The sequence below is a fragment of the Burkholderia sp. LS-044 genome, from assembly GCF_004803625.1.
GTDB classification, from domain to species: Bacteria; Pseudomonadota; Gammaproteobacteria; order Burkholderiales; family Burkholderiaceae; genus Burkholderia; species Burkholderia cepacia.
In genome coordinates, this window is the sequence record NZ_SSWO01000003.1 from 338382 (window position 1) to 567020 (window position 228639).

Genomic DNA, 228639 nt, shown 5'->3' on the forward strand with positions numbered 1-228639 from the left:
GGGTTTCCGCCCGGGCAAGGTGCCGCTGAAGATGGTCGCGCAACAGTACGCGGGTCAGGTCGAAGCGGAAGTGCTGAGCGACAAGATCGGCCAGGAATTCTTCACGATCAGCCGCGCGGAAAACCTGCGCGTCGCCGGCCAGCCGAGCTTCGAGCCGAAGCAGGAGCAGGCTGAAGATGCATACGCGTTCGACGCGACGTTCGAGGTCTACCCGGAAGTCAAGATCGGCGATCTGGCGACGGCTGAAGTCGAGCGCTCGACGACGTCGATCGGCGACGCCGAAATCGACCGCACGCTGGACATCCTGCGCAAGCAGCGCGTGCACTTCCACGCACGCGGCGAAGCCGGCGAGCACGGCGACGGCGGCGCGGACACCGCAGCGAAGAACGGCGACCGCGTGACGGTCGACTTCGTCGGCAAGATCGACGACGTCGCGTTCCAGGGCGGCACGGCCGAAGATTTCCCGTTCGTGCTCGGCGAAGGCCGCATGCTGCCGGAATTCGAAACCGCGGCGCTGGGCCTGAAGGTCGGTGAAGCGCGCACGTTCGACCTGAAGTTCCCGGACGACTACCACGGCAAGGACGTGGCAGGCAAAACGGCCCAGTTCACGGTCACGATGAAGAAGATCGAGTGGCCGCACCTGCCGGAAATCGACGGTGAATTCGCGAAGTCGCTCGGCATCGAAGACGGCGATCTCGCGAAGATGCGCGCCGAGATCAAGGAAAACCTCGAGCGCGAAGCGAAGCGCCGCACGCAATCGATCGTCAAGAACCAGGTGATGGACGCGCTGCTGAAGATCTCCGAACTCGACGTGCCGAAGGCGCTGATCGAGCAGGACCAGCAACGCCTCGTCGAAATGGCTCGCCAGGATCTGGCGCAGCGCGGCGTGCCGAACGCGAAGGACGCACCGATCCCGGCCGAGATGTTCACCGAGCAGGCAGAGCGCCGCGTGAAGCTGGGCCTCGTGCTGGCCGAGCTGGTGAAGTCGAACGGCCTCGAAGCGAAGCCGGAACAGATCCGCGCGGAAGTCGACGAGTTCGCGAAGAGCTACGAAGACCCGAAGGAAGTGGTCCGCTGGTATTATTCGAACCAGCAGCGCCTCGCCGAGATGGAAGCGTTCGTCGTTGAAAGCAACGTCGTCGATTTCGTGCTGGGCAAGGCGAAGGTGACGGACAAGGAAGTGAGCTTCGAAGCACTCGCGAGCGCATCGGCGCAAGCGTAAGTGTTGCTCTAGCGGCGTGCCGGCTGTCGGAGCGACGGCCCGCACGCCGTTTTTACGTCAAGCGCACGGTTGCCATTAATATGGCGATTGAGCGGGCGGCTTCCTTCCGTTCAATTTTCCATTCGAACAAGGTTCATTGAATGATCACTCGCGCTGAATTGCTGGACATGCTTGCTTCGAACGCGCCGCAAGGTTTCGAGGCGCAAGCGCTGGGGCTGGTGCCGATCGTCGTCGAAACGAGCGGCCGCGGCGAGCGTTCGTACGATATCTATTCGCGTCTCCTGAAGGAGCGCCTGGTGTTCATGGTCGGCGAAGTGAACGACCAGACCGCCAACCTCGTGGTCGCGCAGTTGCTGTTCCTCGAGAGCGAGAATCCCGACAAGGACATCAGCCTGTACATCAACAGCCCGGGCGGGTCGGTGTCGGCCGGCATGGCGATCTACGACACGATGCAGTTCATCAAGCCGGACGTGTCGACGCTGTGCATGGGCCTCGCGGCCAGCATGGGCGCGTTCCTGCTCGCGTCGGGCGCGAAGGGCAAGCGTTTCGCGCTGCCGAACTCGCGCGTGATGATTCACCAGCCGCTCGGCGGCGCACGCGGCCAGGCATCGGACATCGAGATCCAGGCGCGCGAAATCCTCTACCTGAAGGAGCGGCTGAACCAGTTGCTCGCGCAGCACACGGGCCAGGACGTCGAACGCATCGCGCGCGACACCGACCGTGATAACTTCATGTCGAGCGAGGATGCGAAGGCGTACGGGCTGATCGACCAGGTGCTGCTGAAGCGCCCGTGAGCTTAAGTGGGGTGCCGCCCCGATTCGTGCGGCGCCCTGCGACTTCCCGAACGCCCAGAGCATCTGCGGCAAGCGCATCCGGTCGGCTCCGGTCGCGCCCTAGGCGCGGTGCCCGGAGCATTCGGCGTATCATGTCATTTACCTGTCCGGAGGCTCTACATTCATGGCGGACAAAAAAGGTTCGAACAGCGAGAAGCTGTTGTATTGCTCGTTTTGCGGAAAAAGCCAGCATGAGGTGAAAAAACTCATCGCGGGCCCGTCGGTGTTCATCTGCGATGAATGTATCGACCTCTGCAACGAAATCATTCGCGACGAGGCGGCTGCCGCCGGCGTCGAGGCCAGCCTGTCCCGGTCGGATCTGCCGAGCCCGCAGGAAATTCGCGACATCCTCGATCAGTACGTGATCGGCCAGGAGCGCGCGAAGAAGATCCTCGCGGTGGCCGTGTACAACCACTACAAGCGCCTGAAGCATCTCGACAAGAAGGATGACGTCGAGCTGTCGAAGAGCAACATCCTGCTGATCGGCCCGACGGGCTCCGGCAAGACGCTGCTCGCGCAGACGCTCGCGCGGTTGCTCAACGTGCCGTTCGTGATCGCCGATGCGACGACGCTGACCGAAGCCGGCTACGTCGGCGAGGACGTCGAGAACATCATCCAGAAGCTGTTGCAGAACTGCAACTACGAGGTCGACAAGGCCCAGCGCGGGATCGTCTACATCGACGAAATCGACAAGATCAGCCGCAAGTCGGACAACCCGTCGATCACGCGCGACGTGTCGGGCGAGGGCGTCCAGCAGGCACTGCTGAAGCTCGTCGAGGGCACGATGGCGTCGGTGCCGCCGCAGGGCGGCCGCAAGCACCCGAACCAGGATTTCATCCAGGTCGACACGACCAACATCCTGTTCATCTGCGGCGGTGCGTTCGACGGTCTCGAAAAGGTGATCACCGATCGTACCGAGAAAACCGGTATCGGCTTCGGTGCGACGGTCAAGAGCAAGCAGGAGCGTGACGCGGGCGAAGTGCTGCGTGAAACGGAGCCGGAAGACCTGATCAAATTCGGTCTGATCCCCGAATTGATCGGCCGCCTGCCGGTGGTCGCGACGCTCGGCAAGCTCGATGAAGCGGCGCTGATGAAGATCCTGGTCGAGCCGAAGAATGCGCTCGTCAAGCAGTATCACAAGCTGTTCGCGATGGAGCGTGTCGAGCTGGAGATCCGGCCGGGCGCGCTGCAGGCGGTCGCCCGCAAGGCGATCCGCCGCAAGACCGGCGCGCGCGGTTTGCGTTCGATCATCGAACAGGCGTTGCTCGACGTGATGTACGAGCTGCCGACGATGAAAGGGGTCAGCAAGGTCATCATCGACGAAAACGTCATCGATGGCGACGGCAAGCCTTTGCTGATCTACGAGGACACGCCGAAGGTGGCGGGTTCGAACTGACCGGCTTGCCGACGATGTTCTGCGAAAAAGGCCGTTCATGAGTCCGTGGGCGGCTTTTTTTCGTTTATCTTGTGGGTAACTCTGACTCGACTCGCGGTGGTTACTTTCTTACCGAATATTTCCCGCACTTGAAGGCTTGCAATTCGTTGTGGCGGCCTCAATTACCGAACAATTGATTCCACTCATGGGGAAATGAAATGTCAGGCACCCAACTTCTTCCGCCGGAACGCATCACGCTCCCGCTGCTGCCGCTGCGGGATGTCGTCGTTTTCCCGCACATGGTCATTCCGCTCTTCGTGGGCCGGCCGAAATCGATCAAGGCCCTCGAAGCAGCGATGGAAGGCGGCAAGCACATCATGCTTGTCGCCCAGAAAACCGCGGCCAAGGACGAACCGACCGAAAAGGACATGTACGAGGTCGGTTGTATCGCCAACATCCTGCAGATGCTGAAGCTGCCGGACGGCACCGTGAAGGTGCTCGTCGAGGGCCTGCAGCGTGCGAAGGCGTTGTCGATCGAAGAGCAGGAAACGCAATTCTCCTGCGAAGTGATGCCGCTCGAGCCCGATCACGCCGACAGCGCTGAAACGGAAGCGCTGCGCCGCGCGATCGTGTCGCAGTTCGACCAGTACGTGAAGCTGAACAAGAAGATCCCGCCGGAGATCCTCACGTCGCTGTCGGGCATCGACGAAGCCGGCCGCCTCGCCGACATGATCGCCGAGCGCCTGCCGCTGAAGCTCGACCAGAAGCAGCACATCCTCGAGATGTTCCCGGTCATCGAGCGCCTCGAGCACCTGCTCGCGCAACTCGAAGCCGAGATCGACATCCTGCAGGTCGAAAAGCGCATCCGCGGGCGCGTGAAGCGCCAGATGGAAAAGAGCCAGCGCGAGTACTACCTGAACGAACAGGTCAAGGCGATCCAGAAGGAACTGGGCGAAGGCGAAGAGGGTGCGGATCTCGAGGAACTCGAGAAGCGCATCAACGCCGCGCGCATGCCGAAGGAAGCGAAGAAGAAGGCCGACGCGGAGCTGAAGAAGCTGAAGCTGATGTCGCCGATGTCGGCGGAAGCCACCGTCGTGCGCAACTACATCGACACGCTGATCGGCCTGCCGTGGCGCAAGAAGAGCAAGGTCAACAACGACCTGTCGAACGCCGAGCAGGTGCTCGACGAAGATCACTTCGGCCTCGAGAAGGTGAAGGAACGCATCCTCGAGTATCTCGCGGTGCAACAGCGCGTGGACAAGGTCAAGGCGCCGATCCTGTGCCTCGTCGGGCCCCCGGGCGTCGGCAAGACGTCGCTCGGCCAGTCGATCGCCCGTGCGACGAACCGCAAGTTCGTCCGGATGGCGCTCGGCGGCGTGCGTGACGAAGCCGAGATCCGCGGCCACCGTCGTACGTATATCGGTTCGATGCCGGGCAAGATCCTGCAGAGCCTCACGAAGGTCGGCGTGCGCAATCCGCTCTTCCTGCTCGACGAAGTCGACAAGATGGGCATGGATTTCCGCGGCGATCCGTCGTCGGCGCTGCTCGAGGTGCTCGATCCGGAACAGAACCACACGTTCGCCGACCACTACATCGAAGTCGACTTCGACCTGTCGGACGTGATGTTCGTCGCGACGTCGAACTCGCTGAACATCCCGCCGCCGCTGCTCGACCGGATGGAAGTGATCCGTCTGTCGGGCTACACGGAAGACGAGAAGGTCAGCATTGCCCAGCGTTACCTGCTGCCGAAGCAGAAGAAGAACAACGGGCTGAAGGAAGGCGAGATCGAGGTCACCGAGCAGGCGATCCGCGACATCATCCGCTACTACACGCGCGAAGCCGGTGTGCGTTCGCTCGAGCGGGAAGTGTCGAAGATCTGCCGCAAGGTCGTGAAGATGCTGCTGCTGAAGAAGGCATCGGGCGCGATCAAGGTCGACGGCGAGAACCTCGATACCTTCCTCGGCGTGCGCAAGTACGACTTCGGCCTCGCGGCGAAGGAAAACCAGGTCGGTCAGGTGACGGGCCTCGCGTGGACGGAAGTCGGTGGCGATCTGCTGACGATCGAAGCCGCGGTGATGCCGGGCAAGGGCAACGTGATCCGTACGGGTTCGCTCGGCGACGTGATGAAGGAGTCGGTCGAGGCGGCACGTTCGGTCGTGCGCTCGCGTTCGCGGCGTCTGGGCATCAAGGACGAAGCGTTCGAGAAGCAGGACATCCACATCCACGTGCCGGAAGGCGCGACGCCGAAGGACGGTCCGTCCGCCGGCGGTGCGATGACGACCGCGCTGGTGTCGGTGCTGACGGGTATCCCGGTGCGTGCCGATGTTGCGATGACGGGCGAAATCACGCTGCGTGGTGAAGTTCTGCCGATCGGTGGCCTGAAGGAGAAGCTGCTCGCAGCGCATCGCGGTGGCATCAAGCTCGTGCTGATCCCGGAAGAGAACGTCAAGGATCTCGCCGAGATTCCGGACAACGTGAAGAACGCGATCGAGATCGTGCCGGTCCGCTGGATCGACAAGGTGCTTGAACTCGCGCTCGAGCGTTCGCCGACCCCGCTGCCGCCGGAAGAAGAGGCGAAGGCGGCGGCACCGGTCGCCGATGCGGCGAAGGATGCCGGCTCGACGGAATTCGTCAAGCACTGAGCATCGGAGCGCCGTTCGTTCTGACGGTTGTTCACGAAACCCGCGGCCTGGCCGCGGGTTTTTTTATGCGCCCCGGAATCGTATGCGCGAGCGTGGAAAATATTCGCGTCGGGGCTTTGCAAAATGATCGGGGATGAATTAAACTTGCGGGCTCGCTGGTTGTTGATGCCGAAACGCAGATCGCAGCCAGAACGAATCGGAAACGGGTGCTTAGCTCAGCTGGTAGAGCGGCGCCCTTACAAGGCGTAGGTCGGGGGTTCGAACCCCTCAGCACCCACCAGTTTCCTGATTCAGCCAGACCAAGGAGCGGTAGTTCAGTCGGTTAGAATACCGGCCTGTCACGCCGGGGGTCGCGGGTTCGAGTCCCGTCCGCTCCGCCAAACAAACAACAATGCCCGCCTCGTGCGGGCATTGTTGTTTGTGCGTTCGGTTTGCGCCAGATCGCGGGCGCAAACCGAACGCAAAAACGGCGGGGGAAATCGTCTGCGCGGCTTCCGGGGCGCGCCGCCGTCAGAATGAAAAACCCGCGACCGCTCGAACGTGGTCGCGGGTTTTTCATGCTTTCTCGCCGCAGAGGCGCCGGTTTTTCCGGCTCGCGCGGGGCGGTATTACTGAACGCGCATTACCGGCGGCAACTTGTAGGTTCCGTTCAGGAGCGGGGCGTCCGGCAAGTAGGTGCGCAGCGTCAGATTGAACGCGCCGGCAGGAGCCGGCAGCCAGTTGCTGGCGGGTACGCTCGCGGGTCGCACATGGCTGATGGTGAGCACGAGCGAGCCGTCGCTCGTGAACTGAAAGTTCGACGCCGGATAGGACAGCGCATAGATTCGATCGGGATTCGGATAAAAGAAAGCCTGCGCCTGGTTCGTGCCGGCGTACAGCGTCAATGACCAGAAGGCGCGCGCCGGAGGAAGCTGTCCCGCCGGGAACGTCATCTGATAGACGCCGTTGCCGTCGTAATTCGCCCCCGACGTGTTCGCCGCTCCCGTACTGGTGTAGTAGATCGCTTCGCTGCCGGGCAGCGCACCGAGGCCGTTCAGCGCAACGCGCGCCCGTAGCGTGTACTGGGTTCCATAGTTGCCGACGTTGGCCGGGCCGCCTGTCCAGCCATTCGAGCCGGTACTCGTCTGGGCGGCGGCTTGCTGCGTTCCGCCGCCCGTCAGACTCGCCAGCGCCTCTGCCGCGCCTGCGTCGATCGATGCGATGTCGGCGGACGACGCGTTGAAGGTCTGCGCCGGGCCTATACCTGTCACGTCGAGAGCGTTCGGCGCCTCGGCCGTATCCTGCGGCGTCGGCGGACTCTTTTTCAAGAGCCGGTTCACGTACTGAAAATAAGATGGCCAGTTGGCATAACCGGGCGGCTTTTGCGTGTCCACGCTGTCCCACGCAGCGACACCGGTTCCAGCGGGGCGCGACACGACCAGTTGATTCTGAACGGCCCACGCGGCGGGGTAATCGTTCGCATCGCTCACGTAAGTCCGCGCCAACGCCCACACCGCGTTGGTCGACGAGCGGAGCACGGTGACGCCTGCCGGGGCAGTTCCCTGCCAGTTCGGCCCCACGACCCAAAAGACCTTCGCGACACCGTTGTCGGCGCTCGTGCCGCGAATAGCGAAGTTGTTCGTATAGGCGTCCATCAGCGCGAGGGAGAAGTAGCGGGTGCCGCTGGCGGGTGTGTCGATCTGAACAGGACCGGCGTCCAGTTGAAGCATGGCGACGGAATACAGCGTGTCGTGATTGGGCTTCGTCACCGAGGTGGACGAAGCATCGGACAGCTGCCGACTGTGCACAAACGTATTCGGCGCAAGGCCCTGAGCGATGTAGCTCTGTCGGGTTGCGTAGAACTGGTACAGCGGAATCGTGAATAGCGTGGCACTGTTTGCGGCATTTTTCGTCGCGACGGGCGAAACGCCCGAGCTATCGACACTTTCCCCATTGCAGCCCGCGAGAAGGCCGACAGAGGCAGCGAATGCGACGAGGCGCGCGTGGTGAAGAAAACTCATCGAGTGGTGCGGTAGGGTTGAATGGTCGAATGGGCCGCACCCGTTCATCGTTTCGTCGACGAGCGTGGCACGGATTGCACGGCGCGAAAAGCGTATCCGGCTTGCGATGCGGCACGAACGATCTATTTTCGATATGCAAAGTCCGACGACTCGTTAGGGCGGTGTCGACCGATCGGCATCGTGCGGTTGATTCTTGTCGCCTTTCCGGTCGTCACGTTTCTCTCGGCCCATGCCGGGACGTACATCTCGGGCTTGTGCCGTGTGCTCCCGTGTCGGGCGCCTTCCGTTGGCTCGATTCGCGGCCCTGGCGGTGCCGTGCGGTCGTCGGCGCGAATGACGCCAGCCCCGCATCAGGCAAGCCGCTCCGCGAACGAGTGATCGTGTGCTGCCGCGAGCCCGGGCGGCCGCGGTGGGGGCGATCATTGGGCGAGCTGCTTTCCGAACTTCGCGAGGAGAGGCGGGTGACGGTGCGTGGTCGGTTCTGAAAGACGGGTATTTTTGCTTGTACTCCCGGTGGCGATCGCCGCGGGCGCCGCCGCTTTTCTCCCGTTCCACCCCGTATGTTGTAATATCGGGCGTTTTGTCCAATTTTCCCGTCACGCATGCTCGATTTCTTCCGTAATCACCAGCGCCTGATGATGGCGCTCCTGCTCCTGATCGTGTTGCCGGGGCTGGGTTTCGTCGGGATCCAAGGCTTCCGCGGCTTCTTCGACGATAGCGCGAACGTCGCGGCAGTCAACGGGCACAAGATCACGCGGGTCGAATTCGACGGCGCGTTACGCCAGCAGATCGACCAGGCGCGCCAGGCACTCGGCGGGCAGTTCGACATCAAGATGTTCGATACGCCCGAGCACCGCAAGCAGGTGCTCGACGGCCTGATCCAGCAACGCGTGCTGGCCGACGAGACCCAACGTCTGCACCTGACCGCATCGGACAACGCCGTGCGCGACGCATTGATGAGCGATCCGATGATCGCGTCGCTGAAGAAGCCCGACGGGTCGATCGACGTCGAGCGCTATGCGCAGCTGCTGTCGTTCCAGGGGATGACGCCCGAGCAGTATCAGGAGCGCGTGCGCTACAGCCTCGCGCTGCAGCAGATTCCGGCCAGCATCGTGTCGAGCGCGTTCACGCCGAAGAGCCTCGCGCAACGTCTGTCCGAACTCGCCGCGCAGCAGCGCGAAGTGCAGGCGCTCGTGCTGAAGACGAGCGACTTCGCCGCAAAGGTCCAGCCGACCGACGCGCAGCTCGCCGCGTACTACGACGCGCACAAGCAGAGCTTCGCGACGCCGGAGACCGCGACGATCCAGTACCTCGTCTATTCGCCGGCGGCAGCGGCCGCGAGCGCGCAGCCGACCGACGCGGACATCAAGAAGTTCTACGATGACAACCCGACGCACTTCCGCACCGAAGCGCAGGTGCGCGTGAGCCACATCTTCATCGCCGCACCGGGCAGCGCAAGCGCGGCCGACAAGACTGCAGCGAAGACGAAGGCCGAGCAACTGCTTGCCGACGTGAAGGCGCACCCGGACCAGTTCGCGCAGATCGCGCAGAAGGACTCGCAGGATGCGCCGTCGGCCGCGAAGGGCGGCGACCTCGGCTTCATCACGCGCGGCTCGACGGCGGGCGGCAAGGCGTTCGACGATGCCGCGTTCGCGCTCAAGCAAGGCGATGTGAGCGGTGTCGTGCAGTCGGATCTGGGCTTCCACATCCTGAAGGCAACGGAAGTGAAGCCGGCGGCCGTCAAGCCGTTCGCGGAAGTGAAGGACCAGATCGTAGCCGACCTGAAGCAGCAGTACGCATCGAAGGCGTTCACGGACAACGCGGAAGGCTTCACGTCCACCGTCTACGAAAAGGCGAAGACGCTCCAGCCGGCCGCGGACAAGTACAAGCTGACGATCCAGACGGCTACCGTCACGCCGACGCCGAATCCGCAGTTGCCGCCGACGAGCCCGCTGAACAATCCGAAGTTCCTGGCCGCCGTGTTCGCAAACGACTCGGTGAAGAACCAGAACAACACGCAGGCGATCGACGTCGGCAACAACACGCTGATCTCGGCGCGTGTGACCGACTACAAGCCGGCTGCCGTGCCCGCGCTCGACGCGATCAAGGACGTCGTGCGCCAGAAGGTGGTCGCCGAGCAGGCTGCCGAACTCGCGAAGAAGGACGGCGCGGCGAAGCTGGCCGAACTGCAGAAGTCGAAGTCGACCGACGGGTTCGCGGCCGCGCAGAAGGTATCGCGTACGCAGTCGCAGGGCCTGACGCCGGCTGCGCTGAGCGCCGTCTACAAGGTCGATGCGAAGACGCTGCCGGCCTACGTCGGTGTCGATCTCGGCGCGGACGGCTATGCGATCTATCGCGTGAACGCGGTGATCCCGGGTTCGGCGGTCGATCCGCAGCAACTGGCGGCCGCGCAGCAGCAGATGGCGCAGGTCGACGCGCAGAGCGAAGGCGAAGCGTATCTCGCCGCGCTGCGCGATCGCTCGAAGGTGAAGCTGTACGGCTCGACGGCCAGCCAGTCGCCGGACGGCGACAACTGAGCGTCGTTTCGCACGCAACAAAAAGCCCCGCTTCACGCGGGGCTTTTTGTTTTCCGGCGAGGCGGCGTCAGCCGCGCGGCTTGCCGAGCAGCGGTTTCAGTGCCGGCCAGACGTTGTCGAGCAGAATGCCCTGAGCCTGCTGCGCTGGATGCATCTGGTCGGCCTGGAACATCTCGGGCTTGTTCTCGATGCCGGCCAGCAGGAACGGCACGAGCGGCACGCCGAGATCCTTCGACAGCCGCGTATAGACGGCGTGGAACTTCTGCGTGTAGTCCGGGCCGTAGTTGGGCGGCACGTACATGCCGACCAGCACGACCCTGGCCCGCGCTTGCCGCGCACCGGCGATGATGTCGCGCAGGTTCTGTTCGGTCGTCGCGAGCGGCACGCCGCGCAGCGCATCGTTCGAGCCGAGCTCGACGACGACGATCGACGGCTTGAGCCGCTGCAGCACCGCAGGCAGCCGCGCGCGGCCGCCGCTGGTGGTGTCGCCGCTGACGCTGGCGTTCGCGACGCTATAATCGATTCGCTCGGTCGTGAGCCGTTGCCGCAGCAACGCCACCCAGCCGGTGTCGCGCGGCAGCCCGTACTCGGCCGACAGGCTGTCGCCGAGCACGACGATCACGGGCTGGCCCGATGTCGCGGCCGGTGTCGTCGCGGCGCGTGCGGGCACGGCGGCGGCCAGCAGCGTACCCAGCAGCGCGGCGATCGCCGCGCGTCTTTTCCAGCGAAATGTCGTGTCCATGTTCAAGATTACCGATCCGATCATCGAAGTCCATGACGTGTGCAAGCGGGTCGCCGACGCAACCGGCGAGCTGACGATCCTCGACGGCATCACGCTCGCCGTGCGGCCGGGCAGCAGTCTCGCGATCGTCGGCGCGTCGGGGTCGGGTAAATCGACGCTGCTCGGCCTGCTTGCGGGGTTGGACAGCGCGACGAGCGGCACGGTTCGCCTGCTCGGTCGCGCGCTCGACCAGCTCGACGAGGACGCGCGCGCTGCGCTGCGCAACGGCGCAGTCGGGTTCGTATTCCAGTCGTTCCAGTTGATGCCGCACCTGACGGCGCTCGAGAACGTGATGCTGCCGCTTGAACTGCAGGGCGGCATCAGTGCGCGCGATGCCGCTGATCGCGCCCGGGCGCTGCTCGTGCAGGTCGGTCTCGGCGAACGCACCGCGCATTATCCGAAGCTGTTGTCCGGCGGCGAGCAGCAGCGCGTCGCGCTTGCGCGCGCATTCGTCACGCGCCCGGCGATCCTCTTCGCCGACGAGCCGACCGGCAGCCTCGATGCGGCCACGGGCCATGCGGTCATCGACCTGATGTTCGAACTGAACCGCACGAACGGTGCAACGCTCGTGCTCGTCACGCACGATGCCGAACTGGCACGCCGCTGCGCGACGACGGTGACGCTCGACGCCGGGCGCATCGTCGAGCCGCGCGCGGCGCAGCGCAACGGCTGAATGCTTTTGCCGGCCGCGCGGCGTGCGCCGAGCGGCCGGCATGGGCATGACGCCGCTGCGTCAGTGCCTCAAACGCCTCAGCGCTTCAACGCCGCGCGGGCGCGCTCGATCAGCGCGGTGGTCGACGAGTCGTGCTTCGCCGGATCGACCGACTCGGCCGACAGGTCGGCTTCCACCACCTTGCCGAGAATCTTGCCGAGCTCGACGCCCCACTGGTCGAACGGATTGATGTCCCACACCGTTGCCTGCACGAGCACCTTGTGTTCGTACAGCGCGATCAGCGCGCCGAGCGTGCGCGGCGTCAGCGCATCGACGAGCAGCGTCGTCGTCGGGCGGTTGCCCGGGAACGTCAGGTGCGGCGCGAGCGCCTCCTTGCCCGGCCCCGCGACCTTGCGTGCTTCCTCCAGCGTGCGGCCGAGCATCAGTGCCTCGCTCTGCGCGAAGCAGTTCGCGAGCAGCTTCGGGTGGTGGCTCGCGAGCGGATGCTCGGGCGTCAGCACCGCGATGAAGTCGATCGGGACGATCGTCGGCCCTTGGTGCAGCATCTGGAAGAACGCATGCTGGCCGTTGGTGCCCGGCTCGCCCCACGTGACGGCCGACGTCGGGTAGTCGACGAAGGTGCCGTCCAGGCGTGCGGATTTACCGTTGCTTTCCATTTCGAGCTGCTGCAGGTACGACGGCAGGTAGTGCAGCGCTTCCGAATACGGCGCGACGAGATAGCTCTGCGAACCGAAGAAATTCCGGTACCAGATGCCGATCAGGCCGAGCAGCACGGGCAGGTTGCGCTCGAGCGGCGCCTCGCGGAAATGACGGTCCATGTCGTTCGCGCCAGCCAGCAGCTCGTCGAACTGCTCGGGGCCGATCGCGATCATGATCGACAGCCCGACCGCCGACCACAGCGAATAGCGGCCGCCGACCCAGTCCCACATTTCGAACACGTTGTCCGCGGCGATGCCGAACTTCACGACTTCGGCCGGGTTCGCCGACACGCCGACGAAGTGCTTTGCAAGCGCGTCCTCGGGGCAGCCGCGCGCGACGAACCAGTCGCGCAGCGAGCGTGCGTTCGTCATCGTCTCGAGCGTCGTGAAGGTCTTCGACACGATGATCGCGAGCGTTTCCTCGGGATCGACCTGTTCGAGTACGCGTGCGAGATCGGCGCCGTCGACGTTCGACACGAAGTGCGTGGCAATTTCGGGCGTCGCGACGTGGTGCAGCGCGTGCACGACCATCTTCGGCCCGAGATCGGAGCCGCCGATGCCGATGTTGATCACGTGGCGGATGCGTTTGCCGGTGTAGCCCGTCCAGGTGCCGCTGCGCACGGCGCGAGCGAACGTCGCCATCTTCGCGCGCTCGGCGCTCACCTGCGCGTGGAACGGCGCTTGCGGATCGGTCGCGCGCAGCGCGGTGTGCAGGGCGGCACGGCCTTCGGTCGGGTTCACGATTTCGCCCGCGAACATCGCGTCGCGGCGCGCCTCGACACCCGCGTCGCGCGCGAGCTGGACGAGCAGGCGCAGCGTTTCGTCGTTGATGCGGTTCTTCGAGAAATCGGCCGCGAGACCGCCGCCCGGAATCGTGAAGCGTTCGGCGCGGGTCGGCGCGCGGTCGTGTTCCGGCGCGAACCAGTCGCGCAGCCGGGCGTGACGGATCTGTTCGAAGTGGGATTGAAGGGCAGTCCAGGCGGGGAGCGAATTCAGCGTCATGGCGGTTCGAGTGAAGCGTGAATCGGGAGGAATGCCGCGCCGGCTCATCGGGATCGGAAGGCCGGCGGACGAGAGGGCCCGCCGTGCGGCGGGGCAGTCAGTATAGCGGCGTTATGTGCCGGCGCGCGGCGACGCATAAAAAAGGCGATTGACCAGCGTGCGGACCATCGGCGCGAGTTCGCCTGCCGTGAGTCCGGCCGGGCCGGTTCCGTTCGCGGTCAGCGTGTCGGCCGCGAGGCCGTGCAGGTAGACGCCTGCCAGCGCCGCTTCGTACGGCGCGACGCGTTGCGCGAGCAGCGCGCCGATCAGGCCGCCGAGCACGTCGCCGGTGCCGCCCGTGGCGAGCGCTGCGTTGCCGGTCGGGTTGATCGTCATGCGGCCGTCGGGCGCCGCAATCACCGTGCCCGAGCCTTTCAGCACGACGATGGCCGCATAACGTGACGCGAGCGCCTGCGCGGCCGCGAGGCGGTCACGCTGAATCGCCGCCGTGTCGCAGCCGAGCAGCCGCGCGGCCTCGAGCGGATGCGGCGTCAGCACGCACGGATAACCGCGCGCGCCGCGCGTGGCGACGGCGGCCGCGAGATCCGCATGCGTCGCGACGAGGTTCAGCGCGTCGGCATCGAGCAGCGTCGCGACGTCGCGGGCAAGCACGTCGCGCACGAGCGTCGCCGCGGCCTCGCGCGTGCCCAGCCCGCAGCCTGCGGCGATGGCGGTCATCGCGCCGAGGTCGAGGGTGTCGGCCGCGTGCAGCATCAGTTCGGGGAACGGCGGATCGTACGGCGGTGCGCCGGTGCCGAGGAAGCCGACATGCACCTTGCCGGCACCGGCGAACAGCGCGGCGCGCGCGGCCAGGATCGGTGCGCCGCACATGCCGGTGTCGCCGCCGAGTACCGCGAGGCTGCCGTACGTGCCCTTGTGGGACGCGAATGCGCGCGCGGGCAGGGCGGCGGCGAACCGCGCGGGCGCGTTCAGCACGATGGCCGGCGCGGCGGGTGGCGCGACGTCGAGCGATTCGACGTCGATCGCGCCGGCGAGATCCCGGCCTTCGCCGGTGTAGAGGCCCGGCTTCGCGCCGATGAACGTGAGCGTGTGGGTGGCGGCGACGGCGACGCCCGCGCCGACGATCTGGCCCGTATCGCTGTCGAGGCCGCTCGGCACGTCCAGCGCAAGCACGCGGCCGCCGCTGCGCGCATGCGCGGCGATGCGCGCGGCCTGCTCGGCGAACGCACCGTCGAGCGCGCGGCCGAGACCGATGCCGAACAGTCCGTCGACCACCCACGCATAGCCGTCCAGCGAAGCAGGCGGCGTGGACGACAGCGGCACGCCGGCGGCGCGCGCGAGGCCGAGCGCCCATTGCGCGTCGTCGGGCTTCACCGGCACCGGCATCCACGCCTGGGTCGCGACGCCGAGCTGCTGGAGGTGCGCGGCGGCAACGAGCGCGTCGCCGCCGTTGTTGCCCGGGCCGACCGCGAACCACACGGGGCGGTCGTCGCCGGCCGCGCGTTCGGACAGCCAGCGCGCGGCGGCGGCGCCGGCGCGACCCATCAGCGTATGCGGCGGCAGCGCCGCGGCTGCGTCGGCTTCGGCCGTGCGCAGGTCGGCGACGCGCAGCAGCGCGATCGGAGCGGAATCGGGAAGCGGAAGGGTAACGGTCATCGCGGGGTCATCGCCGGGTCGCGGCGGCTGGCAAGGCGGCCGCCGGGGACGGGCCCGCGGCGGTCAGGTCGTGAAGCGCCCGGCGCTTAGCGCGGCGAGCGTGTCGGCGCGCCAGTGCTGCACGTCGCCGCCCAGGTAGTCGGTCACCACTTTAGCAGACCCGCATGCGAGCCCCCAGCCGGCCGGGCCGTGCCCGAAATTGACGAATACACGCGGATGCGGGGTCGGACCGACGACCGGCAGGCCGTCCGGCGACAGCAGTTGCGTGCCTTGCCAGGACAGCGCGGCCGAGATCCTCGCGGCACCGGGCACCCAGTCGTGGACGGCCTGGCCGAGCAACGCGAGCGCGGCCTCGGACAGCGGCTCGGCGAGCGGCTTCGCGGTGTCGGGCAGGCTCTGCAGCACGGCGCCGCCGCCGACGCGCAGCCGCTGGTGGGTGCGCGTGATCGAGATGCGCTTGATCGAATCGATGACGTTCAGGTGCGGCGCATGTTCTTCGTAGGCGACCGGCGCGGTCAGCGCATGGACCCGCACCGGGTGCAGCGGCAGGCGCCAGCCGAGGCGGTCGAGCAGCGGGAGGCTGCCGGCGCCGGCGGCGACCACGATCGCATCGGCGGAAATCACGTCGACGTCGCGGGCGTTCGACGCGTGGCGGTCGCCGGGCGGGACGAGCTCGACCGCGGCGCGGCCGTTGTCGACGCGGATCGCGGCGACTTCCGCGCCGAAGCGGAACTGCACGCCGTGCTCGTCGAGCGTCTGCTTGACCAGTTTCGCGAACAGCGGGCAATTCCCGGTGCGTTCGGTCTCGAGCAGCACGCCGCCGGCGAAACCGGGCTCGGCCGGCACCGACGGCTCGAGTGCCGCGCATTCGTCTGCGGAGAGCACGCGGTACGGCTGGTCGAGCGTGCGCAGCAGGTCGAGCGCGGGCTGCATCGCTTCCCAGTCGCGCGGATCGCGCACGACGTGCAGGATGCCGGGCTTCTGCTCGAACTCGAGCTCGAGGCGCGTCTCGATGTCGGCGAGCGCGTCGCGCGACGCGTCGATCAGCGGCCGCAGCCGCGTGTACTGCGCGGCGAACGCGTCGGGCTCGCGCAGCCTGCCGAGCTGCTTGACGAAGCGCCGTACGCCGCCGTTGAAGCCGGGCTTGTAGACGATGCCGCTGTCGCGCGGCTGGCGCTGGCGCATGAAGGTCGGGCCGAACCAGACGTCGAGCGGGCTCGGCAGCAGCGCGCCGCCGTCGCCGTAGGTCGCACCCTGCGCGACGGTCGCGTGGCGTTCGACCACGCATACGCGATGGCCGGCCGCGCGCAACTGGTAGGCGGTGGCGACGCCGCTGATTCCGCCGCCGATGACGATGACATCCATGGATTGCTTCGATGACGGGCGGCGCGCAGGCGCTGCCCGGTGAGAATTCGCTGAGGGCCCGGGCCCGGTGAACCCGGAATGATAGCGCCAAAATCGCGGGAACCGGCGCCGGGGTGGCACGGGCCGTGCCGCCGTGTCGCGGCCGCCGGCTGCCGCGCCCGCGCGGGGCGGCCCGGCGGGCAGGCCGTGCGCGGTAGATATCGCGGCACCGATGCGGTGCATGCGGGTTGCCGATCGGCCGGTCTTGGGCGACCGACTTCCGGGTATAATTACGGCCTTCCTTTCGCCCCACGTCGCCACCTCGCGCGACTCATCGACGTCAGTCCAGCCCATGGCTCACTTCTCGTGTTTTCCCGGCGCTTCGGCCCTCTCCGATTTCCGTCAAACCCGTCTGCTCGACACGCTCAGGCAAATCGACGCCAACATCGTCGCGGTGCGCGGGCAGTTCCTGCACTTCGTCAATGCGGCCGAGCCGCTGTCGGCCGACGACAGCGCGCGCATCGACGCGCTGATGCACTACGGCGCGCCGTTCGAGCCGGCGGCCGAGAAGGGCACGACCGAGACCTTCGTCGTGCTGCCGCGTTTCGGCACGGTTTCGCCGTGGGCGAGCAAGGCGACCGACATCGCCCAGCACTGCGGCCTCACGCACGTGCGCCGCATCGAGCGCGGCGTCGAATTCACGGTCACGCTGAAGTCGGGCCTGCTCGGCGGCAAGAAGGCGCTGTCGGACGACGCGCGCGCGGCCGTCGCGGCCGCGCTGCATGACCGGATGACCGAAAGCGTGGTCGCGGCGCGCGACGACGCGCAGCACCTGTTCGACGAACTGCCGGCCAAGCCGCTCTCGACCGTCGACGTGCTGGGTATCGGCCGCGGCGCGCTCGAGCGCGCGAACGTCGAGCTGGGCCTCGCGCTCGCCGACGACGAGATCGACTACCTGGTCGACGCGTTCCGCAAGCTCGAACGCAACCCGACCGACGTGGAACTGATGATGTTCGCGCAGGCGAACAGCGAACACTGCCGCCACAAGATCTTCAACGCGCAGTGGACGATCGACGGCGAAGCGCAGGACATGTCGCTGTTCGCGATGATCCGCAACACCGAGAAGCTGAGCCCGCAGGGCACGATCGTCGCCTATTCGGACAACTCGTCGATCATGGTCGGCGCCGAAGCCGAACGCTGGTTCCCGCGCAACGCAGGCGCGGCCGGCGAGCCGGGCGAGCGCTACGGCCGCCACACCGAGCTCACGCACACGCTGATGAAGGTCGAGACGCACAACCACCCGACGGCGATCTCGCCGTTCCCGGGTGCGGCGACCGGCGCGGGCGGCGAGATCCGCGACGAAGGCGCGACGGGCCGCGGCGCGCGTCCGAAGGCCGGCCTGACGGGCTTCACCGTGTCGAACCTCGACCTGCCGGACGCCCGCCAGCCGTGGGAAAACGCGCGCGACGCCGCGCAGCCCGTCGGCGAGCGCAACCCGAACGACGCGCACGGCCCGTACGGCCGTCCGGATCGCATCGCGTCGCCGCTGCAGATCATGATCGACGGCCCGCTCGGCGGCGCCGCGTTCAACAACGAATTCGGCCGCCCGAACCTCGGCGGCTACTTCCGCGTGTACGAGCAGAACGTCGGCGGGAAGGTGCATGGTTATCACAAGCCGATCATGATCGCGGGCGGCCTCGGCAACATCGCGGATCAGCATACGCACAAGCACGACGTGCCGGCCGGCTCGCTGCTGATCCAGATCGGCGGCCCTGGCATGCGGATCGGGATGGGCGGCGGCGCCGCGAGCTCGATGGCGACCGGCGCGAACACGGCCGAACTCGACTTCGACTCGGTCCAGCGCGGCAACCCGGAAATCGAACGTCGCGCACAGGAAGTGATCAACGGCTGCTGGCAGCTCGGCGCGGAAAACCCGATCCTGAGCATCCACGATGTCGGTGCGGGCGGCCTGTCGAATGCGTTCCCCGAGATCGTCGACGGCGCGGGCAAGGGCGCGCGCTTCGAGCTGCGCAAGGTCGCGCTCGAGGAATCGGGCCTGTCGCCGCGCGAAATCTGGTCGAACGAAGCGCAGGAGCGCTACGTGCTGGCGATCGCGCCGGCCGACCTGCCGCGTTTCGAGGCGATCTGCGCGCGTGAGCGCTGCCCGTTCGCGGTGGTCGGTGTCGCGACCGACGAACGCCAGCTGAAGCTCGTCGACGACGAAGCGACGGGCGCCGACGAATACCCGGTCGACATGCCGATGGAAGTGCTGCTCGGCAAGCCGCCGCGCATGCATCGCGACGTCACGCGCGTGACGACCGAACGCGCGCCGGTCGACGTGACGGGCATCGCGCTGTCGGAAGTCGCGATCGACGTGCTGAAGCACCCGACGGTCGGCAGCAAGTCGTTCCTGATTACGATCGGCGACCGTTCGGTCGGCGGCACGTCGGTGCGCGACCAGATGGTCGGCCCGTGGCAGGTGCCGGTGGCCGACTGCGCGGTCACCGCGCTCGACTACGCGGGCTTCAAGGGCGAGGCGATGACGATGGCCGAGCGCACGCCGCTCGCGGTGATCGACGCGCCCGCATCGGGCCGCATGGCGGTCGGCGAGGCGATCACGAACATCGCGAGCGCGCCGATCGCGTCGCTCGACAAGCTGAAGCTGTCGGCGAACTGGATGGCCGCGTGCGGCACGGCCGGCGAGGACGCCGCGCTGTTCGACACGGTCAAGGCGATCGGCATGGAGCTGTGCCCGGCACTCGGGATCGGCATCCCGGTCGGCAAGGATTCGCTGTCGATGAAGACGAAGTGGGACGAGCAGGGCGTCGCGAAGGAAGTGGTGTCGCCGGTGTCGCTGATCATCTCCGCGTTCGCGCCGGTCGAGGACGTGCGCCGTCACCTGACGCCGCAGCTGCGCCGCATCGCCGATGCGGGCGACAGCGTGCTGATCGCGATCGATCTCGGCCGCGGCAAGAACCGGATGGGCGGCAGCATCTTCGCGCAGGTCACGCAGCAGGTCGGCGACACGACGCCGGACGTCGACGATGCGGAAGACCTGAAGCGTTTCTTCAACGCGATCCAGTCGCTCAATGCGCAAGACAAGCTGCTCGCGTACCACGACCGCTCGGACGGCGGCCTGTGGGCGACGGTGTGCGAAATGGCGTTCGCGGGCCACGCGGGCGTGTCGCTGAACGTCGACATGCTGACGCTCGACCCGAATCACGAATCCGACTACGGCGACGCGAAGGACTGGGCGAAGCAGACGAGCGGCCGCCGCGAGGATCGCACGCTGCGCGCGCTGTTCTCCGAGGAACTGGGCGCCGTCGTGCAGGTGCGCGCGACCGACCGCGACGCGGTGCTGGGCGCGCTGCGCGAGTTCGGCCTGTCGGCGTGCTCGCACGTGATCGGCTCGGTCAACGATCGCGACGTGATCGAGGTGTACCGCGACGCGAAGAAGATTTTCGACGCACCGCGCGCCGAACTCCATCGTGCGTGGAGCGAAGTGAGCTGGCGCATCGCGCGCCTGCGCGACAACCCCGCGTGCGCGGATGCCGAATACGACGCGCTGCTGGACGTGGCCGACCCGGGCATTTCGCCGGTGCTGAGCTTCGATCCGGCCGACGACATCGCGGCGCCGTTCATCGCGACGGGCGCACGGCCGCGCGTCGCGATCCTGCGCGAGCAGGGCGTGAACTCGCATCTCGAAACGGCCTACGCGTTCGACCGCGCGGGCTTCGATGCGCACGACGTGCACATGAGCGACCTGCTGGCCGGCCGCGCGAATCTCGCCGATTTCGCGGGTGCGGTCGCATGCGGCGGCTTCTCGTACGGCGACGTGCTGGGCGCGGGCGAAGGCTGGGCGAAGACGATCCGCTTCAACGCGAATCTCGCCGACATGTTCTCGGCGTTCTTCGCGCGTCCCGACACGTTCGCGCTCGGCATCTGCAACGGCTGCCAGATGCTGTCGAGCATCTCGTCGATGATCCCGGGTGCGGAAGCCTGGCCGAAGTTCACGCGCAACAAGTCCGAGCAGTTCGAGGCGCGTTTCTCGTTCGTCGAAGTCGAGAAATCGCCGTCGATCTTCTTCGCGGGGATGGAGGGCTCGCGGATTCCGGTCGCGGTCGCGCACGGCGAAGGTTATGCGGACTTCTCGCAACAGGGCGACATCGATCGCGTCGCGGTCGCGATGCGCTTCGTCGACCACCGCGGCGAAGCAACCGAGCGTTATCCGTTCAACCCGAACGGCTCGCCGGCCGGCATCACGTCGGTCACGACGGCCGACGGCCGCTTCTCGGTGCTGATGCCGCACATGGAGCGCGTGCATCGTACGGTCGCGATGAGCTGGCACCCGGAAAGCTGGGGTGAAGCGAGCCCGTGGATGCGCGTGTTCCGCAACGCGCGCCGCTGGATCGGCTGATCGGGATGATGTTCGATCCGAACGCGCCGGTCGAGGTCGTCACGCTGCGCGACGAGCGCGCGAGCGAGGCCGACGCGATCGGCCGTGTGATCGTCGCCGCGTTCGCGGGCGAGCCGGAAGGCGGGCAGTTCGAACGGCGGATCGTCGACACGTTGCGTGCGGACGGTGCGTTGAGCGTCTCGCTCGTCGCGGAACGCGACGGCCGCCTGATCGGGCACGTCGCGTTCTCGCCGGTGTCGATCGGCGGCGAGGCGCCCGGCAGCCAGGGCTGGTACGGGCTCGCGCCGCTCGCGGTGCTGCCCGACTGCCAGCGGCAGAGCATCGGCACGGGGCTGGTGCGCACGGGGCTCGACGCGTTGCGCCGCCTCGGTGCGCGCGGCTGCGTCCTGCTCGGGGAGCCCGCGTACTACACGCGTTTCGGCTTTGCGCCGTCCGGCGACATCGTGTTCCCGGGCGTACCGCCCGAGTATTTCCTTGCGCTGTCGCTCGACGACTCGGCGCCGCGGCCGTCAGGCGACGTTCGCTATCACGACGTGTTCCATCCCGCGTAAGTCTGCGGCGCGAGCCGATCAGGCATATGGCAAAGGCCGCTCTTCGGAGCGGCCTTTTCTTTGGTGGGAACGCCGCACATCGCGATGCGCTGGCGGCCGGCCTGCGGGCACTGCGGGCAACAAAAAAGCCGCTCCGGGGAGCGGCTTTTCGATGCGCGAGCGGCGAGCGCCTGCGTTACTGGATCTTTGCCTGCTGGCGCAGACCTTCCTCGAACGCCTGCAGCTTCTGCTGCACGAGCTGCTGCGCGATCTGTGCCTTCACCTGATCGAGCGGCGGCGGCGCGATGTCGCGGATGTCGTCGACGCGGATGATGTGCCAGCCGAACTGCGTCTTCACCGGCGTGTCGGTCATCTGGCCTTTCTGCAGCTTCTGTGCGGCCGCCGCGAATTCCGGCACGTACGCCTTCGGGTCGGACCAGTCGAGATCGCCGCCGTTCTTGCCCGAGCCCGGATCCTTCGAGAACTGCTTCGCGAGATCCTCGAACTTCGCGCCGGCCTTGATCTTCGCGATCAGGTCCTTCGCCTGCTGCTCGTCGCTGACGAGGATGTGGTGCAGGTGGTATTCGCGGTTGCCGCCGGCGCCCTTGACGAGGTCGTCGTAGCGCGCCTTCACTTCGGCGTCGGTCGGCTGGTTCTTCTTCAGGAAGCTCTCGATCATCGAACGCAGCACGACGGTCTGCTGCGCGACGGCGACCTGCGCCTTCACGTCCGGACGGTTCGGGATGCCTTCACGGATTGCTTCCTGCATCAGGATTTCGCGGTTCACGAGTTCCTGGCGCACGGCCTGCTGCAGCTGCGGGCTGTCGGTCTGGCCTTGCTGCACGAGCTGGGCGACCATCGCGTCCGCACGCGACTTCGGAATCGGCGTGCCGTTGACGACGGCGATGTTCTGGGCAAATGCCGGTGCCGCTGCGAAAGCAGCCGCCGCGACCCACAGGCGGGGGGATTTCAGGATCATCGGGAATTCCTAATGAGACTAGATTGAAGATTCGTTGAATTCTTCGGGCGTGTAAGCCACGATCGCGAGCGCGTGAATGCCGCGCTGCATCGCATCAGCGAGCGCATCATACACCAGCCGGTGCCGCGCGACGCGCGGCTTGCCCGCGAACGCGGCCGACACGATCGTGACCGTGAAGTGGCCGCCGGCGGCCGCGCCGGCGTGGCCCGCGTGCTGCGCGCTGTCGTCGCGCACGGTGAGCGACAGCGGGGCGAGCGCTGCGGTGAGGCGCGCTTCGATCAGCGCGATGCGTTCGTCGGGCGACGCGTGGAGAAAGGCGTCCGTCATGTCACTCGTCCTTCAGGTATTTCGTGAGCCACAGGCTCTGCAGGATGATGAATACGACCATCGCGCCCGTCGTGCCGAACAGCTTGAAGTTCACCCATTGCGACTCGGTGAAGTTGTGCACCACGTACAGGTTCGCGACGCCGAGCACCGCGAAGAACAGCGCCCACGCGACGTTCAGTTTGTCCCACACGGGGTGCGGCAGCGTGAGCTGCTTGCCCATCATCTTCTCGATCAGGTTGTTGCCGAACGCATAGCGCGCGGCGAGCAGCCCGATCGCAAACAGCCAGTACAGCACAGTCGGTTTCCATTGAATGAATTTCTCGTCATGCAGGACGAGGGTGGCACCACCGAAAACGACGATCACGCCCAGGCTGACCCACAGCATCGTGTCGACCTTCCGGTGCCGGAAGGCGACCCACGCGACCTGGGCCAGCGTCGCGACGATCGCGACGGCGGTGGCGGTAAAGATGCCCCAGACCTTGAAGGCGGCAAAAAACAGGATGATCGGAAACAGATCGAACAGGAATTTCATGGCGCTCGCAGCTGCGTGAAAGGCCGCTTGCGCGGCCTTTCACCGTTGTAGGGACCCGCCAGGCACCGCCGGAGCGGATCGGGGCGGCGGCGCGGGGTGCCCCGCCGATCCGCCCGGCGCCGCTCATTCGTTTTCGGGTCGGGACTCGAAGTTTAACGCAGCCGAATTGATGCAGTAGCGCAAACCGGTCTTGTCGCGCGGGCCGTCCTCGAAGACGTGGCCGAGATGCGCGCCGCAGTGGTTGCAGCGGACCTCGACGCGCACCATCCCGTGCGAGTAGTCGACCTTCTCGTCGATCACCTCGCCGTTGAGCGGCTTGAAGTAGCTGGGCCAGCCGCAGCCCGAGTGGAACTTGGAGCCGGATTCGAACAGCGGCGTGCTGCAGACGACGCACTTGTAGATGCCGGCGTCTTCGGTGTCGGTGTATTCGCCGGTGAACGCACGCTCGGTTGCCGCGTGCTGCGTGACTTCGTACTGCATCGGCGTGAGCCGCCGGCGCAGCTCGGCGTCGTCCTTCTGGTACGGGAAGGTCTTGTCGTCGGAATCGTGGGACATGGGGTTCTCCTGATCGGTCGGTCGATACGCGCGGGTTGCGGGCTTCAGGACGAGCAGCTCACTTCGAGCGACCCGGCCCAGTCGGGCGGCAACGCCGCGTACGCTTCATGCTCCGGTTGTTCGTCGAACGGCCGGCGCAGGATCTGCGCGAGCCGCTCGACTTCCGAAAAATCCTTTTCCTTCGCGCGCCGGATCGCGACTTCGGCCAGATGGTTGCGCAACACGTATTTCGGGTTCGCGCGATTCATCGCGGCCGCGCGTGTCGCGTCGTCGCGCGTTTCCTCGGACAGGCGCGCGCGGTAGAGGTTCGCCCACGCATCGAACGCGTCGCGGTCGATGAACAGGTCGCGCACGGGTGCGTCGCGGCTCGCGTCGTGCTTCGAGACCTGTGCGAGCCGGCGGAACGTCAGCGTGAAATCCGCGTGGCTCGCATGCATCGTCTCGAGCAGCTTGTTCGCGAGGTCGGCATCGTTCTCGCGCTCGAGCTCGAGGCCGAGCTTCGCGCGCATCGCGCGCTCGAGCGCGGGGCCGAAACGTTCCGGGAACTTCGCGAGCACGGCCTGCGCGTCGTCCACCGCGCGCTCGGCGCGCGCATCGTCGTCGGCGATGCCGTGCTGCAGCCCGATCAGCGGCAGCAGCGCCTGCGCGAGGCAGTAGCAGTTCCAGTGCGCGATGCGCGGCTGCATCCGGAACGCGTAGCGGCCGTTCGTATCCGAGTGGTTGCAGATGTGGTTCGCATCGAACGCATCGACGAAACCGAACGGGCCGTAGTCGATCGTCACGCCGAGGATCGACATGTTGTCGGTGTTCATCACGCCGTGGCAGAAGCCGACGGCCTGCCACTGCGCGACGAGATCCGCCGTGCGCAGCGTCGCCGCTTCGAGCAGCGCGAGGTACGGATCGTCGGCGTGGCGGCAATCCGGATAGAAGCGGTCGATCACGTGATCGGCGAGCTGGCGCAGCAGGTCGGGGCGATCGTTCGAGAAGAAGTGTTCGAAGTGGCCGAAGCGCACGAAGCTCTCCGACACGCGCGTAACGACGGCCGACGTCTCGATTTCCTCGCGCACCACCGGCTGGTCGGAACCGATCACCGTCAGGGCGCGCGTGGTCGGGATGCCGAGGTGATGCATCGCTTCCGAGCACAGGAATTCGCGGATCGACGAGCGCAGCACCGCGCGGCCGTCGCCCATCCGCGAATACGGCGTGCGGCCGCTGCCTTTCAGCTGCAATTCGTAGCGGCGGCCGTCGGTGCCGGTGCGCTCGCCGATCGTCAGCGCGCGGCCGTCGCCGAGCTGGCCCGCCCACACGCCGAACTGGTGGCCGGAATACACCGATGCGTACGGCATCGCGTGCGCGGGCCAGTCGCGCGTCGGGTTGCCGGCGAACAGCTCGGCGAAGCCGGGCTGCGCGGCGAGCGACGGCGGCAGGTCGAGCAGGTGCGCGACTTCGCCGGAAAAGCCGACGACGTACGGCGCGGCAAGCGGCGCGGCCGGCAGCCGCGTATGAAACGCGTCGCCGAGCGCGACGAACGCGCCGGCGGCGGGCGCGCCGAGCGTGGCGGCGAGGTCGGGGAGGGTGTCAGCCGTATCGGCTGCGCTTCGGGAAAACGACATGTTGAGCGCCTCTGGGTAAGCCGATATTGTAAGGCGGCGCCGCGCCGCCCGCATGGCGGCCCGCGCGCCCTGCGCGACGCCCGTCCGGGGCCGCTGACGGGCGCGCCGCAGAGGCTGGTCACCGATTCGCATCCTCACGGAGAACAAGACGATGGGTAAGCCGTTGCTGGGCCAGATGATGGACATGCCGTTGCTGGTGTCCTCGCTGATTTCTCATGCCGCGCGACATGCCGGCGACACGGAGATCGTATCGAGGCGCGTGGAAGGCGATCTGCATCGCTACACGTACCGCGATTGCGAACGCCGCGCGAAGCAACTGGCGCAGGCGCTCGCGCGGCTCGGCGTCGAAACCGGCGATCGCGTCGGCACGCTGGCGTGGAACGGCTACCGGCATCTGGAAGCGTATTACGGGATCGGCGGCATGGGTGCCGTGTGCCACACGATCAACCCGCGCCTGTTCCCCGAGCAGATCGCGTACATCGTCAATCACGCGGAAGACCGCTACGTCTTCTTCGACCTCAATTTCGCCCCGCTCGTCGATGCGATCGCGCCGCAGTGCCCGCACGTGAAGGGCTGGGTCGCGATGACGGACGCCGCGCATCTGCCGTCCGGCACGACGCCGTTCCTGTGCCACGAAACGCTTGTCGAAGCGGAGGACGGCCGCTACGACTGGCCGCGCCTCGACGAGCAGCAGGCGTCGGGGCTCTGCTACACGTCGGGCACGACCGGCAACCCGAAGGGCGTGCTGTATTCGCACCGCTCGACCGTGCTGCACGCGTACGGCGCCGCGTTGCCGGACGCGATGAACCTGTCCGCGATGGACGCGGTGCTGCCCGTCGTGCCGATGTTCCACGTCAACGCGTGGGGGCTGCCGTACGCGGTGCCGCTCACGGGCGGCAAGCTCGTGCTGCCCGGCAAGGATCTCGACGGGAAATCGCTGTACGAGCTGATGGAAGCCGAGCGCGTGACGTTCTCCGCGGGCGTGCCGACCGTGTGGCTCGGCCTGCTCAACTACATGCGCGAGGCCGGTGTGCGCTTCTCGACGCTGAACCGCACGGTGATTGGCGGCTCCGCGTGCCCGCCCGCGATGCTGCGCACCTTCGAGGACGAATACGGCGTGCGCGTGATCCATGCCTGGGGGATGACCGAACTGTCGCCGCTCGGCACGCTCGCGAAGCTCAACTGGGCGCAGTCGCAGCGGCCGCTCGACGCGCAGCGCAAGCTGCTCGAGAAGCAGGGGCGCGTGATCTGCGGCGTCGACATGCGCATCGTCGGCGAGGACGGCCACGAGCTGCCCTGGGACGGCGTCGCGTTCGGCGAGCTGCAGGTGCGCGGCCCCTGGGTGATCGACCACTACTTTCGCGGCGATACGTCGCCGCTGTCGGACGGCTGGTTTCCGACCGGCGACGTCGCGACGATCGACCCCGACGGCTTCCTGCAGATCACCGACCGCAGCAAGGACGTGATCAAGTCGGGCGGCGAGTGGATCAGCTCGATCGACATCGAGAACGTTGCGATTGCGCACCCGGGCGTGGCGGAGGCCGCCTGCATCGCCTGTGCGCACCCGAAATGGACCGAGCGTCCGCTGCTCGTCGTGGTGCCGCGCGAAGGGGCGAACCTGAACCGTGACGCGCTGCTCGCGTTCTACGAAGGCAAGGTCGCGAAATGGTGGATTCCCGACGACGTCGTGTTCGTCGACTCGCTGCCGCACACCGCGACCGGCAAGCTGCAGAAGCTGAAGCTGCGCGAGACATTCCGCGATTACGTGTTGCCGACGGCGGTCGGCGAGTCGTAACGCGAGCCGTAACGTCTGCGCCCGGGCCGCAAGCGGCTCGCGAAACGGTCGCCCGATCCGTCCCCGGATCGGCAGCAAAATTCAAATTGAACGACCGTGCTTTTTCGTTGTATGCTGCCTGCGTTCAACCGGACATGCGGCTGTTCGACCGCGCACAATGAAGCGCAGCCACCCCGGCGCGCGATGCATGGAGGCAGGCAGATGGCAGTGGATTACTCGACTCGCGACGGCGTGGCCGTCCTTACGCTCAACAATCCGCCCGTCAACGGGCTCGGCCTGTCGACCCGTCAGGGCGTCATGGACGCGCTCGATCGCGCCGCGCAGGACCCGTCGGTCACGGCCATCGTGCTGACCGGCGCAGGACGCGCATTTTCGGGCGGCGCCGACATCACCGAATTCAATACGCCGAAGGCGCTGCAGGAGCCGACGCTGCACACCGTGATCCGCGCGGTGGAGGCGAGCGCGAAGCCCGTCGTCGCGGCGCTGCACAGCGTCGTGATGGGCGGTGGCCTCGAGCTCGCGCTCGGCGCGCATTACCGTGTCGCGGCACCCGGCGCGCAGGTCGCGCTGCCCGAGGTGAAGCTCGGCCTGCTGCCGGGCGCGGGCGGCACGCAGCGCCTGCCGCGTGCGGTGGGGCTCGAAACCGCGCTGAACATGATCGTGTCGGGCGCGCCCGTGCCGTCGGAGCAACTCGCGAAGAGCGGGCTGTTCGACGAGATGGCCGACGGCGACCTGCTCGACGCGGCTGTCGCGTTCGCGCGCAAGGCCGGTGCGCAGAAGGGGCCGCATCCGCGCGTGCGCGATCGCAAGATCGTCCACGCGAACGCCGCGGGCTTCATCCAGTTCGCGCGCAACTCGGCCCGGGCCGCCGCACCGAATTTCCCCGCGCCGCACAAGTGCATCGACGCGATCGAGGCCGGCGTGCTGCACGGCTTCGACAAGGGCAGCATCGCCGAGCGCGAGGGTTTCGTCGCGCTGATGATGACACCGGAAAGCCGTGCGCTGCGGCATGCGTTCTTCGGTGAGCGCGCGGCGAGCAAGATTCCCGACGTGCCGTCCGATACGCCGCTGCGCGAGATTCGCCGTGTCGGCGTGATCGGCGCAGGCACGATGGGCGGCGGCATCGCGATGAATTTCGTGAACGCAGGGCTGCCCGTCACGCTGCTCGAAACGAAACAGGAAGCGCTCGAGCGCGGCGTCGCGACGATCCGCAAGAACTACGACGCGCAGGTGAAGAAGGGCAAGCTCACGCAGGAGAAGCTCGACGCGCGCATGGCGCTGATCACGCCGACGCTGTCCTACGACGACCTGAAGGATGCCGACCTGATCGTCGAGGCCGTGTTCGAGGAACTCGGCGTGAAGGAGCAGGTGTTCAGGAAGCTCGACGAAGTCGCGAAGGCGGGCGCGATCCTCGCGTCGAACACGTCGACGCTCGACGTCGACAAGATCGCGGCATTCACGAAGCGTCCGCAGGACGTCGTCGGCATGCACTTCTTCAGCCCGGCGAACGTGATGAAGCTGCTCGAGGTCGTGCGCGGCGCGCAGACCGCGAAGGACGTGCTCGCCACCGTGATGGCCGTGGCGAAGAAGATCCGCAAGACGGCGGTCGTGTCGGGCGTGTGCGACGGCTTCATCGGCAACCGGATGATCGAGCAGTACATCCGCCAGGCGCTCTTCATGCTCGAGGAAGGCGCGCTGCCCGCGCAGGTCGACCGCGCGATCGAGAAATTCGGTTTCGCGATGGGTCCGTTCCGGATGAGCGACCTCGCCGGCAACGACATCGGCTGGGCGATCCGCAAGCGCCGCTATGTCGAGCAGCCCGGCCTGCAGTACTCGAAGATCGCCGACCGCCTGTGCGAGCAGGGCCGCTTCGGCCAGAAGACGGGCGCCGGCTGGTACGACTACGTGCCGGGCGAGCGCAAGGCAAAGCCGTCGTCGCTCGTCGACGAGATGGTCGTGGCGTATTCGAAGGAGCGCGGCGTCGAGCGGCGCAAGATCGGCGACGACGAGATCGTCGAGCGGCTCGTGTTCGCGCTGGTGAACGAAGGCGCGAAGATCCTCGAGGAGAAGATCGCGTCGAAGGCGTCCGACATCGACATGGTCTACCTGACCGGCTATGGCTTCCCGCTGTGGCGGGGCGGCCCGATGCTGTACGCGGACGTGGTCGGCCTCTACAACGTCGAGCGCGCGATTCGCCGCTACGCGGCCGCGCCGAACGGCGACGCATGGCAGCTCGCGCCGTCGATCGCCGAGCTCGCGAAGGCCGGCCGCGGGTTCAACGGCTGACGCGCCGGATCGCGGCGCGACGAACACCCGGAGAAACGCAATGAGACACACCGACGACGTACTGCTCGTGATCGACGTGCAATACGACTTCATGCCGGGCGGCGCGCTCGCGGTGCCCGACGGCGATGCGGTCGTGCCGGTGATCAACGCGCTGGCGCGGCGCTTCGACCAGGTCGTGCTGACGCAGGACTGGCACCCGCGCGAGCACGTGTCGTTCGCGGCGAACCATCCGGGCCGCGAACCGTTCTCCACGCTCGCGCTGCCGTACGGCGAGCAGGTGCTGTGGCCCGTGCACTGCGTGCAGGACACCGACGGCGCGGCGCTGCATCGCGACCTCGACATCCCGCATGCGCGGCTCGTCATCCGCAAGGGCGGCGACGCGCAGGTCGACAGCTATTCCGCGTTCGTCGAAGCGGATCGCACGACGCGCACGGGGCTCGCGGGCTATCTGCGCGAGCTCGGCGCGAAGCGCGTGTGGTGCTGCGGGCTCGCGACCGACTATTGCGTCGCGTGGTCGGCGCTCGACGCGCGTGCGGCCGGTTTCGACGCCGCGGTGATCAACGATGCGTGCCGCGCGATCGACCTGAACGGGTCGCTCGCCCACGCATGGCAGCAGATGCAGGCAGCGGGCGTCGCGCATGTGACGTCCGCGGGCGCGCGCCCGGCGGCGTAGCGCATTCCCATTCGATGCAGGACATGAAGCAGGACCGAAGGAGACTCGCATGACCGAAGCCGTAATCGTATCGACCGCCCGCACGCCGCTGGCGAAATCCTGGCGCGGTGCTTTCAACATGACGCACGGCGCGACGCTCGGCGGCCACGTGGTCGCGGCCGCGCTCGAACGCGCGAAGCTCGACCCCGCGCGCGTCGAGGACGTGATCATGGGGTGCGCGAACCCCGAAGGCGCGACCGGCGCGAACATCGCTCGGCAGATTGCCTTGCGTGCGGGGCTGCCCGTGAGCGTGCCGGGGATGACGGTGAACCGCTTCTGCTCGTCGGGGCTGCAGACCATCGCGCTGGCCGCGCAGCGGATCATCGCGGGCGAAGGCGAGGTGTACGTCGCGGGCGGCGTCGAATCGATCTCGTGCGTGCAGAACGAGATGAACCACCACATGATCCAGGAAGGCTGGCTCGCGCAGCACAAGCCCGAGATCTACTGGAACATGCTGCAGACGGCCGAGAACGTCGCGAAGCGCTACGGCATCTCGAAGGAGCGGCAGGACGAGTACGGCGTGCAGTCGCAACTGCGTGCCGCGGCCGCGCAGGAAGCCGGACGCTTTCGCGACGAGATCGTGCCGATCACGGTGCTCGCGGGCATCGCCGACAAGGCCACGGGCCGTCTGTTCACGAAGGAAGTGACGGTATCGGCCGACGAAGGGATCCGCCCGGACACGACGCTCGAAGGCGTGTCGAAGATCCGGTCGGCCGTGCCCGGCGGCGTGATCACCGCCGGCAACGCCAGCCAGTTCTCGGACGGCGCGTCGGCCTGCGTCGTCATGAGCGCCGACGCCGCGCAGCGCGAAGGGCTGCAGCCGCTCGGCGCATTCCGCGGTTTCGCGGTGGCGGGCTGCGAGCCGGACGAGATGGGTATCGGCCCCGTGTTCGCGGTGCCCAAGCTGCTGAAGCAGGCGGGGCTGAAGGTCGACGATATCGGCCTGTGGGAACTGAACGAAGCGTTCGCGGTGCAGGTGCTGTACTGCCGCGACACGCTCGGGATTCCTGAGGATCGCCTGAACGTGAACGGCGGCGCGATCGCGGTCGGCCATCCGTACGGCGTATCGGGCGCGCGCCTGACGGGCCACGCGCTGATCGAAGGCAAGCGGCGCGGCGTGAAGTACGTGGTCGTCACGATGTGCATCGGCGGCGGGCAGGGCGCGGCCGGCCTGTTCGAAATCCTCTGATCTTTGGCGGGTGGTGGCGGCCGCGGCTTCGCTTCGGCGAGGCAGGCGGCCGCGATGCGAATCGGCGCGACTGAACCGCCATTCGAAACAATCGGGAAGCAAAAGGCATGCGCCGGGCAATGCCGTTTCCCCTTACTTGTCAAACAATTTGCCCCACCTATACTTGCTCTGACATTTGCCTTTCGGCACGATGGGCCGGATCGTGCGTCGCACGATCCGTGCCGCGAAGGTTCGAACCAACGCAGCAGACCGACCGGGGACCGAATGAGTACGACCTATGCAGCCGGGGAACCGCCGCGCGTCGTCAGCGCGGCCGCGAGGCTCTACGCGAAATGCCTGCTGGTCGGATTCGCGTTGCTGCCCGCCTATCTGATCGCCTATCTGTGGTTCTTCAGCGACCCGCACGCGGTGTTCGAGAACCACGCGTTCCATGAAATCGCGATCGCGGCCGCGACCCTCGAGGGCGGGTTCGTTACCTACGTGACGTGGGTGTGCTACCGGTCGTCCGGCGAACCGCTGCTGCGCTGGCTGACACTCGGCTTTCTCGGCTTCGCGATGATCTACGCGCTGCACGGTGCGTTCACCGGGATGGCGCATCACAATATCTGGCTGTTCCTGCTGTACGGGCCCGCGTCGCGGCTCGTGATGTCGATCCTGCTGCTCACGGGCCTGCTGTCCTATGCCCGTCCGCCCGATCGCTTCGACAAGCGCACGAGCGTGCGCACGTGGCTGCCGTGGATCGTGTTCTTCGTGATCGTCAACGTCGTCGTGGCGTACATCGCGTATTCGCCGGTCGCGGGCGCGCCGGGCACGCGGCTGTCGATGGAAGGCGGCGCGCTCGTGTTCTCGCTGCTGAACGTCGCCGTGCTGCTCGCGCGCCGGATCCGCTCGCCGCTGATGGTGATCTACGGCGTGTCGATCATGGCGTTTGCGCTGTCGTCGCTGGCGTTCATCCTCGGCAAGCCGTGGAATCACATGTGGTGGCTCGCGCACGCGATTTTCGCGGGAGGCTTCTTCCTGCTCAGCTACGGCGTCGTGCAGGCGCTGCAGACGACGCGCTCGTTCTCGGCGATCTACAGCCAGGAAGACCTGATGAGCCGGCTGTCGGAATCGATGGCGCGCACCGAGAGCGCGCTGCAGGAACTGCGGCGCACGAACCAGAAGCTCGAATACATGGCCGCGACCGATCCGATGACGGGCGCGTCGAACCGCCGGCAGTTCATCGCGCAGGTCGAGCGCGAGATGGTGCGGGCCGAGCGCGACGGCACGCCGTTCTGCCTGCTCGCACTCGATCTCGACAATTTCAAGAACATCAACGATGCGTACGGGCACCAGATCGGCGACGAGGTGCTGCGCGGCGTCGTGCGTCAGTGCCTCGACGCGATCCGGCCGGCCGGCGGGCTCGCGCGGGTCGGCGGCGAGGAGTTCATGGCGCTGCTGCCCGAGATGCCGCTCGAAGGCGCGCGGATGACGGCCGAGCGCGTGCGCTCGTCGATCGCGAGCTCGCCGTTCGGGCTCGATTTCAAGCGCGTGCAGGTGACGGTCAGCGTCGGCGTCGCGCAATACGGGGTCGACGGCAGCACGGTCGACGCGTTGCTGCGCGTCGTCGACGAACGGTTGTACCAGGCGAAGCGGGAAGGGCGAAACCGCGTCGTGTCGCGGTGACGCGCGGTGGCGCGGCACACGGGACGTTCGGCAACGCGGCCGTGCCGAAAGCGTGTCGATCGTTTCGGTTTCTGCCCAAGCCCCGGGCGAGGTAACGTACCCGGGGCTTCGGCATGCCCGGTCGGCATCCGACGGGCGATACGCAGCTAGCGCGATGCCAGGGCCGCCGCGTTTTCCGGCTGCGCATCCTGCATCTGCCGCGACGCCTGCCACCAGTACTTGCCCGCGCGCTGTTGCGGATCGCGGATCGCGAGATACGTCGTACTCCAGAGCTGTGCCGCGTTGGCTTCGGTCGCATCGGCGCTGCGCGTGCCGAACGCGTCGGTCTGGTACTTGCCGTTCACGTAGGACCACGTCCACATCTCCGACGTCCGCATGTCGCGCCCGTTCGAGATCACCTGCCAGATCGTCTGGCGCGCCTGCGCGAGCAGCGTGCGGGTCGCGGCCGACAGGTCCTGGCGCGCGAGCTGGCGATCGAGCCCGGCCACCCACATCGCCTGCTGCCACGACCAGATCACCGTGCCGTGATACGCGGAACTCGTGAATTTCGGCCACAGTGCCTGGCTCGCATACGCAGGGTTCGCGATCAGCATGCCGGCATCGGTCACGAGCCCGGTCGGGAACGGCCGCGTGACGTCGGCGACGATCCGCTGGAGCTGGTCGTCCGGTGGTGTGCCGAACAGCAACGCGAAGCCGCCATCGGAGTTCATCACCGGAATCGGGTTGCCCTGCTGATCGAGCGACAGCGCGTAGAAGGCCAGCGGTGCGCCAGGCGCGGCACCGGCCGGCACGCCGGCGGACGGCGCATAGGCCGACACGTCGGCGGTCGCCTGCGCGGCCGGCACGCTGACCTGGAACAGTGGCGGCGCCTGCGTTTCCCATGTGGCCGCCTGGTTCGCCGTGTTGGCGAGCGTCCCGCGCTGCCCGGCATCCAGGTACGGATCGAGCAGGCCGCGCGTGAGGAACGCGTTCGCCGCGCGCAACGCGGCCGGCACGAGCACCGCGTTCACGTCGTACGGGTAGACGCCGCCGCCGAGCCCGTCGGTGCTGTCGCGCCAGTTGCCGACGATCTCGCCGGGCCGCAGGTGGATCAGGTTCGCGACCGACGGCTGCTGCGCGAACGGCTGCGCGGTGTTCGCGACATGCAGCAGGTTGACGACCAGACGGGCGCCGTTGGTCTGCCCGTCGCTGCCGCGCTGCGCGAGATACGCAGCCGCACGCGCCTGGCCGCGCGTATCGTCGATCAGCCACGCGGCCGCGATCGGCGCGAGCAGGTAGTCGCTGTCGATCATCTTGTAGTCGTAGGTCGGCGTCGGATCGTTCGGTTTCCCGTTCTTCTGGTTGTCGACGAGTGCGAACTCGCCGATGCCTTCCTCGTGCGCGACCTTGCCGTCGGCCGACAGCCGGCTCAGCACCGACGACAGGCCGGCCTCGATCGCCGCGGGTTCGAGCACGGGCATCAGCATGCGAACCGAGATCAGCGTGTCGCGGCCGAAGTAGGTGTCGTACTGCCACGAGCCCGCCAGCAGCTTGTCGTGGAAGCTCAGGAATTCGAGCACGTTCTGGCTCACGGGGTCGGGGTTCACCGATGGCGCGAGCAGGTCGGCGCGCGTGATCGGCGACAACGGCGTCTCGCCCGACAGCGCATCGACATGCAGCCGCAGCGTGTGCGAGCCCGCCGGTGCGCTCAGGACGAGCTTGCCGCCCGCAGCCGGCACGATGCTGCCGCCGTCGCGCAACGTGATGCGCAGCGAATAGCCGGGTGCGCCGTCGATCCGGTCGCGTTGCCATTGTGCGGCGCTGCCCTGGACCGTCGGCGCGGCGAGAATCTGTTGCGGAATCGTTGCGCCGCCGTTGAAGTCGCGCAGGAAGCGCACGTTGCTGAGCACGCCCTGGCGGATCGTCAGCGTGCCGGTGTCCACCGACACGTCGGCGCCGATGCCGTACAGCGGGCGGCCGTGCGCGTCGGGTGCCGACAGCGCGGACGGCGGCGTGTCGAGGCTCCAGTTCACCGGCTGCGCGGTGTCGTCGAACCACAGCCCCGTGCCGCTGTTGCCGGCGGGGAAGACCACGAGCAGGCGCGGTTTCGTCGACGAGCGCACCAGCAGGTGCGCGGCGACCTTGTCCTGCCGGTAGAACGCGTTGATCTGGCCGCCGGCGTCCATGCGGAACGACAGCGCGGCGTGGTTCGACGGCGGGCTGTTCGATTCGACGTTGTCGTCGTTGCAGGCCGCGAGCAGGCCGGCGCAGATGAATCCGAGGCACAGCGACTTCACAAGGCGATGCATGTTGATGTCCCTCCTGATGACTGGCGATTTTTTATCGGGATGGTCGAATGAACGGATCTGTTGTCCGTTTGGTACCGTGTCGCGGGCATTCAAAGTGAATGCCGGGTGTTAATCAGGATGTGATGCTGTTGCGGTGAGTGAATCGAGCAGGAAATCGGCAAACAGGCGATAAATGCCGAAAGCCGAAGCGGCAAGGGACGCCGCCCCGACGTGAAGCGAGAAAAGGCAAGGCGGACGGCGTTCGTACAGGTGCGTGCCGGCTTGTGTGCGGCGGGAGAAAATCAATCGTAAGCCGCTGTATGGAATTCTAAATTTTCGGAAGAATCGAAGTCAATCACGTTTTCCTGATTTCAGGCTGTTTTGCGAAAAGGCGATCGTAACTATTACTCATTGAGTCGGTAAATTATGCGATTTAATGAAGGCGGGTATTGGAATCCGGATATTCGGTGAATAAATAATCGGCAATGACGTTTCATTTTGCCGATTGCTGCCGTGCCGGAATTGAATCGTCGAGTTTGCGCGGGCGATTACCGAGGCGCGTAGGCCTGCGCCGAAGCGGCGCGCGCGAAGCCGGGCAAGCCGCGTTCCCGCGATTCAATGGAAGGCTGCGCGATCGTTCCATCGGAGCCTTCAAGTTTGGTAGGCTTGGCGATTGCCGCCGCTTGCGCGGATCGCGCCGTCGGTGAGCGACACGGTGAAAATGCGCGTATCGTCGCCGGAAAGGCCGGACGACAGCCGATTCGATACGCGTTTTTCCCCCGTTGCCGCGACCGCGTGCAAGCGAAGCGGGCAGACGACCGGCCGGGCATCACCCGGCCGGCCACGAAGCGGGTCGAGCCCGCATCGTGAACACCAACGAACAGGAGCAACCGAAGTGATCCGTCATATCGTCATGTGGAAGTTGAAAGAATCGGCCGAAGGCGCGACGCGCGCGCAGAACGCGCTGAAGCTGAAGGAAAAGCTCGAAGGCTGCCGCGACCTCGTGCCGGGCACGCTGCAGATCGACGTCGGCGTGGCAACGCCCGGCCTCGACGCGACCGCCGACATCGTGCTCGTGTCCGATTTCGCGGACAAGGCCGCGCTCGATGCCTACCAGGTGCACCCGGTTCACCAGGAAGTGAAGAAATTCGTCGTCGCGGTGGCCGAGTCGCGCGAATGCGTCGACTACATCGTCGACAGCGCACGATGAGCGACGCGGCAACCCCGACGGACGGCCCGTCGATCGAAAGCCCGTTCGTCGACCTGCTCGGCGTGCAGCTCGTGTCCGCGAAGGACGGGGCGAGCGAGCTCGTGCTGCCGCTCGAAGAGCGGCACATGAACACGTGGAGCATCGCGCACGGCGGCGTGACGATGACGCTCGCGGACATCGCACTCGCGATGGCCGCGCGCAGCCTGACCGACGACGGTGTCGGCGTCGTGACGGTCGAGATGAAGGTGAACTTCATGCAGCCGGGGCGCGGCGAGTTGCGCGCTTACGGGCGCGTGATGCATCGCTCGACGACGATGGCCTACTGCGAAGGCGAAGTGCGCGACAGCGACGGCAATTTCGTCGCGAAGGCGCTCGGCACGTTCAAGTACATGCGGCGGCTCGCGGTGGGCCGCGACATCAAGCGGCAACGCTCGCGCACGGCGCCGGACGCCCAGCCCGGCCCGAGCGACGCGTAAGCGCCGGGACGCACGGCCCTGCCGCTTTGCCGGCAGGGCCGTTTTGTTTTTCACGGCGCAGGTGTGCCGTCGAACGCGTTCACGGCAGGCGGAGAGAGGGCCGGGATTGCGCACCGCGCCTGCACGACGAGGGCGTGGCATCATGTGACGCTTGTCCGTTCACGGCGTCGCACCGGCGCCGTCCTTATCGATGCCGCTGAATCCGAAGATCGCCCAGGTGCTCGACATGATCGAGCGCGCGAAACGTCCGTCCTACCATCACCAGACGCCGCAGCAGGCGCGCGCCGCGTACGAGAAGAGCGCGCCGATCCTCGACGTTGCACCGGCGCCGATGCATTCGGTCGAGGAGTGCGTCGTCCCGACGCGCGATGGCCGCACGATCGGCGCGCGGCTGTACCTGCCGGTCGCGCCGAGCCTCGCGGAGCCGCTGCCTGCGCTCGTGTACTACCACGGCGGCGGTTTCACGGTCGGCAGCGTCGATACGCACGACGCGTTGTGCCGGATGTTCGCGCACGACGCGCAGTGTGCGGTGCTGTCGGTCGGCTACCGGCTCGCGCCGGAGCACCGGTTCCCGACCGCGGTGAACGACGCCGACGACGCGTTGCAATGGCTGCATCGCGAGGCCGCCACGTTCGGCATCGATGCCGAACGGCTGGCCGTCGGCGGCGACAGCGCGGGCGGCACGCTCGCGACCGTCTGCGCGGTGCTCGCACGCGATGCGGGCATTCACCTCGCGCTGCAGATGCTGATCTATCCGGGCGTGACGGGCTACCAGGACACCGGATCGCACGCACGGCTCGCGAACGGCTACTTGCTGACGCAGGACACGATCCAGTGGTTCTTCACGCAATACGTGCGCGATCGGGCGGACCGCGACGACTGGCGTTTCGCACCGCTCGACGGCACGCGCGATGCGCCGTCGTTCGCGGGCGTCGCGCCGGCGTGGATCGCGACGGCCGAATACGATCCGCTGAGCGATGAGGGTGCCGCGTATGCAGAGAAGTTGCGTGCGGCGGGCAATGCGGTCACGCTGGTCTGCTATCCGGGGATGATCCACGAATTCTTCAAGATGGGCGGCTACATCCCCGAGGTGCGGGCCGCGCATGCCGACGCGGTCGCGGCGCTGAAGGCCGCATTCGACGACGTTTGACGGCATTTGACGGCGCGCGCGCCGCGTGGAGGGCTGCGATGACGGACGGCGTGGTGGAAACGGGCGACTGGGCGGTGCTGGGCGGCGACGCCGCGCGGATCCGCGACGCGGTGTTCGTGCGCGAGCAGCAGATTCCGCCGGAATGGGAGCTCGACGACGACGATCCGCTGTCGCTCCACGCGGTGGCGTACCGGGTCGACGCCGCGACCGGCGTACGCCGCGCGGTCGCGACGGGGCGGCTGCTGCCGTCGGGCACGATCGGCCGCGTCGCGGTGCTGGCCGATGCGCGCGGCCAGGGCGTCGGGTCGGCCGTATTGGACGCGCTGCTGGACGCGGCGCGGCGCCGCGGCGAAATCGTCGTGCGGCTCTATGCGCAGGATTCGGCCGTGCCGTTCTACTTGCGGCACGGCTTCACGGCGGTCGGTGAACCGTTCGTCGAAGCCGGCGTGCCGCACGTCGAGATGGCGCGGGCGCCGTAGCACGGCGCCCGCACGCGTGCTCAGCGCGGCGGGGTCGCGTCGAGGTCGAACGTGAACGCGCGCTCGAACGAACCCGGCCGCACGGTACGGTGCGAACCGTCGTCGTCGCAGCGCTCCTTGATCTCGACCGTGAGCCGCACGCCTTCCTTCATCGTGACGCGCAGCGCGGTCGTGCCGCGCGTGCCGTATTCGGGCGTCTCGATGAACGCGGCCGACAGCGCACGCTCGCGCTCGATCGGAATGCCGGTGTGCGGCAGCGCGTCGTCGGCCGCGACATGCGGGTCGCGCATCAACGCGATCAGGTCGTCGAGCGACGGGGTCGGATTGTCGGTGAGCAGCGTGCCGAGTTCCGCGCGTTTGCGCACCACTTTCGGCCAGGGCGTATCGAGCCGCGCATTCGACAGCGCATGCACGCCGGGCGCGATCGCGACGGGGGCGGCGACACCGCTTTCGCCTTCGGGCGCACGATTGCAGAACCACGCGAGTTCGCGCCGCCTCCAGTCGCCGACGAGCAGGTTGAAGCCGTTGTAGACGGCCGCATGCTCGGCCAGCCGCCCGAGATAGTCGAGCGGCGCAACGGACGGGCCGCCGAGGAAATCGGACACGAGCTTGCCGCGGGTCGGCGCGCCGGCGCGGATGTCGAACGGCGCGCGGTAGTTCGTCAGCGCGGCGAACCGGCCGTCGCGCGAGACGCCGAGCCACGTGCCGCCCGCTTCGAGATCGCGGCCGGCCAGTACGCCCGGGACATCTTCCCACCACGAAACCGGCGCGCTCGTCCGGCGAAAGAACTCGTCGCGGTTGGCGGTGAGGGTAAAGACGGGACCGGCGGCGGCATCGGGCTGCCAGTCGAAGGCAATCAGACACATCGGGCGAATCTCTCGCAGGAAACATCGGGCGCCGGCTGCGACTCGCGAGCCGGCGCACGAACGGGTTGTCAGTGCGTCACGCTTCCGTCGGCCATGCGTACGGCAGCGCGTCGAACGCGAGCACCGGGCCGTCGGCCGAACCGAGGTGCACCGTGCCGTTGTCGAGCGCGGCGAGCTTGATCTCGACGAGCGCGTCGACGCCGCCCGCGGGCGCGGCCGCCGCGTTGACGATCATCCCGCACGGCTGGCCGGGATCGTCGCTGTGGAACAGCTCGACGCCGGCATGCACGGTATCGGTCTCGCCGGCGACGTGCGCGAGCGCCGTGCGGCGCTTGATCGTGCCGCGGTACTGGCTGCGTGCGACGATTTCCTGGCCCGGGTAGCATCCCTTGCGAAAGTTAACGGCGCCGATCACGTCGAAGTTGACCATCTGCGGCACGAACTGTTCGACGGCAGGCTGCGTGATGCGCGGTTCGCCCGCGCGGACGTCGAGCCAGTCCCATACGGCCGGCGACACGACCGGCAGCGTACCGCCGAGCGCGGCGACGCGCGCGTCGACTTCCGCGCGCGGGCCGATCCACAGATAGCGCTTGCGGCCAGCTGCATCGGGCACGCGGATCAGCGTGCCGGCCGGGCCGTCGACCTTCACGTGCACGCCGTCCGGCAGCGCGTCGAAGATGCCCGACAGCACGTCGCGCACGTCGCCCGCGAAGCCGACCACCGCGAGCGTGTCGCTCGAGTCCGTCAGTTTCGCCTTCGCGCGCAGCACGAACATCGACAGCCGCTTCTGCACGGCGGGCTGCACGTCCTTCGACACCAGCAGGCGCACGCCGTGGCCGGCGCGCCACGCGAGGAACGACCCGAGGAGGCGCCCCTTCGGCGAGCAATAGCCGGACAGCCGCGCGCTCGCGGCGTCGAGATGCTCGATGTCGTTGGTGAGCTGGCTGTGCAGGAACGTCGCGGCGTCGTCGCCGGCCACGTCGATCACGCCGAACTGCGGCAGCGGCATGCAGGCGCCCGGCGCGTCGAAATCGGCGGCGGACGGGCGGGGAAAAACGGGGAGCGAGGCAGATGCGGCCTGGGCAGCCGGTGAAGCGAACGGTGTGCTCATGGAATGAGGGAACAGTCAACCCTGACTTTGACGAAGGCGAGCAAGTATTATATGGGTCTTACCTGAGTCACGTTTCCATGTCCCTACTGAAGAAATGCGCCGCGACGATCGTGGCGCTGGCCGTCGTTGTGGCCGCTGCCGGCGCGGGCGGCGGGTATTACTGGGCGACCCGGCCACTGCTGCTGGGTTCCGCATCGCTCGACGTCACGATCAAGCCGCGCAGCAGCGTGAAGAGCGTCGCGCTGCAGCTCAGGCGCGGCGGCGTGCCGGTCGAGCCGCTCGGCTTCGTCGCGATGACGCGCGTGCTCGGGCTGTCGAGCCGGCTCAAGTCCGGCAACTACGAATTCAAGACCGGCATCACGCCGTACGAGGTACTCCAGAAGATCGCGCGCGGCGACGTGAACGAATACGTCGCGACGGTCATCGAAGGCTGGACCTTCAAGCGGATGCGCGCGGAACTCGATGCGAACCCCGATCTTGCCCACTCGACGGCCGGCATGAGCGACGCCGAGCTGCTGCGCGCGATCGGCGCGTCGGACAACGCGGTGCAACGCGGCAGCGGCGAGGGGCTGTTCTTCCCCGATACCTACCTGTTCGACAAGGGCACGAGCGACCTGAACATCTATCGGCGCGCATACCATCTGATGCAGACGCGTCTCGACGAGGCCTGGGCCGCACGCGTGCCGGGCCTGCCGTACAAGACGCCTTACGAAGCGCTGACGATCGCGTCGATCGTCGAGAAGGAAACGGGCCATGCGGCCGATCGCGCGTTCGTCGCGGCCGTGTTCGCGAACCGGCTGCGCATCGGCATGCCGCTGCAGACCGATCCGTCGGTGATCTACGGGCTCGGCGACGCGTACGACGGCCGCCTGCGCAAGCGCGACCTGCAGGCCGACACTCCTTACAATACCTACACCCGACGTGGGCTGCCGCCGACGCCGATCGCGTTGCCGGGCGTCGCCGCGCTGCAGGCGGCGATCAATCCGGCCCAGACGAGCGCGCTCTATTTCGTCGCGAAAGGCGATGGCACGAGCGTGTTCTCGGACACGCTCGGCGACCACAACAAGGCCGTGGACAAGTACATACGAGGTCAATAATGGCGAGCGGTAAATTCATCACGTTCGAAGGCATCGACGGGGCGGGGAAGACCACCCACCTGCAATGGTTCTGCGAACGCCTCCAGGGCAAGCTGGCCGCGGCCGGCCGGCAGGTCGTCGTCACCCGCGAGCCGGGCGGCACGCAGCTCGGCGAGAAACTGCGCGAGATCCTGCTGAACCAGCCGATGGATCTCGAGACGGAAGCGCTGCTGATGTTCGCCGCGCGTCGCGAGCATCTCGCGCTTGTGATCGAGCCGGCGCTCGCGCGCGGCGACTGGGTCGTGTCCGATCGCTTCACCGATGCGACGTTCGCGTACCAGGGCGGCGGCCGCGGGCTGCCGCGCGACAAGCTCGAGACGCTCGAGCGCTGGGTGCAGGGCGGCTTCCAGCCCGACCTGACGGTGCTGTTCGACGTCGCGCCGCAGGTCGCGAGCGAGCGGCGCGGCGCCGCGCGCATGCCCGACAAGTTCGAAAGCGAGTCCGACGCGTTCTTCGCGCGCACGCGCGGCGAATACCTGCGGCGTGCGGAAGAGGCGCCGCACCGCTTCGCGATCGTCGACGCGACGCGGACGATTCCCGAGATTCGCCAGCAGCTCGAGCGCGTGCTCGCCGCGCTGTAATTCGCAAGGAACGCACCACATGATCTATCCGTGGCAGACCGACGACTGGAACCGCCTGCAGCAACTGCGTGCGCAATGGCCGCACGCGCTGCTGCTGCATGGCCAGGCCGGGATCGGCAAGCTGCAGTTCGCGCAGCATCTCGCGCAGGGCTTCCTGTGCGAATCGCCGCAGCCGAACGGCGAGCCGTGCGGCGCCTGCGCGGCCTGCACGTGGTTCTCGCAGGGCAACCATCCGGACTACCGGATCGTGCTGCCCGAGGCGCTGGCGGGCGAGGCGCCGGGCGCCGCGGACGACCCGAAAGCGGCCGACGCGGACGAAGGCGGCAAGAAGACCCGTGCGCCGAGCAAGGAAATCAAGATCGAGCAGGTGCGCGCGCTGCTCGATTTCTGCGGGGTCGGTTCGCACCGAGGCGGCGCGCGCGTCGTCGTGCTGTATCCGGCCGAGGCGCTCAACGTCGCCGCGTCGAACGCGCTGCTGAAAACGCTGGAGGAGCCGCCGTCCGGCGTCGTGTTCCTGCTCGTGTCGGCACGTATCGACCGCCTGCTGCCGACGATCATCAGCCGCTGCCGGCAGTGGCCGATGACCGTGCCGGCGCCCGACGCGGCGGCGGCCTGGCTCGCGGCGCAGGGCGTCGAGCATGCGGACGCGCTGCTCGCCGAGGCCGGCGGCGCGCCGCTCGCCGCGCTGGCGCTCGCGAGCGACGAGAACCGCCCGCTGCGCGACTACACGCTCGGGCAGCTCGCGGCCGGTGCGGCATGCGACCCGTTCGCGTGCGGCGAGACGCTGCAGAAACTGCCGGTGCCGCTGGTGCTCGGCTGGCTGCAGCGCTGGCTGTACGACCTGCTCGCGCAGCGGATGGCGGGCGCGCCGCGCTACTTCCCGATGCATGCGGCGGCGCTCGCGCGGTGCGCGGAAGCGGTCGATGCGAACGCGTTCGCGCGTTTCATGAAGGCCGTGACGCGGCAGCGGACGGTCGAGAACCATCCGCTCAACGCGCGGCTCGTATTCGAGGAATTGTTTCTCGGGTACCGGGAAATCTTCGCGTGATCCGGCATTGTTTCCCGTGGGTTGCGAAACGATGACCGGCTCACACCGCGACGCGACCGTGGCCGGCCGGCCCGCGAACGCCGCCCGTTGCCGCATGCCGGCGCGCGCATGAGCGCGCGCCTTACGAATTCAGGAAACACGATGTTCGTCGACTCTCACTGCCATATCAATTTCAAGGGCCTGGCCGACCGCCTGCCGGCCGTGCTCGAGAACATGCGCGAGCACGACGTCACGCACGCACTGTGCGTGTCCGTCGATTTCGAGACGCTGCCGGAGGTCCTTGCGATCGCGGACGCGCACGACAACGTCTATGCGTCGGTCGGCGTGCATCCCGATCACGAGGACGCGCGCGAGCCGACACTCGCGGAGCTCGTCGAGCTGGCCGCGCACCCGAAGGTCGTCGCGATCGGCGAAACGGGCCTCGACTACTACCGCCTCGAAGGCCGCTCGATCGCCGACATGGAGTGGCAGCGCGAACGCTTTCGCACGCACATCCGCGCGGCGACCGCGACGATGAAGCCGCTGATCATCCACACGCGCTCGTCGTCGGAGGACACGCTGCGGATCATGGCCGAGGAGCGCGCGGACGTGCCGGGCGGCGTGATGCACTGCTTCACCGAGCCGTGGCCGGTGGCCGAGCAGGCGCTCGCGCAGAACTTCCATATCTCGCTGTCGGGCATCGTCACGTTCAAGAACGCGACCGACGTGCAGGACGTCGCGCGGCGCGTGCCGCTCGACCGGCTGCTGATCGAGACCGACTCGCCGTACCTCGCGCCGGTGCCGTATCGCGGCAAGCCGAATGAACCTGCGTACGTCAGCCATGTCGGACGCTTTATCGCGTCCGAGCGCGGGATCGCCGTCGAGGCACTGGCCGACGCGACGACGCAGAACTTTTTCCGGCTGTTCAAGATCGCCCGCTAACGACGTGCGCGCAGCCGACAACCCAGGGAAGGAGCCCACAACAATGACGAAGCCGACCAACCATCTGCCGAAACGTGCACTCGTTGCCGCCGCGCTCGTCGCGAGCGGCCTGTTCGCGGCAGCCGGCGCGCATGCCGAATCGCTCGACGCGATCGTCAAGGCCGTCAAGTTCGACGACATCGCCGACATCGGCAAGCAGCTCAAGAGCGGCAAGCTCGACCCGAACACGATCGCGCCGAATGGCGACCCGCTGATCGTGATCGCCGCGCGCGAGAAGTCCGACAAGGTCGCGGCGGCGCTCGCCACGACGCCGAACGTCGACCTCGAGAAGGAAGACAAGGCCGGCGAAACCGCGCTGATGCTCGCCTCGCTGAACGGCGACCTCGGCCTTGCGAAGCTGCTGGTCGACAAGGGCGCGGAAGTCAGCAAGAAGGGCTGGGCGCCGCTGCACTACGCGGCCACCAACGGCCAGGACGCGGTCGTGAAGCTGCTGCTCGACCACGACGCGTATATCGATACCGCATCGCCGAACGGCACGACGCCGCTGATGATGGCCGCGCGCGGCAACCATGCGTCGACGGTGACGCTGCTGCTCGACCAGGGCGCCGATCCGCAGGTGAAGAACCAGCTCGGCATCACCGCGCTCGAATTCGCGAAGCACTACAACGCGCCGGACGCGATCGAGATCCTGAGCAAGCGGACGACGCGCATCGGGGCGTCGACGCCGGCAGACGCGCAAAAGAGTGCAAAATAACGGTTTTCGGTGCGGCAGACGGTGCCCGCCCGGCCGGATGCCGGCCGGAGCAGGGCATTCCGGCGCCGCGCCGGCCAGGGCAGCAGGCGGTCTCGGGCCGCATTGACATAAGGAACACCATGTTGCGCGCAATGTTTTGTGCCGCGGCGTTTGCCGTGCCGTTGTCGGCGGCGGCTTTCACGGGCGCGGATCTCGACCGGCTGTGCGCGAAGACGGACGTCAAGTCGCGGGCGTCGTGCGCGGCCTACATCGAAGGCGCCGCCGACGGCGTCTACAACACCATCGATGCGATCGGCGGCACGACGGGGCCGCGGGTCGGCCAGTATTTCTGCCTGCCGCCCGACATCCGGGCGCAGCAGATGACCGACGCGGTGCGCAAGTACATCGCGGAAAATCCGAAGCTGGCCGACTACAACGCAAGCACCGCGGTGTCGCTCGGTCTCGGCAAGGCGTTTCCCTGCAGGAGCGGCAACTGACCTGACGCCGTGTCCGGGCACGCGCGTGGCCCGGACGTCGCCGACGCATCCCAGGACGAGGCATGCACGCCTCATCACCGAAGGGCGCCGATGATTTCAATCGAGGAACTGCAGCGCATCGCCGATGCGCCGCTGCATTCGTGGCTCGGCACGCTGGCCGTGTCGGTCATCGTCATACTGGTCGTCACGGTCGTGCACCGCCTCGGCGCACGCATCGTCAAGCGCCTCGCGCAGCCGTATCCGCTGATGAGCGCGATCCTGCGCTACATCGACAAGCCGTCGCTCGTCGTGCTGGCGCTGCTGGCGCTCGAGTTCGTATGGGTCCAGGCGGACGACGGCATGTCGTTCGTGCGCGGCATGCGCACCGCGGCCGCGGTCGGCTCGATCGTGTCGCTCACGTGGCTGCTGGTGCGGCTCGCGGCCGGCGTCGGCGACGCGATCATCCAGGCGCATCCGATCGATACGGCCGACAACCTCCAGGCGCGGCGCATCCATACGCAGGCCAAGGTGCTCGTGCGGACCGTGATGGTGCTGATCGTGATCATCGGCACCGGCGCCGCGCTGATGACGTTCCCGAACGTGCGCCAGGTGGGCGCGAGCCTGCTGGCGTCGGCCGGCGTCGCGGGCCTGGTCGCGGGTATCGCCGCGCGGCCGGTGCTCGGCAACCTGATCGCCGGGCTGCAGATCGCGCTCACGCAGCCGATCCGGCTCGACGACGTGGTCGTGATCCAGGGCGAGTGGGGGCGCATCGAGGAAATCACCGGTTCGTTCGTGTCGGTGCGGCTGTGGGACCAGCGGCGCCTCGTCGTGCCGCTGCAATGGATCATCGAGAACCCGTTCACGAACTGGACGCGCAGCAGCTCGGAGATCATCGGCACGGTATACCTGTCGGTCGACTACCGTACGCCGCTCGCACCGCTGCGCGAGGAACTCGCGCGGCTCGTCCATGCGGCGCCCGAGTGGGACGGCCGCGTGCAGGTGCTGCAGGTGACTGACGCGACGGAGCGCACGATGCAGTTGCGCGCGCTCGTCAGCGCGGCCGACTCGTCGTCGTGCTGGGACCTGCGCTGCCGCGTGCGCGAAGGGTTGATCGCCTATCTGCAGGACCGCTATCCGCAATGCCTGCCGCGCAGCCGGATGGAACTGTATCCGCACGATTCGGCGCCGGATGCGCCGAATCCCGAACGGCCGCACGCGCGCGCCCCTGCCGCCAGTACGGCGGCCAACACCGCGGCCGACCCGCAGGCCGTCGAAGGCCGCTGAACGCGGCTCGCCCGCCATCGTCATGACCGTGCTGAAAACGCTTGCCATCGCCAATTACCGCTCGCTGCGCGAGCTGATCGTGCCGCTCGCGGCGCTCAACGTCGTCACGGGGCCGAACGGCAGCGGCAAGTCGAGCGTGTACCGCGCGCTGCGGCTGCTCGCCGACACCGCACAGGGGCGCGTGATCCCGTCCCTCGCGCGCGAAGGCGGGTTGCCGTCGACGCTGTGGGCCGGCCCCGAGCGTTTCTCGCGGGCGATGCTGGATGGCGACGCGCCGGTCACCGGCACGGTGCGCAAGGGGCCCGTGAGCCTGAAGCTCGGTTTCGCCTGCGACGATTTCGGTTATTCGATCGATCTCGGCATGCCGATTCCGAGCCACTCGCAGTTCTCGCTCGATCCGGTCGTCAAGCGCGAGTGCATCTGGGGCGGCGCGGTGCTGCGCCCGTCGACGCTGCTGGTCGACCGGCAGGGCGCGCAGATCCGTGCGCGCACCGCGACCGGCGACTGGCAGACGATTCCGCAGCCGGTGGCGAGCTTCGACAGCATGATGACCGAGTTCGCCGATCCGACCGGTGCGCCGGAAATGATCGCGGTGCGCGAACGGATCCGTTCGTGGCGCTTCTACGACCATTTCCGCACCGATGCGCAGGCACCCGCGCGGCAGTCGCACGTCGGCACCCATACGCCGGTGCTCGCGGACGACGGCGCCGATCTGGCCGCCGCGCTGCAGACGATTCGCGAAATCGGCGACGGCGCGGCACTCGATGCGGCGATCGACGACGCATTTCCGGGCGCGTCGGTCGAGATCGACAATCCGGACGGCCGTGGCCGCTTCGACGTGCTGATGCGCCAGCCGGGGCTGCTGCGGCCGCTCGCGGCGGCCGAGCTGTCGGACGGCACGCTGCGTTACCTGCTGCTCGCGGCGGCGCTGCTGACACCGCGGCCGCCGGCGCTGATGGTGCTGAACGAACCGGAAACCAGCCTGCACCCCGATCTGCTGCCGGCGCTTGGCCGCCTGATCGCGCAGGCGGCGCAGCGTTCGCAGGTGCTGGTCGTGTCGCACGCGGCGCGGCTCATCGCGACGCTCGAGCGCGAGGCCGGCTGCGAATCGCTGGTGCTCGACAAGCAGCTCGGCGCGACGGGGCTCGTCGACGCGGACACGCGCGACCTGCCGGCATGGAGGTGGTCGTCGCGCTGACGGGCGGCGCGGCGTACGTTCGGGTGCGATCGTCGCGTCGGGGGCCATATCGGCACGGCAGGCGGAATGTATCCTGCCTGTAACAACACCCATAAAATGAAAGACGGGCGGTTCCGGGCAACCGGATCGCGAATAATGAGGAGATATCCGGCGGGCGCTGCATCGGGGCGAGCCGCGCGCGAAAGCGCAAGGGCCCGCCGGCCGTGCCGCAACGGACAGGACACAGGAGACGTGGACCATGAGAATTGCCCAGATCGCGCCGCTGACCGAATCGGTGCCGCCGAAGCTGTACGGCGGCACGGAGCGCGTCGTGTCCTACATCACCGAGGCGCTCGTCGAGCTCGGTCATGACGTGACGCTGTTCGCCAGCGGCGATTCGACGACGCGGGCGAAGCTCGAGCCGGTCTGGCCGCGTGCACTGCGGCTCGACTCGTCGATCCGCGACCGGGTCGCGCCGCACATGCTGCTGATGGAGACGGTCGCGCGCCGCGCGAAGGACTTCGACGTGCTCCATTTCCACATGGATTACTACTCGTTCTCGGTCTTCAACCGGCAGGAAACGCCTTACGTGACGACGCTGCACGGCCGGCTCGACCTGCCCGAGCAGCAGCCGGTGTTCGACACGTTCAACACGGCGCCGGTGATCTCGATCTCGAACTCGCAGCGCCAGCCGCTGCCGCAGGCGAAATGGCTGACGACCGTCTACCACGGGCTGCCCGAGACGCTGTACATGCCGCAGCCCGTCGAGCCGCGCTATCTCGCGTTCCTCGGCCGCATCTCGCCGGAGAAGCGCGTCGACACGGCGATCCGCATCGCCCGTCAGTGCGGGTTGCCGATCAGGATCGCCGCGAAGGTCGATGCGGCCGACCAGGAATACTTCGAGCGCGAGATCAAGCCGCTTTTCGCGTTGCCGCACGTCGAATACATCGGCGAGATCGCCGATCACCAGAAGGCCGAATTCCTGTCGGGCGCGCATGCGCTGCTGTTTCCGATCGACTGGCCGGAGCCGTTCGGCCTCGTGATGATCGAGGCGATGTCGTGCGGCACGCCGGTGATCGCGTTCAATCGCGGCGCGGTGCCCGAAGTGGTGGACGAGGGCGTGTCGGGTTTCATCGTCGAGGATGAAATCAGCGCGGTGGCCGCCGTGAACCGGCTGCACCTGCTGCCGCGCGCGCGCGTGCGGCAGCGCTTCGAGGCGCGCTTCACGTCGCGCCGCATGGCGCAGCAGTATGTCGACGTCTACCAGTCGGTGATCCGCGCACAGAAACGCTCGCGCTTCAAGGTCATCGACTCGACGACCTGACGCGCGTCGCGCGCGGATAAAAAAACGGCGATGCCCGCGAGGACATCGCCGTTTGTGCGTGGCCCGCGCGCGGTGCGCACGGGCGGCACGCCAGCGTCAGATCTTCAGCTTCGAGACCTTCGTGCCGTTGATCGACACGTCGCCCATCAGGCCCGCGTTCGTCAGCACGACGACCTGGACCGGTGCGGTGGCCGTGGTCGTGTCGACCGCGCCGTTCGCGCCCATCTTCACGAGCGCGACCGACGCGCCGGCGCCGGCGGCCCAGCCGTCCGAGCCGCGGAATTCGTCGAGCGCTTCCTGCGTCATGAACAGGAACACGATCGCCTTCGACTGCGCACCGGCCTGCAGGCCGACCGACAGCGACGACGTGTTGTAGTAGCCGACCGTGCTGCCGCCGACGCGCAGTGCGCCGTTGCCGGACTGGCCGCCGACGATGAAGCCGGCCTGGATCACGTCCGGGAAGACAAGCACGCCGCGCGACTTCGCGACGAGTTCCCGCGAACCCTTGACCGTGGAGTACATGCGCGACAGCGTGGCGTCGACGCTCGAGTCGATTGCCTGGCGCTTCGACGCGTTGGTCGCGGCGTTGTCCGGCTTGTCCGGGGTGGTGGTGCAACCGGTGAGCGCGAGGCTACCGACGATGAGCGCAGCGGCGGCTTTCAGCACAAGATTCCGTTTTTGCATCGTTCTTCTCCATCGGATGACGTTCGGAGTGAGTCTCGCTCAGGGAGCGGATCACGTCGGCAGTTATATCACAATGGATTACACCCCCTTTTCGTCCGCGCAACAAAAAGCGTCAAATCGCGCGAGGGTGTCGCGGCGTGCCAACGGACGATCCGGCGCCCGCGCGCCGGGGGCGGGGTGGCATGTGGTCGATCGTGCGGTGGGTGGCGCCTGCGGCGCGCATCAGTGCGTGACGGGCGGAACGGGTGGAGCCGGCGGCTTGATCGGCGGGCGGCGCAGCACGCGGCGGATCAGCGCGATCACGACGCCGCACGCGAACAGGAACGCGGCCGGCACGACCCAGTAGCCGACGAACGCATGCCACAGGTAGCCCGCGAGCGTATTGCGGCGCAGCACGTATTCGTCGCGGGCCGCCTGCTGGCGCGGCGCGTTGGCGGCGAGCACGTCGGCCGGGCAGCCGGCCGCGCGCGCCTCGTCAGGATCCCCGTGGCACTTCGCGGCGGCGCCGGCGGCCTGCTGCGCATCGGTGAGCTGCCAGGTGGTCAGCGCGAGCTGCAGGTCCGCCTTGTTGTAGGCCATTTCCTCGCGGATCTCGCGGACGGCGACGATCGCGACGGGCACGGCCCAGAACACGATCACGATCAGCCAGCGGCGGAACCAGCGGTGTTGTCTCCATGCCATCCATGCCTCCGTTTGACGCGCGTGCGCGTCCGTCTCGAGGGCGGCCCGATGGCGCTTCTTGTACTTGGATGGGCCGCGTTGCAGCCATCATAGAAGAAATCGCGGCGAATTGCCGCACCATGTGGCGGCGCCGGCACGGCGGGCCGGGAAAGCGGGGCGGGAGAGGTCGGGGCCGGGCGCGTCGATGCGCGTGCAACGAAAACAAAAATGCCGCGCCCGCCGAAGCGGTGCGCGGCATTCGATACGGGAGCGCCGGAACTCAGGCTGCCGGCTGATTGCTCAGGCAGCTCTTCATGAACGCCTTGCGGTCGTCGCCCTTCTTGCCGGTGGCCTGCGTGTTGCATGCCTTCATCTTTTCCTGCTGCGTCATCGCCTTCGCGGGCTTCGCCGACAGGCAGTCCTTCATGAACGCCTTGCGTTCATCGCCCGTCTTGCCGGCTGCCTGGGTGTTGCAGGCCTTCATCTTGTCCTGCTGGCTGTTCGCCGCGAACGCGGGGGAAGCCAGCATGCCGCCGAGAAGCACTGCGGCTACGAGCGATTGGATTTTCATTTCGACACTCCCATGGGGTGAATTGCGTTTTATCGACGCCGTCACGACGCCCCGCACGATGAGCATGGGGCCGCATCGCGCGGGGCGATCCGATTATGGCCAATCAATGTGAAAACACCAAAACGGCACTTCCTATAACGTTGCAGATACCACGTCCGTTGACGGCGCACCCGGCCGGACGATCGGGGCAAACCATGATGTGCGGCGGCCGACCCCGGCCGCCGTGCCGGAACCTGCCGGATACCGGCCGCAAGCCTTTACAATCGCGGCCATGAATACTCCGAATCCCGCATCCCCTTCGTCCGCGGCGGCCCTGCCGCGCATCGCCGTGCTCGCCACCGGCGGCACGATTGCCGGTGCCGCGCCCGACGCGGCCAGCACGGCCGGCTACCAGGCCGGCGCGCTCGGCGTCAATTTCCTGGTCGACGCGGTGCCGGCGCTCGCGTCCGTCGCGCGCATCGACGCCGAGCAAGTCGCCAGCATCGACAGCAAGGATCTCGCGCTGCCGCTGTGGAACACGCTCGCCGAGCGGATCGACGCGCTGATGGCCGACCCGGCGGTCGACGGTATCGTGATCACCCACGGTACCGACACGCTCGAGGAAACCGCGTATGCGCTGCACCTGGTCGTCAGGGGCGACAAGCCCGTTGTGCTGACGGCCGCGATGCGGCCGGCGACCGCGCTGTCGTCCGATGGCCCGCTGAACCTGCTGAATGCGGTGACGGTGGCCGCGCATCCGTCCGCGCGCGGGCAGGGCGTGCTGGTCGCGTTCAACAACCGGATCCACGGCGCGCGCGACGTGGTGAAGACGAGCACCTATGCGGTCGACGCGTTCCAGTCGCCGGAACTCGGTGCACTCGGCTGGGTGCAGGACGGCCGGGTCGAATTCGCGCGCCGCGTCACGCGTTCGCGCGACGCGCAACTGGCGATCGCGGCAACCTGGCCGCCGGTCGAGGTCGTTGCGAGCTACGCGGGCGTGACGCGCACGGCCGTCGACGCGCTCGTCGCGGCCGGCGTACGCGGTCTCGTCGTCGCCGGCACCGGCAACGGCTCGATCCATGCGACGCTGCAGGCGGCGCTCGCCGATGCGGTCAACGCGGGCGTGGCGGTGGTGCGTGCGTCGCGCGTCGGGTCGGGGCACGTGATGCGCAACGGCGCCGCGAGCGACGATGCGCTCGGTTTCGTGAGCGCGGGTTCGCTGCACCCGTTCAAGGCGCGCGTGCTGCTGATGCTCGCGCTCGCGAACGGCATTCACGATCGCGACGCATTGCAACGCGCGTTCGATACGCTGTGATTCGATGAGGGGATGACCGACACGCGCCGATTGCACGGCGTGCGTCGCCCATGAAAAAGGCAGGCCGAGCGGCCTGCCTTTTTTGCGTCAATGCTGCACGAATGCTCAGGACTGCGGCGGAATCACGAGCTTCTGGCCCGGGTAGATCCGGTCCGGGCTCGACAGCATCGGCTTGTTCGCCTCGAAGATCGCCGGGTACTTGTTCGCGTCGCCATATACCTCCTTGGCGATCGCCGACAGCGTGTCGCCCGGCTTCACGTCGTGGTACTGCACTTCCGGATCGTCCGGTTGCAGATCGTCGTCGTTGACGCCCGCGACGCCCTGCACGTTGCCGGCCGCGACCTTGACCTTCGCTTTCGTGTCGAGGTCGGCGACGCTGCCCGACAGCGTCACGGTGCGCGATGCGCCGTCGAACGCCACGGTCAGGTTCGACGTATCGAGACCCTGCGTGTTGATGTAGTTCTTGATGGCATCGGCCGCGGTCTGGTTTGCGGCATTCGGATCTTCCGCTGCTTGCGCGTCGGCATGACCCAGCAGTTTTTCACCCGCCTCTTTGATAAACGAAAGAAGACCCATCGTTGCACTCCTTGGGTGGTTGAAAAGAAAACGCGCCGTGAAGTGGCGAAAAAAACACCGCGCTGGGCGCGGTCACCGGAAGTGACCGCAAGCGCGGCGGTTTTCTCGAAAGGCGTGGCGAAAGTGTAGGCGTTCATCGCGACGATTGCATGAAAAATCGCACGCTCGAACGTAAAGAAATGTAATACGCGAAATCCGACAGGCGGACACCCGACGACGACGTCTGACCGACCAAGGCTTCCCCGGCGTCGCCGGGTGCCGCTGCGGACCCCACCACGCCGCTCTCAGCCCAGAGCGGCGTTTTTCGCCCCGTCCCGCATGCCGTCGGCAGTGCAGGGCGGGGCACCCCACCGTGATGCGCGCGTGTCCCGCGCATCGATGCGACCGGCCGTGCCGGTCGCGTGTGTCATTCGCGTGTCCGTCATCGCGACGGACCGCGCGTTACTGCATCATCGGAAGCAAGCCGCGCCAGGCGGCATGCGTTCAGCCCGCCGTCTTCTCGATCTCGAAGTTCGACATGATCTCGAGCGCGCGCACGAGTGCCGAGTGATCCCACGCCTTGCCGCCGTGCGCTGCGCACACGCTGAACAGCTGCTGCGCGCTCGCCGTGTGCGGCAGGGCGAGGCCGAGCTTGCGTGCGCCGTCGAGCGCGAGGTTCAGGTCCTTCTGGTGCAGCTCGATGCGGAAGCCCGGATCGAACGTGCGCTTCGTCATCCGCGCGCCGTGCACTTCGAGGATGCGCGACGCGGCGAAGCCGCCCATCAGCGCCTGGCGCACGCGCTCCGGATCCGCGCCCGAACGTGCGGCGAACAACAGCGCTTCGCCGACGGCTTCGATGTTCAGCGCGACGATGATCTGGTTCGCGACCTTGCAGGTCTGGCCCGCGCCGTTGTCGCCGACGAGCGTGATGTTCTTGCCCATCTTCTCGAACAGCGGCTTCGCGCGCTCGAATGCCGCCTCCGGGCCGCCGACCATGATCGTCAGCGTCGCTTCGCGGGCGCCGACTTCGCCGCCGGACACCGGCGCGTCGAGGTAGTCGCAACCGAGCGCGTTGATCTGCTTCGCGAATTCCTGCGTGTCGAGCGGCGAGATCGAGCTCATGTCGATCACGAGCTTGCCGGCCGTCAGGCCCTTCGCGACGCCGTCGTCGGCGAACAGCACGTTACGCACGTCCGGCGTATCCGGCACCATCGAGATGATGATGTCCGCGTTCCGTGCGACTTCGGTCGAATTCGCGACGACCTTCGCGCTCGTGCGCAGGTCGTCGGGAATCGGGAACGCGCCGTTCACGACGAGCTGGTGGTCACCCTTGAGCAGGTTGCGCGCCATGTGCGCGCCCATGATGCCGAGGCCGATGAAACCGATGGTTGCCATGTGAAAGTCTCCTATAGGGGCGTATGCGGAAAGGGCGGATCTCAGGCGGCGCGGCGCGCCGAGCCCGGTGCGCAGCCGGCGACGCTTTGCAGCCAGCCGAGGCCTTCCGTCGTGGTGGTGCGGGGCTTGTATTCGCAGCCGACGTAGCCGGCATAGCCGAGCCGGTCGAGCAGCGCGAACAGGAATGCGTAGTTGATCTCGCCCGTGCCCGGCTCGTTGCGGCCCGGGTTGTCCGCGAGCTGGACGTGGCCGATCGATGCGAGGTTGCGTTCGATCGTCGCGGCCAGTTCGCCTTCCATGCGCTGCATGTGATAGATGTCGTACTGCAGGAACAGGTTGTCCGAGCCGACCGCGCGGATCACGTCGAGCCCTTCCGACGAGCGGTTCAGCGCAAAACCCGGGATGTCGAAGCTGTTGCACGGCTCGACGAGCAGGCGGATGCCTTCGCGCTTCAGCGCGTCGGCGGCAAAGCGCAGGTTGTCGACGATCGTGACGAAAGTCTTGTCGCGTGCCGTGCTCGCCGACGGAATCCCGACGAGGCAGTTCAGCTGCGGCACCTTCAGCGCCTTCGCGTACTCGATCGCGCGGCCGACACCTTCCTGGAACTCGCCGACGCGATCGGGCAGGCACGCGATGCCGCGCTCGCCCTGGTCCCAGTTGCCGGCGGGCAGGTTGTGCAGCACAAGGCGCAGGCGATGCGTCTCGAGCCGTTCGGCGAGTTCCTCTTTCGCGTACGGGTACGGGAACAGGAACTCGACGGCGTCGAAGCCCGCATCGGTGGCCGCCTTGAAGCGGTCGAGGAACGGCACTTCGTTGAACAGCATGGTCAGGTTTGCAGCAAACTTCGGCATGAGCTAAGCCTCTTCGGTCGGTCAGTCAAAAATGTCGTGCGGTTCAGTCGAGCATCGAGATCGCGGTCGGTGCGTGCTCGGCCTTTTCGGCGAGATCCTCGAATTCGTTGATCGCGTCGATTTCGGTACCCATCGAGATGTTCGTCACGCGCTCGAGGATCACTTCGACGACCACCGGCACGCTGAATTCTTCCGCGAGCGTTTGCGCCTGGCGCAGCGCCGGCTCGATCTCCTCCGGCTTGAACACGCGCAGCGCCTTGCAGCCGAGGCCTTCCGCGACGGCCACGTGGTCGACGCCATAGCCGTTCAGCTCCGGCGCATTCACGTTGTCGAACGCGAGCTGCACGCAGTAGTCCATGTCGAACGCACGCTGCGCCTGGCGGATCAGGCCGAGGTACGAGTTGTTCACGACGACGTGCACGTACGGCAGCTTGAATTGCGCGCCGGCTGCGAGTTCCTCGATCATGAACTGGAAGTCGTAGTCGCCGGACAGCGCGACGATCGGGCGGCTCGGGTCGGCGGCACGCACGCCGAGCGCGGCGGGGATCGTCCAGCCGAGCGGGCCCGCCTGGCCGCAGTTGATCCAGTTGCGTGCCTTGAACACGTGCAGGAACTGCGCGGCGGCGATCTGCGACAGGCCGATCGTGCTGACGTAGCAGGTATCGCGTCCGAACACCTTGTTCATCTCTTCGTACACACGCTGCGGCTTGACCGGCACGTTGTCGAAGTGCGTCTTGCGCTGCAGCGTGCGCTTGCGTGCCTGGCAGTCGGCAACCCATGCGCTGCGATCCTTCAGCTTGCCGGCGGCCTTCCATTCCTGCGCGACCGCGACGAACAGTTCCAGCGCGGCCCTGGCGTCCGACACGATGCCGAGATCCGGGCCGAACACGCGGCCGATCTGCGTCGGCTCGATGTCGACGTGCACGAACTTGCGGCCCTTCGTATAGACCTCGACGCTGCCCGTGTGACGGTTCGCCCAGCGGTTGCCGATGCCGAGCACGAAGTCCGATGCGAGCAGCGTCGCGTTGCCGTAGCGGTGCGACGTCTGCAGGCCGACCATGCCGGCCATCAGCGGGTGGTCGTCCGGAATCGCGCCCCACGACATCAGCGTCGGGATCACCGGCACGCCGATCGTTTCGGCGAACTGGACGAGCAGGTCTTCCGCCGCCGCGTTGAGCACGCCGCCGCCCGACACGATCAGCGGCTTGTCCGCGTCGTTGAGCATTGCGAGCGCCTTCTCGATCTGCGCGCGGGTGGCCGCGGGCTTGTAGACCGGCAGCGGTTCATAGGTGTCGATGTCGAACTCGATTTCGGCGAGCTGCACGTCGATCGGCAGGTCGACCAGTACCGGGCCCGGGCGGCCCGAGCGCATCAGGTGGAATGCCTGCTGGAACACGCGCGGCACCAGCGCCGGTTCGCGCACGGTGACGGCCCACTTGGTGACGGGCTTTGCGATCGATTCGATGTCGACGGCCTGGAAGTCTTCCTTGTACAGGCGGGCACGCGGTGCCTGGCCCGTGATCGCGAGGATCGGGATCGAGTCGGCGGATGCGGAGTAGAGACCGGTGATCATGTCGGTGCCGGCCGGGCCCGACGTGCCGATGCACACGCCGATGTTGCCCGGGGCCGCACGCGTGAAGCCTTCGGCCATGTGCGACGCGCCTTCGACGTGGCGGGCCAGCACGTGGCTGATGCCGCCGGACTTGCGCATCGCCGAGTAGAACGGGTTGATCGCCGCACCCGGCACGCCGAACGCGGTCTGGATGCCTTCCTTCTCGAGCACGAGCACAGCTGCGTCGACGGCTCTCATCTTGGCCATGAATGTCTCCTTGAATGGGGTAGATCTTGCGAATGGGTCTGTTGGGGACACTTTAGGGATGCAGGAAAGGTTTGATAAGATCCGCCGAAGTCGCTTTTTTCGAAACTAAAAGTATGGAATGACGGCCGGGCGGGGCGTTCCGCCGGAGCCGGAACAGAGACGGAGACGGGAGATGGATCGCTTCAAGCAGATCGAGACGTTCGTGCGCGTGGCCGATGCCGGCAGCCTCGCGGCGGCGGCGCTCGAGGAGGGCGTGTCGCCGGTCGTGCTCGGGCGGCGCATCGACGCGCTCGAGAAGCGGCTCGGCGTGAAGCTGATGTACCGCTCGACGCGGCGGCTGGTGGTCAGCGAGGAGGGCGCGGCGTTCCTCGAGCGCTGCCGCGGGCTGCTGTCCGAATGGGACCAGGCCGAGAACGAACTGGCCGCCGGGCGGCGCGCGGTCAGCGGGCACCTGATCGTGTCGGCGCCGGCCGCATTCGGGCGCAAGCACGTCGCGCCGCACGCGCCGGGCTTTCTGGCCGACAAGCCCGAGATGCAGCTGTCGTTCAACCTGACCGACCGCGTCGTCGATCTCGTGCGTGAAGGCTACGACCTGTCGATCCGGATCGGCGGTGCCGTCGATCCGAACTTCGTCGCGGTGAAGCTCGCGTCGAACCGGCGCGTCGTGTGCGGCACGCCCGAGTATTTCCGCCGGCACGGCCGGCCGAAGTCGCTCGACGACCTGCTCAGGCACAACTGCCTGGCGTTCAACCTGCAGGGCGGGCAGAACCGCGGCTGGTATTTCCAGCGCCACGGCAAGATTGCGACGATGCGCGTGGCCGGCAACCTCGACTGCAACGACGGCGAGCTGCTGCACCGCTGGGTGGCCGAGGGGCTCGGGCTCGGCTGGCGCTCGACGTGGGAAATCGCCGCGCAGCTCGAGACGGGCGAGCTCGAGACCGTGCTCGACGAATACGCGCTGCCCGATTACGACATCCTCGCGGTCTATCCGCAGCAGCGCTACGTGCCGGCGCGCGTGCGCTATTTCATCGATTACCTGCGCGCCGCGTATGCGCGCCCCGGTTACTGGAGTACCACGCCGTAACGGGAGGCGGGCGGCCCGGCGTTTTTTTACGCTTCATGCGCCCGGCGCGGGAATAAACTCGACGCAGCAACGGTATGGTCATCGAGCGCGCACGTTGCCGGTCTGTCCGGGCGCCGTGCGCGGAACGGGCGCGGCATCGGCCGCCGGGACCAGGGAGGCCATGTGGGGCAAGCCGGACAGGCGGTCGAAGAACGGGTGGCAGACGACGCAGTCGCGCGCGGCGAGCGGTTTCGCGCGCTCGTGCTGCCGCATCTCGACGCCGCGTACAACCTCGCACGCTGGCTGAGCGGTAACGCCGGCGATGCGGACGACGTCGTCCAGGACGCGTGCATGCGTGCGTTGCGCTTCGTCGATTCGTGTCGCGGCGACAACGCGCGGCCGTGGCTGCTGACGATCGTGCGCCACACCTGGTACACGGAGTGGCGGCGCCGCACGCATGCGCACGAGGTCGCGCTGCCCGACTCGCTGGACGACACCGACGTGCCCGACGACTGGCAGCCCGCCACCGACGACCCGCTCGCGCACCTGCTGCGCGGCGAGAACGTGCGGCTCGTGAACGCGGCGCTCGCGAAGCTGCCGCCCGAATACCGCGAGGTGCTGGTGCTGCGCGAGATGGAGGACCTGAGCTACCGCGAGATCGCGGCGATCGCGGACGTGCCGGTCGGCACGGTGATGTCGCGGCTCGCACGCGGCCGGCGCAAGCTCGCCGCGCTGCTGGGCGGCCCGCCGGCACCGGCGGTCGAAGGCAGGCCGGGCCGTACGCCGGCAGGCGGAACCGCATCGGAGGCTATCGATGGACTGTAACGAAGCGCGAGCATTGCTGGACGCGGACGTCGACCGCGAGCTGTCGGCGCCCGACGCGTTGCGGGTCCAGCAGCATGTCGAAGGGTGCGACGTGTGTCGCCAGGAACGCGAACGGATCGTCACGCTGGTGCAGGCCGTGCGTCAGGCCGACTATCACCGTGCGCCGGATGCGTTGCGGGCGAGCATTCTTGCGAGCCTGCCTGCCGCGGCCGACGCGCCTGCCCGAGAGCAGGCGCGGGCGGAGCCGCAATCCGGATCCCGATCGCAGCCGCAGCGGCGGCCGCGCGGGCGTAACGGGTTGTCCTGGTTGCCGGGGCTTGGCGGGGCGGCACGCCCGGCCACGGCCGGCACCGGGCCGCGCTTCGCGGCATTGCCCGGCCTCGGCTGGGGCGTCGCGCTGCTGGTGGCGCTTGCCGCGGCCGGCGGGATGGTGGTGTCCGCGCGTCACGCCGACACCGACCGCACGATCGACGAACTCGTGTCGAGCCACGTGCGTGCCGACCTGTCGGCACGCGACATCGACGTGATCTCGACCGACCGGCACACGGTCAAGCCGTGGTTCAACGGCCGGCTCGACTATGCGCCGCCGGTCGAGGATCTCGCGGCGAACGGCTTCGCGCTGGTCGGCGGCCGGCTCGACTACGTCGGACGCCGCCGTGTCGCGGTGCTGGTCTACCGTTACCGGCAGCACGTGATCGACGTCTATGTGCGGCCGGCCGGGGAAGGGCCGGGGGCGCCGTACTCGACCGTGTCGCAGGGTTATGCGCTCGACCGCTGGGATGCGGCCGGGATGACGTGGTGGGCCGTGACCGACGCCGAGCCGTCGGCACTTGCGGCATTCAGGACCGCGCTCGACGCGCGGCTGGCCGGCACGCGCAGCGAATGACGCCACGACGGCGGGCTGCGGGCCCGCCGCACGCTTGCGTTCCGACCCTCACCGGGGAAAAGGCCGAAGAACGGCCCGCCTGCCCGGTCTCGCCCCTTCAAGTCTTTGAAAACATGGCCGAATCCGCGCGCCAATCGTCGATTGGTCTTGCATGCGCCCCGTATCCGGGTTAGAATCTTCGGCTTCTCACTTGCCACACCGGTTCAGACGCCCGGGTGGCTTTAATCCACAAGGAGTGTGTAATGCGTCATTACGAAATCGTATTCATCGTGCACCCCGATCAGAGCGAGCAAGTGCCCGCGATGATCGAGCGTTACAAGACCACGATCACGTCGCACGGCGGCCAGATCCACCGTGTCGAAGACTGGGGCCGTCGCCAACTGGCCTACATGATCGAGAAACTCGCGAAGGCTCACTACGTCTGCATGAACATCGAGTGCGACCAGACGACGCTCGACGAACTCGAACACGCGTTCAAGTTCAACGACGCCGTGCTGCGCCACCTCATCGTCAAGATGAAGAAGGCCGAAACCGGCCCGTCGCCGATGATGAAGGAAGTTCAGCGCGAAGAAGCCAAGAAGGCGGCTGCAGCTCAGCCGACCGAAGCGCAGGCTTAAGTTCGTCATTCATTAAGCCATCAAGGAGCGCGCCACTCACGTGAACAGGTTGCAATTGACGGCGAGCGTCGTCGAACGCGCACCGGTGCGATATACGCCGGCAGGTGTTCCGATCGCAAGCGCCACATTGCATCACCGCACGGAAGTCGTCGAAGCAGGCATTCCCCGTCAGGTCGAAATGACGATCGAGGCGGTGGCGGCCGGTGAGGCGAGCGGCAGGCTGGAAAGCCGTGAAATGGGCGTCGAAACGCTGTTCACGGGCTTCCTGGCAAAGAAAAGCCGCAACGCGAGAACCTTGGTGTTTCACATCACAGCATTGCAGGACATTGGAAAGGACTGAAATCATGCCCCGCCCGACTGGTAAGAAATTCGACAAGCGTCGTCAGCAACAAAACCCGCTCTTCAAGCGCAAGAAGTTCTGCCGTTTCACGGCCGCAGGCGTCGAGCAGATCGACTACAAGGACACGGAAACGCTGAAGGACTTCATCGGCGAAAACGGCAAGATCACGCCGGCGCGTCTGACGGGTACGAAGGCGCACTATCAGCGTCAGCTCGACACGGCAATCAAGCGTGCGCGTTTCCTCGCGCTGCTGCCGTACACCGATCAGCACAAGGCGTAACTCGGCGACGCCATAAGGAGAATTCGAATGCAAATCATTCTGTTGGAAAAAGTCGCCAATCTGGGCAACCTCGGCGACATCGTCAAGGTCAAGGACGGTTACGCTCGCAACTTCCTGATCCCGAACCGCAAGGCTCGCCGTGCAACGAAGGAAGCGATCGCCGAATTCGAAGTGCGCCGCGCTGAACTCGAAAAGATCGCCGCTGAAAAGCTGGCAGCATCGCAGGCAGTCGGCGAGAAGCTGAACGGCCAGTCGTTCGAAATCACGCAGAAGTCGGGCGTTGACGGCCGTCTGTTCGGCTCGGTCACGAACGGCGACGTCGCGGAACTGCTGAAGAAGGCAGGTTTCGAAGTCGAGAAGCTGCAAGTTCGCATGCCGGAAGGCCCGCTGAAGATGATCGGCGAGCACAACGTCCAGGTCGCGCTGCACACGGACGTCGTCGTCGACGTCACGATCAACGTGATCGGCGACCACGCGTAAGCGTATGCAAGCTTTCCGGGCGGCTTCCGTCGTCCGGACAAGGGCAGGCGCCCGGGCAACCGGGGCCTGCCTTTTTTATTGCCCGATCGCCGGAGCGGTAGCGCTGCCGTGATCTATTCGCGATAATCCCAACCCATGAACGCGCCGCAAGATCCCCAAATCGAATCGCTGAAAGTCCCGCCACATTCGGTCGAAGCCGAACAGTCGGTGCTCGGCGGCCTGTTGCTCGACAACGCGGCATGGGACCGGATTGCCGACTTCCTGTCGCAGGGCGATTTCTATCGCTACGATCACCGGATCATCTACGAGCACATCGGCCGGCTGATCGCGTCGACGCGCCCGGCCGACGTCGTGACCGTGTACGAAGCGCTGACCACGTCCGGCAAGGCCGACGACGTCGGCGGCCTCGCGTACCTGAACGCCCTCGCGCAGAACACGCCGAGCGCTGCGAACATCCGCCGTTATGCGGAAATCGTGCGCGACCGTGCGGTGCTGCGCCGGCTCGTGTCGGTTGCCGACGAAATCTCGGCCGATGCGTTCAACCCGCAGGGCAAGGAAGTCCGCCAGCTGCTCGACGAGGCCGAATCGAAGGTGTTCTCGATCGCCGAAGAGGGCGCGCGCGGCAACCAGGGCTTCCTCGAGATCGGCCCGCTGCTCACGCAGGTCGTCGAGCGCATCGATACGCTGTACCACACCGCGAACCCGAGCGACGTCACGGGCACGCCGACGGGCTTCGTCGACCTCGACCGGATGACTTCCGGGATGCACGGCGGCGAATTGATCATCGTCGCGGGACGACCGTCGATGGGTAAGACCGCCTTTTCGATGAACATCGGCGAATACGTCGCGGTCGAGTACGGCCTGCCGGTCGCGGTGTTCTCGATGGAAATGCCGGGCACCCAGCTCGTGATGCGTATGCTCGGCTCGATCGGCCGGCTCGACCAGCACCGGATGCGTACCGGCCGCCTGACGGACGAGGATTGGCCGAAGCTGACGCACGCGGTGCAGAAGATGAGCGAGGCGCAGCTCTTCATCGACGAGACGGGCGGCCTGAACCCGATGGAATTGCGCTCGCGCGCACGGCGTCTGGCGCGGCAGTGCGGCAAGCTCGGCCTGATCATCGTCGACTACCTGCAGCTGATGTCGGGTTCGTCGCAGGGCGAGAACCGCGCGACCGAAATCTCGGAAATCTCGCGATCGCTGAAGAGTCTCGCGAAGGAGCTCGACGTGCCGGTGATCGCGCTGTCGCAGTTGAACCGCGGCCTCGAACAGCGCCCGAACAAGCGTCCGGTGATGTCCGATTTGCGCGAATCGGGCGCAATCGAGCAGGATGCGGACGTGATCCTGTTCATTTACCGTGACGAAGTTTACAACCCGGACAGCCCCGACAAAGGCACGGCTGAAATCATCATCGGCAAGCAACGTAACGGCCCGATCGGCCCCGTTCGACTCACGTTCCTGGGGCAATACACGAAGTTCGACAATTTTGCGGGAGCGCAGACTTTCTACGGCGAGTAGCGCCGGTTGTAAAGCCCTAAATCGCCAAACGTTGTATCCAATCCCGGCGTGCGCATGTGCGCGCGTCGCGGCGCGACCGAAAACGGTACAATGTCGCCCGTTTTCGTGACAGTAGTTTGACAATCTCTCAGGAATCCCATGTTCGGTCGATTCATGCCCACCGAGGGCAAGTTCTTTGAACTCTTCAACGCGCACGCGAAGCACATCGTTTCCGGTGGCCGCGAGCTCGAACTGCTGATCGACAATCTCGCCGACGCCGAGATTCACAAGCAAAACGTGCAAATTGCCGAGAAGGCCGCTGACAAGCTCACGCACGAGGCGATCGATCTGCTGCACAAGACTTTCATCACGCCGCTCGATCGCGACGAGATCCACAAGCTGATCACGACGATGGACGACATCCTCGACCTGATGGAAGACGTCGCGACCGCCGTGTCGCTGTACGACGTGCAGTCCGTCACGTCCGAGGCGAGCCAGCTCGCGCACATCGTCACGCAGTCCGCCCAGCACGTGCAGCAGGCGGTCGGGTTGCTGTCCGACATGAAGCAGTCCGCGCAGATCCTCAAGCAGTGCGAGGAGATCGACCGCTGGGAATCGGAGGCCGATCGTGTGCTGCGCGCGGCGATGTCGAAGCTGTTCCGCGAGGAAGACGACGTGAAGACGCTCATCAAGCTGAAGGCGATCTACGAGCTGCTCGAAGAGATCACCGACAAGTGCGAGGACGTCGCGAACATCATCGAAGGCATCGTGCTGGAAAACGCCTGAGCGGACCACGATGCATTCGATACAACTCGCCCTCTGGATGGTCGCGACGCTGGTGCTCGTCGCGCTCGTATTCGACTTCATGAACGGCTTTCACGACGCGGCGAACTCGATCGCCACCGTCGTGTCCACCGGGGTGCTGAAGCCCCAGCAAGCCGTGGTGTTCGCGGCGGCGTTCAACGTCATCGCGTATTTCATCTTCCACCTGAAAGTCGCGCAGACCGTCGGTAAAGGCACCATCGATCCCGAGATCGTCGACCACTACGTCATATTCGGCGCGCTGGTCGGTGCGATCGGCTGGAACGTGATCACCTGGTACTACGGGATTCCGTCGAGCTCGTCGCACGCGCTGATCGGCGGCCTCGTCGGCGCGGCGCTCGCCAAGTCGGGCTGGGCTTCGCTGAACATCGACGGGTTGCTGAAGACCATCGCGTTCATCTTCATTTCGCCGCTGCTCGGCTTCATCCTCGGTTCGCTGTTCATGCTCGGCGTGTCGTGGCTGTATTTCCGAACCGCGCCCAGCAAGGTCGACCGGCGCTTCCGCCGGCTGCAGCTGCTGTCGGCCGGGCTGTACAGCCTCGGTCACGGCGGCAACGACGCGCAGAAGACGATCGGCATCATCTGGATGCTGCTGATCGCGTCGGGCTATGCATCGGCGACCGCCGATGCGCCGCCCGCGTGGGTGATCGGCGCGTGCTACCTGTCGATGGGCCTCGGCACGCTGTTCGGCGGCTGGCGCATCGTGCGCACGATGGGCCAGAAGATCACGAAGCTCAAGCCGGTCGGCGGTTTCTGCGCGGAAACCGGTGGCGCGATGACGCTGTTCCTCGCATCGTTCCTGGGCATTCCGGTGTCGACCACGCACACGATCACCGGCGCGATCGTCGGCGTCGGCGCGACGCAGAAGCTGTCGGCCGTGCGCTGGGGTGTGGCCGGCAACATCGTGTGGGCGTGGGTGCTCACGCTGCCGGCGGCCGCGCTGTTCGCGGCCGGTGGATGGTGGCTCGGCCACCAGATCTTCTGATCGACCGCACTGTCGAACGGACATGAAATGCGCCGCAAGCCGAAAGGCTGCGGCGCATTTTCCTTTTGGGGCAGCGGAAATGTGCGGCGAATGGCGGGTTTGTAGTCGCGCGTGATCGCAGGCGAACGCGAAGCGGGCTAGTAACTTCCGTTCGCGAACCGGGCAATCGGATCGTCTGCGGTGGCGGTGCGCGGGCTGACGGGGGTAGATTGCGTCGACGCGCGCAATACCTGCACGGGGGCTGGTTCGGTGCCGCGCGGTGACGTCGCCGCGACGGCGGGTGGCGGCTCAGCATCGAAGGCGGCAGCCTGGGCGGCCGTCAGTGCCGTCGTCGGAATCTGGGTGCCGACCTCGGCCGGACCGGCTGGCGCCGCATTCGCGGTCATGGTGGCGGCGGCTGTGCTCGTGCCGTTGTTCACGGAAGTTGCCTGCTGCTGAGCCGTCTGCATGCGCGGCGGCGGAGGTTCATACGGGTCGGCCGACGCGGCTGCGGGCGCGACCGCGGCGGTCGACACGGCCTGCGCGGCCGGCACGACCGGGGCAGGCGCCCGGGTCGCGGCGGCTTGCGACTGCGTATAGGCCGGCTGCCGCGGCGCGGCGGCAGTCACGACGACAGGGGCGGGCGCAACGACCGGCGCGCTGCGCGGCTCGTCGCGCTTTGCCTCGTAGGTCGGCGCATCGAACGGCGTAGGTGCCCCGCGCGGCGGCGCGACGCGGCGAATGCCGTCGAAACGCTTGGCCCAGTACGGGTTCGTCAGGTAGTCGAGCCGCACGGTGCCGCCCGTCGACGGTGCGTTGACGAAGCGCAGCTTGCCGACGTAGATGCCCACGTGCGAATGCGGCCGTCCGGTCGTGTTGAAGAAGATCAGGTCGCCCGGCGCGATCTGGTCGGGCTCGACCGATATGCCGCGGCCGCTCATGTCGGCGGTCGTGCGCGGCAGGTTCACGTCGGCTGCGCGGCCGATCACGTAGCGCACGAGCCCGCTGCAGTCGAAGCCGCTCGTCGGCGTGTTGCCGCCCCAGCGATACGGGACGCCGACGAGGCTCATCGCCTGGATCGAAATTTCTTCCTGGCCGACGCTGTGATCGACGAACTTCGGGAAATTGGCGGGGGCGGGGAATGCGCGCGGCGTCGTGATCTTCATGCCCGACGCGGGGCGCGATGCCGACTGCGGCGGCACGCTGGAGCAGGCCGCAAGCAGTGAAACGACAGCAACGGGAACCCAGATTCGAAGCATGGCAAGGCGGGCGAGCGCGGGACGCTCGCGAATCGTATGACAACAGACAGACCCGATGGTAGACGTTCCGGCGGGGCTTAAGCAACCGTTCCTGAGAATTTACTTGAAGTTTCGCGCGTAAGTGCGGCTGTTGCGTAACGGTGCATGACCCACGTTTCAGACCCCAAAAATAAAAACGGCGCTCCGGAAACGGAGCGCCGCGATGCGTCGACAGCCGGCCGACGGGCCGGCCTGTCGCATTACAGGATGTCCGACGCGTAGTCGGCGAGTCGCGAGCGTTCGCCGCGCGCGAGCGTCACGTGGCCGCTGTGGCCCCAGCCCTTGAAGCGGTCGACGACGTACGTGAGCCCCGAGCTGCCTTCGGTCAGGTAAGGCGTGTCGATCTGCGCGATGTTGCCGAGGCACACGATCTTCGTGCCCGGGCCCGCACGCGTGACGAGCGTCTTCATCTGCTTCGGCGTCAGGTTCTGCGCCTCGTCGATGATCAGGTACTTGTCGACGAACGTGCGGCCGCGCATGAAGTTCATGCTCTTCACCTTCAGGCGCGAACGGATCAGCTCCTGCGTCGCGGCACGCCCCCATTCGCCGGCGGCGTCGTCGGTCTTCTGCAGCACTTCGAGGTTGTCGTCGAATGCACCCATCCACGGCTGCATCTTCTCTTCCTCGGTGCCGGGCAGGAAACCGATGTCCTCGCCGACGGGCACGGTCGCGCGCGTCACGATGATCTCGTTGTAGCGCTTGTCGTCGAGCACCTGCGCGAGGCCGGCCGCGAGCGCGACGAGCGTCTTGCCGGTACCGGCCTGGCCGAGCAGCGTGACGAAGTCGATCTCCGGGTTCATCAGCAGGTTCAGCGCGAAATTCTGCTCGCGGTTGCGCGCGGTGATGCCCCACACATTGTTCTTGTGGTGGCTGTAGTCGCGCAGTGTCTGCAGCAGCGCCGTCTTGCCGTTCAGTTCGCGGACGATCGCATGGAACGTCGGCTCGCCGTTCTGCGGCTCGAGATAGACGAACTCGTTGACGAGCATCGACGCGACGAGCGGGCCCGTCACGCGGTAGTACGTGGTGCCCGTCTTCGTGTCCTGCCAGCTCTCCATGCCCTTCGCATGCTTGGTCCAGAAATCCTGCGGCAGCTCACGCACGCCGTTGTACAGGAGATCCGAATCCTCGAGCACCTGGTCGTTGAAGTAGTCTTCAGCGGGCAGGCCGAGCGCATGCGCCTTGATCCGCATGTTGATGTCTTTCGACACCAGCACGACCTGACGGTCCGGCCGGTCGCGCTGCAGCGCGCGCACGACGCCGAGGATCTGGTTGTCGGCCTTGCCTTCGGGCAAGCCTTCGACGGGCGCGATGTCGGTGAGCTTCGTCTGGAAGTACAGGCGGCCGACCGCCTCGCGGCTGCCGAGGCGCGACAGCGGAATGCCGGCCGTGATCGGGCCCGCGTCGGCGACCAGCGCGTCGAGCGTGCGGCTGACCTGGCGTGCGTTGCGCGCGACTTCGGACATCCCCTTCTTGTGGTTGTCGAGTTCCTCGAGCGTCATCATCGGCAGATAGACGTCGTGTTCCTCGAAGCGGAAGAGGCTGCTCGGGTCGTGCATCAGCACGTTGGTGTCGAGCACGAACAGTTTCTGCTGTTCGGCTTCGGCGGCCTTGCGGCTGCGCGATTTCGTCGCGGCGCCCGTGTCGCGCGCGGGTGCCGCGGCCGGTTTGCCGGCGGCCGGCTTGTCGTTGCGCGCGACGACCGGCGCCGCGGGTTCGGCGGGTGCCGGCATCGGCTGCAACAGTGCGGCCGTCTGTTTGGTCTTGCGCCCGCGTGCGGGTGCGCTCGCGGTTTCCTGCGCCGAAGACGCGACGGCGCGCAGCGGCGCGGCCGTGTTCGCGGCTTCGATCATCGGTTGGGCCACGCTCGCCGGACCGTAGTCACCGGCTGTGGATGCGTCCCCTTCGGCGGATTTCTTCGCGGCTTTCGCGGGCCGCGCTTTCACCTTGTATTCGTCGGGCGGCAGCAGGCTGCCGAGCTTGCTGGGGGGAGTAGGCAAAGGCATGGTGTCCCTCGGGAGGAATCGTGTCGCATGGCGTGCGCCGCTGATCGCATCCTGCGTGACGTAGACGCATGCAGTTTGCGCGCGGTGGCGCACAGGAAGTTCGTCTAGCCGGTTCGCCTAAGTGTCGATCAGCTCCTTGACGGGGTGAGGGCCGGACCGAGGGCCGGCGCGCAATCCATAAAAAAAGCCGCTGCCCCGTCGACAGGGACATGCGGCTCGGCTGATACGGTCGTGATGCGCGTCAAGTGCCGGAAAGCATCGCATCGAGCACCGGCGCAGCTACGAGAAATATGGGGCGAACTGGCATTCATTGCGGCCCAATATAACGCGCCTCAAAGCGCTTGTACAGCACTTAGCACGTCGTCCACATGGCCCGGTACCTTGATGCCGCGCCATGCCTGGCGAAGCACGCCGTCGGCGTCGATCAGGAACGTCGAGCGCTCGATTCCGCGCACTTCCTTGCCATACATTTTCTTCATCTTGATGACATCGAACAGCGCGCACAGCGCTTCGTCGGCATCGGAAATCAGCGGGAACGGCAGTTCGAGCTTTGCCTTGAAGTTGTCATGCGAGCGCAGGCTGTCGCGCGACACGCCGATGACTTCCGCACCGGCTTTCTTGAACTTCGGATAGAGATCGCGGAACTGCAGCCCTTCGGTCGTGCAGCCCGGCGTGTTGTCCTTCGGATAGAAGTACAGCACGAGTTTCTTGCCCTTCAGGTCGGACAGCGAAATGTCTCCGCCCGTGGCCGGTGCGGTGAAATCGGGAACTTGACGGTCAACTTCGACGGACACGTGTTTCTCCTGTTGTTATGGAAAGGCGCCGCTGCGGCGGCGCGGTTCGGCGGGGCGTCGCGGCAGCGCGCCGCATGGGCGGCGCGGGCGACGCAGGCGCGCGCGAACTCAGTCGGGCTGGACGATCAGTTCGCCGGAGCGGCCGGGAATTTCGCCCCACGTGACAGGGTACGATGGCAGCGAGTCGCGGTCCAGCGTCGCGTGGTAGTCGCCCATCGTCGCAAACGTGTGGCCTTGCGCGCGCCAGCCGGCGAGCAGTTGCTCGAACACGGGCGCGAGCTTCTGGCCTTCCAGTTCCGCATGCAGCGTGAACACCTGGTCGTGCGGATTGGTTTCGGTGAACTTGAGGATGTGCGCGGCGACGTTGTGCGTGTCGACGCCGTCGATGCCGAGCACTTCGTCGAGCGTCGGCAGCGTGGTCGGCATCTGCACGTGCGACAGCGTGCGGCCGTCGACGACGGGCAGGTACGGCGAATGGCCGCGGCCGTCGGATGCGTAGCGCATCCCCCATGCATCGATCTGCTCGAACGCGAAATCGTTCATCTGCCAGCCGGCCGCGCCGTGCGTGACGGGCGGCGCGCCGAAGATCTCGATGAAGCGCGCGTGACTCTTCTGCATTTCACGCGCGGTCCAGTCGCGATCGCGCGCACGGACGTTGTCCTGCCAGTACACGTGATCCCACGTGTGGATCCCGCATTCGAAGCCGGCCTCGTGAATCGCACGCATGTCGGCGATCGCGCGGCGGCCGATGTCGGGGCCCGGCAGCAGCACGCCGTACATCAGCTGCTTCACGCCGTAGTGTTCGACCACCGACGTGCGCGACACCTTCTTCAGGAAGCCGGGGCGGAACACGCGCCGCAGCGCCCAGCCTGTGTGATCCGGCCCGAGGCTGAAGAGGAAAGTCGCGCGCGCACTGAAGCGGTCGAAGATGCGCGCGAGGTTCGGCACGCCTTCGCGCGTGCCGCGCAGCGTGTCGACGTCGATCTTGAGGACGATGCGAGCCAAGCGAACGTCCCGCTCAGCCTTGCTGCTCGACGAGCGCGCGCGCGTCGGCGACGTGGCCGCGATACGCTTCGAAGATGTTGCGCAGCGCGTCGTCGAACGTGGCCTGCGGTGCCCAGCCGAGCTCCTGCATCGTGTTGTCGATCTTCGGCACGCGGTTCTGCACGTCCTGGTAGCCGTTGCCGTAGTACGCGCCGGACGTCGTCTCGACGAGCTTCACCTGCTTGGCCGAATCGGCGTATTCGGGGAATTCCGCCGCCAGTTCGAGCATCTTGTGCGCGAGTTCGCGAACCGAGAAGTTGTTCTTCGGATTCCCGATGTTGTAGATCTTGCCCGACGCGACGCCGTCCTTGTTCTCGATGATCTTCATCAGCGCGCTGATGCCGTCGCCGATGTCGGTGAACGCGCGCTTCTGCGAGCCGCCGTCGACGAGGCTGATGTTTTCGCCGCGCACGATGTGGCCGAGGAACTGCGTGACGACGCGCGAGCTGCCTTCCTTCGGCGTGTAGATCGAGTCGAGGCCCGGGCCGATCCAGTTGAACGGACGGAACAGCGTGAAGTTCAGGCCTTCCATCCCGTAGCCCCAGATCACGCGGTCCATCAGCTGCTTCGAGCACGCGTAGATCCAGCGCGGCTTGTTGATCGGGCCGTAGGTGAGGGCCGATGCATCCGGGTCGAACTGCTCGTCCGAGCACATGCCGTAGACCTCGGAGGTCGACGGGAACACGAGGTGCTTGCCGTACTTGACGGCCGAACGCACGATCGGCAGGTTCGCCTCGAAGTCGAGTTCGAACACGCGCAGCGGCTGCTGGACATAGGTGGCGGGCGTTGCGATCGCGACGAGCGGCAGGATCACGTCGCACTTCTTCACGTGATACTCGACCCACTCCTTGTTGATCGTGATGTCACCTTCGAAGAAATGCATCCGCTCGTGGTTGACGAGGTCGCCAAGCCGATCGGTCTGCATGTCCATGCCGAACACTTCCCAATCGGTGGTTTCAAGAATGCGCTTCGACAGGTGATGGCCGATGAAGCCGTTCACACCCAGGATCAGGACTTTTTTTGCTTTCATGAATGACGGGAAGAATGAATGAACTGCGCGAATTCCGCGGGCGTCACGACGGTTTCGCTGCCGTCGCGCTGCTGCCACAGCTCGAGAATGGATAGAGCGCGGCTGTCGCCGCAGACGCCGAATAGCGCATTATCGCTTACGTGCAGGCCGGGCGGCAAATCTGCCGCGGCGGCCGCTGCCGCGCTGCCGGGCGCCGCGAGGCGCGCGCGCGCGATCACGAAACGCGTGCCGTCGACGTCCGTGAACGCGCCCGGATACGGGGGCGCGACCGCGCGCACCAGGTTGTAGACCTGCGCGGCCGGCTTCGACCAGTCGACGCGGCCGTCTTCGGGCTTGCGCCCGCCGTAGTAGCTGCCGGTCGCGAGATCGTTCGGCAGGTGCGGCGCCTCGCCCGCGAGCAGCGCGGGCAGTACGCGCCAGAGCGTCTGCTCGGCGGCCACCGTGACCTTGTCGAACACCTGCGTGGCCGTGTCGTCCGGCAGGATCGGCACCGCGGTCTGGGCGATGATCGCGCCCGCGTCGGGCTTCGCGGCCATCTCGTGCAGCGTCGCGCCGGTTTCGGTCTCGCCGTTCAGCACGGCCCAGTTGGTCGGTACCCGACCCCGGTATTTCGGCAGCAGCGAACCGTGCATGTTGTACGCGCCGCGCGGCGCGATCGCGAGCAGGTCCACCGGGAGCATGTGACGGTAGTAGAACGAGAAGATGAAATCGGGCTGCGCGTCGGACACCGCGCGGCGCAGCGCCGGATCGGCGGGATCGGCCGGCGTGACGACCGGGATCCCGTGCTCGGCGGCGACCGATGCGACGCTGCCGAACCAGATGTTCTCGTTCGGGTTGTCCTCGTGCGTGACGACGAGTGCGACGTCGACGCCGCGCGCGAGCAGCACCTGCAGGCAGCGCACGCCGACGTTGTGATACGCGAAGACGACTGCGCGCGGTTTCATTGCCCGGCTCCCGTGCGGTTCGCGCCGGCCGGCACTGGCGGCACGCCGTCGTGCTGCTCGAGCACGGCCTGGATCAGGTAGCGCGGCCGCGCGCGCACCTGCTGGTAGATGCGGCCGACGTACTCGCCGAGCAGGCCGAGCGCGAAGATGATCACGCCGAGCAGGAAGAACGTGATCGCGAACAGCGTGAACACGCCTTGCACTTCCGCGCCGACGATGAAGCGTCGCACGAGCAGCAGCACGAACAGCGCGGCGGAGCCGAGCGACAGGATCACGCCGATGAACGACAGCCACTGCAGCGGCACGACCGAGAAGCCCGTCACGAGGTCGAAGTTCAGCCGGATCAGGCTGTACAGCGAGTACTTCGATTCGCCGGCGAAGCGCTCCTCGTGCGCGACCTCGATTTCGGTCGGCTTCTGCGCGAACGTATAGGCAAGGGCGGGGATGAACGTGTTGACTTCGCCGCACACGTTGATCGTATCGATGATGCGGCGGCTGTACGCGCGCAGCATGCAGCCCTGGTCGGTCATCTTGATGCGTGTGATGCGCTCGCGCAGCCGGTTCATCATCTGCGACGCCTTGCGCCGCCACAGGCTGTCCTGGCGCTGCTTGCGGATCGAGCCGACGTAGTCGTAGCCCTCGCGCATCTTCGCGATCAGCTTGCCGATTTCCTCGGGCGGGTTCTGCAGGTCGGCGTCGAGCGTGATGACGATCTCGCCGCGCGATTGCGCGAAGCCGGCGAGGATCGCCATGTGCTGGCCGTAGTTGCCGTTGAGCAGCACGATGCGCGTCGTGTCGGGACGCACGTGGAACTGATCGGCGAGCATCGCGGCCGAGCGGTCGCGGCTGCCGTCGTTGATCAGGATCACTTCGTATGACGTGTCGAGTGCGTCGAGCGCCGGATACAGCCGCGCGAACAGCGCGGCGAGGCCGTCTTCCTCGTTGTACACGGGGATGATGACCGATACTTCGGGACGGCCTGCGTCCAGGTGCCCGGCGCCCGGATGCCCGGCGCGTGCTTCAAGGTGACTCATGTACGCTTAATTTCCGTATTGTTCGCAAATCTGGTTGATGGCGTCGACCACGCGACGCACATCGCCTTCCGTCATCTGCGTGAAGAGCGGCAGCGTGACGGTCGACGCGCCGTACCGTTCGGCGTGGGGGAACATGCCCTCCTTGAAGCCGCGCGCACGGTACAGCGTGAAAAGATGGATCGCCGGGTAGTGGATGCCCGTGCCGATGCCGCGTTCCTTCATCTGCGCCATGAACTCGGCGCGGGTGATCGTCAGCCGCTCGAGCGGCAGCGTGATCAGGAACATGTGCCAGTTGCCGTTCTCGAATTCGGCGACCGGCAGGCCGACGCCGAGCTTCACGGCCGCGCTGCCGTCGAATGCGGCGAAATACGCGCGGGCGAGCGCGCGGCGCTGGGCGGTGAAGCGTTCGAGGTGCGGCAGCTGGCCCAGGCCGACGCGCGCGGCGACGTCGGTCAGGTTGTACTTGCCGCCGAGCACGTCGCAGTCCATCCCGTCGAAGCCCGTGCGCGTGATGCCCTGCAGCCGGTACTTCTGCGCGAGCGTCGCTTCTTCCTCGTTGTTCAGCACGAGCGCGCCGCCTTCGATCGTCGTGAGGTTCTTGTTCGCGTGGAAGCTGAACGACACGATGTCGCCGATCGCGCCGATGCGCTTGCCGTTCCACGTCGAGCCGAATGCCTGCGCGGCGTCCTCGATCACGCGCAGCTTGTGCGCGCGCGCGATCGCGTACAGGCGGTCCATGTCGACCGGCAGGCCGGACAGGAACACCGGGATGATCGCCTTCGTGCGCGGCGTGATCGCCTGCTCGAGCTTGTCGAGGTCAATGTTGCGCGTGACGGGATCGATGTCGGCGAACACGGGCGTCGCGCCCGTCTCGAGGATCACGTTGCTGGTCGAGACCCACGACGCCGGCGTCGTGATCACCTCGTCGCCGGGGCCGACGCCCGCGATGCGCAGGCCGATCTCGAGCGTGCAGGTGCCCGAGTTGAACGCGCGGACGGGACGGCCGCCGCAGTATTCGGACAGCGCCGCTTCGAATTTCTGGCTTTGCGGGCCCGTGGTGATCCAGCCCGAACGCAGCACTTCGACGACGCCCTGGATGGTTTCCTCATCGATCTCGGGGCGGGTGAACGGCAGAAACGGAGCGGTAGTCTGGCTCATGTACGCTTTGGCCTGTAATGGCGTGTAATAAAAGGGTCGGGCGATCCCGGCCGAAACCGGCATTAAACACCGGTTGGCGGAAACGCACCGTGATTTTTTGTAGGCGGACGCTTAACGCGGCGGGGCATGCTCAGCTTCGCGCGAGCACCAGCACGCCGATCAGGATGATGCCGATGCCGACGAGCCGCTGGACCGACAGCACCTCGCCGAACAGGTACCAGGCCGCGAATGCGTTGACGACGTAGCCGAGCGACAGCATCGGGTACGCGATCGACACGTCGACCCGCGACAGCCCGAGGATCCAGACCACGACGCTCAGCACGTAGCAGCCGAGGCCGCCGATGATCGGCAGCTGGGTGGCGATCTTCAGCCCGACCGGGATGATGTTCGCACGGCTGAATTCGAAGTGCCCGACGGCGTTGACGCCGGCCTTCAGCAGCAGTTGCGCAACGGCGTTGAGCATCACGCCGGTGACGATGCAGACGAGCGAAACGGGATTCATGCGATGGGCGTCCTTACGATTGCGGTTTCTCGACGATCACGCGACGGTTGTCGCGCGCAATCACGCGCATCGGCACGCCTTGCTTGACCAGCGTGTCGTACTGGCCGGGCGGCATGATCGCGAGCGCATGGGTTTCCTGCTTCCAGCGCGTGATCCATTCGTCGACGGTCGGAATCCACTTGTTCGGCTCCATCGAGATGCCGAACCCGAGCTCGTCCTGGCGCTGGACCATGATCGTCGTGTGGCCCATATAGAACGGGAACGTGTGATCGAGCATCTCGATCGAGTAGAACGGCGTGTCGGGCGGCAGTTTCGCCAGCTCGGCGCGCACCGTCGGCGCGAGCAGCGCGCCCGAGCTGTAGCGGCCGAACTCGTCGTGCCCGGTGCCGCCGATCGTGCCGAAGGCGAGCCACGCGGCGCCGAACGCGGCAAGCGCGGCCGCGACGCCCGTGCGGCGGTTCAGCCAGGCGGCCGCGAGCGTCAGCGCGGCCGCGACCGCGAGGCCCGCGTACAGCCACATCTGGAACGCGCGGTACAGCGCGTTCGGTGTGCGGGCATCGCCCTGGTACGCGAGGAAGATGATCCCGAACGCCGCGGCGACGAAGAACACGAGGTAGCCGAGCAGGTGGCGGCGGAAGCGGTCGGCGGTCATCAGCGGCAGGTACGCACCGATGATCAGCGCGAGCGCCGGTGCGACCGGCAGCACGTACGAGATCAGCTTCGAATGCGACGCGCTGAAGAACAGGAAGATGAATGCGCTCCAGATCAGCAGCACGAGCATCGGCGAGAAGCCGTTCGGCTGGCGCGGCATCCGCAGCGCATGGCGGATGCTCTGCCACGCAACCGACAGCCACGGCAGGAAGCCGACCAGCAGCACGGGCACGAAGTAGTAGAGCGGGCCCGGACGGTTCTGTTCCGGGGTCAGGTACCGGCGGAACTGCTGGACGATGAAGAAGAAGTTGAAGAACTCGGGGTTGCGCTGCTGGACGAGCACGAACCACGGCGTGACGATCGCGAAGAAGATCACGAGGCCGCTCACGAGGTACAGGCGCTTCCAGAGCGCCCAGTCGCGCGCGATCAACGTATAGAGCACGAGCACGGCGCCGGGCAGGATCAGGCCGACGAGGCCCTTCGACAGCACCGCGAACGCCATCGCGGCCCAGCACGCCCACATCCAGCCGCGCGCCGCGGCCGGGCGCAGCCCGGGCCGCTGCGCGAGCAGCAGCGAGCAGAGCGACAGCGCCATCCAGAACGCAAGGCCCATGTCGAGCGCGTTGAAGTGGCCCATCAGGTTCCAGTACGGCGACGCCGCGAGCACGACGGCGGCGAGGAAGCCCGACAGCGGGTTGAACAGGCGCGCGCCCGTGAAGCCGACCAGCAGCACGCCGGCGAAGCTCGCGAGGGCCGTGTAGAGGCGCGCCTGCCATTCGCCGATGCCGAACCACGCGAACGTGAGCGCGTTCATCCAGGTCTGCAGCGGCGGCTTCTCGAAGTACTTGTAGCCGTTGTAACGCGGCGTGATCCAGTCGCCGGTGACGAACATCTCGCGCGCCATTTCCGCGTAGCGGCCTTCGTCGCTCGGGATCAGGTGGCGCAGCCCGAGCGGCGCGAACCAGACGATCGCGAGCGCGACGACGAGGAGGACGAGCGTGATGCGGTTGAGCGGTAGCCTCGACGGCGTATCGTTCATGGATTTTCAGCCTGTTGGTTGTTGTGACGGGCCGCCGGCGGGTTGCGCCGGGGGCGGGCGGCCTGGCCGGGCCGATCCGGGGATCGACCCGCTGCGCCGGCCCGAGTTTTACCGCATCGGGGATTAACGTTCAATTAAGAGCGCGGCGGCGACTTTGCGGCCTTCGGCCATCAGGATGTTGTAGGTGCGGCAGGCAGCCTGGAAATCCATCGTCTCGACGCCGATCCGCTTGGCCGTGAGCGCCGCGACGAGCCGCGGGTGCGGGAAGCGCAGCCGTGCGCCGCTGCCGAAGATGACGAGTTCGGGCGTCGGGTCGAGCAGCATCGCGAAATGCTCGGGCGCGAGCGCGTCGAACGACGACACCGGCCACATCTGGACCGGCGCGCCGGGCAGCACGATGACGCTCGTTTCATGGCGTTCGAGATTGACGTCGACGTAATCGGGGCCGTAGCCGGTGACGGTGTTGAGCGCGCCGCTCGTGTCCTGGTGCAGTTTCAAATCGGTATTCCGCGGTTCCGTAGGGGAATGTGTCGCAGGGCCACAGGGGCCCGGAGGGCCGGTTTCGCTTGCCCGGGCACGCGGGACGCCTGACGGCGTGGGCCCGGCGCGGCTATGGTGCATTGCGAAAGTCGGCCAAAATCCGCTAAATTATAACTTTTTGGTCGCCCCCGGGCGCCACTTGCGTCGCGCGTCGCCACAAGCTGCGCCCGACCGCCCGCTTTTCCCCAGTCTAGACAGCGCGCACAGACCGGCCGCTTTCCAGTTTTGATCCCGTCCCCCCGGCCGCAAGGCCAACCCAGGAACCGTGTCGTCGTGAAACCGATTCAGAAGTCGAACAAGCTGCTCAACGTCTGCTACGACATCCGTGGCCCGGTGCTCGAGCACGCGAAGCGCCTCGAGGAAGAAGGCCACCGCATCATCAAGCTGAACATCGGCAACCTCGCGCCGTTCGGTTTCGATGCGCCGGACGAGATCATCCAGGACATGATCCGCAACCTGCCGACGTCGTCCGGCTATTCGGATTCGAAGGGCGTGTTCTCGGCGCGCAAGGCCGTGATGCACTACACGCAGGAAAAGGGCGTCGTGGGCGTCGGCCTCGACGACATCTACATCGGCAACGGCGCGTCCGAGCTGATCGTGATGGCGACCCAGGCGCTCCTGAACGACGGCGACGAAGTGCTGCTGCCCGCGCCCGACTACCCGCTGTGGACGGCGGCGGTCAGCCTGTCGGGCGGCACGCCGGTGCATTACATCTGCGACGAGCAGAACGCGTGGATGCCCGATCTCGACGACATCCGCCGCAAGATCACGCCGAACACGAAGGCGATCGTCGTGATCAACCCGAACAACCCGACGGGCGCGCTTTATTCGGACGAATTGCTGCTCGAACTGCTCGAGATCGCGCGCCAGCACGGGCTGATCGTGTTCGCCGACGAGGTGTACGACAAGATCGTCTACGACGGCCTCGAGCATACGGCGCTGGGTTCGCTGTCGGAGGACGTGATCACCGTCACGTTCAACAGCCTGTCGAAGAGCTATCGCTCGTGCGGCTACCGCGCGGGCTGGATGGCCGTGTCGGGCCTCGGTGGCGACAACCGCCGGCGCGCGAAGGATTACCTCGAGGGGCTCGGCATCCTGTCGTCGATGCGCCTGTGCGCGAACGTGCCCGGGCAGTTCGCGATCCAGACGGCGCTCGGCGGCTACCAGAGCATCAACGAGCTGATCATGCCGAGCGGGCGCCTGTACAAGCAGCGCGAACTCGCGTATGACATGCTCACGTCGATCCCGGGCGTGACCTGCGTGAAGCCGCAGGCCGCGCTGTACATGTTCCCGCGCCTCGACCCGAAGCTTTATCCGATCCAGAACGACCAGCAGTTCATTCTCGACCTGTTGCTCGAGGAGCGCGTACTGCTCGTGCAGGGCACGGGCTTCAACTGGACGACGCCGGACCACTTCCGCGTGGTCTTCCTGCCGAACCTCGACGACCTGACCGATTCGATCAACCGGATCGCACGCTTCCTCGACGGCTACCGCAAGCGCCATTCGGCCTGAGCGGCAGGACCACACGGCACTCACTACTTCTTACTCATCGATCACACGCAGCATGGAACCGATCAAAGTTGGCCTGTTGGGCTTCGGCACGGTGGGCAGCGGCACCTTCACGGTGCTGGGCCGCAACCAGGAAGAAATCAAGCGACGCGCGGGGCGCGGCATCGAGGTGACGCGCATTGCGGTGCGCAACCCGGCCAAGGCGCTGGCTGCGCTCGGCGGCGATGCCGGCGCTGCGCAGATCACCGACGATTTCAACGCGGTCGTCGATGATCCGTCGATCGCAATCGTCGCCGAGATGATCGGCGGCACGGGCATCGCGCGCGACCTCGTGCTGCGCGCGATCGCGAACGGCAAGCATGTCGTGACGGCCAACAAGGCGCTGCTCGCGGTGCACGGCACCGAGATCTTCGAGGCCGCACGCGCGAAGGGCGTGATGGTCGCGTTCGAGGCGGCCGTCGCCGGCGGCATCCCGATCATCAAGGCGCTGCGCGAAGGCCTGACCGCGAACCGCATCCAGTACATCGCGGGCATCATCAACGGCACGACCAACTACATCCTGTCGGAAATGCGCGATCGCGGGCTCGACTTCGCGACCGCGCTGAAGGCCGCGCAGGAGCTCGGCTACGCGGAAGCCGATCCGACCTTCGACATCGAAGGCGTCGACGCCGCGCACAAGGCGACCATCATGAGTGCGATCGCGTTCGGCGTGCCGGTGCAGTTCGACCGCGCATACGTCGAGGGCATCAGCAAGCTCGACGCGACCGACATCCGCTACGCGGAAGAACTCGGCTACCGGATCAAGCTGCTCGGCATCGCGCGCCGCGCCGCAAACGGCATCGAGCTGCGCGTGCACCCGACGCTGATCCCGGAAAAGCGCCTGCTCGCGAACGTCGAGGGCGCGATGAACGCGGTCGTCGTGCATGGCGACGCGGTCGGCACGACGCTGTATTACGGCAAGGGCGCGGGCGCGGAGCCTACCGCGTCGGCCGTGGTCGCGGATCTCGTCGACGTCACGCGCCTGCACACGGCGGACCCCGAGCATCGCGTGCCGCATCTCGCGTTCCAGCCGGACAGCCTGTCGAACACGCCGATCCTGCCGATCGAGGAAGTGACGAGCGGCTACTACCTGCGCCTGCGCGTCGCCGACCAGACGGGCGTGCTGGCCGACATCACGCGCATCCTCGCCGCATCGGGCATCTCGATCGACGCGCTGCTGCAGAAGGAATCGGAGCAGATCGATGGCGCGAACGGCGAGACCGACATCATCCTGATCACGCACGAGACGGTCGAGAAGAACGTCAACGCGGCGATCGCGCAGATCGAGAGCCTCTCGACGGTGGTCTCGAAGGTAACGAAGCTGCGCATGGAAGCGCTGAACTGAGGACGGAAGGCGACATGAACTACATCTCCACGCGCGGCGCCGGCATCGGCGAGCGCCACACGTTCTCCGACATCCTGCTCGGCGGCCTCGCGAAGGACGGCGGGCTGTACCTGCCGTCCGAATATCCGAAGGTGTCGGCCGACGAACTCGCGCGCTGGCGCACGCTGTCGTATGCGGATCTCGCGTTCGAGATCCTGTCGAAGTTCTGCGACGACGTGCCGGCCGACGACCTGCGCGCGATCACGCGCCGCACGTACACGGCCGACGTGTACCGCAACACGCGCCATGGCGAGAACGCGTCCGACATCACGCCGCTGAAGACGCTCGGCACCGAGAACGGCGCGGCGCTGTCGCTGCTCGAACTGTCGAACGGCCCGACGCTCGCGTTCAAGGACATGGCGATGCAGCTGCTCGGCAGCCTGTTCGAGTACACGCTCGCGAAGCACGGGCAGACGCTGAACATTCTCGGCGCGACGTCCGGCGACACGGGCAGCGCGGCCGAATACGCGATGCGCGGCAAGGCCGGCGTGCGCGTGTTCATGCTGTCGCCGCACAAGAAGATGAGCGCGTTCCAGACGGCCCAGATGTTCAGCCTGCAGGATCCGAACATCTTCAACCTCGCGGTCGAAGGCGTGTTCGACGACTGCCAGGACATCGTGAAGGCGGTGTCGAACGATCATGCGTTCAAGGCGCGGCAGAAGATCGGCACGGTCAACTCGATCAACTGGGCGCGCGTCGTCGCGCAGGTCGTGTACTACTTCAAGGGCTACTTCGCGGCAACGCAGTCCAACGACGAGCGTGTGTCGTTCACGGTGCCGTCGGGCAACTTCGGCAACGTCTGCGCGGGCCACATCGCGCGGATGATGGGCCTGCCGATCGCGAAGCTCGTGGTCGCGACCAACGAGAACGACGTGCTCGACGAGTTCTTCCGCACGGGCGCGTATCGCGTGCGCAGCGCCGAGAACACCTATCACACGAGCAGCCCGAGCATGGACATCTCGAAGGCATCGAACTTCGAGCGCTTCGTGTTCGACCTGCTCGGCCGCGATCCGGCGCGCGTGATGCAGCTGTTCCGCGACGTCGAGGAGAAAGGCGGCTTCGATCTCGCGGCGAGCGGCGATTTCGCACGGGTCGCCGAGTTCGGTTTCGTGTCGGGCCGCAGCAGCCACACGGACCGCATCGCGACGATCCGCGACGTGTTCTCGCGTTACGACACGATGATCGATACGCACACGGCCGACGGCGTGAAGGTCGCGCGCGAGCATCTCGACGCGGGCGTGCCGATGGTCGTGCTCGAGACCGCCCAGCCGATCAAGTTCGGCGAGACGATTCGCGAGGCACTCGATCGCGAAGCCGAGCGTCCGGCCGCATTCGACGGGCTCGAGGCGCTGCCGCAGCGTTTCGAGGTCGTGAAGGCCGACGCGCAGCAGGTGAAGGACTTCATCGCCGCCCATACGGGCGCATGACGCATGGCCGGGCCGAGAGCCCGGCTGTGCAGGACGGCCGGAATGCCGATTCGTCGAACGGATCGGGGTTCCGGCCGTTTCGTTTGGCGGTGCCGCGCCGCGCGGGCGTTCGGCAACCTGCCGCGCGGCTGCCGTCAAACCGGCATCGCGCGCGAAACAAGTGCCAGACCCGCGCGTTCGCGCGAATCACAGTTTCCGCATGTCCGCCATATCGCGCGCCCGCGCGACGGCGTCGCTACAATGGCGTATTGCATCCAACGATCCCCGATTCCATCGATGTCGAACCCCAATCCCGCGGCGCCGCGCGCGCCGATGCTGTCGACCGCCGAGGCGCTCGCCGCGCTGCTCGATGCCGCGAAGCCGTTGCCCGGCGTCGAAACCGTCGCCACGCTCGATGCGCTCGGCCGCGTGCTGGCGGCCGACGTGAGCTCGCCGCTCGACGTGCCGCCGATGCATACGAGCGCGATGGACGGCTATGCGGTGCGCGTCGCCGACCTGCTGCATGGCGAGCGGCGTTTGCCGGTGTCGCAGCGCATTCCGGCCGGCCATCCGGCCGCGCCGCTCGCAGCCGGCACGGCCGCGCGGATCTTCACCGGCGCGACGGTGCCGCCCGGCGCCGACGCTGTCGTGATGCAGGAGCAGGCGTCGGCCGACGGCGATGCGGTCGAGATCCTGCACACGCCGAAGGCCGGTGAATGGATCACCGCGCAGGGCGCGGATATCCGGCAGGGCTCGGTGATCCTGCCGGCCGGCACGCGGCTCACGCCGCAGGCGCTCGGTCTTGCCGCATCGGTCGGCTGCGCGCAGTTGCCGGTCGCGCGGCGGATTCGCGTCGCGGTGTTCTTCACCGGCGACGAACTGACGATGCCGGGCGAGCCGCTGAAGCCCGGCGCGATCTACAACTCGAACCGCTTCACGCTGCGCGGGCTGCTGGAGCGGCTCGGCTGCCACGTGACCGACTACGGGATCGTGCCCGATTCGCTCGCCGCGACGCGCGACACGCTGCGCGCGGCCGCGCGCGATCACGACGTGATCCTGACGAGCGGCGGCGTGTCGGTCGGCGACGAGGATCACGTGAAGCCGGCCGTCGAGGCCGAAGGGCGGCTCGCGCTGTGGCAGATCGCGATGAAGCCCGGCAAGCCGCTTGCCTACGGCGCGGTGCGCCGTGGCGACGATCGCCCCGATGCGCACTTCATCGGGCTGCCCGGCAACCCGGTATCGAGTTTCGTCACGTTCCTGCTGTTCGTGCGGCCGTTCCTGCTGCGCCTGGCCGGCGTGCGCGACGTCGCGCCGCGCGCGCTGTCGCTGCGCGCCGACTTCTCGCAAGGCAAGGGCGACCGCCGCAACGAATTCCTGCGTGCCCGCGTGAACGCCGCCGGCGGCCTCGACCTGTTCCCGAACCAGAGTTCGGCGGTCCTGACGTCGACGGTGTGGGGCGACGGCCTGATCGACAATCCGCCGCAGCACGCGATCAGCGCCGGCGAGACCGTACGTTTCATTCCGTTTTCCGAACTGCTGTCGTAACGCGACGGCTTCCCGAACCATGAAGATTCAGCTGAAATTTTTTGCAAGCGTACGCGAGGCACTGGGTGTTGCCGACGAGCAGGCCGACGTGCCGGACAGCGTCACGACCGTGGGCGACGTGCGCGCATGGCTGCGCGTGCGCGGCGGGGCATGGGCCGAGACGCTCGCGGAAGGGCGCGCGCTGCGCATGGCGTGCAATCACGAGATGACCGGTCCCGATACGCGGCTCACCGAAGGCTGCGAAGTGGCGTTCTTTCCGCCGGTGACGGGCGGTTGAGGCACCGGCGATGGCAACGGTACGAATCCAGACCGACGACTTCGACCTGAACGCCGAGGTCGCGGCATTGCGAGCGCGCAACCCGAAGATCGGCGCGGTCGCGTGCTTCGTCGGCACGGTGCGCGATCTGAACGAAGGTGATGCGGTTGCCGCGATGGAACTCGAGCACTATCCGGGGATGACCGAGAAGGCGCTCGAGAAGATTGCGGCCGAGGCCGGCCGGCGCTGGCCGGGCATCGACGTCGCGATCGTGCATCGCGTCGGCAGGCTCCTGCCGCTCGACCAGATCGTGATGGTCGCCACGGTTGCGTCGCACCGCGGCGACGCGTTCGCGTCGTGCGAGTTCGTGATGGACTACCTGAAGACCGAAGCGCCGTTCTGGAAGAAGGAAACCACGCCGGACGGCGAGCGCTGGGTCGACGCGCGCAGCACCGACGATGCCGCGCTCGCGCGCTGGGGGATCGAATCGGGCAATACGCGGCGCTGAGCGCGGCGTCGGCATCGTGCGGCAAGGTGCTGCATGCGCGCAAGCGCCGCGCGTGACGGCAACCCGTGATGGCAATCCGTTACGCGTCCGGATCGGTGCTGCGCCCGATGATCTTCGTTGGAAACGGCTCGCCGCGGGCACGCGACGGCAGCGCGTGCGGATCGTCGCCCCCGTCGTCCCCGCCGCGGCGGCGCGGTGCGATCGCGTCGAGCAGCGCCTGCTGCTCGGGCGGAATCCGGTAATCCCAGCCGAAGCGGCTCAACTGCAGGCTCTGTGCGATCCGCAGGGCCGGTTCCATGAAGCGGATCGCCGCGGGCGGTGCGTAGCGCGCCTCGACGGTCTTCAGGAACAGCGACAGCCAGCGGCTGAAATGGGCCGGCTCGATCCCGTCGAGCGGCTGGTGCGCCTGCTGCACGTTGCCGCGATAGCCCTTGGTGCCGAGCACGAGGCTCGACCAGAACGTGACCATCTTCGGCAGGTGGTCGTCCCAGCGGCCGGCCAGCTTTGCGTCGAACACGGGCCCGAGCAGCGGATCGATGCGCACGCGGTCGTAGAACGCGTAGACGAGATCGCGGATGTTCTCTTCGGTCGGCTCGGCGTCGTGAGGGCGGGCCGGTGCGGTATCGGGCGAGGCGGGCAGGACGGTCATGGCAAAAAGGGGGCCGGGAGAGACAGACAACGACGGGGCGGCGGCGCGGGCATCGTGCAGGACGCCGGCCGGATTTTGACGCAAAATAGCGACCAACGACCCCTGAAAAACGTGTAGATGTCACGCATTTTATTGCGCGCGCGCCCTCCCGGCAACCCGGGGCCGCGGAACAGGGCTGTCGACCGGCCCCGTGCGCATCCCGATCGGCCCGGCTCACGTAATTGGGACACGATCGATCTCTTCCGTATTCACCCATGAGACTCACCGACTACACCGACTATTCGCTGCGCGTGATGCTTTACCTTGCCGTGCGTGGCGAGGGACTCGCGACGATCCAGGAGATCTCGGACGCCTACGGCATCTCGAAGAACCATCTGATGAAAGTCGTGCAGCAGCTCGGCGAGCTGGGGTGGGTCGACACCGTTCGCGGCCGCAATGGCGGGCTGAGGCTGTTCCCCGAATCGCTGCAACTGACCGTCGGTGAGGTCGTGCGCGCAACCGAGAGCGACTTCGCGCTGGTCGGCTGCTTTGCGGCCGAAGGTGAATCGCGCGGCTGCGTGATCGAGCCGCAGTGTCGCCTGAAGGGCGTGCTGGCGGCCGCGCGCGATGCGTTCTTCGCCGAACTCGACCGCCACACGCTCGGTGAACTGGTCGAACCCGCTGCGCCGCTCATGGCGCTGCTCGGCATTCGCCCGGTCGTGCGCGTGCATCCCGCCGCGCCGTTGCCGGAAGACGCGCCTGTGCCCGTCGAGCCGCCGTCGACGGCCGGCTGATACGCGAGCGCCGCGCTCCGCGGCCCGGCAGCGGCCCGTCCCAGGGCTGCTTCGAGGATATCCATCGATTTTTGCGCTGAATCAACCCAAATTTCGCTTGAAAGCCGCATAACCATCCTTATCTTGGTGTTAATCGAAAATTGGAGGTCTCGACAAAATGAGAATCGACAAGCTCACCACCAAGTTCCAGGAAGCACTCGCTGACGCGCAAAGCCTTGCGGCTGGCCGCGACAATCAATACATCGAACCCGTTCACGTGCTGGCCGCGCTGGTCGCGCAGCAGGACGGTTCCGCCCGCTCGCTGATGTCGCGCGCGGGTGTTCACATCCAGGCGCTGCAAGGCGCGCTGAACGAAGCGATCTCGCGCCTGCCGCAAGTGACGGGTACGGGCGGCGACATCCAGATCGGCCGCGAACTGGCCGGGCTGCTGAACCAGGCCGACAAGGAAGCGCAGAAGCTCAACGACACGTTTATCGCGAGCGAGATGTTTCTGCTCGCCGTGTCCGACGACAAGGGCGAAGCCGGCAAGCTCGCGCGCCAGCACGGCCTCACGCGCAAGTCGCTCGAAGCCGCGATCGCCGCGGTGCGCGGCGGCTCGCAGGTGCACAGCCAGGATGCGGAAAGCCAGCGCGAGGCGCTGAAGAAGTACACCGTCGACCTGACCGAGCGCGCCCGTGCGGGCAAGCTCGATCCGGTGATCGGCCGCGACGACGAAATCCGCCGTTCGATCCAGATCCTGCAGCGTCGCACCAAGAACAACCCGGTGCTGATCGGCGAGCCGGGCGTCGGCAAGACCGCGATCGTCGAAGGGCTCGCGCAGCGGATCGTCAACGGCGAAGTGCCCGAGACGCTGAAGGGCAAGCGCGTGCTGTCGCTCGACATGGCCGCGCTGCTCGCGGGCGCGAAGTATCGCGGTGAATTCGAGGAGCGCCTGAAGGCGGTGCTCAACGACATCGCGAAGGACGAAGGCCAGACGATCGTCTTCATCGACGAAATCCACACGATGGTCGGCGCGGGCAAGGCCGAAGGCGCGATGGATGCGGGCAACATGCTGAAGCCGGCGCTGTCGCGCGGCGAGCTGCACTGCATCGGCGCGACCACGCTCGACGAATACCGCAAGTACATCGAGAAGGATGCCGCGCTCGAGCGCCGCTTCCAGAAGGTGCTCGTCGACGAGCCGAGCGTCGAGGCGACGATCGCGATCCTGCGCGGGCTGCAGGAGAAGTACGAACTGCACCACGGCGTCGACATCACCGATCCGGCGATCGTCGCCGCGGCCGAACTGTCGCACCGCTACATCACCGATCGTTTCCTGCCCGACAAGGCAATCGACCTGATCGACGAAGCCGCTTCGAAGATCAAGATGGAAATCGATTCGAAGCCCGAAGAGATGGACAAGCTCGACCGCCGGCTGATCCAGCTGAAGATCGAGCGCGAAGCCGTGAAGAAGGAGCAGGACGAAGCGTCGCAGAAGCGCCTGCAACTGATCGAGGAAGAGATCGAGCGCCTCGGCCGCGAATATGCGGACCTCGAGGAGATCTGGACCGCCGAGAAGGCCGCGGTGCAGGGCAGCGCGCAGTTGAAGGAAGAGATCGAGAAGGTGCGTGCGGACATCGCGCGGCTGCAGCGCGACGGCAAGCTGGAGAAGGTCGCCGAACTGCAGTACGGCAAGCTGCCGCAGCTCGAGGCGCAGCTGAAGCAGGTCACGCAGGCCGAAGAGCAGGAGCAGCACAACCCGACGCGGCCGCGCCTGCTGCGCACGCAGGTCGGCGCCGAGGAAATCGCGGAAGTCGTGTCGCGTTCGACCGGGATTCCGGTGTCGCGGATGATGCAGGGCGAACGCGAGAAGCTGCTGCACATCGAGGAAAAGCTGCACGAGCGCGTGGTCGGCCAGCATGAGGCGATCGGCGCGGTGGCCGACGCGATTCGCCGTTCGCGCGCGGGTCTCGCCGATCCGAACCGTCCGTACGGCTCGTTCCTGTTCCTCGGTCCGACGGGTGTCGGCAAGACCGAACTGTGCAAGGCGCTGGCGTCGTTCCTGTTCGATTCGGAAGAGCACCTGATCCGCATCGACATGAGCGAGTTCATGGAGAAGCACAGCGTCGCGCGGCTGATCGGCGCGCCGCCGGGCTATGTCGGTTACGAGGAAGGCGGTTACCTGACGGAAGCCGTGCGCCGCAAGCCGTACAGCGTGATCCTGCTCGACGAGATCGAGAAGGCGCATCCGGACGTGTTCAACGTGCTGCTGCAGGTGCTCGACGACGGCCGCATGACGGACGGGCAGGGGCGCACGGTCGACTTCAAGAACACGGTGATCGTGATGACGTCGAACCTCGGCTCGCAGGTGATCCAGGCGATGACGGGCGCGCCGCAGGAAGAGATCAAGGACGCGGTGTGGCTCGAGGTGAAGCAGCATTTCCGCCCCGAGTTCCTGAACCGGATCGACGACGTCGTCGTGTTCCATGCGCTCGACCGCAGCAACATCGAGTCGATCGCGAAGATCCAGCTCGCCCGCCTGCACGACCGGCTCGCGAAGCTCGACATGGCGCTCGACGTGTCGCCGGCGGCGCTCGAACAGATCGGCAAGGTCGGCTACGATCCGCTGTTCGGTGCGCGGCCGCTGAAGCGCGCGATCCAGCAGGAGATCGAGAACCCGGTCGCGAAGCTCATCCTCGCGGGCCGTTTCGGTCCGAAGGACGTGATTCCGGTCGACGTCAACGACGGCAAGTTCGTGTTCGACCGCGTCGTTCACTGATCGCCTGCCATCGGCTGCCCGCCCGGTTCGCGCCGGGCGCGCAAAAACAAACACCCCGCCTCGGCGGGGTGTTTGCTTATGGGGCGGCCGAAACCGCCGCCGGGGCTGTCAGCCGGCGTGGTGCGGGCTCAGCCCTGCTTGTTGCCGCCGAACATGCCGGCGAGTTGCGTGAGCGCGCCGAGCACGTTCGACGTATCGATCTGGCCGCCTGCCGGCACTTCGCCGTTCGGCGTCGCGCCGTTGACGACGTGCGGCAGCACCTGCGCGAGGATCGACGAAGCCTGCGACGGATCGATGCCGACCTTGCTCGCGAGCGAGCCGACGACGTCGGAGCCGAGCACGTTCTGCAGCGTGTCTGCCGAGATCGGCTGGTTTTCGCCGTTGCCGACCCACGAGCCGATGATGTCGCCGGCGCCGCCCGCCTTGAACTTCTCGATCAGGCCGTTCAGGCCGCCCGGCTGGTTGTTGATGAATTCGAGCGCGGTCGTGATCAGCGCGCTTTGCGAGTTGCCGCCGGCCTGGCCGCCGAGCAGACCGCCAACGATGTCGAGGAGACCCATGGTGCTTCACCTTTACTGAAAAGGGCGTCGTGACGACGACGCCCGTTGAACGAATGCCGCGCGCACGCCGTCGCGCGCGCGGCGCACATCAGGCGCCCGACGCCGCGGCGGCGGAGGCTGCCTTGTCCTTCTTGCTTTTCTTCTTCGAACCCTTCGTCGCCTTGGCCGACGACGCCGCGGCCGGTGCGCTCGCACCCGCGTCGGCGGATGCCGCTGCGGCCGCGGCGGCCTTTTCCTTCTTCGACGCGCGCTTGGCCTTGGCCGGTTTCGCCGCCGTGTCCGGCGCGCTTGCCGCCGGTGCCGGCGCAGTGGCCGTCGTACCGGCCGTCGTACCGGCCGTCGCGGTCGTGGACGTCGACGCGGTGCCTGCCGACGTCGTTGCCGACGGGGTCGCCGGTGTCGTCGCGGCCGGCTTCGACAGCTTCACGCCCTTCGGCGGCGTCGACGAGCCGCCGATCGTCAGGCCGTTTTCCTCGAGATGGCCGACCGACTTCGTGCCGAGGCCCTTTACGCGGTTCGCGAGATCGTCCGCGTCCTTGAACGGGCCGTTCTTGGTGCGTTCGTCGATGATCGCCTTCGACTTCACGGGCCCGAGACCCTTCACGGATTCGAGCGCGGCCTGGTCGGCCGTGTTGACTTCGACGGCCGCGGCAAGGCCTGCGGCGAGTGACAGCGACAGCGCGACGAACAGCATCAGCAGCTTTTTCAGCATGGCAAAGGCTCCCTGGTTCTGATTCTGACGGATGAATGGCTGTTGCAACGGACGGCGGGCGAGACTTGGCCGGGCGTCGCCGTTAAGCATAGGACAAATGCGTGCCCTTTTTAAGACAGGCTGACCGAATCTTGCTGAAGGCTTGCGGCGCTGTAAAGACCGAAACCCGCGCCGGGCAGCGGTTTTGACCATTCTTTACGGTGTCGCGGGGTGTCGTGGGTCGTCGTCGCGCTGGCCGTTCGAAAGCGCTTGACTTAGAGTTGACTCTAACTCCTAACCTTGCTCCTGCCATGTCGAAAACCGTATCCAAACCTTCCGCCACCGGTCCGCTGACGATCGGGCAAGTCGCCGAGCTGACCGGCTTGTCGACGCATACGCTGCGGTACTACGAGCAGGCCGGGCTGCTGCGTGCGATTTCGCGCACGGCGGCCGGGCACCGGCTCTATGCGCCGGCCGACCTTGACTGGCTGGCCTTCGTGATGCGCCTGAAGGCGACCGGCATGCCGATCGCGCAGATGCAGGAATTCGCGGCGCTGCGCGCGCAGGGCGAGCCGACCTTCGGTGAGCGGCGCCGCCTGCTGGTCACGCATCGCGACGCGGTGCGCGCGCATCTCGCGGAGCTGCAGGCGAGCCTCGACGTGATCAGCGACAAGATCGCGTACTACGAGGCACAGGAGCGCGATGCGGCACGACGGGCAAAACCCTCTCACTCCCCATCGGAACAGGACGGACACCATGGAACGACTCGTTGAAGACCGCTACACGCGCGGCTGGAACAAACTGAAGGAAATCGACGGGGAGGCGGGCGAACGCGTGATCGCGGCGCTCGCGCCGATCGCCCCGGACTTCGCACGGCTGCTGGTCGAGTTCGGCTTCGGCGACATCTACAGCCGGCCGCAACTCGACCTGAAGGCGCGCGAGATTGCGACGATCTCGGCGCTGGCCGCGCTCGGCAACGCGCAGCCGCAGCTGAAGGTGCATATCGAGGCCGCGCTGAACGTGGGCTGCACGCGCGACGAGATCGTCGAGGTGTTCATGCAGATGTCCGTGTACGCGGGTTTCCCGGCCGCGCTCAACGCGCTGTTCGCGGCGCGCGAGGTGTTCGCGCGGCTCGACGAAGCGGCCGGAGAGACAAACGACGCGAACGACGCGGTCGGGCAGCTCGCGTGACGGGGCGCGCGCCGGCACCCGCACGTCACGCGCGGTGCGGCGCGACGATCCGGTGCTTCGCGATGCGCCGGTACAACGTCGCGCGCGAGATGCCGAGCGCCTGCGCGGCGGCGTCGGGCCGCCAGCGGTGCGCGGTGAGCGCGGCGACGATGCGGCCGCGCTCGTCGTCAGGCAGGGTGCCGGTCGACGCGCCGCCGAGCTGCGCGGCGATATCGGCCGGCAGATCCTGTCGCGTCACGCGCGCGGCGTCGCACACCGCGCACGCATAGCGCAGCACGTTGCGCAGCTGCCGGACGTTGCCGGGCCACGGGTACGCGGCGAGCTGTTCGGCGAGCGTTGCATCGAGTGTCAGCACGTGGCCGGTTGCCTGCGCCTCCTCGGCGAACACTGTGGCGATCACGTCGCGCACGTCCGCGCGCTCGCGCAGCGGCGGCAGTTCGAACGTCGCGCCGCTCAGCCGGTAGTACAGATCCTCGCGGAACGTGCCGTCGGCCACCATGCGCGCGAGATCGCGGTGCGTCGCGCAGATCACGTCGAGATCGACGCGCACGGGCGTATCGCTGCCGAGCGGCACAACCTCGCCATCGGCGAGCACGCGCAACAGGCGCGTCTGCAGCGCGAGCGGCATGTCGCCGATTTCGTCGAGGAACAGCGTGCCGCCGTCGGCGAGTGCGATCTTGCCGCGCGCGCCGTGCTTGCGTGCACCGGTAAACGCACCGGCCGCATAACCGAACAATTCACTCTCGATCAGTGCTTCCGGCAGTGCGCCGCAGTTGACGGCGACGAACGGCCGCGCGCGCCGCGCGCCGGCGTCGTGGATCGCGCGCGCGAACACTTCCTTGCCCGCACCGGTCTCGCCGAGCACGAGAATCGGCAGCCGCTTGCTCGCGACCCGCAACGCGAGTTCGGCCTGTTGCGCGATATGCGCGTCACTGCTGTGCAGGAACGGCGTCAGCGCGCCGACGTGGCGTTGCGTGGTGCCCGGGCGGCGCGAGGCCGTGCCGGGCTCGCGGCCGGTGCGCCGTAGCGGCGCGCGCAGCCGCGCATAGAGCGGCGCGCCGGTCGCGCGCAGCCGCAGCGCGACGATCGCATCGAGCCGCGCGGCATCGCGCAGCGGCATCTCGGTCGCATCGAAGATCTCGTCGATATGGCGCGGTTCGCGCAGCGCCGGTAGCGCGTCGCGCGCCTGCCGGTTCGCGGCGACGATATTGCCGCATTCGTCGAACGCGATCAGCCACTCGGGTTGCGCTTCGACGTAGTGACGATTCGGATGCCCGAACAGGATCCAGTGCTGCGCGGTGCTGTGCACGAAGTAGCCGTCCTCGATCAGCGCCGCGCTCTGCCGCACGAGCTGATAGACGAGACGCTGGCTGTCGCGGCCGTCGGGCGATTGAACGGCCGACGCGTCGAGCACGCCGATCAGCTCGCCGCCCGGCGAGAAGATCGGCGCCGCGCTGCAGGTGAGCGTCGTGAAGGCCGCGCGAAAGTGATCGGTCTTGTGCACGGTGATCGGCGCGAGATCGGTCAGCACGTTCGCGACACCGCAGGTGCCTTCCTCGCTTTCCGACCAGCACGAGCCGATGTGCAGCCCCGCGTGGCGGAAGTCGTTGCGGCGCTCGCGGTCGATCCGGTAGTCGATCGTCACGCCGTGCGCGTCGGTCAGCATCACGCAGTAGTCGGCGACGCGGATCATGTCGTGCAGCCGCGTCAGGCACTGGCCCGACGCGCGCAGGAAGGCCTCTTCCTTGTCGCGGACTTCGCGCAGCTCCGCCGCGGTCAGCACGCGCGGGCCGATCGACGAAGCGGGGTCGAGACGGTAGCGCTCGAGCGACCGTTGCCACGATGACACGAGGCGCGTGGATTCGGCCGGCGCGGGCAGGCGTCCGGCGAGCGCGCCGAGCACACGGTCGGCGTGCTGGGCCTGGGGGACGGCGTAAGGCATGGTCGGCTCCGGTTCCGTACGGCGGGGAATGCGATGTTCTTGTAGCACATCCCGTTCGACGGATCACATTGCATCGCAGCACGCGGCGGGCGTGAGACGTTCGTCTCACCGGTATCGCGCGCTGTCTCGTGTCGCTGAGACGCGCGCATGTGCGGCATGCGCGGATCGTCCGGCATGACGCCGCACCGCGCGGCGCCGCGATAGCGCGGGGTTTGCGGGCGCAACGGCGCGCTTGCACCGGCGTCGCGGCGGCCGTTTCGTCGCATCGACGGGGTGAGACGAACGGGCGGAATTGCCGCGCGCGCCGTGGCTCCGGCAGCGAACCGGCGGCGTCGACATGCCCGCCGCGCCAGCGTGCACACGGGTTTCACGGACATCGCACGCTCGATGGCACGCCGCTTGCAGAGATCACGGGCAGGTCGGCGCGGTCGCGTCGACGATGAAGATCCGCCGCCCGGCGATGGCAGCGGACGAGACAGGCAGGGCCGCGGCGTACAGCAATGCGCCGGGGCCGGCCAACTGGATGGAGACGAACCCGTGACGACGCCCGTTACCGTCGGTGTGATCGCGAACCCCGCATCGGGGCGCGACATCCGCCGCCTCACGACGCATGCCTCCGTGTTTCCGACGGCGGAGAAGGCGAACATGATCGTGCGCCTGCTGGCCGGCCTCGGCGCGATGGGCGTCGAGCGCGTGCTGACGCTGCGCGACCGCACGGGCATCGCGACGCTGCTGCTGCGCGCGATCGACACGCATCGCGCGGTCGCGCCGCACGAGCGCTGGCCCGAGGTCGAATTCGTCGACCTGCCAATCACCGATACCGTCGCCGACACACAGGCCGGTGCCGCGTACCTGCACCGCATGGAAGTCGCGCTGATCGTCGTGCTCGGCGGCGACGGCACGCATCGCGCCGTGGCCGCGCACTGTGGCGCGACGCCGCTCGTCGCGCTGTCCACCGGCACCAACAACGCGTTTCCCGAGCATCGCGAGGCAACCGTCGCGGGCGTCGCGGCAGGACTCGCCGCGACCGGCGCGGTGCCGGCCGAAGTCGCGTTCACGCGCAACAAGCGGCTCGTCGTGCGCTGCGTGGCGGGCGCGCAGCCGGGGCGCGAGGAGATCGCGCTCGTCGACGTGTGCGCCGCGCGCCAGCACTTCATCGGCGCCCGCGCGATCTCGGGGTCCGACGACATCGATTCGCTCTACCTGACGTTCGCGGAACCGGACGGGATCGGCCTGTCCGCGCTCGGCGGCGCGTGGGCGCCGCTCGAACGCAGCGCGCCGCACGGGCTCGCGATGCGCTTCGCGGCCGAAGGCAAGGCGGCCGGCACGCCGCTCGTCGCACCGATTGCGCCGGGCCGCGTCGATCGCGTCGTGATGCGCAGTTGCGAACGGCTCGAGCCGGGCGCGTGGCAGACGATCCCGTTCGAGCGCGGCACGCTCGCGTTCGACGGTGAACGCGAGATCGAGGTCGCGCGCGGCGATCGCTACGAGATCTCGCTCGACTGGCGCGGGCCGCTGACGGTCGATGTCGGCCGCACGCTGCGTTACGCGTCGTCGCGGCAACTGCTGCGCGATGCCGGCGCGTGGCACGACTGAGCCGCTGCTGTTTCGCATGACATTTCGACTTCCATAACGATCCTCAAGGAGACATTGCCATGACGGCTTCACTCGAAGGACAAGTCGCCATCGTCACGGGCGGCGCGCGCGGCATCGGCCGCGGCATTGCGCTGACGCTTGCCGGCGCGGGCGCCGACGTCCTGCTGGCCGACCTGCTCGACGATGCGCTCGACGCCACCGCGCGCGAGGTACGCGCGCTCGGCCGGCGGGCGGCGGTCGCGAAGGTCGACGTCACGCAGGCCGCGCAGGTCGACGCGATGGTCGCGCAGGCGCTCGCCGAACTCGGCCGGCTCGACATCCTCGTGAATTGCGCGGGCGTGATCAGCATTCATCCGGTCGCCGAACTGACCGAGCGCGACTGGGATGTCGTGATGGACGTGAACGCGAAGGGCACCTTCCTCGGCTGCCGCGCGGCGCTCGCGCACCTGAAGGCGCAGGGCCGCGGCCGGATCATCAACGTCGCGTCGATCGCCGGCAAGGAAGGCTTTCCGAATCTCGCGCATTACAGCGCATCGAAATTCGCGGTCGTCGGCTTCACGAACGCGCTCGCGAAGGAGCTTGCGCGCGACGGCGTGACCGTCAACGCGATCTGCCCCGGCATCGTCCGTACCTATATGTGGGACCGGCTGTCCGACGAATGGAAGGCCGACGGCGAAACGGTCGAGGAATCGTGGCAGCGGCACCAGTTGACGCTGATCCCGCAGGGCCGCGCCCAGACGCCGGAGGACATGGGCCGGCTCGCGCTGTTCTTCGCGACGATGGACAACGTGACGGGCCAGGCCGTGAACGTCGACGGCGGCTTCACGTTCCACTGACGGCCGCAGGCCGTGCAATCCGTCGCCACGGCATCGCCGCGGCGGCATTCGCAGTCAGACCTACCCAGGAGACACACATGACCGTTTCGACACAGCTCAGCAGGGACAAGCTGCTGGACGCCTACCGGCTGATGCGCACGATCCGCGAATTCGAGGAGCGCCTGCACGTCGAATTCGCGACCGGCGAGATCCCCGGCTTCGTTCACCTGTACGCGGGCGAGGAGGCGTCCGCGGTCGGCACGATACTGCACCTCGGCCTCGACGACTACGTCGCGACCACGCACCGTGGCCACGGCCATTGCATCGCGAAGGGCGTCGACGTGCACGGGATGATGGCCGAGATCTACGGCAAGAAAACCGGCGTCTGCCACGGCAAGGGCGGCTCGATGCACATCGCCGACCTGTCGATGGGGATGCTCGGCGCCAACGGGATCGTCGGCGCGGGCGGCCCGCTCGTGTGCGGCGCAGCGCTCGCGGCGAAGCACAAGAAGACAGGCGGCGTCGGCGTGTGCTTCTTCGGCGACGGCGCGTCGAACCAGGGCGTGATCTTCGAATCGATGAACCTCGCGTCGGTGTGGCGGCTGCCCGCGATCTTCGTCGCCGAAAACAACGGTTATGCGGAAGCGACGTCGTCGAGCTGGTCGGTTGCGACCGACAACATCGCCGATCGCGCGAACGGGTTCGGGATGCCAGGCGTGATCGTCGACGGCTTCGACTTCTTCGCGGTGCACGAAGCGCTCGGCGAAGCCGTCGAGCGCGCGCGCAACGGCGGCGGCCCGACGCTCGTCGAGGTGAAGTTCACGCGCTATTTCGGCCACTTCGAAGGCGATGCGCAAACCTATCGCGCACCCGGCGAGGTGCAGAAGCTGCGCGACGAGAAGGACTGCCTGAAGCATTTCGAGACGCGCGTCGTGCGGGCCGAAGCGTTGACGACCGCCGATCTGCGCGCGGTCGATGCCCAGGTGAAGGCGCTGATCGACGACGCGGTCGCGCAGGCCAAGGCCGCGCCGCTGCCCGACGCGGCCGACCTGCTGACCGACGTCTACGTGTCGTACCTGTGAGCGCGGCCTGACACCGCGGCCGACACGGCGAACCGAACATTCCAGGAGACAGACATGGCAAGGAAGATCACTTATTCGCAGGCGATCAACGAGGCGCTCGCGCAGGAAATGGCGCGCGACGACAGCGTGATCGTGATGGGCGAGGACAATGCAGGCGGCGCGGGCGCGCCGGGCGAGGACGACGCGTGGGGCGGCGTGCTCGGCGTGACGAAGGGGCTGTTCCACAAGTTTCCGGGCCGCGTGCTCGACACGCCGCTGTCGGAGGGCGGCTACATCGGCGCGGCGGTCGGTGCGGCCGCATGCGGGATGCGGCCCGTCGCGGAGCTGATGTTCATCGATTTCATGGGCGTGTGCTTCGACCAGATCTTCAACCAGGCCGCCAAGTTCCGCTACATGTTCGGCGGCAAGGCCGTGACGCCGGTCGTGATCCGCGCGATGTACGGCGCCGGGCTGCGCGCGGCCGCGCAGCACTCGCAGATGCTCACGTCGCTGTTCACGCACATCCCGGGGCTGAAGGTCGTGTGCCCGTCGACGCCGTACGACGCGAAGGGGCTGCTGATCCAGGCGATCCGCGACAACGATCCCGTGATCTTCCTCGAACACAAGCTGCTCTATACCCGCGAAGGCGACGTGCCGGAGGAGTCCTATGCGATTCCGTTCGGCGAAGCGAACGTGATGCGCGACGGCGACGACGCGACGATCGTCACGTACGGCCGGATGGTGCATCTCGCGATGGACGCGGCCGCGAAGCTCGCGAAGGACGGCATCCAGGTCGACGTGATCGATCTGCGCACGACGTCGCCGCTCGACGAGGAAACGATCCTCGAAAGCGCGGAGCGCACCGGACGCGTCGTGGTCGTCGACGAAGCGAACCCGCGCTGCTCGATCGCGACCGACATCGCCGCGCTCGTCGCGCAGCGCGCGTTCCATGCGCTGAAGGCACCGATCGAACTCGTGACCGCGCCGCACACGCCCGCGCCGTTCGCGAGCGTGCTGGAAGACCTGTATATCCCGTCCGCCGATGCGATTGCGCAGGCGGTCCTGAAGACGAGGAGCTGACACGATGTCGATTCACATGATCACGATGCCCAAGTGGGGGCTGTCGATGGAGCAGGGGCAGGTCAACGGCTGGTTGAAGACGATCGGCGAACGCGTGACGAAGGGCGACGAAGTGCTCGACGTCGAGACCGACAAGATCTCGTCGGGCGTCGAATGCGCGTTCGACGGCACACTGCGCCGGCAGGTCGCGCAGGAAGGCGAGACGCTGCCGGTCGGCGCGCTGCTCGGCGTCGTCGCGGCGGCCGATGCGAGCGATGCGGACATCGACGCGGCGATCGCCGATTTCCAGCGCGATTTCGTGCCGAGCGCGGCCTCCGACGAAGCGGCCGGCCCGCAACCCGAGAAGGCGCAGATCGGCGGCCGGACGGTGCGCTTCCTGAAGCTCGGCGAAGGCACCGGCACACCCGCCGTGCTGATTCACGGCTTCGGCGGCGACCTGAACAACTGGCTGTTCAATCACGCGGATCTCGCCGCGCACCGGCCCGTGTGGGCACTGGACCTGCCCGGCCATGGCGAATCGGGCAAGGCGGTCGAGACGGGCAGCCTCGACGAACTCGCCGACGCGGTGCTCGCGCTGCTTGACGCGAAGGGCATCGACCAGGCGCACCTGATCGGCCATTCGATGGGCGGCGCGGTTGCGATGGCGGCCGCGGAACGCGCGCCGCAACGCGTCGCGTCGCTGACGCTGATCGCGAGCGCGGGGCTCGGCACCGACATCAACCGCGCTTACATCGACGGTTTCGTCGCCGGCAACAGCCGCAACACGCTGAAGCCGCACCTCGGTGCGCTGTTCGCGGACAACGCGCTGGTCACGCGGCAGCTCGTCGAGGATCTCGTCAAGTACAAGCGGCTCGAAGGCGTGCAGGCCGCGCTCGAGAAGATCGCGAACGCGGCGTTCGACGGCGCCGCCCAGCGGCGCGTGTTCCGCGACCGGCTCGCGACGCTTGCGCCGCGCACGCTCGTGATCTGGGGCGAGCGCGACCAGGTGATCCCGGCGCATCACGCGCAGGCTTTACCCGACGGCGTGCGTGCCGAAGTGATCGCCGGCCGCGGGCACATGGTGCAGATGGAGGCGGCCGCCGACGTGAACCGCCTGATTGTCGCGTTCCTCGGAGACTGACGATGGCCGCCGCGCTCGAACGACCCAGTCTCACGGCGCTCGGCCAGCCGGGCGCGAGAAGCCGCGACAAGCTCGCGCGCATTCCGGTGCGCGTCGAGCCCGCGGCAGGCGCGGCGCTGCCGAAGCCGCCTTGGCTGCGCGCGCGGCCGATGATGAGCGCGGCGGTGGCCGACATGGCTGCCGTGCTGCGCGACCATCGGCTGCATTCCGTCTGCGAGGAGGCGATGTGCCCGAACATCGGCGAGTGCTTCGCGCAGCGCACCGCGACCTTCATGATCATGGGCGGCCTGTGCACGCGGCGCTGCCCGTTCTGCGACGTCGCGCACGGTCGTCCCGAGCCGCTCGATCCCGACGAGCCGGCGCGGCTGGCCGACACGGCCGCGGCGCTCGGCCTGCGCTACGTCGTGATCACGTCGGTCGACCGCGACGACTTGCGCGACGGCGGCGCCGCGCATTTCGCCGCGTGCATCGCGGCGGTACGTGCGAGCGTGCCGGGCATCGGCGTCGAAGTGCTGACGCCGGACTTCCGCGGCCGCGTGGCCCGTGCGCTCGATGCGCTGTCGACGGCCTGGCCCGACGTGTTCAACCACAACATCGAGACGGTGCCGTCGCTGTATCGCGCGGCGCGACCGGGCGCCGACTATCGCGGTTCGCTCGAATTGCTCGCGCAGGCGAAGGCCGCGCGGCCGACGCTCGTGACGAAGTCGGGACTGATGCTTGGGCTCGGCGAGCGCGACGACGAGGTGCGCGACACGCTGCGCGACCTGCGCGCGCACGAAGTCGACGTGCTGACGCTCGGCCAGTATCTGGCGCCGTCGGCGCACCACCTGCCGGTGCGACGCTACGTGAGCCCGGAGGCATTCGCCGCGTGGCGCGACGACGCGCTGGCGCTCGGTTTCAGGGAAGTCGTCGCCGGCCCGCTCGTGCGGTCGTCGTACCATGCGGCCGACGTGCTGGAGGACAGGTAGCGGGCGGCGCGTCAGGCCGACGCCGGGGCGTGCGCGCGACTCACCCGGCGCAGGTACAGCACGAGCCCGGCGCCCGCGAGCATCAGGCTGACCGTGTTCGCGAACCAGAAGCCGCGCGCGCCGGTCAGCCACGCGGGCGCGATGCCGCCCACGTCGAAGCCGAGCACGTAGCCGCCGCTGAGCCCGACGCCCCACAGCGCGACCGCATAGATCACGGTCGGCACGACCGCGACCTTGTAGGCCCGCAGCACGAACGCCGACGTGACCTGCAGCGCATCGAAGACGTGGTAGCACGCGACGATCGCGACGAGCGGCATCGCGGCCGCGGCGACGGCCGGGTTCGGCGTATAGCCGCCGATGATCAGCGGTCGCAGCACGAACACGAGCAGGCCGTATGTCGCGGCAATGCCGCACGCGAAGATCACGCTGTGGCGGCCGAGCAGCCGGGCTTCTTCGGGCCGTCCGGCGCCGAGCGCGCGCGCGACCAGCGTCGATGCCGCCACGCCGATCGACAGCGGCGTCATGTACAGCACCGCGCCGATGTTGCCGGCGATCTGGTGGCCGGCGAGCGTCGTCGTGCCGAATTGCGCGATGAACAGCGCCATGCACGTGTACGACGTGACCTCGATCAGGTACGACAGGCCCATCGGCACGCCGAGTTTCAGGATCGCCTTCTGGCGTTCCCAGACCGGCCAGCAGAAGCGCGAGAAGATCGCGAGCGGCGCGAACACGTCGAGCTTCGCGAGCAGCGTGTAGCCGATCAGTGCGAGCGCCCAGTTGATCAGCGTGCTCGCGAGCCCGCAGCCGGGGCCGCCGAGGGCCGGTACGCCGAACCCGCCGAAGATGAACCACACGTTGAGCGGAAACTTGAGCACCAGCGCGCCGATCTGCAGGATCATCGCGAGGCGCGGCTTGCCGGCCGCGTTGGTCAGCGCGTTGTAGATGCGGAAGACGAGGCTGGCGGGCAGCCCGTACGACAGGATGCGCAGGTAGTCGACGGTGCGTTCGTGCAGCGCGGCGGGTGCGTGCGCGACGCGCAGCAGCGGTTCAGGAAAATGCAGCAGGAGAAAGCCGGGCACCGCGAGCAGCAGCGCGAGCCACAGCGCCTGGCGCACTTCCTCGCCGATTTCGGCATAGCGTCGCGCACCGTACAGTTGCCCGGTGATCGGCTGCAGCGCGGACAGGATGCCCGTCAGGCCGATGTAGATCGACACGTAGATCGACGAGCCGAGCCCGAGCGCGGCCAGATCGACGGCCGAGTAGCGGCCGACCATCGCGGTGTCGATCACGCCGAACGCGATGATCGCGAGCTGGCCGACGAGCACCGGCCATGCGAGACCGACGATTCGGCGGATGTCGCCGAACATCGTCAGTCGGCCGGCTGACGGCGCGGCGGACGCCGCTTGACGGGCGTCTTCGGCCGTTCGATGCGCTCGTACAGGCGGAAGCGCTCGTCGCGGTCGGCGACGCGGCGGCCTTCCCACACGAGACGCCACACGTATTGCGACATGGAGCTCGGCTCGCCGAAGTCCGCGCGGTCCTGGCGCAGGATCACGTCGCAGTCGCCGGAGAAATCGAAGCGCATGTTGCCGAAATACGCGAAGGTCGCGATCTGCGCGTCACCGAGCCGCACGGGCGCGATGCACTCGTAGTCGGACGGCAGGTGCACGGCGATCTGCTGCGCGACGTCGCGATAGGTCCGGCCGTAATTGACGATCGGCAGCCACAGCGTCATCAGCAGCACCCACATCAGCGTGGTGCCGGCACCCGACAGCACGACGCTGCGCCACAGAACCTTCGGCTGCCGCGAGATGCGCCAGCGCACGAGGAAGCACCAGCACACCGTGGCGATCACCGCGCAGACGAACGACAGGATCTTGAAGTGCGGCTCGTAGCCGGGCACGAGGCGCGCGAGGTTGCGGGCGAGCGGATGCGGGAAGCCCGTGAGCGAGGCAAGCCACACGAGCCACACGAAGGTGCCGATGATCGTGAAGCTCAGCACCGCGAACCAGTCGATCGCGTTGATCGCGCCGCGCTTGAGGGTCGGCAGCGCGAACGTCGCGAGCACCGCGAGCGGCGGCATCAGCAGCATGTACATGCGGTTCGACTGCTGGCTCTGCAGGATCACGAGCGCGACGAGCGGCACGGCGACCGACAGCGGAATCGCGACGTGCGCGCGGCGGCGCATGCCGGCCCAGCTCCACCATGCCCAGATCGCGAGCGGCCACGCGGGCCACGTGAACAGCGGCAGGTTCTTTGCCGCATAGCCGAGCACGGCGGTCGGCGGGCCGGAAAAGCGCATCAGGCTGCCGTGAATCCACTGGTTGAAGAACCATGCGGCGTCGTCGGGCGCCGCGACGAACGCGGCAAGCGGCCACAGCGCGAAGATCGCGGCCGCGAGCGGTACGCCGACCAGCGGCAGGCGCAGGTTGCGCATCTCGGGCGTGACGAGCCACAGCACGGCCGTGCCGGCGAGCAGGGCGACGACGAGCACCGGGTTGCCGGACAGGGCGACGAGGCCGATCGCGAGCCCCCACCACAGCGCGCCCTGCATCGGCTTGTCGATGCCGCGGACGATCCCGTAGACGAGCATGGCGATCCACGCGAACTGCGCCAGCTGCGGCGTCGTTTCGTGCCCGCGCTCCGCGAGGCCGAAGCAGGCGACGAGCACCAGCAGCGCGCCGTCGGCGAGCGTGCGGCCGTAGTCGCGCGGCTCGGGTTCGCCGCCGAATGCGTATTTGAACGGCTGGACCTCGGCACGCCGGCCGAGCAGGTAGGCTGCGTACCAGACGAACGCGCACGCGACGCAGAACAGCACGCCGGTATCGACGCGCGACGCGTTGCTCGCATCGACCCACGGGCCGAGGCCGCGGATCGACAGCGCGCCGAGCCAGTAGCCGAGCGGCCCGTCGGTCGTGATGAACTTGCCGACGAGGTTCGGCAGCAGCCAATCGTGCCAGCCGCCCTTGGCCATCGTCCACATCACGCCGAAGCCCGCCGCGTCCTCGTTCTTCCACGGATCGCGGCCGAACAGGCCGAACGCTGCGTAGACGAAGCAGAGGGTAAGCAGCAGCCAGCGCGGCAGCGCACGCGTGGCGGAGGCGGTGAGACGGACGACAGGCTTCATGCAGATGAGCGATTTGTTATGGGCGGGCGGCCGGCGCGGGTGCGCGCGGTCGAGCCGGTTTCGAGCATCCGGCATTGTAGACGCGCCGGCAGTTGCGCGTCAGGCCGATGCCCGGACGCCGGCCGGCGCTTTCCCGGCGAGCAGAGACAAAAAAGGGCAGCCTGGGCTGCCCTTTTGTGCGATACCGGTGCGTTGCAACCACCGGATGCGGTGCAAAGCTTACTTCGCCTTGCCGCTGGCGCGAACGCCGAACTTGTTCTTGAACTTCTCGACACGGCCGGCCGTGTCCATGATCTTTTGCTGACCCGTGTAGAACGAGTGCGATTCCGACGACACTTCGATCTTGGCGAGCGGGTAGGTCTTGCCGTCGAGTTCGATGTTTTCACGCGTCTGGATCGTCGAGCGCGTGATGAACTTGAAGCCGTTCGACATGTCTTGGAAGACGACTTCGCGGTAATCCGGGTGAATGCCAGGTTTCATGATTTTCCTTGGTGAGAGCGGTAGCCAACCCGCCGCTTGCCGTGCCGTGCCGCACAAAGTTGCGCGATCCAGCCGACGTCAAGCCCGGCGCGAGCCACTTGCCTAAGGTCGAAAAACGGCGATTATGCCAGAAAATCAGATGGTTGACGAATTATTTTCACGGTGCGTCGAGTGCGCCGGTGCCGGCCGGATCCTGCCGGTAGTAGCGCGCGAGCAGCCGGTATAGCTCCGGAAATTCGGACTCGAACGCTTTCGGCCGTACGAACAGCGCTTCGCTGCACACCGCGAAGAATTCGGACGGGTGGTCGGCCGCATACGGATCGATCAGCGATTCCCGCTCGAAGCGTGCCCACGCGCGGTCCGGCACTGCGTCGACGCGCGCGCAGAACTGGTCGTACGCGTGCTCGAACACGTCGGCCCAGGCCTGCGCATCGAGGTACGGCGCGTGCCAGCGGCGAAAAAGGGGCGGATAGCCGTCGGCTGCGCCGTTGACCATGTCGATCTTGTGCGCGAACTCGTGGATCACGACGTTGTACGCGTCGCGGCCGTCCGTCATCTGCGCATCCTCCCACGACAGGATCACGGGGCCGCCTTCCCAGGCCTCGCCGCTCGCGTCCTGCTCCACTTCGTGGACGACGCCATCCTCGTCCTGCACCGTCTTGCGGATCACGAATTCGCCCGGATACACGACGACGCCGACCCAGCCGTCGTACAGCGACAGGTCGAGATTCAGCACGGGCAGGCAGGCCTGCGCGGCGATCGCGACGATCATCGCGTCGGTCAGCTCGAGCCCGTGCGCGGTCGAGAACGATTTCTTCGCGACGAACAGGCTCGTCAGTTCGCGCAGCCGGCCGAGCGCGTCGGGCGACAGCGCCGCGAGGAACGGCAGGCGCTCGACGGTGTCGTGCCATAGCGCGTCGGGGATCGGATGGCTGCGCAGCGCGCGGTCGCGGCGGCGGTCGTCGAACCAGCGGGTCAGTTTCGAGAGCATGAAGGCGGCTCGCGGAAATCCAAAGCCTGTCTTTTAACTCAATCGATCTCTTTTTGCCATGCCGCGAAGAGGCCGCCGACGAGCGCCACGCCGGCCAGGAAGTAAAAGCCGTCGAGCGACGCGAGAAACGACGCCTGTTGCGCGACCATGCGCGCGATCGACGCGATCGCGAGCCCGTGCGCGTCGTTCAGCGCGTGGCCGGCGGCCGCATAGCTGCGCGTCAGCGCATCGGCGGTCTGCTGGAACAGCGGATCGAACACGTTCGCACGCTCGACGAGTCGCGTCTGATGCACGGCCACGCGGTGCTGCTCGACGATGATCACCGACGACGTAGCAAACGAGATCGTCAGTTGCCGCACGATGTTCTTCAGCCGGTAGCCGTGCGTGTATTCGTCGATCGCGAAGATCCGGAACGTCAGGTTGGCCACCGGCAGCACGATGAAGAGCAGGAGCAGCCCGCGCAGCAGCAGCGGGACGATCAGCGCGGCTTCGCCGACCTGCGGCGTCATTCGCGTCATCCACAGCGCGGCCGTGATGGCGATCGCGAACCCCGGCACGACGAACCACTTCTTGTGCGTGACGAATTTCGCGTAACGCAGGTAGGCGAACAGCGCGGTGGCCGAAATCAGCGACATCGTGCCGACGAGCCGCCCGGCGTTCTCGACCGGATAGCCGAGCCCGCCTTCGAGAAGCCGCGAGGTCAGGTAACTGAAGCCTGTCGATTCGTAGTAATAGAACATGTAGAGCAGCAGCCCGACCTGGAACGTCCGTTCGCGGAACGCGTGAAGGCGCACGAGCGGCGTCGGATGGTTCCACTGGTGATACGCGAACCACGCGAGCGCGCCGATCCCCGCGATCGTCAGCAGGATCAGCATCGGCGAGCCGCTGTAGAGCTGGTAATGCACCTGCTGCAGCACGATCTGCAGGGCACCTTGTGCGAGTGCGAACACGACATACGGCCAGAAGTGTCCGGAGCCGCGTTCGTCGTCGGGCGTCCGGCCCGAGTCGGGCAGCGTGAGCAGCGCGAGGATCGCGAATGCGATGCCGGCCGGCGCCGTACATGCAAACAGTGCGCGCCATGTCGAATGCGCGACGAGCAGGCCGCCCACGATCGGCGCGAGCGCGCTGCCGAGCAGGATCATGATGAGGAACGCGCGCGTCGCGGGCGGCCGTTCCTGCGGCTTGAAACTGATCTGGATCAGTATCCGGCACGCGCCCATCATCGGGCCGATGAAATATCCCTGGAATCCGCGCGCGAACGCGAGTTCGAGCGACGTGTCGGCGAGCGCGGCCGCGATCGCGCCGAACGAGAACATCAGCATGCAGCCGGCGACGTAGCGGCGATGGCCGAGCCGGTCGACCCACCATTGCTGCTGCAGGATGCCGAGCACGGCCGTGACCGCGTAAGCGCTCGACGACCACACGAGTTCGTCGGGCGAAGCGTTGATGCCGCCCGCGATGTAGCTCGCGAAGAACGAGAAGGCCGCGTTGTCGAAATAGTCGATGCCGGTGACGAGCGCGAGCGCCCACGGGAACAGGTCCGCGCGCAGGTTCGCGCGGCTCCATAGCGGCGGGCGACCGGGCATCGCGTTCATTCGCGAGCCTTGCGCGCGCGCCGCGTGCCGCTTTCGGCCTGCCGCTGCGCGATCAGCGCGTCGGCGTTTTCGCCGGCAAGACGCCGCTCGACGTAGTCGATGTCGTGCTGCAGTTCCTTGCGCAGCGCGACGGCTTCCTTCAGTTCGCGCTGGACGGCCGCGATCCGCCGGTCGAGCGTATCGATCTGCTCGGCGAGGCCGGTACGGATGTCGCGCAGCGACGCTTCCGAGTAGCGGCGCCGGCCGTCGGCCGTTTCTTCGAGCGGGCGCTTCAGCATTTCGGTGATGCCGTGCAGCGAGAAGCCGAGCGCGCGCAGCCGCAGGATGCGCGCGAAGCGCTCGAGGTCGGCTTCGTCGTAGAGGCGGTAGCGGCCCTCGCTGCGCGACGGCGTGACGAGCCCGCGCTCCTCGTAATACTTCAGCGTGCGCGGCGTGACGCCGAGTCGCGACGCGGCATCGCTCACGGTCAGCAACGGGTTGGAGGTGTCGTTCGGCATGGGGCGTGGAGGGAATTCGATCCGGGCGATGGCGCGATTATAGATCAACCTGTACGTTCACGTTCAGGTTGGCACCGAAAAACGGCCGCCGGGCAGGATGCGCGGGCGGCCGTTCGGTGCGGGGCGGGGGCGCTTAGCCGCCGCGGCGCATCAGGTCGAAGAACTCGGAGTTGCTCTTCGTCTGGCGGATCTTGTCGAGCAGGAATTCCATTGCCTCGACTTCGTCCATGTCGTGGATGAACTTGCGCAGCACCCAGATCTTCTGGAGGATCTCGGGCTTGATCAGCATTTCTTCGCGGCGCGTGCCCGACTTGTTCAGGTTGATCGACGGATAGACGCGCTTTTCCGCGAGGCGGCGCTCAAGGTGCACTTCCATGTTGCCGGTGCCCTTGAACTCTTCGTAGATCACGTCGTCCATGCGGCTGCCGGTTTCGATCAGTGCGGTGCCGATGATCGTCAGCGAGCCGCCTTCCTCGATGTTGCGCGCCGCGCCGAAGAAGCGCTTCGGACGCTGCAGTGCGTTCGCGTCGACACCGCCCGTCAGCACCTTGCCCGATGCCGGGATCACGGTGTTGTATGCACGTGCGAGACGCGTGATCGAGTCGAGCAGGATCACGACGTCGTGCTTCATTTCGACGAGGCGCTTGGCCTTCTCGATCACCATTTCGGCGACCTGGACGTGGCGCGTGGCCGGTTCGTCGAACGTCGAGGCGATCACTTCGCCCGCGACCGAGCGCTGCATTTCGGTCACTTCTTCAGGGCGCTCGTCGATCAGCAGCACGAACAGGATCACGTCCGGGTGGTTCTGCTTGATCGCGTGCGCGATGTGCTGGAGCATCACGGTCTTGCCCGACTTCGGCGATGCGACGAGCAGGCCGCGCTGGCCCTTGCCGATCGGCGCGATCATGTCGATGATGCGGCCCGTGACGTTCTCTTCGCCGCGCATTTCGCGTTCGAGCGAGAGCGGCTTGTTCGGGTGCAGCGGCGTGAGGTTCTCGAACATGATCTTGTGTTTCGAGGCCTCGGGCGGCTGCCCGTTGACTTTGTCGACCTTCACCAGCGCGAAGTAGCGTTCGCCGTCCTTCGGCGTGCGGACTTCACCTTCGATGGTGTCGCCGGTGTGCAGGTTGAAGCGGCGGATCTGCGACGGGCTGATGTAGATGTCGTCGGTGCTCGCGAGGTACGACATTTCCGGCGAGCGCAGGAAGCCGAAACCGTCCGGCAGCACTTCGAGCGTACCGTCACCGAAGATCGTCTCTCCCGTCTTGGCGCGCTTTTTAAGAATGGCAAACATCAACTCCTGCTTGCGCAGGCGGTTCGCGTTTTCGATCTCGAGGCCATTGGCCATTTCGATCAGTTCGGACACGTGCAGAGACTTGAGCTCGGATAAATGCATACGGAGAACCCGCCAGGGAGGAGACGACGAAAGAAATAAAGGGAGGAGGGCGAGCGGAAGCGCTCAGAGACTTAAATGCGTCTTGTAGACGTTTTTTAATTCTAGCATAGGCCGATTCGCGCTTGAGCGAGCGAACGGCGGCTTGACGGCGGACGTGTTGCCGGTTGACAACACGTCCGCGGAACTGCCGGTATTACAGGTGGCTGTCCAGGAATGCGGTGAGCTGCGACTTCGACAGCGCGCCGACCTTTTGCGCGGCGGCCGCGCCATTCTTGAACAGGATCAGCGTCGGGATGCCGCGCACGCCGAACTTGGCGGGCGTTGCCTGGTTGTCGTCGACGTTGATCTTCGCGATCTGCAGCTTGTCGCCGTAGTCCTTCGCGACTTCGTCGAGGATCGGGGCGATCATCTTGCACGGGCCGCACCATTCGGCCCAGAAATCGACGAGCACGGGCTTGTCGGACTTGACGACGTCCTGTTCGAACGATGCGTCGCTGATGTGTTTGATCTGTTCGCTCATTGGGTCAATACCTCTTACGGTTCGGGGACTGCCTGCTTGCGCGTTGCGGCGTACCGGCCGCCGTTGGCTGCCGGCCGCTGCGGCAGGTCACTCCGCTCTCCGGACAGGAGGGGTGTAAGCGCTGCATGCCGCGGCTCGCGGGTCGTTCGGGCGTCATATTAGCCTAAATTGCTATCTGCTGCGGGCGGCGATAGTAGCCGCTACGCGAGTAGGGGTACGACGCGCCGTTCGACCGTTGTGCCCTGCAGGTGGAGGCCGGCCCGTAAATTACAAGGGGACGCAGGCAATTCGGTGCGGGCGAGCGTCGTGCGACGCGATGCGCGCCGGTTTGTCCGGTCATATTCGCATTGGTGCGAACAAACGGTCGCATTCATCCGGAAGCGGTGATAGAATATGCCGTGACGGGCCTCCTCGCATGGTGGGGCGGTGAACCTGGTCAGGTCGGGAACGAAGCAGCCACAATCGTTTTCCGCCAGTGCCGAGGGTCGGGCTCGTCACCTTCCTTCTCGCCCCGTTCGCCGGGCGTTTTTTGTTTCTGCACCACACTCCGTTTTACCTGCGCGTTGCCTGTCTTTCGCACCGTTTCGCGTGTCGGCGCGACGCAGCGTTACTGATACAATTTCCCGATGACCTATCAAGTTCTCGCACGCAAGTGGCGTCCGAAGGATTTCGCTTCGCTCGTCGGCCAGGAGCACGTCGTCAGGGCGCTCACGCACGCGCTCGACGGCGGGCGTCTCCATCACGCCTATCTGTTTACCGGAACCCGCGGTGTCGGCAAGACGACGCTGTCGCGGATCTTCGCCAAGGCACTCAACTGTGAAACCGGCGTCACGTCGCAGCCGTGCGGCGTGTGTCGCGCCTGTCGCGAGATCGACGAAGGGCGTTTCGTCGATTACGTCGAGATGGATGCCGCGAGCAACCGCGGTGTCGATGAAATGGCCGCGCTGCTCGAGCGCGCCGTGTACGCGCCCGTCGATGCGCGCTTCAAGGTCTACATGATCGACGAAGTGCACATGCTGACGAATCACGCGTTCAACGCGATGCTGAAGACGCTCGAAGAGCCGCCGCCGCACGTCAAGTTCATCCTTGCGACGACCGATCCGCAGAAAATTCCCGTCACCGTGCTGTCGCGCTGTCTGCAGTTCAACCTGAAGCAGATGCCGGCCGGGCACATCGTGTCGCATCTCGAACGGATTCTCGGCGAAGAGCACATCACGTTCGAGCCGCAGGCGCTGCGCCTGCTCGCGCGTGCCGCGCAGGGCAGCATGCGTGACGCGCTGTCCCTCACCGACCAGGCGATCGCCTATTCGGCAAACGAGGTGACCGAGTCGGCCGTGTCGGGCATGCTCGGCGCGCTCGACCAGACTTACATGGTGCGTCTGCTCGACGCGCTTGCCGCGGGCAGCGGCCCCGAAATCCTTGCGATTGCCGACGAGATGTCGCTGCGCAGCCTGTCGTTCTCGACTGCGCTTCAGGATCTCGCGAGCCTGCTGCACCGGATCGCGTGGGCGCAGTTCGCGCCGGGCTCGGTGCTTGACGAATGGCCCGAAGCGGGCGACCTGCGCCGCTTCGCGGAGACGCTGAGCCCCGAGCAGGTCCAGCTGTTCTATCAGATCGCGACGGTCGGCCGCGCGGAACTTGGCCTGGCGCCGGACGAATACGCCGGTTTCACGATGACGCTGCTGCGGATGCTCGCGTTCGAGCCGGCTGTGGCAACCGGCAGCGCGCCGGGCGGACAGCCGTCCGTGCCGCGTGCGGTGCCGGGGCCGCGCGTGGCGGCGGCATCGGCTGCCGTGGCGAAGCCGGTATCCGCGGCACCTGTCGAGGCAGCGCGGCCGCAGGCTACGACAACGGCCGCGCCAGCGGCGCCGGTTGTGCGTGCAGCGCCGGCACCGGCTGGCGGCGAAGCAGACCAGCCGGCTGAGAAGCCGGCTGCCGTCCCGGCATCCGCGCCGGCCCCGGTTGATGAGCCGGTCGTCGAAACGCCGCAGCCGCGCGTGGCCGCAGTACCGCAAGCGGAGCCGGCCAGCGAGAGGCCGACACCCGCCCGCAATGAACCCGAGCCGCCGGCTGCGGTTGTGCAGCGAAGCGACGCGCCGGCTGCGCCGACCGAACCGGTGCCGCGCGCTGCGCCGCCCGAGCCCGCCGCCCGTCCGGCAGCGCGTTCCGGGGGAGCCGCCGCCGCGCTGGACGTGCTGCGCAATGCGGGGATGCGCGTGTCGTCCGACCGCGGTCGCGCAGGCGCCGCCGCGAAACCGGCCGCCCAGCCGGCCGCCGAGAAGCCCGTCGCGCCGCGTCCCGCCGCCGTACAGGTGCCGACGCCGCGCGCGGCGGCCCGTGCGCCGCAGGCAGCCGATGCACGTCAGGCCCCGCCGCCGTGGGAGGACATCCCGCCGGACGAATACGTGCCGCTCAGTGCCGACGAGATGTTTGGCGGCCCGCCCGACGACGGCTTCGTGCCGGTATTCGACAGCGGCCCCGACGATGTGCGCGTGACGCCGAAGCCGGCGGAAGCCCGCCCGTCCGCTCCGGTCGACACGCGTCCGCTGCCGCCCGCGATCGCGCTCGATCCGGTCGGCTTCGACGGCGAATGGCCGGCGCTGGCCGCGCGGCTGCCGCTCAAGGGCGTCGCGTACCAGCTAGCGTTCAACAGCGAGCTGACGGCCGTCGATGCGACTACGTTGAAACTTTCAGTGCCGGTGCCGCAATATGCGGACGCTGCGCAGGTGGCGAAGCTGACGGCCGCGCTGGCCGATGCGCTCGGCAAACCGGTCGAGGTGGCCGTCGAAGTCGGGCCCGCCCGGCGTACGGCGGCGGCACTCGATGCGGCTGCGCGTGCAGCACGCCAGCGTGAGGCCGAGCAGGAGATTCACGGCGATCCGTTCGTCCAGCAGCTCGTGCGCGACTTCGGTGCGCGCATCGTCGAGGGTTCGGTGCGCCCGCTCGCCGACGCGGCGCCGGACGGCCCGCCGCCGACGCTGCATTGAACTGAGCGCCCCGCGACAGGCACAATCACGCCCACACATTGGCCGGCACGCGCCGCGTGCCGGTTTTCACACGATCAAGAAGGAGTATTCCCATGTTGAAAGGCAACCTCGCCGGACTGATGAAGCAAGCGCAGCAAATGCAGGAAAACATGAAGAAGATGCAGGAGCAGCTTGCGCTGATCGAAGTCGAAGGACAGTCGGGCGCCGGCCTCGTCAAGGTGACGATGACGTGCCGCAACGAAGTGCGTCGCGTGTCGATCGACCCGAGCCTGCTCGCGGACGACAAGGACATGCTCGAGGATCTCGTCGCGGCTGCGTTCAACGACGCCGTGCGCAAGGCCGAAGCGACGTCGCAGGAAAAGATGAGCGGCATGACGTCCGGCCTGCCGCTGCCCCCGGGCTTCAAGCTGCCGTTCTGAACGCGGCGTCCGTGCCACTTTTTGCCGCCGTATGAAACAGCCGTCCGCCCTGTCCGCTCTCGTCGAAGCGTTGCGCGTGCTGCCCGGTGTCGGGCCGAAATCCGCCCAGCGCATGGCGGTCCACCTGATGCAGCACGATCGGGAGGGCGCGGAGCGGCTCGGCCGGTCGCTGCTGTTCGCGACCGAGCACCTGCAGCATTGCGAGAAGTGCAATACGTTCACCGAAGCGCAGATCTGCGAGGTCTGCAGCGACGAAGAGCGTGATCCGACGCTGCTGTGCGTCGTCGAGACGCCCGCCGACCAGATCATGCTCGAGCAGACGATGACTTACCGCGGGCTGTATTTCGTGCTGATGGGCCGGCTGAGCCCGCTCGACGGGATCGGCCCGAAGGAAATCCATTTCGACCGCCTCGTGCGGCGCGCGTCCGACGGGGTCGTCAAGGAGGTCGTGCTCGCGACCAACTTCACGAACGAGGGCGAGGCCACTGCGCACTACCTCGGCCAGACGCTGAAGGCGCGCGGGCTCGCGGTCACGCGTCTCGCGCGTGGCGTGCCGGTGGGCGGCGAGCTCGAATATGTCGACGCGGGCACCATCGCCCGCGCGATGCTCGACCGCCGCACGATGTAAGCCGGGCGCCGCCGGTCGGCGGCGCCGTTCCTCATGCCAGGGAGACACATGAGCACCAGCCAGGGCCCGCTCGCGGGCGTCAAAGTGCTCGAATTCGGAACACTGATCGCGGGGCCGTTCGCGTCGCGGCTGTTCGCCGAATTCGGCGCGGAAGTGATCAAGATCGAGGATCCGAACGGCGGCGACCCGCTGCGCAAGTGGCGCAAGCTCCATCCGGAGCAGGGCGGCACGTCGCTGTGGTGGTCCGTGCAGGCGCGCAACAAGAAATCGGTCACGCTCAACCTGAAGGCCGACGCCGGCAAGGCGATCGCGCGGCAACTCGCGCGCGAGGCCGACATCGTGATCGAGAATTTCCGCCCGGGCCTGCTGGAAAAGCTCGGGCTCGGCTACGACGTGCTGTCGGCCGAGAACCCGGGCCTCGTGATGGTGCGCCTGTCCGGCTACGGGCAGACGGGCCCGTACCGCGACCGGCCCGGTTTCGGCGCGATTGCCGAATCGATGGGCGGGCTGCGCCACATCACCGGATATCCCGACCTGCCGCCGCCGCGCATCGGCATCTCCATCGGCGATTCGATCGCCGCGCTGCATGGCGTGATCGGCGCGCTGATGGCATTGCATCACCGCAAGGTCAACGGCGGCGCGGGGCAGGTGGTCGACGTTGCACTGTATGAAGCCGTCTTCAACATGATGGAAAGCGTGGTGCCCGAATACGGTGTGTACGGGATGGTGCGCGAGCGCACCGGCGCGTCGCTGCCGGGTATCGTGCCGTCGAACACGTATGCATGCCGCGACGGCAGTATCGTGATCGGCGGCAACAGCGACCCGATCTTCAAGCGACTGATGAAGGCGATCGAGCGCGACGACCTCGCCGACGATCCCGCACTCGCGCAAAACGACGGGCGCGTGCCGCGCACGCAGGAGATCGACGACGCGATTGCCGCATGGCTCGCGCCGCGCACGATCGATGAAGCGCTCGTCGTGCTCAACGCGGCCGACGTGCCTGCCGGGCGCATCTACAGCGCCGCCGACATGTTCACCGATCCGCAGTTCGTCGCGCGGCAGATGATCCAGCGCTTCAAGCTGGCCGACGGCACCGACATTCCGTTGCCGAACATCACGCCGAAGCTGTCGGACACGCCGGGCGAAACGCGCTGGCTCGGGCCTGAACTCGGCGAGCATACCGACGAGGTGCTGCGCGGCCTCGGCTACGATGCGCAGGCGATTGCCGCACTGCGCGACGCGGGGGCGATCTGAACGCCCCTGGGCCTGTCGCCTCGCGCCGGGCTCCCCGAAGGGCACATTCCGCAAGCGAGCGCCGTTGATGCTGGAAAACCCGGGGCGGCGAGGCGTTTTCCTGAGCGCGCAGAACGCCGCCGCGCAACGCGGCGGTGCAGCGTGTACGGTCGCCCGCAACCGTCCTTCCGCAGTCGCCGGACTGTCGCTCTCGCGCCATCTTTCCTCGGTTACAATCGCCGGATGCGAATCCTACTCAGCAACGACGACGGCTATCTCGCCCCCGGTCTCGCCGCGCTCAGCGACGCGCTGCGGCCGTTGGCCGAACTCACGGTGATCGCGCCCGAGCAGAACTGCAGCGGCGCGTCGAATTCCCTCACGCTGTCGCGGCCGCTGTCGGTGCAGCGCGCAGCGAGTACGGGTTTCTTCTACGTGAACGGCACGCCGACCGATTCGGTGCACGTCGCGTTGACAGGGATGGCCGACGCCAGGCCGGACCTCGTCGTTTCCGGGATCAACAACGGCCAGAACATGGGCGAAGACACGCTCTATTCGGGGACAGTTGCGGCCGCCACCGAAGGCATCATGTTCGGCGTGCCGGCCATTGCGTTCTCGCTGGTCGACAAGGGCTGGGCCCATCTCGCGGACGCGGCGCGCGTCGCCGCGGAGATCGTCGAGCACTCCCTCGCGCATCCGCTGCCGGGACAGCCGCTGTTGAACGTCAATATCCCGAACCTGCCTTACGACGAACTGAAAGGCTGGAAAGTCACGCGTCTCGGCAAACGTCATCCGTCGCAGCCGGTGATTCGCCAGACCGACCCGCGCGGCGAACCGATCTACTGGATCGGCGCGGCGGGCGAAGCGCTGGACGCCAGCGAAGGCACCGATTTTCACGCGGTGGCAAACGGTTTCGTATCGATCACGCCGCTGCAGCTGGACCTCACGCATACACAGATGCTGCCCGCGACGCGCGAATGGGCGCGCGCCGGAGGGCGGGCTTCATGAGCGGCGAGCGCGCGAAGCGGTTCCCGCTCGCGCTCGAAGATCTCAAGCGAGCGCCACGCAAGTCGGAAGGTCGGGCCGGCGAACGCCATGCGGCGGTCGCGGCGTCGAAGGTCGCCGACAAGCCCGCCGCCGTGCTGAAACCGGTTGCGGTGAAACCCGCCGCCCCGCGCACGGCCATGCCCGGTTCCCCCGCCGCGAAGCCCGCGACCGCACCGAAGCCGACCGCGCTGAAGCCCGCGATGCCGAAGCCGGCCGCGCCGAGCGTCGCGCCGGCCGGCGCGTTCGCGCTCACGTCGGAACGCGTGCGCGAACGGATGGTCGAACGGCTGCGCGCGAACGGCGTGACCGACGCGCGCGTGCTGGAGGCGATGGCCGCGGTGCCGCGCCACCTGTTCGTGGATCCGGGGCTGGCGACGCAGGCCTACGAGGATTCCGCGCTGCCGATCGGCCACCAGCAGACCATTTCAAAGCCGTCGGTTGTCGCGCGCATGATCGAGCTCGCGATGGCCGGCCGCACGCTCGAGCGCGTGCTCGAGATCGGCACGGGCTGCGGCTATCAGGCCGCCGTGCTGAGCCACGTGGCACGCGACGTGTATTCGATTGAACGCATCAAGCCGCTCTACGAGCGCGCGAAGCTGAACCTGCGGCCGCTGCGCGTGCCGAACATCCGTCTGCACTACGGCGACGGGCGTGTCGGCCTGCCGTCGGCGGCCCCGTTCGACGCGATCGTGATCGCGGCGGCGGGGCTCGACGTGCCGCAGGCGCTGCTCGAGCAGCTCGCGATCGGCGGGCGCCTTGTCGCGCCGGTCGGCGCGCAGAGCGGGCAGCACCAGGTGCTCACGCTCGTCGAGCGCGTCGCGCACGCGCAATGGCGGGAGTCACGGCTTGATCGCGTTTTCTTTGTCCCTTTAAAATCCGGAGTAATTTGAAACCGATGAGTATGTTGCGCGCGATGCAAAACAACCGTTCCAGGGAACCGCTCACGCTCGCCCAGCGCGCGATCTGCGTAGCTGCGTTCTCCACGCTACTGGCCGCCTGTGCGACGCGGCTCGACAACGCGCCCGTCGTCGATCGCTCCGGTTCGCTCGGCACGACTGCCGCCGCGCAGCCCGCGGTACCGCTTCCGCCGGCGCCGCCGGGTTACTACCGGGTAAAGCCGGGCGACACGCTGTACCGGATCGCACTCGAAAACGGGCAGAACTATCGCGACATCGCCGCGTGGAACAACCTGGCGAACCCGAATCAGATCGAAGTCGACCAGCTGTTGCGCGTGTCGCCGCAGGCCGGTGCCGCTGTCGCGGGCACCCAGGTCGCCGCGCCGATCGGGGGCGCCGCCGTCGCTACCGCGCCGCTCAGCAGCGGCCCGGCAACGCCGGCCGCCGGTACGTCGTCGGTCGCGCCGCCGCCCGCCGCGGCAGCCGCATCGAGCGACACGGCAACTGCACCGAGCGGCCCCGTGACGTTCGCGTGGCCGGCGCGCGGCCCCGTGCTGAACGGGTTCGACGACGCGAAGAACAAGGGCGTCAATATCGGCGGTACGGCCGGCGAGGCCGTGAAAGCGGCAGCCGATGGCCGCGTCGTCTATTCCGGCAATGGCCTGCGTGGCTACGGCAACCTCATTATCATCAAACACGATGCAACTTACCTCACGGCGTATGCACACAATCGCGCTTTGATGGTAAAAGAGGGGGACGCGGTGACGAAGGGGCAGAAGATCGCCGAGATGGGTAACAGCGACTCCGACCGCGTGATGCTGCATTTCGAGGTTCGCCGGCAGGGTAAGCCTGTCGATCCGCTGAAGTATTTGCCGCCTCAATAACCGAGACGACCATGCCGAAATCGAAGCGCCACGAGCCGCAAGCCGAGTCTGAGAAGATCAGTCGTGCCACGCAAGCATCGGTGGGGCGAGCGGGTGCTTCGACGGACGACGAAGACGACAACGCGGATAACGAACGCGATCTCGAGGCGCGCGACGCCGAGGCGGACGGTGGCGACGACGAGCGCGAAGGCCGGGCCGAGGCGTCGCCCGACGTCGACGATTTCCGCACGCTGCTGCAGGCCGAACTCACGGCCGACACGATCCAGCATTACCTGAACCGCATCAGCGTGAAGCCGCTGCTCACCGTCGAGGAGGAGCAGCGCTATTCGCGTCTGGCCAAGGCCGGTGAATTCGAGGCGCGGCAGGTGATGATCGAGCGCAACCTGCGCCTCGTCGTCAGCATCGCGAAGGGATACCTGAACCGTGGCGTGCCGCTGCTCGACCTGATCGAGGAAGGCAACCTCGGCCTGATGCATGCGATCGAAAAATTCGACCCGACGCGCGGCTTCCGTTTTTCGACCTACGCGACATGGTGGATCCGCCAGAGCATCGAGCGGGCGATCATGAACCAGGCCCGCACGGTGCGCCTGCCCGTGCACGTGATCCGCGAACTGAACCAGGTGCTGCGCGCGAAGCGCCACCTCGAAAAGAATTCGATGTCGACGGGCGAAGCGGCCGAGCGCCGCGAAGCCAGCATCGACGACATCGCCTATCTCACCGGCAAGACCGCCGAGGAAGTCACCGACATCCTCGCGCTCAACGAGCACACGGCGTCGCTCGACGCGCCGCTCGACCTTGATCCCGCGAGCAGCCTGCTCGACCTGTTGCCCGACGACCAGAGCCAGTCGCCCGACGCCGAAGTGCAGCACCGCGAACTCGAGACGCTCACTCGCGCGTGGCTGTCGCGGCTGTCCGACAAGCACCGCCACGTGATCGAGCGCCGCTTCGGCCTGAATCACATCGAACCGGCGACGCTCGAGGAGCTGGCCGACGAGATGGGGCTCACGCGCGAGCGCGTGCGCCAGATCCAGCAGGAAGCGCTGGTGCGCCTCAAGCGGTTTTTCGCCTCCAACGGCGTGCGCAAGGACGCCGTTCTGTAACTGATGACTCCGATTCTTGTTTTTGACATCGAGACGATTCCCGATGTCGACGGCATTCGCCGTCTGGAAGACCTGCCCGCGACGCTCGACGATGCCGCGGTGGCCGAACATGCGTTCGCCGCGCGCCGCGAGAAGACCGGTGGCGATTTCCTGCCGCACCACCTGCAGCGCATCGCGGCGATCTCGTGTGTGTTCCGTGACAACAACGGGTTTCGCGTACGCTCGCTCGGCACGCCGCAGGACAACGAAGCCACGCTGATCCAGTCGTTCTACCGCGTGATCGAGAAATACACGCCGCAGCTCGTGTCGTGGAACGGCGGTGGCTTCGATCTGCCGGTGCTCCATTACCGCGCGCTCGTGCACGGCATTCCCGCGACCCGCTACTGGGATCTCGGCGAGGACGACCGCGAATTCAAGTGGAACAACTACATCTCGCGCTACCACTCGCGGCATACCGACCTGATGGATGTGCTCGCGATGTATCAGGCGCGCGCGAACGCGCCGCTCGACGCGCTCGCGAAGATGTGCGGCTTTCCGGGCAAGCTCGGGATGGACGGCAGCCAGGTGTGGCCGGCGTTCCTGGACGGGCGGATCGAGGAAATCCGCAACTATTGCGAAACCGACGTCGTCAATACCTACCTGCTGTATTGCCGGTTCCAGTTGATGCGCGGCGGCCTGACGCCGAGCGAATATGCGGACGAGATCCTGCTCGTGAAGAACTCGCTTGCGCAGGAGCCGGCGTCGCACTGGGCCGAATACCTCGCGGGCTTCGCCGCGTAGCGCGGGCGGGGTGCGCCGAGGCCGGCGCGATCAATCGAGTTCGAGCAGCACCGGCTGGTGATCCGATGCGCGGACGTCGCCGTCGATTTCGCAGCGCATCACGTGCGGCAGCAGCGTATCGGTCACGAATACGAAGTCGCACGCGAGCGGCCCCTCCGACCATTGCACCGTATCGTAGACACCTGCCGTCGGCGGTGGCGTGCGGCCGGGGTGCCGGGCGACCCATGCGTCGACGAAGCGCGGCGCGTCTGCGATCGGCGCCAGGAATCGACAATAGGCATCGCTGCCGAACGCGCTGTTGAAATCACCGCAGACGATCGCATCGCACGGCTGGCCGGTCGTGCTGAACGGCCCCTCGGCAGTTTCGGCGGGCGCTGGTCGTGCCGCGTGTGTGCAGGCCTCGCGGTGCCGGTTGCGCAGCGCGTCGACCTGAGCGAGCCGCTGGCGCGCCGAATAGTATTCCAGATGCGTGGTGACCACGCGCAGCGGCCCGAAGGGCGCCTGCAGCTCGACGTCGAGCGCGACGCGCGGCATCGACGGCGCACCGGCGTCGGCCGGCCACGGCAGCAACTGGCGGAGCACGCGCCCGACCGGCAGCCGGGTCGCGATCGCATTGCCGAACTGGCGACGCGGTGCGCCGGCTTCGATCGGCGGCAGGTCGGCACCGATCGCTTCGACGATCGTATGGCCGGGCAGCAGCGCCGCGAGTTCGGCGAACTGGTCGGCGCCGGGCCTGCCGGGCAATGCGCCGAAGCCGCGCGTGACCTCCTGCAGGCACAGCACGTCGAAGGCGCCGAGCCCACGGATCGCCGCGACTGTGCGCGAAAGATCGACGACGCCGTCCGCGTCCCGACCCCATTGGATGTTCCAGTCGATCAGTCGCATGGTCGAAACTCCTGCCGGGCGGATTCCAGGCCCGGGGGTACCCGCTCGGCTTCGCAGCGCCCGCCCGGGCGTGTTGCGTGCCTGGGCATTCCGGCGCAATGCCGTGCGGTCTATGCTCAAGTATGGACGCCTGCCTCATGCAAAGCGGGCGATGCGGGCCTTCGTCGTCTACAATCTCGCCTTCTTCAACGTTTGTCAGGAAAAGCTGGTGTCCGAAGCCGTCCCCACTTCTGCGCGCAAATCAAGAAATGCGCCCGTCGCGCCCGGAATCGCCCCGGTTCTCGAGATCGAATCGCTCGACATGGAAGCGCGCGGTGTCGGCCGCACGATCACCGAGGATGGCGAGCCGGGCAAGGTCATCTTCGTCGAGGGCGCGCTGCCGGGTGAGCGCGTGACCTATTCGAGCTTCCGCCGCAAGCCGAGCTACGAGCAGGCGACGGTTGTCGACATTCTGCGCCCGAGCGTGATGCGTACGAAGCCGAAATGCGCGTTCTTCGGCACCTGCGGTGGCTGCTCGATGCAGCATCTCGACATGCGCGCACAGGTGGCGGTCAAGCAGCGCGTGCTCGAAGACAACCTGTGGCACCTGGCGAAGCTGCGCGCGGAAACGATGTTCGCGCCGATCCACGGCCCGTCGTGGGGCTATCGCTACCGCGCACGCCTGACCGTGCGCAACGTTGCGAAGAAGGGCGGCGTGCTGGTCGGGTTCCATGAGAAGAAGAGCAGCTACGTGGCCGACATGACGAGCTGCGAAGTGCTGCCGCCGCACGTGTCGGCGATGCTGGTGCCGCTGCGCCGGCTCGTCGAGGGGCTGTCGATTCGCGATCGGATGCCGCAGATCGAGCTCGCGGTCGGCTCGGAAGTCACGGCGCTCGTGCTGCGTGTGCTGGAACCGATCAACACGGACGACGAAGCGCTGCTGCGCGCGTTCGCGGACGAGCACAAGGTGCAGTTCTGGCTGCAGCCGAAGGGCCCCGATACGGTGACGCCGTTCTATCCGCTCGACGTGTCGCTCGATTACACGTTGCCGGAATTCGGTATCCGCATGCCGTTCAAGCCGACCGACTTCACGCAGGTCAATCATCAGATCAACCGCGTACTGGTGGGCCGCGCGCTGCGCCTGCTCGCGCCGTCCCGCGACGATCGCGTGCTCGACCTGTTCTGCGGGATCGGCAACTTCACGCTGCCGCTCGCGCGGCTGTCGCGCGAGGTGATGGGCATCGAGGGCAGCGACACGCTGACGACGCGCGCACTGGCGAATGCGCGCGAAAACGGTGTCGACGGTCACACGACGTTCGCGTGCCGGAACCTGTTCGAAGTGACGGGCGACGACATCCGCGCGCTCGGCGCATTCGACAAGTTCCTGATCGACCCGCCGCGCGAAGGCGCGCTCGCGGTATCGAAGGCGCTGGCCGAGATCGCGCAGAGCGGTGAAGGCCCGCTGCCGAAGCGCATCGTCTATGTGTCGTGCAACCCGTCGACGCTGGCGCGCGACGCGGGCCTGCTCGTGCACGAGGCCGGCTACCGCCTGAAGGGCGCCGGTGTCGTGAACATGTTCCCGAATACGTCGCACGTCGAATCGATCGCACTGTTCGAGCGCGACTGAGTTCCGGGCGGCGGACGTAAAAAAACCGGCCCGCGGGCCGGTTTTTTCATGATGCGTGGCGAACGTCAGTTGCGGTTGCCGCCGAAGATGCCGAGCAGCGCGAGCAGGTTCGTGAACACGTTGTACAGGTCGAGGTAGATCGCGAGCGTCGCCGAGATGTAGTTCGTCTCGCCGCCGTTCACGACGCGCTGGACGTCGAACAGCATGTAGGCGGAGAAGATCGCGATCGCGAGTACCGACACGGTGAGCATCAGCGCCGGGAGTTGCAGGAAGATGTTCGCGACCGATGCAAGCAGGATGACGATCACGCCCATGAACAGCCACTTGCCGAGCCCCGAGAAATCACGCTTGCTGACGGTGGCGATCGTCGCCATCGCGGCAAAGATGATGCCGGTGCCGCCGAACGCGAGCATGATCAGCGACGGGCCGTTCGAGAAGCCGAGGATGAAGCTCAGCAGGCGCGACAGCATCAGGCCCATGAAGAACGTGAAGCCGAGCAGCACGAACACGCCGGCCGCGCTATTTTTCGTCCGCTCGATCGCGAACATGAAGCCGAACGCGATCGCGAAGAACGCGAGCAGGCTCATCATCGGGCTCGTGGCCGCGAACAGCGAGAAGCCCGTCGCGACGCCGACCCAGGCGCCCAGCACGGTCGGCACCATCGACAGCGCGAGCAGCCAGTACGTGTTCCGCAGCACGCGGTTGCGAACCTCGGCGGTGCTGACGGAACCGCCGCGGCCGAAATTGTACGGATAGTCGTTCATGGTTTCTCCTAACATTGAACGCGTGGGCGTCCGGGGCCGGTTCGGCGCGCGCGGTGTGCGGCGCAGCAAACCGGAGCAGCTATGGCTAAGATACGTTCCGTGCCGGGAGGTTTCAATGGCCGGGCGTCACAAAACATATGGATTCTGAACCTTTCATGCGTGTAAGGGTTCAATCGCAATGATACACGGGATCGTGCTACAATAGCGGATTCATTTGAACCTGTAACTTCTTAATTTCTTGGAGTTTTTATGGCAATCGAGCGCACCCTGTCGATCATCAAGCCGGATGCGGTGGCAAAGAACGTGATCGGCCAGATCTACAGCCGTTTCGAAGGCGCCGGCCTGAAGATCGTCGCATCGCGCATGGCACATCTGTCGCGTGCTGACGCAGAGAAGTTCTACGCGGTTCACGCAGCGCGTCCGTTCTTCAAGGACCTCGTCGATTTCATGATCTCGGGCCCGGTGATGATCCAGGTTCTGGAAGGTGAAGGCGCGATCCTGAAGAACCGCGACCTGATGGGCGCAACGGATCCGAAGAAGGCGGAAAAGGGCACGATCCGCGCCGACTTCGCCGACAGCATCGACGCGAACGCCGTGCACGGCTCGGACGCTGCGGAAACGGCAGCGGTCGAAGTCGCGTTCTTCTTCCCGGAAATGAACGTTTACTCGCGCTAAGCCCTGGCTGGCAGCAAGTAGGCAGGATTCAGCGCACGCGGCAAGGCAGCACATCATGACGAGCGAAACTTCCGTCAATCTTCTCGACTTCGATGCCGAGGGTCTTGTCGCGTACTGCGGCAGCCTTGGCGAGAAGCCGTTCCGCGCCAAGCAGTTGCAGCGCTGGATCCACCAGTACAACGCTGGCGATTTCGACGGCATGACCGATCTTGCGAAGTCCTTGAGAGAGAAACTCAAGGGCCGCGCGTCGATCGTCATGCCCGAGATCGCCAGCGATCACGTTTCCACCGACGGCACGCGCAAGTGGCTGATCGACGTCGGAAACGGCAATGCGGTCGAAACCGTGTTCATCCCGGAAGAGACGCGCGGCACGCTGTGCGTGTCGTCTCAGGCCGGGTGTGCGGTGAACTGCCGCTTCTGTTCGACGGGCAAGCAGGGCTTTTCCCGCAACCTGTCGACAGCCGAAATCATTGGCCAGCTACGGATGGCCGAATTTGCATTGCGAGCGTCGCTGGGTCGCGCACCCGGCCCGAACGGCAAGGCCGAGCGGGTCGTCACCAACGTGGTGATGATGGGCATGGGCGAGCCGCTGTTGAATTACAGCGCGGTCGTGCCGGCCATGCGGCTGATGCTCGACGACAACGCGTACGGCCTGTCGCGCCGCCGCGTCACGCTGTCCACGTCCGGCGTGGTGCCGATGATGGACCGCCTTGGCGCCGAGTTGCCGGTCGCGCTGGCCGTTTCGCTGCACGCGCCCAACGATGCGCTGCGCGACGAGCTGGTGCCGCTCAACAAGAAGTATCCGCTGCGCGAGCTGATGGCGGCTTGCCAGCGCTACCTGAAAGTCGCGCCGCGCGACTTCATTACTTTCGAATACTGCATGCTGGACGGCGTCAACGACACCGAAGCGCATGCACGCGAACTGCTGGCCGTCACGCGCGACGTGCCGTGCAAGTTCAATCTGATCCCGTTCAATCCGTTTCCGGAATCGGGCCTCATCCGCTCGAAACCGGAGCAGATCAAGCGCTTTGCACAGGTCCTCATCGACGCGGGTGTCGTCACGACCGTGCGCAAGACGCGCGGCGACGACATCGATGCCGCGTGCGGCCAGCTGGCCGGCGCAGTGAAGGATCGCACGCGCCTCGCGGAACGAACGAGCGCAGCAGGGAAAATCATCGAGGTTCGGGCGATTTGACAGGGGCGCCTGGCCGGGGATGCCAGCGCCTTTGGAGCGGTACAACACGCGAATAGCGATCGGTCGCGGCGCCACGGCGTCGCGCATGGTATGGACAGTTGCGGGTGCCGGCCGGCGGGAACCGGTGGCGGCCGCCAGTGAAGAAGAATCGACGCGAGGACAAGGATGAGTGAGCCGCAGCCGTCTAACGGCGCAGAGACGAATGGCGCGAAGCCGGCACCGGCAGGGTTGGAATCGCTTGCGGCGGTCGGCAGCCGACTGGCGCAGCTTCGGGAGGCAAGAGGGTGGACCGTCGACGACGTGTCGGCGCGACTCAAGGTCGCACCGCAGAAGCTCCGGGCGCTCGAGGCGGGTGACATCAGTCATTTGCCCGGGGTGACGTTTGCACTCGGCGTCGTACGCAGCTACGCGAAGATGCTCGGCGTCGATCCGGAGCCGTTCGCGCAGGTGTTGCGCCGTGAGCGCGGGGTGCCGGAAGTCGACCTGTCGATGCCCGCGTCGTCGGGGACGGATCTGCCGCGCGGCCGCGTGTCGATTCCGCTGGGCGGATCGTCGCGGCATCATCCGTGGCTGTGGGGCACGGCGATCGTCGTCGTCGCGGTGGTCGCCGTACTGATGTGGCACACTGGCGGCGATTCGTCGAGCCTGCTCGCGCGTTTCAAGAGCGGCGACGCGGAACATGCGTCGGCCGCGAGCGTGCCGGCGGCGGCATCCTCGTCAACCGTTGAAGAAGCGGCCTCGAGCGGGGCGGCTGCAGTGGTCGCGAATGACGTTCCGGCCCCGGCTGCTGCATCTGCTGCGCCGGCACCGGTTATTGCGTCGGCAGCTCCGGCGCCCGCGCCGGTGGCGCCGGCCGTGACGGCCGCCGCATCGCAGCCTGTCGTGGCGACGACGGCGGCAAGCGCTGCCGCGCCGGCTCAGCCGGCGAGCGTCGCGGTCGCGGCCGGCCAGTCGATGGTCGAACTGAAGGTCAAGCAGGACAGCTGGTTCAGCGTGCGCGACAAGAGCGGCAAGGAACTGTTCTCCGGGCTGGTGCGTGGCGGCGAGGCGAAGCAGGTCGCGGGCGACGGCCCGTTCAAGGTCACGATCGGCAACAAGGCGGGCCTCGACACCGTTGCGTTCGACGGAAAACCCGTCGATCCGGCAAAATATTCGGCAGCGCGGGGTAACGTGGCGCGGTTCACGTTGCCCTGACGTCAAGCGCAGTGGCGAAGGCCTGTCGTCGATATCGGCAGGCCGTGAGGGCACGGCGCTTTTTCAATTCATGCGCCGCGTCGCGGCGCATTCCGCGTAAATGGATCTATCGATGCAATCCGAAGCTCAATCCCCACGCAGCAGTCAGATTTGTTCAACCGAGCCGGTGTTCGGCGGGCATCAGCCGCGCCGCGTATCGCATGCGGTGGATGTCCGCTGGGGCGGGCAGCTCGTGACGATCGGCGGCGACGCGCCGGTGCGCGTGCAGTCGATGACGAATACCGACACGGCCGACGCGATCGGCACGGCAATCCAGATCAAGGAACTCGCGAACGCGGGCTCCGAACTGGTGCGCATCACGGTCAACACGCCCGAGGCCGCGGCCGCCGTGCCGGCGATCCGCGAGCAGCTCGACCGCATGGGCGTGACCGTGCCGCTCGTCGGCGATTTCCACTACAACGGCCACTTGCTGCTGCGTGACTACCCGGGCTGCGCCGAGTCGCTGTCGAAGTACCGGATCAACCCGGGCAACGTCGGCCAGGGCGCGAAGCGCGATACGCAGTTCGCGCAGATGATCGAGGCCGCGGCCAAGTACGACAAGCCGGTACGGATCGGCGTGAACTGGGGCAGTCTCGACCAGGATCTGCTCGCGCGCATGATGGACGAGAACGGTGCGCGTTCGCAGCCGTGGGATGCGCAGAGCGTGATGTACGAGGCGCTGATCCAGTCGGCGATCGGCTCGGCCGAGCGCGCGGTCGAACTGGGCCTCGGCCGCGACCGTATCGTGCTGTCGTGCAAGGTCAGCGGCGTGCAGGACCTGATTGCCGTGTACCGCGAACTCGGCCGCCGCTGCGGCTTCGCGCTGCACCTCGGGCTGACCGAGGCCGGCATGGGCTCGAAGGGCATCGTGGCTTCGACGGCTGCACTCGGCGTGCTGCTGCAGGAAGGGATCGGCGACACGATCCGCATCTCGCTGACGCCTGAGCCGGGCGCATCGCGCACGGGCGAGGTGATCGTCGGCCAGGAAATCCTCCAGACGATGGGCCTGCGCTCGTTCGCACCGATGGTGATCGCGTGCCCGGGCTGCGGCCGTACGACGAGCACGCTGTTCCAGGAGCTCGCGATGCAGATCCAGACCTACCTGCGCGAACAGATGCCGGTCTGGCGCAAGGAGTATCCGGGCGTCGAGAAGATGAACGTCGCGGTGATGGGTTGCATCGTCAACGGCCCGGGCGAATCGAAGCACGCAAACATCGGCATCAGCCTGCCGGGTTCGGGCGAGAACCCGGCCGCGCCCGTCTTCATCGACGGCGAGAAGGTCAAGACGCTGCGCGGCGAGCGGATCGCCGAGGAATTCCAGCAGATCGTCAGCGACTACGTCGCACGCAATTACGGCCGTACCGAGGCCCTGAACTAATTCGTCCACACACACGATGACTGAACAAAAACGCAAGATCGAGAAGCTCACCGGCGTCAAGGGCATGAACGACATCCTCCCGCAGGATGCCGGCCTTTGGGAGTTCTTCGAAGCCACCGTGAAATCGCTGCTGCGTGCATACGGCTACCAGAACATCCGCACGCCGATCGTCGAGCACACGCAGCTCTTCACGCGCGGTATCGGCGAGGTCACGGACATCGTCGAGAAGGAGATGTACAGCTTCACCGACGCGCTGAACGGCGAGAACCTGACGATGCGCCCGGAAAATACCGCGGCCGTGGTGCGCGCGTCGATCGAGCACAACATGCTGTACGACGGCCCGAAGCGCCTGTGGTACATCGGCCCGATGTTCCGTCACGAGCGTCCGCAGCGCGGCCGCTATCGCCAGTTCCACCAGGTCGGCGTCGAGGCGCTCGGCTTCGCGGGCCCCGATGCGGATGCCGAGATCATCATGATGTGCCAGCGCCTGTGGGATGACCTCGGCCTGACCGGCATCAAGCTCGAGATCAACTCGCTCGGCCTCGCCGAAGAGCGTGCCGCGCACCGCGTCGAACTGATCAAGTACCTCGAGCAGTTCGCCGACGTGCTCGACGAGGATGCGAAGCGCCGTCTGTATACGAACCCGCTGCGCGTGCTCGACACGAAGAATCCCGCGCTGCAGGAAATTGCGCAGAACGCGCCGAAGCTGATCGACTTCCTCGGCGAAGAATCGCGCGCACACTTCGAAGGGCTGCAGCGCCTGCTGCTCGCGAACAACATCCCGTTCAAGATCAACCCGCGTCTCGTGCGTGGTCTCGACTATTACAACCTGACCGTGTTCGAGTGGGTGACCGACAAGCTCGGCGCGCAGGGCACGGTCGCGGCCGGCGGCCGCTACGATCCGCTGATCGAGCAGCTCGGCGGCAAGCCGACCGCGGCGTGCGGCTGGGCGATGGGCATCGAGCGGATCCTCGAACTGCTGAAGGAAGAAGATCTCGCGCCCGAGCAGGAAGGCGTCGACGTGTACGTCGTGCACCAGGGCGAGACTGCGCGCGAACAGGCGTTCATCGCGGCCGAGCGCCTGCGCGATACGGGCCTCGACGTGATCTTCCACTGCAGCGCGGACGGCGCGCCGGCGAGCTTCAAGTCGCAAATGAAACGGGCCGACGCCAGTGGCGCCGCGTTCGCGGTGATCTTCGGCGAAGAGGAGGTCGCGAACGGTACGGTGGGCGTGAAGGCGCTGCGCGGTGCGGGCGGAGACGGGGAAAAGAACGTTCAGCAGACCGTACCGGTCGAAGGCTTGACCGAATTCCTAATCAATGCGATGGTTGCATCCGCCGAAGACGGCGACGACTGATCGCGCTGGCATCCGCTCGACAAGAAAGGCCTGAACAGGAAGGAATCGCTCGCCGATGAGTTATCACGACGAACAAGAATCGATTGAAAGTCTGAAGGCGTGGTGGGCCCGCTGGGGCAACCTCACCACGTGGATCGTGCTCGCGGCGCTCGTCGTCGCGGCCGGTTTCAATGGCTGGAACTACTGGCAGCGCCGTCAGGCTGCCGAGGCGTCCGGGCTGTACGAACAGGTCCAGAAGGCTGCAGCCGCGAACGACAAGGCGACGATGGCTCGCGCGGCCGCCGACATGGAAGACAAGTTCGGCAGCACGCCGTATGCACAGATGACGGCGCTCTCCGCAGCAAAGACGCTGTACGCGGCCGGTGACACGGCAGGTGCGAAGGCGCAACTGCAATGGGCCGTCGATCACGCCAAGGATGACGAGTACAAGCAGATCGCGAAGCTGCGCCTCGCGTCGCTGCTGCTCGACGAAAAGGCGTACGACGCGGGCCTCGCGCTGCTGTCGGGTACGCCGGTCGATGCATTCAAGGGCCTCGTGGCCGATCGCCGCGGCGATCTGCTTGCCGCGCAAGGCAAGACCGACGACGCGCGCGCCGCATACAAGCTCGCGCTCGACGGCCTGTCGAAGGACGACCAGTCTGCCCGCCAGCTCGTGCAGTTCAAGCTGGACGCGCTCGGCGGCTGAACCCCGGTCCCCTCAACCTCTTAACTCTGCTTCGCTAACCGATGAATTTGCTGAAACGTTACGCTGTGCCCGTTGCCTGCGCGGCGGCTGTCCTCGCATTGGCGGCCTGCTCGTCGTCGAAGGACGCGCGCCGTGTGCCGACGCCGCTCACCGAGTTCAAGCCCGTGATGGACGTGCAACAGGTCTGGAAGGCGAGCGTCGGCAAGGGCGGGCGTTACCTGTTCTCGCCGGTGGCCGTGGGCGACGCCGTCTATGCGGCGGGCGAAAACGGTTCGGTCGAGAAGATCGACGCGAAGACGGGCCAGACGGTCTGGCGTGCGAAGGTTGGCTCCGACCTGTCGGCCGGTGTCGGCAGCGACGGCAACCTGACCGCGGTCGGCGCGCTGAAGGGCGGTGTGTTCGTGCTGGGCCCGGACGGCAAGCAACTGTGGAAGACCAGCGTGCAGGGCGAGATCTTCTCGCCGCCGCTCGTCGGCAACGGCCTGGTGGTCGTCCGCACGATCGACGGCCAGGTGGTCGCGTTCAACGCGCAGACGGGCGAGCAGAAGTGGAACTACCGCAACCGCGCGGTGCCGCTGAACCTGCGTGTGTCGGCCGGCATGACGTTCGCCGGTGACGCGGCGGTGCTGGCGGGTTTCCCCGGCGGCGGGCTGGTCGCGATCAACCTGCAGACGGGCGAGCCGTTCTGGCAGACGCCGGTGTCGTTCCCGAAGGGCGTGACCGAGGTCGAGCGCATCAACGACGTCAGCGGCCCGCCGACGCTCGTGGGCGCGGAAGCCTGCGCGGTGACGTTCCAGGGTCAGCTCGGCTGCTTCGATGCGAACTCGGGGCGCCCGCTGTGGGAAAAGCCGTTCTCGAGCCGCAGCGGCCTCGCGCAGGACGACTCGGTCGTTGCCGGCGGCGACGACTGGTCGGTCGTGACCGCGTACGATGCCGCTTCGGGCAACCAGCTCTGGCGCAACGACAAGCTGAAGAGCCGCGACGTCGGCGTGCCGTACCTGCTCGGGCACGCGGTCGTGATGGGCGATTACAAGGGCTTCGTGCACTTCCTGTCGCGCGAAGACGGCAGCTTCATCGCGCGGATGAAGACCGACGGCAGCGCGATCACGGCGGCGCCGGTCCTCGCGGGCAATACGCTCGTCGTGCAGACGAAGGACGGCGGCCTGTACGGATTCCGTCCGCGCTGACGCGCAGGAAACATGCGCGACCGCGGCGCGACGGGCTTGTCCCGCGCGCCGTGGTCGCGCGACTTGAAGGCGGCCGGTGCTCCCGGCCGCTCGGTATTTGAAAGGCAGTTCGAGACGAAAGACGACGGCGCGCATCGCGCGCCAGGCGCGCGCATCCGGCGCGGCGCGAATTCGTGATATTTTCATTCAGCGCAGCCGCCCGCAGCAGCGGGCCTCCCGCTGCTGCGCTTCACCGTAGAAAACACAGATGAAACCGGTCATTGCCCTCGTTGGGCGCCCCAATGTGGGGAAATCCACGCTGTTCAACCGGCTCACGCGTTCGCGTGATGCGCTGGTCGCCGACTTGCCCGGCCTGACGCGCGATCGCCATTACGGCGAAGGGCGCGTCGGCGAGCGGCCGTACCTGGTCGTCGATACGGGCGGCTTCGAGCCCGTCGCGAAGGACGGCATCCTGCACGAGATGGCGCGCCAGACGCGCCAGGCCGTCGAGGAAGCCGACGTCGTCGTGTTCATCGTCGACGGCCGCAACGGGCTCGCGCCGCAGGACAAGTCGATCGCCGACTACCTGCGCAAGACCGGCCGGCCGATCTTCCTGGTCGTCAACAAGGCCGAGGGGATGAAGTACACGGCGGTCGCGACCGACTTCTACGAGCTCGGGCTCGGCGATCCGCGCGCGATCTCGGCCGCGCACGGCGACGGTGTGACCGACATGATCAACGAGGCGCTGGAGGTCGCGTACGCGGACCGGCCGGCGGAAGAGGACGACAACGATCCGTCGCGCGGCATCAAGATCGCGATCGTCGGCCGCCCGAACGTCGGCAAGTCGACGCTCGTCAACGCGCTGATCGGCGAGGATCGCGTGATCGCGTTCGACATGCCGGGCACGACGCGCGATTCGATCTACGTCGACTTCGAGCGTAACGGCAAGAAATACACGCTGATCGACACGGCCGGCCTGCGACGCCGCGGCAAGGTGTTCGAGGCGATCGAGAAGTTCTCGGTCGTGAAGACCCTGCAATCGATCTCCGACGCGAACGTCGTCATTCTTCTGCTGGATGCACAGCAGGACATTTCCGACCAGGACGCGCACATCGCCGGCTTCGTCGTCGAACAGGGTCGCGCGCTCGTGATCGGCGTCAACAAGTGGGACGGGCTCGACGAGCATGCGCGCGATCGGGCGAAAGCGGATTTGACCCGCAAGCTGAAATTCCTCGACTTCGCGAAATCGCACTTCATTTCTGCCACGAAGAAGACCGGCATCGGCACGCTGATGCGCTCGGTCGACGACGCGTACGCGGCGGCAATGGCGAAGCTGCCGACGCCGAAGCTCACGCGCGCGCTGATCGAGGCAGTCGAGTTCCAGCAGCCGCGCCGTCGCGGCCCGGTGCGTCCGAAGCTGCGCTACGCGCACCAGGGCGGCCAGAATCCGCCGATCATCGTCATCCACGGCAACGCGCTCGACGCCGTGACGGAAACGTACAAGCGTTACCTGGAAAACCGGTTCCGCGAAACTTTCTCACTGACAGGGACTCCATTGCGCATAGAGTTCCGTTCGTCGAACAATCCGTACGCGGACAAGAGCTGAAGCACGCCTGTTACACGCGTTACACAAGGGGTAGGCCGCACGGCCTATGCCCCGGGTGGGCCAGGCAAAATCGGCTATAGTGTAGCGATTGGCGCCGGATCTCTTTTTCTTCGCCGCCAATCCAGATCAACCTGCAAAAAAAGATGGAGTACGCCATGAGCAACAAAGGGCAATTGTTACAAGACCCGTTTTTGAACGCACTGCGCAAAGAGCACGTTCCCGTTTCGATCTACCTCGTCAATGGCATCAAGCTTCAAGGGAACATTGAATCGTTCGACCAGTACGTCGTGTTGCTCCGTAATACGGTGACCCAGATGGTGTACAAGCACGCCATCTCGACGGTCGTGCCGGCGCGCCCGGTGAATTTCCACCCGGACGCGGAAGCCTCGTCCTAACCTATCGCAGCGGCCGGCATCCGGTCGCCGCGAGCGACCGATGCCAGCCGCCTTATCTTGACACCTGAAAATTTGATCAACGCAGCGCTCGTCGGCATCGATTTCGGCAAGACCGATTTCGAAGCCAGTCTCGAAGAACTCAGTCTTCTCGCCTCCAGTGCGGGGGCCCGTCCCGCCGTCACCCTCACGGGTCGTCGCTCCAGTCCCGATGCCAAGATGTTCATCGGCAGCGGCAAAGCCGAAGAACTCCGGCTCGCCTGCGACGCGCACAACGTCGAAATCGTCATCTTCAATCACGCATTGGCGCCGGCCCAGCAACGTAATCTGGAGCAGGCACTTAACAGGCGTGTGGTCGATCGCACCAGCCTTATCCTCGACATCTTCGCGCAGCGTGCCCGTAGCCACGAAGGCAAGCTGCAGGTCGAGCTCGCGCAGCTCCAGTACCTGTCGACGCGACTCATTCGCGCGTGGACCCACCTCGAGCGGCAGAAGGGTGGTATCGGCCTGCGCGGCCCTGGCGAAACCCAGCTCGAAACCGACCGCCGGCTGATCGGCGAACGCATCAAGATGCTGAAGTCGCGGCTGGACCGGCTGCGCCGGCAACACAGTACGCAACGCCGGCAACGCGCGCGCAGCGGCACGATGTCGGTGTCGCTGGTCGGCTATACGAACGCGGGCAAGTCGACGCTGTTCAATGCGCTGACGAAAGCGCAGGCCTATGCGGCCGACCAGCTGTTCGCCACGCTCGACACCACGTCGCGGCGCGTGTATCTCGGCGACGAGGTCGGCCAAATCGTCGTGTCGGATACGGTCGGGTTCATCCGCGAGTTGCCTCACCAGCTGGTCGCCGCATTCCGCGCGACCCTCGAGGAAACGATTCACGCGGATCTGCTGCTGCACGTGGTCGATGCATCGAGCGCGGTCAGGCTCGAGCAGATCGAGCAGGTCAACGGCGTGCTGCACGAGATCGGCGCGGACACGATCCGGCAGGTACTGGTGTTCAACAAGATCGACGCCGTGCCTGAGCTGGCGGCCCGCGGCGACGCGGTCGAGCGGGACGAGTATGGTAATATTTCGCGCGTCTTTTTGAGCGCGCGCACCGGTCAGGGTCTTGACGCGTTGCGTGCCGCCATCGCCGAAATCGCCTCCGCGGAACACCTTTCCGGCGCGACGTTACCCGACGGCGCGCTCGACGGCGCCCCCGCTGAACCGCACGAAGACCACACGATTTCCGAACACGGGCGCTAACCGGTCCCGGCCGGTTCGCCGGCGTCCAATCTGGTGAACAAACTCTGGTGAACGAATACAACGAGCGGAGTACCTGGCGGCGGATGCGCGCCTTGCTGTCGATCAACGATCCCCGCTGGGGACGCGGCGAGGGCAATGGCAAGGACGGATCCCGCCCCCGCGCGAACGAATCGAAACGTCCGCAAGGCGGCGACGGCGATGGTCCGCCCGATCTCGACGAGATGTGGCGCAACTTCAACCGGCGCCTGAACGGCCTTTTCGGCGGCAAGGGCGGCAACGGTTTTCGTCCTGACAACGGGCGGGCCGCGCGAGTCGGCGTAGGCATCGTGATCGGCGTGCTGGTCGCGGTCTACGCGGGCAGCGGGCTGTTCGTCGTGCAGGAAGGCCAGACAGGCGTCGTGCTACAGCTCGGTAAGCTGTCGGGTACGGTCGGTCAGGGCGTGCACTGGCGCGCGCCGTATCCGTTCGCGTCGCACGAGATCGTCGACACGTCGCAGGTCCGCTCGATCGAGATCGGCCGCAACAACGTCGTGCGCCTCGCGAACGTGAAGGAAGCCGCGATGCTGACGCGCGATGCCGATATCGTCGACGTGCGCTTCATCGTCCAGTACCGGATCCGTTCCGCGACCGATTACCTGTTCCGCAGCGTCGATCCGGAGCGCAGCGTGTCGCAGGCCGCGCAGGCCGCGGTGCGTGCGATCGTCGGTACGCGCAGCGCCGCCGACGTGCTGAACCAGGACCGCGACGCGCTGCGCGAGCAGCTTTCCACCACGATCCAGCGCGATCTCGATCGCTACCAGTCGGGACTCGAGGTGACGGCCGTCACGATGCAGAGCGTTGCGGCGCCCGAGCAGACGCAGGCCGCGTACGGCGAAGTCGCCAAGGCGCGCGACGAGCGCGAGGCCGCGAAGCGCGCCGCGCAGGCGTATGCAAACGACCTGCTGCCGAAGGCGCAGGGCGATGCCGCGAAGCTCGTCGACGAAGCAAAGGCGTACGCCGATCGCGTGGTCACGGAAGCCGAAGGCGATGCCGACCGCTTCAAGCAGGTCTATGCGCAGTACTCGAAGGCGCCTGCGGTGATCCGTGAGCGGATGTATCTCGAGACGATGCAGGAAATCTATTCGAACTCGACGAAGGTGTTCGTCGGCAACAAGGGCGGCAACAGCGTCGTGTACCTGCCGCTCGACAAGCTCGTCGAGCAGGGGCGGCAAAACGCCGCGGCGTCCACGGGGGCATCCGCACCCGATGCGGCGTCGGCACCGGCGGCCGTCGCGCCGGCGGTAGCGGCGCCCGCGAGTGCGGCGTCGGCCGCGGCAGCGTCGGGCAACGACGTGCTGCGATCGCGCGAGGCGTTTCGCAGCCGGTCGCGCGAAGACGATCTGAAGTAACGGAGAGCGCAGAACATGAACCGAATCATTGCGCTCGTCGTCGCAATCGTGATCGTTGCCTTCGCGGCATCCTCGACAGTCCTTACCGTCGATCCGCGCCATGCGGCCGTGCTGTCGGGGCGCGACGGCGCCCAGCCTGAACTGGCGGGGCCCGGCATCCATTTCAAATTGCCGCCGCCGCTGCAGACGGCGACGCTGATCGACACGCGGCTGCAATCGCTCGAGTCGTCGGATCCGCTGCAACTGGCGACGGAAGACAAGCACGATCTGCTCGTCGCCTATGCGGTGAAGTACCGGATCGGCGATCCGATGAAGTATTTCACGGCGACGGGGGGCGACCCGGCGGCAGCCAGCGAACGGCTGGCCGGCGCACTGAAGGGCGCACTCGGCGACGCGTTCGGCAAGCGTGCGCTCGACGATGCGCTCGGCGGCCAGCGTGCGATCGCCGATGCGGCCCGCGACGAAGTGAAGGCAAAGGCGTCCGGTTTCGGCGTCGACGTGGTCGACGTCCAGCTGACGCGCGTCGACTTGCCCGCCGCGCAAACCGATGCCGTCTATCAGCGGATGATCGGCGCACTGCGCGATCAGGCCGCGCAGGTGCGTGCGCAAGGCGCGGCCGACGTCGAGCAGATCAAGGCCGACGCCGAACGCGATCAGCAGGCCGTGCTCGCGAACGCGTACAAGTCCGCGCAGACGATCAAGGGCGAGGGCGATGCGAAGGCCGCGACGATTGCCGCCGATGCGTTCGGCCGCGATCCGCAGTTCTATCAGTTCTACGCGAGCCTGCAGGCTTACCGGAACACGTTCAAGCGCAACGACATCATCGTCGTCGATCCCGACAGCGAGTTCTTCCGCTTCATGCGCAGCCCGACGGGCGGTGCCGCACCGGCGGCGGCTGCTCCCCGCAAACACTGACCTTGGGGCGCCGCGTCGAGCGGCGCCGTCGCTCGCATGGACCTGGCTGGCTCGTTGTTGCTCGCAGTAGCGCTGATGCTGATCATCGAGGGGGCGTTCCCCTTCGTGTTTCCCGTCGCCTGGCGCGACACGTTTCGTAGAATAGCTGAGCGGCCGCCGCATCATATCCGGATCGGCGGGCTGATCGTGATGGTGCTCGGGCTCATACTGTTGCTGCTCGCCACCTGATCCGGACGGCGCATCCGCCGTCCGTCCCGCCCGAATTCAGAATTTCCGATTCACATCGCGGCGCGCGTGGTCGCGCGCTGTTTCCCGTCGTAGGACCGTACCGATGTCGACCTGGTTACTTCCCGAGAATATCGCCGACGTGCTGCCGTCGGAAGCGCGCAAGATCGAGGAGCTGCGCCGCAGGCTGCTCGACCGCTTCCGTTCGTATGGCTACGAAATGGTGATGCCGCCGTTGCTCGAGTATCTCGAGTCGCTGCTGACGAGCGGCGGCGCCGACCTGCGCCTGCGCACCTTCAAGCTGGTCGACCAGCTGTCGGGCCGTACGCTCGGCCTGCGCGCGGACATCACGCCGCAGGTCGCGCGGATCGACGCGCACCTGTTGAACCGCCAGGGCGTGACGCGCCTTTGCTATGCGGGCCACGTGATGCATACGCGTCCGCGCGGCCTGCACGCGACGCGCGAGCAGATCCAGATCGGCGCCGAAATTTACGGGCATGCCGGGCTGGAAGCCGACCTCGAGATCCAGCAACTCATGCTCGATGCGCTGCATCTCGCAGGCCTGTCGCGCATTCGTCTCGACCTCGGCCACGCGGGCGTGCTCGCGGCGCTGCTGGCGCGCGACGCGCAGGCCGCGGAGCGTGGCGAGTCGCTGTACGACGCGCTGTCGGGCAAGGACGTGCCGCTGCTGAACGAACTGACCGACGATCTCGGCGCCGATACGCGCGCCGCGCTGCGCGCGCTGCCGCACCTCTATGGCGATGCGAGCGTGCTCGCCGAGGCGCGGACGCGGTTGCCGGTGCTGCCCGAAATCACGCGGGCGCTCGACGATCTGGCGCAACTCGCGGCGCAGGCGAAGGGTGCCGAAGTGGCGATCGATCTGGGCGATCTGCGCGGCTACGCGTATCACAGCGGCGCGATGTTCAGCGCCTACATCGACGGCGTGCCGAACGCGATCGCACGCGGCGGCCGCTACGACCACGTCGGCCAGGCGTATGGTCGTGCGCGTCCGGCCACCGGCTTCTCGCTCGACCTGCGCGAGCTCGCCCGGATTTCGCCGGTCGAGGCTCGCGGTACCGCGATTCTCGCGCCGTGGGCGCAGGACGACGCGCTGAGCGCGGCCGTTTCGGCGCTGCGCGATGCGGGTGAGGTCGTGATCCAGGCGCTGCCCGGCCACGATCACGTGCTCGACGAGTTCGCCTGCGACCGTTCGCTCGTCGAGCGCGACGGCGCATGGGTGGTCGAACCCCGATAAAGAGGCGTTCGCGGGACGTGCTTCGGCGTGCATATCGTTGAAGCGAAACGGAAAAATTCGGAATCGCCCGCGAACATAGGTAGAATACGTTTTTAACCAGCTAACGAATCAACATGTCTGCCAGCGCAGTGAACGTGACTCCCGGGCGCAATGTCGTCGTCGTGGGAACGCAATGGGGTGATGAAGGCAAGGGCAAGATCGTCGACTGGCTGACGGACCACGCTCAGGGCGTCGTGCGTTTCCAGGGCGGTCACAACGCCGGCCACACCCTCATCATCGGCGGCAAGAAAACGATCTTGCGCCTCATTCCGTCGGGCATCATGCGTGAAGGCGTCGCCTGCTACATCGGCAACGGCGTCGTCCTGTCCCCTGAAGCACTGTTCAAGGAAATCGGCGAGCTGGAAGAGGCCGGCGTGAACGTGCGCGACCGCCTGTTCATTTCCGAAGCGACGACGCTGATCCTGCCGTACCACATCGCGATCGACCAGGCGCGCGAAGCGCGCAAGGGCGCGGGCAAGATCGGCACGACGGGTCGCGGCATCGGCCCCGCGTACGAAGACAAGGTCGGCCGCCGCGCGCTGCGCGTGCAGGACCTGTTCGACGCGAAGACCTTCGCCGACCGCCTGCGCGAAAACCTCGATTTCCACAACTTCGTGCTGACCCAGTACCTGGGCGGCGCGGCCGTCGATTTCCAGGCGACGCTCGACACGATGCTCGGTTATGCCGACCGCCTGAAGCCGATGGTGGCCGACGTGTCGCGCCGCCTGTACGACGCGAACAATGCGGGCCAGAACCTGCTGTTCGAAGGCGCACAAGGCACGCTGCTCGACATCGATCACGGCACCTATCCGTTCGTCACGTCGAGCAACTGCGTCGCAGGTGCGGCGTCGGCCGGCGCGGGCGTGGGCCCGCAGAAGCTCAACTACATCCTCGGCATCACGAAGGCGTATTGCACGCGCGTCGGCTCGGGCCCGTTCCCGAGCGAACTGTACGATGCGGACAACCCGCAGCGTCAGGACCAGGTCGGCGTCACGCTCGCGAACGTCGGCAAGGAATTCGGTTCGGTCACCGGCCGTCCGCGCCGCACGGGCTGGCTCGACGCGGCCGCGCTGCGCCGCTCGATCCAGATCAACGGCGTGTCGGGCCTGTGCATGACGAAGCTCGACGTGCTCGACGGCCTCGACGAAGTCAAGCTGTGCGTCGGCTACAAGATCGACGGCAAGGATGCGGACATCCTGCCGCGCGGTGCCGCCGACGTGGCCCGTTGCGAGCCCGTATACGAAACGTTTGCCGGCTGGAAGGAAAGCACGGTCGGCATCAAGACGTGGGAAGCGCTGCCGGCGAACGCCCAGGCTTACCTGACCCGCGTCCAGGAAGTGGCCGGTGTGCCGGTCGACATGGTATCGACGGGCCCGGACCGCGACGAAACGATCCTGCTCCGCCATCCGTTCAAGGTGTAACCCCAGATGACGCAGCAAATCACGATGACGGCGGCAGACTTGATGACCGATCCGCGCAACGACGACAAGAACCTGTGGGTAGGCTGGGACGAATATCACCGTCTCATCGAGCTGCTCGCGCTCCAGGTACATGCATCGGGCTGGAAGTTCGACCAGATCCTGTGCCTCGCGCGCGGCGGCCTGCGCGTCGGCGATCAACTGTCGCGCATCTACGACGTGCCGCTCGCGATCCTCGCGACGAGTTCGTACCGGGAAGCGGCCGGCACGGAGCAGGGCGAGCTCGACATCGCGCAGTACATCACGATGACGCGCGGCAATCTGGCGGGCAACGTGCTGCTGGTCGACGATCTCGTCGATTCGGGCGTCACGCTTGCGCGCGTGCAGGAGCACCTGAAGGAGCGCTACCCGTCCGTGACGGCCGTGCGTTCTGCCGTGCTCTGGTACAAGGGTTGCTCGAAGGTCAAGCCCGACTATCACACGCAGTATCTGCCGACGAATCCGTGGATTCATCAGCCGTTTGAGGAGTGGGATACGGTTCGCCCGCACAACCTCGAGGCGTGGATCAAGCGCGGTCGCGCACAGCGCGACGGTTCGGGCGCGTAAGCGGCCGGCCAATCGAAGGAAAGCCTTGTACGGCGCCGCTTGCGGCGCCGTTTTTCATTGGGGCGCCATGCACGCCGGCGGCGCGCGGGCCGCGGATCCGGTAGGCAGACGGCGCTGCCCCGGCTATGATTGGCAGCCCTGCCACAGCTTGCGCCGGATTGCATGCATGGCGTGGCTCACGTGGTTCCAAGGCAACAGAGCAGGGCGGCGTTTCAAGGGGGCGCGAGTAGAATAGCGCTCGTTTTGTCCGACCCGGACCCGATTATTACGCTTCATATGAACGACACGATCCACGCGACCGACGCAGCACACGCGCCGCATTCGACGCAGCAACACTCGATGCGGGCGCTAGCGATAGCAGCCATCGGCGTCGTGTTCGGCGACATCGGCACCAGCCCGCTGTATTCGCTCAAGGAGGCGTTCAGCCCCGCACACGGTATCCCGCTCACCGAAGGATCGATTCTCGGAGTGATCTCGCTGCTGTTCTGGGCAATCATCCTGGTGGTCGGCATCAAGTACCTGCTGTTCGTGATGCGGGCGGACAACAACGGCGAAGGCGGCGTGCTCGCGCTGATGGCGCTGTCGTTGCGGCCGCTCGACTCGAAGACCCGCGTCGCGGGCGCGCTGATGGCGCTCGGGATTTTCGGCGCGTGCATGTTCTACGGGGACGCGGTGATCACGCCGGCGATCTCGGTGATGTCGGCGGTCGAAGGTCTCGAGATCGCGACGCCGCACCTGTCCCATCTCGTGATGCCGATCACGATCGTGATCCTGATCGCGCTGTTCTGGATCCAGCGCCACGGCACCGCGCTGGTCGGCAAGCTGTTCGGCCCGATCATGGTGCTGTGGTTCGTTGTGATTGCCGCGCTCGGCGTGTACCACATCGTGCGCGTGCCGGGCATCATCGCGGCAATCAACCCGTATTACGCCGCGTCGTTCATGTCGGAGCATGTGCTGCAGGCCTATGTCGTGCTCGGCTCGGTCGTGCTGGTGCTGACCGGTGCGGAAGCGCTTTACGCGGACATGGGCCACTTCGGTGCGAAGCCGATCCGCATCGCCGCGTACGGGCTCGTGATGCCGTCGCTCGTGCTGAACTACTTCGGCCAGGGCGCGCTGCTGATCCAGAACCCGAAGGCGATCGAGAACCCGTTCTTCCTGCTGGCACCCGAATGGGGGCTGCTGCCGCTCGTCGTGCTGTCGACGGTCGCGACCGTGATCGCGTCGCAGGCGGTGATCTCGGGCGCGTATTCGCTGACGTCGCAGGCCATCCAGCTCGGCTACGTGCCGCGCATGAAAGTGCTGCATACGTCCGATCTCGCGATCGGCCAGATCTACGTGCCGGTCGTGAACTGGCTGCTGCTGTTCGTGATCCTCTGCATCGTCATCGGCTTCAAGAGCTCCGACAACCTCGCGGCCGCGTACGGCATCGCGGTGACGGCGACGATGGTGATCACGACCGTGCTCGCCGCGGTCGTGATGGTGAAGGTGTGGAACTGGAACCGGCTGCTGGTCGGCGCGATCATCGCCGTGTTCCTCGCGGTCGACCTCGGCTTTTTCGGCGCGAACCTGCTGAAGGTTGCGCAGGGCGGCTGGCTGCCGCTCGGCATCGGCGCGTTGCTGTTCTTCCTGCTGATGACCTGGTACAAGGGGCGTCACATCGTCAAGGAGCGCACGGCCGCCGACGGTATTCCGCTCGAGCCGTTCCTGCAGGGCCTGCTCGCGCATCCGCCGCATCGTGTGTCGGGTACCGCGATCTACCTGACCGGCAACGACAAGCTCGTGCCCGTCAGCCTGCTGCACAACCTGAAGCACAACAAGGTGCTGCATGAGCGGACCATTTTCCTCACGTTCGTGACGCGCGATTTTCCCTACGTGCGCGACGACAAGCGCCAGACCGCGCGTGATGCGGGCGGCGGGCTGTATATCGTCAAGGCCGAGTACGGCTTCAACGAGACGCCGGACGTGAAGGCCGTGCTCGAGGAATTCGGCCGCACGCACGACATGACGTTCGAGCTGATGGACACGTCGTTCTTCCTCGCGCGCGAAACGGTCGTGCCGACGCATCTGCCCGGGATGTCGATCTGGCGCGAGCGCGTGTTCGCGTGGATGCACCAGAACGCCGCGAAGCCGACCGACTTCTTCTCGATCCCGGCGAACCGCGTGGTCGAGCTCGGGACGAAGATCGAGATCTGACCCGGGGGCGGCGCGCGGATCGTTCAGCCGCGCGCCGCCGAGTCCGCCGACCAGGCAATCAGGCCGCGATCGTCTGCATCGCCGGCCTCGGCCACAGCCGTATAGCGCTGCGTATCCCGCGCGACCCAATCCAGATAACCGCGAATCCAGTATCGGCAGCCGTCGACAAGGCCGCGCACGCGCGTGTCGGCATGCTGGGCGAGTGCATCGGCGCACAGGACGAATGCGCTGATCTCGGCGCGCACACGCTCGGCCGTGTAGTCGACGCTGGCCTGCAGCGTATGGCCGCGGGAAGCGTGGATCATCACCATGTTCCGGAACTGCCCGGGCTGGCCCGCTTCGACGCCGACGCTCTGGATGTCGTTGCTCCAGCAGACGATATGGTTCGCGTGCCGGAACAGTGTCTGGATTTCCGGCCGATGAAACGTATCGGGCGGGACGGCACCGGCATTGGCCGCGTCCGCCAGCGCGAGGCAAGGATTCATCCCGCTCGTGTGACGCCGGATCGTTTCGTATTGCTGCACTGCGATCGGCTCGGCCCTCAGGTGGCCGATAATCTGCAGTCCGGCCGTGGTGGCCCACAGGCGCATGCCTTGTGCGAAGCGCGCGAAATGTTCGGCCGACAGGCGGGCGCGCAGGCGCTGGCACACATCGAGCCATGCTCGCTCGCCATATATGGGCTGGGGGCCGGTACATTCGTAGTCGAGCACATCGATCATCGCGGTCAGATTGCGCAACGTATCGGGGCCGACCGGCTCGACGCGATCGACGAACAGGTCGTCGACGAGAAAGAACCACACGAAATAATCGGCGAGCGCCTGCAGCAGGGAAGGATCGGCGTTCGGGTAACAGCGCGCGGCGAGCCAGCCGTATCGGGTGCGTACGACGCGTTCCCGGTAGGTGTCGCTGATGAACAGGCCGTATGCGTCGGCCCACTCGAGCATGCGCGATTCGATTCGCTCGACGTGCGGTGAACAGGCGCCGGCCCACGGCACGTCGAAAACGGGCATGTGCAATGCGGCCAGTTCGGTTTTCAGATGGTCGTCTGTCATGGTTCCCCGATCCATTTTTCGCGAATCCGTCCCGGTTCGCCGGTCAGGCGAATACCGGATGCAATGCGTCGCGAATCGACTGCAAAAAAGGCGAGACCGAAACACGGGAGGCAGGATATTCACCGTGCATGCGAGCGCCGCGGAGAACGCGGCCGCTGAACGGCAAGATCGCTGCCCAATACAGAAGCATCAAAATACGGCCGTTCGAAAACTTATTTTATGTGTCACTTGTGAAGCGTCAAGAAAACGCATGTCGCAACGCGGATTGTTTAATTTGCCGATTAAACGCAGGGGAATGACGATGGAAACGCGCATATTCGTTTTTCATCCCGGATATCGAAAATGCGGACGACGATTCAATAAAAAAACCCGCCGGGAGGCGGGTTTTTTGTGCGGCGACGCTTTTCGCGTGCTCAGCGCTTCAGCTTCGCGAACGCCGCGGCCATTGCGCCGGCCGGTTCCGGCTCGCGCGAACGCTGCGGGCGGGCGGCGCCGCGCCCCGCGTTGCCGCGATCCTGGCCGCCGCGCGACGGCGTGCCGGGCGCTGCTGCCTCGTCGTCGAGGCGCATCGTCAGCGCAATCCGCTGGCGTTTCACGTCGACGTCGAGCACCTTCACCTTGACGACCTGGCCGGCCTTCACGACTTCGTGCGGGTCCTTGATGAACTTCGTCGACATTGCGGACACGTGGACCAGCCCGTCCTGGTGAACGCCGATATCCACGAACGCGCCGAACGCGGCGACGTTCGTCACGACGCCTTCGAGCGTCATGCCCGGCACGAGATCCGACACCTTCTCGACGCCTTCGCGGAACGTCGCGGTCTTGAACTCCGGACGCGGATCGCGGCCCGGTTTCTCCAGTTCGGACAGGATGTCGCGCACGGTCGGCAGGCCGAAACGCTCGTCAACAAATTCCGTCGGGGACAGGCCCGACAGCGCTTCGCGGTTGCCGAGCACGTCGTCGATGCGCTTGCTGATCTTCGCGAGCATCCGCTCGACGACCGGATACGCTTCCGGGTGCACCGACGAGCGGTCGAGCGGATTCTCGCCGCCGTTGATGCGCAGGAAGCCGGCGGCCTGTTCGAAGGTCTTGTCGCCGAGGCGCGGGACCTTGCGCAGGTGCTCGCGCGACGGGAACGGGCCGTTTGCGTCGCGGTAGTCGACGATGTTGCGCGCGAGCGTCGCGTTCAGGCCCGACACGCGCGCCAGCAGCGCGGCCGACGCGGTGTTCGCGTCGACGCCGACCGCGTTCACGCAATCCTCGACGACCGCGTCGAGCGAGCGGGCGAGTTCGCGCTGGTTCACGTCGTGCTGGTACTGGCCGACGCCGATCGCCTTCGGCTCGATCTTCACGAGTTCGGCGAGCGGATCCTGCAGGCGGCGCGCGATCGACACGGCGCCGCGCAGCGACACGTCCATGTCGGGGAATTCCTTCGCCGCGAGTTCGGACGCCGAGTAGACCGACGCGCCGGCTTCCGACACGACGATTTTCTGCAGGCGCAGCTCCGGGTGTTTCGCGATCAGCTCGCTCGCGAGCTTGTCGGTTTCGCGCGATGCGGTGCCGTTGCCGATGCTGATCAGCTCGGCCTGCGTCTGCGCGGCGAGGCGCGCGAGTTTCGCGATCGAGCCGTCCCAGTCGCGGCGCGGCTCGTGCGGGTAGATCGTATCGGTCGCGAGCACCTTGCCGGTGCGGTCGACGACCGCGACCTTCACGCCCGTGCGCAGGCCGGGGTCGAGACCGATCACGGCCTTCGGGCCGGCCGGCGCGGCCAGCAGCAGGTCGTTCAGGTTGCGCGCGAACACGCGGATTGCTTCGGTTTCGGCCGTTTCGCGCAGCTGCGTGAGGAGTTCGTTCTCGATGTGCGGCTGCACCTTCACGCGCCAGCACCAGCGGCATACGTCGGACAGCCATTTGTCGGCCGGGCGGTTCTGGTTCGCGATGCCGAAATGGCGCGCGATCATCGCCTCGCCGGGATGCGGCACCTGGGCGTCGAGCTCTTCGCCGAGGCCGAGCTTGATCGTCAGCACGCCCGCGTTGCGGCCGCGGAACAGTGCGAGGGCGCGGTGCGACGGCACGGTCCTGATCGTTTCCGCGTAGTCGTAATAGTCGCGGAATTTCTCGCCTTCCTCGTTTTCCTTGCCCTCGACGACGGCCGACGACACGACGCCCTGGCTGTGCAGATAATCGCGCAGTTTGCCGAGCAGCTCGGCCGTTTCGCCGAACTGTTCGGACAGGATGTCGCGCGCGCCGTCGAGCGCGGCCTTCACGTCGGCAACGCCCTTGTCGGCGTCGACGTAGGCGGCCGCCTCGGCCTGTGGGTCGAGCAGCGGGTTCGCGAGCAGGGCCTGCGCGAGCGGCTCGAGGCCGGCCTCGCGGGCGATCTGCGCACGCGTGCGGCGCTTCGGCTTGTACGGCAGATAAAGGTCTTCGAGCACCTGCTTGCTGTCGGCCGCGTCGATCGCGGCGCGCAGCTCGTCGGTCAGCTTGCCCTGTTCGTCGATGCTCGACAGGATCGCCGCGCGGCGGTCCTCGAGCTCGCGCAGATACAGGAGGCGTTCCTCGAGCTGGCGCAACTGCGTGTCGTCCAGGTTGCCGGTCACTTCCTTGCGGTACCGGGCAATGAACGGAACGGTCGAGCCTTCGTCGAGGAGTTGCACGGCCGCCGCGACCTGGCGCGGCTGGACGGACAGTTCGGTGGCGATGCGCTGTACGATCTTGAGTGCTACGGTTTCCGTCATGTCGTGGATGATCTGCCTGCTGAAATCGCGGCGCGGGCCGGCAGGCCCGAAGCGGCGGGCTGCGTGGCGGGCCCGACGGGCCAGATGCCGCGGGTGAGTGAAGCGGGGCATTTTGCCATAAATGGCGGAGCGTCCAGCCGGGGGTGATAGAATTTGACACATGTCCCGCAGCTTTCCTACGACGTTGCCAACTTCCCGAATTTCTCTCGTCGCGCTCGGCGCAGCGCTCGCCGCGGCTTTGTCTGCCGGGCCTTCCAGCGCGTTCGCGCAAGCTTCGGGCGCCACCGCGCCGGCCGCCACCGCGGCCGCACCCGTGACGGCCACGGCCGCACCGGATTTCGACGCCCGTCAAAAAGTGCTCAATCAACGCTCCGCGGAAAACGATTATCGTTATGCGGTGGCCGAGCACGATTGCTACAGCAAGTTCTTCGTCAATCACTGTCTCGGCAAGGCGCGTGACCAGATGCGCGACGAGCGGGCGAGCATCCGCCAGGAGCAGCTCGCGCTCAACGACGAGCAGCGGGCGGTGCGCGCGCAGCAGCGCGACCAGCAGCAGGCGCTGAAGCAGGCGCAGGACGCGGCGGAAGCGCCGCAGCGCGCGGCGAACGACGCGGCAAACGCCGCTGCGTTCCGCGACAAGCAGGAGCAGAATGCGCTGAAGCAGGCGCAGCGCGGCGCGGAAGGGCCGCAGCGCGCGGCGAACAAGCAGGCGTACGACCAGAAGCAGGGCGACTTCCAGCGCAAGCTCGACCAGGCGCACCAGCAGGCCGCGCAGAAGGCGCAGGAGCGGGCGGACAACGCCGTACGCTACGAGCAGAAGCAGAAGGAAGCCGCGCAGCACAAGGCCGACGTCGAGCGGCGTCAGAAGGAAGCGACCGAAAAGGCGCAGCAGAAGCAACAGCAGGGGCAGTAACGTGTTGGATTGATCCGGAATCAGTCTCGTGCGCGCTGGCACGCCAGCCGGCGCGCTGCTTCGATGAGGAGGCAAACATGCAAAACCGTCACACGGAACAGCAGCAGGAATTGCACAACCGTTTGGCTGCATTGCAGGAGCAGCACCAGCAGCTCGCTCGGGAGATCGAGCTGAAGGAAGGGCACTCCGACATCGACGACATCACGCTGCACCGGCTGAAGAAGGAAAAGCTGGCGGCCAAGGACAAAATCATTTTGCTGCAATCGCAGCTGGAACCGGATAAGCGCGCCTGAGCGCGGCCTGGCAAGCGCCGGCGCCGCCCGGGCGCTGGACACAGGAACGCTTGCCTTGAATTCACCGCTTGAAGCCACCCCCGATGCCCGGCGCGACGTGTCGTCCGCCGGGCGCGCTCGTGCGCCCGAAGGCACCTTTGAACTGAGCCGCAAGCGCGTCGACGAACTCGACACGATTTTCGGCGAGGGCGGATTGCTGGCGCGCGCGCTTGACGGCTATCGGCCGCGCACATCGCAGATCGAGATGGCGCGCGCCGTCGCGTCCGCGATGGAAGCGTCCGCTCGCCGGATGCCCGAGCCCGAGATCTTCGAAACCCGCAAGCGGCCGGCGCGTCGCCTCGGCGACGGCGACAAGGCGGCCGAGACGGGCGCGGACGCCGCCGCAGCCGAGCCCGACAGCGATGCCGGGGACAACACGCTGATCGTCGAGGCCGGCACGGGGACGGGCAAGACCTATGCGTACCTCGTGCCCGCGATGCTGTGGGGCGGCAAGGTGATCGTGTCGACAGGCACGAAACACCTGCAGGACCAGCTGTTCCAGCGCGACATCCCGACCGTGCGCAACGCGCTGGCGGTGCCGGTGTCCGTCGCGATGCTCAAGGGGCGCGCAAACTACCTGTGCCACTACTACCTGCAACGCACGGCCGACAACGGCCGGCTGCCGTCGCGGCAGGATACGGCCTACCTGCAGGAAATCGTCCGTTTCGCGAAGATCACGAAGAGCGGCGACAAGGCCGAGCTCGCGAGCGTGCCGGAAACGGCGCCTGTCTGGTCGATGGTCACGTCGACGCGCGACAACTGCCTTGGCCAGGAATGCCCGCACTACAAGGAATGCTTCGTGATGCAGGCGCGGCGCGAGGCGCAGCAGGCCGACGTCGTCGTCGTCAACCACCACCTGTTCTTCGCGGACATCATGCTGCGCGACACGGGGATGGCCGAGCTGCTGCCGAACGCGAACACGGTCATCTTCGACGAAGCGCACCAGTTGCCGGAAACGGCGACGCTGTTCTTCGGCGAGACGCTGTCGACGACGCAGATTCTCGAACTCGCACGCGACACGGTAGCTGAAGGCCTGAGCCATGCACGCGACGCGGTCGAATGGGTGAAGCTCGGCGGCGATCTCGAGCGCGCGGCACGCGACTTGCGCCTGGCGTTCGCGAACGACCAGATCGTCCGGATGTCGCTCGCCCAGCTCGGCGACGATCACCCGATGTTCGGCGCGCTCGACGCGCTCGAGGCCGCGCTCGACGCGCTTGCGTCGGCGCTTGCCAGCCAGGCCGAACGGGCGGAATCGCTCGGCGCGTGCCTGCGGCGCGCACGCGAACTGCAGGACCTGCTGGCCGGCTGGGTCGCGCCCGGCGCGACGGAAGCGGCCGCGAAGGCCGATGCGGCGGCGGCCGGCGACAAGGCGGCATCCGACGGCGATCCGAACGAGAAGGTGCGCTGGGTCGAAGTGTTCGCGCATACGGTCCAGCTGCACGAAACGCCGCTGTCGGTCGCGCCAATCTTTGCCAAGCAGCGCGCGGGTGTGCCGCGTGCATGGGTGTTCACGTCGGCCACGCTGTCGGTGCGCGGCGATTTCACGCACTACGCGGCACAGATGGGCCTCAGCTCGCGTCGCTCGATGACGCTCGCGAGCCCGTTCGACTACCAGTCGCAAGGGCTGCTGTACGTGCCGCGCAACCTGCCGCAACCGTCTTCGCCGGCGTTTACCGATGCCGTCTTCGACGCCGCGCTGCCGGCGATCGAGGCGTCCGGTGGCGGCGTGTTCATGCTGTGCACGACGCTGCGCGCGGTCGACCGGATCGCGTCGAAGCTGCGCGACGTGATCGAATCGCGCGGCTGGAACACGCCGCTGCTCGTGCAGGGCGATGCGAGCCGTACCGAACTGCTCGATCGTTTCCGTGCATACGGCAATGCGATCCTGGTCGGCAGCCAGAGTTTCTGGGAAGGCGTCGACGTACGCGGTGATGCGCTGTCGCTCGTCGTGATCGACAAGCTGCCGTTCGCGCCGCCGGACGATCCGGTGCTCGCCGCGCGCCTCGATGCGCTGACGAAGAAGGGGCTGAGCCCGTTCGCCGTGCACCAGTTGCCGCAGGCCGTGATCACGCTGAAGCAGGGCGCGGGCCGGCTGATTCGCGCGGAGACGGATCGCGGCGTGCTGATGATCTGCGACACGCGGCTCGTCGACAAGCCCTACGGGCGCCGGATCTGGCAGAGCCTGCCGCCGTTCAAGCGGACTCGCGAGATCGCGGTCGTCCAGGACTTCTTCGACGAGCATCGTTCCGCAAAGCGCACGTGACGACGCGCGCGGCGCTCGCCGCGCGCTCGCACTGGCGCTGCCTGAGTGCGGCGCCAATAAAAAACCCGGCTCGATGGCCGGGTTTTTTGTTCGCGCAGCGGGCGCTGCATGGTGCTTTCGTCAGAACTGCCACCACGACTTCTTCGCGCCGGGGCGCGAGTGGCCCGTGACGTACGGGCTGTCGGGGAACGTGCCTGCGAGCACGCGCTTCGTGTCCTCGGCGAGTTGCGGCTGGTTCAGCTTGCCGTACGACAGGATCATGATGTGCAGCGCGTCCTCGATCGCCGGGGCGCCCTTGTAGTCCTTGATCGCGAGCTGCGCACGGTTGATGGCCGCGACGTAGGCGCCACGCCGGTAGTAGTAGTCGGCCGCGTGCACTTCGTGCGACGCGAGCGCGTTGACGATGTAGCGCATCCGCGCGGCGGCGTCGGGCGCGTACTTGCTCTTCGGGAAGCGGTCGACGACGACCTTGAACGCATCGTACGATTCACGCAGTGCCTGCGGATCGCGCTCGCTCATGTCCTGGCCGGAGAACCGGCCGAACAGGCCGAGATCGTCGTTGAAGTGGATCATCCCCTTCAGGTAGTACGCGTAAGGGATATCCGGATGATCGGGGTGGAGCTGGATGAAGCGATCGACGGCCTGGTCGGCGGCGGCCGCTTCGTTGTCCTTCCAGTTGCAGTACGCAACGTTGATCTGCGCCTGTTGTGCGAAGTGGCCGAACGGATCGCGACCTTGCAGCGATTCGAAATATTTCGCGCACTTGCCCCAGTCGCCGCCGGACAGTGCGTCCTGGGCCTCTGAGTATAATTTGTTGTTCGACCAGGTAGCCGTCTCGTCCTGCTTCTGCGGCAAGCCGTGGCAGCCGGCGATGAGGGCCGCGGCCGCTACCGCCGCAGCCCGGGCGGCGACGGTTCTGGCCGTGCGTTTGGTCGAATTCATCATGCTCGCATGTCCTAGCTTCAAGTCTCGGTGACCCAGTCTAAATGACCCGTTCAAGTTCGCAGAATGCCCAGCCGGGCACACCAAATCGCGAAGATTATAGCCCAAGCGATCGGCCCGCCGACGCTGCGTCGGGGGATTCCCTCGATGACGATCTGGCCGGCGACGCCATGCAGGCGCCCGTCGTGCCGTCCGCGGCGGCCGACGACGCGCCGCGCGTCGTCGAAGTGCCGCTGTCGCTCGCGGGTGAGCGCCTCGACAAGGCGCTCGCCCAACTGTTCCCTGAATTCTCGCGCAGCCGCCTGCAGAGCTGGATCGAGGCGCAGCGCGTGCTCGTCGACGGCGCGCCGGCGAAGATCCGCCAGCCGGTGCCGCTCGGCGCCAAGATCGAGCTCGTGCCCGACCTGCTCCCCGAGCAGCTCGCCTTTACGCCGGAACCGGTGCCGCTCGACGTGATCTACGAGGACGACGCGCTCGTCGTCATCAACAAGCCGGCCGGCCTCGTCGTGCATCCGGCCGCCGGCAACTGGAGCGGCACGATCCTCAACGGGCTGCTGCATCGCTATGGCGACGCGGCGGCCGGCCTGCCGCGCGCGGGGATCGTCCACCGGCTCGACAAGGAGACGTCGGGGCTGATGGTGGTGGCGCGTACGCTGGCCGCGCAGACGGACCTCGTGCGCCAGTTGCAGGCCCGCACGGTGAAGCGCCGCTATTTCGCGCTCGTGTGGGGCACGATGCCCGAGGAGGGCACGATCGATGCGCCGATCGGCCGCGATCCGCGCGAACGCACGCGCATGGCCGTCGTCACCGGCGCGTCGGGCAAGCCCGCGCGCACGCATTTCCGCACGGTTGACACATGCCTGTGGCAACGTCAGCCGGTTTCGGCGATCCAGTGCGATCTCGAGACCGGCCGCACGCACCAGATCCGCGTGCACTGCGCGCATGCCGGGCACCCGCTGCTCGGTGACCCCGTGTACGGGCGCGCGCGCGGCAAGCGCTCGGTCGCGCCGTTGCCGGACGGTTTCGCGCGACAGGCGTTGCATGCATGGCGGCTCGGTCTCGTGCACCCGGTCACGGGCAAGGCGATGCAGTGGCGCTGCCCGCTGCCGGACGACATGAACGCCCTCGTCGCGGCGCTCGGCTTCGGGCAGGGCGACGAGGAATTCGACGACGATGACGGTGTCTACGACGATGACGATTTCGGCGGCGAGTATCACGACGATGAGCCGTACCTGGACGACGAGGAGGAGTGAGTGCCGATGACGAACCTGGCGCCGTTGACGTGGCAGGACTGTGTACAGCCCGACTGGCAGGTGTCGCCGCGCGTGCGCGCGCTGATCACGACGCGCGACGGCGGGGTGAGCGAAGGCCCGTATGGGCGCTGGCAGGGCGCGGAAGCTCTGCCGGGCGGGATGAATCTCGGCCTGCACACCGGTGACGATCCGGCTCATGTCGCCGGGAATCGCGCGCGCCTGCTCGCGCTGGCTGGCCAGTCGAGCGCCGCGTGGCTCGAGCAGGTTCACGGCGCGCAGATCGTGCGCGCGGACGAGGTGATCGCGGCGGCACCCGCGGCGCTCGCGCCGGTGCAGGCCGACGCGAGTGTCACCGACCGTGCCGGCGCCGTCTGCGTCGTGATGGTCGCGGATTGCCTGCCCGTGCTGCTGTGCGACACGCAGGGCCGCGCCGTCGGCGCCGCGCATGCGGGCTGGCGCGGCCTGGCGGCCGGCATCGTCGAACAGACGGCGGCGCGGGTCGCGGCACTCGCGGGCGGTGCGACGGACGCGCTTCATGCTTACCTCGGGCCGGCGATCGGCCCGCGGGCGTTCGAGGTCGGCGCCGACGTGCGTGACGCGTTTCTCGACACGGCCCCGCAGTCGGAGCATGATGAAACCCGGCTTGCGTTCGTCGCGATCGATGGCGCGCCCGGCAAGTTCCTGGCCGATCTCTACGCGCTCGCGCGCTTGCGTCTTGCGCGTGCGGGCGTGGCGCACGTGAGCGGCGGGACGGCCTGCACGGTCACCGAACAGGCGCGCTTCTATTCGTACCGGCGCGACCGCGTGACGGGCCGCATGGCGGCGGCGATCTGGCTGGCGGATTGACGGGATGCGCATGGGCGCGGGATTTGTCGCGCTGCAAAATCGGGTTATCTCGATTTTGCGGCGGCCATGCCGCGTTACATGCGCCGCTGAATGAAAAATGCGAAGTCAAGTCAATCAAAATGTTTTATGTTTCGCCGGAACCCTTGTCCCGCCTGTTGCGCGAGGATTATCTCCGTGCGGAATTGTTCAGCGGTTTGATATGGCGCTTCACATGGGGAAAACGATAATGATAAAAATACCGCACTGCGGCAGAATCTGGAGACGCCTCTCCAGAGCATGACGGCCCGGCTCGCAGCCGGCATGCCGCGCGCGAGCAGGATTTCACGACAGACGCTCACGAATCACCGGTAAGGCAGGTAATGACAGCATCGAAAAAATCGTCGACGTCCGCTCAGGCGGGCACTTCCACGGGCAGCATTGGTTTCGATCCGGCCGCCCAGCCGATGCAGCAGATGTTCGAGTCGTGGTTGAACGCGTGGCGCGGTTTTGCGGATCCGGCACGTGCCGCGACTGCGTCGGCCACCGCGAATCCGTTCGCGACATTCCAGTTTCCGACATCGTTTCCGTTCCAGGTGCCGTCGATGCCCGATTTCGGCGCGATGGCGTCACCGTTCGCCGGGCTGAAGCTGCCGGCCGCCGCGATTCCCCCCGAGCGGCTTCAGGCGTTGCAGGCCGACTACGCGCGCGATTGCATGGCGCTGATGCAGCAGGCCGCCGCCGCGAAGCTCGAGTCGCCCGAACTGAAGGACCGCCGCTTCAGCGGCGATGCATGGAAGGCGTCGCCGGCGCATGCGTTCGCGGCGGCCTGGTATCTGCTCAACGCGCGCTACCTGCAGGAACTGGCCGACGCGCTTCAGACCGATCCGAAGACGCGCGAGCGCATTCGTTTCACGGTCCAGCAGTGGACGGCCGCCGCCGCGCCGAGCAACTTCCTCGCACTCAATCCCGACGCACAGAAATCGATTCTCGAGACGCAGGGCGAAAGCCTGCGGCAGGGGATGATGAACCTGCTCGGCGACCTGCAGCGCGGCAAGATTTCGCAGACCGACGAATCGCAGTTCGTGGTCGGCAAGAACCTCGGGTGTACTGAAGGTGCGGTCGTCTACGAGAACGACCTGATCCAGCTGATCCAGTACACGCCGAAGACGGACAAGGTGTTCGAGCGGCCGCTCCTGATCGTCCCGCCGTGCATCAACAAGTTCTACATCCTCGACCTGCAGCCCGAGAATTCGCTCGTCGCGCATGCGCTGTCGAACGGCCATCAGGTGTTCCTCGTGTCGTGGCGCAACGCGGACGCATCGGTCGCGCACAAGACGTGGGACGACTACATGAACGAAGGGCTGCTCGCGGCGATCGACGCCGTGCAGCAGGTGAGCGGCCGCGAGCAGATCAACACGCTCGGGTTCTGCGTCGGCGGCACGATGCTCGCGACCGCGCTCGCGGTGCTCGCCGCGCGCGGCGAACATCCGGTCGCGTCGATGACGCTGCTCACCGCGATGCTCGACTTCAGCGACACCGGCATCCTCGACGTGTTCGTCGACGAGGCGCACGTGCAGATGCGCGAGCAGACCATCGGCGGCAAGAACGGCACGCAGCCGGGGCTGATGCGCGGCGTCGAGTTCGCGAACACGTTCTCGTTCCTGCGGCCGAACGACCTCGTGTGGAACTACGTCGTCGACAACTACCTGAAGGGCCGCACGCCGGCGCCGTTCGACCTGCTGTACTGGAACGGCGATTCGACGAGCCTGCCGGGCCCGATGTACGCGTGGTACCTGCGCAATACCTATCTCGAGAACAAGCTGCGCGAGCCGGGCGCGTTGACCGTGTGCGGCGAATCGGTCGACCTGACGCTGATCGACGTGCCGACCTTCATCTACGGCTCGCGCGAGGATCACATCGTGCCGTGGCAGACGGCCTATGCATCGACGTCGATCCTGTCGGGCCCGTTGAAGTTCGTGCTCGGCGCGTCGGGGCACATCGCGGGCGTGATCAATCCGCCGGCGAAGAAGAAGCGCAGCTACTGGATCAACGACAGCGACCTGCCCGAATCGGCGGACGACTGGTTTGCCGGTGCGACCGAGCACCCGGGAAGCTGGTGGACGACCTGGGTCGAGTGGCTCGACCAGTACGGCGGCCGCAAGGTGGCGCCGCCCGCCCAGCCCGGTTCCGCACAGTTCCCGGTGATCGAGCCGGCGCCGGGCCGGTACGTATTGCAGCGCGATTGACGAAAGACGGACAGCGGCGCACGCTGTCCGATGCACCGCAGTTTTTTTAACAGGGCCGGTAGCGATGCGCCGTGTCGTGCGGGCCTGGAGGAAAGGGAAATGACGGACGTAGTGATCGTATCGGCCGCGCGGACCGCGGTCGGCAAATTCGGCGGTTCGCTTGCGAAGATTGCAGCACCCGAACTGGGTGCGACGGTGATCCGCGCAGTGCTGGAGCGCGCGGGCGTGAAGCCCGAGCAGGTGAGCGAAGTGATCATGGGCCAGGTGCTGACGGCCGGCTCGGGCCAGAACCCGGCGCGGCAGTCGCTGATCAAGGCCGGGCTGCCGACGGCCGTGCCGGGGATGACGATCAACAAGGTGTGCGGCTCGGGCCTGAAGGCCGTGATGCTGGCAGCAAACGCGATCGTCGCGGGCGACGCGGACATCGTGATCGCGGGCGGCCAGGAGAACATGAGCGCGTCGCCGCACGTGCTGCCTGGCTCGCGTGACGGCTTCCGGATGGGCGATGCGAAGCTGGTCGACACGATGATCGTCGACGGCCTGTGGGACGTGTACAACCAGTACCACATGGGCATCACGGCGGAGAACGTCGCGAAGGAATACGGGATCACGCGCGAGGAGCAGGATGCGTTCGCGGCGCTGTCGCAGAACAAGGCGGAAGCCGCGCAGAAGGCGGGCCGCTTCGACGACGAGATCGTGCCGGTGTCGATCCCGCAACGCAAGGGCGAGCCGCTGCAGTTCGCGACGGACGAATTCGTGCGTCACGGCGTGACGGCGGAATCGCTGGCCGGGCTGAAGCCGGCGTTCTCGAAGGACGGCTCGGTGACGGCGGCGAACGCGTCGGGGCTGAACGACGGCGCGGCGGCGGTGCTGGTGATGTCGGCGCAGAAGGCGGCGGCGCTGGGTCTGACGCCGCTGGCGAAGATCAAGGCATACGCGAACGCGGGCGTCGATCCGAGCGTGATGGGGATGGGCCCGGTGCCGGCATCGCGCCGGTGCCTGGAGCGCGCGGGCTGGACGCCGGGCGACCTGGACCTGATGGAGATCAACGAGGCGTTCGCGGCGCAGGCGCTGGCGGTGCACAAGCAGATGGGCTGGGACACGTCGAAGGTGAACGTGAACGGCGGGGCGATCGCGATCGGTCACCCGATCGGTGCGTCGGGCTGCCGGATCCTGGTGACGCTGCTGCACGAGATGGCCAAGCGCGACGCGAAGCGCGGGCTGGCGTCGCTGTGCATCGGCGGCGGGATGGGCGTCGCGCTCGCGGTCGAGCGTCCGTAACCGGTCGTCCGTAACCGGCCGTTCGCCACCGGCGAACCGAATCCGTGCGCCGGCCGATTGCGGCTTCGGCCGGCGTCACGTGAAGTCAGAGGGGGCTCCGGCAGCTCTCGAAACCAAAAAATGGAGTGAGATTTATGTCTCAGCGAATTGCGTACGTAACGGGCGGGATGGGCGGCATCGGCACCAGCATCTGCCAGCGCCTGTCGAAAGACGGCTTCAAGGTGGTCGCAGGATGTGGCCCGAACTCGCCGCGCCGGGTGAAATGGCTCGAGGACCAGAAGGCGCTCGGGTACGATTTCATCGCGTCGGAAGGCAACGTCGGCGACTGGGACTCGACCAAGGAAGCGTTCGACAAGGTCAAGGCTGAAGTCGGCGAGATCGACGTGCTCGTCAACAACGCGGGTATCACGCGCGACGTCGTGTTCCGCAAGATGACGCACGAAGACTGGACCGCCGTGATCGACACCAACCTGACGAGCCTGTTCAACGTGACGAAGCAGGTGATCGACGGGATGGTCGAACGCGGCTGGGGCCGGATCATCAACATTTCGTCGGTGAACGGCCAGAAAGGGCAATTCGGCCAGACCAACTATTCGACTGCGAAGGCCGGTATCCACGGCTTCACGATGTCGCTCGCACAGGAAGTCGCGACGAAGGGCGTGACGGTCAACACCGTGTCGCCGGGCTACATCGGCACCGACATGGTGAAGGCGATCCGCCCGGACGTGCTCGAGAAGATCGTCGCGACGATCCCGGTGCGGCGTCTCGGCGGGCCGGAGGAAATCGGTTCGATCGTCGCGTGGCTCGCGTCGAACGATTCCGGTTTCGCGACCGGCGCCGACTTCTCGCTGAACGGCGGCCTGCACATGGGCTGAGCGTCCGCGCTGCGCGGGCCGGGTGGCCGCGCAGCCGGGCGTATTCCGAAGGCCCCCGCCTCCCGGATTCGGGCGGCGGGGATTCGTCACTTCCGCTACGCTGCACTCAAAGGCGTTACATGACTACTACAAAGAAGACGGCCGAACGGCTCATCAAGAAGTACCCGAACCGTCGGCTCTACGATACAGAGACAAGCACGTACATTACGCTGACCGACGTGAAGCAACTCGTGCTGGAGCAGGAGGACTTCAAGGTCGTCGACGCGAAATCCAACGAAGACCTGACGCGCAGCATCCTGCTGCAGATCATCCTCGAAGAGGAAAGCGGTGGCGTGCCGATGTTCTCGTCGTCGATGCTGTCGCAGATCATCCGTTTCTACGGGCATGCGATGCAGGGCATGATGGGGACGTACCTGGAAAAGAACATCCAGGCGTTCATCGACATCCAGAACAAGCTCGCGGATCAGTCGAAGAACCTGTACGAAGGCAATGCGATGAATCCGGAAGTCTGGTCGCAGTTCATGAACATGCAGGCGCCGATGATGCAAGGGATGATGACCAGCTACATCGAGCAGTCGAAGAACATGTTCGTGCAGATGCAGGAGCAGATGCAGAACCAGGCGAAGTCGATGTTCAGCACGTTCCCGTTCAAGCAGCCGGGCGCGTCGGAGCCGGAGAAGAAGTAGCGATTCGCGGCAGGCCGACCGCGGCGGGCAAACTGTCGGGCGTCGGTGCCGCGAAGCAAAGCGGTGCGGGCCGGCCGATCGTGCATTCGGGCGCGACGATGTGCGGCCGCCGCCAGCAGGATCATTTCGCCGACGGTCGTTCATGACCGTCGGTACCGAATGCGCGCCGGGTTCGGGCGTGCATGACCGTCGTCCAGTCGATCGAGATCCAGTCACCTGTGAAGGAACGCCGGGGCGCGCCGCGCCGGACGGTGTGCGTCCGTGCAGGCGCGCGTACCATGAGCGGCGCTGCAAGGTGAAGCATGGAGGCTGCCTTTGGTGACATGCGATACCGGCGCGCGCGCATGACAGGCTGTGACGGGCGATGCCCCACCGATGCGGTGCGACCAAGAAAAACCGACTGAGAGAGAGCATGCGAGGGATTCGAATGGCATCGGCCGGCAGGCTGGCGGGTCTTGCTTCGATGTTCATGATGAGCGCCGGCATGGCACTACCGGCCTTTGCGATGGATTGCGCGAAAGCGGTGCAGCCGATCGAGAAGCGCATCTGTACGAACTCCGTGCTGCGCGCGGCCGACGCGCGCATGAACTCGGCGTACTCGGGCGCACTGAAGGCCGCGCCGGACGCGACGATTCGCGACATGCTGGTGCGCGGCCAGCGCCGCTGGATCGACGCACGCAACAACCGTCTCGACGCCGATTACGAAGGCCGTCCGCTGGCCGTCGACGAAGTGCGCAAGGCCATCGATCGGCGCACCGCCGTGCTGGCCGATCGATCGGACAAAGGGTTGATCGCGCGTGCGCTGGCCGAGCGCAAGTGGCTCGCGAATTACACGGGCGGCCCGCTCACCGGTTTCGATGCAAACTGCGATTTCATTCCCGACGATGCAAGTGGCGCGCACGTTTCCTATGCGTGTTTCGGTGCTGTCCATGTGCAGCATCGTGCACGGGTCTGCAGCCAGAGCGAGGACTGGGCGACCGGTGCGGTTTATCAGTACCGGTCGGTGAGCGCGGCAGACGGCGGGAAGGTTCGACCCGTGGCATTTTGCGAAACACAGGCCCATGAGAATGCGTGCGACAACGGTGGAGCGCAATCGGCTTGGATACGCGCAGGGGCGTCCGGTGGCGATAACCACGCGTCAGCCCCCGTAGCCGGGCTGCCGCAACTCGATGCGGAAATGTGGCCGATCGGCGATGGCGACGATGTGGTGTGGTTCGACCGATGCTTGAAGGCGGCGGCGTTTCCGGACATGCGATGAAGTGTCGAGCCCGGTGTTTGAGTAAGGCCCGCCTCGGCGGGCTTTTCTGTATCGTCCGCCCGCCTCAAGTGCCGCGGATATCGATCGATTGTTTGTTTGCCGGGCGCGAGAGGACGACGCGATTCGCGATGATGGGCGGCAGGCAACCGCACAGCGGCGAAGAGCGGCGAACGGTATAGTCGGAACCCCGCGACTTCCGAATGTCACTCATGGGAATCAACCATCTGCGCGTCGTCGTGGTCGGCGGAGGCATCGTCGGCGCGTCCATCGCGTGGCATCTTGCGCGATCGGGCGCGCAGGTGACGCTGCTGGAAAAGCAGCCGGCGGCCGCGGGCGGCGCAACTCACTGGTCGTTCGGCTGGGTGGGCACCGGTAGCGCGCTTCCTTCTGAAAACCCGTCCGGATTTTCCCGCACGCTCGGCGCGCTCCCGGAGTTCGCCCGGCTGGCGCGTGAACTGGGCCCGTTGCCGGTGACGACGCGCGGGGCGCTTGTCTGGCTGGACACGGATGCGCAGACCGCCGCATTGATCGACGAGCAGCGCGCGGCGGGCGTGCAAATGGAGGCGCTGGGACGTCGAGACGTGGCCCGGATGGAGCCGCGTCTTGCGCGACTTCCCGAGTTGATCGCATGGGCACCGGACGATTTCGTGGTCGAGCCGATCGACTTGACGCATCGGTTGCTGGCCGGCGCACAAACCGCCGGTGCGCGGATCCGGTGCGGTTGCGCAGTTGAAGCGGTCGAAACGCACAATGGGCGCGCTGTCGGTGTAAATACCGCGCACGGGCACGTGCCGGCGGAGGTCGTCGTCCTGGCGAACGCTGCCTCCGCGGTTGCCATCGCCGCAGGCCTGGGCATGTCATTGCCCGTTCGCGAGGAGCCGGCCGTCTTGATGCGCTTCGCGGCCGAGCCGGGGCTCATCAGCCACTTGCTCTACGGGCAGGACCTCGAAGTGCGCGTCGGCCCGTCGGGTAGCCTGCTGTCGGCTGCGGATCCTCCGGAAGAGGGGGGCGACGGTCTTGCCGCGCTTGCTGCACGTACGGCGTCGGACATTTCGGCATTGTTTGCCGATCCGCCGACCCTCACGCCCCTCTCCGCGAAATCGGCGCTTCGGCCGATGACGAACGACGGTGCGCCGATCAACGGGTTCTTGCCGGATGTTGCAGGCGTCTATGCCGTTGTTGGCCATCCTGGCGTGATTCTGGCTCCTCAGCTTGGCCGATTGGCCGCGAACGCGATCGTGGGTGCGTAATTCGATGCTCGAGCGCCGGGCTGCGATCGATCGGACGACGGGCGATGCCTGCCGCATGCGAGCGAACGCCGTAGCCGCAAACGAAGACGTCCTGCCACCGTATCGGCAGCGCACGTCGATCATGGATATACTCGGCATCCTTTCATTTTCGAAAGGATGTCTGTACGCGCCCTCGGGTCAGCGTGTTTCTCGCCCTCAGTCTCGATGGATTCATCGCGGGTGAAAAACGGCGATCTGTCGTGGCTGGAGGCGTTTTCGTCGGACTCGCCGGATGAAACCGGCTATACGTCGCTGATGAACGACATCGACGTGATCGTGATGGGGCGCAACACGTACGACACGGTGATTGCGTTTGACCCATGGCCCTATGCCGGCAAGCGGATGGTGGTCATGACCCGTCGGGAACTGGCTTCGCGCCACGGCGAAGAACCGTTCGACGGTGCGCTCACGACACTGCTTGGCAGGCTGGCGGAGCAAGGCCATCGTCACGTCTACCTAGACGGCGGCATGACGGCGCGGGAAGGTATCGCGGCCGGGGTCGTCGACAGCATCACGCTCAGCTGGGTGCCGATCGTACTCGGGAAGGGGATTCCGCTGTTCGGCAGTGACCTGCCGCAGACGCTGCTGCAGCTCGACGATACGAAACGGTTGCCGAGCGGGTTGATGCAGGCCCGGTATGTACCTGTCAGGCAGGATTGATGCGGGTGGCGATGCTGAACGCAGCGCCGAGGCAGGCGCTGCGTGGTCGTCGGTTCAGGCTGGTGTAATGCGTGTAACGCGTCTCTCGTGGTCCGTCAGTGCGCCGGGTCGAAATCCGGCTCGCCATCCGACGGAGGAAGGTCGAGCACCAGCTTGACGGCGCTGTAGTTGGCCTTGAGCGAAAACACGCGGCCAATCACGAGAAACGTCTGGCGCGAATTCTCGAGTTCGACGAAGTCGCCCGGTTGCGGTACGTGCGCGCCCTGGTCGTACGAAAAGCTGGTGCTGGTCTGCTCGCCGATGGCTTCGGCTGCGTGCTCGGTGAATTCGATCGTGATGTGGGTGGTCATGCGAACCCCGGTGGGTCGATTGAAAAGGATGGACGCCTGGATTTTCGCATAGCGGCCGGCTGCGCCCGGGGCGATTTTTGTGCGGTAGGTGGCATCGATGGAGTGCGAGGGTGCGCTTGCGGACGTCGCTGGCTGGGCTACGTGCGTCGCTGATTGTTGCCACGTGGCAAGTGAATTCTCTTTTCTCCCAGAGGCGAGGGGAACTCGATGAAGAGGCGATTTACCAACGAACAAGTCATCCGGATCTTGCGCGAGATGGCCGAGAGCCGGAACGAGCCGGTGAAGGATCTGTGCAAACGCCCGGCGGACGGTTGCGCTCATGATCGGGCCATCCGTGGCCCGATCGAGCCCAAAATGGCCCGATTATTCCTATTCCTTTTCAATGATTTGCGATTTTTCGGGCCACGAATGGCCCGAAATGCCAGTCAAAAAATCAATTTTCGGGGCTTCGCGTTCCTCGTCGTCCGTCCGAAGCGTCTCGCATCCAGTTAATACGCTGAATTTAAAGGATTAAATGCCGATTTGAGAAAATTGGCACGGGCATTGCGTTACGTAGGCAGTCATCTCCCGATGGCAACACGGTCAGACGGCCGTGTCGATTCCAACAACAAGGACTGCATCCGTGCCGACTCCCGCTTATATCAGCATCCAGGGCAAGACCCAGGGCAACATCACGCAAGGCGCCTTCACGGCCGACTCCGTCGGCAACGTCTATCAGGAAGGTCACGAGGACCAGATCCTGGTCCAGGAAGTCGAACACCTGATCGCCACGCCAACCGACCCGCAGAGCGGCCAGCCGTCGGGCCAGCGTGTGCACAAGCCGTTCACCTTCACCTCGCCGCTCAACAAGGCCACGCCGCTGCTGTACCAAGCCTTGGCCTCCGGTGAAATGCTCCCCGAAGTGGAAGTGAAGTGGTATCGCACGTCGACCGAGGGCAAGCAGGAGCACTTCTTCACCACCAAGCTCGAAGACGCCACCATCGTCAACATCAACACCGTGCTGCCGCATGCGCAGGATGCAACCAAGGCTGAGTACACCCAGCTGGTGAAGGTCGCCATGGCCTACCGCAAGATCACCTGGACGCACGCCATCGCCGGCACCGAAGCATCGGACGACTGGCGCAAGCCCCAGGAAGCCTGAGGTCGGGTCACCCGTGTGACCGGCGCTTGAGCCGGTCGCTCAACTCAGCATGTAGATCGCCGGCCCGGTAACGGGCCGGCAAGGGGCGCTCATGGTTGATCGAACCGACTTGAACTTTACTTTCACTATCGGCGACGAATCGTTCGAGGTCGTCGAGTTCACTCTGCACGAGGGCCTGTCCGAGACCTTTCTCTTGCAGGTTGAATTGGCCAGCGCGAATCCCGCCATCGACTTTGGCGAGGTGCTCGATCGTAACGGCCTGCTCACGATTTGGCAGAGCGGCTCTCCCGTGCGCTACGTGCACGGCGCGGTGTCGAGTTTTGTGCAAGGCGATACGGGCTTTCGACGCACTCGCTATTCCACCGTGGACATTGCAGAGCAAGTTGATGACCTAGTGTATGGCACACCCAGAAAAGCCCCGCGCGGGGCCAAGCCCGAGCTGATTGTGGATCCTGTAAACGCAGTACGTTCTATTTAACCGTCTCCGTTCTGACGCGCGCTTGGCTTTACCAGTACCTTGCCCTGTCCGCCAGTCGACGCATCGGCACGCCGCTCGTCCTGCAGCAGCGTGCGCGGCAGCGCGAAGCCCTTGAACAGTGGTTGAGTGAAGGGGTTATTGGCCTTCTCGGTGCTGATGCGGTAGCGCATGCCGCCGTCCGCCGCGGCGAAGCTGAGGTCGACGCTGGTCGCTGTGGCGCCGGTGAGGCGGGCCTGGCTGAGCAGGCGGTAGAGCGACCACGGGCCGCGGTAGATGAGCCCGCTGCTGCCACCGGCGTCGCCCAAAGTCATGCGGCTTTCGTTGCTGGGCGCCAGGGTGTTGGGCCAGATGACGGCGGTGCTGGTGGTGGGGCCGTGGTTATAGGTGATCAGTTGACCTTCGACGCTGAGGGAACTGCTGCGCTTGTTGGCGGCCAGGCCCAGAGGTTCCACGAAGAACTGCACGCCGAGTTGCCCGCGGCTATTGAAGAAGGCGTCGCGGATTCGGTCGGCGGCCTCGAGTTGGGTGAGCACGTCGTTGCGCACCAAATAGCCACCGAGGCGTTCGGAGTACAGGGCCTCCAGATTGTCTTCGATGAAGAGGTTGAGGTACTTGTCGCGGAACTGTTGCAGGTGCCCTTGCGGCCCGAAGAAAGCGGTAAAGTCGTCGAGCGAGGCTTCTTCGCGGCTGCTTGGATTGAACGGGTAGCGGTTAGCAAGGCGCTCGCGATAGAAGCGGTACACGTCGGCGTCCCAGCGTTTTTCCAGCTCGCGCAGGGCTTCGACGAGGACGATGCGCGAGGACTCGTCGGCCAGCTTGCCGACTTGATGATTCAACGGATCGGGCAGCCCACCGGCGATGCGCTGCAGGTTGGCGATGGGATCGGGGCCCTTCTGACCGAATTGTTCGAGTACCAAGTTGAGTGCTGTCTTGCCGCGGTCCGGGCTGTCGTGCACGGTGCGCACTTTGTCCTGCACGGCGCCGATGGCCTGCATGGTTTCGTCGAGATACGGGGACCGCTCGCCCTTGGCGTCGAGCAACTGGCTGATCGGTGCGAAGGCGCGGGCGATGGTGATGACCGGAAGCGGCGGGGCTTCGGACTCGGTGAGCTTGTCCGCCTTGCCGGCCAGCGCGGCGGCCTTGGTTTGTGAGGCTTCGGTGCCAGCGCTGGCCGTGGCGGCGGGCGGGTTGCCGAGTTCGCTGTTGTCGCGCACGGTTTCGACCAGGCGCCGCAGCGGTGCGGCCGGGCTGGTGACGCTGCCCAGGATGGTGACGGCCTGACCGATATCCTGAAAGTCGCGGACCGCGATCTGGTTGAGGTTGCGTTGCCAGGTGTCGACGTAGTCGCGGCTGTAGAGCGCGCGGATGCGATCGGCCAGCGCGTGCTTGTCGGCCTCGGAGTAGTCGACGTTGCGTCGCTCGCCCAGCGCCCACTGGTCGATCATGGCCAGTTCGGTAATGTCCTGGCTGTGCGGAGCGAAGTAGCCGCGGTAGCCCTTGGCGGTGAGCAGGGCATCGATACGGCCGTTGGCGGGCGGGTTGCCGTCCTTGCCTTCTGCGGCGCGTTCGGGTTCGTACACGATGTCGTAGGCCGGGCCGATTTCGTTGCGCAGATCCAGCGGCGCGCGCAGCGCGGCGCCGGCCTGGCGGCGCAGGGTCATGTAGACGCGCTGCGGCAGCGGGATGGTGCGCAGCTCGCGCTGCGCGGCAGCTACGCGCTCCTGGTATTGCGGCAGGCGCGTGTCGGCGTACTTCATGGCGTAGTCCAGGTGGCGCATCAGCGCGCGCTGCACGCCGTCTTCACCCGGGAAGGCGGTTTGCCAGTGCGCGGCCATCCAGTTTTCGACCACGGGCGCGCGGCGGTTGGGGCGGTCTTCGATCATGCGGTAGACGCGCAGCGCGGCCAGTTGGGTATCGCTGTCGGTGCCGGCGCCATCCAGCTCGGTCATCACGCCGCTGGCCAGCGCGGGCAGGAAGCGATGCGATAACAGGGTGAGGTAGGCCTGGTCGACCTTGGGGCCGATGGTGCGGCCCTGGTACAGGCCGAGGTCGGCCACGACCGGCCAAGCATCGCGATAGTTGCCGTAGACGGCGACCACGCTGCCGATCTGGTCCAGCGGTTGCAGCAGATTGAGGCCGGTAGGGTCGAGTGTGCCGTCGATGGCGTGGGTGCTGAATGTGCGGCTGCGCTCGAGCACACTCAGGGCCTTGTCGCGATTCAGTGCGTAGTAGTGGTACCACGCGCCGATCACGAGCGCGCTGCCCAATGATGCTATGCCGAAGCGCAGGGCCAGCGCGTGCTTCTTCTCGGCGATGACCTTGGGATTGTCGCCGGCCAGACCGGATTCTGGGTAGATGACGCGCTGGAACAGGTGCTGCGCGAAGTAGACCAGGGAGCGCCCGCTGGGCTGCATGTAGTTTACCGGTCCACGTAACGCATAGGACTGCGACGCGGAGGCGAGGAAAGCGTTGTTGAGCACGCCTTGCTGGTAGACCGAGGAGAAGAACACGCCGCGCGGCAACGCCGGGGTGACGTAGCGATCGCTGCCCAGCACGTCAGCGAGGAAGCCCAGCAGCAGGGGCCGCAGGCCGCTGAGCTGTCGGGTGAGCGAGTACAGTGCTTCACGCTGCGCCACGTCGGGCACATCGGCCAGGCTGTCGAAGACCTGTTCGTTCAGTCGGTCGAGGAAGGCGTCGTAGTGCGTGCCCAGCTCGTCCAGCCAGGCGTCGTAGCGCTGGATCGCATCCAGGGTGAAGCTAAAGCCGAAGAGGTCCTCGCGCACGGACTTGGGCAGCCGCGCGAAGAGTATTTCGAAGCCTTCCAGCAGATCGAACTTGCTGAGCACGACATACAGCGGCGGCCGTGTGCCGAGCTGCCGGCTGAGTTCGGCCAACCGCGCGCGCAGTACCGCCGCGAGCGCCTTGCGGTCGCTCGGCGTCTGGTGCGCCAGGGTTTCCAGGCTGACCATCAGCACCACGCCGTTGAGTGGCCGACGGCTTCGGTTGCGGCCGAGCCAGCCGACGAAGCTGTCCCACAACCGCGCGTGGATATCTTCTGGCAGCACGCCGTGGCGGGCCAGCCGCGTGGGCAACGCGGGTGCACTCGGGGTGGGCATTCCTTCGTTTTCGGCGTTATCGGACGCATCGAACTGGGCGATTCGCGGCTGGCTGATCAGCTCGCCCGGCGGGTCGATGAGAATGGCTTGGTCGCCCATCCACCAGTCAATGGCGTAGAGCTTGTCCGGGTCTTCTTGCAGTCGCCGGCTGCCAGCCTTCATTTCGCCGGTGAGCGAGAAGCTTTGGCCGGAGCGGTTGACGAAGCTGGTCTTGCCGGAGTTCTCCTGCCCCAGCACCAGATACCAGGGCAACTGGTACAACGCCTGTCGTCCCTTGAGGTTGGCTTGCAGGGTGGCGAGGCTGCGATCGAGGTCGCGCTCCTGCGCCTCGACGTAACGCAGACATAGGTCGGTCTGCTGCTCTTCCACATGCTGCTGCTCCGCCTCCAGGCGCATGGCGCGCTTACGCAGGCGTAGCGCCCACAGCAGCAGCGGCAGTACCAGCAGAACCACCGTTGCCAGCACCCGGGCGGTCAGGCTCGCCAGAGGGCGATGCTCGCCCCAGCTCCACTTGGGTCCGAGCCACCAAATGGCGACCAGCACGAGTGCCAGTAGCAGCAGTTGCAGCACGGGCGCGCCTTGACGTCCCCAGCGCATGACAAGTTGGCCGTAACGTTGCAGTTTGGACACGATGTTCCACATGACGATGTTCCCTGTTTAATCCTTGTGCCCGGAGGCGTCCGGCTGGTGCCGTTGGAGGAGGCTGAAAAGGTTGGGCTCCCACTCGGGCGCCGAGGCGTTTTGCATAGACTGGTACGCACGGACGAACAGGCCATCGGCCAGCCAGGTGAGGCCGCGCGGTTGCAGCAGTTCGGCGGCGATCGCCATGACATGGCAGCGGTGCCGCAGGTCGGTTGCTTCCTGCTGGATCGTCTCCAACCGACGCAGCACCGACTCGACGCCTTGCGCTTCGAGCAGGCTGTGCAGTTCGTCGCGCACGGCGGCGTAGTCATGACCGGCGGCGCTCGTGGAGCCACTTGCCTGCGCGCCGCTGATCCACGCCTGGGTCTCGCCATCTACGAATGGACGTCCATCGGCGAACTCCAGCTTGCCCAGCGCCGGCAGCCGGGTGACGAAGCGTTCGGTCGCCTGACGGATGGCCTCGGCTACCAGCGGCATCTCCAGGCGCCGGGCGATGCCGGCGGCCAGGTAGCTGCCGCGCAGCCAGTACGGCGAGGTGGTGACGCTGCGTTCGACACGTTGCAACAGCGCTGGGTCGACAGCGTTGGCAATGAGCGCTTCCGCATATCCTTCGGCAACGTCGGCGGGCACGGCCATCAGTTCGGTCTGGTGGTGTTTGCGTGCCGACGGTGCGTTGGTAAGGTGGGCCCACAGGGCAAACCGCCGCAGCAAGTAGCCGGTGGGATCGTAGGGGGCTTGCTGGTTGATGATTTCTGCTGCGGCCAGCAGCGACTTGCGGCCCTCGCGCTCGTTGCCGGGCGTGGGCAGTGCCGGCGTGAAGAAGGCGTCCGATAGCACGTCTCCCCGCACGGGGGTATCGAGTTTGGCATCGGCCAACTCCGGCGCACGCAGTGCCTCGGCCTTTTGCCGCAGCAGGCCCTCGATCCTCGAGAGGGTGGGCACGTCGAGCTGGGCGCTTTCGGCACTGCGTTGCAGGCTATCGAGTGCGGCCTGGCCGGCCTTGTAGAACTCTTCGCCGTAACCGGTGTTTTCCAACGCGGCCAGGCTGTCGGACAGCCGCTCCAGCAGTTGCCCCACCAACCGTCGTTTGGCCAGGTAGCCGGTGGCGCCCGGTTTCGGATAGCTGGTTTCCCAGTAGCGTTCGACCATGCCGGCGAGTACGCCTGTGGCTTCGGCCCAGCCGCGCCAGCTGCGTGTACGCGCGCGAGCAGTCAGCAGATGCCCGGCGATGCGCAGGTGCTTGCACTGGCTGCACAGGTAATGCTGCGCGGCTTCATCGACGTAGGGCCAATCGATGGTCGCCTCTTGCAAGCTGCCGAGCTTGACCATTTCGTGATCGATGCCCTGGTAAGCATCGTCTTCCTCGTCGAAAACGCCAGCAGGCTGGCGCGGGTCGATCGGCGCCAGCAAGGTATCGAGGTCCAGCGGGGCGAGCAATTTCACCAGTGACATGCCTCGCGCTGTTGGACCAGTTGCTCATGGAGCCGGGAGACGTCGAAGACCAGTCCGTCGAAGGGGGCTTGGTCGCTCTCGATCCGCAGGCGCTGCGCAGGCTGGGTCAGATGACGGAGCTGCTCGATCGCTACCAGACCGCGTCCCGCATCGGTGACCGTACCGTCATCAAGGACCTGCCATGGCTGACTGGCCGACACGGGCCGGCCGTCTAGCAGCAGCCGTAGATTGGCGCGGTTGAAGGGCAGTGCGTCGGCGGTCAGCAGTTGCAGGCGCGAGATGTTTTGCAAGCAACTGATCGCGAGGGTGGGGGCGGGTGCCGAGCCTCCCAGCGCCGGCGCCGAGATAACCACCTTGTCCTGGCCGGGAAGCTTTTCCGGCGTGCGCATCAGCAGCAAGCCGGTGTCGTCGGCGCGGCGCTTGGCCTCGTTGGCCTGGACCAGGTCTGTGATGTCCGGTCGCTTCGCGGTGGCGGGCGTTGGTGCCGCCGCGGGGGCCTTGGCCTGGAGTGCGGCCGGTGGCGATGGTGGCGGTGCCAGGGTGCCTGCCTTGGCGTCGAAGCAGGCCAGCCGTTCCTGCGGTAACACGATGGTGGTGCAATCGTTGTTCGCGGCGACGGCGGGGTGTTCTCCGTCGCAACCGGCCAGGGCCGCCGCAAACAGCAATGCCAGGCTGATCGATTTCATGATGAGCGATCCTCTCCATTCAAATTCCACTCCAGGCATTTGCGTGCCAGCGTGCGTTTGGGTATGCCGAGGCTGAGCGCCGCCTCACGCCGCGACCCCTCGACCCGGCGCAGCCGTTCGCCGACCACGAGGCGCTCGAAGTGCAGCAAGGCTTCCGGCAAGTTGTCGGTGTGCAGGAGCTGTTGCAGTGCCGATGCCGTCGGAGACGGCGGTTCGATCGGCGCTAGCGGTAGGTCTTCTTCCAGGTCGGCAAGCAGGTCGCCGCGAATGTGCTTGCCGGGCGCTGTGCGCTCGGCTGCCGCAAGCACCAAGCTGCGCAGCTCGCGCACGTTGCCGGGAAAGATGTGCGCTTGCAGGCGTGTCAGTGCCCTCGCGGAAATGCCGGCGATGTTGCCCTGGCATTCGCGGTTGTGTTGCAGCAGCACGTGCGCGACCAGTGCCGGGATGTCTTCCGGGCGCTCGCGCAGCGGCGGGATGCGCAACACGCGCTGGCGGATGCGGAAATACAGGTCCTCGCGGAACGCGCCGTCGCGCACGAGTTCAGGCAGGGGGCGGTGGGTGGCGCAGATCAGGCGGAAGTCGGATGCCTGCTCGCGTGTTGCGCCTATCGGTCGAAAGGTCTTCTCGTTCAGCAGGCGCAGCAGCGTGCCTTGCAGTTCCAGTGGCATATCGCCGATTTCGTCGAGGAACAAGGTGCCGCCATTGGCTTCCGCTACCAGCCCCGCGCGCGCCTGGGTGGCGCCGGTATAGGCGCCACGCACCGCGCCGAATAACTCGGATTCGATCAGCTCTTTCGGAATCGCCGCGCAGTTCACCGGTACAAACTTGCCCCGTCGGGACGAGGCCTGGTGAATCAGCCAGGCTGCATGATCCTTGCCCGAACCGGTCTCCCCGGTGATCAGCAAGGACAGCGACGAGTCGGCCAGCCGCAGCATGTCTTCTCGAAGTTGACGGGCCGTCGGCCCGACGCCGACGAAGTCCGCGGCCAGCAGACGGGCCGCACGTGTCCTGTCCTGGTCGATCTCGCTTCGTCGCTGCTCTTCGATGCGGTGGATGTCTGACGATGCCAGCAGGCGCGCCATCAGCACGTTATGCAGGGTGACCAGTTCTTGCCAGATTGGATTTGTCCGCCAGGCACGCAAGACCGCATCGGCGCCAATCAACGCGAAGATGCCCACCACCTCGTGCTGTGGGCTATGAATCGGCAGCGCGAGCAGGGCGGCGCGGGCGGTGAGATGTTCGCGCAGGGCATCGAAGCCGGCACCGACGTTGACCAGCGATCCGAGCCGTGCGACATGGCAAGGTTTGGCGCTGGTCAGGCAATACACCAGCGGGTTGTCCAACTCTTCCAACGATATCGAGGTGAGCCCCGCGGCGTCTGCCACATGGGCATGGGCGATCGGTAGCAGTCTGTCGCCGGGGCGCTCATGCCAGTAGCAGAGCGCCTGCTCGATACCGGTGCCATCGCAGGCAGCGCGCAGCCAGGCCCCCGCCAGCGCGGCCATGGTGCTCGCTTGCGCTAGTTCGCGCGCCAACAGGACGGCGCTCACGGTCTCCATGCCGTGCTCCACTCAGTGCAGCGTGGCCAGAAAGGTGCCGTCCTGCCAGCGCAGGTCAGCGCGCTGGAAAGGCGCCCCCTTGGCCTGCTGCTGCAGGACCGCGAGCGACAGCGGCGGCAGCAGTTCGCCGTCGATGCTTGCGTCGAGCATGCGCGCGCCGTTGGCGTGCCGTATGCAGCGCGAGCGCAACTCGTCGCGTGCGCTTTCGGTCACCTCCAGAGGGGCGTTGTAGCGCTCGGCGAATTGCCGCTGCAGACGCTGCAAGCGGCTGTCCACGATGTCGCCCAACACTGCCTCGTCGAGGTAGCGGTACGGCACGAGCTGCATGCGCGCCAGCAGGGCCGGCTTGAAGAAGCGCATCAACTGCTGCCGCAGGCTGTCGACGTCGAGGTCGGACAACGACGGATCATCCTGGTCGAAACCGAGGTTGGAGGTCAGGAAGAACAGGATGTTCTGGCAGTCGATGCGCCGACCTTCGCCATCGGCCAGCTCGCCTTTGTCGAAGGCTTGGTAGAACACGTTCAGCACTTCCGGGTGGGCTTTTTCCACCTCGTCCAGCAATACCACCGCATAGGGATGCTTACGAATGGCCTCGGTTAGCACACCACCTTCGCCGAAGCCCACGTAGCCCGGTGGTGCGCCCAGCAGGCGCGACACGGTGTGTTTCTCCTGGTACTCGGACATGTTGATCGTGGTGAGGAAACGCTCGCCGCCGAACAGCGCATCGGCCACTGCCAGAGCCGTCTCGGTCTTGCCGACGCCGCTGGGGCCGACCAGCAGGAACGCACCCATCGGTGTACCTGGCCGGCGCAAGTCGGCCACCGCCGTGAGCAGGCGTCGGTGCAACGTCTCCAGCGCCGCGTCCTGTCCTTTGACGCGCAGTCGCAGGGCGGCCGGCAATTGTTCGAGGCGCGTCAACTGATCGCTGTTGATGGTGGTGGCTGGTATGCCCGTCCAGTCAGCGATGACCTGGGCAATCTGCTCGGCGCCCACGTCGGCATGCAGCAGGGCACCATCGCGTTGGAGGTCGGCCAGGCGGGTTACCCAGCCCGAAAGCAGCCGGGCGGTGTTGTCGTTAGCGTCCTGACCGCGAAGGCTGACAATCGTATCGATGACCGATTTCTGCTGTTCCCAGGCATGGCGCAGCTCGGCGATACGCGTTTCCACCTGTTGCCGCGCATCGCGCAGGTTGTCCAGTCGTGTCGTCGATGGTGCGCGGCCGGACCTGGCATCACGCACTAGGTGTTCGGCCTCCGCATCGATCTGCCGAAGCTCGTTCTCGAGCGCGGTCAGACGGCGCGGTGGCTCGGCCAGTGCGGTGGCGACGCGTGCGCACGCAGTGTCGAGCACGTCGATGGCTTTGTCCGGCAACTGCCGGCCGGACAGGTAGCGCGCCGACAACGCAGCGGCGGCTTGCAGGGCATCGTCCCCGATATAGACCTTGTGCGCTTGCTCATAGAGGGGGCGCAGGCCGCGCAGAATATGCACGGCATCCTCCGGACTGGGTTCCTCCAGCTTCACCAACTGGAAGCGCCGGACCAATGCGGGGTCTTTCTCGAAGTACTTCTTGTACTCGGACCAAGTGGTGGCGGCGATGGTGCGCAGTTCGCCGCGCGCCAGCGCCGGCTTGAGCAGGTTGGCTGCATCGCTGCCGCCGGCGGCGTTGCCGGCGCCGATCAGCGTATGCGCCTCGTCGATGAACAGAATGATCGGCTGCGGCGACGCTTTCACTTCGTCGATCACCGCCTTCAGGCGCTTCTCGAATTCGCCCTTGACCGACGCGCCGGCTTGCAAAGCGCCGAGGTCCAGTCCCCAGAGGTGAACGTCGCGCAGCGGCTCCGGTACGCGTGCCTGCACGATGCGTAGGGCGAGTCCTTCAACGGCAGCGCTTTTGCCGACACCGGCGTCGCCGACCACGATGGGGTTGTTCTTGCGGCGGCGCGACAGGATGTCGACCATCAGGTCGATCTCGGTATCGCGGCACAGCACCGGGTCGATCCGTCCCTCGCGAGCCTGTGCGGTGAAGTCGTGGCCGAATCGGGCCAATGCACTGTCGTCACCGCCGACGCCCGCAGGGCGGTGGTCGGCGGACGTTGTATCGGCCGCCTCCGTCGATCCAGCCAACAGTTCGCCAAAGCGCTTGCGCAGCGGCTCCCGGCTCACGCCATCCAGTAGGCGTATCGCTGCCAGCGGAAGGTAGCGGCCCGGATTGAGTAGCACGGCGAGCAGCAAGGCGCCGCTACGGATCTCCGCTTGTCCCAGCTCCACCGAGCTGAGCAGCCATGCCTCCTGCAACAGCTCCACCAGCAAAGGGGAGAAGGAAGGGTATTGATTATGCCCGCTACCCCCCTCGGGAAATGCCGTGGACAGCGCGTGTCGCGCGGTGTCGACCTCAATCCCCGCGACGCGTAACACGAGACGCACGTCGCACTGAGGCTGATCGAGCAGCTTGACCAGTAAGTGAGGCACGGTGACTTCGGCGCCACGCTGCCCGATGCAGAGGCTGCCCGCTTCTTCCAAGGCATGTCGACACAACGCATTAAGGCGCTCGAAGAGCGCCGGGAGATCCACCGTAATCATGTAATCGAACTCCCCTTTTCAGGAAAGGTTTTTTTAGAAAAAGCGTCTCCGCGTTGCCAATAATGCAAACGAATGTTTCGGTCTGGCGTTTTGTATAAGGTGGGTGAGGGCACCTTCGGTTTACACGCAATAAGCACACGGTCAAGCTATCGAGGAAACCACGTCAATAACTCGCTCGTCCATCGGATTCGTCTGAAATTAAAGAGGGATATTTCCGTAAATTCTGTATTAGAACGAAAATGACATATTCTGGAATAAAAATAAGACATGTCTGATTTCATTAATTGCCATTAACGTCTAGCCTCGTCGTTTGCGAGCGGAAAGCGATTTTGCGGCATGCCACAGATGGTGTTAGTTCGGCGGGGCTTGGCTCGGCCGGCACGCTTTCGCTTGCACTGCATACACCTTAGTGCGCTATGCGCCGGGGTTTATCGAATCTCGCGCTGCAAAGACTTCAATTCGAATGGGAGTGGCTCATGGCAAAGCAAGGATCGGTCGCACCGAAGGAACGCATCAACATTCGCTACGTTCCGGCAACGGGCGGCGAGCAGGAGGAAGTCGAATTGCCGCTGAAATTGTTGGTGACGGGCGACTTCAAGGGGCGTGAGGACGAGGTTGCACTCGAAGACCGTACCGCCGTCAGCATTAACAAGGACAACTTCAACAGCGTGATGTCCGAATTTGGCCTGGGGCTGACGATGGATGCGCCGGCCGTACTGGAAGAGGGGGGCGAGAACGACACCTTGCCGGTCCACCTGAAGTTCGGCGCCATCGAGGACTTCAGTCCCGATGCCATCGCCCGCCAGGTGCCGGAGCTACGCAAGCTGCTCGAACTGCGCGAGGCGCTGGTGGCGCTCAAGGGGCCGATGGGCAATATCCCGGCCTTCCGCAAGCAGTTGCAGGCTCTGCTCGGTGATGAAGCCTCCCGCGGCAAGCTCGCCAAGGAGCTGGAACAGTTGCTGGAACCCGGCAAGGCCTGATGCCGCGCTGTTCCTCTTCCCGTTTGCAAAGGACATAACAATGACACAAGCACAAACCACTGCTGCCCAAAAGCAGGACGCGTTGCCGCAGGAGGGCCTGCTGGCCCAGATCATGGCGCAGACCCGCCTGCAGCCTGCCCAGGAAGGTTATGCCGTCGCCGAGCGCGGCGTGGCTGCCTTTATTGCCGAGATGCTCAAGACCGATGCACGCGAACAGCCGGTCAACAAGCAACTGGTCGACCAGATGATTTCCCAGATCGACGCCAAGCTCGGCAGGCAGATGGACGTGATTCTCCATCAGCCAGCCCTGCAGGAGCTGGAGTCGGCCTGGCGCGGACTCCATCGACTGGTGGCCGGCACCGACTTCCGCGAAAACATCTTCATCGATGTACTTCACGTCACTAAGGATGAACTGCTGGAAGACTTCGAGAGCGCAGTGGATATCACGCGCAGTAATGTCTACAAGCTCATCTACACCGCGGGTTACGGCCAGTTCGGCGGCAAGCCGATTGGTTGCATCGTCGGCAACTATACCTTCGGCCCCTCGGCACCCGACATCAAGCTGCTCAACTACGTCGCTGCGATTGGCGCCATGGCGCACGCACCGTTCCTCGCCGCGGCCGGTCCCGAGATGCTTAATCTGGACTCCTTCCAGGACATCCCCAACCTCAAAGAGGTCAAGGATATCTTCGAAGGCCCGCGGCATGCCAAATGGCGCGGCCTGCGCGAATCGGAAGATGCGCGCTACCTTGGCCTGACCATGCCGCGTTTCCTGCTGCGTCAGCCGTACGACCCGCTGGAGAATCCGGTTCGCAGCTTTGCCTATCGCGAAACCATCGACGGCCAGCACGACAACTACCTGTGGGGTAACACGGCCTTTCTGATGGCCAACCGCATCACGGACAGCTTTGCGAAGTACCGCTGGTGCCCGAACATCATCGGTCCGCAATCGGGTGGCACTGTGGATGATCTGCCGGTGCACCTGTACGAGTCGCTTGGCCAGCTTCAGGCGAAGATTCCGACCGAAGTGCTGATTTCGGACCGGAAGGAGTTCGAGTTGTCGGCGGAGGGCTTCATTCCGCTCGCGATGCGCAAGGACAGCGACAACGCTGCCTTCTTTTCGGCGAACTCGGTGCAGAAGCCCAAGGTCTTCCAGAGCACGCCGGAGGGGCAGGCCGCGCAGACCAACTACATGCTCGGCACGCAACTGCCGTACATGTTCATCGTCAACCGTCTGGCGCACTACATCAAGGTGCTGCAGCGCGAACAAATCGGCAGCTGGAAAGAACGCCAGGACCTGGAGCGCGAACTCAACAACTGGCTGCGTCAGTACATTGCGGACCAGGAAAGCCCCTCCGCCGACGTGCGCAGCCGCCGTCCGTTGCGTGCCGCCAAGGTCGTCGTGCAGGACGCGACGGGCAACCCCGGCTGGTACCAGATTTCCCTGTCGTTGCGCCCGCACTTCAAGTACATGGGCGCGAGCTTCGACCTGTCGCTGGTCGGTCGGCTCGACAAGGAATGACGGAGGGCATGACCCATGCCGCGTTCCCTCGGCCAGGGCAGCCTGTTCGAACGGCTTGATCCAGACCTGCCGCCGCGCCGTATGCGCACGCGGCTGGCGCTGGCGTCGGAGCGCATCGGTGCCATCAAGGACCACCTCGAGCGCATTCTCAATAGCCGCCAGGGCAGCTCGCAAAGCTGCCCTGGCTTCGGCCTTGGGGATCTGAACGACGCCGCGGCCAGCCAGATGGACTTGCGCCATCAGGTATGCCAGGACGTGCGCACTGCGGTAGTGGCCTACGAACCTCGCGTGCAGGTGCTGAACGTTCACCCCGTCACTGCGCAGAGTCAGACGGGCCCGCTGCATTTCCGTTTGCACTGTCTGGTGCCAGTCAACGACAGCACGGAGGACGTGGAGATCGATCTGCTCGTCCAGCACCGGGAGCGCTGGGTCCACGTGATCTAGCGCCCAGCCAGGAGGGCTGATGCCACTGAAGAGAAAGTTCCGCGAAGAACTGGACTATATGCGCCGCCTCGGCCAGGTATTCGCGCGCAACAATCCGCAGCTCGCGCGATACCTGGGGGAGGAAGCCACCGATCCCGATGTGGAACGGCTGATGGAAGGCTTTGCCTTCCTCACAGCCAAGCTGCGCCTGAAGATCGATGACGACTTCCCGGAGCTGACCCACCCGTTGCTGCAATTGCTGTGGCCGAACTACCTGCGTCCGTTGCCTAGCGCCACCATCATGCAGTTCCTGCCGATGGACCGCACCATTACGGAGCGACATGTGATACCCAAGGGAACGCGCATGCGCGCTCGCGAGGTAGACGGCATTCCCTGCGAGTTCCGCACCTGCGCGGACTTGGCCATCTATCCCTTGCGGATTGATCAGGTCAGCGATGCGCACTCGCTGGAGAAATCGACAGTGCGTGTGGACCTGTCCACGCTCAGCCAAAGCCCGCCCAGTACCTACGATTGCGACCAGCTCGATTTCTACCTGAGCGGTAGCGACTACACCGCCATGACGCTTTACCTGTGGCTGGCCGAGTACCTCGGCGAAATCCGCATGGAGGTCGCGGGGCAGGTGCGTCACATCCCTGCCAGCCAGGTGCTGTTCCACGGCTTCGCCCCCGATCAGGCGCTGCTGCCGTACCCGAAGAATGCACTGGACGGTTACCGTATTTTGCAGGAGTACTTCCTGTTCCCGAGGCGGTTCTTCTTCTTCGGTATCCGCGGGCTGCGTTCGCTTTGGCCCACCGAGCAGATTGGGCAGATCCGCCTGGAATTCGTTTTCACCCGGCCCATGCCCGAGGACGTGCGCATTCGCACGGGTGACCTGGCGCTGTACTGCACGCCGGCCGTGAACCTGTTCGAACATGAGGGCGAGCCCGTCCGGCTGACCGGCAAAGCGGTGGACTATCGCCTGAGCCCGGCAGGGCAGCGGACCGACGCCTACGAGATCTTCAGCATCGACAGTGTCGACGGCTGGAAGGGCGAGGGCAGCGGAAAGGCCGGCGAATGGCTGCGTACCTACCAGCCCTTCGAGTCGCTGCGCCACCAGATCGACTACGAGCGCGGCTACACCACGCTCTACTACCGCACCCGCATCGAACCGTCGATCACAGCTGCCGGTGTCGAGCACCGCGTGTCGTTCGTGCGTGGCGACGAGCACCACTACATCGGCCGCGACGAGACGGTCTCGGTGTCGCTGACCTGCACCAACCGTGATCTACCACTGGCGCTGGGCGCGGGAGACGTGTGCATCCCCACACACGACGTCCCCACCTTCGTCAGCGGTCGCAACCTGACGGCACCCACCCCGTCGTATCGGCCGGTTCTGGACGGTAACCTGCAGTGGCGGCTCATCTCCAATCTGTCGCCGACCTATCTGTCGCTGCTGTCTGCCGAGCCGTTGAAGGCTGTCATCAGCGCGTACGACTTCGCCGCTCACCACGACATCCAGCGGCGCCGCGCCATGCAGAAGCGTCTGGATGCATTGCTGGAAGTCGTTACTACGCCGGTCGACCGCATGTTCCAGGCGCTGCCGATTCGAGGCATCCGCAGCATGGTCAAGCTCGATCAGGCGGGGTTTGCCTGCGAAGGCGATCTCTACCTGTTCGGCACGGTGCTGAGCCACTTCCTCGCGCTGTACAGCAGTATTTCCTCCTTCCATGTGCTGGAGGCGATCAACACCACCAATCAGGAGCACTACGCATGGCCCATGCGCAGCGGAACCCAAGCCCTGATTTGACTGAAAAGCTGCTGGCGGGCGCCAGGAACCACGACTTCTTCTTGCTGCTGGAGCGGCTGCATGCGTTGCACGGCGACGACCTCGAATCGCCCGAAAGCGACGATCCCGAACGTCAGCGCATCAAGCTGAGCAACTATGCCGGCATGGGCTTCCCGGCCTCGGACGTATCGCTGGCACGACGCCTGGCGCACGGCGAGCCGCATCAGTACGAAGTACAGGCGACATTCTTCGGCATGCACGGCCCTGACTCACCGTTGCCGTCCTATTACGTGGAGCGACTGGCATACGAGGCCGGGCAGGGCATCGGCATCCGTCCGGCGTTCTTCGACGTATTCCATCACCGCCTGCTGACACTGCTGCACCAGGCCTGGCGCAAGTACCGGCACTACATCCGCTTCCGCCCCGGCGCCAGTGACCCGCTCTCGCAACGCCTGTTCGCGCTGATCGGTCTGGAGAACACCGCTATCCGCGGCGACACGCCCATTGCCTGGAGCCGCCTGCTCAGTTTCGCCGGCGCCGTGGTGCATCGTAGCCGTTCGCCCGCGATGGTCGCCGGGCTGATTGCGCACTGCTTCGACCTCAAGGACGTCGACATCCGCGATTTCGAACTGCGCCACGCCGACATTGACCCGGGCGATCGCGTCCAGCTTGGTTGCCTCAATGGCCAGCTCGGCGAGAGCTTCCGCGTGGGCGACAGCGTGCGCACGCGCCACGCCAAATTCACCATCGTCATCGCCAACCTCAGCCAGCAGCGGTTCCGCGAATTTCTTCCGCACGGCGAGAACTTCGAGCGTCTGCGGCTACTGGTCGCCTTCCTGTTGCGCGACCAAACCCCGTGCGACCTCGAACTGGCGCTGCGCGAAAACGAAATCCCTTCCTTCAACCTCTCGGGCGATGTCGGCACCGAATTGGGCTGGACCAGTTTTCTGGAGCAGCCTGCATTGCGCCGGCCGCCTCGCGTTCAACTGACGGTGCGCGCATGAATACGGTATCCACGGAGTCCCGCCTGGCCTTGGTCGTCGCCAACCCGGATGCTTTGCAGCAAGGCACGGCACCGCGCTACAGCTTCGACCCCGCCGGCGGCACCATAGGCTCGCAGGGTGCAAGTTGGCTGCTGCACGACCGCGCCGGCTGGGTGCAGCCTCAACACTGCGAAATCCGCTTCGAAGATGGCGGCTATATCGTCATCGATCGCAGCGGCCACACCCGGCTGAACGAGCAGACCCGCCCCCTAGGCCTGCACGCCAGCGCGCGCTTGCGCGACGCGGACACCCTGCACGTCGGGCCGTACCGCCTCACGGTGCACCTGGACGAGGAGCAGCACGCGTTGCCGGATCCGTCGCGCGCGCTGGCTCAGCACGACGTCGAGGAGTTGATGCAGTTGCCCGACGACTACCTGGACGGCTTGCCAGCCGCGGCATCCGAGCGGCCGCACCCCGTTGCGCCGAATCCCGACTGGGCCGCTTTCCAGGCCTTGAGCGAGCCGACAAGGCCGCAAGGCCAACTCGACCCGTTGCACGCGCTGGATCTCGCGGCCCAGTGGAGCGGGGGCGCCGCCGCGCGCGCCTCGCTAGATCCGCTCGATCCCCACCACTACGGACTGTCGCCGCTGGCGGCCCAGGCCGACCTTGCCGCCACGGCGCAGGAAGCCGTTCACGGCAAGCCCATCCATGCATCAGGAGACACCATCATGTCGGAGCCCGACAGCCATAACCCCGCCGCTCGCGAGTGGCTACGTGCACAGCAAGCGAACGGCCACGATCCGGCCGCCCTGGTCAATCCGCTGATCGAAGGGCTCGGCGCACCAGTGGGGGCGCTGGATGCGCAAACAACCTACGCGCTGCTCTACGAGGCAGGCCGCAGCCTCAGTGCGGCCATCGGCGGCCTGAGCGCTTTGCACGGCGGCGCGCCCGGACAGCGACAGCGCACCTTGCAGCCCATCGAAGACAATCCGCTGCGTCTGGGTCAAAGCTACCCGGACACCGTCCGCGCCATGTTCGCCGCCGACCGCAGTGTCGTGCATCTGTCGCCCGCGGCAGCGATCGAGGAATCGCTGGAGCAGATCCATCGCCAGCAGCGGGCCACCCATCAGGCCATCACCGCCGGTCTCAGCGCGCTGCTGCAAGCCTTCTCTCCGGAGCAGTTACAACGGCGCTTTACCCGTTATCGCCCGCCGCAGAGTGGCCAGGCGAACAGCGATGGTTGGGCGTGGCAAATGTATGGGCACTACTACGACGAGTTGATCTCTGGACGCCAGCAGGGTTTCGACAAATTGTTTTGGGAGGTCTTCGATCAAGCCTACGACCAGGCCTTGCGTGCGGAGGCACCATGAAGCGAAGCCTCGCGCTTCTGCTCGCCGGCATGCTGCTCGCCGGCTGCAGCACCGTGGGCAACGTGTTCAAGAAGACGGGCCGGGTCTTGATGGACCCGTCCATCCCGGTGGGCGCGCCCGACGACCAGCCCACCCAGATCGCCCTCAGCCTGTACGCCAGCGCCTACGTCAATCCCAACCCGGTCAGCGCATCGGCCGCCGACAGCGCCGCCGTGGTCGATGAACCGACCGAGGAGAAGCTGATCGGGGAGGGTCCGTATTCCGTCAGCTTCAACGGCGCCACCAAGGGCGAACTCATCAGCGGCTTGCGCGCCTTGCTGGACCATTTGCAGGGCGAGGAGGGTGTGGTGCCGCTGCCGTCGCATGGCACAGGGCGCCAGCTTCCGAATTCCCTCACCGCCACGCCCAGCGGCAAGCCACCCTTGCCGCCGGACGGGCAGCTTCGCCGTAGCCCGTCGCTAGCGGACGCGCCCGGCGTCGCGTCAAACCTGGGCCAGTACCGCAAGGGCGACAGTCTGGCCACAGCCAGTGCACCGTCGCCAGAGTCACCAGCGCCAGCGTCCAGCGCCGCCGCCACCCCGGTCGCCTTCCAGGTGCTCCAACTCAAAGACGACAGCATGCTGGAAAACGCCGACCTCGACCTCGTCAGCCAGAATCCCAAGAAGGCGCTGGGCAGCACCTTCATTGCCGCGGACGACTACACCCTCGCGCCAGGCCAGTTCAAGTTCATCGAATTCAGTCCCATCGAAGACAAGGCCCGCTACGTGGCCGTCGTAGCTGCCTTCCACGATGTCAATGCGACCCGCCGATACGACGTTTTCCGGCTCGAACCGCGCGGGCGCAAATACGCCTTGCTGGTCACCCTGCAAGGCACCCGCGTCACCATTACCAACGAGGCCTATCGCGCGCCGGATCCGTTGCGCGAACCCGCCCGCGGCGCGCGGGATCCGCAACGCAAACCCGTTCGCGGCGCGCTGGGCCTGTTGCGCGAGCCGACCGATAGCGCGCTGGACGTGTTGCGCAAACCAGCCTCTCGTCCGCAGCAGCTGTTCCGCGGATTTTCCCGCGAGGCAGCCATCCAAACGAGCAAGCAACCATGACCACCCGCAATCCCGTTGCATGGAACGAAGGGCTCTTCGTCAAGCCCCAGCATTTCCAACAAACCAGTCGCTACCTCGAGCACTACGTCAACGTCCGTTTGGGGCGTAAATACGGCTACGGTTTCGCCGAGCTGGTGTTGAACCAGGACTTCCTCGCCATCGGCAAGATCGCGATCGTGCGTGCGCGCGGCATCCTGCCCGACGGCACCGCCTTCGACATCCCGCACGACCAGCCGCCGCCGGAGCCGCTAGACATCAGCGATGCCACGGCCGCCAACCAGACCGTCTATCTCACGCTGCCGCTGCGTTCCGACGGCATGGCCGAAATCCGCTGGCCGGACACCTACGCCAATGCGCGCTACGTAGCGCGTAGCGAAGACGTGCGCGATACCCACAGCCACCAGGGCAACCATGTCGCCGTGACCATGGCTGTAGCCAACCTGCAACTGGCGCTGGAACGGGACGACCGTAGTGCCTTCACCGGGCTGGCCATCGGCCGCATTCTCGACCGGCGTCCCGATGGCAGCTTGCTGATGGATAGCGGCTTCCACATCACCGGCTTGCACCTGCGAGCCATCAGCCAGCTCGCGCATTTCATGGAAGAAATCGCCGCGCTGGCGCACGAGCGCGCCAAGAGCATCGCCGAGCGCATCGGCTCGCCTGGCCAGGCCGGCGTCGCCGACGTCACCGACTTCAACCTGCTGCAAGCGCTCAATCGTTGGCAGCACCTGTTCCGGCATTTGGCACGCGACAGCGACGTGCATCCGCTCGACGCCTACCTCGCGTGCGGCCAGGCCTGCGGCGAACTCGTCACCTTTACCGACGAGGCGCGCGTACCGCCGGAGTTTCCGGCCTACCAGCACGACAACCCGCAGGCCACCTTCCACTTGCTGCAGGAAACCCTGCGCCGCGTGCTCAGCACCGTGCTGCAACCGCGCGCCGTGTCCCTGCCGCTGGTCAAGGAGCGCCATGGCGTGCTTACCGCCCAGGTCAACGACTCCAGCCTCATGCAAAGCGCGGAATTCATTCTCGCCGTGCGCGCGCGCATGCCGCTGGACCAGCTGCGCCAGCTCTTCCTGCAACAGGCCAAGGTCGCCTCCCAGCAGACGCTGCTCGACCTCATCCGTCTGCAACTGCCCGGCATTCCACTCAGCCCGCTGCCAGTGGCGCCGCGCCACCTGCCGTTCCATGCCGGCTTCACCTACTTCCAGCTCGATCGCACGCACCCGAATTGGCAGAAGTTGATGCAGAAGGGCGCCAACGGTTTCGGCTTCCACATCACCGGCGACTTCCCGGAACTGGAACTCCAGTTCTGGGCCATTCGGAGTCAATGACATGAACACCACCGTCGACATCGGCAACGACAGGATCGATCGCGAGCCGCGACTGCGGGCACAGCAAACGGCGCCCTATCCACCGGGAGCCACGTCGGGCGACTTCCTGCGCACACCGCCTGTCACCCCGATGGGCGACAAGGACCGCATGCTGTTCGACTCGGTGCACCACATCGACTACGACGACGACCTGCAATTTCAGCTACGCGGCCACAGCCTCAACCCTCTAGTGGATGCCGCGCAGCCGCTGCTGGGGCTGGTCATTCGCCTGCGCCGCCTTGACCGCTGCGACGACATCCCGAGGCTCTACGCCAACGTGCGCGACCAGATCACCGCGCTGTCCGAGGAGGTGCGCCAGCTCGGCTACGACGGCGCTACCCAGTTGGCCTACCGCTACGCGCTGTGCGCGTTCATCGACGAAGCTGTCATGGCCACTCCTTGGGGCCACAGCTCGCTCTGGCGCGAACGCTCGCTGCTCAGCTACCACCACAACGAAACCTGGGGCGGCGAAAAATTCTTCACCGTGCTCGCGCGCATGCAGATGGAGCCGGAGAAGTACCATCACGTCCTGGAATTCAAATACCTCTGCCTTTGCCTGGGTTTCCAGGGCAAATACGGTCAGCAGCACAACCAGCAGGACACGCTCAACGCCATCATCGTCAAGCTCCATCGCATCCTGCGGCCGCTGCGTGGCGATGCTCCCGAGCGCCTCACCGACGCGCCGACCGTCGCTACGCATCGCTACCGGCTCAAGCGCCAGATGCCCCTCTGGACACCCTGGGCCATCGCATTGGTCGTACTGGTTGGCGCCTACCTGTTCTTCTCGATCAGGCTAGGTGCCACCACCGACCAGGTCCTGCAATCGCTGGATCACATCCTCAAACCGTAACCCAGGCCACGGGAGCGACCATGCCCACGCAATCCGTCCTGCGCTTTACCTTCACCGCTGGTGACGAGTCGTTCGAAGTGGTGGAGTGCACCCTGCACGAAGGCTTGTCCGAGACCTTCCTGTTGCAGGTGGAGCTCGCCAGCGCTAATCCCGCCATCGACTTTGGCGAGGTGCGCAAAGCGCCTGAGCGGAGGCCCATCGGTTTCGAAGCGGCCGATCAACTATTTTCTGGAGTGCGCTCGCATGACCAACTCCAGCCTCGAAATGGCGATCAACGGAGTCAATGACCTACCTAACGTGGTTATCTACACCCGGTGGCATCAGCCCGCTCCGTTGACGGCGCTATTTTCTCCACTGCTAGTCGTGTCGATGTTCGTGCTCTTCCCATTGCCCACCGCCGGACCTCTTCTTGCCATCGCGGCGCTGACAGTCGTCTGCATCGTCACCCCGTTGATCTTGGCCCACGTGGTGTACCCGCCTGCCAAAGACGTGGTGCACATCACACCCGATGCCTTGGTCTTCAAGCGCTATGGAACCGTTACCTTTGACAGTATCACCGCAGATACCTTGGATGGACTGATCCGACTCACGCGTCGGAAGCAGCCAACGCTCGTGTTGCTCAGTAACCGCAAGACACCCGGCTACAAGGCATTCCAGGCGGCGCTTGAACCCGCCATGGCGACGTGGCGGTCGCACCACCCAACGGTACCGATCAAGCAGAGCCATTTCCACGGCACGAGGCTGGCCAAGGTGCTCGGCGCACTGACCGTGATCAGTTGCGTGGGCCTCGCCATCACCGTTGTGACTATGAAGCTCGCCCTGGCCTTGTTACCTGCCTTGGCGATCGACATCTTCGGTGGTCTTCGCTTGCTCGCTAGTAAGCGCCAGGATATTCAAAAGTAGTACAAACCATAAGGAGCTTGATATGCGACCTATCGTACTCGTCGGTCACCGACACAGCTGTCCCATCCACGGCGACGGAACCGTTGTCAGCGGCGCCGAGTCCGCTGCCATTAACGGCCGAGCAATCGCGCGCGTCGGCGATCGCATCAGTTGCGGTGCGGAGATTCAAACCGGCTCGCCCGGCACGGAGATCGAAGGCCGGCCGGCGGCGCGTCAGGGCGACACCACCAGCCATGGTGGCACCTTGGTCGAGGGCGAGACTGGGTGGCTAGTGGAGTGAAAGCAAGCGGTCGCGACGTGGGGGTGCCGTCTGTGATTTCTGTCGGAGATGGATTACCGCTGCGATAGCGTAGGCAACGAGTATGGATGAACGACGACAATCAGTGATCGACAGGTAAGGGGGCATCTCGAACCTCAGGTCCGCAGGACGCCAGCGGCTTATCGATCGAGGGTCGAAACCCGGGATCTCGCATCTGTAAGGACGGCGTCATTCTCGTGTTCGGCTCGGCAACGAACAGCAAAGCGTCCAACCGGTCCCCTCCGAGCTCCTCGTCTGCACGCTGATGCCTGATGTACGGAGCGCACACCGGCAGAACGGTGTTGCGTTCTTTCGCCGCGAGGCTGTCGCCGGCCGCGTTGAGCGTTATCCCGGTATTCGCGATCGACGTGGGTTGCTGCGCCAGCGACGAAACAAGTGTCGGCTCGACTCTGGCGGCTCAGGCCCCCCGACAATCAGCGCAGGCCGTCCTGCACCTGACCATTCCCGATCCGCCTGCACGAACACGTCGAGTGCCCCTTCCAGACATCGCCGATGGTAAGCGGAAGACCCTTTGTCACGTAGTGAAAGGGTCGCATCAAGCTCGATCTTGCGCACGGCCGGCCGCCGCATGGCGTATCCGAGTTGAAAGCCTGCGCCGTCTCCAGCCGCTCCTTTTAGGCTGCTGACCCATAAATCGCTGTAAACTCACGCTTTTGCTGCCACGCCCCCACATTCCAGATGTCCCAATCCCCCAAAGTAGGGTTCGTTTCGCTTGGTTGCCCGAAAGCCCTCGTCGATTCCGAACAGATCATCACGCAACTGCGTGCCGAAGGTTATGAAATCTCCGGCACCTACGACGGCGCCGACCTCGTCGTCGTGAACACCTGCGGCTTCATCGACGAAGCCGTGCAGGAAAGCCTCGACGCGATCGGCGAAGCGCTGACCGAGAACGGCAAGGTGATCGTCACCGGCTGTCTCGGCGCGAAGTCGAGCGCCAGCGGCTCGAACCTGATCGAGGAAGTCCATCCGAAGGTGCTCGCCGTCACCGGCCCGCACGCGGTGGGCGAAGTGATGCAGGCCGTGCATTCGCACCTGCCGAAGCCGCACGACCCGTTCACCGACCTCGTGCCGGCGGCCGGCATCAAGCTCACGCCGCGCCACTACGCGTACCTGAAGATCTCCGAAGGCTGCAACCACCGCTGCACGTTCTGCATCATCCCGTCGATGCGCGGCGACCTCGTGTCGCGCCCGGTCGCCGAAGTGATGCTGGAAGCCGAGAACCTCTTCAAGTCGGGCGTGAAGGAGCTGCTCGTGATCTCGCAGGACACGAGCGCGTACGGCGTCGACGTGAAATACCGCACGGGCTTCTGGAACGGCAAGCCGATCAAGACGCGCATGACCGACCTGGTCGCCGCGCTCGGCGAACTCGCGGCACAGTACGGCGCATGGGTGCGCCTGCACTACGTGTACCCGTACCCGAGCGTCGACGAAGTGATTCCGCTGATGGCCGAAGGTCCGTTCAAGGGCCACGTGCTGCCGTATCTCGACGTGCCGTTCCAGCACGCGCATCCGGAAGTGCTGAAGCGCATGAAGCGTCCGGCGAACGCCGAGAAGGTGCTCGAGCGCGTGCAGAAGTGGCGCGAGATCTGCCCGGATCTGACGATCCGCAGCACGTTCATCGCGGGCTTCCCCGGCGAGACGGAAGAGCAGTTCGAAACGCTGCTCGACTTCATCCGCAAGGCGGAACTCGATCGCGTCGGCTGCTTCGCGTATTCGCCGGTCGAAGGCGCGACGGCAAACGAACTCGACGGTGCGCTGCCGGATGAGGTTCGCGAGGAGCGTCGCGCACGCTTCATGGAAGTCGCCGAGGAAGTGTCGGCGAACCGCATTCAGCGCAAGGTCGGCAAGACCCTCAAGGTGCTGATCGACGAAGTCAGCGAGGAAGGCGGGATCGGCCGCACGGCGGCCGATGCGCCGGAGATCGACGGCGTCGTCTATGTCGAGCCGGCGGCGAAGGCCTCGAAGCGCTACAAGGTCGGCGATTTCGTGTCCGTGAAGATCACGGGCGCCGACGGCCACGATCTGTGGGGCGAGGTGTAAGCGGTGGCCGCCGTATTCCCGGAGATCCTCGCGCTCGGCGAAGCGATGATCGAATTCAACCAGTCGCAGCCGGGCCGGCCTGAATTCCTGCAGGGCTTCGGCGGCGACACGTCGAACTTCTGCATCGCGGCGGCGCGCCAGGGCGCGTCGACGGGCTTCGTGTCGGCGATCGGCGACGATCCGTTCGGCCGGCTGCTGGCCGACATGTGGCGCGCGGAATGCGTCGACACGACGTACGTGCGGATCGATCGCACGGCGCCGACCGGCGTGTATTTCGTCACGCACGGCGCCGACGGCCACCAGTTCGACTATCTGCGCGCGGGCTCGGCGGCGAGCCGCTATGCGGCGGGCGACCTGCCGCTCGACGCACTGGCCGCCGCGAAGGCCGTGCACCTGTCTGGCATCAGCCTCGCGATCAGCACAGCCGCGTGCGACGCCGCGTTCGCGGCGATCGACCACGCGCGCCGCAACGGTGCGAAGGTCAGCTTCGACACGAACCTGCGCCTGAAGCTGTGGCCGCTGCCGCGCGCCCGCGCGGTGATGCGCGAGGCGCTGCGCCAGACGGATATCTGCCTGCCCAGCTGGGACGACGTGACGGCAATCACGGGCGCGAACGATCGCGACGCGATCGTCGACGCGATGCTCGAACACGGGCCGCAGGTCGTTGCGCTGAAGCTCGGCAAGGAAGGTGCCTACGTGGCGACGCCGAACGAGCGGCGCGTCGTGCCGGGCTTCGCGGTCGAAGCCGTCGACGCGACGGGCGCGGGCGACTGCTTCGGCGGTGCCTTCGTCGCACGGATCGTCGCGGGCGACGATCCGTTCGCGGCGGCGCGTTATGCGAACGCCGCGGCGGCATTGTCGACGACGGGCTACGGCGCGGTCGCGCCGATTCCGCAGCGCGAGGCGGTGGAGCGCCTGATGCAAGGCTGATGCGCAATACGCGCGCCGGCCGCGGCTTCGTATGACGGCCAGCGCATCGCCGCAATTTACGAGCGAATCTGAAGCAAGGAGCAACACAAGGTGGGTCGATATTCGCAATGGCAACGGGCGCTCGTCGTCGCGGGCGCGCTGGCGGCGGGCATGGCGATGCCGGGCGTGGTCGCGGCGCAGGCTGTCGCGCCGGGCGTGCAGCAGGACGAACCGGCACCGGCGCGGCCGCTGAAGCCGAATCCGGAGTTTGCCCGCCTGCCGCGCTACGAAGGCACGCTCGGCGACCGCCCGATCGTCGTGCATCTCGGCCCGAAGACGGACGAGGAAGGCGTGCACGGCGAATACCAGTTCGCCGATACGGGTGAGGTCGTACTGCTCGCGGGCGATCGCGACGGCGACACGCTTGAAATCGAGGAATCGAACGACGGCACGAACATCACGGGCGTGTGGATCGGCCGCTTCGACGCGACGGGCACCCTGAAGGCCGACCGGATGAACTCGGACGAGTCGGATCCGCAACCCGTCGTGCTGCGTCTCGCGCCGGGCAAGCGCGCGGCGCTGCAGGTGCGCGACGGCCGCGTGCAGGAAATCGAGACGGTGGGCGGCGTCGTCAACCTGCGCACCGACAACTGAACCCGCGCTGGCTCGGCGCGCGCGGCGCGCATTGTACCGGGCCAATCGTGCCGATTTTGGCTAATCTGGCGACTTATTCCGCAACCGAACGGCCTCGTGCCCGGCTTCCTGTCATGACTGCATCCACTCCCAAGCGCGCGCTGCAAACCCGCATCGTTCAACCCGACGACGTGATCCCGGAAGGCTTCCGTTCGTTCGTGCCGCCGGTCGCGCGCGCGTCGACGGTCGTGTTCCCCGATCTCGCGACGATGCGTGCGCTCGTCTGGCACAACGACAACCAGTGGCGCTACGGGCTGCATTCGACGCCGACGTCGCTCGCGCTCGCGCAGCGGCTTGCCGAGATCGAGGGCGGCACGCATGCGCTGCTGCAGCCGTCGGGCCTCGCGGCGATCATGAACGTCTATTTCGGGATCGTGAAAGCCGGCGACGACGTGCTGATTCCGCACAACGTGTACGGGCCGAACGCCGATTTCGGCAACTGGCTCGCGAAGGATTTCGGCATCACCGCGCGCTACTACGATCCGCTCGTCGGTGCCGGCATCGCCGACCTGATCCAGCCGAACACGCGGCTGATCTGGATCGAGGCGCCCGGCTCGGTGACGATGGAAGTGCCCGACGTGCAGGCGATCACGGCGGCCGCGAAGGCGCGCGGCATCGTCACCGCGATCGACAATACCTTTTCGGCCGGGCTCGCGTTCAAGCCGTTCGAGCACGGCGTCGACATCTCGGTGCAGGCGCTGACCAAGTACCAGTCGGGCGGCAGCGACGTGCTGATGGGCGCGACGATCACCGCGAGCGCCGACCTGCAGGCGAAGCTGAAGCTCGCGCGGATGCGCTGCGGGATCGGCGTGTCGGTCGACGATTGCTCGCTCGTGCTGCGCAGCCTGCCGAGCATGCAGGTGCGCTTCGACGCGCACGGCAAGAGCGCGCTCGCGCTGGCGCAATGGCTGAAGGCGCGGCCGGAGATTGCGTCGGTATTGCATCCGCAGATGGCCGATTGCCCGGGGTATGCGTCGTTCATGCGCGATTTCACCGGCGCGGGCGGGCTGTTCTCGGTGGTGTTCGACGAACGCTACAGCGCGGAGCAGGTCGACCGCTTCGTCGAGTCCCTCGAACTGTTCGCGATCGGCTGGAGCTGGGGCGGTGCATGCAGCCTTGCGATGCCTTACGACGTCGCGTCGATGCGGCCGGACTGGCCGCATCGCGGCACGCTGGTGCGTTTCTATGTCGGCCTGGAAGACGAAGCCGACCTGCGCGCGGACATCGAACGCGCGATGCAGGCCGCACTCGGCTGATCGCCGGCCGGTCAGGTTCCCCGGCACGACAAAACGCCGGCGCGATGCAACATCGCGCCGGCGTTTTTCATTTGACGTGCGGCAGGATCAGAACAGCCGCAGCAGCCCGTCGAGGCCGACGTGATCGAACGCGACCGTCGCCGCGTCGCGCACGACGGGTTTCGCGTGGTACGCGACCGACAGCCCGGCTTCGGCCATCATCTTCAGGTCGTTCGACCCGTCGCCCATCGCGATCGCGCGGCTCGGCTCGAGGCCGAGCGACGCGCACGTCTCGCGCAGCAGGCGCGCCTTCACGTCGGCGTTGACGATCTCGCCGAGCACCTTGCCGGTCAGCTTGCCGTCGACGATCTCGAGCGTGTTCGCATGCGCGTAGTCGAGGCCGAGGCGCGCCTTCAGCCGCTCGGTGAAGAACGTGAAGCCGCCCGATACGAGCAGCGTCTTCATGCCGGCGGCCTTCACGCCGGCGAGCATCGTCTCGGCGCCCGGCGTCAATTGCAGCCGTTCCTCGTACACGCGTTCGAGCGCGTGCGCGTCGAGCCCGGCCAGCAGCGCGACGCGGCGCGTGAGGCTTTCGTTGAAGTCGCGGATCTCGCCGCGCATCGACGCTTCGGTGATCTCGGCGACCTGCGTTTTCAACCCGCAGAAATCGGCGATCTCGTCGATGCATTCGATCGTGATCAGCGTCGAATCCATGTCCATCACGGCGAGCCCGAAATCGGCGAGCGTGCGGCCGGCCTCGACGAACGCGAAGTCGAGCGCGTGCGTGCCGCAGTACGCGTCGATGTCGATGCGCTGTGCCGGGCTCGCGTCTTCGATGCGCAGCGCATGATCGTCGGTCTGCACGATGCGGGTGCCGCGCGACAGCGCGAGCAGCGGTTTGTGATGGGCGTCCGACAGCGGCGCAAGGCTCTGGATGACGAGGTTGTGGGTCATGACGGGATGGTTGGGAGACGGATGAAAAGCGTGCGCGGCCAATGGGCGGCCGTCTGCGTGCGCGGCCCCGTTCGACTGCGGGCCATTGCGTCGCGAACGCGCCATTGTAGCCGGTTGGCCGGGCCGGGCGGTCGCGGCAGGGACGAATCCCGAATCCCGAGGCCCGACTCGAACCGGTACGCCCGCGGCGCGAGCCGAATGAAGGCGCCTATCGCCCGTCCGCGCGATCCCAGTAGGGTGGATCGCCGAAATGCTCGGCCAGGAACGCGATGAACGCGAGCGTCTTCAGCGGCACGTGTGTGCGGCTCGGGTAGACGGCCCAGATCGCGACGTCGTCGGCGAACGGATAGTCGTCGAGTATCGTGACGAGCGTGCCGCTCGCGAGCAGCGGGCCGACGTCCCAGGTCGACTTGATCGCGATCCCGAAGCCGTCGACGAGCGCTTCGCGGATGGCTTCGCCATTGCTCGCGACGAGCCGGCCGCCGACCCGCACGGTCAGCGGGCCTTGCGGCGTGGCGAACGACCAGTCGCGCTGGTCGCCGAGGATCACGCATTCGTGCTGCGTCAGGTCGGCCGGATGGCGCGGCGTGCCGTGCCCGGCGAGATACGCGGGCGAGCAGCACAGCACGCGGCGGTTGGCGGCAAGCTTGCGCGCGACGAGCGTCGAATCCTTCAGCGCGCCGAGGCGGATCGCGACGTCGTAGCCGTCGTCGACCAGATCGACGATCTCGTCCGACAGCCGCAGGTCGAGCGACACGGACGGATAGCGGCGCAGGAATGCGGGAATCACCGGCGCGACATGCTGCCGGCCGAACGACGACGACATCGACACCTTCAGCCGCCCGTACGGCTCGGTGCGGCCGTGGCCGACCGACGCGCGCGCGGCGTCGGCCGCCGACAGCAGCGTGTCGGCGTGCGCCATGAATACCTCGCCGTCCTGCGTGAGGCTGATGCGGCGCGTGGTGCGGTGCAGCAACCGTGCGCCGAGCTGACGCTCGAGTTGCGCGATGCGCGCGCTCGCGACCGCGGCCGACACGCCGAATTCGCGCCCGGCCGCGGTGACGTTCGCGAGCAGGGCCGCGCGAACGAACAGCGCGACGTCGAGCAGGTCGAGCGGCTTGTCGGGGGCCGGAATCGGATCGGAGGCCATTATTCTGAATTTCCTGAAAATGTTTCAGGAAATATAGCGGTTTTCTCGAATGATCGGGTTGCCTACGATGACGTCCATGGGGCTGCGCCGCGGCCCCCAGGTTTCCAGAAGGAGTTTCGTGATGAAGGCCGTTGGACTGACCCGTTATCTGCCGATCGACGATCCGCAAGCCTTGCTCGACGTGGAGCTGCCGCAGCCCGTGCCGGGCCCGCGCGACCTGCTCGTGAAGGTCGGGGCGATTTCCGTGAACCCGGTGGACACCAAGGTGCGGGCGCCGAAGCCGCAGGTCGAGGACACGCCGCGCGTGCTCGGCTGGGATGCGGCCGGCACGGTGGTCGCGGTCGGTGCCGACGTCACGTTGTTCCGGCCCGGCGACGAAGTGTTCTATGCGGGCAGCATCACGCGGCCCGGCGCGAACAGCGAATTCCATACGGTCGACGAGCGGATCGCCGCGCTGAAGCCGCGTACGCTCGATTTCGCCGCGGCGGCCGCGCTGCCGCTCACCGCACTGACCGCGTGGGAGGCGCTGTTCGACCGGCTGCGCGTGTCGCCGCAGGGGGCGGACGCCGGCAAATCGGTGCTGATCATCGGCGGCGCGGGTGGCGTGGGCTCGATCGCGATCCAGCTCGCGAAGGCGCTCGGCAAGCTGCACGTGATCGCGACCGCGTCGCGGCCGGCGTCGGCCGAATGGGTGCGTGCGCTGGGTGCCGATGCGGTGGTCGACCATTTCGGCGACTTGCCTGCGCAGTTGCGCGAGGCCGGGCATCCGAGCGTCGACTACGTGCTGATTTTCAACGATACGGATCGTCATTTCCCCGCCGCTGCGGAGGTAATCCGGCCGCAGGGCGGCATTTGCACGATCGTCGAGAACGACAAGCCGGTGCCGGTCGAACTGCTGAAGGCGAAAAGTGCGGCGTTTCACTGGGAGTTCATGTTCACGCGTGCGATGTTCGAGACGCCGGACATGATCGAGCAGCACCGGATCCTCGGCGAAGTCGCGCGGCTCGTCGACGGCGGCACGCTGCGCACCACGCTCGGCGAACAGCTCGGCACGATCAATGCCGCGAACGTGCGGCGTGCGCACCAGCTGCTCGAGGCCGGGCGCGCGATCGGCAAGCTCGTGCTGAGCGGCTTCTGAGCCGGCATCGCGCGTAAGGTTGCGGCGCCGCGAACGCAAGCGGGGTAACACCCGATGCGTTTGCGGCGCACGGCATGCCGCTTGGCGGTAGACTGGCAGCGCATCATGCATCGAAAACCGCGCGGCACGCGCGTGCCGCCGCATACCAAGGAGGTCAGCATGAGCCAACGCAGCTTGTCAGTCGCCGCATCGTGGTCGGTCGTGTTCGCGGCGGCGTGCGTCAGCGCGAGCGTATTCGCGGCGCCGCCGGTCAAGGGCAGCCTGAAGGGCGGCGGCACCGGACGGCTCGAATACACCGTCAAGGTCGACTCGAAGACCTTCGGCAACACGCAGGAGACCCGCAAGATCCGCTCGGGCGAGACGGACGACTTCAACTGGAAGTCGGTGCCGCCGAGCGGTGCGGTCGCGATGCCGGACGGTTGCCCGAACGCCGACAGCCTGCCGCGCGACGCGAACGGCGCGATGGTCCGCCAGACCCAGGTGCGGCTCGCGCCGTCGATCGACGCGAAGGGCGTCGCCAACGTGCAGATGAGCTTCCAGGCGGCCGCGCCGAAGGGCACGCGCAACGTGACGGTCGGCGGCAAGTCGCTGCAATGCCCGGACGTCGCGTCGGTGAGCCAGGTGAAGTGGGTGTCGATCCCGACCAACGGCGGTTCGAAGTCCGTCACGATGAGCGACGGCACGAAGGTGACGGTGTCGATCAAGCGCTGAACGGCGCGCGCGGGCCGCTTCCGGAACCGGTGCGCGCGCAACGGATTCGGCGCGCGGGCCGGCCCGGCGGCGTGTGAGCGTTTCGTGTCGCCGTCACGGTGCTTTCCCGCGACCTGCTCGCGGTACCGTGCTGCTGCAACGGTATGGCAGCAGCACGGCGTGCGGCGGCGTCGCGTGTCGACCAGCGTGACGTCATGCGAATGTCACGCTATGCTCGCCCGCATCATCCACTTCCCGTAACGACATCCCGATGAAATGCCGAATCCGCGCATTGCTGTGCGCCATTGCGTTCGCCGCCATGCACGCGCACGCGGCCGACGATTGCGGCTTCGTGAAAAAGGTCGGGCTGCCGTCCCGGCAGCAGGTGGCCGTCGTGTCGAGCGGCGCGCTCGAACCGTGCTCGACCGGCAGCTACGCGGTGCGGGTGTATTCGACCGCGCATGCCGCCGCCGGCTTCGATACCGACGACTACGTGACGGGCGCGCTGCATGCGCGTGACGGTACGGTCACCGATGCGTTCACGGCCGACCTCGGCGCGCGGGCGCCGCAGGCGCTCGTCGTGACGACACGCTCGGCCGGCAGCGGCGGCTATGTCGGCGCGCAAGCCTATGTGACGGCGCCGCGCGCGGTGCGGCTCGTTGCGTCGGTCGACGGGCTCGCAGCGGACGCGGACATCGTGGCCGCATTGCGGCAGGCGATCGGCAAGCGTCGCGGCGCGCGCTGACCGGCGAACCGCGCGAACGCATCGCGCGGCGACTTCCGCGTGTCAGTGCGTGCGTTCCTCGAGCCGCGATGCGAGAAAGCGGTGATCGGCCGAGAACAGCCGGCGATAGGTCATCAGCACCGCGCCGACGGTGCCGAGCGCGGAAGCCGCGGCGATCAGGAACATGATCACGATCTGGTAGCGCACGGCCTGCAGCGGCGACTGGCCGGCCAGCACCTGGCCCGTCATCATTCCCGGCAGGCTCACGACGCCGACGACGGCCATCTGGTTCAGCGTCGGCAGCATGCCTGCGCGCACGGCCTGGCGCGCGGCGTCCTGCGCGGCTTCCCAGCGCGTCGCGCCGAGCGCGAGTGCGGTTTCGACGCGGTCGCGGCGCGCCGTGAGCTCCTCCATCATCCGCTCGACGCCGAGCGACACGCCCGTGAGCGTATTGCCGAGAATCATCCCGAGGATCGGAATCGCGTATTGCGGTGCGTACCACGGATGGATGCGGATCACGACGAACAGGCCGACCGCCGCGACGAACCAGCTGCTGAACCAGATCGACGCGATGCTGTCGATGCGCTGGCCGCGGTAGGTGCGCTTGCCGCGCCCCGCGCCGGCGAACCCTGCGATCAAGGTCATCAGCGCGGTGAGCGGCAGCACGATGTACCAGTGAGGATGACCGAATACCCAGCCGAGCACATAGCCGATCGCGAGCAATTGCACGACGGTGCGCACGGCCGCGAGCGCGAGCTTGCGGCCGAGGCCGAGCGACAGTGCCATCGAGATCGCGCCGTTGACCGCGACGAGCGCGGCGGCGATGCCGACGTCGACGAGGCTCAGGTCCTGCAGTGCGGGGCTCATTGGGTTGCCTCCGTCGGGTTGGCAACGTGTATCACGCCGGCCTGCATCACGAGCCGCATCGTGCCGATCCGTGCGGCCTGGGCCGGATCGTGAGAAATCCACATGTACGCGCGGGCGTCGGGCGCCGCGTCGAACCATGCGCCGACGAGCGACTCGATCGCGCGCGCCGATTCGGGGTCGAGCGCGGAGGTCGGCTCGTCGAGCAGCAGCACGTCGGGATCGAGCTGCAGCACGCGCAGCAGCGCGGCGATCTGGGCTTCGCCGCCCGACAGGTCGCTCGCGCGCTTGTCGAGAAAGTCGGGGCCGCGGCCGGCCTGCGCGGCGAGCGCTTCGGCGCGCGCGCGATCGAACGCGACGTCGCGATAGATCGCGAGCGAATACGGATAGCGCAACTGCGATTCGACGGTGCCGTCCATTTGCGCGGGGCGCTGGCGTACATAGGCGACGCTGCGTCGGTAACGCGGGATCGCGCTGCGCCGGATCCGTTTGCCGCGCCACAGGATGTGGCCGCCGTCGAGCGGATCGAGTAGCGCGAGCGCGCGCAGCAGCACGCTCTTGCCCGACCCGGACGGTCCCGTGACAGCAATTCGCGATCCCGCTGCGAGGCTTAAATCGGTCGGGGCGAGCAGGGTCTTGCCGCTGCTGGCGTCGCGCCGCGTGATGTGCTGCGCATCGATGAGGCCGGTGGGGGCTGTCATGTCACAAATGAAAAAAAGCGTTAATGGCGCCGAAACGTCACCATGGCGTGCGTCATAATACCGACTGAAAAGCCGCGGGTGTCGCGCGCCGTTCGTCCACGCAAGCGGCCCGGCATGGTGCGGCGACATTTCAGAACAACAACGGAACCGCCATGACGCTTACCCGAGCCATCGGCAAATCGGCTGCATGGATCGTCGGTATCGTCGCGGTGCTCATCGCGGCGGCCGGCGTCTTTCTCTTTACATTCGACTGGAACCGCGCGAAGCCGTGGGTCAATGAACAGGTGAGTGCCGCACTCGGCCGCCCGTTCGCGATCAACGGCGATCTCAAGGTCGGCTGGCGCCGCCCAGACGGCGAAACCGGCTGGCGTGCCTGGGTGCCCTGGCCGAGCTTTTCGGCCACGCAACTCGAGATCGGCAACCCCGACTGGGCGAAGACGCCCAAGTTCGTCACGCTCGACGCCGCGCACTTCGACCTCGCGATCCTGCCGCTGCTCGCGCATGAAATCGTCATTCCGTCGATCGACGTGGTGAATCCGGCCGTCGACCTCGAGCGCCTCGCCGACGGCCGCAACACGTGGACCTTCCAGTTCAAGCAATCGTCGCAGCCGTCGCCGTGGAAAGTGCGGCTCGACAGCTTCGGCTTCGCGAAGGGCACCGTCACGTATCGCGACGCGATCACGAAGGCCGACCTGACCGTCGCGATCGATACGCTCGGGCAGCCGATTCCCCTCGGCGATGTGCTGAAGGAGCAGGAGCAGACGTCGCGCGCGGCATCCGCGCAGCGTGTCGGCAAGCGCGGCGCCGCGCAACTGAGCGCGAAGGCCAACGCGGAAGCCGCATCGGGCGCGTCCGCCGCGCAGGCCGCGAGTGCGGTGTCGGGGGTGGGGGCTTCGGCTGCATCTGCGGCGGTATCGGCTTCGTCGTCGTCCGCTTCATCGGCGTCGGTCGCCGCTTCCGCTTCTCCTGCAAGCGGCGCCGCGGCGCCCGCGAAGCCGTCCGGCCCGACCTATGCGTTCGGGCTGAAGGTCGACGGCCGCTACAAGAACGTGCCGATCAGCGGTACCGGCAAGCTCGGCGGCGTGCTGGCGATCCAGGATGCGTCGCGGCCGTTCCCGCTGCAGGCCGACGTGAAGGCCGGCGACACGCGGCTCGCGATCGTCGGCACGCTGACCGATCCGATGCATCTCGCGGCGATCGACCTGCGGCTGTGGCTGCAGGGCACGTCGATGTCGCACCTTTACCAGCTCACCGGCATCACGCTGCCCGACACGCCGCCTTACGCGACGGAAGGGCGGCTGATCGGCAACTTCAAGCGGCGCGCGAGCACGTTCCGCTACGAGAACTTCAACGGCCGCGTCGGCGGCAGCGATCTCGGCGGCACGCTGGTGTATGAGCAGCGCGAGCCGCGGCCGAAGCTGTCGGGCGAGCTCGTGTCGAACCTGCTGCAGTTCTCGGACCTCGCGCCGGTGATCGGCGCGGATACGGCCGCAAGCAAGGCCAGGCGCGGCGACACGACACGCCAGCCGCCGGGCCGCGTGCTGCCGGTCGAGACGTTCCGTACCGATCGTTGGCGCGAGATCGACGCGGACGTCAAGTTCACAGGCCGCAAGCTGATCAAGAGTTCGAACCTGCCGATCACGAACCTGTACACGCACATCGTGATGCAGGACGGCGTGCTGTCGCTCGAACCGCTGCAGTTCGGCGTCGCGGGCGGCACGCTCGCGACGACCGCGCACCTCGACGGCAGCGGCGCGCCGCTGAAGGGCCGCTTCACGGTGGCCGCGCGGCACCTGAAGCTCAAGCAGCTGTTCCCCACGCAGAAGGTGATGCAGTCGGCGCTCGGCGAGATCAACGGCGACGCGTCGCTGTCGGCGACCGGCAACTCGCCGGCCGCGCTCGCGGCGACGTCGACCGGCGAAGTGAAGGCGCTCGTCACGGACGGCCGCATCAGCCGCCTGCTGATGGAGGCGGCAGGGCTGAACGTCGCGAACGTCGTGTACGAGAAGCTGTTCGGCAACAATGACGTGAAGATCAACTGCGCGGCAGTCGACTTCGTCGCGACCAACGGGATGCTCGACCCGAAGGTATTCGCGCTCGATACCGACGACGCGCTGATCAACGTCGACGGCCCGATCAGCCTGCGCGACGAAACGCTCGACCTGAAGATCCATCCGCATACGAAGGGTTTCCGGATCTTCTCGCTGCGCTCGCCGCTGTATGCGAAGGGCACGTTCAAGGATCCGAAGGTCGGCGTCGACGCGGGCGCGCTCGCGCTGCGCGCCGGCGCGATGGTCGGCCTCGGCCTGATCAACCCGTTCGCGGCCTTGATCCCGCTGATCGCGCCGAGCAACAACAAGGACGTGCCGTGCTCGGAGCTGTTCGGGCAGGTGAAGGCGACGGCGGCCCAGAAGGCCGCCGCGAAAGCCGGCAAGTGACGGACGTGCGTCGCGCGGTGAGCGCGACGCGCGTGCGGCCGATGCAACCGTTCCGTGCGCGGCGCAGGCTTGCAACGACCTGCCGCCTGGCCGTATCGATGTATCGCCCCGGCGAACCGTGTCGACCGTTCGTGGCGTGTCAGCTACCCGCGCGCGCCCACAGCAGCACGGCGTCGACTTCCCGGCCGTCGATTCGCACGGGGCCGACGGTGCCGAGCTGCAGGCGATCGCCGTCGAGCCTGAAGACCCGCTGCTGCACGTTGCCGATCCAGTTGGGGAACAGGCTGACGTCCATTTCGTGGGTCAGCGTGCCGTCGTCGTCGAGATGAAAGGGGCCTGAATAGGCAATGTAGCCGCGTGCGGCGGCCGTGCACTCGCTCTCGGTGCCGCGGTGCAGATCGCCGCTCGCGTACGGCGGGCGGCCGGCAGCCATCAGCTGGGCCGACATGTAACCGTCCCGCGTATAGAGAATCCAGCCGCGCGCGTCGCGGCCGAGCGGATAGGTGACGGCGCTGCCGTCGCGCGGGCGGATTTCGTAGGACACGAGGCGCCACGCGCCGACGAGTTGTTCGCGAAGCTGGCTGGCAAGCATGCGGGATTCCTGTCAGGCGGCGGCGGGGCGCGGGCCGTCGCGTTGGCGGGCCGCCGGGCGGCGGTCCAGGGGGCTGGAATGCGCTGCCGGAACGGCGTGGTCGGCAGTTTCTCCGACACCTGCTAAAATACACGGTTTTCCGTCGATTTATCCTTTAACGGGACCTGCCGTGCTTTCTACTGCCAACATCACGATGCAATTCGGGCCAAAGCCCCTGTTCGAGAACATCTCGGTCAAATTCGGCGAGGGCAACCGCTATGGTCTGATCGGCGCGAACGGCTGCGGCAAGTCGACGTTCATGAAGATCCTGGGCGGCGACCTCGAGCCGAGCGCCGGCAACGTCGCGCTGGAGCCGAACGTGCGCCTGGGCAAGTTGCGCCAGGACCAGTTCGCGTATGAGGACGTGCGCGTGCTCGATGTCGTGATGATGGGCCACACCGAGATGTGGGCCGCGATGACCGAGCGCGACGCGATCTACGCGAACCCGGAAGCCACCGACGACGACTACATGCACGCCGCCGAGCTCGAAGGCAAGTTCGCCGAATACGGCGGCTACGACGCCGAGGCGCGCGCGGGCGCGCTGCTGCTCGGCATCGGCATCGAGGAGAAGTTCCACAACGGCACGATGAGCGACGTCGCACCGGGCTGGAAGCTGCGCGTGCTGCTCGCGCAGGCGCTGTTCTCGAAGCCGGACGTGCTGCTGCTCGACGAACCGACCAACAACCTCGACATCAACTCGATCCGTTGGCTCGAGCACACGCTCAACGAGTACAACTCGACGATGATCATCATCTCGCACGATCGTCACTTCCTGAACTCGGTGTGCACGCACATGGCCGACATGGACTACGGCACGCTGAAAGTCTGGCCGGGCAACTACGACGACTACATGCTCGCATCGGCACAGGCGCGCGAGCGCCAGGCCGCGGCGAACGCGCGCGCGAAGGAGCGCGTGGCCGAGCTGCAGGACTTCGTGCGCCGCTTCTCGGCGAACAAGTCGAAGGCCCGTCAGGCAACAAGCCGCGCGAAGCAGATCGACAAGATCAAGATCGAGGAATTCAAGCCGTCGTCGCGTCAGAACCCGTTCATCCGCTTCGAGTTCGAGAAGAAGCTGCACAACGTCGCGGTGGTCGCGGAAGACATCACGAAGAAGTACGAGCGCACGATCTTCCAGAACTTCAACCTGTCGGTGCAGCCGGGCGAGCGGATCGCGATCATCGGCGAGAACGGCGCGGGCAAGACGACACTGCTGCGTTCGCTGCTCGGCGCGCTCCCGCTCGAGCACGGCACGGTGAAGTGGTCCGAGAACGCGAATGTCGGCTACATGCCGCAGGACACGTACGAGGAGTTCCCGAACGACATCACGCTGATGGACTGGATCGACCAGTACCGCAAGGACGGCGACGACGAAACGATGGTGCGCGGCACGCTGGGCCGCCTGCTGTTCTCGTCGGACGACATCAAGAAGTCGGTGAAGGTGCTGTCGGGCGGCGAGAAGGGCCGCATGATCTGGGGCAAGCTGATGCTCGGCCGCCACAACGTGCTGCTGATGGACGAGCCGACCAACCACATGGACATGGAATCGATCGAGTCGCTGCAGATCGCGCTCGAGCAGTTCGAAGGCACGCTGATCTTCGTGTCGCACGACCGCGAATTCGTGAGCGGGCTGGCGAACCGGATCATCGAAGTGCGCACGGACGGCACGCTGTTCGACTTCGGCGGGAATTACGAGGAGTTCCTGACGAGCCAGGGGCAGGAATAAGTGTCCTGAGGCTTCCTCCGGCCAAGTGCCGCGGCTGGACAGGCAAGCAGTACCTCCAGCCGTCCCCGCGGAGCGAACCGCCGGAAGTAAATCGGGCCCGCATCGACAGCGTTGTCGATGCGGGCTTTTTCATTTCCGCTTGCCGCGCGGCCCGGCAGCGTTTCTCATTCCGGTTTCCTCCCGCGAATCGACTTCGGGTAAATTACCCACCGAACGCCAATCATCATTCCCCATTTCGACCCGGAGCCGCTCCCGATGCCGGACCATCCTCTCCCGCTCGACCTGTCCGGCCTTGCGCAAAGCCTGTACGCGCAGGGCACCGAGGAAGGCATCCTGTCGCGCCTGATGGAGCGGATCGCGCCGGTCAACCGGTTCTGTGTCGATATCGGCGCCAGCGACGGCCTGCGCAACAGCAACACCGCCCGGTTGCTGCGCGAACAGGACTGGGCCGGTGTGCTGGTGGAAGGCAGCGCGTACCGGTTCGGCAAGCTGGCCGCGCACTACGCGGGTGCAGAGCGCATCCGCCTGCATCACGACCGCGTCCAGCCCGACACGGTCGATCATCTGCTCGCCGACGCGAACACGCCGACCGACTTCGACCTGCTGTCGATCGATATCGACGGCAACGACTACTGGGTCTGGCGCGGCCTGCGGGCGTTCAAGCCGCGCATCGTCGTGATCGAATACAACCCGTACTACACGCCGCCCGAGCGTTGGGTCATGTGCTTCAACCCGGATCACGAATGGGACGGCTCGACCTATTACGGCGCGAGCCTCGAATCGCTCGTGCACCTCGGCAGGCAGAAGGGTTATGAACTCGTCTGCTGCGACGACATGGGCAACAACGCATTCTTCGTGCGGCAGGACCTGTATCCGCTGCTCGGCATCGCGAACAACGATCCTTCGGTGCTGTTCCGGCCCGCGATGTACAAGCTGCGCTATGTCGGACACAACACGTTCCTGACCGGTCATCCGTATCGGCACGGGCCGGCCGAGCACATCTGAATGGGCCCGCTCGCCGCGACCTTCGACGAGATCCTGAAAGCCTGCGCGCTCGGCCGTAGCGGGCCGCCGCGCCAGGTCAGCGAACGCGTGTGGCACCTGCCGACGGATGACGGCGGCGTAGCGGTCAAGCTCTACGCGGCCGGGCATCAGGCGCGTGCGGCCAGGGAAGCCGCGGTGCTCGCGCACTTCGAGACGCACGGCGATTCACGTTTCCATGTGCAGGCGCTGAAACGCACGGCAGCCGGCGCACCGCTGTGGACGGGGGCGAACGCCCACGCGATGCTCACGCGCTGGGAAACCGGGCAGTTCAGAACCTACGACACGTTTTCGCCGGCCGAATGGGAGGCGCTGGGCGCGAGCCTGGCCGCGTTGCATCTGAGTCTCGAACGGCTTCAGCTGCCATCGCTCGACACGATCCGTGCGCGGTTGATCGCGATCGACGCGGATGCGGTGCGCCGCAGTTTGCTCGATGCGCTGAATCACGCACGCTCGAACGAGAACGCCGCGAACTTGCGCCGCTACGTCGATCTCGCGCTGCGCATGCTCGACCGCTACTATCCGGGCAGCATCGACGCGTTTCCCGCCGACGATCCGCAGCACCCGATCCACAACGACTACAACCAGTTCAACTATCTGTTCACGGGCACGCTGCCGCCGCTGATCCTCGACTGGGAAGCGACGATCGGCGCGCCGCGCGAATACGAACTGGTGCGTTGCCTGAATCATTTGCCGCTGGAAGCGCCGCAACTGGCGGAAGCGTTCGTGCGCGCATACCTGCGGGTGCGGCCGGTGGATCCTGCACGCATTGCCTGGGCGGTCGATGCCGCATGCCTGCAGCACGCGCTGAAGCTCTGGATTGTTCAAGGCTGGCTCGACGAGCCGTCGCGTTTCGCGTCGCATCTGAGCGGCGCGGTGACGATGGCATCCGCGATGGTGGATGCCCGCGACCGCCTGGTCGATTTCTTTTCCCGTTGCATCGAAGCAGGACGCTGAAGTGAATTCGAACCTGAACCGGATGCCGCATCCGACGTCGCCGCCGGGCGAGCGGCAGCACGTATTTCCGCCGCCGCTGGATCGAGACTACCGTGTCGAGGACGGGCGCGTCCTGACGCGCTCGCTGGAAGCGCATGTCGTCGACCACTGCAACCTGACGTGCGCGGAATGCTGCTCGCTGTCGCCGCTTCTGCCCGAGTGGTACGCGAGCCCGGCATCGCTCGAGGCCGATCTGCGCCGTGCGGCGAAGGTGCTGCGCCCGCGCGTGTTCAAGCTGGTCGGCGGCGAACCGCTGCTGCATCCGGCGCTCGTCGAGCTCGTCGGGCGCGTGCGCGCCACGGGTATCGCGCCCGTGATCTCCGTCACGACGAATGGCCTGAAGCTCGGCGAGATGACGGACGCGTTCTGGCTGGCGGTGGACGCGCTGACGATCTCGCGCTATCCGAAGCCGTCGCTTTCGGCCGACCTGGTCGCGCACATCGAGCACCAGGCCGCGCGCTTCGACGTGCGCCTGAACTGGAAGGTGCAGGACGTGTTTACGACGATGAACCGTGTACAGCCCGGCACCGACCGGGACGCCGCGCAGCGCCTCTATCACGATTGCTGGATTCGCGAGCGCTGCCATATGATTCGCGACGGCATGTTCTACACGTGCACGCGCCCGGCGCATTTCCACACGCTCTACAAGGGCGAGAAGGATTTTCGATCCGACGGCCTGCCGCTGCGCGAAGACGCGGGCATGCTCGACGCGATGCTCGCCTATCTGCAACGCGAGGCGCCGCTCGAAGCGTGCCTGCATTGCCAGGGCGGCAGCGCGCCGGTGGCGCCGCACCGCATCCTCAAACGCATTGAAGTGGACTCCTTGAAGGCTCGTTATCCATGATCGTCGGCACGCGCGACCTGTTCGGCTTCGACCGGCTTCACTACCATCCGCGCAGCGGCACGGCGGCGTCCGGCATCCGGGCCGTCCTGCGCGCGTCGGCGCAACCGGCCGGCGAGCCGGACGCGGCGGCCATCGCGGGCTATCTGAGCGGCGAGCGCCTGGTCGGCCGCACCGTGCTGCGCGACGTGCGCGCGGTGCCGCCCGGCCATGCGCTGATCCGTTCGCCGCAAGGGCTGGCCGTTCAGCCGGCACCCGGGCGGTCGCAGCACGCGGATCTGGAAACCGTGCTGCGCGCGTCGCTGCAACGTGCGCTCGACAGCGGCAAGCGCGTTGCGCTGGCGTTGAGCGGCGGGCTCGATTCGGCGTTGCTGCTCGCGCTGCTGCGCGAACTCGGCGCGCAGCGGCACGTGACGTCCTACATCCTCGTGACCGACATGCCGGACTATTGCGAACGCGATGCGGCACTCGAACTGGCCGGGCAGATGCAGGCGAACGTGAAGCTCGTGCGCGTGAACGAGGCGGATTTCGTCGCGGCGCTGCCGAGAACGACCCATGCGGTCGAGGAGCCGATGTTCAACCTGCATCCGGTCGCGAAGCTGTTGCTGGCCGAGGCGATGGCCGCGGACGGCGTCGAGGTGGCCATCACCGGCGACGGCGCGGACCAGGTGTTGCGCCGCGACCAGTCGGCCAACTATCTGCCGCTGTGCCACGCGTTGTTCGACGCGGCGTCGGTCGACCTGCATCCGCCGTTCGTCGACGATGCCGTCGTCGCGCATCTGACCAGCATCGCTCCCGATCCGGACAAGCAATGCCTGCGCGATCTCGGTGCGCGCCTGAACCTGCCGGACCGACTCGTGCATGGCCCCAAGCGCGGGCGGCTCGCCCCGGCGATGGATCTCGCGACGCTGCTCGATCGCGACCGCACGCGCGCGCTGGCCGACACGCTCGGTCTGGACGCGCCCACGCTGCAAACGGACAACGAACGCGTGCTGTGGACGACGCTGTCGCTGATCCTCGATCATTTCAACCGCCTCGACACCCCTCTCGATGCCGCGCATCGCCCAACCTGAGCCGCTCATGAAACGCATCCTGTTCTGCGTGGTGCCCGAGAAAGGGCACGTCAATCCCTGCATCGGCCCGGCCCAGCATCTGCGCGCCGCCGGTTGCGACGTCGCGTTCTATGCGCCGGCCGACATCAGCGCCCAGCTCGACGGCGCCGGCGGCTTCGCGTTCGTCGGGCCGCGCGAGACACCCGAGCGTCACGACCTGTCGCGCGGTGCGAGCTTCGCCGCGAACATCCGCGACGCGGACTGGCTGCGGCACTGGATCCGCACGCTGCTGATCGACCTGGCGCCCGCACAGGTGGACGGCATCCGCGCGGTGCTGCGCGACTGGCGGCCCGACGTGGTCGTGATCGATCCGCTGCTCTATGCGGCGGCGATCGCCGCCGAGCTGGAGGGGCTGCCGTGGGTGGCGATGTCGAATTCGCTGAATCCGGTGCTGCCGGACGATCTCGACTCCGAATTGCTGCGCACGGTGCGATGGCTGGCGCCGGAACGCACCCGGCTGTTCGCGCGCTACGGGCTCGATGCGCGCTTTCGCGGTTGCGACATCCTGTCGCCGCACCTGACGCTCGCGTTCACGACCGACGCGCTGGTCGGCGCGCCGCCGCCCGGTGTCGAACTGGTCGGCCCCGCGCTGCCGTCCGGCCCGCGTGGCGACGAGACGCCGTTCCCGTGGGAGCGCCTCGATGCCGATCGTCCGCTCGTCTACATGTCGCTCGGCAGCCAGCTTTATTACCATCCCGATGTGTTCGCGAAAGTCATCGAGGCGGCGCGCGCGACGCCGGCGCAACTGGTGTTGTCGGTGGGCGAGCTGGTCGATGCGGATCTGCTGCCGGCCGACGACGCGCGTGTCATCGCGGTGCGTTACGTGCCGCAACTGGCGCTGCTGCGACGCACGCACGCGTTCGTCAGCCATGGTGGCGCGAATTCGGTGATGGAGTCGCTCGCATGCGGCGTGCCGATGTTGCTGTCGCCGTTCTGCAACGACCAGTTTCATTCGGCGCACTTCGTCGAGCGGGCCGGCGCGGGGCGCGTGCTGGATCTGCAGCACGCCGGCGTGGCCGAGATCGCCGATGCGCTCGCGTGCCTGTTGCGCCCCGGTTCGTTGCGCGAGCAGGCGGCGCGGATTCGTGCGAGCTACGCGCGTGACGGCTCGGCGGAGGCCGCGCGCCTGATCAGCGAACTCGCTTCAGGAAACCGCCTGGCGACAGCGTCATGAGTACGCGGTCTTCGATGTCGTAGTCGACCTCGAACCGGTCGTCGCGGTCGAGATAGTCGCGCACGGCGGTGGCCGGGTTGTTGCCTTTGCCGTACGGCTTGCCGTCGAACATCGACGCGGGCAGGTATTCCATGACGGTATCCATCACGATCGCGTAGCTGCCCGGCGTCACGAGCGGCGCATAGCATTCGAGTTCGCGCAGCACGTGTGCGTGGGTATGCGTGAGGTCGAGGATCGCCATCACGCGCGCATCGTGCGGGATCTGCGCGCGTACCGATGCGAGCGTGTCGGCCGCGCACGATTCGCCTTCGATCAGCACCATGCGATCGGCGAGCCGATGCGACTGCAGGCGCTGCCTGACGTCGTCGCGCAGGCGCGGCTCGATCGCGACGACACGGCCGCGATCGCCGTTCAGCGCCAGCATCGACGCGGAGAACACGACGCCGCCGCCTGCCGCGATGCCGGTCTGCACGATGCAGTCGGGACGCTCGCGCCAGATCAGTTCCTGGAGCGCGAGCATGTCGCCGGGCAAGTGGAAGAAGCGCTCGCCGAGCCAGCGCGTCTGGAACAGGTGGTCGAATTCGGCGGCGCGCGTCAGCCATTCGATGTTGATGTCCCGCATGCGGGCCGAAGGACGCTCTGACATGGTCAATGCAACGAGTAGGAGTGACGTGAAAACGCTGGAACCGTGGCTTCACCGGTATTGGAACATCGGGCCTGCACGCATGCAGGCGCTGGCGTCGGGCCATACTAACAAAACGTATCTCGTCGAGTGCGATGCGGGACGCGCGGTGCTGCGCGTGTCGTGGTCCGGCAAGCCGGTCGGGCAGGTGGATCGCGAGGCGGCGATACTCGGTCATCTCGGTGATACGCGGACGGCGCCGATGCTGCCGGCGCTGCCGCGCCTGCGGCCGACCGTCGACGCGCAATCCGGCGTGCGACTGCCTGACGGAAGCTGGCTGCATCTGTTCGAGCATATCGACGGCAGCCCCGGCCTGCCGGACGAAGCGGAGGCGGGCGCGATCGATGCGATGCGTGCGCTCGCGCATCTGCATGCGGCGCTGGCGGCGATACCCGTGACCGAATCGGCGCCGCTGGCCTGGCTGTCGGCGCGGCACGCACGCGTTGCCGCGCGTGCCGCGCCGCCGTTGCCGGGGGACCTGAGCGACCGCTACGGGACGATGATCCGTCGGATCGGCGCGCATCTCGACGCTGCCGCACGCTGGCTGACGGGCACGGTGCACTGGCTGCACGGCGACTATCACGCGGGCAATCTGCTGTACCTAGGGGGCGCCGTGAACGGCGTGCTCGATTTCGACGACGTCGGGCAGGGCGCGCAGTGGCTCGAAGCGGCGTTTGCGCTGTTTGCGCTGTCGCGCGATGCGGGCCGGGACGATCGCTTCGTATTCGACGCGCGCCGCTGGGACGCCGGCCTGCGGGCCTATGCGGCGACGCGGCCCGATGCCGTGCCTGACTGGATGCACGACCGCCGCGCCGCGCTGATGGCCCTGTTCTGCGCGGACCAGACGCTGATTCACCTGGAAGCCGCGCAGCGCGGCCTGTGGGTGCCGGGGCCCGGCATCGGTTTTCTCGGCGGCTGGCGGCAGTTGCTGGATGGCGCTGCGCCCTGACGCCGGCCGGATGCCACGTCAGCGCGGCCGATTCAGGAACAGGCGCACGGCTTCGACCGTGTTGGGCCGCGCCTCGCCGTGCCGCGATCCGTCGTGCATGCAGAACAGCACGTCGCGCTGCCGTGCCGTGCTGGCGTCGACATGGGCGCACATCGCGTCGAACAGCGCCTGCGGCGACGGCGCCGGCCGCTGCCAGTCGTCGAGGATCGCGGTCCAGCCGGTATGTTCGCGTTGCAGCCGTGCGAGCACGCGGGCGCGACTGTCATGCGGCATCAGTCCATAAGGCAGGCGCAGCGGGATCGCATCCGGCGCGGGCACACGGGCCTCGCGATAGGCATCGCGGATCAGCGCGTCGGTCGTCTCGATCTCGTCGATCAACGCGTCGTCCGACAGCGTGCCCGGTTTTGCGTGCGAACGGGTGTGATTGCCGAGCCGGTGGCCTTCGCGCGCCATGCGAGCGGCCACATCGAGTGCGCCTGCCAGATTCCGGCCGAGCAGGAAGAAGGTCGCGCGGCACGACGCGGCATGCAGGACGTCGAGCAGGAGGGGCGTCGACGGGCCGGGGCCGTCATCGAAACTGAGGCAAATGGGCATCGCAGGTGGGTGCGCCGTTCAAGGTGTACTGGGGGAACGATAGCGCAAGTCGCGGCGAGCGGCAGCCGTCGGCCGGCTACTCGCGCGGCTCGATGGCCAATGGACAGGTGCCGACCCGACGCAAGCGCGTACCGGTCCACTCGTAGAAGAACCGGGCCGCCTTCGCGTCGTTGTAGTCGCAATCGTCGTTGAAGCAGCCCGCGACGATCAGCAGCGTACTGCCGGGCCGGAAATCGACGCGTTCCTCGTCGTTGCCCATCACGCCTGCGATGGCTTGTACGCCGGGCATCGTGTACGTCGCGCCCGTGTACTTGTCGACGATCGCGAAATTCCGGCAATCCGTTCCGCAACCCCAGGTCGCGACGCGGTAGTGGCCGGCAAAGTTGGCCGGTTGCGTGAATTCGTCGCGAATGACGGTGCGGTAGAGGCGGGCTTCCCGGGTGGTCAGGCGTGGTGCCGCGGCGGGCTTGCGCGGTGCGCTTGCGGCGGGTGCCGGATAGCGCTCGAACGACGGCGAAGGGCATGCGGCAGCGGCCGTGGCCGCGCCGGCGGTGCCGGCGCCGCAACCCAGCGCGGCCGCTGCGCCGGCGAACAGCAGATATCGATGGGCAAGCGTCACGCGAGCGTCCTTCATGTTCGGGATCGAGATCGGGCCGGACGGTCCGGGCGGCCGGCGACGACGATTCTATGACGCTTCGCGCGCGCAGGCGACCCGGACGGGCGATCGCGCGCGGATGCAAAACCGGCATGTCCGCACGCGGCTCGCCGTCAAGCTTTGTCAAATCGTGGCGATATCACGATGCCTGACGTTTCAGGCCGCCTCCGAAGGCTGTCATGCACGGGTTGATTGAGTATCCTTGGATTCGATTCGCGGTACTCACGCAGTCACAACCGGGAGGCTTCACATGAATGCACGTCTATACCGCGCGACCATTGCCGGTGCGCTGATCGGATTGCTCGCGCCGTTTTCGGTGGCGCATGCGCAGCTGGGCGATGTCCTGAAGCAGGTCGGCGGCGGGGGCGATTCGGGCGGCAGCGCGGGCGGTGCGCTCGGCAACCTCGGCGGCATCGGCGGCGCGTTGACGGGCGGTGGCGGTTCGTCGCTGATGCCGGGCAGCACCGGCAACGTCGCGGGCCTGCTGCAGTTCTGCATCCAGAACAACTATCTCGGCGGGGCATCCGGCGGTGCGTCGTCGGTGAAGGACGCGCTGATGGGCAAGCTTGGCGGCAACGCGTCGTCAGACAGCGGCTATACCAGCGGCGCGAGCGGTGTGCTCGACGCCGGCAATGGCAGCAAGCTCGACCTGAGCGGCGGCGGACTGAAGCAGCAGGTAACCAGACAGGTCTGCGACAAGGTGCTGACGCAGGCGAAATCGCTGCTGTAAGCGCGCCTCGCGGTTCGGGGTGCGGTGCGCGACGTACCGCCCCTGTCCGTCTTTCAGGCTGACATTCCCGTCAACGACAGGAGCGCGGCGCCGCGCGTGCCGTCCCGATCGTCAATCGGCCAGCCGCTTGTCGGCGAGCGCCTTGCAGCAGTCTTCGTAGACCCATTGCACGAGTTTCGCCCGATAGTCGAGATCGTCGGTATCGACGATTTCCTCGACCGCGTCGCGCGCCCACGACGCATCGACGAACCCGGCGTGCCGCTTGGCGATGTCCTGCGCGAGCGCCGCGAGCTTGGCGATCGCGAGCCAGTCGGCCTGACGGTGATGGCGGTCGAGCCAGCGGTGCGCGGCCTGGACCTGGAACGTGGCGTCCGGCCACGATTCGTTGAGGTAAAACGCGCCGAGGTTGCCGCAGGTGAGCCAGCAAAGCAGCTCGAGGCGGTCTTGCGAGCCGAGGGTATGGGGTGCGTCGGACATGGCAGCGCTCACGAAATACATGGATTCCGGGCGGCGCCGGTTGCAACGGGCCGGTGCCGATAGTAAAAACATAGCACGATGCGGGCCCGGCCGCGCACCCGGGCGGATGCTGACATGGCGGTGGCGAAACGGACGCCGCGCCGACGCGGATGGCCGACGGCGGAATGAGGGAGCGGCGGGAACGAAAAGTGCGCGAGCGCGTGAGGAACGACGCGGGAAGATGCGGCCGGGGAGTGACCGGGAAGCGACCAGGAAGCGGTCGCTTGCGCCGCGAAGCGGGCCCGTCGCCGGGCCCCCGCAGCCCGGCGCGCGGGCTGGCGGATGAGCGGGATCAGGTCGCCGTGTGCGTGGCGCGCGCGATCGAGCGGATGCTGCGCTCGACGCGGATCAGGATGATCAGCACGGCGAGCGACACGAACGAATACAGCGCGACGAGCGCGGCGACGCCGGCGAAGCGCGCGGTCTGGCCGTTCTCGGCAGCCGTTTCTTCGGCGGCCTTCTTCTCGTTGTCGATCGCCGTCCGGCGTGCGTCGTAGCGCTCGGAGAAGTCGCGCATGACCGCCGACACGACGTCGGTGTACGCCTGCTCACGCGCATATTCGTCGCCGTGCCCGGTGACTTTCTTCTTGACGCTGGCCGCGACGTCCGCGCGTGACAGCACCTTGTCGAGATACGCGATCTGCTGCTCGTAGTACGCGACTTCCGGATGGTCGTCGTCGCCGAGCACGCGCTGGAACGACGGCTCGTACGCGTCGCGATCGACCGCGTAGTCCGGCGACAGGGCCGCCCGGCCGTGCTTCTGCACGATGCCCGACAGTTGCGTCGACAGGCGCAGCGCGGGCGACGCGTTGTCGTCCTTCGCTGCCGCGCCGCCGGCGGCCGGCGTGGCCTTGGCGGTTGCATCGTTTTCCCACGCGAACGATGCAGGATCGACCTGGATGGCCGAATCGACTTTCGGCGGTTTCGACAGGCGCGCATCGAGTGCGATCGCGCCGAATATGACCCCGCCGATCAGGACCGCGGTCGCGAACAACAGCACGATCACGCGCAATACCTGAAGATAGCCGCCCTCGATTTTGGTCAGGATGCTCAAGGCATTCTCCTTTCTTATGATGAATGAGGCGCCGAGGCTAAAGACCTTTCCAATAGCTGTCAATCGTCGCACCGGCCGGCCGAAACGCTCGCTAGAATGTCGGCTTTCCTGGAGGCGGAAAACGATGAAAATCTACGACCAGTTCTATATCGACGGCGCGTGGCGCAAGCCGGCCGGCACCGGTACGATCGACGTGATCGACTCGGGCACCGAAGCCGTGATCGGCCGGATTCCGGAAGGCGTCGCGTCCGACGCGCAGGACGCGATCCGCGCGGCGCGCGCGGCCTTCGACGCGTGGGCGGCCACGCCGGCCTCGACGCGCGCGGGCTACCTGCGCAAGATCGTCGAGCATCTGCAGGCGCGCAGCGAGGAGCTCGCGCAGTCGATCACCGGCGAAGTCGGGATGCCGATCAAGCTGTCGCGCGCGATCCAGGTCGGCGGCCCGATCTACAACTGGAAGGCGTACGCGAAGCTTGCCGAGTCGTTCGAGTTCGAGGCACAGGTCGGCAACTCGCTCGTCGTGCGCGAGCCGGTGGGGGTCGTCGCGGCGATCACGCCATGGAACTACCCGCTCAACCAGGTGACGCTGAAGGTCGCACCGGCGCTCGCGGCCGGCTGCACGGTCGTCCTGAAGCCGTCCGAAGTCGCACCGCTCAACGCGTTCATGCTTGCCGAAGCGATTCACGAAGCGGGGCTGCCGGCCGGCGTGTTCAACCTCGTGTGCGGCTACGGCCCGGTGGTCGGCGAGGTGCTGGCCACCGATCCGGACGTCGACATGGTGTCGTTTACGGGCTCGACGCGCGCCGGCAAGCGCGTGGCCGAGCTGGCGGCCGCGGGCGTCAAGCGCGTTGCGCTCGAGCTCGGCGGCAAGTCGGCGTCGGTGATCCTCGACGATGCCGATTTCGCGGCGGCGGTGAAGGGCACGGTCAACGCGTGCTACCTGAACGCGGGGCAGACCTGCTCGGCGCATACACGGATGCTGGTGCCGGAAGCCCGCTACGACGAAGCGCGCGAGATCGCGAAGGCCGCGGCCGAATCGTACGTCGCCGGCGACCCGCGGCAGGATGCGACGCGTCTCGGCGCGCTTGCGTCGGCCGTGCAGCAGCAGCGCGTGCAGGACTACATCCAGCGCGGGATCGACGAAGGCGCGGAGCTCGTGACGGGCGGCACGGGCCTGCCGGAAGGGCTCACGAAGGGCTTCTTCGTGAAGCCGACCGTGTTCGGCCGCGTCGATCCGAAATCGACGATCGCGCAGGAAGAAATTTTCGGGCCGGTGCTGTCGATCATCACGTATCGCGATGAGGACGAGGCCGTGCGGATCGCGAACGATTCACCGTACGGGCTCGGCGGCGCGGTGTGGGCCGGCAGCGACGAGCGCGCGATGGGCATCGCGCGCCGTATCCGCACCGGGCAGGTGGACATCAACGGCGGCACGTGGAACGGCGCCGCGCCGTTCGGCGGCTACAAGCAGTCGGGGCATGGCCGCGAGAACGGCGTGTACGGGCTCGAGGAATATCTCGAGTACAAGTCGATGCAGCTCAAGCCCGCGAAGCCTGCCTGAGCGCTTCGCGCCGCACGAACCGAAAACGGCACGCTGGTGCCGTTTTTTTATTGACGGTCGTCAAGGTGCGCGGCGGTGGATCGTCGATCATCGCGGTTCCGATGTTCCGACGAGGTTTCAGATGACCGTACGCACTTCCTTTCCGCCGCTGACGATCCGCGGCCGCACCTTGCTGCCTGTCGTGCAGGGCGGCATGGGCGTCGGCATTTCCGCGCACCGGCTGGCGGGCAGCGTCGCGCGCGAAGGCGCGGTCGGCACGATCGCGAGCATCGACCTGCGTCACCATCATGCGGACCTGCTCGCGCGTTGCCGCGCGCAACCCGATCGCGCGACGCTCGAGGCCGCGAACCTCGAGGCGCTCGCCCGCGAGATCCGTCTCGCGAAGACCTATAGCGAAGGACGCGGGATGATCGCGGTCAACGTGATGAAGGCCGTGAGCGCGCATGCGGACTACGTGCGGGTCGCATGCGACGAGGGCGCGGATGCGATCGTGATGGGCGCGGGCCTGCCGCTCGACCTGCCCGATCTCACGCAAGGACACGACATCGCGCTGATCCCGATCCTGTCGGACAGCCGCGGGATCGCGCTCGTGCTGAAGAAGTGGATGAAGAAGGGGCGCCTGCCCGACGCGATCGTGATCGAGCATCCGGCGCATGCGGGCGGCCATCTCGGCGTCACGCAGATCGACGACATGCACGACCGCCGTTTCGATTTCGCACGCGTGCTCGACGAGACCGCGCAGGTGATGGCATCGCTCGGCATCGCGCGCGAAACGATCCCGCTGATCGTTGCGGGCGGGATCAACAGTCACGACACGGTGCGCGCGGCGCTCGAGGCCGGCGCGAACGGCGTGCAGGTCGGCACGCCGTTCGCGGTGACGGAAGAGGGCGATGCGCATCCGCACTTCAAGCGCGTGCTGGCCGACGCGACGCCCGACGACATCGTCGAATTCGTCAGCGTGACGGGGCTGCCCGCACGCGCGGTGAAAACGCCGTGGCTCGATCGTTACCTGCGCAACGAGACGCGCATCCGCAACAAGCTCGGCGCGCTGAAGCAGCGTTGCCCGACCGCGCTCGAATGCCTGAGCGTATGCGGCTTGCGCGACGGCATCGAGAAGTTCGGCCATTTCTGCATCGACACACGGCTGGCGGCGGCGCTGCGCGGCGACGTCGCGAACGGGCTGTTCTTCCGCGGCCGCGAGGCGTTGCCGTTCGGCCGTGCAATTCGCAGCGTGCGCGACCTGCTCGACCTGCTGCTGACGGGCTGTGCGACCGAGCCTGCGGCAAACCGTCCCACGTTTACGCTGGCTTGACGGATATCAAGACGATGAAAAGACCCTACGAGGAAAATGGGAACCATTCTTTGGGGGTCCGTACCATGCATAAAACGATTCGAACTTGTGTCACCGCTGCCGCCGTTGCGGCCAGTTTCGCCGCGATGCCTTCGCTGTCGCACGCGGCCTCGCCGGGCGACGGCATCAACCAGGGCGACGTCCTGGTCCGGCTGCGTGCGATCAGCATCCAGCCGAACGAACGCGCGAGCGACACGCTGGGCGCGCTCAACGTCGGCGTGAACAACGCGATCGTGCCCGAGCTCGACTTCACGTACATGATCCGCGACTACCTCGGCGTCGAACTGATTCTCGGCACGTCGCGGCACCAGCTGACGTCGAGCCTCGGCAATCTCGGCGGCGTGGGCGTGCTGCCGCCGACGCTGCTGCTGCAGTATCACTTCAACCATGCCGGCAAGGTGCGTCCGTATTTCGGCGCGGGCGTGAACTACACGTACTTCTACAACAACGGGCTCAACGTCGGCGGGCAGGGCGTGTCGATCAACAAGAGCAGCTTCGGCCCGGCATTGCAGTTCGGCGTGGACGTGCAGTTGACGAAGAAGGTCTTCATGAACGTCGACGTGAAGAAGATCTGGATGAGCACCGATGCGACGCTCGGCGACAAGGGCATCGGCACGCTGCACATCGATCCGCTGATCGTCGGCGTGGGCGTCGGGATGAAGTTCTAGACGCGGCGGGAAAGGAACAGAAACAGGAACGGAAACAGAACAGAGTTGGGGTTGGCGGCATGGCGGTCTGCATGCCGCTTTTTTTTGCGCGGCGGATTTACAGCTTGTCGTACTGGAAGCGCATCGCGGTGCCTTCGCGCTGGATGCGCTCCCATACCGCGCGCTTTTCGTCGTCGCTCAGGAACACCCAGTTCGACACTTCGGCCGCCGTGCGGCCGCAGCCCTTGCAGACTTCGTCGAAGAGGGTCGAGCACACGCCGATGCAGGGGCTGTCGGGCAGGTCGTGGAGATTGGAGGCCATCGGAGGGGTTCACGCAGTTGAATCGTCAGCCGCCATTTTAATGCATCGCGGCCGGTCGGTCGGACGGGCGCGGCCGGCATGCCGTACCGGTGCGGCGGCGTGACAGTACGGCCGGGTTCGGGCGCGGCCGCCGCACGGCTCGCGTCCGGCCGGCGAACGCGGTTTCGTCGCCGCCCGTCTTTCCCGGTGGACAGCCGCCGATTACCCGATAGAATTCCCCGGGAACGTCCCGCCGCACGGGCCGCCTGACCGGCCGGCAGCGGGATATCTGTTCCGTTTGCGCGACACCGGCATGATTTTTTTGTGACGGGGCGCGAATGATGGTAGTTTTCGGGGTTTTCGAGGGGCGGCGCGCCAGAATGCGCCGCCATGACGAGGCAGACGGCAGTCGGGCAACGTGTCCGGCCGGAGGGAGAACGGGATGAAAGCAAAGGTAGTGGGCCGGTTCGCAGCGCTCGCGCTGTGCGTGGGTGCATCGGCGGCAGCGGCGAAGGATACGCAGCTCAATGTCTATAACTGGTCGGACTACATTGCGAAGGACACGATCCCGAACTTCGAGAAGCAGACGGGCGTCAAGGTCCGCTACGACAACTACGACAGCGACGATACGCTGCAGGCGAAGCTGCTGACGGGCAGCTCGGGCTACGACATCGTCGTGCCGACCAGCAACTACGCGGGCAAGCAGATCGCCGCCGGCATCTTCGCGCCGCTCGACAAGTCGAAGCTGCCGAACCTCAAGTACCTCGATCCGCAGCTGATGGCGCTCGTCGCCGGCGCGGACCCGGGCAACAAGTTCTCGGTGCCCTGGGCGTACGGCACGACCGGTCTCGCGTACAACCTGACGAAGGCGCAGCAGGCGCTCGGCAAGGTGCCGCTCGACAATTGGGACATCCTGTTCAAGCCGGAAAACATCTCGAAGCTGAAGACCTGCGGCGTGTCGGTGCTCGACGCGCCCGACCAGATGTTCGCGGCGACGCTGCACTACATCGGCAAGGATCCGATGAGCACGAACCCGGCCGACTACAAGGCCGCGATGGAAGTGCTGAAGAAGATCCGCCCGTACATCACGCAATTCAACTCGTCGGGCTACATCAACGACCTGGTCGGCGGCGACATCTGCTTCGCGTTCGGCTGGTCGGGCGACGTCGTGATCGCGAAGCATCGCGCGATCGAGGCGAAGAAGTCGTACAAGGTCGAGTACTACATTCCGAAGGGCGGCGCGCCGGTGTGGTTCGACGTGATGGCGATCCCGAAGGACGCGAAGAACAAGGAAGCCGCGCTGGAGTGGATCAACTACATCGAGGATCCGAAGGTGCACGCGGCGATCACGAACGCGGTGTACTACCCGAGCGCCAACGCCGAGGCCCGCAAGTACGTGCGGCCCGACGTCGCGAACGACCCGGCCGTCTATCCGCCGGCCGACGTCGTGAAGACGCTGTTCCTGCTCAAGCCGCTGCCGCCTGAAATCCAGCGTCTGCAGACGCGTCTGTGGACCGAGCTGAAGTCGGGCCGCTGACGCGAGCCGGCGTTCCCAGCAGTCATGAAGCCCCTGGTGCCCCCGGGGGCTTTGTTCGTTCAACGCAGGAGAGATGCAGCACATCATGAATAGCCAGTCGGGTGCGCCGGTCGCGGGCGCACCGTCCTCCGTTTCCTCCTCCGGCGCCGATGCGCGCGCCGAGAACTTTGTCCAGATCGTCGACGTCGTGAAGAAATTCGGCGACACCGAAGCCGTGCGCAGCGTCAACCTGACCGTGCGCCAGGGCGAGCTGTTCGCGCTGCTCGGCAGCTCGGGCTGCGGCAAGTCGACGTTGCTGCGGATGCTCGCGGGCCTCGAGACGGTCACGTCGGGCAAGATCCTGATCGACGGCGAGGACCTCGCGCAGATGCCGCCGTACAAGCGGCCCGTGAACATGATGTTCCAGTCGTATGCGCTGTTCCCGCACATGTCGGTCGAGTCGAACGTCGCGTTCGGCCTCAAGCAGGAAGGCACGCCGAAGGCCGAGCTGAAGGAGCGCGTGGCCGCGGCGCTCGAACTCGTGCAGATGAGCAAGTACGCGAAGCGCAAGCCGCACCAGCTGTCGGGCGGCCAGCAGCAGCGCGTCGCGCTCGCGCGCTCGCTGGTCAAGCGCCCGAAGCTGCTGCTGCTCGACGAGCCGATGTCCGCGCTCGACAAGCAGATCCGCCAGCGCACGCAGATCGAGCTCGTCAACATCCTGAACAAGGTCGGCGTCACCTGCATCATGGTCACGCACGACCAGGAAGAAGCGATGACGATGGCCAATCGCCTCGCGGTGATGAGCGAAGGCCAGATCGTGCAGATCGGCTCGCCGAACGAAGTGTACGAATACCCGAACAGCCGCTTCTCGGCCGAGTTCATCGGCTCGACGAACCTGTTCGAAGGCGTGACCGTCGAGGACGAACCCGACCACGTGTACATCGAATCGCCGGAGCTGCCGAGCCGGTTGTACGTGAGCCACGGGATTTCGGGCCCGCTCGGGATGCCGGTCACGGTGTCGGTGCGCCCCGAGCGGATCGCGCTCACGCGCAAGCCGCCCGAAGGCGCGTTCAACTGGGCACGCGGCCGGATCGGCAACGTCGCGTACATGGGCGGCTATTCGCTGTATCACGTGAAGCTCGACGGCGGCAAGACGGTGATCGCGAACGTGTCGAGCCTCGCGATTTCGGAGCTCGACACGCCGTCGCTCGGCGACGAGATCTACGTGCGCTGGAGCGCGACTGCCGGCGTGGTGCTGACGTCATGACCTCGTTCAAGTCCATGCTCTCGTGGCCGGTGCGGCGCTTCAACCTGACGGGCGCCACGGCGGTCGTGGCCGGCCCGTTCACGTGGCTCGTGCTGTTCTTCCTCGTGCCGTTCGTGCTGGTCGTCAAGATCAGTTTCGCGGAGCTGCAGCTCGGCATCCCGCCGTACACGGAGCTTGCGTCGTACGCCGACGGCGTCGTGCACGTCGCGCTGAACCTGTCGCACTACGCGTTCCTGTTCACGGACAGCCTGTATTTCGCGACCTACGTGAACTCGGTGTGGGTGGCCGCGATCACGACGCTGCTGTGCCTGCTGATCGGCTATCCGATGGCGTACTACATCGCGCGCTCGAACCCGGCGACCCGCAACCTGCTGATGATGGGCGTGATGCTGCCGTTCTGGACGTCGTTCCTGATCCGCGTGTACGCGTGGATCGGCATCCTGAAGAACAACGGGCTGCTGAACAACTTCCTGATGTGGATCGGCCTCACGCATACGCCGATAGAGCTGTATCGCACCAACTACGCGGTGTACATCGGGATGGTGTATTCGTACCTGCCGTTCCTCGTGATGCCGCTTTACGCGCACCTGGTGAAGATGGACCTGCGCCTGCTCGAGGCCGCGTACGACCTCGGCGCGAAGCCGTGGAAGGCGTTCGTGCAGATCACGCTGCCGCTGTCGAAGAACGGGATCATCGCGGGCTGCCTGCTCGTGTTCATCCCGGCGGTGGGCGAGTACGTGATTCCCGAGCTGCTTGGCGGCGCGAACACGCTGATGATCGGCCGCGTGATGTGGAACGAGTTCTTCAACAACGCAGACTGGCCGATGGCGTCGGCCGTGACCTGCGCGATGGTGCTGCTGCTGCTCGTGCCGATGGCGATGTTCCAGCACTTCCAGGCGAAGGAGCAGGGAGGCCGTCGATGAAGCCGAATCGTTACCTGCAGTTCGCGGCGCTGTTTGCCGGCTTCGCGTTCCTGTACATCCCGATCATCAGCCTGATCGTCTATTCGTTCAACGAGTCGAAGCTCGTCACCGTGTGGTCGGGGTTCTCGTTCCGCTGGTACTCGGCGCTCGTCGAGGACGACGAGCTGCTGACGGCCGCGTGGCTGTCGCTGAAGATCGGCGTGCTGACCGCGTTCGCGTCGGTGATCATCGGCACCTGGGCCGGTTTCGTGCTCGCGCGGATGGGGCGTTTTCGCGGTTTCGCGCTGTTCAGCGGGATGATCAACGCGCCGCTCGTGATTCCCGAGGTGATCCAGGGGATCTCGCTGCTGCTGCTGTTCATCGAACTGGCGAAGTGGATCGGCTGGCCGGCCGAGCGCGGCATCTTCACGATCTGGCTCGGCCACGTGATGCTGTGCATCTCGTACGTCGCGATCATCGTGCAGTCGCGCGTGCGCGAGCTGAACCCGTCGCTGGAAGAGGCCGCGCTCGATCTCGGCGCGACGCCGCTGAAGGTGTTCTTCACGATCACGCTGCCGCTGATTTCGCAGGCGCTGATCGCGGGCTGGCTGCTGTCGTTCACGCTGTCGATCGACGACCTCGTGCTGTCGGCGTTCCTGTCGGGCCCCGGTTCGACGACGCTGCCGCTCGTGGTGTTCTCGCGTGTGCGCCTCGGGCTGAACCCGGAGATGAACGCGCTCGCGACGCTGTTCATCGTCGCGGTGACGGCCGGCGTCGTGATCGCGAACTTCGTGATGCTGCGCCAGGAGCGCAAGCGGATGGCGGGATTCGCGACCTGACGCCTGAATGGCGTCTGCCATGAACAACGCCCGGTGCCGACGACGAGTCGGGCCGGGCGTTTTGTCTGGCGCGACGGGAGAAAGGAATTGAAGATTTCAGAATTGCTTGGTGCAAGCCTGACTGCCGCGATCGTGGCAGGCTTGTTGATCGGCATTGTGTCCGTCAAGGATTTCGGCGAAGTTTCGATCTTTTTTTCCGCTGTGGCTTTCACGGTTGCATTTCCCGTGGCAATGCTGCTTTCGTATCCGGTCTATCGGGCCAGCACGCTGCTTCCTCGGAGGGCGGTATTGCCGATGCTGGTCATCGTGGGCGGTGCGGCTGGATTGACCGTTCTTGCGGTTCTGACACAGGCAGCCTGGCCGGACATCGCAAGGAACGGAGAAATGGCCTTGCTGTATGCGGCAATCGGAATGATGTGTGCGGTTTCGGCGCTGGGGTATGTCGAGCGATCCGGGATTGCCGGCAGGCTGCGCAAATGGCTCAAAAGGCCGAATTGACGGCCATCCAGCATCTGTCTTGACGACGGGGCGTCGCGCCGTTGGCCGGTGGCGCCCGCGATAAAAAACGCCCGGTATCGACGTCGAGTCGGCCGGGCGTTTTGTCTGGCGGCGTTGCGCGTCGACCGGCGCCGGTCGGTACGCGATTACGCGCCGAACGCCGCCTTCGCCAGCAGCCCGAGCGCGACGCACACGAGCACGGCCGCGAACCCGGCCTGTACGTGCCGCGCGGCGAGGTGTCTCGATGCGCCGCGACCGGCGGCCATGCCGAGCGCGGTCGCGACGGTGAACCACAGCGTCACGTCGAGCGGTGCACGCGTACCCGACACGAGCGTCGCGAACACGCCGCCGGTGCCGACCAGCGCGATCACCATCAGCGACGTCGCGACCACCCCATGCATCGACACGTTCGTGAACTTGCGCAGCATCGGCACGATCACGAAGCCGCCGCCGACGCCGAGCAGCCCCGTCATCAGGCCCGTCATCGCGCCGGTCGACGCCAGCGCCACACCGACCGGCCAGGACCACACCAGCCGGCCCGTATCGGGATTCACGCGGCCGACGCACAGCGGCGACGCGTCGGCGTCGACCGCTGCATGCCGCAGCGCCTGCCGCAACAGGCGGCCGGCGACGACCAGCATCGTCAGTGCGAACAGCGCGAGCAGCAGGCGCTGCGGCAACACGTGCGCGAGCCGTACGCCGAGCGTGGTCAGCGGCACGCCGGCCACCGCCATCAGCAATGCCGCGCGATAGCGCACGAGCCCGCGGCGGAAGCCTTCGAGCGCGCCGAGCGCCGCGCTGCCGGCCACCGCGACGAGCGCGACGGGCGTGGCCTGCTGCATCGGCCAGCTCATGCCGACGACGAGCGCGGGCACCGCGAGGATGCCGCCGCCGGCGCCGGTCAGGCCGAGCACGGCGCCGACGAAACCGCCCAGTACGAGGGAAATCAGCATGACGTCATCGGGCTCCGGTCAACGCGCGATCGCGGGTTTCGCGAGCCATTCGCGGCCCTTGAGCATCGCCTTCCAGTAGAGCGGCGGCAGCACGCGTTCCTTGAGTAGCCACGCGAGCCGCGACGGGCGCTTGCCGTCGATCAGCCACGCGGGGAAGGTCGGCGCGACCTTGCCGCCGTACAGGAATTCGGCGAGCACGATCTTGCCGCGCTCGACGGTGAGCGGGCACGAGCCGTAGCCGTCGTACGCGGCGTCGCCGTGCGCGCGGCCGAGCGACACGAGCAGGTTGTGCGCGACGACGGGCGCCTGCTTGCGGGCGGCCGCGGCCGTTTTCGCATTGGTCGTGTTGGTGGCGTCGCCGAGCGCGTAGATGTCCGGATACTGCCGGTGGCGCAGTGTCGCCGGATCGACGTCGATCCAGCCGGCCGCATCGGCGAGCGGGCTCGACCGCACGAAATCGGGCGCTTTCTGCGGCGGCACGACGTGGATCATGTCGAACGAGCGCACCACGGTTTCCTTGCCGCCGTCGGGCAGCGCGCGCGCGAACGTCGCCCGGCGTGCCGGGCCGTCGATCGAGACGAGGTTGTGGCCGAACGACAACGCGATGTCGTAGCTTTTCACGTACTCCATCAGCGCGGGTACGTAGTCGGCGACGCCGAACAGCGCGCCGCCCGCATTCAGGAACTCGACGTTCGCGGCCTCGAGGCGGCCCGCGCGCCGCCAGTGGTCGCACGACAGGTACATCGCTTTCTGCGGTGCGCCTGCGCACTTGATCGGCATCGGCGGCTGCGTGAAGAGTGCGTTGCCGCCGCGGAACGCGCGCACGAGTTCCCACGTGTACGGCGCCAGGTCGTAACGGTAGTTGGACGTGACGCCGTTGCGGCCGAGCGTGTCGGCGAGGCCTTCGATCGCGTGCCAGTCGAGCTTGAGCCCCGGGCACACGATGAGCTTGCGATAGCCGATGCGGCGGCAGCCGTCGAGCACGACCGCGTGCGCGTCGGGCTCGAAGCCCGCGACGGCGGCCTGGATCCGGTGCACGCCGCGCGGCAGCACGTCGGTGATCCGGCGTGCGGTGGTCTCGGGGCGGAACACGCCCGCGCCGACCATCGTCCAGCCCGGCTGGTAGTAGTGGACGTCGGCCGGATCGATCACCGCGATGTCGAGCGACGCGTCGCGTGCGAGCAGGCTCGACGCGACCGCGATGCCGGCCGCGCCCGCGCCGACGATCACGATGTCGTGCCGCGCGTCGACGGCCGGTGCCGCCTGCTTGCCGCCTGGCACGACACGCGACGCGAGCGCGTGCAGGTCGTAGCCGGCCGCGGCGGCCGTCGCGACGATGTCGTTCAGCGGGCGCAGGCCGGCTTGCGACAACGCCCACAGCGTGGCCGAACGCATGCCGCTGCGGCAGTACGCGAGCACCGGGCCGTCGATCGACGCGACGAGTGCGCCGAATTGCGCGGCCTGGTCGTCGGTCACCTTGCCCGTATCGACCGGCAGGTAAAGCACGTCGATGCCGAGCGGCGCGGCGGCCGCGCGGATTTCGGCGACGGTCGGCTGGTCGGGGCCTTCGCCGTCGGGGCGGTTGCAGATGATCGCGCGGATGCCGGCCGCTTGAAGCGCGGGCAGGTCGGCCGCCGCGATCTGCGGCGAGACCGACAGCGCGTCGGTCAGCTTGCGGATGGAGGTCATGTCGGGGTCTCGGTTGGGGCGCCGGCGCTCAGATCGCGTCGAGCGGGATCTTCAGGTAGCGCACGCCGTTGTCTTCGGGCTCGGGCAGGTGGCCGGCGCGCATGTTGACCTGCACGGACGGCAGCATCAGCACGGGCATGGCGAGCGTGGCGTCGCGCGTGGTACGCATCGCGACGAAATCGTCCTCGGTCACGCCGTCCTTCACGTGCACGTTCGCGCGGCGCTGCTCGGCCACGGTCGTCACGAACTGCACGTCGCGGCCGCCCGGCTGGTAGTCGTGGCACAGGTACAGGCGCGTGTCGGGCGGCAGGCCGAGCACGCGCGCGATCGAGCGGTACAGCGTGCGCGCATCGCCGCCCGGGAAGTCGCAGCGGGCCGTGCCGTAGTCGGGCATGAACAGCGTGTCGCCGACGAATGCCGCGCGCTGCGTCGCGTCGTCGACGCAGTAGGTCATGCAGGCGGGCGTGTGGCCCGGCGTATGCAGCGCGCTGATCGTCAGCGTGCCGAGCGCGAGCGTGTCGCCGTCGTCGAGCAGCCGGTCGAACTGGCGGCCGTCCTGCGCGAAGCCGGGGCCCGCGTTGAACAGCGTGCCGAACACGTGCTGCACGCGGCGCACGTGCGAACCGATCGCGATCCGGCCGCCGACGTGTTCCTTCAGGTACGGCGCGGCCGACAGGTGGTCGGCGTGCACGTGGGTTTCCAGCAGCCAGTGCACGTCCGCGCCGAGTTCGGCGACGCGGGCGATCAGCCGGTCGGCGCTGGCGGTGCGCGTGCGCCCGGATGTCGGGTCGTAGTCGAGCACGCTGTCGATCAGCGCGCATGCGCGGCTCGCGGTATCGAGCACGAGATAGCTGACGGTGTGGGTCGCCGGGTCGAAAAAGCCTTCGACAGACAGCGTGGTGGCATCGCTCACGGGGTGTCCTTGATCGGGTTCTGCATCTGCAATCGCGATCTGTAACTCAAGAAGCGTGCCAGCCTGCATCGCGGCACTGGCCGATCTGCCAGGGATTTGATTCGACTCGGGTTTTCGGCGCAGGCGCGGCGAAGCACGGGCGTCGCCGGCGTTCGGTTGCCGCTGCCGACTGCCACTTCTGGCAGTGTCGTGGCAGAATTGGCAGTCGGCCTGGCAGTGCGCCCGCCAGTCCGTCAGGCATCTCCTTCACCGAGCGTCCGCATGAATCCGCACGACACCATCCCGATCGTCCCCGCGCCGCGCCCCGACGTCATGCCCGACGTGCGCGCGCTCGTCGCGTATCTCGAGCAGGATCCGCAGCCGATGATCGTCGTCGATCCCGATTACCGCATCCTCGCGGCGAACGATGCGTACCGGCGCCAGTTCGGCGTCGCGGGCGTCGAGCACGTGGGCCGGCACTGCTTCCAGGTGTCGCATCACTACGACGTGCCGTGCGACCAGGCCGGCGAGCATTGCCCGATGAAGCAGGCGCTCGAGTCGCGCGGGCTGAACCGCGTGCTGCACATCCATCACACGCCGCGCGGCCCCGAACACGTCGACGTCGAATTGCGGCCGATCTTCGATGCGCACGGCAACGTGATCGCGTACGTCGAGCGGCTGACCACGGTGCGCAGCGCATCCGCGCAGCCGAGTGCGGAAGGGCTCGTCGGCGGCGCCGACGCGTTCAATGCGGCGCTCGGCGCACTGCAGCGCGTCGCGCCGTCGATGCTGCCGGTGCTGCTGCTCGGCGAATCGGGCACCGGCAAGGAGCTGTTCGCCCGCGCGTTGCACGAGGCGAGCGATCGCGCGATGGGGCCGTTCGTCGTCGTCGATTGCTCGGGGATCGCCGAGACGCTGTTCGAGAGCGAACTGTTCGGTTACGAGAAGGGCGCGTTCACGGGCGCGAACCAGCGCAAGCCGGGCCTCGTCGAGACCGCGCAGGGCGGCACGCTGTTTCTCGACGAGATCGGCGACGTCCCGCTGCCGATGCAGGTGAAGCTGCTGCGCCTGATCGAGTCGGGCACGTTCCGCCGCGTCGGCGGCGTCGAGGCGCTGCGCGCGGACTTCCGGCTGGTCGCGGCGACGCACAAGCCGCTGCGCGAGATGATCGACGACGGCCGGTTCCGGCAGGATCTCTACTACCGGATCAACGCGTTTCCGATTCCGCTGCCGGCGTTGCGCGAGCGGCGCGGGGACGTCGCGCTGCTGGCCGAATCGATCCTGCGGCGAATCGCGAACGCGCGCGCCGGCGCGGGCGAGACGGGCGCACGGCCGTTTGTCCTCACCGAACGCGCGCGCGCGTGTCTCGATGCCTATGCGTGGCCGGGCAATATCCGCGAGTTGCGCAACGTGCTCGAACGCGCGTGCCTGTTCGCGGACGACGGGACGATCCGGGTCGAACACCTGCCGGCCGAGCTGGTCGCCGCATCGGCGGCGCCGCAGGATCGCGCGGCCGATGCGCGCGGCGTGTCGGACGCGGAGCTCGTGCGCATCGCGCGCACGTTCGACGGCACACGCAAGGCGCTCGCCGAGCAGGTCGGGATGAGCGAGCGGACGTTGTACCGGCGGATGAAGGCGCTCGGGCTCGGGGCGCGCGAGCGCTGAACGGGCAGGCGGCGGGCGGCTGGCAGAGGCACGCGGCTGTGTCGATAATGGCGCGTTCGATCCTGCTTCCACCTCGCCGATGAAGAGACGCTTCCTTTCGCCTTGCCTGTTTCTTGCCGCCACTGCGCTGTGCAACCTGGCGCAGGCCGCCACCGAATACACGTGGACCGATGCGGCCGGCGCACATGCGGTGACGCTCGCACGCACCGCGTCCGGCGACGACCTCGAGCTCAAGGTCGCCGCGACGCTCGACGGCCGGCCCGACTGGACCGTGCGCGACTACGTGAAGGCATGTCCGGTCGACGTGATTCTCGACGTCGTGCCCGCGTCGATCGAGATGCGCGACCTGCTCGGCAACGGCCGCAAGCAGTTTCTGTTCGCGTACAGGATCGGCTGCCGCGGTGACGTCAGCGCCGACCAGGTCAAGTACTTCCTGATCGACCAGGGCACGAAGTACGTGCTGCGCGGCGAGGAAACCGTCACGGTCAACGGCAAGTTCATGGACGGCGGCGCGGCGCCCGTGCCGAATGCGGACCTGAAAGCCCGACCCGCGTTTCTGCGCTACATGACGAAGCACTGGCACGCGATCAGCGCGCGCGACTACCGATAGGCGCGCGCCCGGCGATCGTGACGGCGCGTGCGACACGCGCCTGCTGGGGGTGAGTCGAACCTGTCGAACAATAAGGAATCATAGTACAACGGCAATAAATTATCGTTTTACGATAATTTTAGACGTACAATCGACGCTCGTTCATTCGTCGTCGAGGACACGTCATGCATTCCGATCGCATCGCCCGCATCAGCCAGCAGATGGCCACCGTCACGCTGTGGTTCATCGTCGGCATGCTGGTGCTCAACGCCGCGTGCTGGGCGTTCCCGTCGCTGAACGCGGCGTCGGGGCCCGGCCTCGTATTCGGCCTCACCGATTCGGTGATCTCGAACCTGCACGTGGATGTCGCCGCGTTCCCGTGGTGGCAGAAGGCGGTCGGCATCCTGCTGTCGAGCGTGCCGCTGATCGCGCTCGCGAACGGCCTGCGTCATCTGCGTGCGCTGTTCCGCACCTACGCGCGCCGCGACTATTTCTCCGCGCAAGCGGCCGGCCATCTCGGCAAGACGGGCCGTGCGATCGGGATGTGGGTGCTGCTGAGCCTGCTTTGCGAACCGCTCCTGAGCGTGTGGGCGACGCTGCGCGAACCGGTCGGCCATCGCGTGGTCAGCATCGGGTTCAGCTTGCCGTACGTGGTCGCGCTGTTCACCGCGGCCTGCATCGCGGTCATCGCGCACATCCTCCGGCAGGCGAGCGAACTCGATGCCGAACATCGGCAGTTCGTCTGAGGCGCGCCATGTCGATCGTGGTCAAGCTCGATGTGATGCTCGCGACGCGCAAGGTCCGCTCGAAGGATCTCGCGGCGGCGGTCGGCATCACCGAACAGAATCTGTCGCTGCTCAAGCAAGGGAAGGTCAAGGGCATCCGTTTCGCGACGCTCGAGGCGATCTGCCGTTATCTCGACTGCCAGCCCGGCGACCTGCTCGCGTTCAGCGATGACGGTGTCGGCGAGCCGGATTGACACATCGCCATCGCGGCTGGCCGGCGTGGCGGGGCGGCGCCGGCCGCGCATCGTCGCGCTGGCTGTCGTCGCGTCCGTATCGATTCACCTGCTCGGATGGTTCGTGCTGCAGCGGGCGTCGACGGTGGCCGGCCCGAACGCCGGGGCGCGGCCCCGGCTCGCGCTGCGCGTCGAACTGATTCCCGCGCGGCCGGTGCCCGCGGCGGGCGCGCACGACGCCGGGCGAACCGGGCCCGCCGCGAGTGAGCGCGGTGCGGAGGGCGCCGTGTCATCGACGAAACGATCCGTCGCGGTTGCGGTGTCGCGCATGACGACGCGGCCGTCTTTGGATCCGGAGGGTGTTTCGCATCGGCAAGGTGAAACGCCTGCCGGCGCAATCGCGACCCGACGTGAACCCCGTTCCGAGAACGCACCAGGCCCCGATCTCGACTGGCGCCGCGATCTGGACGCGATCGGCTCGCGGCATGCGGCGGCGCACAGTCCGGCGCAGGCGGCGGTCGGGGCGTTGGGCGCGTCGTCCGGCGGCGTGGCCGCGCGCCGTGACACCGTCGATGCGAGGCTGGCCGACGGCATGTCGAATGCCCGTCGCACCGACTGCCGGCACGCGTATTCACGCGCGGGCCTGCTGGCGTTGCCGATGCTCGCGCTGGATGCGGTGCGCGACACAGGCTGCAAATGGTGAAGCGGGCGGCACGCGGGAAACCCGCCTGCCGCCCGCACGTTCATGCGCTCAACGCGTTCAGCGCGCGGGCGCAAGCTGCGCCATCGCCTCCCGCACGAAACCGATCAGCGTGTCGTCGACCCACGTATCCTGCGTCAGTGCAGGCTCGTTCATCATCGCCGCGCGGAATTTCGCATGCGTGGCCGGATCGTGGCCGGCATAGCTGCAGAACAGCTCGAGCCAGCGCTGCGCGAGCGCGCGGCCTTCCGGCGAAGCAGGTCGGGCGCCCGCATCGATCGCGTCGCGCACGTCGCCCATCAGTTGCGGCCATTCCATCGCGCGTTCGCCGTAGTGCGCGCGCATGAAGCGGATCTCGTCCGGCGCGAGGTACTTCTCGAAGATCCGCATCTTGTTTTCGGACGACGCACGCAGCACATAGTCGCGCAGCGCGGTCGAAATGCCGATCTTCGACTGCATCGCCGGTTCTTGCTCGTGCATCAGGTTCAGCTTTGCCAGCAGCCGCGGGTCGTTGTTCGTGTCGCGCACGAGCAGCTTCATCCAGCGACTGGCGAGCGCACGGGGGCGTTCGTCCTCGGCGGGTACGCCCGCGTCGTGCAGCGCGCGCACTTCGTCGACGAGTGCGATCCATTCGGCGTCGCCCGCCTGGCTTTTCTGGTACATCGGCAGGCGCGCGAGTTCTTCCTCGGAAAAATATTTGTCGTACACGGTCATCAACTCCAGTGTGGTGAGCCAATCGGCCAGCTCCGGCTCCGTGCCTGCGGCGAGCTGCGCATGCAGGCTCACGAGGCGCTCGCGCAGCTGCGCGGTCTGCGCGAGCTGACGGTCGAGCAGCGCGATCTGCTTCGCGACGAGATCGACGAGCGGAGTGCCGGGCCGGTTCAGGTGATCGCCGATTTCGGTGAGCGACAGGCCGAAGCGACGCAGCGCCTGGATTTGGTGGAGCCGGGCGATGTCGTGGCGGTCGTACAGCCGGTAGCCGTTGTCGGCGCGCGCCGAAGGCGTCAGCAGACCGATCGCGTGATAGTGATGAAGCGTGCGGACGGTCAGCCCGCTGCGTTTCGCCAGTTCTCCCACTTTCAGTCGCATTCGTTCCTCCGTTCGGTACGCACACTGGAGTCTCGAACGTTACGCTACGTGAGGGTCAAGCGGAAGATGGGGAAGCGTGCGCGCGGGGATTCCGCGCGCACGCGATGGCGGGGCCGGCTTATTGCGGAGGCGGCGTGTCGGTGGCGGCGGTATCGGCGGTGGCGGCGCGCGCTTGCTGGCCGGTTGCGCCGTCGGCGGCTGTGTTGCCGGCCTTGCCGGACGGCCCGCCCTTGTCGACCGGCGGCGTGCCCATCGCCTGGTAGAGCCGCGCGGTATCCGCGAACCGCGCGCCGGTCGCGCGGATCTCGTCGAGCCGTGCATTGCGATACTGCAGCTCGCTGGCGCGCGCGGCCGACGGCGGCAGCGCGCCGAGCCGCACGCGGGCCGCCGCGTCGTCGTACGCGCCGCGCGCGGACAGCGCGGCGCGCGACGACGCGTCGAGCGCTTCCGCATCGTGCTCGAGCGCCGCGAGCGAATCGGCGACGTTCTGGAACGCGCCGAGCACGGCCTGCTTGTACTGGTCGACGGCGGCCTCGTAAGTCGCCTTCGCCGCGCGGCGCTGGGCGAGCAGCGCGCCGCCGTGGAAGATCGGCTGGCTCAGCGACGCGCCGACGTTCCAGATCGCGCCGGCGCCCGACAGCATCGCCGGCCAGCTGAAGCCGCCTTTGCCCATCGCGGCCGACAGCGACAGCTGCGGGAACATCTGCGCGGTCGCGAGGCCGACTTCGGCCGCGGCCGCCTTCAGCCCCGCGTCGGCGGCCTGGATGTCCGGGCGGCTTTGCAGCAGGTCCGACGGCACGACGACGGGCACCTGTTCGGGCAGGTGCAGATCGGCGAGCGTGAGATCGGCCGGCGGCCGGTCGGGCGTGCGGCCGACCAGCACCGCGAGCGCATGGCGGGCCGAGTCGCGTTGCTGGCGCAGCGCGGGCAGGCTCGCCGCGAACGTGTCGGCGCTTTGCCGGGCGTTCAGCGCGTCGCTGCGCGAGGCGGAACCGAGTGCGTAGCGGCGTTCGGCATCGTGCGCCTGGTCGTTGGCGAGGGCGACGAGCCGCTCGGTCGTGTCGATCTGCGCATTCAGCACCGACACCGTGATCGACGCGGTGACGATGTTCGCGGCCAGCGCGCGCCGCGCGGATTCGAGCTGGAACGCGCTGACGTCGACGCGTCGCGCCAGCGCGCGGTTCGCGAAACGCGACGCGCCGAACAGGTCGATCGTGTAGCTCGCCTGCAACTGGCCGACGAACGTGTCGTACAGCAGCGTCGGCGCGCCGAGCGCGGGAATCGGCACGCCGAGCGCGCGCTGGCGCGCGGCCTGGCCGCTCGCGTCGATCGACGGCAGCATCGAGCTGCCGATCTGCCCGCGCAGCTGTTCGCGTGCGGCATCCAGCGAGTGCGATGCCGCACTGAGCGTCGGGCTGTTGCGCAGCCCTTCGTCGACGAGCGCGTTCAGCGCATCGGAGCGGTACTGCTTCCACCAGTCGGGCACCGGCTGCGCGCCGACCTCGAACTGCTGCGCGACGCCTTGCGCGGACACGGTCTGCTGCACTTGCGGCGTGGTGCCGTAGTACGCGGGCGACGGCATCGCGGGCGGCTCGCCGCTCGGCGCGAACCAGGCGCAGCCCGCGAGCGGGCCGGCGAGGCTCGCGACGGCGAGGGCCCGCACGGCTTTCGTTTTCAGGTTCATCGATCGATCCATGGTCAGGCTCCCGACGGCGCGGCCGGTGCGGTGCCGCCGGACGGCGGGCCGTTCTGCGGGTCGCGTTCGTCGCGCTTCACGCGGAACCACGTCGCATACAGCGCGGGCAGGTAGAACAGCGTCAGCACGGTCGCGCTCGTGATGCCGCCCATCAGCGCGGTCGCCATCGGCCCGAAGAAGTTCGAGCGCAACAGCGGGATTAGCGCGAGCACGGCGGCCGCGGCCGTCAGCGTGATCGGGCGGAACCGCCGCACGGTCGCGCCGATGATCGCGTCGACGCGGCCGTGGCCGGCGGCGATGTCCTGCTCGATCTGGTCGACGAGGATCACCGAGTTGCGCATGATGATCCCGAACATCGCGATCACGCCGAGCATCGCGACGAAGCCGAACGGCTGGCCGAACATCAGCAGCGTGGCGACCACGCCGATCAGCCCGAGCGGTGCGGTCAGCACGACCATCAGCACGCGCGAGAAGCTCTGCAGCTGGATCATCAGCAGCGTGAACACTGCGATCGCCATCAGCGGCATCTGCGCATTGATCGATTTCTGCGCCTTCGCGCTTTCCTCGACCGAGCCGCCGATGTTGATCTGGTAGCCGACCGGCAATTGCGCGCGCAATGCGTTCAGCTTCGCGTCGACCGCATGCGTGACGTCGATGCCCTGCGCGCCGGCGCGTACGTCCGACTGCACGGTGATGGTCGGCTGGCGGTCGCGCTCCCACACGACGCCGTATTCGAGCGTCGGCTTGAAGCGGCCGAGCGAGCCGAGCGGCACCGGGCCGTTCGGGGTCGGCAGCGCGAGGCCGGCGAGCTTCGCGGGGTCGACGCGATCGGCCTTCGGCGCGCGCAGGTCGACCGCGATCAGCTTGTCGCGTTCGCGGTACTGGGTGACGGTCGTGCCGGACAGCGTCATCGCGAGGAAGCTCGAGACGTCCTGCGACGTGACGTTCAGTTCGCGCGCCTTCTTCTGGTCGATCTCGAAGCGCACCGAGCGCTCGGCCGGCTCGTCCCAGTCGAACTGCACGTTGACCGTGCGCGCGTCGCCGCGCATCGTCGCCGCGACCTTCTCGGCGATCGAGCGGACCGTCGCGATGCTGTCGCCGCTCACGCGGAACTGCACCGGGTAGCCGACCGGCGGGCCGTTCTCGAGCCGTGACAGCCGCCAGCGC

At 66.7% G+C, this 228639-nt stretch carries 207 protein-coding genes, 2 tRNA genes, 1 other RNA gene and 1 pseudogene (2 of these 211 running past the window's edge); 140 read left to right on the forward strand and 71 right to left on the reverse strand.

Annotated features, from left to right (window positions below; translation table 11 throughout):
• The 6 genes from tig to E9536_RS10035 form a co-directional block, all read left to right on the forward strand.
• Positions 1-1222 carry the 3' portion of a trigger factor gene (gene tig / locus E9536_RS10010; RefSeq protein WP_027787157.1) on the forward strand. Its footprint begins 125 nt before the window's first position, so only the last 1222 of its 1347 coding nucleotides appear in the window; its start codon lies beyond the left edge, outside the window; it ends in the stop codon at positions 1220-1222.
• A 140-nt stretch (positions 1223-1362) separates the two neighbouring features.
• Entirely contained in the window at positions 1363-2016 is a 654-nt protein-coding gene (gene clpP, locus E9536_RS10015; protein WP_010092137.1) for an ATP-dependent Clp endopeptidase proteolytic subunit ClpP, read from the forward strand.
• 163 nt (positions 2017-2179) lie between these two features.
• Positions 2180-3451 carry an ATP-dependent Clp protease ATP-binding subunit ClpX gene (clpX, locus tag E9536_RS10020; RefSeq protein ID WP_006489345.1) on the forward strand — a complete coding sequence of 424 codons (1272 nt, stop codon included), beginning with the start codon at positions 2180-2182 and terminating at the stop codon, positions 3449-3451.
• Positions 3452-3648: 197 nt separating this feature from the next.
• Positions 3649-6072 carry an endopeptidase La gene (gene lon / locus E9536_RS10025; protein ID WP_011352361.1) on the forward strand — a complete coding sequence of 808 codons (2424 nt, stop codon included), beginning with the start codon at positions 3649-3651 and terminating at the stop codon, positions 6070-6072.
• 204 nt (positions 6073-6276) lie between these two features.
• A tRNA-Val gene (locus tag E9536_RS10030) sits at positions 6277-6352 on the forward strand.
• Positions 6353-6375: 23 nt separating this feature from the next.
• Positions 6376-6452 (forward strand) — tRNA-Asp (locus E9536_RS10035).
• A 228-nt stretch (positions 6453-6680) separates the two neighbouring features.
• Here the strand turns inward: E9536_RS10035 and E9536_RS10040 are convergent.
• Complete coding sequence (locus tag E9536_RS10040) at positions 6681-8072, reverse strand: DUF1254 domain-containing protein (protein WP_168799514.1); 1392 nt, start codon at positions 8070-8072, stop codon at positions 6681-6683.
• A 602-nt stretch (positions 8073-8674) separates the two neighbouring features.
• Here E9536_RS10040 and E9536_RS10045 point away from each other — a divergent pair.
• Positions 8675-10609 (forward strand): SurA N-terminal domain-containing protein, encoded by a 1935-nt coding sequence (locus tag E9536_RS10045; protein ID WP_136469805.1) that lies wholly within the window; start codon positions 8675-8677, stop codon positions 10607-10609.
• 67 nt (positions 10610-10676) lie between these two features.
• On the opposite strand, the gene E9536_RS10050 is transcribed toward E9536_RS10045, so the two are convergent.
• Entirely contained in the window at positions 10677-11351 is a 675-nt protein-coding gene (locus tag E9536_RS10050) for an arylesterase (RefSeq protein WP_027787160.1), read from the reverse strand.
• On the opposite strand from E9536_RS10050, the gene E9536_RS10055 reads away from it, so the two are divergent.
• The gene (locus E9536_RS10055) at positions 11350-12063 is read left to right on the forward strand and encodes an ABC transporter ATP-binding protein (RefSeq protein ID WP_021163968.1); all 714 of its coding nucleotides are present in this window, start codon (positions 11350-11352) and stop codon (positions 12061-12063) included. The genes E9536_RS10050 and E9536_RS10055 overlap by 2 nt on opposite strands.
• Positions 12064-12140: 77 nt before the next feature.
• On the opposite strand, the gene pgi is transcribed toward E9536_RS10055, so the two are convergent.
• The 3 genes from pgi to E9536_RS10070 form a co-directional block, all read right to left on the reverse strand.
• The gene (pgi, locus tag E9536_RS10060; RefSeq protein ID WP_060174325.1) at positions 12141-13763 is read right to left on the reverse strand and encodes a glucose-6-phosphate isomerase; all 1623 of its coding nucleotides are present in this window, start codon (positions 13761-13763) and stop codon (positions 12141-12143) included.
• Between the two features lie 111 nt (positions 13764-13874).
• Positions 13875-15419, reverse strand: coding sequence for an NAD(P)H-hydrate dehydratase (locus tag E9536_RS10065; protein WP_136469806.1), 1545 nt, complete (start codon positions 15417-15419; stop codon positions 13875-13877).
• A gap of 63 nt (positions 15420-15482) precedes the next feature.
• Complete coding sequence (locus E9536_RS10070) at positions 15483-16784, reverse strand: FAD-dependent oxidoreductase (protein WP_027787163.1); 1302 nt, start codon at positions 16782-16784, stop codon at positions 15483-15485.
• Between the two features lie 331 nt (positions 16785-17115).
• On the opposite strand from E9536_RS10070, the gene purL reads away from it, so the two are divergent.
• Positions 17116-21180, forward strand: coding sequence for a phosphoribosylformylglycinamidine synthase (gene purL / locus E9536_RS10075; RefSeq protein WP_027787164.1), 4065 nt, complete (start codon positions 17116-17118; stop codon positions 21178-21180).
• 5 nt (positions 21181-21185) lie between these two features.
• Positions 21186-21731 (forward strand): N-acetyltransferase, encoded by a 546-nt coding sequence (locus E9536_RS10080; protein ID WP_091921056.1) that lies wholly within the window; start codon positions 21186-21188, stop codon positions 21729-21731.
• Positions 21732-21906: 175 nt separating this feature from the next.
• On the opposite strand, the gene E9536_RS10085 is transcribed toward E9536_RS10080, so the two are convergent.
• The 5 genes from E9536_RS10085 to E9536_RS10105 form a co-directional block, all read right to left on the reverse strand.
• On the reverse strand, positions 21907-22689 hold the full coding sequence (locus tag E9536_RS10085) for a peptidylprolyl isomerase (RefSeq protein ID WP_027787166.1): 783 nt from the start codon (positions 22687-22689) through the stop codon (positions 21907-21909).
• Between the two features lie 18 nt (positions 22690-22707).
• Positions 22708-23016 (reverse strand): BolA family protein, encoded by a 309-nt coding sequence (locus tag E9536_RS10090; RefSeq protein ID WP_027787167.1) that lies wholly within the window; start codon positions 23014-23016, stop codon positions 22708-22710.
• Between the two features lies 1 nt (position 23017).
• On the reverse strand, positions 23018-23548 hold the full coding sequence (locus E9536_RS10095) for a septation protein A (protein WP_011352350.1): 531 nt from the start codon (positions 23546-23548) through the stop codon (positions 23018-23020).
• Positions 23549-23671: 123 nt separating this feature from the next.
• A complete protein-coding gene (gene msrB, locus E9536_RS10100) occupies positions 23672-24103 on the reverse strand; it encodes a peptide-methionine (R)-S-oxide reductase MsrB (RefSeq protein ID WP_021163396.1) in 432 nt (143 codons plus the stop codon).
• A gap of 44 nt (positions 24104-24147) precedes the next feature.
• Positions 24148-25716 (reverse strand): protein adenylyltransferase SelO, encoded by a 1569-nt coding sequence (locus E9536_RS10105; RefSeq protein WP_136469807.1) that lies wholly within the window; start codon positions 25714-25716, stop codon positions 24148-24150.
• Positions 25717-25867: 151 nt separating this feature from the next.
• Here E9536_RS10105 and E9536_RS10115 point away from each other — a divergent pair, with 151 nt between their 5' ends.
• The 5 genes from E9536_RS10115 to E9536_RS10135 all read left to right on the forward strand — a co-directional run bounded on the left by E9536_RS10115 (position 25868) and on the right by E9536_RS10135 (position 33363).
• A complete protein-coding gene (locus tag E9536_RS10115) occupies positions 25868-27511 on the forward strand; it encodes a 3-(methylthio)propionyl-CoA ligase (RefSeq protein WP_136469809.1) in 1644 nt (547 codons plus the stop codon).
• Between the two features lie 201 nt (positions 27512-27712).
• A complete protein-coding gene (locus tag E9536_RS10120) occupies positions 27713-29797 on the forward strand; it encodes a 3-hydroxyacyl-CoA dehydrogenase NAD-binding domain-containing protein (protein ID WP_027787170.1) in 2085 nt (694 codons plus the stop codon).
• 40 nt (positions 29798-29837) lie between these two features.
• Positions 29838-30470: a bifunctional nicotinamidase/pyrazinamidase gene (gene pncA / locus E9536_RS10125; RefSeq protein WP_027787171.1), complete on the forward strand. Its 633-nt coding sequence runs from the start codon at positions 29838-29840 to the stop codon at positions 30468-30470.
• A 49-nt stretch (positions 30471-30519) separates the two neighbouring features.
• The gene (locus E9536_RS10130) at positions 30520-31698 is read left to right on the forward strand and encodes an acetyl-CoA C-acyltransferase (protein ID WP_059553275.1); all 1179 of its coding nucleotides are present in this window, start codon (positions 30520-30522) and stop codon (positions 31696-31698) included.
• Positions 31699-31962: 264 nt separating this feature from the next.
• Entirely contained in the window at positions 31963-33363 is a 1401-nt protein-coding gene (locus tag E9536_RS10135) for a GGDEF domain-containing protein (protein ID WP_027787173.1), read from the forward strand.
• 146 nt (positions 33364-33509) lie between these two features.
• Here E9536_RS10135 and E9536_RS10140 read toward each other — a convergent pair whose 3' ends face one another.
• A complete protein-coding gene (locus tag E9536_RS10140) occupies positions 33510-35651 on the reverse strand; it encodes a hypothetical protein (protein ID WP_136469810.1) in 2142 nt (713 codons plus the stop codon).
• Between the two features lie 874 nt (positions 35652-36525).
• Between E9536_RS10140 and E9536_RS10145 the strand changes: the two genes are divergently transcribed.
• From E9536_RS10145 to E9536_RS10160, 4 genes are all read left to right on the forward strand, one after another.
• The gene (locus tag E9536_RS10145) at positions 36526-36840 is read left to right on the forward strand and encodes a Dabb family protein (RefSeq protein WP_027787175.1); all 315 of its coding nucleotides are present in this window, start codon (positions 36526-36528) and stop codon (positions 36838-36840) included.
• Positions 36837-37316 (forward strand): PaaI family thioesterase, encoded by a 480-nt coding sequence (locus E9536_RS10150; RefSeq protein ID WP_011352338.1) that lies wholly within the window; start codon positions 36837-36839, stop codon positions 37314-37316. Before E9536_RS10145 ends, E9536_RS10150 begins: the two co-directional genes overlap by 4 nt.
• Positions 37317-37506: 190 nt before the next feature.
• Positions 37507-38466, forward strand: a complete 960-nt coding sequence (locus E9536_RS10155; protein WP_136469811.1) for an alpha/beta hydrolase — start codon at positions 37507-37509, stop codon at positions 38464-38466.
• Between the two features lie 38 nt (positions 38467-38504).
• Positions 38505-38945, forward strand: coding sequence for a GNAT family N-acetyltransferase (locus E9536_RS10160; protein ID WP_136469812.1), 441 nt, complete (start codon positions 38505-38507; stop codon positions 38943-38945).
• Positions 38946-38965: 20 nt separating this feature from the next.
• Here the strand turns inward: E9536_RS10160 and E9536_RS10165 are convergent, their stop codons facing one another.
• Positions 38966-39811 (reverse strand): NRDE family protein, encoded by an 846-nt coding sequence (locus tag E9536_RS10165; protein WP_060084278.1) that lies wholly within the window; start codon positions 39809-39811, stop codon positions 38966-38968.
• Positions 39812-39887: 76 nt separating this feature from the next.
• On the reverse strand, positions 39888-40922 hold the full coding sequence (locus E9536_RS10170) for a folate-binding protein YgfZ (RefSeq protein ID WP_136469813.1): 1035 nt from the start codon (positions 40920-40922) through the stop codon (positions 39888-39890).
• 77 nt (positions 40923-40999) lie between these two features.
• Between E9536_RS10170 and mltG the strand changes: the two genes are divergently transcribed.
• From mltG to E9536_RS10215, 9 genes are all read left to right on the forward strand, one after another.
• Positions 41000-42019 (forward strand): endolytic transglycosylase MltG, encoded by a 1020-nt coding sequence (gene mltG, locus E9536_RS10175; protein ID WP_027787178.1) that lies wholly within the window; start codon positions 41000-41002, stop codon positions 42017-42019.
• Positions 42019-42639, forward strand: a complete 621-nt coding sequence (tmk, locus tag E9536_RS10180) for a dTMP kinase (RefSeq protein ID WP_027787179.1) — start codon at positions 42019-42021, stop codon at positions 42637-42639. The genes mltG and tmk overlap by 1 nt, the downstream gene beginning before the upstream one ends.
• Positions 42640-42658: 19 nt before the next feature.
• Complete coding sequence (locus tag E9536_RS10185; protein WP_021162646.1) at positions 42659-43687, forward strand: DNA polymerase III subunit delta'; 1029 nt, start codon at positions 42659-42661, stop codon at positions 43685-43687.
• Positions 43688-43828: 141 nt separating this feature from the next.
• Positions 43829-44608 (forward strand): TatD family hydrolase, encoded by a 780-nt coding sequence (locus tag E9536_RS10190; protein ID WP_059687384.1) that lies wholly within the window; start codon positions 43829-43831, stop codon positions 44606-44608.
• Positions 44609-44651: 43 nt separating this feature from the next.
• Positions 44652-45362 (forward strand): ankyrin repeat domain-containing protein, encoded by a 711-nt coding sequence (locus tag E9536_RS10195; RefSeq protein ID WP_027787182.1) that lies wholly within the window; start codon positions 44652-44654, stop codon positions 45360-45362.
• A 119-nt stretch (positions 45363-45481) separates the two neighbouring features.
• The gene (locus tag E9536_RS10200) at positions 45482-45838 is read left to right on the forward strand and encodes a Rap1a/Tai family immunity protein (protein WP_006485939.1); all 357 of its coding nucleotides are present in this window, start codon (positions 45482-45484) and stop codon (positions 45836-45838) included.
• A gap of 90 nt (positions 45839-45928) precedes the next feature.
• Entirely contained in the window at positions 45929-47101 is a 1173-nt protein-coding gene (locus E9536_RS10205) for a mechanosensitive ion channel domain-containing protein (RefSeq protein WP_060311808.1), read from the forward strand.
• Between the two features lie 22 nt (positions 47102-47123).
• Positions 47124-48299 carry an AAA family ATPase gene (locus tag E9536_RS10210; protein ID WP_136469814.1) on the forward strand — a complete coding sequence of 392 codons (1176 nt, stop codon included), beginning with the start codon at positions 47124-47126 and terminating at the stop codon, positions 48297-48299.
• 238 nt (positions 48300-48537) lie between these two features.
• Positions 48538-49602, forward strand: a complete 1065-nt coding sequence (locus E9536_RS10215; RefSeq protein ID WP_060205986.1) for a glycosyltransferase family 4 protein — start codon at positions 48538-48540, stop codon at positions 49600-49602.
• A gap of 96 nt (positions 49603-49698) precedes the next feature.
• On the opposite strand, the gene E9536_RS10220 is transcribed toward E9536_RS10215, so the two are convergent.
• The 3 genes from E9536_RS10220 to E9536_RS10230 form a co-directional block, all read right to left on the reverse strand.
• A complete protein-coding gene (locus E9536_RS10220) occupies positions 49699-50286 on the reverse strand; it encodes a YSC84-related protein (RefSeq protein ID WP_011352325.1) in 588 nt (195 codons plus the stop codon).
• A 222-nt stretch (positions 50287-50508) separates the two neighbouring features.
• On the reverse strand, positions 50509-50967 hold the full coding sequence (locus tag E9536_RS10225; protein WP_027787186.1) for a membrane protein: 459 nt from the start codon (positions 50965-50967) through the stop codon (positions 50509-50511).
• A gap of 259 nt (positions 50968-51226) precedes the next feature.
• The gene (locus E9536_RS10230; protein WP_011549641.1) at positions 51227-51517 is read right to left on the reverse strand and encodes a PsiF family protein; all 291 of its coding nucleotides are present in this window, start codon (positions 51515-51517) and stop codon (positions 51227-51229) included.
• Positions 51518-51788: 271 nt separating this feature from the next.
• On the opposite strand from E9536_RS10230, the gene E9536_RS10235 reads away from it, so the two are divergent.
• Positions 51789-52811, forward strand: a complete 1023-nt coding sequence (locus E9536_RS10235) for an asparaginase (protein WP_136469815.1) — start codon at positions 51789-51791, stop codon at positions 52809-52811.
• Positions 52812-52916: 105 nt separating this feature from the next.
• Here the strand turns inward: E9536_RS10235 and lysM are convergent, their stop codons facing one another.
• From lysM to gcl, 4 genes are all read right to left on the reverse strand, one after another.
• On the reverse strand, positions 52917-53387 hold the full coding sequence (lysM, locus tag E9536_RS10240; protein ID WP_021162125.1) for a peptidoglycan-binding protein LysM: 471 nt from the start codon (positions 53385-53387) through the stop codon (positions 52917-52919).
• A 483-nt stretch (positions 53388-53870) separates the two neighbouring features.
• Complete coding sequence (locus tag E9536_RS10245; RefSeq protein WP_059694585.1) at positions 53871-54761, reverse strand: 2-hydroxy-3-oxopropionate reductase; 891 nt, start codon at positions 54759-54761, stop codon at positions 53871-53873.
• A 41-nt stretch (positions 54762-54802) separates the two neighbouring features.
• Positions 54803-55612, reverse strand: a complete 810-nt coding sequence (gene hyi, locus E9536_RS10250; protein WP_136469816.1) for a hydroxypyruvate isomerase — start codon at positions 55610-55612, stop codon at positions 54803-54805.
• Between the two features lie 43 nt (positions 55613-55655).
• Entirely contained in the window at positions 55656-57431 is a 1776-nt protein-coding gene (gene gcl / locus E9536_RS10255; protein WP_027787189.1) for a glyoxylate carboligase, read from the reverse strand.
• Positions 57432-57603: 172 nt separating this feature from the next.
• Between gcl and E9536_RS10260 the strand changes: the two genes are divergently transcribed.
• From E9536_RS10260 to E9536_RS10305, 10 genes are all read left to right on the forward strand, one after another.
• On the forward strand, positions 57604-58515 hold the full coding sequence (locus tag E9536_RS10260) for a substrate binding domain-containing protein (RefSeq protein WP_021162120.1): 912 nt from the start codon (positions 57604-57606) through the stop codon (positions 58513-58515).
• A gap of 162 nt (positions 58516-58677) precedes the next feature.
• Complete coding sequence (locus tag E9536_RS10265; protein WP_136469817.1) at positions 58678-59319, forward strand: RNA polymerase sigma factor; 642 nt, start codon at positions 58678-58680, stop codon at positions 59317-59319.
• Complete coding sequence (locus tag E9536_RS10270; protein WP_060084270.1) at positions 59309-60205, forward strand: anti-sigma factor; 897 nt, start codon at positions 59309-59311, stop codon at positions 60203-60205. Before E9536_RS10265 ends, E9536_RS10270 begins: the two co-directional genes overlap by 11 nt.
• Positions 60206-60447: 242 nt before the next feature.
• Complete coding sequence (rpsF, locus tag E9536_RS10275) at positions 60448-60822, forward strand: 30S ribosomal protein S6 (protein WP_006402295.1); 375 nt, start codon at positions 60448-60450, stop codon at positions 60820-60822.
• A gap of 40 nt (positions 60823-60862) precedes the next feature.
• On the forward strand, positions 60863-61162 hold the full coding sequence (priB, locus tag E9536_RS10280; protein WP_011657069.1) for a primosomal replication protein N: 300 nt from the start codon (positions 60863-60865) through the stop codon (positions 61160-61162).
• A 4-nt stretch (positions 61163-61166) separates the two neighbouring features.
• Positions 61167-61442 carry a 30S ribosomal protein S18 gene (gene rpsR / locus E9536_RS10285; RefSeq protein WP_006486248.1) on the forward strand — a complete coding sequence of 92 codons (276 nt, stop codon included), beginning with the start codon at positions 61167-61169 and terminating at the stop codon, positions 61440-61442.
• Between the two features lie 27 nt (positions 61443-61469).
• Positions 61470-61922, forward strand: coding sequence for a 50S ribosomal protein L9 (rplI, locus tag E9536_RS10290; RefSeq protein WP_021156519.1), 453 nt, complete (start codon positions 61470-61472; stop codon positions 61920-61922).
• A gap of 135 nt (positions 61923-62057) precedes the next feature.
• Entirely contained in the window at positions 62058-63440 is a 1383-nt protein-coding gene (locus tag E9536_RS10295) for a replicative DNA helicase (protein WP_006486249.1), read from the forward strand.
• 138 nt (positions 63441-63578) lie between these two features.
• A complete protein-coding gene (locus E9536_RS10300; RefSeq protein WP_006478627.1) occupies positions 63579-64205 on the forward strand; it encodes a DUF47 domain-containing protein in 627 nt (208 codons plus the stop codon).
• A gap of 10 nt (positions 64206-64215) precedes the next feature.
• Positions 64216-65226 carry an inorganic phosphate transporter gene (locus E9536_RS10305; RefSeq protein ID WP_060084269.1) on the forward strand — a complete coding sequence of 337 codons (1011 nt, stop codon included), beginning with the start codon at positions 64216-64218 and terminating at the stop codon, positions 65224-65226.
• A gap of 137 nt (positions 65227-65363) precedes the next feature.
• On the opposite strand, the gene E9536_RS10310 is transcribed toward E9536_RS10305, so the two are convergent.
• Entirely contained in the window at positions 65364-66464 is a 1101-nt protein-coding gene (locus tag E9536_RS10310) for a C40 family peptidase (protein ID WP_136469818.1), read from the reverse strand.
• 239 nt (positions 66465-66703) lie between these two features.
• On the reverse strand, positions 66704-68506 hold the full coding sequence (locus tag E9536_RS10315) for a PhoH family protein (protein ID WP_059694576.1): 1803 nt from the start codon (positions 68504-68506) through the stop codon (positions 66704-66706).
• On the opposite strand from E9536_RS10315, the pseudogene E9536_RS42640 reads away from it, so the two are divergent.
• Positions 68402-68646 (forward strand): annotated as a pseudogene (locus E9536_RS42640) (hypothetical protein); the annotation flags it as partial. The gene E9536_RS10315 and the pseudogene E9536_RS42640 overlap by 105 nt on opposite strands.
• Before the next feature lie 192 nt (positions 68647-68838).
• Here the strand turns inward: E9536_RS42640 and E9536_RS10325 are convergent.
• The 9 genes from E9536_RS10325 to E9536_RS10365 form a co-directional block, all read right to left on the reverse strand.
• Positions 68839-69300, reverse strand: coding sequence for a peroxiredoxin (locus E9536_RS10325; protein WP_006756046.1), 462 nt, complete (start codon positions 69298-69300; stop codon positions 68839-68841).
• A 108-nt stretch (positions 69301-69408) separates the two neighbouring features.
• Positions 69409-70305, reverse strand: coding sequence for a polysaccharide deacetylase family protein (locus tag E9536_RS10330; protein WP_136469819.1), 897 nt, complete (start codon positions 70303-70305; stop codon positions 69409-69411).
• Between the two features lie 13 nt (positions 70306-70318).
• Positions 70319-71374, reverse strand: a complete 1056-nt coding sequence (locus E9536_RS10335) for a bifunctional UDP-4-keto-pentose/UDP-xylose synthase (RefSeq protein ID WP_006482864.1) — start codon at positions 71372-71374, stop codon at positions 70319-70321.
• On the reverse strand, positions 71371-72318 hold the full coding sequence (locus E9536_RS10340; RefSeq protein WP_060084266.1) for a formyltransferase: 948 nt from the start codon (positions 72316-72318) through the stop codon (positions 71371-71373). Before E9536_RS10340 ends, E9536_RS10335 begins: the two co-directional genes overlap by 4 nt.
• The gene (locus E9536_RS10345; RefSeq protein ID WP_119338218.1) at positions 72315-73352 is read right to left on the reverse strand and encodes a glycosyltransferase; all 1038 of its coding nucleotides are present in this window, start codon (positions 73350-73352) and stop codon (positions 72315-72317) included. Before E9536_RS10345 ends, E9536_RS10340 begins: the two co-directional genes overlap by 4 nt.
• A gap of 6 nt (positions 73353-73358) precedes the next feature.
• On the reverse strand, positions 73359-74510 hold the full coding sequence (locus E9536_RS10350) for a DegT/DnrJ/EryC1/StrS aminotransferase family protein (protein ID WP_027787199.1): 1152 nt from the start codon (positions 74508-74510) through the stop codon (positions 73359-73361).
• A gap of 130 nt (positions 74511-74640) precedes the next feature.
• Entirely contained in the window at positions 74641-75012 is a 372-nt protein-coding gene (locus tag E9536_RS10355) for an EamA family transporter (RefSeq protein WP_027787200.1), read from the reverse strand.
• 13 nt (positions 75013-75025) lie between these two features.
• The gene (locus tag E9536_RS10360; protein ID WP_136469820.1) at positions 75026-76702 is read right to left on the reverse strand and encodes a glycosyltransferase family 39 protein; all 1677 of its coding nucleotides are present in this window, start codon (positions 76700-76702) and stop codon (positions 75026-75028) included.
• Positions 76703-76825: 123 nt separating this feature from the next.
• Positions 76826-77200 (reverse strand): Mth938-like domain-containing protein, encoded by a 375-nt coding sequence (locus E9536_RS10365; protein WP_027787202.1) that lies wholly within the window; start codon positions 77198-77200, stop codon positions 76826-76828.
• A 315-nt stretch (positions 77201-77515) separates the two neighbouring features.
• Between E9536_RS10365 and E9536_RS10370 the strand changes: the two genes are divergently transcribed.
• The 6 genes from E9536_RS10370 to E9536_RS10395 all read left to right on the forward strand — a co-directional run bounded on the left by E9536_RS10370 (position 77516) and on the right by E9536_RS10395 (position 83889).
• Entirely contained in the window at positions 77516-78754 is a 1239-nt protein-coding gene (locus E9536_RS10370) for a pyridoxal phosphate-dependent aminotransferase (RefSeq protein WP_027787203.1), read from the forward strand.
• A 52-nt stretch (positions 78755-78806) separates the two neighbouring features.
• On the forward strand, positions 78807-80135 hold the full coding sequence (locus E9536_RS10375; RefSeq protein ID WP_021156505.1) for a homoserine dehydrogenase: 1329 nt from the start codon (positions 78807-78809) through the stop codon (positions 80133-80135).
• 14 nt (positions 80136-80149) lie between these two features.
• The gene (gene thrC / locus E9536_RS10380) at positions 80150-81601 is read left to right on the forward strand and encodes a threonine synthase (protein WP_027787204.1); all 1452 of its coding nucleotides are present in this window, start codon (positions 80150-80152) and stop codon (positions 81599-81601) included.
• Between the two features lie 276 nt (positions 81602-81877).
• Positions 81878-83125: a gephyrin-like molybdotransferase Glp gene (gene glp, locus E9536_RS10385; protein WP_136469821.1), complete on the forward strand. Its 1248-nt coding sequence runs from the start codon at positions 81878-81880 to the stop codon at positions 83123-83125.
• A 19-nt stretch (positions 83126-83144) separates the two neighbouring features.
• On the forward strand, positions 83145-83402 hold the full coding sequence (gene moaD / locus E9536_RS10390; protein WP_060358450.1) for a molybdopterin converting factor subunit 1: 258 nt from the start codon (positions 83145-83147) through the stop codon (positions 83400-83402).
• A gap of 10 nt (positions 83403-83412) precedes the next feature.
• The gene (locus tag E9536_RS10395) at positions 83413-83889 is read left to right on the forward strand and encodes a molybdenum cofactor biosynthesis protein MoaE (protein WP_021156501.1); all 477 of its coding nucleotides are present in this window, start codon (positions 83413-83415) and stop codon (positions 83887-83889) included.
• Positions 83890-83968: 79 nt separating this feature from the next.
• Here E9536_RS10395 and E9536_RS10400 read toward each other — a convergent pair whose 3' ends face one another.
• The gene (locus tag E9536_RS10400; RefSeq protein WP_060174306.1) at positions 83969-84538 is read right to left on the reverse strand and encodes a group III truncated hemoglobin; all 570 of its coding nucleotides are present in this window, start codon (positions 84536-84538) and stop codon (positions 83969-83971) included.
• A 254-nt stretch (positions 84539-84792) separates the two neighbouring features.
• Here E9536_RS10400 and E9536_RS10405 point away from each other — a divergent pair, with 254 nt between their 5' ends.
• On the forward strand, positions 84793-85311 hold the full coding sequence (locus E9536_RS10405) for an Rrf2 family transcriptional regulator (protein ID WP_060084263.1): 519 nt from the start codon (positions 84793-84795) through the stop codon (positions 85309-85311).
• A gap of 157 nt (positions 85312-85468) precedes the next feature.
• Entirely contained in the window at positions 85469-88066 is a 2598-nt protein-coding gene (clpB, locus tag E9536_RS10410; protein WP_027787209.1) for an ATP-dependent chaperone ClpB, read from the forward strand.
• A gap of 128 nt (positions 88067-88194) precedes the next feature.
• Here the strand turns inward: clpB and E9536_RS10415 are convergent, their stop codons facing one another.
• Positions 88195-88626 carry a YidB family protein gene (locus E9536_RS10415; RefSeq protein ID WP_027787210.1) on the reverse strand — a complete coding sequence of 144 codons (432 nt, stop codon included), beginning with the start codon at positions 88624-88626 and terminating at the stop codon, positions 88195-88197.
• A gap of 88 nt (positions 88627-88714) precedes the next feature.
• Positions 88715-89338 (reverse strand): helix-hairpin-helix domain-containing protein, encoded by a 624-nt coding sequence (locus E9536_RS10420; RefSeq protein WP_136469822.1) that lies wholly within the window; start codon positions 89336-89338, stop codon positions 88715-88717.
• Positions 89339-89628: 290 nt separating this feature from the next.
• Here E9536_RS10420 and E9536_RS10425 point away from each other — a divergent pair, with 290 nt between their 5' ends.
• Positions 89629-90090, forward strand: a complete 462-nt coding sequence (locus E9536_RS10425; protein WP_060084261.1) for a MerR family transcriptional regulator — start codon at positions 89629-89631, stop codon at positions 90088-90090.
• Positions 90074-90508: a carboxymuconolactone decarboxylase family protein gene (locus E9536_RS10430; protein ID WP_059694562.1), complete on the forward strand. Its 435-nt coding sequence runs from the start codon at positions 90074-90076 to the stop codon at positions 90506-90508. Before E9536_RS10425 ends, E9536_RS10430 begins: the two co-directional genes overlap by 17 nt.
• Before the next feature lie 25 nt (positions 90509-90533).
• Here the strand turns inward: E9536_RS10430 and E9536_RS10435 are convergent, their stop codons facing one another.
• Positions 90534-92450: a sigma-54-dependent Fis family transcriptional regulator gene (locus E9536_RS10435; protein ID WP_059694561.1), complete on the reverse strand. Its 1917-nt coding sequence runs from the start codon at positions 92448-92450 to the stop codon at positions 90534-90536.
• A gap of 537 nt (positions 92451-92987) precedes the next feature.
• Here E9536_RS10435 and E9536_RS10440 point away from each other — a divergent pair.
• The 6 genes from E9536_RS10440 to lipA all read left to right on the forward strand — a co-directional run bounded on the left by E9536_RS10440 (position 92988) and on the right by lipA (position 99090).
• On the forward strand, positions 92988-94046 hold the full coding sequence (locus E9536_RS10440; protein WP_136469823.1) for an NAD(+)/NADH kinase: 1059 nt from the start codon (positions 92988-92990) through the stop codon (positions 94044-94046).
• Positions 94047-94105: 59 nt separating this feature from the next.
• Positions 94106-94882, forward strand: coding sequence for an SDR family NAD(P)-dependent oxidoreductase (locus E9536_RS10445; protein WP_027787216.1), 777 nt, complete (start codon positions 94106-94108; stop codon positions 94880-94882).
• A gap of 77 nt (positions 94883-94959) precedes the next feature.
• A complete protein-coding gene (locus E9536_RS10450) occupies positions 94960-95943 on the forward strand; it encodes a thiamine pyrophosphate-dependent dehydrogenase E1 component subunit alpha (RefSeq protein ID WP_136469824.1) in 984 nt (327 codons plus the stop codon).
• 54 nt (positions 95944-95997) lie between these two features.
• Positions 95998-97002: an alpha-ketoacid dehydrogenase subunit beta gene (locus tag E9536_RS10455; RefSeq protein WP_048021073.1), complete on the forward strand. Its 1005-nt coding sequence runs from the start codon at positions 95998-96000 to the stop codon at positions 97000-97002.
• 4 nt (positions 97003-97006) lie between these two features.
• The gene (locus E9536_RS10460; RefSeq protein ID WP_060194336.1) at positions 97007-98122 is read left to right on the forward strand and encodes an acetoin dehydrogenase dihydrolipoyllysine-residue acetyltransferase subunit; all 1116 of its coding nucleotides are present in this window, start codon (positions 97007-97009) and stop codon (positions 98120-98122) included.
• 2 nt (positions 98123-98124) lie between these two features.
• On the forward strand, positions 98125-99090 hold the full coding sequence (lipA, locus tag E9536_RS10465) for a lipoyl synthase (RefSeq protein ID WP_027787219.1): 966 nt from the start codon (positions 98125-98127) through the stop codon (positions 99088-99090).
• A gap of 11 nt (positions 99091-99101) precedes the next feature.
• Here the strand turns inward: lipA and E9536_RS10470 are convergent, their stop codons facing one another.
• From E9536_RS10470 to trxA, 8 genes are all read right to left on the reverse strand, one after another.
• Positions 99102-100457, reverse strand: a complete 1356-nt coding sequence (locus tag E9536_RS10470) for an MATE family efflux transporter (protein ID WP_060084259.1) — start codon at positions 100455-100457, stop codon at positions 99102-99104.
• Between the two features lie 2 nt (positions 100458-100459).
• Positions 100460-102292, reverse strand: a complete 1833-nt coding sequence (locus E9536_RS10475) for a hypothetical protein (protein WP_027787221.1) — start codon at positions 102290-102292, stop codon at positions 100460-100462.
• 144 nt (positions 102293-102436) lie between these two features.
• The gene (locus E9536_RS10485) at positions 102437-102697 is read right to left on the reverse strand and encodes a type B 50S ribosomal protein L31 (protein WP_021156486.1); all 261 of its coding nucleotides are present in this window, start codon (positions 102695-102697) and stop codon (positions 102437-102439) included.
• Positions 102698-102854: 157 nt separating this feature from the next.
• On the reverse strand, positions 102855-103688 hold the full coding sequence (locus tag E9536_RS10490; RefSeq protein WP_027787222.1) for a M90 family metallopeptidase: 834 nt from the start codon (positions 103686-103688) through the stop codon (positions 102855-102857).
• Positions 103689-103726: 38 nt separating this feature from the next.
• The gene (locus E9536_RS10495; protein WP_060358457.1) at positions 103727-105283 is read right to left on the reverse strand and encodes an MFS transporter; all 1557 of its coding nucleotides are present in this window, start codon (positions 105281-105283) and stop codon (positions 103727-103729) included.
• Positions 105280-105780, reverse strand: a complete 501-nt coding sequence (locus E9536_RS10500) for a MerR family transcriptional regulator (RefSeq protein WP_027787224.1) — start codon at positions 105778-105780, stop codon at positions 105280-105282. Before E9536_RS10500 ends, E9536_RS10495 begins: the two co-directional genes overlap by 4 nt.
• Before the next feature lie 133 nt (positions 105781-105913).
• On the reverse strand, positions 105914-107176 hold the full coding sequence (gene rho, locus E9536_RS10505) for a transcription termination factor Rho (protein WP_006478662.1): 1263 nt from the start codon (positions 107174-107176) through the stop codon (positions 105914-105916).
• A gap of 193 nt (positions 107177-107369) precedes the next feature.
• Positions 107370-107696: a thioredoxin TrxA gene (gene trxA / locus E9536_RS10510; RefSeq protein ID WP_006402348.1), complete on the reverse strand. Its 327-nt coding sequence runs from the start codon at positions 107694-107696 to the stop codon at positions 107370-107372.
• 400 nt (positions 107697-108096) lie between these two features.
• On the opposite strand from trxA, the gene ffs reads away from it, so the two are divergent.
• The 10 genes from ffs (at position 108097) to E9536_RS10560 (ending at position 117667) form a co-directional block, all read left to right on the forward strand.
• Positions 108097-108195: signal recognition particle sRNA small type (gene ffs / locus E9536_RS10515), an RNA gene on the forward strand.
• Between the two features lie 127 nt (positions 108196-108322).
• Positions 108323-110683 (forward strand): DNA polymerase III subunit gamma/tau, encoded by a 2361-nt coding sequence (locus E9536_RS10520; RefSeq protein ID WP_136469825.1) that lies wholly within the window; start codon positions 108323-108325, stop codon positions 110681-110683.
• A 92-nt stretch (positions 110684-110775) separates the two neighbouring features.
• Positions 110776-111102 carry a YbaB/EbfC family nucleoid-associated protein gene (locus tag E9536_RS10525; protein ID WP_006482124.1) on the forward strand — a complete coding sequence of 109 codons (327 nt, stop codon included), beginning with the start codon at positions 110776-110778 and terminating at the stop codon, positions 111100-111102.
• Positions 111103-111133: 31 nt separating this feature from the next.
• The gene (recR, locus tag E9536_RS10530; RefSeq protein ID WP_006478665.1) at positions 111134-111730 is read left to right on the forward strand and encodes a recombination mediator RecR; all 597 of its coding nucleotides are present in this window, start codon (positions 111134-111136) and stop codon (positions 111728-111730) included.
• A 48-nt stretch (positions 111731-111778) separates the two neighbouring features.
• A complete protein-coding gene (locus E9536_RS10535) occupies positions 111779-112984 on the forward strand; it encodes a CaiB/BaiF CoA-transferase family protein (protein WP_027787226.1) in 1206 nt (401 codons plus the stop codon).
• Between the two features lie 222 nt (positions 112985-113206).
• Entirely contained in the window at positions 113207-113968 is a 762-nt protein-coding gene (gene surE / locus E9536_RS10540) for a 5'/3'-nucleotidase SurE (protein WP_027787227.1), read from the forward strand.
• Positions 113965-114897, forward strand: a complete 933-nt coding sequence (locus E9536_RS10545) for a protein-L-isoaspartate(D-aspartate) O-methyltransferase (protein ID WP_136469826.1) — start codon at positions 113965-113967, stop codon at positions 114895-114897. The genes surE and E9536_RS10545 overlap by 4 nt, the downstream gene beginning before the upstream one ends.
• A 5-nt stretch (positions 114898-114902) precedes the next feature.
• On the forward strand, positions 114903-115787 hold the full coding sequence (locus E9536_RS10550) for a peptidoglycan DD-metalloendopeptidase family protein (RefSeq protein ID WP_124532488.1): 885 nt from the start codon (positions 114903-114905) through the stop codon (positions 115785-115787).
• A gap of 11 nt (positions 115788-115798) precedes the next feature.
• The gene (gene rpoS, locus E9536_RS10555; protein WP_027787230.1) at positions 115799-116887 is read left to right on the forward strand and encodes an RNA polymerase sigma factor RpoS; all 1089 of its coding nucleotides are present in this window, start codon (positions 115799-115801) and stop codon (positions 116885-116887) included.
• A gap of 3 nt (positions 116888-116890) precedes the next feature.
• Positions 116891-117667, forward strand: a complete 777-nt coding sequence (locus E9536_RS10560) for a 3'-5' exonuclease (RefSeq protein ID WP_060073113.1) — start codon at positions 116891-116893, stop codon at positions 117665-117667.
• A 30-nt stretch (positions 117668-117697) separates the two neighbouring features.
• Here the strand turns inward: E9536_RS10560 and E9536_RS10565 are convergent, their stop codons facing one another.
• Positions 117698-118552: an endonuclease/exonuclease/phosphatase family protein gene (locus tag E9536_RS10565; RefSeq protein WP_136469827.1), complete on the reverse strand. Its 855-nt coding sequence runs from the start codon at positions 118550-118552 to the stop codon at positions 117698-117700.
• Positions 118553-118760: 208 nt separating this feature from the next.
• Here E9536_RS10565 and rlmD point away from each other — a divergent pair, with 208 nt between their 5' ends.
• Positions 118761-120158, forward strand: coding sequence for a 23S rRNA (uracil(1939)-C(5))-methyltransferase RlmD (rlmD, locus tag E9536_RS10570; RefSeq protein WP_027787232.1), 1398 nt, complete (start codon positions 118761-118763; stop codon positions 120156-120158).
• Positions 120159-120223: 65 nt separating this feature from the next.
• Here the strand turns inward: rlmD and E9536_RS10575 are convergent, their stop codons facing one another.
• The gene (locus E9536_RS10575; RefSeq protein WP_006761414.1) at positions 120224-120922 is read right to left on the reverse strand and encodes a Bax inhibitor-1/YccA family protein; all 699 of its coding nucleotides are present in this window, start codon (positions 120920-120922) and stop codon (positions 120224-120226) included.
• Positions 120923-121171: 249 nt separating this feature from the next.
• Between E9536_RS10575 and ndk the strand changes: the two genes are divergently transcribed.
• The 17 genes from ndk to E9536_RS10670 all read left to right on the forward strand — a co-directional run bounded on the left by ndk (position 121172) and on the right by E9536_RS10670 (position 139899).
• Positions 121172-121597: a nucleoside-diphosphate kinase gene (ndk, locus tag E9536_RS10580; RefSeq protein WP_011352265.1), complete on the forward strand. Its 426-nt coding sequence runs from the start codon at positions 121172-121174 to the stop codon at positions 121595-121597.
• A 55-nt stretch (positions 121598-121652) separates the two neighbouring features.
• Positions 121653-122792 carry a 23S rRNA (adenine(2503)-C(2))-methyltransferase RlmN gene (rlmN, locus tag E9536_RS10585; RefSeq protein ID WP_136469828.1) on the forward strand — a complete coding sequence of 380 codons (1140 nt, stop codon included), beginning with the start codon at positions 121653-121655 and terminating at the stop codon, positions 122790-122792.
• A gap of 165 nt (positions 122793-122957) precedes the next feature.
• Positions 122958-123986: a helix-turn-helix domain-containing protein gene (locus E9536_RS10590; protein ID WP_136469829.1), complete on the forward strand. Its 1029-nt coding sequence runs from the start codon at positions 122958-122960 to the stop codon at positions 123984-123986.
• A 112-nt stretch (positions 123987-124098) separates the two neighbouring features.
• Entirely contained in the window at positions 124099-125403 is a 1305-nt protein-coding gene (gene ispG, locus E9536_RS10595; protein WP_027787235.1) for a flavodoxin-dependent (E)-4-hydroxy-3-methylbut-2-enyl-diphosphate synthase, read from the forward strand.
• A 16-nt stretch (positions 125404-125419) separates the two neighbouring features.
• Positions 125420-126760: a histidine--tRNA ligase gene (gene hisS / locus E9536_RS10600; RefSeq protein ID WP_027787236.1), complete on the forward strand. Its 1341-nt coding sequence runs from the start codon at positions 125420-125422 to the stop codon at positions 126758-126760.
• A gap of 55 nt (positions 126761-126815) precedes the next feature.
• Positions 126816-127445 (forward strand): tetratricopeptide repeat protein, encoded by a 630-nt coding sequence (locus E9536_RS10605; RefSeq protein ID WP_027787237.1) that lies wholly within the window; start codon positions 126816-126818, stop codon positions 127443-127445.
• A gap of 41 nt (positions 127446-127486) precedes the next feature.
• Positions 127487-128632: an outer membrane protein assembly factor BamB gene (gene bamB / locus E9536_RS10610; protein WP_042977620.1), complete on the forward strand. Its 1146-nt coding sequence runs from the start codon at positions 127487-127489 to the stop codon at positions 128630-128632.
• A gap of 247 nt (positions 128633-128879) precedes the next feature.
• Positions 128880-130217, forward strand: a complete 1338-nt coding sequence (der, locus tag E9536_RS10620) for a ribosome biogenesis GTPase Der (protein WP_027787239.1) — start codon at positions 128880-128882, stop codon at positions 130215-130217.
• 155 nt (positions 130218-130372) lie between these two features.
• The gene (hfq, locus tag E9536_RS10625) at positions 130373-130612 is read left to right on the forward strand and encodes an RNA chaperone Hfq (RefSeq protein ID WP_006399927.1); all 240 of its coding nucleotides are present in this window, start codon (positions 130373-130375) and stop codon (positions 130610-130612) included.
• 72 nt (positions 130613-130684) lie between these two features.
• Positions 130685-131860: a GTPase HflX gene (gene hflX, locus E9536_RS10630; protein ID WP_027787240.1), complete on the forward strand. Its 1176-nt coding sequence runs from the start codon at positions 130685-130687 to the stop codon at positions 131858-131860.
• 47 nt (positions 131861-131907) lie between these two features.
• The gene (gene hflK, locus E9536_RS10635; protein WP_136469830.1) at positions 131908-133248 is read left to right on the forward strand and encodes an FtsH protease activity modulator HflK; all 1341 of its coding nucleotides are present in this window, start codon (positions 131908-131910) and stop codon (positions 133246-133248) included.
• A 15-nt stretch (positions 133249-133263) separates the two neighbouring features.
• On the forward strand, positions 133264-134163 hold the full coding sequence (locus tag E9536_RS10640) for a protease modulator HflC (RefSeq protein ID WP_060311785.1): 900 nt from the start codon (positions 133264-133266) through the stop codon (positions 134161-134163).
• Between the two features lie 36 nt (positions 134164-134199).
• On the forward strand, positions 134200-134391 hold the full coding sequence (locus tag E9536_RS10645; RefSeq protein WP_011352254.1) for a DUF2065 domain-containing protein: 192 nt from the start codon (positions 134200-134202) through the stop codon (positions 134389-134391).
• 103 nt (positions 134392-134494) lie between these two features.
• The gene (locus tag E9536_RS10650; protein WP_059694539.1) at positions 134495-135643 is read left to right on the forward strand and encodes an ATP phosphoribosyltransferase regulatory subunit; all 1149 of its coding nucleotides are present in this window, start codon (positions 134495-134497) and stop codon (positions 135641-135643) included.
• 113 nt (positions 135644-135756) lie between these two features.
• Positions 135757-137103, forward strand: a complete 1347-nt coding sequence (locus E9536_RS10655) for an adenylosuccinate synthase (RefSeq protein ID WP_011352252.1) — start codon at positions 135757-135759, stop codon at positions 137101-137103.
• Between the two features lie 6 nt (positions 137104-137109).
• Positions 137110-137706, forward strand: a complete 597-nt coding sequence (locus tag E9536_RS10660) for a phosphoribosyltransferase (RefSeq protein ID WP_021163124.1) — start codon at positions 137110-137112, stop codon at positions 137704-137706.
• Between the two features lie 276 nt (positions 137707-137982).
• On the forward strand, positions 137983-139899 hold the full coding sequence (locus E9536_RS10670; RefSeq protein WP_027787243.1) for a potassium transporter Kup: 1917 nt from the start codon (positions 137983-137985) through the stop codon (positions 139897-139899).
• A gap of 23 nt (positions 139900-139922) precedes the next feature.
• Here E9536_RS10670 and E9536_RS10675 read toward each other — a convergent pair whose 3' ends face one another.
• Together E9536_RS10675 and E9536_RS10680 are read right to left on the reverse strand one after the other, a co-directional pair.
• The gene (locus tag E9536_RS10675; RefSeq protein WP_168799515.1) at positions 139923-140951 is read right to left on the reverse strand and encodes a sesquiterpene cyclase; all 1029 of its coding nucleotides are present in this window, start codon (positions 140949-140951) and stop codon (positions 139923-139925) included.
• A 413-nt stretch (positions 140952-141364) separates the two neighbouring features.
• On the reverse strand, positions 141365-143689 hold the full coding sequence (locus E9536_RS10680) for a Tex family protein (RefSeq protein WP_027787245.1): 2325 nt from the start codon (positions 143687-143689) through the stop codon (positions 141365-141367).
• Positions 143690-143849: 160 nt separating this feature from the next.
• Between E9536_RS10680 and E9536_RS10685 the strand changes: the two genes are divergently transcribed.
• From E9536_RS10685 to E9536_RS10695, 3 genes are all read left to right on the forward strand, one after another.
• A complete protein-coding gene (locus E9536_RS10685; RefSeq protein WP_060311779.1) occupies positions 143850-144602 on the forward strand; it encodes a hypothetical protein in 753 nt (250 codons plus the stop codon).
• A 77-nt stretch (positions 144603-144679) separates the two neighbouring features.
• Complete coding sequence (locus E9536_RS10690; protein ID WP_006478692.1) at positions 144680-144895, forward strand: YdcH family protein; 216 nt, start codon at positions 144680-144682, stop codon at positions 144893-144895.
• Positions 144896-144950: 55 nt separating this feature from the next.
• Complete coding sequence (locus E9536_RS10695) at positions 144951-147197, forward strand: ATP-dependent DNA helicase (RefSeq protein WP_027787247.1); 2247 nt, start codon at positions 144951-144953, stop codon at positions 147195-147197.
• Positions 147198-147317: 120 nt separating this feature from the next.
• Here E9536_RS10695 and E9536_RS10700 read toward each other — a convergent pair whose 3' ends face one another.
• Positions 147318-148142: an outer membrane protein assembly factor BamD gene (locus E9536_RS10700; protein WP_021163132.1), complete on the reverse strand. Its 825-nt coding sequence runs from the start codon at positions 148140-148142 to the stop codon at positions 147318-147320.
• A 41-nt stretch (positions 148143-148183) separates the two neighbouring features.
• Between E9536_RS10700 and E9536_RS10705 the strand changes: the two genes are divergently transcribed.
• The 9 genes from E9536_RS10705 (at position 148184) to E9536_RS10745 (ending at position 158512) form a co-directional block, all read left to right on the forward strand.
• Positions 148184-149392 (forward strand): RluA family pseudouridine synthase, encoded by a 1209-nt coding sequence (locus tag E9536_RS10705; protein WP_027787248.1) that lies wholly within the window; start codon positions 148184-148186, stop codon positions 149390-149392.
• Positions 149393-149398: 6 nt separating this feature from the next.
• The gene (pgeF, locus tag E9536_RS10710; RefSeq protein WP_027787249.1) at positions 149399-150238 is read left to right on the forward strand and encodes a peptidoglycan editing factor PgeF; all 840 of its coding nucleotides are present in this window, start codon (positions 149399-149401) and stop codon (positions 150236-150238) included.
• Positions 150239-150597: 359 nt separating this feature from the next.
• Positions 150598-152463, forward strand: a complete 1866-nt coding sequence (gene phaC, locus E9536_RS10715) for a class I poly(R)-hydroxyalkanoic acid synthase (protein WP_060205955.1) — start codon at positions 150598-150600, stop codon at positions 152461-152463.
• A 99-nt stretch (positions 152464-152562) separates the two neighbouring features.
• The gene (locus E9536_RS10720; RefSeq protein ID WP_027787251.1) at positions 152563-153744 is read left to right on the forward strand and encodes an acetyl-CoA C-acetyltransferase; all 1182 of its coding nucleotides are present in this window, start codon (positions 152563-152565) and stop codon (positions 153742-153744) included.
• Positions 153745-153878: 134 nt separating this feature from the next.
• Positions 153879-154619: a 3-ketoacyl-ACP reductase gene (locus tag E9536_RS10725; RefSeq protein WP_006491801.1), complete on the forward strand. Its 741-nt coding sequence runs from the start codon at positions 153879-153881 to the stop codon at positions 154617-154619.
• Between the two features lie 119 nt (positions 154620-154738).
• Positions 154739-155305, forward strand: coding sequence for a polyhydroxyalkanoate synthesis repressor PhaR (phaR, locus tag E9536_RS10730; protein WP_006485265.1), 567 nt, complete (start codon positions 154739-154741; stop codon positions 155303-155305).
• 427 nt (positions 155306-155732) lie between these two features.
• Positions 155733-156563 (forward strand): lysozyme inhibitor LprI family protein, encoded by an 831-nt coding sequence (locus tag E9536_RS10735; RefSeq protein ID WP_244105356.1) that lies wholly within the window; start codon positions 155733-155735, stop codon positions 156561-156563.
• A 209-nt stretch (positions 156564-156772) separates the two neighbouring features.
• Complete coding sequence (locus E9536_RS10740; protein ID WP_168799516.1) at positions 156773-157813, forward strand: FAD-dependent oxidoreductase; 1041 nt, start codon at positions 156773-156775, stop codon at positions 157811-157813.
• 219 nt (positions 157814-158032) lie between these two features.
• Positions 158033-158512, forward strand: a complete 480-nt coding sequence (locus E9536_RS10745; RefSeq protein WP_247873432.1) for a dihydrofolate reductase family protein — start codon at positions 158033-158035, stop codon at positions 158510-158512.
• A 95-nt stretch (positions 158513-158607) separates the two neighbouring features.
• On the opposite strand, the gene E9536_RS10750 is transcribed toward E9536_RS10745, so the two are convergent.
• The gene (locus E9536_RS10750) at positions 158608-158862 is read right to left on the reverse strand and encodes a hypothetical protein (RefSeq protein WP_060068411.1); all 255 of its coding nucleotides are present in this window, start codon (positions 158860-158862) and stop codon (positions 158608-158610) included.
• A 622-nt stretch (positions 158863-159484) separates the two neighbouring features.
• On the opposite strand from E9536_RS10750, the gene E9536_RS10755 reads away from it, so the two are divergent.
• A complete protein-coding gene (locus E9536_RS10755; protein ID WP_048021124.1) occupies positions 159485-160003 on the forward strand; it encodes an Hcp family type VI secretion system effector in 519 nt (172 codons plus the stop codon).
• 91 nt (positions 160004-160094) lie between these two features.
• Positions 160095-160481 (forward strand): contractile injection system protein, VgrG/Pvc8 family, encoded by a 387-nt coding sequence (locus tag E9536_RS10760; protein WP_136469831.1) that lies wholly within the window; start codon positions 160095-160097, stop codon positions 160479-160481.
• Here E9536_RS10760 and tssM read toward each other — a convergent pair.
• The 5 genes from tssM to tssH are packed head-to-tail and all read right to left on the reverse strand — an operon-like array spanning position 160478 to position 170516.
• Positions 160478-164239, reverse strand: coding sequence for a type VI secretion system membrane subunit TssM (gene tssM, locus E9536_RS10765; protein ID WP_136469832.1), 3762 nt, complete (start codon positions 164237-164239; stop codon positions 160478-160480). The genes E9536_RS10760 and tssM overlap by 4 nt on opposite strands.
• A gap of 15 nt (positions 164240-164254) precedes the next feature.
• Positions 164255-165691, reverse strand: coding sequence for a type VI secretion system protein TssA (tssA, locus tag E9536_RS10770; RefSeq protein WP_136469833.1), 1437 nt, complete (start codon positions 165689-165691; stop codon positions 164255-164257).
• Positions 165679-166377: a type VI secretion system-associated protein VasI gene (vasI, locus tag E9536_RS10775; RefSeq protein WP_136469834.1), complete on the reverse strand. Its 699-nt coding sequence runs from the start codon at positions 166375-166377 to the stop codon at positions 165679-165681. The genes tssA and vasI overlap by 13 nt, the downstream gene beginning before the upstream one ends.
• A complete protein-coding gene (locus E9536_RS10780) occupies positions 166374-167936 on the reverse strand; it encodes a sigma-54 dependent transcriptional regulator (protein WP_060196577.1) in 1563 nt (520 codons plus the stop codon). The genes vasI and E9536_RS10780 overlap by 4 nt, the downstream gene beginning before the upstream one ends.
• Before the next feature lie 12 nt (positions 167937-167948).
• Positions 167949-170516, reverse strand: coding sequence for a type VI secretion system ATPase TssH (gene tssH, locus E9536_RS10785; RefSeq protein WP_136469835.1), 2568 nt, complete (start codon positions 170514-170516; stop codon positions 167949-167951).
• 476 nt (positions 170517-170992) lie between these two features.
• Here tssH and tssB point away from each other — a divergent pair, with 476 nt between their 5' ends.
• From tssB to E9536_RS10865, 16 genes are all read left to right on the forward strand, one after another.
• Positions 170993-171496 (forward strand): type VI secretion system contractile sheath small subunit, encoded by a 504-nt coding sequence (tssB, locus tag E9536_RS10790; RefSeq protein WP_059696586.1) that lies wholly within the window; start codon positions 170993-170995, stop codon positions 171494-171496.
• A gap of 40 nt (positions 171497-171536) precedes the next feature.
• A complete protein-coding gene (tssC, locus tag E9536_RS10795; RefSeq protein WP_060084967.1) occupies positions 171537-173018 on the forward strand; it encodes a type VI secretion system contractile sheath large subunit in 1482 nt (493 codons plus the stop codon).
• A gap of 15 nt (positions 173019-173033) precedes the next feature.
• Positions 173034-173462: a type VI secretion system baseplate subunit TssE gene (gene tssE, locus E9536_RS10800; protein WP_136469836.1), complete on the forward strand. Its 429-nt coding sequence runs from the start codon at positions 173034-173036 to the stop codon at positions 173460-173462.
• Positions 173463-173481: 19 nt separating this feature from the next.
• The gene (tssF, locus tag E9536_RS10805; protein ID WP_136469837.1) at positions 173482-175248 is read left to right on the forward strand and encodes a type VI secretion system baseplate subunit TssF; all 1767 of its coding nucleotides are present in this window, start codon (positions 173482-173484) and stop codon (positions 175246-175248) included.
• The gene (gene tssG, locus E9536_RS10810; protein ID WP_060084964.1) at positions 175212-176231 is read left to right on the forward strand and encodes a type VI secretion system baseplate subunit TssG; all 1020 of its coding nucleotides are present in this window, start codon (positions 175212-175214) and stop codon (positions 176229-176231) included. Before tssF ends, tssG begins: the two co-directional genes overlap by 37 nt.
• Complete coding sequence (gene tagH / locus E9536_RS10815; RefSeq protein ID WP_124671963.1) at positions 176228-177580, forward strand: type VI secretion system-associated FHA domain protein TagH; 1353 nt, start codon at positions 176228-176230, stop codon at positions 177578-177580. Before tssG ends, tagH begins: the two co-directional genes overlap by 4 nt.
• Positions 177577-178680, forward strand: coding sequence for a type VI secretion system lipoprotein TssJ (tssJ, locus tag E9536_RS10820; RefSeq protein WP_136469838.1), 1104 nt, complete (start codon positions 177577-177579; stop codon positions 178678-178680). The genes tagH and tssJ overlap by 4 nt, the downstream gene beginning before the upstream one ends.
• Positions 178677-180014 (forward strand): type VI secretion system baseplate subunit TssK, encoded by a 1338-nt coding sequence (tssK, locus tag E9536_RS10825; protein WP_136469839.1) that lies wholly within the window; start codon positions 178677-178679, stop codon positions 180012-180014. Before tssJ ends, tssK begins: the two co-directional genes overlap by 4 nt.
• A 1-nt stretch (position 180015) precedes the next feature.
• Positions 180016-180903: a type IVB secretion system protein IcmH/DotU gene (gene icmH, locus E9536_RS10830; RefSeq protein WP_136469840.1), complete on the forward strand. Its 888-nt coding sequence runs from the start codon at positions 180016-180018 to the stop codon at positions 180901-180903.
• 20 nt (positions 180904-180923) lie between these two features.
• On the forward strand, positions 180924-181190 hold the full coding sequence (locus E9536_RS41805) for a hypothetical protein (protein ID WP_211097459.1): 267 nt from the start codon (positions 180924-180926) through the stop codon (positions 181188-181190).
• Positions 181147-181806 carry a hypothetical protein gene (locus E9536_RS10840; RefSeq protein WP_136469841.1) on the forward strand — a complete coding sequence of 220 codons (660 nt, stop codon included), beginning with the start codon at positions 181147-181149 and terminating at the stop codon, positions 181804-181806. The genes E9536_RS41805 and E9536_RS10840 overlap by 44 nt, the downstream gene beginning before the upstream one ends.
• Positions 181760-182086: a PAAR domain-containing protein gene (locus tag E9536_RS10845; protein ID WP_321108565.1), complete on the forward strand. Its 327-nt coding sequence runs from the start codon at positions 181760-181762 to the stop codon at positions 182084-182086. Before E9536_RS10840 ends, E9536_RS10845 begins: the two co-directional genes overlap by 47 nt.
• A gap of 717 nt (positions 182087-182803) precedes the next feature.
• Positions 182804-184165: a 30S ribosomal protein S12 methylthiotransferase RimO gene (rimO, locus tag E9536_RS10850; protein ID WP_136469842.1), complete on the forward strand. Its 1362-nt coding sequence runs from the start codon at positions 182804-182806 to the stop codon at positions 184163-184165.
• Between the two features lie 3 nt (positions 184166-184168).
• Positions 184169-185095: a sugar kinase gene (locus E9536_RS10855; RefSeq protein WP_119337126.1), complete on the forward strand. Its 927-nt coding sequence runs from the start codon at positions 184169-184171 to the stop codon at positions 185093-185095.
• Positions 185096-185185: 90 nt separating this feature from the next.
• Positions 185186-185728, forward strand: a complete 543-nt coding sequence (locus E9536_RS10860; protein ID WP_059675871.1) for a hypothetical protein — start codon at positions 185186-185188, stop codon at positions 185726-185728.
• 113 nt (positions 185729-185841) lie between these two features.
• A complete protein-coding gene (locus E9536_RS10865) occupies positions 185842-187023 on the forward strand; it encodes a cystathionine beta-lyase (protein ID WP_136469843.1) in 1182 nt (393 codons plus the stop codon).
• 87 nt (positions 187024-187110) lie between these two features.
• Here the strand turns inward: E9536_RS10865 and serB are convergent, their stop codons facing one another.
• Both serB and E9536_RS10875 read right to left on the reverse strand, forming a co-directional pair.
• Positions 187111-187956: a phosphoserine phosphatase SerB gene (gene serB, locus E9536_RS10870; protein ID WP_027787272.1), complete on the reverse strand. Its 846-nt coding sequence runs from the start codon at positions 187954-187956 to the stop codon at positions 187111-187113.
• 208 nt (positions 187957-188164) lie between these two features.
• Positions 188165-189106 (reverse strand): LysR family transcriptional regulator, encoded by a 942-nt coding sequence (locus E9536_RS10875; protein WP_060319226.1) that lies wholly within the window; start codon positions 189104-189106, stop codon positions 188165-188167.
• Positions 189107-189227: 121 nt separating this feature from the next.
• Between E9536_RS10875 and E9536_RS10880 the strand changes: the two genes are divergently transcribed.
• The 3 genes from E9536_RS10880 (at position 189228) to E9536_RS10890 (ending at position 191679) form a co-directional block, all read left to right on the forward strand.
• Entirely contained in the window at positions 189228-190244 is a 1017-nt protein-coding gene (locus E9536_RS10880; protein ID WP_136469844.1) for a zinc-binding alcohol dehydrogenase family protein, read from the forward strand.
• 159 nt (positions 190245-190403) lie between these two features.
• Positions 190404-190955 (forward strand): DUF6013 family protein, encoded by a 552-nt coding sequence (locus E9536_RS10885; RefSeq protein ID WP_136469845.1) that lies wholly within the window; start codon positions 190404-190406, stop codon positions 190953-190955.
• A 250-nt stretch (positions 190956-191205) separates the two neighbouring features.
• The gene (locus E9536_RS10890; protein WP_124532476.1) at positions 191206-191679 is read left to right on the forward strand and encodes a PliI family lysozyme inhibitor of I-type lysozyme; all 474 of its coding nucleotides are present in this window, start codon (positions 191206-191208) and stop codon (positions 191677-191679) included.
• 42 nt (positions 191680-191721) lie between these two features.
• Here the strand turns inward: E9536_RS10890 and fetB are convergent, their stop codons facing one another.
• Positions 191722-192525, reverse strand: coding sequence for an iron export ABC transporter permease subunit FetB (fetB, locus tag E9536_RS10895; protein WP_060084951.1), 804 nt, complete (start codon positions 192523-192525; stop codon positions 191722-191724).
• Complete coding sequence (locus tag E9536_RS10900; protein WP_027787278.1) at positions 192522-193223, reverse strand: ATP-binding cassette domain-containing protein; 702 nt, start codon at positions 193221-193223, stop codon at positions 192522-192524. Before E9536_RS10900 ends, fetB begins: the two co-directional genes overlap by 4 nt.
• 152 nt (positions 193224-193375) lie before the next feature.
• On the opposite strand from E9536_RS10900, the gene E9536_RS10905 reads away from it, so the two are divergent.
• The gene (locus E9536_RS10905; protein ID WP_136469846.1) at positions 193376-195661 is read left to right on the forward strand and encodes an AsmA family protein; all 2286 of its coding nucleotides are present in this window, start codon (positions 193376-193378) and stop codon (positions 195659-195661) included.
• A gap of 139 nt (positions 195662-195800) precedes the next feature.
• Here the strand turns inward: E9536_RS10905 and E9536_RS10910 are convergent, their stop codons facing one another.
• Positions 195801-196253, reverse strand: coding sequence for a lipocalin-like domain-containing protein (locus tag E9536_RS10910; RefSeq protein ID WP_027787280.1), 453 nt, complete (start codon positions 196251-196253; stop codon positions 195801-195803).
• 169 nt (positions 196254-196422) lie between these two features.
• Between E9536_RS10910 and E9536_RS10915 the strand changes: the two genes are divergently transcribed.
• From E9536_RS10915 to E9536_RS10940, 6 genes are all read left to right on the forward strand, one after another.
• Complete coding sequence (locus E9536_RS10915) at positions 196423-198015, forward strand: ABC-F family ATPase (RefSeq protein WP_027787281.1); 1593 nt, start codon at positions 196423-196425, stop codon at positions 198013-198015.
• 255 nt (positions 198016-198270) lie between these two features.
• Positions 198271-199020 (forward strand): FkbM family methyltransferase, encoded by a 750-nt coding sequence (locus E9536_RS10920; RefSeq protein ID WP_027787282.1) that lies wholly within the window; start codon positions 198271-198273, stop codon positions 199018-199020.
• Positions 199021-200013: a phosphotransferase gene (locus E9536_RS10925; protein WP_136469847.1), complete on the forward strand. Its 993-nt coding sequence runs from the start codon at positions 199021-199023 to the stop codon at positions 200011-200013.
• Between the two features lies 1 nt (position 200014).
• Complete coding sequence (locus E9536_RS10930) at positions 200015-200896, forward strand: 4Fe-4S cluster-binding domain-containing protein (RefSeq protein ID WP_136469848.1); 882 nt, start codon at positions 200015-200017, stop codon at positions 200894-200896.
• The gene (locus tag E9536_RS10935) at positions 200893-201966 is read left to right on the forward strand and encodes an asparagine synthase-related protein (RefSeq protein ID WP_136469849.1); all 1074 of its coding nucleotides are present in this window, start codon (positions 200893-200895) and stop codon (positions 201964-201966) included. The genes E9536_RS10930 and E9536_RS10935 overlap by 4 nt, the downstream gene beginning before the upstream one ends.
• 7 nt (positions 201967-201973) lie before the next feature.
• Positions 201974-203179, forward strand: coding sequence for a glycosyltransferase (locus E9536_RS10940; protein ID WP_060372803.1), 1206 nt, complete (start codon positions 201974-201976; stop codon positions 203177-203179).
• Here the strand turns inward: E9536_RS10940 and E9536_RS10945 are convergent.
• The gene (locus E9536_RS10945; protein WP_027787287.1) at positions 203136-203825 is read right to left on the reverse strand and encodes a CmcI family methyltransferase; all 690 of its coding nucleotides are present in this window, start codon (positions 203823-203825) and stop codon (positions 203136-203138) included. The two genes, E9536_RS10940 and E9536_RS10945, sit on opposite strands and share 44 nt — an antisense overlap.
• On the opposite strand from E9536_RS10945, the gene E9536_RS10950 reads away from it, so the two are divergent.
• On the forward strand, positions 203824-204810 hold the full coding sequence (locus E9536_RS10950) for a phosphotransferase (RefSeq protein WP_211097460.1): 987 nt from the start codon (positions 203824-203826) through the stop codon (positions 204808-204810). The genes E9536_RS10945 and E9536_RS10950 overlap by 2 nt on opposite strands.
• A gap of 18 nt (positions 204811-204828) precedes the next feature.
• Here E9536_RS10950 and E9536_RS10955 read toward each other — a convergent pair whose 3' ends face one another.
• Together E9536_RS10955 and E9536_RS10960 are read right to left on the reverse strand one after the other, a co-directional pair.
• The gene (locus E9536_RS10955; protein WP_059696641.1) at positions 204829-205404 is read right to left on the reverse strand and encodes a polysaccharide deacetylase family protein; all 576 of its coding nucleotides are present in this window, start codon (positions 205402-205404) and stop codon (positions 204829-204831) included.
• Between the two features lie 76 nt (positions 205405-205480).
• Positions 205481-206023: a hypothetical protein gene (locus E9536_RS10960; RefSeq protein ID WP_059696692.1), complete on the reverse strand. Its 543-nt coding sequence runs from the start codon at positions 206021-206023 to the stop codon at positions 205481-205483.
• Positions 206024-206036: 13 nt separating this feature from the next.
• Between E9536_RS10960 and E9536_RS41380 the strand changes: the two genes are divergently transcribed.
• Together E9536_RS41380 and E9536_RS10965 are read left to right on the forward strand one after the other, a co-directional pair.
• A complete protein-coding gene (locus E9536_RS41380; protein WP_155633617.1) occupies positions 206037-206255 on the forward strand; it encodes a hypothetical protein in 219 nt (72 codons plus the stop codon).
• 54 nt (positions 206256-206309) lie between these two features.
• Positions 206310-206789 (forward strand): DUF2501 domain-containing protein, encoded by a 480-nt coding sequence (locus E9536_RS10965; protein ID WP_059696643.1) that lies wholly within the window; start codon positions 206310-206312, stop codon positions 206787-206789.
• Between the two features lie 111 nt (positions 206790-206900).
• On the opposite strand, the gene E9536_RS10970 is transcribed toward E9536_RS10965, so the two are convergent.
• Positions 206901-207266: a hypothetical protein gene (locus E9536_RS10970; protein ID WP_027787292.1), complete on the reverse strand. Its 366-nt coding sequence runs from the start codon at positions 207264-207266 to the stop codon at positions 206901-206903.
• 331 nt (positions 207267-207597) lie between these two features.
• Positions 207598-208359: a hypothetical protein gene (locus E9536_RS10975; protein WP_027787293.1), complete on the reverse strand. Its 762-nt coding sequence runs from the start codon at positions 208357-208359 to the stop codon at positions 207598-207600.
• 124 nt (positions 208360-208483) lie between these two features.
• Between E9536_RS10975 and E9536_RS10980 the strand changes: the two genes are divergently transcribed.
• From E9536_RS10980 to E9536_RS10990, 3 genes are all read left to right on the forward strand, one after another.
• Positions 208484-209920, forward strand: a complete 1437-nt coding sequence (locus tag E9536_RS10980; protein WP_060174543.1) for an aldehyde dehydrogenase family protein — start codon at positions 208484-208486, stop codon at positions 209918-209920.
• 121 nt (positions 209921-210041) lie between these two features.
• On the forward strand, positions 210042-211232 hold the full coding sequence (locus tag E9536_RS10985; protein ID WP_027787295.1) for a nitronate monooxygenase family protein: 1191 nt from the start codon (positions 210042-210044) through the stop codon (positions 211230-211232).
• Positions 211233-211297: 65 nt separating this feature from the next.
• Entirely contained in the window at positions 211298-211939 is a 642-nt protein-coding gene (locus E9536_RS10990) for an OmpW family outer membrane protein (protein ID WP_027787296.1), read from the forward strand.
• Between the two features lie 97 nt (positions 211940-212036).
• Here E9536_RS10990 and E9536_RS10995 read toward each other — a convergent pair whose 3' ends face one another.
• A complete protein-coding gene (locus tag E9536_RS10995; protein WP_021159754.1) occupies positions 212037-212240 on the reverse strand; it encodes a DUF1289 domain-containing protein in 204 nt (67 codons plus the stop codon).
• A gap of 421 nt (positions 212241-212661) precedes the next feature.
• Here E9536_RS10995 and E9536_RS11000 point away from each other — a divergent pair, with 421 nt between their 5' ends.
• From E9536_RS11000 to E9536_RS11020, 5 genes are all read left to right on the forward strand, one after another.
• A complete protein-coding gene (locus E9536_RS11000; protein ID WP_027787297.1) occupies positions 212662-213756 on the forward strand; it encodes a polyamine ABC transporter substrate-binding protein in 1095 nt (364 codons plus the stop codon).
• An 85-nt stretch (positions 213757-213841) separates the two neighbouring features.
• Positions 213842-215002, forward strand: a complete 1161-nt coding sequence (gene potA / locus E9536_RS11005) for a polyamine ABC transporter ATP-binding protein (protein WP_048022911.1) — start codon at positions 213842-213844, stop codon at positions 215000-215002.
• Positions 214999-215925: an ABC transporter permease subunit gene (locus E9536_RS11010; protein WP_027787299.1), complete on the forward strand. Its 927-nt coding sequence runs from the start codon at positions 214999-215001 to the stop codon at positions 215923-215925. Before potA ends, E9536_RS11010 begins: the two co-directional genes overlap by 4 nt.
• Complete coding sequence (locus E9536_RS11015; protein ID WP_027787300.1) at positions 215922-216743, forward strand: ABC transporter permease subunit; 822 nt, start codon at positions 215922-215924, stop codon at positions 216741-216743. The genes E9536_RS11010 and E9536_RS11015 overlap by 4 nt, the downstream gene beginning before the upstream one ends.
• An 87-nt stretch (positions 216744-216830) precedes the next feature.
• Positions 216831-217241 carry a hypothetical protein gene (locus E9536_RS11020; RefSeq protein ID WP_119337118.1) on the forward strand — a complete coding sequence of 137 codons (411 nt, stop codon included), beginning with the start codon at positions 216831-216833 and terminating at the stop codon, positions 217239-217241.
• A 146-nt stretch (positions 217242-217387) separates the two neighbouring features.
• Here E9536_RS11020 and E9536_RS11025 read toward each other — a convergent pair whose 3' ends face one another.
• Genes E9536_RS11025 through E9536_RS11035 form a run of 3 tightly spaced genes read right to left on the reverse strand, consistent with a single transcriptional unit; the run spans position 217388 to position 220796 of the window.
• Positions 217388-218194 (reverse strand): sulfite exporter TauE/SafE family protein, encoded by an 807-nt coding sequence (locus E9536_RS11025; RefSeq protein WP_027787302.1) that lies wholly within the window; start codon positions 218192-218194, stop codon positions 217388-217390.
• A gap of 18 nt (positions 218195-218212) precedes the next feature.
• The gene (locus E9536_RS11030) at positions 218213-219883 is read right to left on the reverse strand and encodes a bifunctional protein tyrosine phosphatase family protein/NAD(P)/FAD-dependent oxidoreductase (RefSeq protein WP_136469850.1); all 1671 of its coding nucleotides are present in this window, start codon (positions 219881-219883) and stop codon (positions 218213-218215) included.
• Positions 219884-219911: 28 nt separating this feature from the next.
• Entirely contained in the window at positions 219912-220796 is an 885-nt protein-coding gene (locus tag E9536_RS11035) for an MBL fold metallo-hydrolase (RefSeq protein WP_168799517.1), read from the reverse strand.
• A 261-nt stretch (positions 220797-221057) separates the two neighbouring features.
• Between E9536_RS11035 and E9536_RS11040 the strand changes: the two genes are divergently transcribed.
• The 5 genes from E9536_RS11040 to E9536_RS11060 all read left to right on the forward strand — a co-directional run bounded on the left by E9536_RS11040 (position 221058) and on the right by E9536_RS11060 (position 224690).
• Entirely contained in the window at positions 221058-222440 is a 1383-nt protein-coding gene (locus tag E9536_RS11040; RefSeq protein ID WP_027787305.1) for a sigma 54-interacting transcriptional regulator, read from the forward strand.
• A 79-nt stretch (positions 222441-222519) separates the two neighbouring features.
• Positions 222520-223050: a hypothetical protein gene (locus E9536_RS11045; RefSeq protein WP_027787306.1), complete on the forward strand. Its 531-nt coding sequence runs from the start codon at positions 222520-222522 to the stop codon at positions 223048-223050.
• Positions 223051-223214: 164 nt separating this feature from the next.
• Positions 223215-223775 carry a DUF2975 domain-containing protein gene (locus tag E9536_RS11050; RefSeq protein WP_048022805.1) on the forward strand — a complete coding sequence of 187 codons (561 nt, stop codon included), beginning with the start codon at positions 223215-223217 and terminating at the stop codon, positions 223773-223775.
• A gap of 8 nt (positions 223776-223783) precedes the next feature.
• Positions 223784-224008, forward strand: a complete 225-nt coding sequence (locus E9536_RS11055; RefSeq protein ID WP_027787308.1) for a helix-turn-helix transcriptional regulator — start codon at positions 223784-223786, stop codon at positions 224006-224008.
• On the forward strand, positions 223983-224690 hold the full coding sequence (locus E9536_RS11060) for a hypothetical protein (RefSeq protein ID WP_136469852.1): 708 nt from the start codon (positions 223983-223985) through the stop codon (positions 224688-224690). Before E9536_RS11055 ends, E9536_RS11060 begins: the two co-directional genes overlap by 26 nt.
• A 57-nt stretch (positions 224691-224747) precedes the next feature.
• On the opposite strand, the gene E9536_RS11065 is transcribed toward E9536_RS11060, so the two are convergent.
• The 3 genes from E9536_RS11065 to E9536_RS11075 all read right to left on the reverse strand — a co-directional run.
• Positions 224748-225776, reverse strand: coding sequence for a MerR family transcriptional regulator (locus E9536_RS11065; protein WP_059696660.1), 1029 nt, complete (start codon positions 225774-225776; stop codon positions 224748-224750).
• A 118-nt stretch (positions 225777-225894) separates the two neighbouring features.
• On the reverse strand, positions 225895-227472 hold the full coding sequence (locus E9536_RS11070; protein WP_136469853.1) for an efflux transporter outer membrane subunit: 1578 nt from the start codon (positions 227470-227472) through the stop codon (positions 225895-225897).
• Positions 227473-227474: 2 nt separating this feature from the next.
• Positions 227475-228639 carry the end of an efflux RND transporter permease subunit gene (locus tag E9536_RS11075; protein ID WP_136469854.1) on the reverse strand. It continues 2015 nt past the right edge of the window, so only the last 1165 of its 3180 coding nucleotides appear in the window; its start codon lies beyond the right edge, outside the window — the gene reads right to left on this strand; the stop codon is at positions 227475-227477.

Bases quoted from the DNA above. Each gene is read 5' to 3' on its own strand.
- E9536_RS10430 (WP_059694562.1), top strand. From the start codon at position 90,074: ATGGAACGACTCGTTGAAGACCGCTACACGCGCGGCTGGAACAAACTG.
- E9536_RS10270 (WP_060084270.1), top strand. From the start codon at position 59,309: ATGGACTGTAACGAAGCGCGAGCATTGCTGGACGCGGACGTCGACCGC.
- E9536_RS41380 (WP_155633617.1), top strand. From the start codon at position 206,037: ATGTTCGGGATCGAGATCGGGCCGGACGGTCCGGGCGGCCGGCGACGA.
- E9536_RS10310 (WP_136469818.1), bottom strand. From the start codon at position 66,464: ATGCTTCGAATCTGGGTTCCCGTTGCTGTCGTTTCACTGCTTGCGGCC.
- tssA (WP_136469833.1), bottom strand. From the start codon at position 165,691: ATGTCACTGGTGAAATTGCTCGCCCCGCTGGACCTCGATACCTTGCTG.
- E9536_RS10940 (WP_060372803.1), top strand. From the start codon at position 201,974: ATGAAACGCATCCTGTTCTGCGTGGTGCCCGAGAAAGGGCACGTCAAT.
- glp (WP_136469821.1), top strand. From the start codon at position 81,878: ATGTCGAACCCCAATCCCGCGGCGCCGCGCGCGCCGATGCTGTCGACC.
- E9536_RS10900 (WP_027787278.1), bottom strand. From the start codon at position 193,223: ATGACAGCCCCCACCGGCCTCATCGATGCGCAGCACATCACGCGGCGC.
- surE (WP_027787227.1), top strand. From the start codon at position 113,207: ATGCGAATCCTACTCAGCAACGACGACGGCTATCTCGCCCCCGGTCTC.
- E9536_RS10645 (WP_011352254.1), top strand. From the start codon at position 134,200: ATGGACCTGGCTGGCTCGTTGTTGCTCGCAGTAGCGCTGATGCTGATC.
- E9536_RS10445 (WP_027787216.1), top strand. From the start codon at position 94,106: ATGACGGCTTCACTCGAAGGACAAGTCGCCATCGTCACGGGCGGCGCG.
- E9536_RS10455 (WP_048021073.1), top strand. From the start codon at position 95,998: ATGGCAAGGAAGATCACTTATTCGCAGGCGATCAACGAGGCGCTCGCG.
- fetB (WP_060084951.1), bottom strand. From the start codon at position 192,525: ATGAGCCCCGCACTGCAGGACCTGAGCCTCGTCGACGTCGGCATCGCC.
- msrB (WP_021163396.1), bottom strand. From the start codon at position 24,103: ATGTCCCACGATTCCGACGACAAGACCTTCCCGTACCAGAAGGACGAC.
- E9536_RS10335 (WP_006482864.1), bottom strand. From the start codon at position 71,374: ATGAAAGCAAAAAAAGTCCTGATCCTGGGTGTGAACGGCTTCATCGGC.
- E9536_RS11030 (WP_136469850.1), bottom strand. From the start codon at position 219,883: ATGACCTCCATCCGCAAGCTGACCGACGCGCTGTCGGTCTCGCCGCAG.
- E9536_RS10925 (WP_136469847.1), top strand. From the start codon at position 199,021: ATGGGCCCGCTCGCCGCGACCTTCGACGAGATCCTGAAAGCCTGCGCG.
- E9536_RS10215 (WP_060205986.1), top strand. From the start codon at position 48,538: ATGAGAATTGCCCAGATCGCGCCGCTGACCGAATCGGTGCCGCCGAAG.
- E9536_RS10485 (WP_021156486.1), bottom strand. From the start codon at position 102,697: ATGAAACCTGGCATTCACCCGGATTACCGCGAAGTCGTCTTCCAAGAC.
- E9536_RS10415 (WP_027787210.1), bottom strand. From the start codon at position 88,626: ATGGGTCTCCTCGACATCGTTGGCGGTCTGCTCGGCGGCCAGGCCGGC.
- E9536_RS10840 (WP_136469841.1), top strand. From the start codon at position 181,147: ATGACCAACTCCAGCCTCGAAATGGCGATCAACGGAGTCAATGACCTA.
- E9536_RS10210 (WP_136469814.1), top strand. From the start codon at position 47,124: ATGACCGTGCTGAAAACGCTTGCCATCGCCAATTACCGCTCGCTGCGC.
- E9536_RS10135 (WP_027787173.1), top strand. From the start codon at position 31,963: ATGAGTACGACCTATGCAGCCGGGGAACCGCCGCGCGTCGTCAGCGCG.
- E9536_RS10450 (WP_136469824.1), top strand. From the start codon at position 94,960: ATGACCGTTTCGACACAGCTCAGCAGGGACAAGCTGCTGGACGCCTAC.
- E9536_RS10875 (WP_060319226.1), bottom strand. From the start codon at position 189,106: ATGGCCTCCGATCCGATTCCGGCCCCCGACAAGCCGCTCGACCTGCTC.
- rplI (WP_021156519.1), top strand. From the start codon at position 61,470: ATGCAAATCATTCTGTTGGAAAAAGTCGCCAATCTGGGCAACCTCGGC.
- E9536_RS10375 (WP_021156505.1), top strand. From the start codon at position 78,807: ATGGAACCGATCAAAGTTGGCCTGTTGGGCTTCGGCACGGTGGGCAGC.
- E9536_RS10750 (WP_060068411.1), bottom strand. From the start codon at position 158,862: ATGACCACCCACATCACGATCGAATTCACCGAGCACGCAGCCGAAGCC.
- E9536_RS10065 (WP_136469806.1), bottom strand. From the start codon at position 15,419: ATGACCGTTACCCTTCCGCTTCCCGATTCCGCTCCGATCGCGCTGCTG.
- E9536_RS10675 (WP_168799515.1), bottom strand. From the start codon at position 140,951: ATGACAGACGACCATCTGAAAACCGAACTGGCCGCATTGCACATGCCC.
- E9536_RS10690 (WP_006478692.1), top strand. From the start codon at position 144,680: ATGCAAAACCGTCACACGGAACAGCAGCAGGAATTGCACAACCGTTTG.
- E9536_RS10085 (WP_027787166.1), bottom strand. From the start codon at position 22,689: ATGATCCTGAAATCCCCCCGCCTGTGGGTCGCGGCGGCTGCTTTCGCA.
- purL (WP_027787164.1), top strand. From the start codon at position 17,116: ATGGCTCACTTCTCGTGTTTTCCCGGCGCTTCGGCCCTCTCCGATTTC.
- E9536_RS11065 (WP_059696660.1), bottom strand. From the start codon at position 225,776: ATGCGACTGAAAGTGGGAGAACTGGCGAAACGCAGCGGGCTGACCGTC.
- E9536_RS10305 (WP_060084269.1), top strand. From the start codon at position 64,216: ATGCATTCGATACAACTCGCCCTCTGGATGGTCGCGACGCTGGTGCTC.
- E9536_RS10970 (WP_027787292.1), bottom strand. From the start codon at position 207,266: ATGTCCGACGCACCCCATACCCTCGGCTCGCAAGACCGCCTCGAGCTG.
- gcl (WP_027787189.1), bottom strand. From the start codon at position 57,431: ATGGCCAAGATGAGAGCCGTCGACGCAGCTGTGCTCGTGCTCGAGAAG.
- E9536_RS10685 (WP_060311779.1), top strand. From the start codon at position 143,850: ATGTCCCGCAGCTTTCCTACGACGTTGCCAACTTCCCGAATTTCTCTC.
- E9536_RS10120 (WP_027787170.1), top strand. From the start codon at position 27,713: ATGGCAGTGGATTACTCGACTCGCGACGGCGTGGCCGTCCTTACGCTC.
- E9536_RS10990 (WP_027787296.1), top strand. From the start codon at position 211,298: ATGCATAAAACGATTCGAACTTGTGTCACCGCTGCCGCCGTTGCGGCC.
- E9536_RS10400 (WP_060174306.1), bottom strand. From the start codon at position 84,538: ATGACCGTCCTGCCCGCCTCGCCCGATACCGCACCGGCCCGCCCTCAC.
- E9536_RS10965 (WP_059696643.1), top strand. From the start codon at position 206,310: ATGAATGCACGTCTATACCGCGCGACCATTGCCGGTGCGCTGATCGGA.
- E9536_RS10880 (WP_136469844.1), top strand. From the start codon at position 189,228: ATGAAGGCCGTTGGACTGACCCGTTATCTGCCGATCGACGATCCGCAA.
- E9536_RS10520 (WP_136469825.1), top strand. From the start codon at position 108,323: ATGACCTATCAAGTTCTCGCACGCAAGTGGCGTCCGAAGGATTTCGCT.
- bamB (WP_042977620.1), top strand. From the start codon at position 127,487: ATGAATTTGCTGAAACGTTACGCTGTGCCCGTTGCCTGCGCGGCGGCT.
- E9536_RS10565 (WP_136469827.1), bottom strand. From the start codon at position 118,552: ATGCGACTGATCGACTGGAACATCCAATGGGGTCGGGACGCGGACGGC.
- clpX (WP_006489345.1), top strand. From the start codon at position 2,180: ATGGCGGACAAAAAAGGTTCGAACAGCGAGAAGCTGTTGTATTGCTCG.
- E9536_RS10165 (WP_060084278.1), bottom strand. From the start codon at position 39,811: ATGTGTCTGATTGCCTTCGACTGGCAGCCCGATGCCGCCGCCGGTCCC.
- recR (WP_006478665.1), top strand. From the start codon at position 111,134: ATGAAACAGCCGTCCGCCCTGTCCGCTCTCGTCGAAGCGTTGCGCGTG.
- E9536_RS10170 (WP_136469813.1), bottom strand. From the start codon at position 40,922: ATGAGCACACCGTTCGCTTCACCGGCTGCCCAGGCCGCATCTGCCTCG.
- E9536_RS10315 (WP_059694576.1), bottom strand. From the start codon at position 68,506: ATGCCTTTGCCTACTCCCCCCAGCAAGCTCGGCAGCCTGCTGCCGCCC.
- E9536_RS10545 (WP_136469826.1), top strand. From the start codon at position 113,965: ATGAGCGGCGAGCGCGCGAAGCGGTTCCCGCTCGCGCTCGAAGATCTC.
- E9536_RS11070 (WP_136469853.1), bottom strand. From the start codon at position 227,472: ATGGATCGATCGATGAACCTGAAAACGAAAGCCGTGCGGGCCCTCGCC.
- E9536_RS11055 (WP_027787308.1), top strand. From the start codon at position 223,784: ATGTCGATCGTGGTCAAGCTCGATGTGATGCTCGCGACGCGCAAGGTC.
- thrC (WP_027787204.1), top strand. From the start codon at position 80,150: ATGAACTACATCTCCACGCGCGGCGCCGGCATCGGCGAGCGCCACACG.
- rpsR (WP_006486248.1), top strand. From the start codon at position 61,167: ATGCCCCGCCCGACTGGTAAGAAATTCGACAAGCGTCGTCAGCAACAA.
- ndk (WP_011352265.1), top strand. From the start codon at position 121,172: ATGGCAATCGAGCGCACCCTGTCGATCATCAAGCCGGATGCGGTGGCA.
- E9536_RS10225 (WP_027787186.1), bottom strand. From the start codon at position 50,967: ATGGCATGGAGACAACACCGCTGGTTCCGCCGCTGGCTGATCGTGATC.
- E9536_RS10050 (WP_027787160.1), bottom strand. From the start codon at position 11,351: ATGGACACGACATTTCGCTGGAAAAGACGCGCGGCGATCGCCGCGCTG.
- E9536_RS10490 (WP_027787222.1), bottom strand. From the start codon at position 103,688: ATGCTCTCGAAACTGACCCGCTGGTTCGACGACCGCCGCCGCGACCGC.
- E9536_RS10535 (WP_027787226.1), top strand. From the start codon at position 111,779: ATGAGCACCAGCCAGGGCCCGCTCGCGGGCGTCAAAGTGCTCGAATTC.
- rimO (WP_136469842.1), top strand. From the start codon at position 182,804: ATGTCCCAATCCCCCAAAGTAGGGTTCGTTTCGCTTGGTTGCCCGAAA.
- phaR (WP_006485265.1), top strand. From the start codon at position 154,739: ATGACTACTACAAAGAAGACGGCCGAACGGCTCATCAAGAAGTACCCG.
- E9536_RS10655 (WP_011352252.1), top strand. From the start codon at position 135,757: ATGTCTGCCAGCGCAGTGAACGTGACTCCCGGGCGCAATGTCGTCGTC.
- tssE (WP_136469836.1), top strand. From the start codon at position 173,034: ATGCCGCGTTCCCTCGGCCAGGGCAGCCTGTTCGAACGGCTTGATCCA.
- moaD (WP_060358450.1), top strand. From the start codon at position 83,145: ATGAAGATTCAGCTGAAATTTTTTGCAAGCGTACGCGAGGCACTGGGT.
- E9536_RS10425 (WP_060084261.1), top strand. From the start codon at position 89,629: ATGTCGAAAACCGTATCCAAACCTTCCGCCACCGGTCCGCTGACGATC.
- E9536_RS10405 (WP_060084263.1), top strand. From the start codon at position 84,793: ATGAGACTCACCGACTACACCGACTATTCGCTGCGCGTGATGCTTTAC.
- rpsF (WP_006402295.1), top strand. From the start codon at position 60,448: ATGCGTCATTACGAAATCGTATTCATCGTGCACCCCGATCAGAGCGAG.
- E9536_RS10700 (WP_021163132.1), bottom strand. From the start codon at position 148,142: ATGATGAATTCGACCAAACGCACGGCCAGAACCGTCGCCGCCCGGGCT.
- rlmN (WP_136469828.1), top strand. From the start codon at position 121,653: ATGACGAGCGAAACTTCCGTCAATCTTCTCGACTTCGATGCCGAGGGT.
- E9536_RS10725 (WP_006491801.1), top strand. From the start codon at position 153,879: ATGTCTCAGCGAATTGCGTACGTAACGGGCGGGATGGGCGGCATCGGC.
- E9536_RS11045 (WP_027787306.1), top strand. From the start codon at position 222,520: ATGAAGAGACGCTTCCTTTCGCCTTGCCTGTTTCTTGCCGCCACTGCG.
- E9536_RS11025 (WP_027787302.1), bottom strand. From the start codon at position 218,194: ATGCTGATTTCCCTCGTACTGGGCGGTTTCGTCGGCGCCGTGCTCGGC.
- tssG (WP_060084964.1), top strand. From the start codon at position 175,212: ATGGCCCATGCGCAGCGGAACCCAAGCCCTGATTTGACTGAAAAGCTG.
- E9536_RS10360 (WP_136469820.1), bottom strand. From the start codon at position 76,702: ATGAACGATACGCCGTCGAGGCTACCGCTCAACCGCATCACGCTCGTC.
- mltG (WP_027787178.1), top strand. From the start codon at position 41,000: ATGTCCCTACTGAAGAAATGCGCCGCGACGATCGTGGCGCTGGCCGTC.
- E9536_RS10590 (WP_136469829.1), top strand. From the start codon at position 122,958: ATGAGTGAGCCGCAGCCGTCTAACGGCGCAGAGACGAATGGCGCGAAG.
- E9536_RS10525 (WP_006482124.1), top strand. From the start codon at position 110,776: ATGTTGAAAGGCAACCTCGCCGGACTGATGAAGCAAGCGCAGCAAATG.
- E9536_RS10780 (WP_060196577.1), bottom strand. From the start codon at position 167,936: ATGGAGACCGTGAGCGCCGTCCTGTTGGCGCGCGAACTAGCGCAAGCG.
- E9536_RS11050 (WP_048022805.1), top strand. From the start codon at position 223,215: ATGCATTCCGATCGCATCGCCCGCATCAGCCAGCAGATGGCCACCGTC.
- E9536_RS10910 (WP_027787280.1), bottom strand. From the start codon at position 196,253: ATGCTTGCCAGCCAGCTTCGCGAACAACTCGTCGGCGCGTGGCGCCTC.
- tssB (WP_059696586.1), top strand. From the start codon at position 170,993: ATGGCAAAGCAAGGATCGGTCGCACCGAAGGAACGCATCAACATTCGC.
- E9536_RS10560 (WP_060073113.1), top strand. From the start codon at position 116,891: ATGACTCCGATTCTTGTTTTTGACATCGAGACGATTCCCGATGTCGAC.
- E9536_RS10660 (WP_021163124.1), top strand. From the start codon at position 137,110: ATGACGCAGCAAATCACGATGACGGCGGCAGACTTGATGACCGATCCG.
- E9536_RS10760 (WP_136469831.1), top strand. From the start codon at position 160,095: ATGGTTGATCGAACCGACTTGAACTTTACTTTCACTATCGGCGACGAA.
- E9536_RS10070 (WP_027787163.1), bottom strand. From the start codon at position 16,784: ATGGATGTCATCGTCATCGGCGGCGGAATCAGCGGCGTCGCCACCGCC.
- tssM (WP_136469832.1), bottom strand. From the start codon at position 164,239: ATGTGGAACATCGTGTCCAAACTGCAACGTTACGGCCAACTTGTCATG.
- E9536_RS10890 (WP_124532476.1), top strand. From the start codon at position 191,206: ATGAAATGCCGAATCCGCGCATTGCTGTGCGCCATTGCGTTCGCCGCC.
- pncA (WP_027787171.1), top strand. From the start codon at position 29,838: ATGAGACACACCGACGACGTACTGCTCGTGATCGACGTGCAATACGAC.
- E9536_RS10355 (WP_027787200.1), bottom strand. From the start codon at position 75,012: ATGAATCCCGTTTCGCTCGTCTGCATCGTCACCGGCGTGATGCTCAAC.
- tssJ (WP_136469838.1), top strand. From the start codon at position 177,577: ATGAAGCGAAGCCTCGCGCTTCTGCTCGCCGGCATGCTGCTCGCCGGC.
- lysM (WP_021162125.1), bottom strand. From the start codon at position 53,387: ATGGGTCTTCTTTCGTTTATCAAAGAGGCGGGTGAAAAACTGCTGGGT.
- E9536_RS10945 (WP_027787287.1), bottom strand. From the start codon at position 203,825: ATGTCAGAGCGTCCTTCGGCCCGCATGCGGGACATCAACATCGAATGG.
- pgi (WP_060174325.1), bottom strand. From the start codon at position 13,763: ATGACGCTGAATTCGCTCCCCGCCTGGACTGCCCTTCAATCCCACTTC.
- pgeF (WP_027787249.1), top strand. From the start codon at position 149,399: ATGACGAACCTGGCGCCGTTGACGTGGCAGGACTGTGTACAGCCCGAC.
- E9536_RS10705 (WP_027787248.1), top strand. From the start codon at position 148,184: ATGACCCGTTCAAGTTCGCAGAATGCCCAGCCGGGCACACCAAATCGC.
- E9536_RS10040 (WP_168799514.1), bottom strand. From the start codon at position 8,072: ATGAGTTTTCTTCACCACGCGCGCCTCGTCGCATTCGCTGCCTCTGTC.
- E9536_RS10140 (WP_136469810.1), bottom strand. From the start codon at position 35,651: ATGCATCGCCTTGTGAAGTCGCTGTGCCTCGGATTCATCTGCGCCGGC.
- E9536_RS10345 (WP_119338218.1), bottom strand. From the start codon at position 73,352: ATGAGTCACCTTGAAGCACGCGCCGGGCATCCGGGCGCCGGGCACCTG.
- tssH (WP_136469835.1), bottom strand. From the start codon at position 170,516: ATGATTACGGTGGATCTCCCGGCGCTCTTCGAGCGCCTTAATGCGTTG.
- clpP (WP_010092137.1), top strand. From the start codon at position 1,363: ATGATCACTCGCGCTGAATTGCTGGACATGCTTGCTTCGAACGCGCCG.
- E9536_RS10420 (WP_136469822.1), bottom strand. From the start codon at position 89,338: ATGCTGAAAAAGCTGCTGATGCTGTTCGTCGCGCTGTCGCTGTCACTC.
- E9536_RS11015 (WP_027787300.1), top strand. From the start codon at position 215,922: ATGAAGCCGAATCGTTACCTGCAGTTCGCGGCGCTGTTTGCCGGCTTC.
- E9536_RS10115 (WP_136469809.1), top strand. From the start codon at position 25,868: ATGGGTAAGCCGTTGCTGGGCCAGATGATGGACATGCCGTTGCTGGTG.
- lipA (WP_027787219.1), top strand. From the start codon at position 98,125: ATGGCCGCCGCGCTCGAACGACCCAGTCTCACGGCGCTCGGCCAGCCG.
- rpoS (WP_027787230.1), top strand. From the start codon at position 115,799: ATGCCGAAATCGAAGCGCCACGAGCCGCAAGCCGAGTCTGAGAAGATC.
- vasI (WP_136469834.1), bottom strand. From the start codon at position 166,377: ATGAAATCGATCAGCCTGGCATTGCTGTTTGCGGCGGCCCTGGCCGGT.
- E9536_RS10340 (WP_060084266.1), bottom strand. From the start codon at position 72,318: ATGAAACCGCGCGCAGTCGTCTTCGCGTATCACAACGTCGGCGTGCGC.
- hyi (WP_136469816.1), bottom strand. From the start codon at position 55,612: ATGCCGAAGTTTGCTGCAAACCTGACCATGCTGTTCAACGAAGTGCCG.
- E9536_RS10935 (WP_136469849.1), top strand. From the start codon at position 200,893: ATGATCGTCGGCACGCGCGACCTGTTCGGCTTCGACCGGCTTCACTAC.
- E9536_RS10260 (WP_021162120.1), top strand. From the start codon at position 57,604: ATGGATCGCTTCAAGCAGATCGAGACGTTCGTGCGCGTGGCCGATGCC.
- E9536_RS10160 (WP_136469812.1), top strand. From the start codon at position 38,505: ATGACGGACGGCGTGGTGGAAACGGGCGACTGGGCGGTGCTGGGCGGC.
- icmH (WP_136469840.1), top strand. From the start codon at position 180,016: ATGAACACCACCGTCGACATCGGCAACGACAGGATCGATCGCGAGCCG.
- E9536_RS11010 (WP_027787299.1), top strand. From the start codon at position 214,999: ATGACCTCGTTCAAGTCCATGCTCTCGTGGCCGGTGCGGCGCTTCAAC.
- E9536_RS10205 (WP_060311808.1), top strand. From the start codon at position 45,929: ATGATTTCAATCGAGGAACTGCAGCGCATCGCCGATGCGCCGCTGCAT.
- E9536_RS10865 (WP_136469843.1), top strand. From the start codon at position 185,842: ATGACTGCATCCACTCCCAAGCGCGCGCTGCAAACCCGCATCGTTCAA.
- E9536_RS10985 (WP_027787295.1), top strand. From the start codon at position 210,042: ATGACCGTACGCACTTCCTTTCCGCCGCTGACGATCCGCGGCCGCACC.
- E9536_RS10350 (WP_027787199.1), bottom strand. From the start codon at position 74,510: ATGAGCCAGACTACCGCTCCGTTTCTGCCGTTCACCCGCCCCGAGATC.
- E9536_RS10095 (WP_011352350.1), bottom strand. From the start codon at position 23,548: ATGAAATTCCTGTTCGATCTGTTTCCGATCATCCTGTTTTTTGCCGCC.
- tmk (WP_027787179.1), top strand. From the start codon at position 42,019: ATGGCGAGCGGTAAATTCATCACGTTCGAAGGCATCGACGGGGCGGGG.
- E9536_RS10460 (WP_060194336.1), top strand. From the start codon at position 97,007: ATGTCGATTCACATGATCACGATGCCCAAGTGGGGGCTGTCGATGGAG.
- E9536_RS10230 (WP_011549641.1), bottom strand. From the start codon at position 51,517: ATGAAAATCCAATCGCTCGTAGCCGCAGTGCTTCTCGGCGGCATGCTG.
- serB (WP_027787272.1), bottom strand. From the start codon at position 187,956: ATGACCCACAACCTCGTCATCCAGAGCCTTGCGCCGCTGTCGGACGCC.
- E9536_RS10235 (WP_136469815.1), top strand. From the start codon at position 51,789: ATGAATACTCCGAATCCCGCATCCCCTTCGTCCGCGGCGGCCCTGCCG.
- E9536_RS10245 (WP_059694585.1), bottom strand. From the start codon at position 54,761: ATGGCAACCATCGGTTTCATCGGCCTCGGCATCATGGGCGCGCACATG.
- E9536_RS10680 (WP_027787245.1), bottom strand. From the start codon at position 143,689: ATGACGGAAACCGTAGCACTCAAGATCGTACAGCGCATCGCCACCGAA.
- E9536_RS10195 (WP_027787182.1), top strand. From the start codon at position 44,652: ATGACGAAGCCGACCAACCATCTGCCGAAACGTGCACTCGTTGCCGCC.
- E9536_RS10150 (WP_011352338.1), top strand. From the start codon at position 36,837: ATGAGCGACGCGGCAACCCCGACGGACGGCCCGTCGATCGAAAGCCCG.
- tssC (WP_060084967.1), top strand. From the start codon at position 171,537: ATGACACAAGCACAAACCACTGCTGCCCAAAAGCAGGACGCGTTGCCG.
- E9536_RS10500 (WP_027787224.1), bottom strand. From the start codon at position 105,780: ATGCCGAACGACACCTCCAACCCGTTGCTGACCGTGAGCGATGCCGCG.
- E9536_RS10955 (WP_059696641.1), bottom strand. From the start codon at position 205,404: ATGCCCATTTGCCTCAGTTTCGATGACGGCCCCGGCCCGTCGACGCCC.
- E9536_RS10220 (WP_011352325.1), bottom strand. From the start codon at position 50,286: ATGCAAAAACGGAATCTTGTGCTGAAAGCCGCCGCTGCGCTCATCGTC.
- E9536_RS10435 (WP_059694561.1), bottom strand. From the start codon at position 92,450: ATGCCTTACGCCGTCCCCCAGGCCCAGCACGCCGACCGTGTGCTCGGC.
- E9536_RS10920 (WP_027787282.1), top strand. From the start codon at position 198,271: ATGCCGGACCATCCTCTCCCGCTCGACCTGTCCGGCCTTGCGCAAAGC.
- E9536_RS10190 (WP_059687384.1), top strand. From the start codon at position 43,829: ATGTTCGTCGACTCTCACTGCCATATCAATTTCAAGGGCCTGGCCGAC.
- E9536_RS10080 (WP_091921056.1), top strand. From the start codon at position 21,186: ATGATGTTCGATCCGAACGCGCCGGTCGAGGTCGTCACGCTGCGCGAC.
- E9536_RS10155 (WP_136469811.1), top strand. From the start codon at position 37,507: ATGCCGCTGAATCCGAAGATCGCCCAGGTGCTCGACATGATCGAGCGC.
- E9536_RS10950 (WP_211097460.1), top strand. From the start codon at position 203,824: ATGGTCAATGCAACGAGTAGGAGTGACGTGAAAACGCTGGAACCGTGG.
- E9536_RS10720 (WP_027787251.1), top strand. From the start codon at position 152,563: ATGACGGACGTAGTGATCGTATCGGCCGCGCGGACCGCGGTCGGCAAA.
- E9536_RS10640 (WP_060311785.1), top strand. From the start codon at position 133,264: ATGAACCGAATCATTGCGCTCGTCGTCGCAATCGTGATCGTTGCCTTC.
- E9536_RS11040 (WP_027787305.1), top strand. From the start codon at position 221,058: ATGAATCCGCACGACACCATCCCGATCGTCCCCGCGCCGCGCCCCGAC.
- clpB (WP_027787209.1), top strand. From the start codon at position 85,469: ATGAGAATCGACAAGCTCACCACCAAGTTCCAGGAAGCACTCGCTGAC.
- E9536_RS11000 (WP_027787297.1), top strand. From the start codon at position 212,662: ATGAAAGCAAAGGTAGTGGGCCGGTTCGCAGCGCTCGCGCTGTGCGTG.
- E9536_RS10550 (WP_124532488.1), top strand. From the start codon at position 114,903: ATGAGTATGTTGCGCGCGATGCAAAACAACCGTTCCAGGGAACCGCTC.
- lon (WP_011352361.1), top strand. From the start codon at position 3,649: ATGTCAGGCACCCAACTTCTTCCGCCGGAACGCATCACGCTCCCGCTG.
- E9536_RS10295 (WP_006486249.1), top strand. From the start codon at position 62,058: ATGAACGCGCCGCAAGATCCCCAAATCGAATCGCTGAAAGTCCCGCCA.
- E9536_RS10575 (WP_006761414.1), bottom strand. From the start codon at position 120,922: ATGAACGACTATCCGTACAATTTCGGCCGCGGCGGTTCCGTCAGCACC.
- der (WP_027787239.1), top strand. From the start codon at position 128,880: ATGAAACCGGTCATTGCCCTCGTTGGGCGCCCCAATGTGGGGAAATCC.
- E9536_RS10470 (WP_060084259.1), bottom strand. From the start codon at position 100,457: ATGTTCGGCGACATCCGCCGAATCGTCGGTCTCGCATGGCCGGTGCTC.
- E9536_RS10185 (WP_021162646.1), top strand. From the start codon at position 42,659: ATGATCTATCCGTGGCAGACCGACGACTGGAACCGCCTGCAGCAACTG.
- hfq (WP_006399927.1), top strand. From the start codon at position 130,373: ATGAGCAACAAAGGGCAATTGTTACAAGACCCGTTTTTGAACGCACTG.
- E9536_RS10905 (WP_136469846.1), top strand. From the start codon at position 193,376: ATGACGCTTACCCGAGCCATCGGCAAATCGGCTGCATGGATCGTCGGT.
- E9536_RS10475 (WP_027787221.1), bottom strand. From the start codon at position 102,292: ATGCCGGATGCTCGAAACCGGCTCGACCGCGCGCACCCGCGCCGGCCG.
- E9536_RS10090 (WP_027787167.1), bottom strand. From the start codon at position 23,016: ATGACGGACGCCTTTCTCCACGCGTCGCCCGACGAACGCATCGCGCTG.
- E9536_RS10055 (WP_021163968.1), top strand. From the start codon at position 11,350: ATGTTCAAGATTACCGATCCGATCATCGAAGTCCATGACGTGTGCAAG.
- E9536_RS10045 (WP_136469805.1), top strand. From the start codon at position 8,675: ATGCTCGATTTCTTCCGTAATCACCAGCGCCTGATGATGGCGCTCCTG.
- phaC (WP_060205955.1), top strand. From the start codon at position 150,598: ATGACAGCATCGAAAAAATCGTCGACGTCCGCTCAGGCGGGCACTTCC.
- tssF (WP_136469837.1), top strand. From the start codon at position 173,482: ATGCCACTGAAGAGAAAGTTCCGCGAAGAACTGGACTATATGCGCCGC.
- E9536_RS11060 (WP_136469852.1), top strand. From the start codon at position 223,983: ATGACGGTGTCGGCGAGCCGGATTGACACATCGCCATCGCGGCTGGCC.
- E9536_RS10495 (WP_060358457.1), bottom strand. From the start codon at position 105,283: ATGAACGCGATGCCCGGTCGCCCGCCGCTATGGAGCCGCGCGAACCTG.
- E9536_RS41805 (WP_211097459.1), top strand. From the start codon at position 180,924: ATGCCCACGCAATCCGTCCTGCGCTTTACCTTCACCGCTGGTGACGAG.
- E9536_RS10885 (WP_136469845.1), top strand. From the start codon at position 190,404: ATGAGCCAACGCAGCTTGTCAGTCGCCGCATCGTGGTCGGTCGTGTTC.
- E9536_RS10300 (WP_006478627.1), top strand. From the start codon at position 63,579: ATGTTCGGTCGATTCATGCCCACCGAGGGCAAGTTCTTTGAACTCTTC.
- E9536_RS10735 (WP_244105356.1), top strand. From the start codon at position 155,733: ATGGCATCGGCCGGCAGGCTGGCGGGTCTTGCTTCGATGTTCATGATG.
- potA (WP_048022911.1), top strand. From the start codon at position 213,842: ATGAATAGCCAGTCGGGTGCGCCGGTCGCGGGCGCACCGTCCTCCGTT.
- E9536_RS10605 (WP_027787237.1), top strand. From the start codon at position 126,816: ATGAGTTATCACGACGAACAAGAATCGATTGAAAGTCTGAAGGCGTGG.
- tagH (WP_124671963.1), top strand. From the start codon at position 176,228: ATGAATACGGTATCCACGGAGTCCCGCCTGGCCTTGGTCGTCGCCAAC.
- E9536_RS10395 (WP_021156501.1), top strand. From the start codon at position 83,413: ATGGCAACGGTACGAATCCAGACCGACGACTTCGACCTGAACGCCGAG.
- E9536_RS10740 (WP_168799516.1), top strand. From the start codon at position 156,773: ATGGGAATCAACCATCTGCGCGTCGTCGTGGTCGGCGGAGGCATCGTC.
- E9536_RS10650 (WP_059694539.1), top strand. From the start codon at position 134,495: ATGTCGACCTGGTTACTTCCCGAGAATATCGCCGACGTGCTGCCGTCG.
- ispG (WP_027787235.1), top strand. From the start codon at position 124,099: ATGCAATCCGAAGCTCAATCCCCACGCAGCAGTCAGATTTGTTCAACC.
- hisS (WP_027787236.1), top strand. From the start codon at position 125,420: ATGACTGAACAAAAACGCAAGATCGAGAAGCTCACCGGCGTCAAGGGC.
- tssK (WP_136469839.1), top strand. From the start codon at position 178,677: ATGACCACCCGCAATCCCGTTGCATGGAACGAAGGGCTCTTCGTCAAG.
- rho (WP_006478662.1), bottom strand. From the start codon at position 107,176: ATGCATTTATCCGAGCTCAAGTCTCTGCACGTGTCCGAACTGATCGAA.
- E9536_RS10200 (WP_006485939.1), top strand. From the start codon at position 45,482: ATGTTGCGCGCAATGTTTTGTGCCGCGGCGTTTGCCGTGCCGTTGTCG.
- E9536_RS10670 (WP_027787243.1), top strand. From the start codon at position 137,983: ATGAACGACACGATCCACGCGACCGACGCAGCACACGCGCCGCATTCG.
- trxA (WP_006402348.1), bottom strand. From the start codon at position 107,696: ATGAGCGAACAGATCAAACACATCAGCGACGCATCGTTCGAACAGGAC.
- E9536_RS10995 (WP_021159754.1), bottom strand. From the start codon at position 212,240: ATGGCCTCCAATCTCCACGACCTGCCCGACAGCCCCTGCATCGGCGTG.
- E9536_RS10105 (WP_136469807.1), bottom strand. From the start codon at position 25,716: ATGTCGTTTTCCCGAAGCGCAGCCGATACGGCTGACACCCTCCCCGAC.
- E9536_RS10130 (WP_059553275.1), top strand. From the start codon at position 30,520: ATGACCGAAGCCGTAATCGTATCGACCGCCCGCACGCCGCTGGCGAAA.
- E9536_RS10980 (WP_060174543.1), top strand. From the start codon at position 208,484: ATGAAAATCTACGACCAGTTCTATATCGACGGCGCGTGGCGCAAGCCG.